Raw genomic sequence first — 230686 nt, 5'->3', positions numbered from 1 at the left:
CCCTGGAAAGCTTTTCTTTTTCGGATACAGACTATCGTGACTTCAGGGATTTTGTGGTTAAAAGTGATTTTAACTACGAAACCGAAGTGGAGAAACTACTTAAAAAGGCCGCACAGAATGAAGAGATGGAATTGTTCGGGGATGAGGTACGGGAAGATTACAGGAAATTACTTGGAGATATTGCCCGCAGTAAGATAACCGCCCTGGACAAATACAAGGAAGAACTGTCCAAGGAAATAGAAGATGAGATCATCAAAAGGTATTTTTACAGGGAAGGGCTGTACGATTACTACCTGTCTCACGATGAGGCCATCATTGCCGCAGCAGGTCTTTTGAGAAACAAAACGAAATACAACGCATTGCTGAAATAGAGATAATATTTACGGGTTTATTGGATATATACCCTTTTGACCCTGCGCGAAATTCCTGTTATCAGTTCATAGGAGATGGTATTGGCCGTAGCGGCAAACTCTTCGGCGGTGGGATTTTTGCCATATACGATAACCTCATCACCTTCTTTACAATCTATCCCGGTAATATCGATCATAAGCATATCCATACAGACATTGCCGATAATAGGGGCTTTATGGCCGTTAACGGAAACGTAGCCCCTGCCTTTGCCGTATTGCCTGCCTATACCGTCGGCATGCCCCAGGGGTAATGTGGCGGTAATGGTTGTTCGTTCTGCTATATATCCCCGGTTATACCCCAGGCTGTCTCCTTTTTCCAGCTGATGTATCTGGGAAATAACGGTTTTCAGGGTTCCTACGGGACGCAGAAGCTTGTCTTTTATTTCATCATTGCCGTAACCGTACAGGCCTATGCCGCTTCGTACCATATCAAACCGGGCTTCCGGATGGCAAAGTATGCCGGAAGTGTTGGATTGGTGCAAAAGAGGCTTGTATCCGGCCAGCTTTTCAAAAGTGCCGGCAATCCGCTGAAACGCGATAATCTGGTTTTGGGTAAAGGTCTCTTCGTCCGGATCTTCCGAAGCGGCCAGATGAGAGAATAATGAGGCTGCTTTTATGTTGGTCTGTCTGCCGAGCGCAAGGACTGTTTGTTCCACTTCACTCTCGTCAAATCCCAATCGGTTAAGCCCGGTATTGAATTTCAGATGTACCGGGTATGCTTCCAGGCTTCTCATTTTAGCCGTCTCCAGGAAGAGAGACAGGATACGGTTCGAATATATGCAGGGTTCCAGGTGATAGTCTACCAGGTCGTCGAAGTGTACACTTTGAGGGTGTAAAACCATAACAGGTGTTCGTATACCTGCTTCCCGGAGTTCTATTCCTTCGGAGGTATAAGCTACGGCAAAATAATCCACTCCCAGTTTTTCCAGGAAGGGGGCTATCTTGCTCGAATCGTGTCCGTAGGCAAATGCCTTTACGACAGCGATAAATTTTGTTCCGGGCCGAAGTGTGGATTTCAGGTATTCGTAGTTGTGCCGGAGGGCCCCGAGGTCTACTTCGAGTACGGTTTCTGCAACTTTTGACATGTTTTCCGTTCGGTTTTTAGAATGATGCTAAGTGGTGTATAGTGCTTCGGCCGGGAAAAGTATTTTATTTAAGCGGTCATCCTGTAGTGTCGTTTTTCTTTTTTCCGGATAGGTCTTCCGGGTCTTTCACGTTCATTTTATCTACTTTTTGCCTTAGCATAGCCTTGTAGAAGGCAGCCCTGCTCAGTGGCTCATATTCTTCGGTCTCTCCGAGTAATACGAGTTTATCATCATTGGATTTCCGGAAACTGTAATTTGCGAGGTTTCCCGTTCTGGTGCAAATGGCGTGTACCTTGGTAACGTATTCGGCTGTGGCCATCAGGGCAGGCATGGGGCCGAACGGGTTTCCTTTAAAGTCCATATCCAGGCCGGCAACCACAACGCGAATGCCTTTGTTGGCCAGGTCGTTGCACACAGTTACTATTTCATCATCAAAGAACTGGGCTTCATCAATGCCTATGACATCACAACCGTCGGCCAGTATACGAATGTTGGCCGCAGCAGGGACGGGAGTAGACCGTATTTCGTTGGCATCGTGGGAAACTACCATATCCTCGCTGTGCCGGATGTCGATGGAAGGTTTGAAAATTTCCACTTTCTGTTTAGCTATCTGTGCCCTTCGCAACCTCCGGATAAGTTCTTCCGTCTTTCCGGAAAACATGGAGCCGCAAATAACTTCAATCCAGCCAAATTGTTCTTTATGATTAACCGTATTTTCGAGAAACATTTCGTATTTTTCAACTCGGAAACAGACATAGGTAAATGTTGTCGTTTTTGCCTTCCCTTCAGCCCGGGAAAAATGACCCGACCCCTATGCATATTCCCGATGGTGCGTAAAATATTATTGTGATATTATAGAAAATGAAAAATTCAAACCTTTGGAACAAGCGCCTATACCTGTTTGGTATAAAACTTGTGTGAACTAAAGTAATTTTTTTTCATTAAATTCCATGCAAAGCTAAGGAAAAAAATGTGACGTATTTTCAGGGAGAGAAGAGCTTTTTATGGATGAGATGTTATAATAATACTAATATATTTGTGTCTGTTCCGGGAAAAAGTTATATTTTGACGTCATCCTCCCGGAAAGACATCTATGGATAAACATTAAAAATAAAGCAATGAAAAAGAAACTGGAATCTGAACTGGTCAGTATAGCCCACGACATCCTCAAGCTTAAAGGAAAAGAAGATGTGGCCGGGTTGCAGGTGCAGGCACAGAAAGTCTATGAGAAACTTACCTTGCTGAAGTTTGTAGAAGAACATTTCGGGGAAATGCAACCCACAGCGGGCAAGAGCGTGGCCCTGCAGAAATTCGAACAACTCGCCGGAGCGGTAATAGAAGAAAATACCGGAGTACCGGAAAGTAATCCGCATAGTGAAGACATTATCATACCGGGTATAGATACGATTAAGGATATGGTAGCCGAAATGCCGGAAGAGGAAACACTGGAAGATATCCTCGCCGATATTATGCCCGATCCCATATTTGAAAAACGTGAGACGGACGATGGGATTCCTGTAATGGAAAAGACCGGTGTGCAGCAGAAAATATCCTCGCTGAACGACAGGTTTAAAGAAGGTATCAGCATAGGATTGAATGATAAGCTCGCTTTTATAAAACACCTTTTTAACGACAGTACGGAAGATTATAACCGGGTGATCTCACAGATAAATACCATAGACAGCGAAGAAGAAGTCAAAAGCTTTATCCGTCATATGATAAAACCGGATTATAACAACTGGGAAGGAAAAGAAAAGTACGAGGAGCGTTTCATGTATATCCTGGAGCAGAAATTCGGATAGTATTTTCCGGATAGACTAAACTGCTTTTAAATACCGGTAAGCAAAACAAGCATGTCAAAACTCTACATCGTACCTACTCCCATTGGTAACCTGGAAGATATGACTTTCAGGGCAGTTACGGTCCTGAAGGAAGCAGATACCGTACTGGCCGAAGATACACGGACCAGCGGGAAGCTGTTAAAACATTTCGGGATTACCACACCCTTGCAAAGTCACCATATGCACAATGAGCATAAGACGGTGAATAGTATAGTACAACGGATTGCCGGAGGAGAAACCATAGCCCTTATTTCCGATGCGGGGACACCCGCTATATCCGATCCGGGCTTTCTGCTCACCAGGGCCTGTGTAGAAAACGGACTGGAAGTAGAATGTTTACCGGGGGCAACAGCTTTTGTCCCGGCTCTTGTAAACAGTGGCCTGCCTAACGATAAATTTGTATTCGAAGGCTTTCTTCCCGTTAAAAAAGGAAGGCAAACCCGCCTGAAGGCCCTGGCCGAAGAACCCCGAACCATAATTTTCTACGAATCTCCGTATAAATTAGTAAAAACCCTTGGTGATTTTGTGGATGTTTTCGGTGCGGACCGTCCGCTGTCCGTGTCCCGGGAACTTACCAAACTGTACGAGGAAACGATCCGGGGAACCGCAGAGGAAGTCCTTCGTCATTTTAATGAGAAACCGCCTAAAGGAGAAATTGTGATTGTCGTTGGAGGGGCAAAGGATAAACTTTAACCGGGTTTGCTCAACCGAGTGTTGTAATCCACCAGGTATTTCCGAAAGGATCACGGAAACCCGCGCTTCTGGTATTGTCATCTTCGTCAAGAGGTGTCATAAGCGATTGCGCCCCCGCGTCCAGGGCCTCGTAATAAGTTTTGTCTATACATACATACAGCCCGGGATAGGCTGCCCTTTGGCCGGAGCTTCCGCCAGAACAATGGTACAGTCCCCGATCTTTACTTCCGAATGTTGTATTTTTTTATCGGTGTTCAGAACCCGTGTCATTTCCTGTCCCCCGAATATCCTTTTGATAAAATCTACAAGAATATCTGCATTTTCGGTAAGCAGGTATGGCATAACCTGCTGATGCCCTGCTATTAGTTTCATTCGTCTCATTTTGCATCCTGTTTAATAAAACTATCAACGCCAATGCCGGGGTAATATTTTTCGGCGAAAAAATTATTTGCTTCGGATTACGGGAGGTTTTGTTGCTCCGGGAAGTTATATTCGCATTATTTTTGTGACCCAAAAGGAAAATTTTGTCAGCATCCAAAGCAAAAGACATAAGAGGAAAAGTATCCTTCGGGGCGATAAACAAGCTGGCTATTCCCGCTATTATTGCAGGTATAGCAGAACCGCTGATATCCCTGACGGACATTGCGGTTATCGGGAATGTGGATGAATATCCGGTAGAAGCCCTTGCCGCGGCAGGGATTGTCGGCTCTTTCCTCTCCGCGATAATCTGGATAGTGGCTCAGACCAAAACAGCTATCTCGGCTATTGTCTCACAACATTTGGGAGCCAACAGGCTTCATGCGGTGCGCACCCTTGTACCCCAGGCAATCGCTTTTAACCTGCTGTTAAGCCTGGTAATTTATATTTCTACTTCCCTGTTTGCAGGGTTTATTTTCGGGGCGTATAATGCTGAGGGACGCATCCTGCAGTACAGTGTGGATTATTACCGGATAAGGGCTGTGGGGTATCCGCTCACCCTGGTTACTTTTGCCTTGTTTGGGGTATTCCGGGGATTGCAGAATACGTTGTGGGCCATGAAAGCCAGTATTACGGGGGCTGTTATCAATGTCGTACTGGATTATGTGCTGGTGTATGGAATAGAAGGGGTGGTACCTCCGTTACACCTCAAAGGGGCGGCTTATGCCAGCCTGGTGGCCCAGTTGGCCATGTTATGTATCGCTTTGTATTTTTATTTTACCAGGACCCCCTTTTCTTTGAAATTACGCCGGAAGATCAATCCGAGGATAAAAGATCTGTTGGGTATGAGTTTTAATCTTTTTATCCGGACGGCAGCCCTTAATTTTGCCATATACCTGGCCAATGCTTATGCTACGGACTATGGGAATACCTATATTGCCGCCCAGAGTATGCTTATGAATATATGGCTCTTTTTTTCCTTTTTTATCGATGGGTATGCCAATGCCGGCAACGCTATTTCCGGAAGGTTGCTGGGTGCAGGAGATTACAGGAAATTGTGGTATCTGAGTGTGGATATTTGTAAATATGCCATCGGCATAGCCGTAATACTCATGGTGGTTTGCGGTATATTTTACGATTCTATAGGGCTTATATTTAATAAGGATCCCCTGGTGCTGGCTTCCTTTGCATCTGTTTTCTGGGTTGTACTGCTCATGCAGCCCGTAAATGCGGTTGCCTTTATGTTCGACGGTATATTTAAGGGGTTGGGCGAAGCGGCATATCTCAGGAACGTATTGCTCGCAGCTACTTTTCTCGGCTTTGCCCCAACACTTTTCATTGCAGATCATTTTGACTTTAAACTGTACGGCATCTGGATGGCTTTTATGGTATGGATGCTCGTACGTGCAGGTGCACTGGTTTTTAAATTCAGGAGAAAATACCTGAATGCAGTGGATTAATATTCGTAATTTCGTAACAACAGCTTCATTTTATAAAAATCTTGTATTATGTCTACGACACGTCCCAACGGAAGTTTGTACACCAAAACCGAAGGCAGCATTGCCATTGTGGAATTCGGCCATCCTGCCGGTAATTCCTTCCCTCTGGAATTGCTGCAACGCCTGGAAAAAGAGTTTTACACCCTTTCGGAAAGAAAAGATGTCCGGGTGATAGTACTGAAGAGTGAGGGAGAAAAGGCATTCTGTGCAGGTGCGTCTTTTGACGAACTTGTAGAGGTAACTGATGCAGAACAAGGAAAAAAGTTTTTCAGTGGTTTTGCCGGGGTGCTCAATGCCATGCGTAAGTGCCGTAAGTTAATCATAGGCAGGGTGCAGGGAAAAGCAGTAGGCGGCGGTGTAGGTCTGGCAGCAGCTTGCGATTATGTTCTGGCCACCGAAGCGGCAGCTATTAAATTATCCGAATTTACCGTAGGGATAGGCCCTTTTGTCATAGCTCCTGCAGTAGAACGAAAAATGGGCAATGCCGCACTGGCAGAACTCACCCTGGCAGCGGATCAATGGAAAAATGCCTACTGGGCGAAGGAAAAAGGTTTGTATGCGAGGGTTTTTGACCGTATTGGCGAACTGGATAAGGAAATAATCGTTTTTACCGAAAAACTGGCCTCGTATAATCCCGAAGCCCTTTCGGAAATGAAAAGAATACTCTGGGAGGGAACGGAGCATTGGGATGAATTACTGAGTTCCAGGGCAGAAATCTCCGGAAACCTGGTCCTTTCGGAATTTACCCGGAAAGCGCTGGAAAAGTTTAAAAAATAAGTCAGTACATGACATTTTTTTATTTCAATTAACATCGTATGACGAAATTAATTTTTGTCATGTACTAAAAAAAATAATTGATTTTTTTCCTGCTATTGCAGTGAAGTGTCCTGAAATGAAAAAAGGTTGTCACACAACAGGACAACCTTTTTACAGCATTAAGCGCTTTTTGAGTAATTAAAACTAACCTAACTAACTAAAACCTAAAACTAAAGCCTGTATATACGCCGAATGAATACGGTCGGAAACCGCCGTTGTCATTGGAGAATGTATTCCATTGATACTTGAACATGGGCTCTACCTGTAATTGAAGTTTGTCCGATAACAGGTAATCAACGCCCAGCCCCACATTGGTGCTGAAATTCATATTGTTTATATTATTCGCCTCTCCTAATTCCGTCGCCAGCGCATCCGATTTCAGCAATACGGAATTGTCCGTGAGAAACAGAGAGCTGACCCCTCCTATAAGGTTTAGACCAAATCTTTCATTCAATACCCGGTACTTCAATTCCATCGGCACTTCTATGTAGCCGAACTCCTGTTGCATTAATCCTGGCTGTGGAGTGAAGCTGGCAGTCACCTCATCTCTTGCAGCTAATGGCGGACCTTCTACAGGACTATTTGCTACATAGAGCCCGGAAGCCTTTTCGGATTGACGGGTGTAATTTATATTGCTCAGTGAGCGGGCCTCAAAATCGGGGGCAAAAGAGATGTCGTTTGTATTGTAACCGTAGTTTACTTTGTTTATACCGGAACGCAGGCTTAGCCTGTCGTTTACCTGGTACGCTACGTTGACACCATAGCTGAGGTTGACTTTTCCAGATTTGGAATTGTCTTTGAACTCAGGGTCAATGGGTGACCCGCTACTGAGCGAATTGTAATAAACAGGGGCAACATTGGGGTTTATACTCCATTTTTTATTCTCTTTTTCTTTCAGAGCCATTTGTTTTTCATTCTCTGTATCATTTTCCATTTCCGCAATGGCCTCCAGTAGGGATTTTTTGTTTTCTTCTTCGCCGTTGTCCTGTTGAGCGACCTGGTTATTATCCGTAATCGTCTTACCGTCCTGTTGAGCCACACGGCCGTGTGGCTTTACGTTTATGGTATTGTCTTTATTGTCCTGTTGAGCCCCACGGCCGTGGGACTTTACGTTTGTGGTATTGTCTTTATTGTCCCGTTGAGCGATTTGGTTATTATCTGTTATTGTATTACCGTCCTGTTGCGTCCCACGGCCGTGGGACTTTACGTTTATGATATTATCTTTATTGTCCTGTTGAGCGATTTGGTTATTATCTGTTATTGTATTATCGTCCTGTTGCGTCTCACGGCCGTGGGACTTTACGTTTGTGGTATTATCTTTATTGTCCTGTTGAGCGACTTGGTTATTATCTGTTATTGTATTACTGTCCTGTTGCGTCCCACGGCCGTAGGACTTATTATTATCCATAGATCGTGTGGTTTCTTCATCCGCTTCGGTATCTTTTGCCGTGGTATTCTCTTTAACAACCTTTTCTACAGGATCTATTACAGGAGATTCCGGGTCGGTAAGCACTAAGCTTAGGCCTACGGAGAGCAATAAGGCGAGGGCAGCGGCAATACCGCCGAGGCGCCACCATAGCGGAGGTATGGCTTTTTTACGCTTTTCCAGAATTCCGGCCGGGGCCGAAGCAACATCGAGTTTGGCTTCAAGTCCGGACCATAAATCCCTCTCCGGAAAAGCTTCAAAATCTTTGAATTTTTCCTGAAAAAGCCTGTCTATGTTCTTTTTGTCGCCCATCAGATTATAGTGACTTCACTTTTTTTTTATTAAGATCCTCTTCGATATGCGCTTTGAGGATCGTTCTCGCTCTGGACAGGTTAGATTTGGAGGTCCCTTCGGAAACTCCGAGCATCTCGGAAATTTCTTTGTGAGAGTATCCATCCAGCACATATAGGTTAAATGTTAACCTGTACTTGTCCGGAAGCCGTTGTATAATGCCGAGGAGATAGTCGAGGCTGATATCGTCATCTTCTACCTCTACTTCTACCTCGTCTTCTATTTCTTCCGAAACGATATTAAAAACCTTTTCTTTGCGATACTTCTGGAGTACGGTATTCACCGCTACCCTGCGTATCCATCCTTCAAAAGAACCTTTGAAACGGTACTGGTCTATCTTGTTAAATATGGCCATGAAACTATCCTGCAGATTATCTTCCGCCTCTGTCTGGTTCCGGGAGTACTTAAGGCAAACGCTGTATAACTTACCGTTAAACAAACGGTACAACTGCTCTTGTGCCTTTCGGTCCCGGTCCTTGCACCGGTTTATGAGTTCTTCTAAACTCACGTAATAGTCTGCGTTAGTTTTGGCTTCCCTGCCGGAACCGGAATAGATAAAAGGTTCTCATTTTCTGTTTTTCAGGCAAAGTCGGGATGAAATTGTTTTCTTGGTCAGGTTGTTCCCGAATTCACCCGGATAACAGTTTTTTATCTCTTTTCCGGATTTCCTGCTCTTACAGGGTTACAGGTTAATTTAACTGTTTGGTTATTCCTCTTCTTCCTTAACAGGAATATTGTGGATCAAAAATTTATCATCTCCTCCGCTGTCTTTCCCATTCCAAAATCGGATCGAATAGGACATAGGTATGGGCTGGGTAGTTGATGTTGTAAAATCATCAATAGAATCGTTTTTTACTAAGTTTAAAGTTCCGCATGAGTCATTAGTTGCTTGGACTCTTGCAAATGCCGCAAATTTTACAACTCTGACAGAATCATTCGATTCTTCATTGTCTACCCATCCCTGATAACCAATATATGTATGGCATTCTGAAGGAATGAGATATGAAAAATCTATCCCATATGTTTCACCTGGTTCCAGGGTGTCAGGTAAACTACTTACTTCAACAATAGGAATTGCTTCATCGTAAAAATTAGCACCGTCATCGTTCAAACACCCGGATAAAGATAGAGCTAAGGTTAAAAACACGGCTGCAATACTTACTTTTTTCATGTTGCTTCTTTTTAATTTTTAGGAGGTTTTGTCATAAAGATGCTCATAAGACCATATGGTTGCGTGTAAAATGAAAAAATCCCGATCAGATCGGGATTTTGGAGAAATTTTTAGTGAAGTTAGATGAGAAATTAATTTCTACCTATTATTTGACTAGGATATATATATTCCAAGGCTATTTTATCATAATTTTCAAATTCACCTATGGAACCACTATTAAGGCAAGCAAGCATCAAAGATTTTGCGCCAGGTCCTGTAGGGTATTTAGGGGTTCCAGGAATATGAATGGCGCCCTCAGGAGATGCAGTTTCTCCGTCTGATCCTGATCCACAACTTTGCCTGGTTTCCCAATCTGTATGGCGTAAACCAATACAGTGTCCTATTTCGTGCATTATAATATGACGTAATAAAGTTACAGATAGATCAGAACTTCCAGAGTTTATTCTTACATGTCGGTATGGATTACCACCTGAAGGAAATCCAGCACTTCCTCCTATGGCATTATTTGAAACTACTTGTACAATGATATCATCACTAGAGGAGCTTGATCCAAAGTTCAAACTAAAGAAAAGACCAGTGGAAATTTTTGTTTCATATCTGTTGATTGCTTCCTCTAGAGCAGTTCTCATTTTTGGAGTTAAGGCTCCTGAGCCAGTTGTGATTCCCTTGACACGTATCGCACGAGTGTTAAGGGGAGTGTTGTAATTTACTAGATTATTAGTTCTATACCTGTTTTGTATCATTCCTTTTTTCTCATGAGGCTGAGGTGTATTTAAAGAAAACAACTTATCATGGGTTATAGTTATATCCCCTTCAATAACATAATTAGTTTCAACGCTTCCGTCAGGCAATGTAAAATCTTTTTTATAAACGCCTTCTGGGTTAAGTTCTAATGATTTAAGTTTTTCAATTACTTCGGAGCTAATTTGATAATCACGTTGACCTTCAGTTTGCTCGCTTTGGTTTTCGATTTGCTCATCTATTCCGTCTTTACTACAGGACGATAGGAATAAAATTGTGATACATAAAGCTAAATTTAAAAGTCTTCTCATAACTAAATAGATTAAATGTTAGTATTTATTTACTTAAGATTCAGGGCGAATCTTACAATAAAGATAAATAAATATTTTATCTATAAGATTTTTTGTGTTAATTTTAATTGAAGATATTATGTGAAGTATGCAAAAAAAATCCTGCCTTCTTTTACAGAGGCAGGATTTTATTCGGAATTTTATGTGTCTTATCGTTACACTTTGATTGCCTTAAGGGCTTCTTTGATCTTGTTTTCCAGTTCTTCCAGAAGTTCCGGGTTGTCTTCCAGGAGCAGTTTAACGGCATCCCTTCCCTGTCCCAGTTTGGTATCGCCATAGCTGAACCAGGAGCCACTTTTCTTAATGATCTCGTATTCTACACCGAGATCGAGTATTTCACCTACACGGGAAATACCTTCCCCGTACATGATGTCGAATTCGGCTGCCTTAAATGGCGGGGCCACTTTGTTTTTTACCACTTTTACTTTGGTCTTGTTTCCTGCCACATCACCGTTACCGTCTTTGATCTGGGTAGACCTGCGGATGTCCAGCCGTACGGAAGCGTAGAATTTAAGAGCATTACCTCCCGTAGTGGTTTCCGGGTTGCCGAACATAACCCCGATCTTTTCCCGGAGCTGGTTGATAAAGATTACCGTAGATTTGGTTTTGCTTATACTTGCCGTAAGCTTTCGGAGCGCCTGTGACATGAGACGGGCATGAAGTCCCATTTTGGAATCTCCCATTTCTCCTTCTATCTCACTTTTAGGGGTCAGTGCGGCAACAGAATCGACAATAACAATGTCAATAGCTCCCGAACGGATCAGGTTGTCGGCTATTTCCAGAGCCTGTTCCCCGTGATCCGGTTGGGAAATGATAAGATTGTCTACATCCACTCCCAGTTTTTTGGCATAAAACCGGTCGAAGGCGTGTTCCGCATCGATAAAAGCCGCGATACCACCTGCTTTCTGGGCTTCGGCCATGGCATGCAGGGTAAGGGTGGTCTTACCTGAAGATTCCGGTCCGTATATTTCTATGACCCTTCCCCTGGGATAGCCACCTACCCCGAGAGCGATATCCAGGCCTATGGAGCCCGTGGGAATGACTTCTACATCTTCCACAACACTATCTCCCATTTTCATTACTGCCCCTTTCCCGTAGGTCTTGTCCAGCTTATCCAGGGTAAGCTTGAGGGCTTTTAATTTTGCGTCTTTATCTGAACTCATCGCTGTGTTTTTTCTAAAAAATAATCCGTGCTAAAATACCATTTCTTTTTCAGAGTGGCAACGGGTGTACAGGAGTTGTTTTTAGCGAGGATGGCCTGCGGAACGGAAAAAGAGTTGTTGTTATGCGGGTTTGGCGGACTTTGCCTTGTCCGTTAAAAAATATTACTTTTGCAAAAATTTTTATCTGATTCTTTAACCCTTAATAATTAGTATAGCATGCAACTGTACAATACTTTAAGCGCTAAGGAAAGGGAGGAGCTTATCGAAAAGGCCGGTAAAGAGCGTCTTACTCTCTCTTTCTACAAGTACCATCACATTAAAAATCCGCAGATATTCCGGAATCACCTGTTTGTAACCTGGAATGAAATGGATGTGCTGGGCCGGATTTATATTGCCAAAGAAGGTATAAATGCACAACTTTCTGTTCCGGCAGATCACTTTAACGTTTTTAAGAAACACCTGGACAGTATTACTTTCCTGGAAAACGTAAGGCTCAATATTGCTATTGAGCAGGACAACAAATCGTTCCTGAAACTGAAAGTGAAGATCAGGAACAAAATTGTTGCGGACGGCCTGAACGACGACACATTTGATGTTACCGACAAAGGAGTGCATGTGGACGCCGTTAAGTTTAACGAGCTTATCGAAGACCCGGAAACTATCCTGGTAGATATGCGCAACCACTATGAGAGTGAAATAGGACATTTTAAAAATGCCGTTACGCCCGATGTGGATACCTTTCGCGACTCTCTGCCTATTATAGAAGACGATCTTAAAGAACATAAACAAGACAAGAAGCTTGTCATGTATTGTACCGGGGGGATCCGTTGCGAAAAAGCAAGTGCGTATTTCCGGCACAAAGGCTTCAAAGATGTGTACCAGCTGGAAGGAGGTATTATAGAATATACCCGGCAGGTTAAGGAAAAAGGACTGGAGAATAAATTTATAGGAAAGAACTTTGTGTTTGACGAACGTCGTGCCGAACGTATATCTGAGGATGTTATTGCGCACTGCCACCAGTGTGGCAAACCATGTGATACCCACGTGAATTGTGCCAATGAAGCGTGTCATCTGCTTTTTATACAATGCGAGGAATGTGCTGAGAAAATGAACGGATGCTGTTCGGATGCCTGTGTGGAAATTGTTGCTCTGCCTTACGAAGAGCAGAAAGCGCTGCGCAAAGGGAAGTACAAAAGCAATAATATCTTTAAAAAAGGCCGGTCGGGAGTACTCAGATTCAAGGGGTGATAAGGGCTCCTTATGTATGAAAATACCGGTTTTCGGGGATAGGTAAATCCGCAATGTTCGCAAACCCGGTAAACTAAAAAACTGTATCTTTACATTTTGTAAGGTGCAGGTGCGCTTTACCGTACGAGAATTATTTATGAACCTTTTTCTGCTTCCTTTTATGGTCTTGGCTATAAAGGAGGAGCAGTTACAATATATAGGAATATGGGATGTAGCAGTTGTTCAACCGATAAGGATGGACAGCCACGGGGATGTAAGAACAATGGTACATGCGGGACCGATGGTTGTAATAAGCTTACTGTTTTTGATTGGCTTTCCAATATGTCACTTCCCTCAGGTCAGCAACCTTTTGACTGTGTGGAAGTCCGTTTTAAAAATAGCAGAAAAGAGTTTTTCCGGAACAACGAAAACCTTTCGCTGTCCATTGGCGATGTGGTGGCTACCGAAGCAACTTCGGGGCATGATGTGGGGATTGTAACTCTTATCGGGGAGCTGGTAAGGGTGCAGATGAAAAAGAAAAAAGCAGACTGGGAAGACCCTGCACTCCCGAAAATATACCGGAAAGCTTCGCAACGGGATATTGACATCTGGACCGGTGTACGGAATAAGGAAGAAGAGGTAAAGAAAAGATCCAGGGAGCTTGCCATAGCTTTGGGCCTGCAGATGAAAATTTCCGATATCGAATACCAGGGTGACGGTTCCAAAGCTACTTTTTACTACACGGCAGAAGAGCGCGTGGACTTCAGGCAGCTTATCAAAGACATGGCCAGGGCGTTTAACGTGCGTATTGAGATGCGGCAGATTGGCTTTCGTCAGGAAGCGTCCCGTCTTGGAGGCATCGGGTCTTGCGGAAGGGAACTGTGTTGCTCTACCTGGCTGACAGACTTTCGTTCGGTTAATACTTCTTCCGCCAGATACCAGCAGCTATCCCTTAACCCTCAAAAACTTGCCGGGCAATGCGGAAAGCTGAAGTGCTGTCTCAATTACGAACTGGATGCCTACCTGGATGCGTTACAGGAATTTCCCAAAGCAGATATAAAACTGAATACCCAGAAAGGAAGGGCGGTATGCCAGAAAATCGATATCTTCAAAGGTTTTCTCTGGTATGCCTATGAAGAAAACAGTGCCAACTGGCATAAACTTATGCTGGATCAGGTACAGGAGATTATCGATAAGAACCGGAACGATGTTAAGATAGAAAGTCTGGAAGACTATGCTTCGGAAATTGCCGAAGAAAATACTAAACGGGAGTTTGAAAACGTTGTAGGACAAGACAGCCTTACGAGGTTCGATCAACCTAAAAAGAAACGCAAGAGCAAGAACCGGAAAAAGAGGAGCAATAAAAAGACCGCCAGAAAAAAAGAATAACAAGAAATAAATGACTGCGGTTTTTATCTTTTACCGGATGCATCGGAGCCCTTGAAAGGTCGGGATGCTATCGCAACAGAAAACCGTTAATTATAAGATGGGTAAGATCTTCAGATTGTTTTTTTGGATGGGAAGTACACTATTGCTGTCCTGTGATTCCGAAAGCGTGTATTCCGATTACCAGGCGTTGAACCACCCCTGGAGTAAAGAGGAGAGTGTGGGTTTTACCTTTCAACCCCCGGATACCGTACAAACCTACAACATGTTTATTAACCTGCGGAACGATGATAATTATCCGTTCAGTAACCTTTTTCTTATAGTGAAGCTTAATTTTCCGGATGGCAAAGTAATTGCGGATACGCTGGAATACGAGATGGCAGAGCCGGATGGGAAATGGCTCGGAGAGGGGTTTACGGATCTGAAGGAAAGTAAGCTCTGGTATAAGGAGAATGTTGTTTTTCCGGATTCCGGAGAATATACCGTTGCCATAGAGCATGCCATGCGAAAAATAGGTGAAGAGGAAGGAATTGGAGAACTGGAAGGGATCACCGATATTGGTTTGCAGATCAAAAAAACAAATATAGAGTAATAGTTAATGAGCTTGCCGGGGACCTGTGTTTTTGTCTCCGTACACTCAATAAAATCAACAATAGAATAAAATGGGAAAAACACCTGCCAGGAAAGAGAAGAAACAGGGTTTCGGTACATATATAAAGTGGTTTTGGGGATTGTTTTTCGGGGGTATTCTCCTCGTGCTATTATTATTTTTACTGGCTTCCTGGGGGGCGTTTGGTACAATGCCTACTTTTGAGATTCTCGAAAACCCGCAAACAAACCTTGCTACCGAAATTATTTCTTCCGACGGCAAAACACTCGGTAAATATTATCTGAACGATAACAGGACCCCCGTCTCTTATGACGAATTGCCGGATCACCTGGTTAAAGCATTGGTAGCGACCGAGGATGAACGCTTTTACAAGCATTCGGGAATAGATGCCCGCGGAACCATAAGGGCTTTTGTATTTCTCGGCAGAAAAGGAGGTGCAAGTACCATAACGCAACAATTGGCAAAGCAACTCTTCACAGAAAGGCCTTCCAGTAATATTATTGCGCGGGTTATCCAGAAAATAAAAGAATGGATTATTTCTATTCGGCTGGAAAGGCAGTATACCAAAGAAGAGATTGTAGCCATGTACCTCAATATCTCTGAATTCGATAACAGGGCAGACGGTATCCGCTCTGCTGCCAGGATATATTTCGGGAAGGAACCCAAAGATCTGAAAATAGAGGAGTGTGCCATGTTGGTAGGGATGTTGCAAAATTCCTCGTATTTTAATCCCATAAAGCGTCTGGAATTGACACAACGGCGACGAAATATAGTATTTCGCCAGATGGAAAAAAACGACTTTATAACCGGGGCAGAAAAGGATTCGTTGCAAAGTATCCCGATAAAACTCAATTTTAGCAGGGAGTCCCACAGGGAAGGGCTGGCCACTTATTTCAGAATGTATCTGCAGGGTTTTATGAAAAGCTGGGCCAATGATCCTGAAAACCGTAAACCCAATGGCGATAAATACAATATATACCTGGACGGACTCAAGGTATATACTACTATTGATTCGCGGATGCAGAAATATGCGGAAGAAGCAGTTTCGGAGCACATGAAAAAATTACAGGCGGAGTTTTTTAACCAGAATACGCCGGACAGGAATAAAACTGCTCCTTTCTTAGGGGTGAGCAGCGAAGAGATAGATGCTGCCATGGAACGCGCCATGAAACAGTCGGAACGCTGGCGTAAAATGAAATACGATATGGGCAAGTCCGAAAAGGAGATCAGGGCATCGTTTAAAGAAAAAGCGGAAATGAGCGTATTTGCATGGGACGGTGAAAAGGATACGATCATGACCCCTATGGACTCCATTCGTTATTATAAATTCTTCCTGCGTACCGGTATGATGTCCATGGAGCCGCAAACCGGACATGTAAGGGCCTGGGTTGGTGGAATTAATTATAAACATTTTCAGTACGACCAGGTAAAGCAGGGAGCGCGGCAGTCAGGCTCTACATTCAAGCCGTTTGTTTATGCCACTGCTATAGACCAGCTGCATATGTCGCCCTGTGACAGGTTGCCTGATGTACAACACTGCATAGAAGCTAATAAATACGGGAATATAGCTCCCTGGTGCCCTAAAAATTCCAATGGAAAATATACCGGAAAAATGCTGACGCTTAAAGAAGCGCTGGCCAATTCGGTGAACACTATTACAGCTACCCTGATAGATAAGGTAGGCCCGGTTCCGGTAACACAACTGGTGCGAAACCTGGGTATTGAATCCGATATACCCCCCGTGCCATCCATTGCACTGGGGACACCCGATTTTACGGTATATGAAATGGTTGGTGCCTATAGTACATTTGCCAATCAGGGAGTTTATGTGAAACCTGTAATGATTACACGCATCGAGGATAAGAACGGCACCGTACTGTTCGAATCCGTTCCGGAAACCAAAGATGTGATGAGTGAAGAGGTGGCCTACACTACCGTTAAGCTCATGGAAGGAGTTACACAGTCCGGTTCCGGGGCGCGGCTGCGAAACAAATGGGCAGTGAATAATGCTTTGTATAAGGAGGTAATTACCGGCTATCCATATGAATTTACCAATCCTATTGCCGGTAAAACCGGTACTACGCAAAACCAGAGTGACGGGTGGTTTATGGGTATGGTGCCCAACCTGGTTACCGGGGTTTGGGTAGGCGGAGAAGACAGGGCTATCCATTTTAAGAGTATCAGGTACGGGCAGGGTGCTACTATGGCTTTACCGATCTGGGGATTGTATATGCGAAAGTGTTATGAAGATAAAGAACTCGGCATTTCCAAAGAAGATTTCAGGAAACCCGAAAATCTTTCCATAGAAATAGATTGTTCTAAAGTCAGGGAAAACGAAACCCCTGAAGAGCTGAATTTTGAAGAGATAGACTTTTAGAGACTATTTTTCATATATTGAAAATATAAGCCGTTGGGCCGTCTTTTTTGTTGAATAATTCGTATTTTTCCGGTAAAAATTACGAAATGATAAACAAGAGGGTGGCTTCAGTTGCCGAAGCCCTGCAGGGAGTCCGGGATGGAATGACCTTTATGCTGGGAGGTTTCGGTTTATGCGGAATTCCCGAAAACAGTATAGCAGAACTTGTGCGTCTCGGTATCAAAGATATTACCTGTATATCCAATAATGCCGGGGTAGATGATTTTGGCCTCGGACTTTTGCTTCGGAAGCGCCAGATCAAAAAAATGATATCGTCTTATGTGGGCGAAAATGATGAGTTCGAGAGACAAATGCTCAGCGGAGAACTCGAGGTAGAGTTAACCCCGCAGGGTACACTGGCAGAAAAATGCCGTGCCGCACAGGCCGGGATACCTGCTTTTTACACTCCCGCAGGATATGGTACCGAAGTCGCCGAAGGAAAAGAAACCCGCGAATTTGACGGAAAAATGTATGTCATGGAAGAGGCTTTCCGTGCGGACTTTGCCATAATAAAGGCATGGAAGGGAGACGAAGCCGGAAACCTGGTATTTAAAGGGACCGCAAGAAATTTTAATCCCTGTATGTGCGGAGCGGCAAGGATTACCGTAGTTGAAGTCGAAGAACTCGTGCCCGTGGGAGAACTGGATCCCAATCAAATACATATTCCCGGGATTTTCGTGCAACGTATCTTCCGGGGGAGCAACTACGAAAAGAGAATTGAACAACGGACCGTAAGAAAAAGGTAGTTCATAAACTTCAACCATTCACTTATGTTAGACAAAGACGGCATCGCAAAGCGAATAGCGAAAGAAGTAAAAAACGGATATTACGTCAATCTCGGTATCGGAATCCCTACCCTGGTAGCCAATTATGTTCCGGACGGATTGGATGTGGAATTTCAGAGCGAGAACGGTGTTTTGGGAATGGGACCTTTTCCGTATGAGGGGGATGAAGATCCGGATGTAATTAATGCGGGAAAACAAACCATTACCACATTGCCCGGAGCCTCCTTTTTTGACTCTGCCACCAGTTTTGGCATGATACGCGGGCAGCACGTACACCTTACCATTCTGGGGGCCATGGAGGTAGCGGATAACGGAGATATAGCAAACTGGAAAATTCCGGGGAAAATGGTAAAAGGCATGGGAGGGGCCATGGACCTTGTAGCTTCGGCCGAAAATATTATTGTCGCCATGATGCATACCAACAAAGCCGGGGAGTCCAAACTACTTAAAAAATGTACGCTGCCCCTGACCGGGGTGAACTGTGTGAAAAAAATAGTCACCAACCTGGCCGTGCTGGAAGTTACCGATGGAGGATTTAAATTGCTGGAACGCGCCCCAGGGGTCTCCGTGGAAGAGATAAAACAGGCAACGGAAGGCAGATTGGTAGTAGAAGGCGACATCCCCGAAATGACCTTATAGGAATGTACGACGAGGTACGTTTACGTTAGTTATCCGAACAGATCGGCGATAACATCTTCTATCCGGGATACCAGGGCGACCCGTATCCCGCTGTTTTTTACCGTAACCTTATTCTGTTTGGATACGAAAATGGTGGAAAACCCTAGCTTTTCCGCTTCCAGGATACGCTGGTCTACCCGTTGTACCGGGCGTACTTCGCCGGCAAGTCCTATTTCCGCGGCAAAGCAAACATCTTTTGGAATAGCAATATCCTCGTTGCTGGAGAGTATGGCTGCCACAACAGCCAGGTCTATGGCCGGGTCATCTACGGAAATCCCCCCGGTAATGTTCAGAAAAACATCTTTTGCGCCGAGGCGGAATCCCGCTCTTTTTTCCAGGACTGCCAGTAGCATATTCAGGCGTTTTACGTTATAACCTGTAGTACTTCGCTGAGGTGTGCCGTAAACCGCGGTGCTCACCAATGCTTGTATTTCTATCATCAACGGACGTATGCCTTCCAGGGTGGCTGCAATAGCTGTACCGCTCAATGATTCTTCACTTCGTGAGATCAGTATTTCCGAAGGGTTGGCCACTTCCCGCAGACCGTTCCCCAGCATCTCGTAGATACCCAGTTCCGCTGTAGACCCGAACCGGTTTTTTAAAGCCCGGAGTATACGGTATACATAATTCCTGTCCCCTTCGAACTGCAGGACAGTGTCTACCATGTGTTCCAGTATTTTCGGCCCTGCTATATTCCCTTCTTTGGTGATGTGTCCGATAAGAATAACAGGGGTATCCGTTTCTTTGGCAAATTTGATGAGTTCTGCCGTACATTCCCGGATCTGGGATATACTGCCTGCGGAGGACTCTATATAATCGGAATGCAGGGTTTGTATGGAGTCAATGACAAGAATATCTGGGGATGTACCCTCTATTTGCTTAAAGATGTTCTGGGTTTTGGTCTCCGTGAGTATATAGCAATTCTCGCTGTTCGGGTTAATGCGTTCTGCGCGCATTTTAATCTGCGACGGGCTCTCTTCCCCGGAGACATAAAGGGTTTTATAGGGGAGTTGCAGTGCAATCTGCAGGAGCAACGTACTTTTTCCGATCCCAGGTTCACCCCCGAGAAGGATCACGGAGCCCGGTACGATACCTCCGCCCAGTACCCGGTTGAATTCGTTATCCCCGGAAGACAGACGGTTCTCTTCAGACCGGATTATTTCGTTTATCTTAAGAGGTTTGGAAGCTCTTTTGCTTCCGGAAGTTGTGGTCCCCTGTTTCCAGGAACTCTTTTCTTCTTTCTGGATGACCTCCTCTACAATAGTGTTCCATTCCCTGCACGAAGTGCATTGACCCTGCCATTTGGCATACTGGGCGCCACAGTTCTGACAAAAATAGGAGGTTTTTACTTTAGCCATATTTTCCGGTTCCGATAAGATATTTTTCCCGGTCTAAAATAGGTATTATTTTCGGATCGACTACGGTTTTAGTAATTGATGCAGGGCAAACACATCCTAAAATTATAAATAGTTTAAAATTCCAGGTTACAAGTTGCAGGTTACAGGTTTCCAAGTTCTGGTTTGAAGGACACCTCATCTCCCGATCATTCCTAAAATTTCCATCCATCTAAGCCCATCCTCTATCCTCTCATTTCCCAAGCTCCTTTACCTCATGGTCACATTATCGAATTCTCACTTTCTCAGATGCTCTGTGCATAATGCGTTTGCCCTAGTCATTGATGGCTTCAATTCTTTCCATGATAAGGTCCTTATGGATAAAATCGATCTCTTTCATCCCGAATGCTTTTTTATACGTTCTTGTCGCTTTTTTCAGATCGCCGGTTTTTTCTAAATATTCCGCTTCCAGGTAATAGCCGAGCATGGTTTCCGGAAATTCCTTTTTCGCCAGCTCGCTGAGTTGTTCCAGGGAGTTCATATCTTCTTTTTTCAGGCTTCCGGCATAAATGGCCATAATGTCGTTGAGACTTACCGGCTTCCGAAAGCCAAACAAGTCTTCCGCCCTCTGATATTTTTTATCGAGATATTCAAAAACAGGTGAGTCCGAAGCGAGGATACTGTTTTTGTACTCGTATGGAGTGATGGGTCTGTATATGGCGAAAATGTGGTTGAGCGCCCTGGGAATAGCGCAGGAAGCGGCCGCATATCCGTCCGTGTTCTCAAAACTGTCAAAAAAATAGAACAAATGGTCGTTCTTTACATTTTTCATCGAAGTATTCAGGTTGTGGATACGCTGAACCTGGTTTTTATCCCCGTCTTCCCCGGCAGCCAGGTAGTAAAATTTTGTGGTGTTCATGGCCGGCAACCGTTCTGCCAGTCGGTTTTCGAGCTTGGGAGCAAATTCCGGATGAATGTCAATATAAGCGTCAAAGAGTGGGTTTTCTTTAAAAATGTAGTAGTTTATGAAATTGCCTGTAAAAAGATGTCCGACGATCATCTTAAAATTGGCCAGGGTGTACTTGTCTGCAACAGAAGGTAGCAGTTCCATTCCTATAAACTCAAAGAAATCGGCACCTTTACCCGCCGGAAACCCGCTCTCGGCATCGTAAGTGCAATCTGCTTCCGACTGTCCTTTTTGGTCAATTCCAACAATGATACTTTCCGGCATCTGTCCGTTTGCGGCATAAAACCTGGCATTGGACACAACCAGGTCAAATAGGTGATGGGCATCCAGCACGAGGATCAGGGGATAAGGCTTGTCTGCGTCATAATCTTCCGGAACATACAGCAGGATGTTTCTCGTTTCTTCCAGGTATTCGGAATCAAAAGGAATTTGTTTGATCTGGGAATGTGCATTGGCCAGGGAGAGAAGCCCAAGCAGAGTATAGCAAAGGGATTTCATAAGTCAACGGGTGTATTATTTGGTTTGGTATGCGATTTTCCGGGTTATCAACAGGCAGAAATTTTCTGTTTATGCCCTTAATTACCTTGTGCGTAGGAGGTTTGGTTGCCATGGCAAGATAGTAATTATTACAACAATCTCAAATCGCGAATGACTTTTTAACGAAAAAATGTTTTCGGTATTTCCGGCTTAATTATTCTTGTTGTACACCGGAAGGAAAAGAAAGGAAGCGGTTCCGAGAAATGCGATTACCGCGGTTTGGGACAACCATACGATCCACCCGAAAGAAGTGCCCACGGTATAGTCTATACCATACAGTAAAATAGCCTCTGCAATGAGGAAAGGGTAAGTGCCGAACCCGCCATTTGTAAACGCAATGGTAAAAGAACCCACTACGAAAAGGGAAAGGGTTTGTGAGAATGTTATGGTTTGTGTTTCCGGAAAGGCGAAGATGCAAATGTAAAACATGAAAACATACATCGTCCAGATGAAAACAGTATGGGCAATGAAAGACCACTTTTTCTTCATGGACAGAATACTCAATACACCCTCTTTAAGTCCGTTTACGAATTTCCTGATCTTCTGCCCAAACGCAGACCTGGTGCGCCTGAGGTATATCCAGATAAACAATACAACAACTACTCCCGCTATTCCCGGGATAGCCAGTTTCTCCGCGTTGATATTGTGTGTGTCCATTAATCCCCAGAGGGTATCGAACTGGAGGAACAGGGCGGCAAAGAGGATACATACGGAAATAAAGAGATCGGCGATCCTTTCTGCTACAATAGTGCCGAATGCCTTCTCAAAAGGGACTTTGTCATATTTGTTGATTATGAGGGCCCGCGAAACTTCTCCCGACCGGGGAATCGCAAAATTCAGCAGGTATCCTATGCTTACTGCCATAAAGCTATTGGGGAGCCTTGCCCGGTAGCCCATGGGCTCCAACAGGTAATTCCAGCGATATGCCCGCGAAAAATGGCTCAGAGCGCCGAAAAGCATGGATATCCAGATATACAGATAATCGGCTTTCAGGAAATTTTCCTTCAATTGCTTTAACTGTTCCTGGCTAAACTTGTTATAGGTATACCAGATCAGGAATAAACCCAGGGCAAGCGGGAGTACTATCTGAATGATCTTGGATAATTTCTTTTTCACTACACGTTTGCCTTAAAGGGCAAATACTGTTATTAATAATTATAACAAGGTATGGCAGTCAGCCACCCCCGTATTATTTTAGCGAGTTGTCTTTTTCGTCAGGAAAAACCAAAGACGGTTTAAAGGATTTTGCCTCTTCAAAATCCATGATACCGTAGGATATGATGATGACGATATCTCCTTTCTGAACTTTCCGGGCGGCAGGTCCGTTGAGTGTTATTTCACCGCTGCCTTTGTTCCCTTTGATAACGTAAGTTTCGAGGCGCTCCCCGTTATTAATGTTAACGATCTGAACCTTTTCTCCTTCGATAATATTAGCAGCCTCCATAAGAGCTTCGTCTATGGTGATGCTGCCTATATAGTTGAGTTCGGCCCCGGTGACCGTTACCCTGTGTATCTTGGATTTTACTACTTCTATCTGCATGCCGCAAAGGTAATTATAAATTGGGAGTTATGTGTTAAGAGATGTTAAAGCGGATTGACGGGCAGTAATTTTTTCCCGAATCCTCTTTCGGTATCCTATGTTTTTTCCTTCGGAGTTTAATTTAATGCTATATTGTCTATCAGGCGCACTTCATCCGTATATGCCGCTATAAATGCCCTGTATTTCCGTTCCGTTTCTTTCCGTTCCGCCGGTATCAGGGTCTCCGCATTTGCAATTTCCATATATTCCAGTTGAAATGACGGATGTTTTTTAAATTCCTCCGACACCCATTCCTTGATCTCCTGTACACTTTTCGTGCCAAATTCGTCTCTGGCAGTCTGCAGGATTTCGTATATAAAACCGGCTTCTTTTCGTTGTCGGTCGGAAAGGCGTTCGTTACGGGAGCTCATGGCCAGTCCGTTTTCCTCTCTTTTTATAGGGCATCCGCGAACCTTTACGGGCAGGTTGTGCTTCTTTACAAGGGTGCGGATGATCTGTAACTGTTGATAGTCCTTTTCACCAAAGTACGCATTATGTGGTTCCACGACCTCGAAAAGACGTTTTACAATGGTGCCGACACCGTCAAAATGACCTTGGCGGAATTTTCCTTCCATCCGGAATTCCAGTCCGTCAAAATCAAAAGATGAGGAAACTATATCACCGGAATAAATTTCTTCTGCGTCAGGGGCAAAGATCAGGATGGACGGATGTGCGGAACGGAGCAGATCTGCGTCCTTTTCCAGGTCTCTCGGATATTTATTAAGGTCGTCCTTGTTGTCAAACTGTGTCGGGTTTACAAAAATGCTTACTACGACAACATCGTTTTCGGCGGCAGCCTCTTCTACCAGTGACAAATGTCCCTGGTGCAGGGCCCCCATAGTAGGAACGAGACCAATGGTCTTTCCTTCCTTTTTCAGGGAAAGCAACTCCCTCTGTAACGGCTCCCTTTTACGGAATATAACCATGAGTTAATGAATTAACAGCCTGCAAAGCTATATATTTTCGTGGAATTGGATGCATTTGTACGCGGATATTCCCCTAAAACCTTGCAAATAAGGGAAGAAGAGTACGTGTCAGACCCTCGAAAAGGGCGCTTTCGGAAAGGAATTCCCGGATTAAAATGATGATTTTGGAGGGAATAGAGTGGGTCGGAATGAGTGCGTTAGGCATATTTTTTGTATTTTTGCATGCTTTGGGAGTTTTTTGGAAAAATTAAACAGCTTCTTGTACAAAAGTTTTATTGTAAACAAAACGAATTTATGACTGATAAAAAAGTGCTATTTGTCGCCTCCGAAATGATACCCTATTTGCCGGAGAACGAAGTCTCTTCATTGGCATATGAAAATCCGAGAATGGTAAATGACAGGGGCGGGCAAATACGAATTTTTATGCCTCGCTTTGGGAATATTAACGAGAGAAGGCACCAGCTTCATGAAGTAATACGCCTTTCCGGAATGAACCTTGTGATAAACGATATGGACATGCCGCTTATCATTAAGGTGGCGTCCATTCCTAAAGAAAGAATCCAGGTGTATTTTATAGATAACGAAGAATATTTTAAACGCAAGGCTACTTTTTCCGATGAGGAGGGAAACCTCTTTCCGGATAATGATGAAAGGGCCATATTTTTTGCCAAAGGAGTTGTGGAAACTGTTAAAAAACTGAACTGGTCTCCCGATATTATCCATGTTCACGGCTGGATGGCCGCTATGCTTCCGCTATACCTGAAAAAATACTACGCCGACGAGCCTTTGTTTGCCGACAGTAAAATTGTTACCTCGGTATACAACAAAGATTTCGAAGGGACGTTAGATAAGCAGATGATGGAAAAAGTGATGTTCGACGGTATTGCCAAAGATGATGTTAAGGCTTTGGAAACCCCGGATTATTCCGGTGTACTCAAGGTGGCAATAGACAATTCCGACGCGGTGGTCATTGCATCGGAAAAAATACCTTCGGACCTGGAAGAATATTTGAAAAGTGCAGATAAACCGGTATTGCCCTACGTATCTATTTACGAATTTGAAGATGCCTACGAACAATTTTACGAAACAAAGGTTTTAGGTTAAATCGGGTTGATACGGGAGTGACGGTTTTCTTTGCTTATGCCGGGTGAATACCGCATATTAAGACAGGAAGAATGTCTGCCGGAAGGGCAGGGAACAGTCGCCGGTTTTCAGTCCAAAAAAAATTAAAGACAGAATGAAGAAAGTAAACTTTCAGTCATATAAGGCAATACTGCTCCTGGGCGGCATTGCTTTTTTTGCTTCTTGCAGTGATGATGTAAATACTATCGGAACAGACATTATTGGTGACGGAAACTTTGAAACAGAGCGGGCGGAGTTTGAAGTGTATGCTTACAACCGCAAATTGAACGGGGTGCAGACCAACGGATTGCCCCTGTACCAGCTCGGGGTTTATGACGACCCTATATACGGAAGAACGGAAGCCAGTATCGTATCGCAGTTGTATCTTACCAATACCAGGCCGGTCTTTGGAGTGAGTACCCAGCAGAGAGAGGAAGAATACGCTAACGATAACGATCCGAAAACTACTCCGGAAAATGAAAGAGCAACCAAAGTATATCTGAATATCCCTTTCTTTAGCCGTGTGGCGGACGGAGAAACCGAAAATAACGATTCGGGAACTCCGGTAGCCAGAAAATATGACCTGGACTCTATTTACGGCAGTAAAACAGCGCAGTTTAATTTTAAAGTCGAAGAACTTACGTACTACCTCAGGGACCTGGATCCGTCCAGCGGATTCCTGGAACAACAGGAATATTTTTCAGATAAGGATTTTTCTTACAATACGGGCATGGTGCTTCGCGATACTATAATAAAGATCGATAACCTGGAAGAACTGATTTATAAGGCAGACGATCCGGATACCCCCGACGAAGATGAATCAAAGGAGGTAGAAACCAGGCTTAGCCCCAGGATAAGGGTGGAACTCGATCCTGCCTATTTTCAGCAAATACTGGATAAAGAAGGATCTTCCGAACTGATGAGTAATAATAACTTCAGGGAATTTATCAAAGGTCTTCGTTTTTCAGCCTCCGGATTTTCCGCTGCCTCTCTTATGCTTCTGGACTGGAATAATGCCAATGTGGAAGTGAGATACGAGTATGACAGGGTGGATACGGCGGATGATAACAAGATTGTTAAAGGAAATTCTTCCTTTACCCTCAGTCTCGGTGCCTTTACAACGGATGCCAACTCCGGAGCAAGGACAAGAAGGAATAATGTAGCCAATACGATTGTCAGTGAATCTTACCCTGCTGAAGTTGCGGAACAACTGGATAACGATACCAATGCATCGCGCCTGTATCTCAAAGGAGGTGCCGGGACCCTGACGGAACTCCGATTGTTTGATCCCAGGGAGAGTTCGGAGGTTCTGGATGCAAATAAAAAGCAAGGATGGATTATCAATGAAGCTAACCTGATTTTTTATGTGGACAGGGAGAAGCTGGATGCCCATCCGAATATGGAAGAACCGTCAAGAATATATGTTTATAATATGGATAACGACAGTATCATTGCCGATGTAGAACTGGATTATACTGTTAATCAGAATAAAAATCTGTCCAGACAGATCTACGGGGGTATTCTGGAGAAAGAAGATGATAAGGGGGTAAAATATAAAATAAGGCTTACGGAGCACGTGGACCGCATTCTGAATAAGAATTCCACGAACGTTCGGCTCGGGCTTGCCCTGACGGCCAATATAAACAGTACGAGGAATATCTCTGCTAAAGGGAATGACGCAAAGCCGGAACTCATTGTGCCGGAATCTTCGGTTATAACACCTCTTGGAACGGTGCTGTACGGAAATAATGTGGAGGACGAGAATAAAGACAAGCGCCTGAAGCTGGAGATATTCTATACACAAGTGGAATAAACCCCGAATCAGAAATAACTAAAAGCAAACAAAGATGTGCGGAATTGTAGGGTATATCGGTTATAGAGAAGCTTACCCGGTAGTGGTAAAAGGACTTCAGCGATTGGAGTATCGCGGCTATGACAGTGCCGGAGTGGCGCTGTACGACGGTACGAACATTCAATTGTCCAAAACCAAAGGTAAAGTGGCAGACCTGGAAGTCAAAGCCAGGACAGAGATCGCCCTGCAGGGAACACTGGGTATAGGACATACCAGGTGGGCAACCCACGGAGAGCCCAACGATGTTAATTCCCATCCGCATTACTCCAATTCCGGTGACCTGGTTATTATTCATAACGGGATTATCGAGAATTATGAGCCACTTCGCCGGGAGTTGACCAAAAGGGGCTATACCTTTACTTCGGATACGGATACGGAAGTGTTGGTAAACCTGATAGAGGACGTAAAGAAGAATCACGATCTGAAACTCGGTAAAGCGGTACAGATAGCTTTGAACCAGGTGCACGGCGCTTATGCCATAGTGGTTTTTGACAAGACCAAACCCAATGAAATTGTAGTAGCCAAACTCGGTAGCCCGCTGGCTATCGGTATAGGCGAAGATGAATTTTTTGTGGCTTCGGACGCTTCTCCTTTTATTGAATATACCAATAATGCTATTTACCTCGAAGATGAGGAAATGGCTATTTTGAGAAGAGGGAAGGAAATAAAAATAAGAAAAATAAAAGACGATTCACTGGTAGATCCGTATGTTCAGGAACTTCAGTTGAACCTGGAGCAGATAGAAAAGGGCGGATACGACCACTTTATGCTTAAGGAGATCTACGAGCAGCCCCAGGCTATAAGAGATACCTACAGGGGAAGGCTTCGGGTAGATGAAGGCATCATAAAGATGGCCGGAATGGAGGATAACCTGGAGAAGTTTCTAAATGCAGACAGGATACTTATTGCGGCCTGTGGTACGTCATGGCATGCCGGGCTGGTAGCGGAGTATATTTTTGAAGATCTTGCACGGATTCCCGTGGAAGTGGAATACGCATCGGAATTTCGTTATCGCAACCCGGTAATCACGGAGAGAGATGTGCTGATCGTTATATCGCAATCCGGAGAAACGGCCGATACCCTTGCAGCTATTAAACTGGCTAAGGAAAAAGGAGCCTTTGTATTCGGAGTCTGTAATGTAGTGGGGTCATCTATAGCGCGTGAAGCTCATGCGGGAGCATATACCCATGCCGGCCCGGAGATCGGTGTTGCGTCTACCAAAGCCTTTACGACACAAATCACTGTGCTTACCCTTATGGCCCTGAAACTGGCATCTGCCAAAGGTGCTGTATCCAGGACCGAATTACAACGTTACCTGACGGAGATGGAGGCCATTCCGGCCAAAGTAGAGGGATGTCTCAAAATTAACGATCATGTGAAATATATAGCTTCCCTGTATGAAAAAGCGCCTAACTGCCTTTATCTGGGAAGGGGTTATAATTTCCCCGTGGCGCTGGAGGGAGCATTGAAGCTAAAGGAAATATCCTATATCCACGCGGAAGGCTATCCGGCTGCGGAAATGAAGCATGGCCCGATAGCCCTTATCGATGAACAGATGCCTGTAGTGATCATCGCTACGAAAAACGGGCACTATGACAAGGTGGTAAGCAACATCCAGGAAATAAAATCGAGGAAAGGTAAGATCATTGCCGTAGTAATGGAAGGAGATACCACGGTAAGGGAGCTGGCAGACCATATTATAGAAGTGCCGGAAACTACAGAGGCATTGAGTCCGCTTCTGACGACTATCCCGTTACAACTTCTGAGTTATCACATCGCTGTGATGCGGGGGTGCAATGTGGATCAACCCCGTAACCTGGCCAAGTCGGTTACTGTAGAATAAGAAACTGTTTAAAATTTATCTTTTGGTTCTTTTACGTGTCTTTTTCCGCCATACCCGCCTGCCGGCGTGCAGGAATCCACTATAAAATATTCCAAAAACAAAATTTAAACAATTTCTAAGAAATTATAAAAGAAACAAGAATATTAAAAAAGCCTGTTCCGAACCCGGAACGGGCTTTTTTTGTTTTGGTAGGCGGATGCAAAAAATATTAGATGAAAGTTATAAAAACACAGTTGATATTGTTGATAATAAAATATTATGTATAAATGTTAATGAAATACTAAGATTTAGTATATTGTTATTGCTAAATCAATAATCGTATACTATGAGAACTTTTGTCTTTGCCTTTCTCCTTTTATGGGGTACTTTCTCCTATGCGCAAACTACGGTTTCCGGGAAGGTGACCGATGAAAACGGAGTACCTGTCCCCGGGGCCAATGTGGTGCTGGTAGGTAAAACCGTCGGTGCGGTTACCAACATGCATGGGGTCTTCGTCCTGGAAACCTCCGAATCCCCGCCATTTGTATTGACTGTATCGAGTATAGGCTATGCATCCGTAACCATGGAGATAACTTCCTCCGGACAGGAAATAAATGTCCGGCTTCATGAACAGGAAACTTTACTGGACGAAATTGTTATCTCCGCATCGCGTACACCGGAACGTATCTTTGAATCTCCGGTAACGGTAGAGCGTTTTGGAGTACGGGAGATAAGAAATACTTCTTCGGCAAATTTTTATGACGGACTGGAAAACCTTAAAGGGGTAGATGTCAATACCAACTCACTAACTTTTAAGTCTGTAAATACACGTGGATTCGCTTCTTTTGCCAACACGCGCTTTGTGCAGTTGGTAGATGGAATGGACAACACTTCACCGGCGTTAAATTTTGTTTTGGGAAACCTGGTGGGCATGTCAGAACTCGATGTGCTTAGTGTGGAATTGCTGCCGGGAGCCTCATCGGCCTTGTACGGGGCAAATGCCTTTAACGGCATTTTGTTCATGACCAGTAAAAATCCCTTCGATTATCAGGGAATAAGTGCTTATGTCAAGAGCGGGATCACCTCCCAGGAAGCTGCCGGAGACAATGCTTTTTACGATTTTGGTATAAGAATGGCACATGCTTTCAGCGATAAATTTGCCGCAAAAGCCAATTTTTCCTATCTGAGGGGAACAGACTGGTATGCCGTGAACGAAGAAGATGTGCTGAACCCCGGAGCGACCCGTACAGATCCGGATTATGACGGGATGAATATCTATGGGGATGAAGTAAGCACAAGTATAAGAAGTGTAGCCAACGATATGGTGGCTCTGGGGCTGCTCCCCGACGGAGCGCAAAACCTGGTGCCGGACCAGGTGGTAAGTCGTACGGGGTATGCCGAGAGAGACCTTACCGATTACAAGGCCGAAAGTGTTAAGGCCGATTTTTCATTGCACTATCGCCCTTTCGCAGACGATTTTGAAATTATTTACAACGGAAGGCTGGGCCGGGGTTCAACGATTTACCAGGGGGCAAACCGTTATGCTTTAAGGGATTTTTTTATACAACAGCACAAACTTGAGTTCCGCAATAACAACTTTTTTGTGCGGGGATACATTACTGCGGAAAAAGCAGGGGATTCTTATGATATGCGCTTTACCGGAATCAATATGAACCGACTGTGGAAACCGGATAATCAGTGGTTCGGCGAATATGTAGGTGCTTATCTCACCGCTTTTCAGGGAGGTGCCGGGTTTGCTCCCGGCGATGCCACCGCTTCCCATTCTTTTGCCCGGCAGATTGCCGATACGGGGCGACTGGAGCCGGGAACGGCAGACTTTGAGAGTGCGTTCCGGCAGGTGACAGGCAGTCCGGATCTGGCCAGTGGTTCCAGGTTTCAGGACAATACCAAAATGCGGCATGTAGATGTGAATTATAATTTTAGTCACTGGACGGAAAGTTTTGCAGATATCCAGGTGGGAGGGTCGTTCCGGGAATATGTTCTGAATTCATACGGTACCATCTTTACCGATTATGATGGCCCGATTACCTATTCCGAATACGGGGCGTATACCCAGATACAGAAAAAGGGACTTGATGAGCGGTTGAAGTTCACCGGGTCGCTCCGTTATGATAAATCACAGCTTTTCGACGGTTTTGTTTCGCCCAGGGTGTCTTTGGGGTACACGGCAGGGCAAAACAGGAATCACAATATAAGAGCCTCTTTCCAGACCGGGTTCCGGAACCCTACCACACAGGACCTCTTTATTGGTCTGGATGCGGGGAGGGCCATTTTAATAGGTTCTGCCGAGGAAAATCTCGATCGTTACGTACGCACTTATGAATTGAGTGATATAGGGGCCATAGTGTCGGGAAGTCCTACTGCCGATATTTCCGGCAGGCATGCTTACGAGCAGGCCTATTCCGCCCGGTCTGTACAAGCTTTCAGCGCCTCTGCGGAGGCAGGTGCTCCAAATCCGGCTTTACTGAATATTGCCGATGTGGAAAAGGTGAAGCCCGAAAAGGTTACGGCTTTCGAAGTGGGCTACCGCGGACAATTACAAAGAATTACTATAGATGCGAGTATCTATTACAATAAATACAAGGATTTTATTGCCAATGAAACGGTCGTGGTCCCTTTTTACGGCGCGCTGGACCTGTCCGATCCGGTTGATCTGGGTACGGGGCCTACTCCGCGGGCACTTATTGCCCTGAGTCAGGGCGATTTTCAGGCGTACCAGGCGTATACCAACTCTTCCGTAGATATAGATTCATATGGAGCTACCCTGGGAGTAGATGCAAAAGTATTCGGTAATTTTGATTTGGGTGTCAATTATACGTTTGCCGATTTTGATTTTGACGAGGATAAGGACCCGGATTTTCGTCCCGGGTTCAATACGCCGAAACACAAGGTAAAAGCCCATTTCGGCAATACGGAACTGTTTAAAAATTTCGGGTTTAATGTCAACTGGAGATGGAGCGATGCGTTCTTCTGGCAGGCCAGTTTTGCCGACGGCAATGTACCTGCATTTTCTGTAGTGGACGTTCAGTTTAATTATCATGTGCCATCCGTAAAATCCACCTTTAAGGTCGGCGGGACGAATATAGGGAGAAATGAATATTTTACCGCCGTGGGTACGGGGCTTATCGGTTCGCAGTATTATGTTTCGTGGGTGGTGAACCCATAAGCCGGATCTTTCCTTCCGGCATATTGGTAAGGCCTTTTTTATGGTGCGTTGCAAACGCACTGAACGATAGGCAGTCGTTTCCGCTTTGCTTAAACGAGCGCCAGTGGGATTAGAAGCAGTGGCTATCGTGCCTGTGGGACGGTTTAGCTATCACCGGGATTCTGGCTTTAGCGGGGAGGCCGAAAAGGTGGTGATCTATAACCGGCGTAAGGTGGCTTACGATGCGTTGCAAAACCAACACCACAGCCATACCCGGCAGGAAAAACGCAAGCTGCATGACAGCAGCGATACCAGGGAAGTGCAGCAGCACGAGGTAAAGACCGTAGAACGTACCGGCATCCGCGGCGCCAGCCGGTGGTTGATCGCCATAGCGGTCCTGGTCTTTATCGTTCTTGGCCGGGTCATCCGGAAGCATTTCCGGTGGCGGAAACTACTGGGGTTTTTATTCCCCGGCAAGCCCGGATAGCCCCATTTAAGGGAATGCGTATACACGGAACCGGGTTGGGTTAGCGGCTAAAGCAACCCGGTTAGCGGCGGACTTGATTAAGTTCGCCGCTTTTGTATTTGCGTACGCATTCATAAGCAACCGGGTTAACCGCTAACCCAATTGCTTACGCATTCATTCCCTTTCCCTTTTACCGTTAAAGGGATTCATGGCACCGTAAACCCATTCCCTTGAGCGGTCAACGTAACCCGTTTTACCGTCAAAGTAGTTGGGTATGACATCAGAAGCAACCCGGTTAGCGGTTAACGTAACCCGGTTTACCGTCAAAGCAATTGGGTATGACATCAGAAGCAACCCGGTTAGCGGTCAACGTAGTCCGGTTTACCGTCAAAGTAGTTGGGTATGACATCAGAAGTAACCCGGTTAGCGGTCAACGTAGTCCGTTTTACCGTCAAAGCAGTTGGGTATGACATCAAAAGCAACCTGTTTAGCGGCTAAAGGGAATGGGTTAGCCGCTAAACCAACTACTTCCGGCGTCAAAGGGATTGCTTTAATGGCCGTTTTCCGGGCTTTAAACCGGGAAATCCTTTACCGGCTTTTTGAATCTGAATATGTCCTGTAAGTTTCAACTATGTTAGAGAAATTAATATGGAGAAAGGTTTTTGGCATTTGCGCACAAAATGCACAACTTTGCATTTTCTAAAGGGATAATAACGCAGAACGGCAAATGACAATTAATCACAAAGGTATCCCCGTTTTTTATACGGAAGAGGGCAAAGGGCCTGTTTTAGTACTTTTACATGGTTTTTTAGAGAACTCCGGTATGTGGAAAGGACTGATGCCGGGACTTTCCGATAAAAACAGGGTGGTTGCCATAGATTTACTGGGGCACGGGCAAACCGGGTGTCTCGGTTATGTACATACCATGGAGATGATGGCTGAGGCGGTAGAAGAGGTATTAAAACATCTGAAGATACGCAAATCTGTGCTCATCGGGCATTCTATGGGAGGTTATGTGGCCCTGGCCTTCGCGGAGAAGAACCCGGATGCCATAAAGGGCCTGGTATTGCTCAATTCCACTGCCCGGGCGGATGATGAGGTCCGGAGACAAAACAGGGATCGTGCTATTGCCGCAGTAAAACACAATCACAGGAATTTTATAAGAATGGCTATCTCCAATCTTTTCCGGCCCAAAAACCGTAAAATATTCCGGGAGGAAATAAAAGAAATTAAAACGGAAGCCCTTAAAACACCTTTGCAGGGGATTGTGGCTGCATTGGAAGGGATGAAGATCCGGGAAGACAGGGAAGTGCTTCTGCATTTTTCACCTTACAAAAAGATGATGATCCTCGGGAAGAAAGATCCCGTCCTGAATTTTGATGTCCTGTTGGACCAGACAAAGGGAACGGATGTTGCGATTTTTGAAGTTTCGGACGGTCATATGAGCCATATTGAGAATAAAAAAGAAGTTTTATATGCAATATGTTGGTTTTTAAAGAAATAGCCGGTATTTTTTTGATTTTTGATTTATAAAATAGTATATTCGGGGGCGTGAATCCAAAACTACCCAAACCATGCATATAAAGTCTAACAAATCCGTTTTTTCTATGGCCCGAATGCTCTGCTTCATCTTCGGACACCGATTCAGGGTAACCAAGGAAGTGACATCTCATATTAAAGAATATCAATGTAGTTGTTGCAGGGCCGAAGTAACCGTAAATGATGAAGGGCGCCTGACCTCGCTGACCTCACAACTGAAAGAGATCAACGAGACGCTGGCCGAATTACATCAGAAAAAGCAGCATTCCAGTTCTGCGGCCTGAAGTTATTCTTCTTTCAGGGCATTCCAGCCTCTTGCTTTGAGGGGGATTTTTGTGTTTGCCCGGGATATCAGGTGCATGCCTTCGCTTTCGGGGGTCATGTGCCCGATGATGGTCAGATGCGGATTTCCCTGAATTTTAGGGTAATCGTCCTGTTTGATGGTAAAGAGCAGTTCGTAGTCCTCCCCTCCGCTGAGGGCGACCATGGTGCTGTTTATGTCAAATTCCTCGCTGGTGGAAATAACCTGCGGGTCCAGGGGTATTTTGTCTTCGTACAGGTTGCACCCTACGCCCGATTGTTTGCAAAGGTGTAAGATCTCCGAAGAAAGACCGTCCGATATATCTATCATGGAGGTAGGTTTTACCCCGAGTTCCTTTAGCAGTACGGGAATGTCTTTTCTGGCTTCCGGTTTCAGTTGTCTTTCCACGATGTAGGTGTACATGGACAAGTCCGGCTGGTTGTTGGGGTTTACTTTGAATACTTCTTTTTCCCTTTCCAGTACCTGCAGTCCCATATAAGCACCTCCGAGATCGCCGGAAACCACCAGAAGGTCATTGGGTTTTGCGCCGTTACGGTAAACCAGGTCCTCCTCTTTGGCTTCGCCGATGGCGGTGATGGATATAAATAATCCTTTATTGGAGGAGGTGGTGTCGCCACCTATCATATCCACGTCATATAGTTTGCATGCAAGTGCAATACCGTCGTAAAGTTCTTCCAGGGCTTCCAGCGGAAAGCGATTGGAAACCGCAATGGAAACGGTGATCTGGGTGGCCGTGGCGTTCATGGCGTAGATGTCGGACAGGTTAACTATAACTGCCTTGTATCCCAGGTGTTTTAAGGGCATATACGCGAGGTCGAAGTGTACACCTTCCACCAGCAGGTCGTTGGTGACCACGGTCTTTTTGTTTTTGAAATCGAGGACGGCGGCATCATCCCCTACTCCTTTTACCGTAGATTTTCGCATTATTTTGAAATCCTTGGTCAAATGTTCAATGAGCCCGAATTCACCAAGTTCGGACAGCGAAGTGCGTTGTGGGTCTTTGTCTTCTATCATAGTGCAAAGGTAGGAGTTTTTGAAAGATAACAAGTGTGTTGGTTTATCCGGACGGAAGATGTCATGGGAAAAAATGAGCAATGTATCATTACCCTCTTTTTCGGGATGCGATTGTTATAAATTTCCCTTATACTGTGATTGTGTAATTGCTATGTAAATAGTTTATTAAGTCTATTATAGTTACTATCTTTGCATTGCAATTTAGGATTAAACCACGATAAAACCATGATAAGAGTTTCAGACACAGCAAAGCGGAAGGTTGTAGAGCTTATGACCGAGGGAGGTTTTGATGCTTCCGTAGACTTTGTGCGCGTAGGCGTTAAAAGCGGGGGATGCAGCGGACTGTCATACGAACTGAAGTTTGACAAGCTGCAAAACGAAGATGATAAGATCTTTGAAGACAATGCGGTGCGTATCCTCGTAGATAAAAAGAGTTTTTTATATCTGGTGGGGACGACACTGGAATATTCGGGCGGGCTTAACGGAAAAGGATTTGTGTTCAACAACCCGAATGCACAGCGTACATGCGGATGCGGGGAGAGCTTTTCGTTATAAGTTATAACGGGATGTTGGTTCTCCATGTACAGGCGTGGTACAGATTAATGGTATGAAATTAAAGCGATGGCATATACAGAAGAAGAATTAAAAAAAGAACTTGAAACCAAGGAATACGAATACGGTTTTTATACGGATATAGAATCGGATACGTTCCCCGTGGGGCTTAATGAAGGGATCGTTCGGGCTATTTCCAGGAAGAAGGAAGAGCCGGAATGGATGACCGAATGGCGTGTGGAAGCCTTTAGAGCATGGGAGAAGATGATCGAGCCGGAATGGGCGAATGTGACATATAAAAAGCCCGATTTTCAGAATATCAGTTATTATTCGGCGCCAAAGAAGAAAGACAAGTATAACAGCCTGGATGAAGTAGACCCGGAATTGCTGGAAACGTTCAGTAAACTGGGGATATCTCTCGACGAGCAGAAAAAGCTTGCGGGAGTGGCTATTGATGTGGTGATGGATTCCGTTTCCGTAGCTACCACTTTTAAGAAAACTCTCGCTGAAAAAGGGATCATTTTCTGTTCTATCAGCGAGGCCATTAAAGAGCACCCGGAACTCGTAAAGAAATATATCGGTTCCGTAGTGCCCAGAAAAGATAATTTTTATGCTGCTCTCAATTCGGCAGTGTTCTCGGACGGGTCGTTCTGTTACATACCCAAAGGAGTGCGTTGTCCGATGGAGCTGTCTACATATTTCCGGATCAACCAGGCGGGGACCGGGCAGTTTGAACGGACATTGGTCATTGCGGACGAAGGGAGTTATGTGAGTTACCTGGAAGGGTGCACCGCCCCTATGCGCGATGAGAACCAGCTTCACGCTGCGGTAGTTGAACTGGTTGCCCTTGAAGATGCCGAAATAAAATACTCTACCGTTCAGAACTGGTTTCCGGGAGGAAAAGACGGTAAAGGCGGGGTGTATAACTTTGTGACCAAAAGAGGGTTGTGCGAAACCAATGCCAAGATTTCCTGGACTCAGGTAGAAACGGGCAGTGCCATTACCTGGAAATACCCCAGTTGTATACTGAAAGGCGATAACTCCGTCGGGGAATTTTACTCTATCGCCGTAACCAATAACTACCAGCAGGCAGATACCGGGACCAAAATGATCCATCTCGGAAAAAATACCAGGAGTACCATTATATCCAAAGGTGTTTCCGCGGGAAAATCACAGAACAGTTACCGGGGACTGGTGCAGATCAACAGCAGGGCCGAAAATGCACGGAACTTTTCACAGTGTGATTCCTTGTTGATGGGTAACAATTGCGGAGCGCATACCTTTCCGTACATAGAAGTCAAAAACAAAACAGCCCAGATAGAACACGAGGCTACGACCTCAAAAATCGGGGAAGACCAGATTTTTTACTGTAACCAGCGGGGAATCGATACGGAAAAGGCCATTGCGCTGATCGTTAACGGCTTTAGTAAAGAGGTCCTGAACAAACTTCCTATGGAATTTGCCGTGGAAGCACAGAAATTACTGGAAATATCCCTGGAAGGTTCTGTCGGGTAAAAAGCTTAAAAAATCACCGTTATTTATCGGAATACAATCGAACAGTAGTAATGCGAAAAAAAGTGGTTGCCGGGCCTTTGTCCTTCCGGGATAAAGAACAGGGTGCCGATTTTTAAAATTTTAAGAAGAAATGCTAAAGATAAACAACTTACATGCCGGTATAGAAGGCAAGGAGATATTAAAGGGGATAAACATTGAGGTGAATGCCGGGGAAGTACATGCCATTATGGGACCTAACGGTTCCGGTAAAAGTACGCTGTCTTCCGTTATCGCCGGCAAGGAGGAGTTTGAAGTTACGGAAGGGAACATTGTCTTCGGGGGAGAAGACCTGGAGGAACTTTCTGCGGAAGAAAGAGCACATAAAGGTATTTTCCTGTCCTTTCAGTATCCCGTAGAGATTCCCGGGGTATCGGTAACCAACTTTATGAAGACGGCTATCAACGAAACCCGGAAAGCACAGGGGCTCGAAGAGATGCCTGCCAGTGAGATGCTGAAGAAAATACGGGAAAAGTCAGAGCTTCTGGAAATAGACCGTAAGTTTCTTTCCCGTTCCCTGAACGAAGGATTCTCCGGAGGGGAAAAAAAGCGAAACGAAATCTTTCAGCTGGCCATGCTGGAGCCAAAACTGGCTATTCTCGATGAAACGGATTCCGGATTAGATATCGACGCCCTCCGTATCGTATCTAACGGGGTAAACCGCTTGCGTTCCAAAGACAATGCCGTAGTGGTAATTACCCATTACCAAAGGCTGCTGGATTATATCGTGCCGGATTTTGTACACGTTCTCCTCGACGGGAAGATCGTGAAATCCGGAGGCGCGGAACTGGCACATGAACTGGAGGAAAAAGGGTACGACTGGATAAAACAGGAAAAAGTTAGTAACTAGTTTCTTGTTTCTATAGTTTTTGGTTTCATGTTTTTATGCTAATGAATCCTTTGTCTTATGGCAACGATTACCAGTTTTGAGGATTTGGATATCTGGAAGGAAGCAAGGAGGTTGCATAAAGAGATTATAACTATTTCGAAAGATACGGATTTAAAACATGATTTTAAACTCCAATATCAGATAAAAGGATCTTCCGGGTCAGTGATGGATAACATTGCAGAAGGCTTTGAAAGGGATGGAAATATGGAATTTAAACACTTTCTTTCTATAGCAAAAGGTTCCGCAGGTGAGACAAGATCGCAATTGTACCGGGTATATTTCGGAAGAAAAACTGGAGAGATTGAAAAACGACTATAAAACCCTCAGTAAGCGCATTGCAAACCTGGTAATTTATTTGAATAAGAAAGATTACAAGGGGTTGAAATTCAAAGATGAGGGATAGGGAAACCGGAAACGCAGAAACCAGAAACAATAGAAACAGAAAACACAGAAACTTAAAGTGAGTGATGGAATTAAAAGATAAATTGGTTTCTTCTTTCTTCGCGTATGAAGACGGACTGGATGTGCATTCGCCCATACATGATATTTGTTCGGATGCGATGAAGAAATTTGACAAAAAGGGATTTCCTACCAAAAAAGAAGAAGCCTGGAAATATACTTCGTTAAATGCGGTGCTGAAACAGAACTACAGTCTTTCTCCGAAAGGGGATACAGGGTTGGAGTTCAAGGATGTAATGCGGTATTTTATCCATGACATAGATTCGTATAAAATAGCTTTTGTAGACGGCAGGTACAGTTCCAATCTGTCGGCTACCTCGCATGACGGCCTGGATATATGCCTTATGAGTTCTGCGTTGAGCAAACCTAAGTACAGGACGGTTATTGAAAAGTATTTTAACAGGACAGCGAATACGGAAGACAGCCTTACCGCTCTGAATACCGCTTTTTTAAAAGAAGGGGCGTTTATAAACATCCCCAAAGGGAAAGTGGTGGACAAACCTATTCAGATTCTTCATTTTTCTACAGGGAAAGAACCGGCAATGATGCTTCAGCCCAGAAACCTGGTTGTCGTAGGCGAAAATGCGCAGGTACAGATCATTGAGCGTCATCAGAGCCTTACGGAAAACCCGGTGCTCACCAATGTTGTGACCGAGATATTTGCAGGTAAGGAAGCTTTGGTAGATTACTACAAGATTCAAAATGACAACCATGCGGCTTCTCTGATAGACAATACTTATGTATCTCAGGAGAAAAACAGCCACGCTTCCGTACATACATTTTCTATAGGCGGAAACCTTACGCGCAATAACCTGAATTTCTATCACAGGGACGAGCATGTCACTTCCACACTTAAGGGAATTACTATCATTGGGGAAAAACAGCATGTGGATCATCATACCCTTGTAAATCATGTATATCCCCATTGCGAAAGTCACCAGGATTATAAGGGGATATATGCCGATCGCAGTACCGGGGTTTTCAACGGTAAGGTGATTGTGGAAAAAGAGGCGCAAAAGACTAATGCTTTCCAGCAGAACAATAATATCCTTCTGGATGATAAAGCCACGATTAATGCCAAGCCTCAATTGGAGATATTTGCCGATGACGTAAAATGTTCGCACGGATGTACTATCGGACAACTGGACGAAGAGGCATTGTTTTACCTTCGTTCCAGGGGGATTCCAATGAAAGAGGCGAAGGCCCTGCTTATGTATGCCTTTGCCAATAATGTTCTCGAAAGTGTAAAAATACCGGAAGTAAAAGCGCGCATTAACAAGCTCATCGCAAAAAAACTGGGTGTTAATCTCGGTTTTGAACTTTAATAAGCTAAGGGAAAAAGAGGTAAAGAGTTAAGAAGTAAAAGAGTAAAAGTTGAAAAAATGGGAACGTATAATTCATTCGAAGACCTTGAGGTGTATCAAGATACACTGACTTTTACTGTAGAAATCTTTGACTTACTCAAAAAAGAAGTTTTCCGGTATGAATATGCTTTGAATGAACAGATCAAAAAAGCTGTTATCTCTATTTCAAACAATATTTCTGAAGGATTTGAACGAGAGACAGATAGGGAGTTGGTTCGTTTCCTGTATATCGCAAAAGGTTCGGCAGGAGAAGTTCGGAACTTACTTAATATTTTACAGAAAATAGACTATATAGAAGAAAAGGAGTGTGAAAAGTTAAAAAATCGGTGTTGCTCATTTCAAAACAATTAGCTAATTACATCAAATATGTAAAAAAGAGAAGTCCTATGTTGTTTAGATTATTCTCATTTATATACTTTTAGTTTTTAACTTCTTAACTCTTTAACTCATTATTTTTTTTTGCAATGGCCACTACAATACCACATACTGTCCCATTTGACGTAGAGGAAATACGAAAGGATTTCCCTATACTGCAACGACAGGTTAACGGAAAACCTTTGGTGTATTTTGACAATGCAGCGACTTCACAGACACCACAGGTGGTTATAGATGCCATTGTAGATTATTATTCCAGGTATAATGCCAACATACACCGTGGTGTTCATACCCTGTCGCAAGAAGCTACCGATGCTTATGAGCAAGCGCGGATAAAGCTGCAGAAACATTTTAATGCGGCAAAAGCATATGAAATGATTTTTACTTCGGGCACAACACACGGTATCAACCTGGTTGCGAACGGATTTTCTTCTTTACTGAAGAAAGGAGATGAGATCATCGTATCGGCTATGGAGCACCATTCCAATATTGTTCCCTGGCAGATGCTATGTGAAAAAACAGGAGCCGTGCTCCGGGTTATCCCCATGAACGAAGAAGGAGAATTGGTAATGGATGCCTATACGGACCTGCTCTCTGAAAAGACCCAGTTGGTATTTTGCAACCATATTTCCAATGCACTCGGTACGGTAAACCCCATAGAAGAGATTATAGAAAAGGCACATGGTGTTGGCGCTGCGGTCCTGATCGACGGGGCACAGGCCTGTCCGCATGTTAAACCGGACGTACAGGCCCTTGACGTGGATTTTTATGTGGCATCGGCACACAAAATGTGCGGGCCTACCGGTGTAGGGGTACTTTACGGAAAAGAAAAATGGTTACAGGAACTCCCACCCTACCAGGGTGGCGGTGAAATGATCGCCGAAGTGACGTTCGAAAAAACCACGTATGCCGGCCTGCCCCATAAATTCGAAGCCGGAACGCCCAATATTTGTGGCGGTATCGCTTTTGGAGTGGCAGTAGATTACCTGAATGGTATTGGTTTCGATAAGATAGAAGCCTATGAAAAGGAATTACTGTCTTATGCTACCGAAGAGCTTCTTAAGATAGAAGGTCTGCGTATTTACGGAACTTCCGATCACAAAACTTCGGTTATTTCCTTTAATCTTGAAGGTGCCCATCCGTATGATATAGGCACCATTGTGGATAAACTCGGAATTGCAGTGCGAACCGGTCATCATTGTGCGCAACCTATAATGGATTATTATAAAATACCCGGTACCGTAAGGGCCAGTTTTGCATTTTATAATACCAGGGAAGAAATCGATGCGTTGGTGACTGCCGTGAAAAAAGCTGCACAAATGCTGAGATAAAGATATATTTGCTGTATGTCGGATAAGGTATATAATACGATGTGTTTCAGGTAAGTGAATGGGAATCAATAAAAAAGCGGATTAGAAGTGCTCATATCAAAATAATTTCTAAATTTGCACCTCGCTAACAAACAGGACAAAACTACTAAACAACACCATAATAATGTCTTATACAGTGCCTGAACCCAAGATTTTTGCATGTGAGCAAAGTATGGTCCTCGCAGAAAAAATTGCAGAGTCTTTCGGGACAGAATTAGGACGTGTAACGTTCTCTAAATATAGTGACGGTGAATTTCAGCCGTCTTTTGAGGAATCGATAAGGGGGTCCAGGATATTTATAATCGGCTCTACCCACCCCGGAACGGAAAACCTGATGGAAATGCTGCTTATGCTCGATGCCGCCAAAAGGGCTTCGGCACGGCACATAACCGCTGTTTTACCGTATTTCGGATGGGCCAGGCAGGATAGAAAAGATAAACCGAGAGTTCCCATAGGGGCCAAATTAGTGGCCAAGTTACTGGAAACTGCCGGTGCAACCAGGATCATTACCATGGACCTGCACGCAGACCAGATACAAGGCTTTTTTGAAAAACCGGTAGATCATTTATTTGCATCTACTATATTTTTACCCTACCTGGAGTCTCTTAAGCTGGATAACCTTACCATCGCATCACCGGATATGGGAGGTTCCAAACGGGCCTATGCCTATTCCAAGTTCCTGGAAAGCGACGTGGTGATCTGCTACAAACAGCGCAAGAAAGCCAATGTTATAGACCATATGGAACTGATAGGCGATGTGAATGGAAAGAATGTGGTTCTGGTAGACGATATGGTAGATACGGCGGGAACCCTTACCAGGGCGGCAGACCTGATGATAGAAAAAGGAGCGATCAGTGTACGGGCCATTACCACACATGCCCTGCTGTCCGGCAATGCTTATGAAAGGATAGAAAACTCCAAGCTGGAGGAATTGATCGTAACCGATTCTATTCCGCTGAAGAAAGAAAGTCCGAAAGTGAAGGTGCTGACCTGTGCCAATCTTTTTGCAGATGTTATGCAAAGGGTACATCAGAACACCTCTATCAGTTCTAAATTTTTGATGTAGTCCGTTGAACGGATTACAGGAATAAAGAGAAATGTTTTAATTTTTATATATAATGAAGTCAATTACAATTAAAGGATCTCAAAGAGAAAGCGTGGGCAAAGCGTCGACTAAAGCCTTACGTAATGCTGAAAAGGTTCCTTGCGTACTTTACGGAGGAGATAGCCCTTTACACTTTTCGGCAGACGAGTTAGCGTTTTCCAAATTGGTTTACACTCCGGACGTACACACCGTAGTGATTGACCTGGAAAACGGGGGGAAATACAATGCAATCCTGCAGGACATTCAGTTCCACCCGGTAACAGATAAAATTTTGCATATCGATTTTTACCAGATGCATGATGATAATGAAGTTACACTGGAAATCCCTGTTAAGATCGAAGGAACCGCTCCCGGTGTTATAAAAGGTGGGGTATTGCGTCTTACGAAGCGTAAGCTTAAAGTAAAAGCGCTTCCTGCGAACTTGCCCGATTACATAGTTGCAAATATTTCCGGAATGGAAATCGGTAACAAACTGTATGTTACTGCTCTTGGCAATGATGATTATAAGATATTACATCCTGAGAATACCGTGGTGTGCCAGGTGAGAATATCACGTGCGGCCATGAAAGCTGCGCAGGAAGCTGCGAAGGCAGAGAAAACCGGCAAATAATTGCATACCATATTTTTGTAGAAACATCCCGGCTCTTGTCGGGATGTTTTTTATTTTTACCTGTTACAAAACGGTATATAATGCTGTCTTTTATAAAAAACATTTTTAAAGAAAAAGAACCATCCGTATCTAAGGAAGAAGACACTATGAAGAAGTTTTTGATCGTAGGCCTGGGAAATATCGGGAAAGAATATGAAAATACCCGGCATAATATCGGTTTTAAAGTGTTGGATTACCTGGCAGAAAAAGAATCTCTTCCGTTTGAGACTGCCAAATTAGGGGACAAGTCTTTGTATAAAGTAAAAGGGAGAAGTCTTATTCTGTTAAAGCCCGCTACCTATATGAACCTGAGCGGTAAAGCGGTAAAATACTGGATGGATAAGGAAAAAGTGCCCCTGGAGAATGTGTTGATCATTACAGATGACATAAACATTCCTTTCGGGACAATCCGTTTGAAGACCAAAGGGAGTGACGGCGGGCACAATGGGCTGAAGGATATACAGACACAGTTGAATACTACACAATACAACAGGTTTCGTTTTGGAGTTGGCGCTGAATTTACCAAAGGCAGACAGATAGATTACGTTTTGGGAGAGTGGAGTGAAGAAGAAAACAAAGCCCTTCCCGAGCGTTTGGGAAAGGCTTGTGAACTTATACGGTCTTTTGCCACTGCGGGAATTACGAATACCATGAATGCATTTAACGGCAAGTAAGACAAATCCGCTTTAAACATGCTCTTAGTTATATTTTAGCCGGGTTAATCTACTTTAAAGATAAAAACCTCCGATTGAGAGCGGTTACCCTGGGAATCTTTTGTGACAACACTCCAGTAATACACCGTTTTAGGGCTGACACTTACACCTTCCAGTTCACTTTCTTCGAGATCGGTTGCAATAGACGTTTCCGGTGGGTTCGAATTTCCGAAATATACATCATATCCTATGATATCTCCGTCTATATCATTGCCTTCCCATTGCAGGGAAACAGTGCCGTTTTCCGCGGTAATATTTTCACCGGGTTCGGGAGAGATTGCCGTTGCGGGGAATGGTGCATATGATTCCACACCGTCGCCGGCATTGTAGAATTTCCAGTTTTCACTTTCGGTGGTTTCCGGGATTTCGGTGCTAATGGAAGTCACCGTCCAGGAATAAGGCTCCCCTTTTTGTAACACAACTTCCAGGGAGGTCGCTTCTGTGCTGAATTCCTGGCTCGTACCATCATTCAGGTTTTGTACCCGCAGGCGATAACTATCCGTGTGTTCGGAAGGTTCCCATTCGAAAGGAATTCTGCTGTCGTGGTCATTTATGGAAACACCGGCAGTACACTCCGAATTGTTTTCCGGGAATATAAGGGTGGCCATTCCTGGTTCCGAAGGAGTATTGTCATCATCACTGCTACAGCTCATGATCATAGATGCAAGTACAATACCCAGGCCTAAAACTAATTTTTTCATTGTTCGTAGTATTGGTTAAAACTAAGAAATTTTGTCTCTTTCCGGTTAAAAAGGATTATAATTTTACCATTTTAAAGGTTTTTTTGAATTGTTTGCCCTCAATTTTTATGAGGTAAACACCCGGCACAAGATTAGATGCGTGTAATTCAAATTCGTCACCTCCGTTGTTCCTGTTGTACTTCTGGATCATTACCACCTGCCCGGTGAGGGAAAAAACAGAGATGTGAATGTCTCCTTCAATAGCATTTCCTATGAACACCCTGGTAGTCTCCCGGAAAGGATTAGGGTAAATTACCACATCATCCGGGGCTACATAGATCTTTTCGCGATATTCTCCCTGGCAGTCTTTACCTGTTTTAACGGTTAATTCGTTTTCCCCGGGTTCCAAATCCAGGGATATTTTTCCTTCGGAAGTTTGTGTGGTCATTCCGTTTAACTCTATAGTGTAAAGCTCTCCTCCCCGGAGTTCCAGTTCTACCGTACGCCTGGCTTCATTTATTGCAGAGAGTACAGCCAGTTCTTCCGGTTGCGCAATGGTCAGGTCAAAACACTGCTCGAAATCCGGATAGCCATCCACGGTGATACACATCGTATAGTTCCCCGCGGCAAGCCCGGTAGTTTTCCAGAAGTACTGGAAAGACCCCGTAATTTCCCCGCCGTTTTCCCCGCTGATCACAGCCTGGTAATCCAGTATTTCAAGAGCCTCCACGCTTATGGAGCCGTCCTGGTTCCCACGACAGGTTTCACTGGTGGCTTTAAGTGTAAAATTGTCTGCTGTCAAATCTAAAGAAGGAGGTTTCGAGCAGATATCCAGTGAAAAGGAATTCAGGGTCCCGCCGTCCAAAGCAAAACCGTCTTCAACAGTTAAGGTCCATGTTCCTTCTGTGTCTTCTCCGTGGAATGCTTCAAACAATTCCTGTGGTTGTATGTTACCGCTGACTACAGGTGATGTGGTGCTACACTCCAATGGAGATCCCGTATCACTGAAAGATGCGTTTATATCGTCATTACCCCCGCATACGCCTTCCAGAATAACCACTGTAGTTCCGGATGGGGACGTAAGGCTTACGGTAAGATCGGAAACGTAAGTGTGGGAAATATTCAATCCCAGGGTTAAGTCCGTCAATTGTCCTGCCTCGGTTATTTCAATAGAAGATGTTACCGTATTGGCGCTGGCACTATCGATGATGACCGGGGTGTTATTTTCCGTCATATCGCAACTGGGAGCGGAGGTGGAGGTATGGAAGTAGAAGGTGTCACTGTATTCTCCTTCGCCGCAGAATCCTACGATTTTCACCCTCCAGTAATAGGTCTTCTCATATTCCAGTTCCTGCGGATTATAGCCGGGTTCCGTAACGGAAGTTTCATCGATTACGGAAGAAAAATCTTCATCGGTCGCTATCTGAATAGTATAAGATTGTATATCGGCGACTTCTTCCCATTGCAGGGTGATACCTGTGTTTACATCACTGGCGTTATAGGGGGAAATCAATGCTACAGCGCCAAGCTCGGCACTATCGTGTACGTCCATGGTAATTTCACTTTGGTCGGTAAGGCCTGCTTCCGTTTCTCCGGCAATGGAAAATGTATAAGTCCCGAGAGCTGTGCTTTCTATTCCGGAAACCGTAACATGTATTTCGGTATCTCCTTCTGTTGCTACGGCCGGTTCGAAATTCACATTTATTCCTTCGGGAATATCCATGGCGGAAAAAGCTACTTCCTCGTCAAATCCGGGAGAAGCCTGGTAGGTAAAGGAAAATTCCAGGTCGTCTGGTTTGCATGCGATAAATTCGGTGTTTTCGAAAGAAAGGGCAAATTCCCGGATAGACAGGTCTCCCTTGCTGACAGCAAAGAAAACATTGTCTACTGCCTTTATAAGGATCCGCCCGGTATCCGTATTCACATTATCCGGAAAAGTAATTTCATGGCTTCCGTTGTTTTCCACATTTTCAGCTATCGGGATGAGTTCGGAAAAGTCATCGGAAGCAGCGAATAGTATATCTACGGTTTGTACATTGATATCCCCGGTATTCGTTCCGCCAACATCCCAGGTAACGGTTTGGGTACTTCCGGAAGCAATATTTCCGGGAGTATCATGGGACGTAACCGTAAAAGGGCCGGCTTCACCACTTACGGTGAGCGTTAAATTATCGCTATTATTGGCCGCTCCCCCGGCACGGTTATCTCTTACGGTCAACCGGAAATTGAGTTCCCTGGCTACTTCAGGGATCACTTCCCATTGCGAGGCGGTACTGCCTTCCAGTATCGTAGAAATTGCCGGGAAGTAGCGTGTTTTGGATGTAGAGGGCATTCTGGAGCGAAATACAGGCCCTGAAGTTGCTGTCGCACTGGGAAACGGGCTTAAAGCATCGTCTTCATCCATTTGTTCCCAGCAATAGGTCAGTTCGTCATCACTGTCCGCATCGGTGCTTTCACCGGTTAGCATAAAAGGAGTGCCTTTCGGGATGGTGTAATCCGGCCCTGCATCGGCCGTAGGTACGTTGTTTCCGGTGGGCGTATCGGTCTGGCAGGTTGTCGTTTTCACGTAGTTAGTAACCTGCTCTATGCTGAAGGCGTGGAAATAGGGATCACTGTGAGGCTGTACGTCCGTAGCGCCGGTTATGCCCGCATATCCCATAATGGTGGAACCGCTTCCCGGTTCAAAATGAGCATCTGTTGTTTCGTTCCGAACGGTAAAAGTATGGTTGGCGCCGAATTGATGTCCCATTTCGTGAGCTACATAATCCACATCAAAATTATCGCCTGCGGGAGTGGAGTGAGAAGTGAAAGCACTACCTTTTCTGTTATCCACGCATACGCACCCGATGCACCCGGCATTTCCGTTATCGCTCCCCTGAACAAACAGATGGCCTACATCATAATTTTCTTCGCCGATAACATCGCTCAGCGTGCTTTGCAATTGACTGTTAAAGCTTCCGGTGTACGGATCGGAATCCGGATCGGTATAGATTACTTCGTCCGTATTTTCGATCAGCACTGTTGTAATGGCAAAATCGTTCTCAAAAAGGGCGTTTACCCTGGTCATGGTAGTATTTATAGCAGCCAGGGCATCTTCTTTTGTGCCTCCGAAATATTGGGTGTATTCCCCGGTGGCGGATAGGGCCAGGCGATAGGTTCTCAAAGTGCTGTCATCCGCATTCCTGCCGGTAACTGCTCCGGTTTTTTGAATGACATCGTCCCGGACGGTACATTCGAAGCTGGACATGGCCTTTGATTTTTTTCTGTCGTAAACGATATAGTGTTTTCTGTCTTCGGAATAAGGTTCTATGAATACGGATCCGTGGTCACCGGAAAGTTTCATGCTGTGCAGTCCCAGGTGTGAAATACTGAAACGGATCGTAGCGGAAGGATCGTCTATACCCTGTCCTGCGTACGATTTTATTCCCGGGTATCTCGCGGCAAGAGCAGGATGCATTACCGGGGCCTCGAAAACGCGGAATTTTTCCATTTTCCCATCGGCATCAGGAAACTCTAACACTGTATTTGATCTTCCTGCATTTTGTCCTCTGAGGGGTGCATCCCGGAGTGATGCTTTCAGGTTTTCTATATTTAAAGTATAGGTTTTTCCGGAAGACAGATGTGTCTTACCCGGCAATATTTGTGATCTTCCCGCGTCGTTTACCGGGTTCCATAGGGAGTTTTGTCCGTAGCCGGCAAACAGGCATATGGAAAAAACGATAAAGAGTAATTTTTTAATCATGATTTGAGTTTAGGTTTATATGGTAATCAATGGGTGCATTGGTTTTATTCCCGGAAAATTCTGCATTATGTTTGTGGAATGATCCGGGAATTGAATTATCTCTTTCTGAAGGCTCCCTGTTGTACGGAAGGAGCATTTAGGATGGTTTTTTCCTTTTTCTTTGCACTTCGTGAAGCGTCCCAGGCAAATACAGGGCCACTGTACTGTCCGGTTACCGCAGAACCATCTTCTTTAGTGATGGTGTATTCAATGCGTTCTACCGAAGTTTCGGCACCTGTCCACGGGTTCATTCCTGTTACTTCCAGGGTAATACTCTCAAAGGATTCTTCTGCTCCCACCCACGGGTTATCATCATAATAAACCTGTGCGTCCAGGATTTCAGGCAAGGTCCCGGCCAGATAGGTATATGTACCGTTTGAAGGGAATACGAGATCTCCGGTATCCGGCTGTTCCAATGCAATATAAATATACAGGTCATTGGGATAACTGGCCGTACCGTCACCGTTATCTATTTCCAGGAAAGGGTTGAATGCCCATATGGATTCCAGCCCGTTTTCGCCCTGGAAGGTCCCGAAGTAAGCAAAAGTACCCGTCGGAGTTTCATAAGTGGTGTCATTCAGAACAAAGAAGTTATCCGATACGTTAATTTCAACAGGATCGCTGGTGAATTCCCCGTAGACGGCTGTTATGGTGTAAGTTCCTGTTTCTTCGGGTGTAAACGTGTTGCCTTCTGTTTCTTCCCCGCCGACCATAATGGTTGCTTCGGAAGTGATATCTATATCGTCATCGGCAAAAACCGTAAAGGTTACGGATTCACCCAGAAGAATATCGCTTTTGTCCGCTTCGACCGAAATGGAGTTCGGCAGTACTTCAATGTCGATCGGAGCACTTTCCAGACCGGCATAGGTTGCCATTGCAGAGAAAGTTCCCGGTCTTTCCGGTAAGAACCTTTCCCGTTCCAGGGTATCCCCGTCTACGGCGATCACGGATTCGTAGGTAACGTCAATCCCCGTATCCGTTGTAACGAGAAAGGAAAATACCTCTCCGAGATTCAGAGTGGTCTGTTCCGAGGAAATTTCTATGGAAGAGGCCTTACGGTCCACTGCAATCACTTCGTAATGGGAGGCGGTAATGAGGTTTTTAAAACTTGCCTTTACCTCGTAAGTACCGGTTTGGGCAGGGGTAAAAGTATTTTCTTCCAGTACCTTATTGTTTACGGTTATGGTAGAGGAGGAGGTAACGTCATCTCCTTTATTTGTGGTAACGGCGAAAGTTATAGTTTCTCCCACCTGTACCATTGTAGTGTCGGCGCTTACGGATAAGGAACCGGAACTATCGTTGCCGGAATCATCGTCGCTATCGCACGAGCTCCAGAAAAGGATTCCAATACATAGAAAAAAGAAGTAAAAAATTCTCATAGGCGTAGATTAATGTTAATAATATAAGATCGGGGTAACGAATATAAGAATTATTTAACATTAAATATCGCTGTGAGTAATAAAAAATATTTTCCGGGTGTCGAAATGAGAGTTTTTTAAAAACAGGAGGTATTTCTTATCTTTTTACGATTTTCGCGGTTTTACGAATGTCTTTTCCTTTGATTTTTACCAGGTATACGCCCGGGGGAAAGGAGTACAGTCCCAAATCCATATGCTCGCGGGCATCGGCAAGGCTTTGGGAGATCATAAGTTTACCGGAAAGGGAATACACGGATATATGGAGTTCTCCGGAGATATTGCTGCCGATGTAAGCACTGGCACTGTCGGTAAACGGATTGGGATAGATCACCACATCGTCCGGAGCGATGTAAATATCCTCTTCGTAAATACCCTGACATGGTTTGTCCGTTCTGACAACAATGGTGTTTTTCCCCGATTTCAGGTTCAGGGCTATATTGTTTTCCGTAGTTTCCACGGGGGTTCCGTTTAGTTCAATGGCGTATAATTTCCCGCCTTCCAGTTGTAGTTTAACGGTATTGTTTGCTGCGCTGACTTCGGAATGGACGGACAGGTCTCCGGATGGCGCTACCGCAACATCAAAGCACTGTATGTACACCGGGTTGTCTTCTACGGAAAAGCACAGTTGATAAGTGCCGGGCTCCAGGTTGGCAGCTTGCCAGCTGTCCGTGAAGTTTTCCGTGATGTCCACGCCGTTTCCGCTGAATTCCACCTGGTAGTTCAGCGCAATTTCTGCCTGGACATTGATAATGCCGTCCCTGGTATTTTTACAGGATTCGTCCGTTATCCTGATCCTGAAATTATCTGCCGCGGGAGAAGGGCACCTGGTAATACCGAAAGAATGGATAGCGCCGCCATCCTGGGGATGGGCATCTGTAACCGTGAGTGTCCAGGTTCCCTGTATGGACTCCCCGCGAAACCGGGTAAGGGACTCATCGGGTTTTACGGTACCGCCTATAGCCGGGTTATTGTTACATCGGACAGGTTCGCCCGTTGCACTGAATACGGCATTTATATTCTCTGCCTCGTCACACACTCCCGAAAGAATGCGTACGGTAGTACCGGAGGGTGAAGTGAGGGTAACGGTAAGATCGGATACCCATGTATGCGCTATGTCCAGCGACAGGGAAATGCCGCCTGTGATAATATCGTCATCCGTGATGGTCAGGGATGATGTAACTGTTGAAGCCTGGGCTGCCGGAATAACTACGGTATTATTGCTGGTGTATGTTTTGCACTGTGTTTCCAGTGTGCGGAATGAGAAAGCGTTACCGTATTCCCCTTCGCCACAGGAATTTTTCGGTTTTACCCTCCAGTAATAGGTATGGTCATTTTCCAGGTTTTCGGGTTCGTAATAAGGAAAAGCTACCGATGCGGTTTCCAGTATCGGGGAAAAATCACTTTCCGCAGACAGTTGAATTTCGTAAGTCTCTGTATTTGGCGATTCTTCCCATTCGAGAGTAATTCCGAAGGAAGGGCGCAGTTCTTCTGTCCCGTTTGCCGGGGCCGAAAGAGCCACATTTTCAAAATCTTCGTTATATACCTGTAGTGACAAAGGGATTTCCCTGACCTGTTCTCCGGACGTTCCTTTTACCGTGATGTCGTATTCTCCCGGAGCGGAAAAACCTGTGATTTTAACTTCTACCGGGGTGCCGTCCGAAGTTGCCGAACCTGGGGTGAATGTGGCATTAAGGCCCGCGGGGATTTCCGCGGTAAACCCGGTTTCGTCATTAAACCCGTCGTATGCCCGGTATACAAAAGAAAAGATAGCTTCTCCCGGGAGACATACTTTTTCGGACAGGCTTTCGAAATCCAGAACGAAATCGCTCGGCTCCACGGTAAGGTTTGCCGGGTTGACGGCAAAGAAGATATTTCCCTGCGGCTTTATCATGATCCTGGCATTTGCAGTATGGATATCCCCGGGAATAAGCACCGTGGCAGATCCGTTGTTCGGTACACCTTCGGCGAGGGTTACGGGATCGTTAAAACTGCTGTCCGTAAAAAGAAGGATATCTGCAAGTTCCGCAGAAATAGCTCCCGTATTGGTTCCTGCGACGTCCCAGGTTATGGTCTCCGTATCTCCGCCGGCTATTGTTTTTTCATTTTGATGAGAAGTTATAATAAAGGGACCTCCATCGTTAGTTACGGTAATATTCACGTCGTCTCTTGCCGTTTGCCCCCCTGCCGTATTGTTGTCACGTACCAGAAAGGAGAAGTTCAATTCGCGCCGAACAGATGGGAGTGCCTCCCATGTGTTTGCCAGTTCGCCGGAGAGAATGTCGTTTAACCTCGGAAAATACCGCACCGGTTCTTCACCAGGATTATAAGAGCGGAAAACAGGGCCACCGGTAGAAGATGCTTCCGGGTAACCTCCGTATATCTGGTTGTCTGTCTGCTCCCAGTTATAGGACAAGTTGTCCCCGTCCGGATCGGAAGCAGTCCCCGTAAGAACAAAAGGCGTACCTGCCGGAATAACATAATCCGGACCCGCATTTGCCGAAGGGACATGGTTACCTGTGCTTTGCAGCGTGGCACAGGTACTGTTCCCTTCCGTGATGTTCTCCCAGATCTGGGCAATGCTGACCGCGTGGAAATAGGGGTCACTGTTATTTTGTATATTAGGGGGGCATATGCCGGCATATGCCATAATGGTAGAACCACTTCCGGGTTCTACGGCAGTTCCGTTGCTTATTTCACCACCACAATTGTTGTTGAAAGTATGTGTGGCCCCGAACTGGTGCCCCATTTCGTGGGCTACATAATCTATTGCAAAAGGGTCGCCCACGGGCGAGGACGTTCCGGTTACCCCCATTGCTTTTGATACGGTACAGGGGGAGTTAAGCTGTGCGATTCCGCCGGCTCCCGTACTGAAAACATGGCCTATATCGTAATTTCCGGTTCCGATGATATTGTCGATAATAGGCTGTATTTCATCTATAAGTGTCCTTCCTTCGTTATTGGTCATTCCGTCCGTGTCTGCGTCGAGGAAGATAAGTTCGTCATTGTTGTCTATAAGCTGCATGGTGAGAGACATATCTCTTTCGTAAATGCCATTGACACGGGTCATAATGGTGTTCATGGCAGAAAGTACGGCCGCCTTTTTTTGTGTACTTGTCCCGTTGTTTACCCCGGCGGCATCGATGTGATATTGTGCAAATTCCCCGGTGCATGCCAGGGCAAGGCGAAAAATTCTCATTTGTCCGTCATCCGGCCCTCTTTGTGCCGCCGGATTTTTTAATCCCATGGTCTTGGCTTCTTCTCTTGCCATACATTCGAAATCCCGGTCATAGGAAGAAAAGGATTGCCGGGATGCCAGGAAATAAGTGTCTTTACTTTGTTCGTCCGGATTGATGTAATAGGTGTCTGCCTTGTCATAGATTACGCCGTGGAATCCGAAATCATCCGTACTGAAACGTATCTTCGTATGCGGATTGACCACCGACCTTCCGGAATACGATTTTATACCGGGATACTTTTGGGAGAGTTTTTCGGAGAGAACCCGGATTTCTGTCACTTCAAAATCTTCCATGGCCCCGTTTTTAACCGGGAAGGAAACCACTTTTTTTCCTTTGCCCTGTAAAGTAGTGGTACGGGTATTGTGCGTTGCGCCCAATGTGCTTTTCAGGCTGTTTAATTCCAGTTGGTATCCATCTGCTTTCTGTCCCGAACGGAGAATGGAGGCCGGCTGATGATCAAGAGAGACTTTTTTCCACGGGTTTTGCTGTGCATTTGCGGACAGGATAAGGAAAAGCAGGGGTATAAAAGAAAGTAGGAATCTTTTCATAGGTTGGATATATAATTGTAAATGTAAATAAAATTTAGAATTAATACCGTGGAAAAAGGAGGCTTCACTTCCGGTTTCTACGGTTTAACCTGTTGGTTTTGACAATCCGGTGTTGGATAAATTCCATAGACAGGCTGCGTAAAAGGTGGTTTACAATACCTTTTTATGAGGGGGAATATGGGATTTAGACAATTAAAATTTGTTACTTTGTAGTGTTGGATAAAAATCTTTATTCGTGATTATTAAAAAAACGCTTTCAGACGATAGTGAAACCGGCTTTTCTGTAGTAACGATAGGTACTTTTGACGGAGTGCATATAGGCCACAGAAAAATACTAGATAAACTTATTTCGAGTGCGCAGGCCAATAATCTGAAATCTACCATTTTTACATTTTTCCCCCATCCGCGAATGGTTTTGCAGCAGGACGCGGATATAAAACTGATAAATACCCTGGATGAAAAAATATCCATACTGGGGAAAAGCGGTCTGGATCAACTTATCATACACCCCTTTACCCGGGAATTTTCCCGGCTTACGGCCATAGAGTTCGTAAAGGATATTATAGTGGAGAAACTCCGTGCCAAAAAAGTGATCATAGGTTATGACCACCGTTTCGGCAGAAACCGTACGGCAACGATCGAAGACCTCGTGAAATTCGGGGAAGCTTACGATTTTGAAGTAGAAGAGATAGGGGTGGAAGAGGTTAATGAGGTGTCGGTAAGTTCCACTAAAATACGAAAAGCATTACATGAAGGAGATATGGAAACGGCCAATCTGTATCTCGGTTATGATTTTATGCTTACCGGAGAAGTGGTAAAAGGCAAGGGACTGGGAAGACAGATCCGTTTTCCTACGGCTAATCTGCGGATTGCGGAAAAATATAAACTCATTCCGCGAAACGGTGTTTATGTGGTGAAGAGTGATATCGCCGGAAAAACCGTATATGGAATGATGAATATCGGTTTTAACCCTACCGTAAACGGTACTACACGGTCCATAGAAATACACTTTTTTGATTTTGACCGGGATATTTACGGAGAAAAAATACAGGTGGATATGCTGAAAAGGCTGCGGGATGAGGTTCGTTTTGAATCGGTGGAAGCCTTGTCGGCCCAACTGGACAAAGACAGGGAAAAAGCCCTTGATTATATAGGAAAACTATAAGGAATTTTTAATTTTATAAAACGGTACACCCCCCCTGGCCCCCCTCAAGGGGGAATTATTCGTCTTTTTAAAAGACCGTTACAGTTCCCCCTTGAGGGGGGCAGGGGGGTGTTAGAAACCTCATCTATAATATCCATAAATATCCATGACTGCTTTCCTGTTTAAGCGTATAGACAATGCCCCGCTCATCGTTTTCCGGATCCTTTTCGGACTGCTGATCTTCCTGGAATCGGTCGGAGCCATATTTACCGGGTGGATAAAAAGAACATTGATACAGCCGGAATTCACGTTTAATTTTATCGGTTTCGATTGGCTGCAGCCGCTTCCCGGCAACTGGATGTATGTCTACTATGCCGTGATGGGACTGTTCGGGTTGTTTGTTATGATAGGGTATAAATACCGCTGGAGCATGGCAGCCTTTACGCTGATGTGGACAGCAACATATCTCATGCAGAAGGCATCCTATAACAATCATTATTACCTGCTTATCCTCATATGTCTGCTCATGCTGGTACAACCGGCAAACCGTTATCTCTCCGTCGATGCGAAACAAAATGAGAATCTCCGGGATATCTCCATGCCCGGGTGGTGTTCGGTTATCATTATTCTTCAGGTTGGCATTGTATATACCTATGCTTCCGTGGCGAAGTTGTATCCGGACTGGTTGAATTATACGGTTGTGGAAAACCTGATGCTGGGCAGAAAAAATTACCCGGTTGTCGGCGCGTTATTACAGCAACATTGGGTGCATGTATTTATCACCTGGGCAGGGATGCTTTTCGATGGTCTTGTAGTGCCGTTATTGCTCTGGAAACCTACGAGAAAGATTGCATTTGTGGCATCCGTTGTTTTTCATCTCTTTAATTCTTTTGTCTTCCAGATAGGGATATTTCCATATATGTCGCTCGGCTTTACCCTCTTTTTCTTTGAACCCCGGGTCATAAGGAACATTTTTCTGAAAAAGAAACCGCTATATACCGCCGGTGAAATGAGGGTGCCCGAATACAAGAATCTTATTTTATATGTGGGAACGGTTTACTTTCTCATACAGCTTGCCCTTCCGCTGCGTCACTGGTGTATTCCCGGGGATGTACTCTGGACGGAAGAAGCCCACCGGATGAGCTGGCGTATGATGTTGCGCAGCAAGGGGGGATATATGCATTTTAAGGTAGTGGACAAGGACAGTGGAAAAACAGAAATGGTTTATCCCAAAGACCGTCTTTCTTTCAAGCAACGGAGGATCGTGGCTACCAAACCGGATGTCATATGGCAGTTTGCACAACGCCTGAAAAAGGAATACGCCGCGCAGGGAAAAGATGTGGCTGTATATGCCGTAGGTAAAGTGAGCGTTAACCGCAGACCCGCAAGTCCTTTTATAGATCCTCAAACGGACCTTGCCGCGGAGAAGTGGAACCCTTTCCGGCACAGTACCTGGATATTGCCTGAACCCTGGGGGGAAGAGCAATTATCATCTCCGGAATCAGACAGGCGGAATTCAAAGGAAAATAACCCCTGAAATTGACTGAAATCTTCTTAAATTTGTCGTTCGCCCGGAAAAAAGGCGGACAGGATTTTTTTCAATATAAAAATTACCTATTTAACAATGCTGCAATTACAATTTATTAGAGAGAACAAAGACCGGGTGATTCGCGGACTGGAAAAGCGAAACCTGGGTAAGGAAGCCGAAGAGCTGGTAAACGAGGCGCTACGGCTGGATGAAGAACGCAGAAGGGTTCAGGCTGCATTAGACAATACCCTGGCAGAATCTAATAAATTGTCGAAAGAGATAGGTAACCTGTTCAAAAGCGGGGATCATCAGAAAGCGAACGAGCTCAAAGAAAAGACCGCCGTACTCAAAACAGAATCCAAAGAGCTGAATGAAAAGCTCAACGAAACGGCTGTAACCCTTAACGAGGTGTTGTACCGTATACCTAATGTACCTCATGAAACCGTTCCTCCGGGAACTTCAGACGAGGATAACGTAGAAGTTTTCCGTATGGGAGATATCCCACAGCTGGAAGAAGGGGCTTTGCCGCACTGGGAACTGGCCAAAAAATACGATCTGATCGATTTTGATCTCGGCAGTAAGATCACCGGGGCCGGTTTTCCTGTCTATAAAGGTAAGGGAGCCAGGTTGCAAAGGGCATTGATAAGCTATTTCCTGGATAAGAACCGCGAAGCAGGATATTTCGAGTATTTCCTGCCGTATTTTGTCAACGAAGCTTCCGGTTACGGAACCGGGCAGTTGCCGGATAAAGAAGGGCAAATGTACCATATAGAAAAAGACGATCTTTATGTGATCCCTACCGGGGAAGTACCGATAATGAATTGTTACCGGGATACCATTGTACAGGAAGACGAACTTCCCGTAAAAGCCACGACGCATACGCCGTGCTTCCGCAGAGAAGCGGGGTCTTACGGCGCTCATGTAAGAGGGCTGAACCGCCTGCACCAGTTCGAAAAAGTAGAGATCATTCAGATTACCCGTCCGGAAAATTCCTATAAGGCCCTGGATGAAATGGTGGAACATGTAAAAGGTATTCTGAAGGAATTGCAGCTCCCCTATCGTGTCCTCCAGCTTTGTGGTGGAGACCTGGGGTTCACGGCCGCTATAACCTTCGACTTTGAGGTGTTTTCAACCGCGCAGGACCGATGGCTGGAAATCAGTTCGGTTTCCAATTGCGAAGACTACCAGAGCAACAGGTTGAAACTGCGCTTTAAAAATAAAGAAGGGAAAATGACCCTTTGCCATGCCCTTAACGGAAGCTCGCTTGCCATTCCCAGGGTGCTTGCGGGTATCCTGGAAAATTACCAGGATAAAGACGGTATAAGAATACCCGAAGTACTGGTGCCTTATACCGGGTTTGACAGAATTTCGTAACTTGGGTGCGTAAAGAGAGCGCACGGGAAGTAATTAGTACTGTCAGTCTGAATGTCTGATGTTGTATCCGTTTGATTGTCATATGTATGACCCCGGGCGGAATAACCGTGAGTTCCGGTAATCCCCGTGTCTTATAAACCGAAAATCCATGAAAGCAATCAGTTTTCTTATATGTGCCTTGTTTGCTTTTCAGCTTTTTTCCCAGGAAGATATACTTGCCAAACAATATTTTGACAGGGGAGAGTTTGAAAAAGCACTTGCCCTGTATGAGAAACTGTACAAAGAAAATCCCCGGGCCAATCAGTTACAGCTTCTTGTGGCATGTTATCAGCAACTGGAAAGATACGACGAGGCCGAAGCCGTTTTGCTCGAGCGAATAGAAAGAAGCAATACTATGCCGGCCTACTTTGTAGAGTTGGGATACAATTATGCCCTGGCGGGAAAGAAAGGGAAAGCCGGGGAATATTACGATAAGGCTTTTAAAGCAGTTGAAGACCGGCCGGCGTATACCTATACCGTGGGACGTAATTTCCAGGAGAAGAATATGCTGGATGAGGCGATCGCCGTTTACGAAAAGGGAAAGGAACTGGACCCGAGGTTGAATATAGACTACCAGGTAGCACAGCTCTACGGGGAAAAGGGGGATATGGAGAAAATGTACAACAGTCTTCTGGGCCTTATTGCTTCCCGGCAGAACATGAACCTGTCGCATGTACAACGGATCATTTCCCAGTTTATTACCGATGATGCTTCCCATCCGCATAACCAGTTGTTGCGGAAGTTAATACTCAAAAGAGCACAGGCTTCACCAGATATATTGTGGAACGAATTGCTCAGTTGGTTGTTTGTTCGTCAAAGGCAATATGCTTCAGCTTTTACCCAGGAAAAAGCCATTTTTAAAAGGGCGGAAACCGTAAGTCTGCAACCGGTCATAGACCTGGGAATTATGGCCATGAACGACGGGGACAATGATACGGCAACTGCCGTATTCGAATTTATAACAGAAAACTCCGGCACCGTTTCCGTACAATTACAGGCGTATCTCAACATATTGCAGATGCAGATCCGAAAAGGAGACGTGTCTGCTTATAGCCGGATAGATAGTAAGTTCCGTTCCCTGCTTCAGGAATATGGAGTTAATAACAGTACCCTGCATGTACAGGTAGCCTATGCCAGGTTCCGGGCCTTTCAAATGGAAGATACGGTTAAGGCAGAGGAACTTTTAAAACAGATACTGGATGAAGTGCCGCTGAATGCCCTGGAAGAGGCCAGGGTGAAAATGGCCTATGCGGATGTGTTGGTGTATTCGGAAAAATTCAACCGTGCACTTATCTATTACTCGCAGGTGCAGAAAATGGTGAAAAACGATGTCATAGCCCAGGAGGGCCGGTTTAAAGTGGCGCAAACCAGCTTTTATAAGGGGGATTTTGACTGGGCGCTTACCCAACTGAAAGTTTTGAGGGAATCCGCTTCGCAACTTATTGCCAACGATGCCATGCAGCTCAGTTTGCTTATCTCCGATAATATACTGGAAGATTCCACACATACGGCTCTGAAAATCTATGCCCGTGCCGATTTATACGCGTACCAGAATAAAAACGACAAAGCTATAACGCTGCTCGATTCGGTGCTTATCAACCACCAGGGAGAGAGTATCGAAGACGAAGCACTGTTCCGGCAGGCCGAATTTTTTGAAAAGCAACAGCAATACAAAAAGGCCGAATATAATTACCTGAAGATCATAGAATTTTATCCGTATGATATCTGGATGGACGATGCCCTTTTTTCCCTCGGACAGCTATACGAATATCGCCTGGAAGAACCGGAAAAAGCCATTCCGTATTACGAGAAGATCATCTTTGAACACGAGGACAGTATTTATTTTGTAGAATCCAGGAAAGCGTATCGGAAGTTGAGGGGAGACGGAGCCTGAAACATTACGCGGCAAACTTTATATAACAAACCTTAATACATGACAAAAATTAATTTCGTCATACGAGTATGCCTGTGGTCGAGTGTACGAGTTATCAACATCCATCCATATACCCGTATACCCGAACACTCGTATACCTGAATACCAAAGGTCAAGATACGTTTTGCCTTGTGGTAATACCTGCGATGTGAATTGAAATAAAAAAATGTCATGTACTAAAATAAAAAACACGAATGTATATTTACAATGTTACCATAAATATCGATGAGGCCGTTCACGACGAATGGCTGGTCTGGATGCGTGATACCCATATTCCGGATATGCTGGCTACTGGGAAGTTCAAGAATGCCCGGATGCTCAAAGTGCTTGTAGCGGAAGAGATGGGAGGAGTTACGTATTCCGTGCAGTATATTACCGACAGCAAAGCTACCCTGGAAAAATACTATGAAGAAGATGCTCCGCGCCTGAGAGAAGACGGGCAGAAACGTTTTGCGGATAAATTCGTAACCTTCCGAACGGAACTGGAGATAATCAGTGAACATTAGGCCCGGATCGTTTTCGGGACATAAAGGGAAAAAATGACAAGAAACAGGAGCAGAAAAGAGCGTTCTCCCTTTTCCGGAGAAGAAAAGGTAAGGCCTAAAAAACACCTGGGACAACATTTTCTCAACGATGAGAATATCGCGGGGAAAATAGCGGATACCCTTACCATGCAGGGATATAAGAGCGTATTGGAAATAGGTCCCGGAATGGGAATACTTACCAAATATCTGCTCAAGAAAGATATTTCTACCTATGTGGTAGAGATCGATACGGAGTCTGTTGCCTATCTGAAAGAACATTATCCCGATCTCTCCGGCAGGATTATCAGTGAAGATTTTCTGAAATATGATGTTCGTAGAGTTCTGAAAGATGAGCCTTTTGCTATTATAGGGAATTTTCCTTATAATATTTCTTCGCAGATCGTATTTAAAATGCTGGATATGCGCGGGCAGGTACCCGAGTTTTCCGGGATGTTCCAGAAAGAAGTGGCGGAGCGGATATGTGAGAAAGAGGGAAGTAAAGCCTATGGGATACTTTCCGTACTGGTACAGGCTTTTTACGATGCGGAATACCTTTTTACCGTGTCGGAAAACGTATTTACACCGCCGCCGAAGGTAAAATCGGGAGTATTGAGGTTGCGCAGAAAAGAAGATTTCCGGATGCCCTGCGACGAAAAACTTTTTTTTAAAATAGTAAAAACAGCATTTGGCCAAAGGAGGAAAACCCTTCGTAACAGTTTAAAAATATTGGGATTATCCGATAATTTAAAAGAAGATGCTATCTTTGGCCAGCGTCCGGAACAATTAAGTGTTCAGGACTTCATCCGGCTAACGCAAAAGATAGAAAATGACGCCGTTTAAACTCAGTGATGAACTTTTAGAGCAGATAGAACAGCTCATAGAGGAAAGAAACAACAGTACCCTGTTGCAGATCCTCAATGAACTGCACTATGCCGATATCGCTGAGATCATTAATGAGCTGAACCTGGAAGATGCTACCTATCTCATCAAACTGCTGGATAGTGGGAAGACTTCCGATACGCTTACCGAGCTGGACGATGATGTCCGGGAAAGGATACTGGGAAATCTCTCTGCCCGGGAAATTGCCGACGAACTCCTGGAACTGGACACCGATGATGCCGCCGACATTATAGCTGAACTTTCCGAAGAGCGAAAGAAACAGGTTATCTCTCATATCGAAGATAAAGAGCACGCGAAGGATATTGTGGAGCTGCTCCGTTATGACGAGAACTCTGCCGGGGGACTTATGGCGAAAGAGCTGGTTAAGGTAAATGAAAACTGGAACGTACTTACCTGCGTAAAAGAAATGCGGCAGCAGGCCGAACACGTTACCAGGGTCCATTCCATTTACGTGGTGGATGACAATGACAGGCTGAAAGGAAGACTGTCCCTCAAAGATTTATTGACAACCTCCACGAAAACCCATATCCGGGATGTATATATTCCGAAAGTAGACTACGTGGCCGTGACCGATAAAGCAGAAGACGTGGCCAGGGTGATGTCCAAATATGACCTGGAGGCCATTCCCGTAGTAGATGAATCCGGAAGGCTGGTGGGACGTATTACGATAGACGATATCGTGGACGTTATCCGGGAAGAAGCGGAGAAAGATTACCAGTTGGCCGCAGGTATTACCCGGGACGTGGAAGCCGATGACAGTATCTGGAAACTCACCAAAGCCCGGTTGCCCTGGTTGTTGATAGGAATGTTCGGCGGACTCGGAGCGGCGAGTATTATCAGCGGATTTGAGACTGCGATGGAAAAGTACGCAATTCTGCTTATTTTTGTACCGCTTATACAATCCACAGCAGGGAATGTTGGTATTCAGTCATCTGCAATTGTAGTACAGGGGTTGGCCAACGGCACTATAAAAGGAAAAATATTCTATCGGCTGCTCAAGGAATTTATGCTGGGCCTGGTAAATGCCATCGGAATTTCTTCTATTGTTTTCCTTATAAGTCATTTCGGCTTCCATACATCTTATATGATTTCTCTGACTATCTGTGTTGCACTGGTTACCGTAATTATCAACGCGGCCCTTATTGGTACGTTTGTTCCTATTTTTCTGGATAGAAGAGGGTTGGACCCGGCGGTTTCTACCGGACCGTTTATCACCACCAGTAATGATATACTTGGCGTTTTTATCTATTTTCTTATTGCCAAGCTTATCCTCGGATTTTAGAAATTATCTTCTATTTTTTCCATTTTCGGATCAGGTAATTGTATTCCAGTCGTAATTCACTGGCAAAAAACGGGAAAGTATCCTGGTTGTTCAGGCAATACACAATGCTTTGCGGGGTCGTTTTGAACTCTTTGGCCAATGCATCAATTACCCTGGGATTGTAATCTTTCATAGCACGGAAAATCTAGGTTAAGTATTTATTGCTACTATTTTAGTACATGACAAAATTCGATCTGGTGGATTTTCCGAGAAACCTTGTTAAGACGATTTTTGACATATACTCTAAGGGCTAATATATTAAAATTAAAAGATAATACGAATACCGGAAACAGGGTAAATGTATTATATAAGAGGAGCAGTAGTTAGTAATCCGTAAGCGGTAAGAGTGTTACTGTTCGGGGTTGAGGAGTCCCGATATATCGGGATGGAGTTGGAGGGATTTTTTTGTTACAGGTTACAGGTTTCAGGTTCCTGCAACCTGTAACCTGCAGTTTATATAGTTAAGGTACATTTGCTACCTTTGCAAAAACAGGTAGTCTGCTCCGTACCTGAGCAGTTAAAAAGACATAATATGCAGATAGCTTTTTTTGATTCCGGTGCCGGAGGGCTTACCGTATTGTATGAGGCCATAAAGAAAATGCCGGGGGAGGATTTTATATACTTCGGGGATTCCCGGAATGCCCCTTACGGGACAAAGAGCAGGGAAGAGATAAAGGAGCTGGTCTTTCAGGCTGTGGATTTTTTAGCGGCAAAGGGACTGAAGGCCCTGGTACTGGCCTGTAATACGGCGACCAGTGCCGCAGTCAGGGATCTTCGGGAGAAGTACGAGTTTCCGATAATAGGTATGGAACCTGCCGTAAAACCTGCCATTGAGAGCAGTGAAGAATATAAGGTACTGGTTTGTGCTACAGACCTCACCCTGAAGGAAGAAAAGCTGAATGATCTGGTGCATAACCTGAAAGCAGATGGTAAAGTGGATTATCTGTCCCTGCAGGAACTGGTAATGTTTGCGGAAAGATTTAAGCTCAATGGCCCGGAAGTAACGGCGTACCTGGAGAAAAAATTGTCGCAACCGGATTGGAGTAAATACAATTCTATCGTCCTCGGATGTACCCATTTCATTTTCTTCCGGGAACAGATACGAAAATTGATACCGGGACATATCCGGATCCTGGACGGTAATGAAGGAACGGTGAATAACCTGATGACCAAGATAGATGTCATTAGTGCCCCCGAAGAAAAGAAAATTGATTACTATATATCCGGAGATAAGGCCGAAGCTGGTTATTTTGAGAAATACCTGGATTACCTGTCCGAAACTGATATGTTAAAAGGACAAACTATATAGTTTTACCTGGTTTTCAGCCATCCGGTAATACTCAGCCGTTCCCTTCCCACAGGTTTTACTTCGTGTTCCAGTATCTGGCTTTCAAAGATCACCATCCTTCCGGGAAAAGGATACACCGTAACGGGGTCTCTGTCGCTTTCGTTCGGATATATTATGAGCTCCCCGCCGTATTCAGGTAACCAGTCTTCTTCGTTGAGGTAATACACTATAGAGAGTTTACGCCTGTCGTCGTTGTGAAAAGTGTCCAGGTGCCTTTTATAGAAAGTCCCTTTGGGATATACGGCATAGTGAAACTCTTTCTGTAAGATCCCCATAAAACACGTTTTGTTGAGGTAAGCGATGAGGTCATTGATGCGGGTGAAGAAGTGTTCTTCCGCTGTATTGGCCCCGGCTTCGTTGAGCCAGAGGATAAAGTCGCCCCGAACCGCCTTTTCGATAATTTCACTGAGACGGTTTCCTATGGCAGCCTTCTTAAAACGGTCTTCCTCGTATTTTTCCAGAAGAGAATTGCGTAAAGTGATGACTTCTTCCCGGGGGAAGAAATTTTCTACGATACTGTATTGCCGGTCCATCAGGTCGGCGATTATTTTTTCATAGAGCGGATTTTCAACAAAATCCAGTTGCTCAAACAGTTCGTTCACTGCCATTAATAAACAGATAAAAAGCCGGCAAATGTACATAATTTTGGATTACACCGGCTAAAAAATACCTTCGGTCAGAATCCCGGGTACGTAAATAATCGTTCATAGGTAAAACCTGCCATTTCCGAATTGGTTATCTTTGCAGCAGAAAAGCAAAAACATCAGGAGGAGTTATGAGCAACATTCGCCTTACCAAGCTGTTTGGTTTTGAAACCGGGCATGCCCTGTACGGTTATGACGGGAAGTGCAAAAATGTACATGGGCACAGTTACAAACTGGCGGTTACGGTAATAGGAAAACCCATTACGGATCCATTGCATGTAAAATGCGGTATGGTTATAGATTTCGGGGACCTTAAAATGATTGTTAAGGAAGAGATCGTGGACAAATTTGATCATGCCACCGTATTTAACAAAAATACCCCGCATGCGGAACTTGCGGAAGAGTTAAAAAAACATGGGCATAATGTATTACTGGTGGACTATCAGCCTACCAGCGAGAATATGGTCATTGACTTTTCCGAAAAAATAAAAGCCAGATTGCCCGAAGATATAGCGTTACATTCCCTGAAACTTCATGAAACGGAGACTTCCTATGCGGAGTGGTATGCGGAGGATAACCGTTAAAAAGAGTATGGCCTGAAAAGTAATTTTTGAACTTTGTATCTTGAATTTGCAGACGACAAGTATCCACATACCGGACGGTAAAAAAATATATTTCGCATCCGATAACCACCTCGGGGCGCCGACAGGAGATAAAAGCCTGCCCAGGGAAAAGAAGTTCGTACAGTGGTTGGATACGGTGAAGGAAGACGCAGCTGCCATTTTTCTGTTAGGAGACCTGTTTGATTTCTGGTTTGAGTACAAGACGGTAGTTCCGAAAGGATTTACCCGGACTATGGGAAAACTTGCGGAAATTACGGACAGTGGAATCCCGGTATATTATTTCGTGGGGAATCACGACTTATGGATGAACGGTTATTTCGAAAAGGAGCTGAACATTCCCGTTTTTCATCGTCCCCGGGAATTTTTGCTGAATGATAAACTATTCCTGATAGGTCACGGAGATGGTCTTGGTCCGGGGGATAAAGGCTACAAACGCATGAAAAAAGTGTTTACCAATCCGGTTGCCAAATGGTTCTTCCGATGGCTGCATCCCGATATTGGTGTAAGGCTGGCACAGTACCTTTCCGTTAAGAATAAGGTTATATCCGGGGATGAGGATGTAGAATTCCTCGGGGAGGATAAAGAATGGCTGGTACAGTACTGCAGGCGTAAACTGGAACAGAAACACTACGATTATTTTATCTTCGGTCATCGCCACCTGCCACTGGAAGTACGTTTGAACGACACAGCTATTTATGTTAACCTGGGTGACTGGATAGGATATTATACGTATGCCGTTTTTGACGGGAAAATCCTGGAATTAAAAGAGTATAAGAAGTAAAAGAACGGGCCGGACGCTATTCTCCACAGATCTGGTTGAGGTAATTGTCCAGTTTTATCTGGAATAACGTTCCTTCTATGAGGTCTTCTATTTGCTGGAGTTCGTAGACATTGACCGCCAGGTCTACCTTATCCGCGGGTGTGCGCAGCAGAATGGAACGGTATTCCTTATTGTGCCTGCATTCCGCACAGCGTTCGAATTCTTTGGCGTGGCGTACGCAATTGTAAAATTGGCCGACTTCGTCCGGGGAGAGGTAAAAGCCCATATCGCGAAAGACGATCTGTAATTTCCCGAAATTGTTTCTTGCAATATCCCTTTTCCATTGGAAGGCTATTCCTATATCGTTTCGGTAAATGCAATATATTTCGTTCATGACAGTGTAGGTTTTATTGTTTTTATCTCTGCATTTTAATCGCCGGGATAGCGTATTATTTCGTTTGAAATACGCACAAATATACAATTATTTTTATTCATTCTAAATAAAAATATGTTTCTTGTGAAATACAAAGGAATTTTCTGACGAGGTCAATTAACCGTAAGCGGCGATTTTTATAAGATTTTTTGAGTTATGCATTTAATTTCTCTACAATACTTTGTGCAACCCTGCCTATGCCGGCAGGCAGGTCTGTACCTACTTTGTGAATCTCAGTGATAAAATAAGACCCGTGACAGGGAAAACCACAAAGGGCTCAAAGTTTTTCACAAAGCCCACAAAGTCAGGTTCTTTTGAAATGCCTATTCATTTGATACGTATACAAATATTTAACTCTTTGTTTATGAGGTTAATATAAGTAGTATCTATGTGTATAACTCAAAAGATTTTTCAGAAAGGCTATTCCTTGATGTCCTGAAGGCGCAATTGCAGGTTCACATTACCGTTCCAATGATTTTCCTCGATACAATAAACGGCCTGGAAGGGATTTCGGTTACTGATCATCTCTTTTTTATTGCCCAGGTTAAAGCCTATACCGCCAAATGCGGGGGAATTATTTTGGGTGACTGTTACTTTCAGGTGTTTTTCGTCTTCCCCCACACCTTTGCCATATCCGGTATCCTGCAGGTTGGAAGACATGAAGGCAGGAGCCATATTTCCCGGGCCAAAGGGGGCGAATTGTTTCAGGACGCGGTAGAATTTCGGAGTGATATCATGAAGGTCCAGTTCGGCGTCCACGGAGATTTCCGGCACGAGAAGTTTTTTGTCTATGGTAGAAGAGACCACGGTTTCAAACTTTTGTTTGAAGTTTTCGTATTGTTCCGGCAACAGGGTGAGCCCGGCTGCGTATTTATGCCCTCCGAACTGTTCAATACAATCCGCGCAATTTTCCAGGGCATTGTAAACATCAAAGCCTTTTACGGACCGGGCGGAAGCGGCCAGTTTGTTCCCGGTTTTTGTAAATACCAGGGTGGGGCGATAGTATGTTTCCGTAAGCCTGGACGCTACAATGCCTATAACGCCTTTATGCCAGCCTTCGTCGTAGACCACAGTGGTGCATTTTTCCTGTTCCATCCGGTCGGTGATCTGTTGCAGGGCTTCTTCGGTTATTTGCTGGTCGAGCAACCTTCTGTCCGTATTGAAGGTTTCGATTTCCCCCGCAAATTCTACGGCAGTATCAAAATCGGTTTCCGTGAGGAGGTTTACGGCATGCAGGCCGTGTTTCATACGCCCTGCGGCATTAATTCGCGGGGCAACGATGAAAACCACATCGGAGATGTTCAGTTGTTGTTTGTTGAGGGTATGGATTATTGCCTTGATACCTGCCCTGGGCCCGGAATTTATTTGTTTGAGTCCGAAATAGGCAAGTACCCGGTTTTCTCCTGTAATCGGAACGATGTCGGCAGCGATGGCCGTTGCCACCAGGTCCAGATAAGGAATAAGATCTGTGATATTTTGCCCCCGGCGTGATGCCAGGGCCTGGATGAGTTTGAACCCCACTCCGCAGCCACACAGTTCATTGTAAGGATACTCACAGTCTTCCCTCTTCGGGTCCAGGATGGCTACCGCGTCCGGCAGTGTTTCTCCAGGCCGGTGGTGGTCGCAAACAATAAAATCAATACCTTTTCCTTTTGCGTATTTTATTTTGTCTATGGCTTTGATACCACAATCCAGGGCTATGATAAGGGTTATTCCGTTGTCTGACGCGTAATCGATACCCTGGAAAGAAACGCCGTAGCCTTCTTCGTAACGGTCCGGAATATAGGTGGCGACATGGGGATAGAAACTGTGGAGATACGAAGACATCAAAGCCACTGATGTGGTACCATCCACATCATAATCGCCATATACAAGGATGTTTTCCCCGTCCTTGACAGCCTGTTCTATACGATGAACGGCCTTGTCCATGTCCCGCATAAGGAACGGGTCATGCAGATGGTTCAGGGATGGCCGGAAAAAGCGTCTGGCTTCTTCGAAGGTCCCGATATTGCGCTGTATAAGCAGGGTTGCAATAATGGGGGCCACACCGAGAGATGCGGCAAGCTGCCTTGTTTTTTCTGTATCCGGTTGCGGTTTTATGGTCCAGCGCATAGAATTTATTCCTTTAATCGTATCCTGTTCTTAAATATTTCCTCTCCTTTTACGAATACCTGTATATAACAACGCATTTTCGGTAGGTAAGAAAGATCGTAAGTAAAATTGCCTTTGCTCAGTTTTGTATAGTGATGTTCTTCCAGGACATGGTCTTCGTTTTCCTGTTCTGTTATCCGTACTTTCACGTCTTCTTCCGTGTTTGCAAAGTAGTCCAGTGTTACGGGTCCGTCTGTCCGTGCCGGGAAAACGGCTACGGATGGTTTTGGGTCTGTCCGGTAAGGCATTCCTTTTTTCACGGCAAAATTGTAGCGGATACTACTGCCGAAATCCGATTCGAATTGGCGGATTGCCTGAACAAAGGTATCGAGCAGTTTTACCGCGCCCCTGCCTTCTTTAGTGTGGTACCAGAATTCCAGTCCGTTGCCGGCGCTGTCTTCTACCGTAAAGGTGTAATTACCATCCGGAAGGGCCAGGGTATCTCTGTAAAGCGTATCCGGTTTTAAGGATGTGCTGTCTTTTTTAAAGTGTATTTTTCCAAAACTGTCCGAAATCCGGTAACTGTTCTGTCCCGGTTTTTTATTGGTCTTAAAATATATTACAATGTCTTTCGGAAGTATATTGGGTCTTTGGTAAACCGAGGTTTTCCGGTTATCCCCGGGAAAAGCATCTTTTTTACCGTTAGGCCGGGACAGTTCCACGGTAAAACCGACAGAATCTTTGGCGCTGAAAATCTCTTCCGGAAGGGTAATGACCGCTGTTTCCCCGAAAGGGATATTTCCTTTCCATTTAAAAGTTTTTTGCTTTTCCCCTTCGATAAAGTATTTAACGAGTATGGATTCCAGCGGGTTTTCCCCGTTGTTCTTTACCCGGATAACAGGCAGCCCTCCATTGGGATTTTCCCTTCCGTGCGCCGCTTCGTCCGAGGGGGATAATATATCCGTAAGGGTGACGTCGTTTTTGGCAAGCACCTTCCCGTATTCGATAATGTAGGCGGTAATGTGTTCCTGGGCACTCGGATTATCCGTAGTGTAAGGCTCCATATCCACATCCAGAGTATACTCTTCTCCGGCGGTAACAGGTATGCGATATTCGTCGGGTTGGAGCAGGTAGCCCGGGCACCAGTTGGCACGATCGAATATCCAGGTCCCTGCCTGGGGATACAGGGGATTTTCCCCGCAGGCCATCCAGATATTTTTGCGGTCCAGGAGTTTTCCGTTCCATTTTATATCCCGGTATTTGTCACAGAATTCTCCGCAACCATTCTTGTCCATACCATGCCCGGTATGATGCAGTTTTAGACGTGCGAAAGCCGTCTCAGGTGTAGCTTTTATGGTAACGGGTTTCAGGTGGTCTTCTATCGGGTTTTCCCTATTACCGTAATCGTAAATGCCGTCATAGACTTTATGAATGGCAGCAGGCGCTGCTACCGGGGTACCTTTCATAATTTCGAAATCAACCGTTACTTTCCACCCTCTCGTCTTGTTGTCTTCATAACCGGTGTGGACGTAATCTATACGTACACTATCCCTGAGTATGCTGCTGAAGTCGGTAACATCTACTTTCCAGTCGAATTTCCACTTATCGCGGAACCTTCCTCCGTAGGGGGTGAGCATACGGGCTATTTCGTAATTTAGTGTATCTCCTTTTGCGCCGCCTGTTTGCCTTACGATTACGTGGTCCAGGTAATCCCAGTCCGCACACCGCATGCCGTCCGGGCATTCGAAAGTCAGTCGTAGTATAACAGAACGTATATCTTCTTTCCGGTCCGGGAAAACCGTCCATTTCGGATAACTGTTAGTGCCTTTTGACGGGTCGGTAACTACGGTTTCTCCCTTGTGGGATATAACGTGATGAATTTGTTGCGCGAATAAGTTTCCGCCGGTTCCCAGGTAAAAGAGGGCGATGAGCAGGAGTTGCTTCATAGTCGTATATATCCCTTATTTTTGATGAAAAAAGGTCTTAATGTCCATTTTGGCAAAGTGACGGAACATTTCCATGACACCGCAGTATTTCTCTACAGAGAGGTCTACTGCCCTTTGTAATTTTTTTTCGTCCAGGTTGTTGCCGTGAAAATGGTATTCTACGGTAACCGCATGGTAATATTTGGGATGTTCCTCTGTGAGTTCGGCATCTATTTCAATAACAAAATCATCTACTTCCAGTTTCATTTTTTTGATAAGAGAAGCGACATCCAGTCCCGAACATCCGGCTACGGCAGAGAGCATTAGTGCTTTGGGGCGTAAACCCTCTCCTTTTCCCCCGTCTTCAGGGCTTGCATCTATTTTGAGTGTTCCGGCGGGATTGGTAGATTCAAAAGCCATATCGCCGAGCCATTTTGTAGTGACGTGATTTGTCATGATCCTTATTTTTTATGAGTTTGAAGACTCCAAAAGTACGATTTTAATCAGGAAAAAGGAATGCTTTCCGCATCCGTCAGGGCAAACGCATTATATAAGGGAAGACAGATGAAGGGGATGAGACACAGGGAGACAAAGAGACAAGGAGACGAGGGGTGTTGGTGGTTTGTAGTGATTGGTTGTAGTCATTGATGAAGATTGCCCTTCGGCTGGGCTAGGAACCTGATAAAGATAGAAGCTATTGGGTGCTAAGTTTGGGAGTTTGGGAGTCCCGATATATATTGGGATGGAGTTTTGTAGGGGAGGTTTCCCGTTTCAACTCCCTAACTAACCAACTCCGAACTAATCAACAACCGGGTAACCGGCAACAAACCTTAAACATAGAATTACGCAATTATGATGTGTTTGCCTTGCCGTATCTGTCCCGCCACTGTGAAGTTTTGCCGGCGTACCGCACCGGATAAAAGCTAAAGTTTGTAAAGGAGCCGGATAACCTTGGCTATTTTGGTTATTTTTGCGGAAAATAAATATTTGTTATGAAAAAAACACTGTTGTTGGTTTTGTTGATTACCGGTTTTGCGTTTACTTCCTGTAATAATGATGACGATTCCGTATCCCCGCAAGAAGCTATTGAAGGGGTTTGGGAAGCGAGGGGTTATCATTTTATCCGTTACAGGGACGGAGAAAAGATAAGTGAAACAGAAAGCCTTTATGACGAAAACAATGTTCTGGAAATGCGTTTCCGGGAAGACGGATCTTTTGTACATTACTATCGCGAAAACGGAGGGGAAGACGAAGGGTCTTACACAGGTACTTATACCATAAATAAAGATGAGATTATCCTGTTGTATAAGGAAGGAGAAAGCGAAGATGGGTTGAAAAGGGCGCAATACTCTGTTTCCAGGCGCACACTCACCATGATTGTGGATGAGGTAAACTCGCAGGGTGGTTCCGTATACCGGGAAGTTACTACCACGGAGTACGATAAGATGTAATGTGGTGTAAATGCGTGAGGTAAAATTTTGTGTGGGTTAAATATTTCACAAAAAAACATACGAAAACCATTTCTATATCTATACAAAAAATATATCTTTGCACCGCGAAAAAAATATCTTGTTAAAGCACGGGGAAAATCCCCGGAGGATGCGGAAGCAGGCAAGATTGTTTCAGTATATAAAAAGCTATACATTAAATATCTAAGTAATGTCGAAGGTTACAGGTAAAGTTGCACAAATCATTGGTCCGGTTGTAGACGTCGCGTTTGCTGCGGATTCCGAACTCCCGAAAATTTACGATTCCCTGGAAATTATCCGGGAAAATGGCTCTAAACTCGTTCTGGAGGTACAGTCACATATTGGTGAAGATACCGTAAGGACTATCTCGATGGATTCTACAGACGGCTTGAGCAGGGGGACAGAAGTGGTTGCAACCGGAAGCCCGATACAAATGCCTATAGGAGAGGATGTTTACGGACGTCTCTTTAATGTCATAGGCGATGCTATTGACGGTTTGGGAAATTTACCGAAAGAAGGAGACAATGGTTTATCTATTCACAGGGAAGCCCCTAAATTTGAGGAACTGTCCACTTCTACCGAGGTTTTGTTTACCGGGATTAAGGTAATCGACCTCATAGAGCCTTATGCAAAAGGAGGAAAGATCGGTCTGTTCGGAGGTGCCGGTGTAGGTAAAACCGTATTGATCCAGGAACTTATCAATAACATAGCCAAAGGACACGGGGGATTATCCGTATTTGCAGGTGTAGGTGAAAGAACACGTGAAGGAAATGACCTTTTGCGGGAAATGCTGGAATCCGGAATTATTAAGTACGGAGATGACTTCCTTCACTCTATGGAAGAAGGTGGCTGGGACCTCAGTAAGGTAGATAAAGCTACCATGAAAGAATCCAAAGCGACTTTCGTATTCGGACAGATGAACGAACCTCCCGGAGCACGTGCAAGGGTGGCGCTTTCCGGTCTAACCATAGCGGAGTACTTCCGTGACGGAGCCGGTGACGCACAAGGAAAGGATGTACTTTTCTTCGTGGATAACATCTTCCGTTTTACCCAGGCAGGTTCCGAAGTGTCCGCACTTCTCGGGCGTATGCCTTCGGCGGTAGGATATCAGCCTACACTGGCAACAGAGATGGGCGCCATGCAGGAGCGTATTACCTCTACCAAAAAAGGTTCCATTACTTCCGTACAGGCGGTTTACGTACCTGCGGATGACCTTACCGACCCGGCGCCGGCGACTACGTTTGCCCACCTGGATGCTACAACTTCACTATCCCGTAAAATTGCGGAATTGGGGATTTATCCGGCAGTAGATCCACTGGAATCTACTTCCAGAATTATGTCTGCTGATATTTTAGGAAAAGATCATTACGAATGTGCTCAGCGAGTAAAGCAAATTCTTCAGAAATATAAGGAGTTGCAGGATATTATTGCAATTCTTGGTATGGAAGAATTATCTGAAGAAGATAAATTGGTAGTCTCCAGGGCAAGGCGTGTACAGCGTTTCTTATCTCAGCCTTTCCATGTTGCAGAGCAATTTACGGGATTAAAAGGTGTTTTGGTAGATATTAAAGATACTATCAAAGGCTTTAACATGATCATGGACGGTGAGTTGGATCACCTTCCGGAAGCTGCCTTCAACCTGAAAGGTACCATAGAGGAAGCTATCGAAGCCGGAGAGAAAATGCTTGCTGAAGCTTAGAATTGTTGTTTGCGGATTTGTTCAGACCGTAAGCTATAAATCGTAAAGATAAAGATATATGTATTTAGAGATAGTATCGCCTGAAGCGACCTTGTTCAGCGGAGAAGTGACTTCGGTTACGGTTCCCGGAATAAACGGGGAGTTCCAGATGTTGAAAGATCACGCGCCTATCGTATCCCTCCTAGGAAAAGGGCATGTGAAAATTTATGGAGATGTAAAGATCAGGGAAGAGTTTCAGGATAGATTTTCCAGAGGAGAGAAAAACGAAACACTGTTACCGATCAACTCCGGTACTATTGAGATGAAAAACAACAGGGTGATTGTCCTCGCGGACTAATTGCTCTTAAGGAAAACAATAAAAATCCCCGGATCGTCAAATCCGGGGATTTTTTTATGGTATATACGTGTTTTCGTCTTTTACAAGGTTCCCCGCAATTCCTGTTCTCTTTCAATAGCTTCAAAAAGGGCTTTAAAGTTACCTTTCCCGAAAGATTGCGCCCCTTTTCTCTGGATGATTTCAAAGAACATAGTGGGCCTGTCCAGTATGGGCTTTGTGAATATCTGGAGAAGATAACCTTCATCATCCCGATCGATCAGGATGTCGAGTTCTTTCAGTGGTTCCAGGTCTTCATCTATTTCCCCCACCCTGTCCAGGATGGTTTCGTAATATGTTTTCGGGACTTTGAGGAACTCCACCCCACGGTCGCGCAATTGTGTTACCGTTTCGATAATATTGTCCGTGGCAACCGCTATATGTTGCACACCGGCGCCATTGTAAAAATCGATGTATTCCTCGATCTGTGATTTTTTTCTTCCTTCCGCCGGTTCGTTAATAGGAAATTTGATCCTGCCGTTACCGTTGCTCATCACTTTGCTCATCAGGGCGGTATATTCGGTAGAGATATCCTTGTCGTCAAAAGAAATAAGTTGGGCGAAGCCCATAACCTTGGCGTAGAATTCGCACCACTTGTTCATTTCGTTCCAGCCCACATTTCCTACCATATGGTCTATATATTTAAGTCCTGTGGCTCCCGGCTTATAATCGGGTGACCAGGGTTTGAACCCGGGCATGAATACGCCCTTGTAATCCTTTCGTTCTACGAATATATGTACGGTTTCTCCGTACGTGTGTATCCCGGAAAGCACAACTTTACCATGTTCGTCTTCTATGACTTTGGGCTCCATATAGCTTTCGGCACCGCGTTTGGTGGTTTCTTCGTAGCTTTTGGTGGCGTCATCTACCCATAGGGCCACTACTTTTACCCCGTCGCCATGAGCGTCGATATGCCGGTTGACATCGCCGCCGGATTGCAGGGGAGACGTCAGTACCAGACGTATTTTGTCCTGTTGCAGTACATAGGACACCTTGTCTTTTACGCCGGTTTCCAGTCCGGCATATGCTAAGGGCTGGAAGCCCCATGCGGATTGGTAATAATGTGCGGCCTGCTTGGCATTGCCAACGTATAATTCTACATAGTCCGTTCCGAGTATAGGCAGGAAATCTTCTGCCTGGGGAACTGTTTTTTCGAGGTGAAGGGATGTATTATCGGTTTTCATCTTTTTTTAATTTGATAAGTTGTTAATTAGTGAATGTGCCAATTGGTGGCGGGTTCGGACAGGTAATTCCTTCCTGTTTTGGATGTGGCGATGATTTTACGAGGATAATATTACCCTTGTATTTTTCATTGAAAGTCATCGGTTAAAATTTTAACAAATACGTTCTTTAGTAAATGTGATTTTAGTACATGACAAAATTCAATTCTGCAGGATTTTCCTCGATTTTTGACCCCGGCCCTAAAGGGAGAAATCGAGGAAAATCGGATTCCCCTGCCTGCCGGCAGGCTTTAGGGCTAGGGTAAAACTGATTTTCCGATAAATAATGCCAAAATCAGATTTTGTTATGTACTAAGAAATGTGATAATTAACTCATTGCTTAATTGGCACATTATCACATTGGCTCATTATCGAATTATTCCAACCAGGATTTGTGATAGGAATCATCCGCGATTTTCATGGCGTCTTCCGTAAGCATCAGTGGCTTGAAGGTATCTACCATTACGGCAAGCTCATCGGTTTTTTCCTTTCCGATGCTTCGTTCCACCGCGCCGGGATGGGGCCCGTGGGGAATGCCCGCCGGGTGCAGGGAAATATGCCCTTCGGCAACATCGTTCCTGCTCATAAAATCACCGTCTACGTAATAGAGCACTTCGTCGCTGTCTATATTGCTGTGATTATACGGTGCAGGAATACTTTCCGGATGGTAATCGTATAATCTCGGTACAAAACTGCATACCACGAAAGCATCGGTCTCGAAGGTCTGATGTACCGGTGGCGGCTGGTGTATACGCCCGGTTATCGGTTCGAAATCGTGAATGGAAAAGGCGTACGGGTAATTAAACCCGTCATATCCTACAACATCAAAAGGATGTGTGGCATATACGACATCGAAGATCTCGTTTTGCTTTTTGATCTTTATCAGGAATTCTCCTTTTTCGTCATGAGTTTCCAGTTCCCCGGGTTGGCGGATATCCCGCTCACAGTACGGCGAATGTTCCAGCAATTGCCCGAACCAGTTACGGTATTTTTTCGGGGTGTAGATCGGACGGCGCGACTCGACTATAAAAAGGCGGTTATCTTCGGAATTGAAATCCATTTTATAAATGGTCCCCCTCGGTATGAGCAGGTAATCCCCGTATTTAAAATCGAGATTTCCCAGGTGTGTCCGAAGTTTTCCGCTCCCTTTGTGAATAAAGATCAACTCGTCCTCATCTGCGTTTTTATAGAAGTAATCTTTTGTAGAATGTTTAGGTGCCGCGAGGATAATGCTGCAATCATTGTTGGTGAGCACCGTTTTCCTGCTTTGCAGGTAATCGTTCTCGGGGACTATTTTAAACCCGTGAAAGCGATAGGATTTAATGTTGTTTCCCACTGCAATTTTCGGAGCGACATCAACCGAACTTTTTATTTCTTTTACCTGCGTAGGCCGGTGTTCGTGGTAAATATTAGAGGACATGCCATCAAAACCGACCGTGCCGAATAATTGTTCGTAATAAAGGCTCCCGTCCGGTTTCCGGAATATGGTGTGTCTTTTATGGGGTATGTTGCCCAGTTTGTGATAGAATGGCATAATGTGGTATTTAGGTTAAACTTTTTTAAAATACAAAAGTCCACCTCCCTCATTCCGGATTGCGTTTTATGAGGAATTGTAAATATGCTAATAATCCTTGCCATATAGGTTTCATCGTATACAAATATCGGAAAATATTTGCGGAGTATAAAATTGCGGTAAGTGGTATTTTTGGGTATCACCGTTAATATATGGTTAATGTGGCGGAATATATTTTGATTTTATTTGATGATGCTTTATAAATTACAGAAGAATTTATACTATTATTGGTAATGTGACAGACCTGTCTTATAATTCGGGCAATATTCCTGACAGGAATAAATTTTAAGATATCGTTATGTGCGGAAAACCTTAAAAAGTGTACCTTTGTTTTGATAAAACAGCAGATCGTTGCGAAAAGTATTAACCATATTATTAAGTCTTTATGTGCTGGCACTGTCTGTGACACCTTGTTCGGATACGGTTACCCCCGATCCGCATGATGTCAGCCTTACGGAAGTGCATTGTGATATGGATAGCACGGATGTCGGTCACCTGGACTGTACCCCTTTTTGCACCTGTGCCTGTTGCGGGATTGTAATTTCGTTAGAAGCCCTTCCCGTTTACCCCGATTTTAAAGTTGTCGGGAACTATACCGATAATTTTCCCCTGCACTATTCTTTTCCGAGGGAATACCACCATTCCTTTTTACAACCGCCTCAATTGGTTTAACATTTTCTGATAAGACGGATTTCGCCGAAAATACGCGGAGTCTGATTTGTTGAATGTTAAACTTAATTGAATTCGTATGATTGATAAGATCATCGGCTTTTCTATTAGGAACAAAATTATAGTGTTCTTAATGGTAATAGCTATTGTCGGTGGCGGGTGGTATGCTGTAAAAACCATAAACCTGGACTCCGTTCCCGATATAACAAATAACCAGGTACAGATCATTACCGTGGCCCCTAACCTGGGCACGGAAGACATTGAACAATTCGTAACCTATACGGTAGAACTCGCCGTTTCCAATCTTCCCGGGGTGGAAGAAATACGGTCTGTCTCCCGTTTCGGGCTTTCCGTAGTTACCGTTGTATTCAAAGACGATATGGGGACCTACCTCCCCAGGCAACTGGTAAGTGAAAAACTTTCCGAAATAAAAGAAGAAATTCCCGCCGGTTTCGGGGAACCTTCAATGGGCCCCATTACAACCGGGCTCGGCGAAATATACCAGTATACGATAGTCCCGGAAAAGGGATATGAAGACAACTATTCTACTACTGAGCTCCGTTCGGTCCAGGACTGGATCGTAAAGAGGCAAATGGCGCTGTTGCCCGGTGTAGTCGAGGTCAATTCCTTCGGGGGAAAAGTCAAACAGTATGAGGTGACCTTAAGCCCGGCAAGGCTTAACAGCGCGGGGGTGTCTATTCACGAAGTATATGAGGCTTTGCAGCAAAACAACGCCAATACCGGAGGGGCTTATATAGAGAAAGGCCATATGGCCAACTTTATCCGGGGAGAAGGGCTTATCAAATCCCTCGACGATATACGGAACATCGTTATAAAAACCGTAAACGGACAACCTATACTTATAAGTTCGGTCGCGGAAAACGTCCGTTTCGGAAGCCAGGTGCGCTACGGTGCCGTAACACGTGACGGTAATGGTGAAGCCGTAGGAGGCATGGTTCTATTGCTCAAAGGAGAAAATTCCAATAAAGTCATACAGGATGTAAAAAAACGTGTAGCGGAGATCGAAAAATCCCTTCCCGAAGGACTTACCATCAAACCTTTTATAGACAGGAGCGACCTGATTCAACGAACTACGGACACGGTAACCAAAAATCTTGTGGAAGGGGCGTTGATCGTTATTTTTGTCCTGGTATTGTTGCTGGGTAGTTTCCGCGGGGGGCTCCTGGTGGCTTCCGTAATACCGTTGTCTCTCTTTGTAGCCCTTATCCTGATGAAAGTATTCGGGGTCTGGGCCAACCTGATGTCGTTAGGAGCAATCGATTTTGGTATCATCGTGGACGGGGCGGTGATTATAGTTGAAGGGGCGGTGCACTTCATAGAGAAAAGGCTTGGTAATAAAACAAAATCGCTGACCGGGCGGGAAATGGATACCATTGCATACGAATCCGGTAGCCGGATGATGAATTCCGCTTTTTTCGGGCAGTTGATCATCCTTATCGTTTTTGCCCCTATTTTATTCCTCACCGGGGTAGAAGGCAAGATGTTCCAGCCTATGGCCTATACTTTCGGGTTTGCCATGATCGGGGCTATAGTACTGTGCCTTACGTACGTGCCTGCCATGTCGGCATTATTTCTGAAACCATCGAAAGAGAATACGAGGTTTTACCGCTTTGAACGGGCTATTAAGAATACGGGAGACAGGATCATTAATTTCTGCCAGGATGTATACCGTCCCGTATTGATAAAGGCGCTTAAGGCGGGGAATGCCGTGATCATCTTTTCGATAGTGCTTCTCGGGTTATCCGTTTTTGTTTTCAGCCGTATGGGAGGGGAATTCCTGCCCAGGCTGGATGAAGGTGATATGGCCATGCAGGTTTTGCTCCGTCCGGGGAGCTCCCTGTCCGAAAGTATATCCGCAACGACCAAAGTGGAGAAAATAGTGACCTCTTTCCCGGAAGTAAAGACCATGGTTTCGCGTATAGGGGTTGCCGATATACCCACCGATCCCATGCCTATGGATATTGCCGATTGTATCCTTACCCTGGAAAAAGACAAATCCAAATGGACAACGGTAGAGACCAGGGAGGAGCTCATAGAAAAAATAAAAGAGGCCATAGAGGTTATCCCCGGGATAAACACCGTATTTACACAACCTGTGGAATTGAGGTTCAACGAACTTCTTACGGGAGTAAGGGAGGATATAGCCGTTAAACTATACGGAGAAGACCTGGGAGTGCTTGCGGAAAAGGCGGAGCAGATGGCGCGTATTATCCGGAGTGTTGACGGTGTAGGTGATGTACGGCCCGAAGCCACATCGGGGCTCCCCCAGATGACGGTGAGCTATAACCGGCAGAAAATGGCCAAATACGGACTTACCATAGAAAAACTGAATACCTATATCAGCACGGCATTTGCAGGGCGTAAGGCAGGGGTTGTCTTTGAAGGGGAGCGGCGTTTTGACCTGGTACTCCGGTTCGATGAACTGTTCCGGAAAGATATTGGAAATCTCCGGAACCTTTATGTGGACCTTCCCGAAGGAGGGCAGATACCGATACAGGAAGTCGCGAAAATAGATTTTAAGCCGGGCCCCATGCAGATAAGCCGCGACAATACATCCCGCAGAGTATCGGTAGGTGTGAATGTAAGGGGCAGGGACGTGCAATCGCTGGTGGAAGAAATTCAGGGAAAGATGGAAGCGGAACTGGATCTCCCGGCGGGGTATTACATCAAATACGGAGGCGCTTTTGAAAACCTTCAAAGGGCTAAGGACCGGCTTGCCATTGTTGTGCCCATTGCACTGGCCATGATATTTATCCTGCTCTATTTTGCCCTGAAATCCCTGTCGCAGACCGTTATGATCTATATGGCAGTGCCATTGGCCGCGATTGGAGGAATACTTTCCTTATGGATACGGGGAATGCCTTTCAGCATATCTGCCGGGGTAGGGTTTATCGTGCTCTTCGGTGTTGCCGTGCTCAACGGATTGGTACTGATAAGCCGTTTCAACAGCCTTAAAGAAGAAGGGGTGTCGGATATAAAAGAGCGTATTCTCCTGGGGACAAAAGAACGGCTACGGCCCATAATCCTCACGGCGCTGACCGATGTGCTTGGTTTCTTTCCGATGGCTGTTTCTGCTTCTGCGGGTGCAGAGGTACAACGTCCCCTTGCGACAGTGGTCATTGGAGGGTTGGCGACAGCTACGCTGCTTACACTTATCGTGGTGCCCATTCTCTATTATATCATAGAAAACAGAAAAGTAAAAAAAGAAAAAAATCCAATGAAGAACAGGAATGTTTTACCCGGACTGGGATTACTGCTATTGCTTTTGCTTCCCGGGACTATGCGTGCACAACAGTCGCAGGAAATTGTTTCGCTAAAAGAGGCGCTTTCCAGAGCCCTGGAAGAACATCCGGGAATAAAACAGGCAGAACTGTCTGTGGAGCAGAAAAAAGCGCTGCGGGCTACGGCTTTTGATCCCGGGCAGACCAGTATCAGTACCGGCGGAGAGGAATACGGGGGAGCAGATAGAGTACGGAACACACTTACTATCGGGCAAAGTAATATCGATGTTTTTGGCACCATGGCAAAATCAGCGCTTAATAAAGCCCGTGTGACAGAAGAGACCGGGCGACTTGATGTGGTGCGGCTTAATATGGCCATGGAAGTATACAGCGCCTATTACAATGCGGTAAATGCCCGGGAAAAACTCAGACTTGCCGTACAGCTGGACAGTATTTATAGCGATTTTTTAAAGGCGGCAAGATTGCGTTACGAAACGGAAGCGACCACGAAACTGGAACTCCTGGCAGCGGAAGGACAATACGGGGCAATAGCAGCGAGGAAAATTGAAGCGGAAAATGACTATAAAAAAGGGCTGAACACCTTAAACCGCTGGATACTTAAAGAAACCCCTTTTGAAGTGGAAGATGCCGCTGCTTTGTTTATAGAACAGGAAGGAATGCGGGAAGTATGGGAAGAAAAGGTAAAGGAACATCCGGCTATGCAACTTGCAGAATTGGAGACGGAGACCCGGAAATCCCTGTGGCGTACGGAAAAGGCAGATTTTCTGCCCAAATTAAACGCTTCTTATGGCTGGCAGGAAATAGCAGGGCAAAGCGGATTTTATTCCTGGAACCTCGGTGTGTCCGTACCGTTGTTTTTCTGGAACCGAAACGCACAGGCCAAAGCGGCGAAAGTACAGGTGGAAATAGCAAAGGAGCAAACGGCACAACAGCAGATAAACCTGCAGACCCGGGTGAGTACCATGCTGAACGATTACGATAAGCTAAGCGCCACGGTAAAATTGTACCGGGAACAGCTATTGCCACTGGCGCTGGAGCAGATCGCCGCGGCAGAGCTGAGCTACCGCGAAGGAGAGATCGATTACGTGTCTTTTATTCAGAACCTGAATAATGCCAGGGAGGTCCGGAATGTTTACCTGGACCGCCTGCGCGAATACAATATGACCGTAATACAGCTCAAATACCTTTTGGAACCCGGTACCATAGTCGATAATTAACCCGGGAAAAATATAAAGTAAAGACACACGGCCGTGTGTCTCAATCACCCTGTGTCTCAAAAATATAAAAAGAAAAACAATGAAAACAATCCGAATAATAACGTTTATCGCCACAGTCCTTTTCCTTGCCGCCTGCGGCAAGACAAAAGACAAGGATAAGACATCTGAAACCCGGAAAATAACAATTGCGGAAGAACAGGACGGGCAGGACCATACCGAAGAAAATACGGTGACCCTCACAAGGAAGCAACGGGAAGCCATAAACCTGAAACTGGGAGATCTTACCGCAGTTAACCTGGACGGAACCATAAGGGTTACGGGCGAACTGGAATTGTACCCGGAAGATGAAGCAACAGTGGGTTCTTTTATGGATGGAAATATAAGCCGTATACTGGTAAAACCCGGAGAAAAAATAAAAAAAGGACAGGTACTCGCTTACATCGAAGACCCCGCGTTTATCGACCTGCAGGCCGATCTGAGGGAATTGCAGAGCGAATATGAATATCTCAGTCAGGAATTTGACCGGCAGAAGAAACTTTATGAAAATAAAGTGGCTTCGGGAAAAAATTACCAACGCATCACTTCCGATTATAAATCGGTTACAGCCAGGCTGGAAAGTACGAAAGCCAAATTGCGGTTACTCCGGGTAAATCCCGAAGCCATTATAAACGGGAGAACTTACGATGCCCTTCCGGTCGTATCCCCGATAAAAGGTTACGTCAGGGAAACAGGAGTGACCATAGGACAGCGGATCACTACCGGAAGCCGGCTTTTCCGTATCATAGACAAGGAAAACATTCATGCCGATCTATTGGTGTATGAAAAGGACCTGAATAAGGTCAAAGAAGGACAGAAAGTAACCCTGTATATTGCCAATGACAGGGACAGGCCTGTGGCAGGGAAGATCACGGAAATAGGCAAAAATTACGAAAGTACGATCAGGGCGGTACGGATGCACGCCAGCCTGGAAGGCGACAAAGAACCGTTCGTTCCCGGAATGTTCGTAGAAGGATTAATAGCTGTGGAAAACATGAAAACGATTGCCTTGCCGGAACTGGCTGTAGTGGAAGATGAAGGCAAAAAATACATTTTTATCAAAAATGAAAGTACGGGAAATATAGAAAGGGATGGAGATGACCATGATGTTAAGGATGCCGGGCAGGGAGAATGGGCTTTTACCAGGGCGGAAATCATGACAGGAGGTACGATGGAAGGCTGGATAGAGATAAAACCTTTGAAGACCATTCCTGGAAAGGCCGAAGTGGTAACGGAAGGCGCCTATTACCTGCTTGCGGAGATGAAAAAAGGGGAGACGGAGCACTCGCACTGATCTCCGGCGCATGGAAATAAACTAAAAGCTCCGGGAATACGCTTTCCCGGGGCATATGTTCTTGAGGAAATCCAGGGATGTTCCTTATGCCTGCATCGGCCACTTTTTAGTGTAAGCAGTGTTACCGATGTTTATTTCCTTGGCGGATATAACAATTTCCGTAGTCATGGGTTCGTCACCTATGGCCCGGAATTTTTCGTGATAACGGATACAGTATCCTTTTTTAAAGGAAGTAGTGCGCATACGGCTCATACCGTCCCGTTTGTAAAAGATCAGTTTCCCGTCTTTGGTCTGGGAGTTGCTGATTACCCAGTCGGAAAAACTATCTTTCATATCGGTTTCCAGCACCAGGCGAATTTCACCGCCTTTAGCATTGGTAGAGGGTTTTCCGCTGTGGTCCGTACCCTTTTCTACCCGGATGTCATATTCCAGAACGTTATAGGACATTTCATCGATTTCGAACTTGGCTAAAAAAGACATAAGCTATTGGGTTATTACATGGGATACAATTTTTTCTACAGGGTATTTAAGGAAATAAAGGGAGTCACACGGACTCCCTTTGATAGCAATATTTGATCGGCTCGCTTATTACAATATCAAATGAGAAATTAAATACCTAAACCCATTCGTTGATGTGCTCTCCGCCACCACTGGCGATGACACGGCACGATATGGTGAACGTTTCCGTGAGAGGATTATCGCCGTTATGGTCAAAATTCTCCCGGTATTTAACGAGATAGCCTTCGGTGAAGTTCACTTCACGTAGTTTGGCATCCGTGTCGCGTTTAATGTAAGTGATCACTCCGTTCTTACGCTCGAAGTTGTTGGTCATCCACTCCAGGAAAAAGGAATCTCCGGTGGATTCTACAGTGAGATTAATACGTCCCCCACGGGTTATTGAAGAGGGGCGTCCGGTAGCATCTACCTCTTGTGCCAGGTCATAATTGGCATTCAAAATGTTGACTTTCTTGCCGCCAACAGATAAAGTTGCTTTAAATGACATAATACTTAAAATTTAAAGAATTAAGGTTAATTACTAAAAATACCAAATCAAATATCTAACTATATAGAGCCTGCAAGATATTAAATGCGAAGATATTATGCAACGCTTAGTGTTAAGAAAGTGTTGTTTTTCTGTTTTGAAAAGTGAGAAATGTAACCAATGAAAGTAGTCCGGAAGCAGGCTGTTTTTGTTGAAATATCTTTACCGTATCTGCTTTACGAGATATATGTACACAGGGAAGTGATCGCTGTATCCACCGGAATAGCTCCCATTGGCATAACTCCGCAACGGATAGCCTTTATAAGGGCCCGTCGGTGTGAGCAGGTAATGTTTGTTATAGATTCCCGCTTTCCAGTAGCGATAAGACGATCTATCTTTTTTAAGAAGTTCAGCCGTAAAGAATATCTGGTCGAACAAATGCCATTGATCCCGGTGAGCAAGGGTGCCCATGCCTTTTTGTGCCATTTCTTCCATCGGGTTAAAAAGTTCCCCGTCTTTTACTTCTGCCTTTTTTTTCCTGGTTTTCAGTATTTTTTTCAGGCTCGGATCGGTAGGATCATCGTTGAGGTCGCCCATACTGATAATTTTTGCAGAAGGGTTTACAGTAAGCAGGGAATCTATGATCTTTTTGTTGAGTTCTGCCGCCGCCATCCGGTTTGGCCTGCTCTTCTTTTCTCCCCCGTAGCGGGAAGGCCAGTGGTTGACTATGAAATGAACGGGTTCATCGTCGAGAATACCGCTGACCAGAAGCTGGTCCCTGGTATATATTCTGTAACCTTCCTCGTTGTATATTTTTAATGGAATATTGCTAAAGCCGATAGGCGTAAAAGTACTTTTCCTGTACAGCAAAGCGACATCTATACCCCGGTGATCGGGAGAATCGAAATGGACGATCCCGTAGTCGTATCTGTCCAGGGCACTATCATTGACAAGATCGTGCAGTACGTTCCCGTTCTCCACCTCTGCCAGGCCAATGACATCCGGGGCAGTGCCGGTAACTTCTTCCCCGATTTCCGAAATCACCCGGGCCAGTTTGGATATTTTATCCGCATAACGCCCTGAAGTCCATTTGTAAGCTCCGGAAGGGGTTCTGTCGGCATCCGTATCGGAACTTTGAATCGTATCAAAGAGGTTTTCCGCATTATAGAAAGCGATGGTTTTTACGGTGTACTTTTTCTGTGCGGAAACCATACGCAGAGAAAATGCTGTGACAAACAGTAGAAGAAGTACAGGTTTTGTCATAATGAGATGTGAATAGGGTGAAATACAATTACCGGGAGAAAGATAGAAAAAGTATCTGTAGCCGTAAAGGCTTGAAAAAATGAAACTTGCTGAAGTACAGTGTTTTTGGTGCTTACGGATATTATAGAAAAAATTTATCACGAAAAATTGGGACTCCTTTCATTTTGTGGTGTAGAATTTAATAGCGGGCATAGTATAATGTATTAAAAGCCTGTGCTCCAACTAAAAAAAACCAGAATATGAAACAAAAATTACTCTTACTGTTTTTATTACCATATATACATTGCAGCTTTGGCCAGACGCTTTCCCGTGTCAAGGGAAGGATATTGGACTATCGTACCCGGGTCCCGCTGAAAGGCATTCACGTTCGCATTCAAGGGACCGCACACAGGCAGCGTAGCGGAACGGACGGTACGTTTGTCTTCGGTGGGATGTCCCCGGGGAACTTTTCACTCCATATCAGCGGAGACGGATATCTTTCCAGGACTTTTCCCCTGATCCTGACAAAGAACGAAGAAGATGTGGATATTGGCGATGTGTTCCTGGAACAGGATATTTCCGGCGACATGTCGGAAACCCTCGCAATTATAACGGATAACGAACTGGAGGATGATGAAAGCGGGGCAGATGTGGCATCCGGTATATTACAGGCTACGAGAGATATTTACTTGCAAAGGGCTGCTTTTGATTTTAGCCAGGCTTTTTTTAAAGTAAGGGGATACGATTCCAGGGAAGGAGTGGTAATGCTGAACGGGATTCCCATGAACAAGATGTTCAACGGCAGACCGCAATGGAATAACTGGGGCGGTCTGAATGATGTAACCAGGAGCCAGGAACTCTCCTTTGGGTTATCCCCTTCCCCGTATCATTTCGGAGGAGTGCTGGGCAGTACCAATATCATTATAAGGGCATCGGAATACAGGCCCGGTTTCCGGATATCGTCCTCCGCGTCCAACAGGTTTTACAATGGCAGGTTTATGGCTACATATAGTTCGGGTATGCAGGAGAATGGTTTGGCATATACCTTATCCGCTTCCAGGCGATGGGCCGGAGAAGCGTATATAGATGGTACCCTTTATGATGCCTGGTCTTTTTTCGGTGCGGTAGAATACCGTTTCAATGAAAAGAACAGTATTCAGGTTTCCGGGATATATGCGCCGAACCGGAGGGGAAGTTCGGCGGCGATAACCGGGGAAGTGTTTGACATGGCCGGAAGAAAATACAATCCGTACTGGGGAATGCAGGATGGTGATATCCGCAATTCCAGGGAAAGAAAAATAAAAGAACCTGTCGCATTGCTTTCCTATTTCCACGAAAGCGACAGTTTCCGGTTTTCGGCAGGAGCTGCCTGGCAGTCCGGCACCTATGGGAGAAGCCGGTTGGGGTATTACAACGCTCCGAACCCGGACCCGGTTTATTACCGGTATTTACCCGGATTTTACATTAATAGTCCCTCCGGCGCCAACTTTGAAAACGCCGCCCTGGCGAGGGAGGGATTTTATGAAAACCCCCAGATAGACTGGGGCACTTTATACCGGATAAACAGCAATCCGTCACAGGAAGGTAAAAGTGCTTATATACTTTACGATGACAATTCGGATGAAACGGCGCTTACGTTCCACACTTCGGCACTTGTTCGCCTGGGCGGTTCGGTCACTGTAAATGCCGGGGGCGTCTATAAAACATCGACATCGGAAAACTATGCGAGCATAAGCGACCTTCTGGGAGGGGATTTTCATGAAGACGAAGACCCTTTTACCGACACCAGGAACGATGTGAACGGCGAAGCTTTAAAATATAAAGGAGATACATTTAATTACAATTATAGTATATACGCACAACAGGCACAGGGTTTTGTACAACTGCAGGCCGAGCGCAAAAAATGGAATGCGTTTGTTGCGGCGAATTTCGGATACACCAATTACCAGAGAGAAGGGCATTTTTTAAATGAGCGTTTCGCAGATAATTCTTTTGGGAAAAGCGATGTCCTTAAATTTTCGGAATACGGAGTAAAAGCCGGGGGAATGTATCACATTACCGGGAGACATGCCTTGAGTATCCGGGGAGGCTATATTTCCAGGGCGCCCCTGTTGCAGAATTCTTTTGTAAACCCGAGAGAGAATAATGAACCGGTAAAAGATATTACTTCGGAAACCGTAATTAGCGGGGATGTTTCCTATCTCCTTCGTTTACCCGGGCTTACGGCCAGGTTAAGTGGTTATTACACCGGTTTCGAGGATGTTACCAATGTGAATTTCTTTTATGTGGATGCCGGTGTGGGGAGTGATTTTGTACAGGAAACGGTCAGCGGAATACAAAAACGGCATGTAGGAGGTGAGCTGGGGGTGTCTTACCATGTATCCCCGGAAGTAAAGCTCACGGCAGTCGGGGCCTATGGAAAATTTACCTATGCCGATAATGCTGATGTAGCCATTAATTTCGATACTGCGGGAAGAGAAGAAGACCTTATAAACCCCGATGGATTCCTGGATCTCGGCGAGGCATCGATAAAGGGGTACAGACTCGCGACCGGACCGCAACAGGCATACTCACTGGGGATAGAATACAGGGACCCGGACTACTGGTGGGTGGGGATGACTGCAAATTACCTGGCGGATAGCTATGTGGATATATCCAAAATAACCCGGACTGACAGTTTTTATGTGAACCCCGAAACCGGGGAGCGCTTTCCCGATGCTACGGATGAAGCAGTGTCTGCCCTGCTTAAACAGGAAAAACCGGATGATTTTTACCTTATGAACCTTACCGGGGGGAAATCCTGGCTGATAAATGGCAGGTACATAGGGCTTTTTGTCAGTGTGAATAATGTATTTGATACCGTGTACCGGACAGGAGGATATGAACAAAGCCGCAATGGTAACTTCGGACAATTATCTTCCGACCTGGCAAGAGGAGTCCCTTCGTTCGGACCAAAGTACTGGTATGGTTTCGGACGAACTTATTTTATAAACCTGGCAGTCAGTTTCTGATATGGAAAAGATAAAAAAATATACAGTAATAGTACTTATGGTTCTGCAATGGGCCTGTGTGAACAGTACCTACGATAACCCGGCCACGGGGTGCGAAGAAAAAGAACTGGAGCCTAATATTACGTTTGCAGAAGTCAAACAACTGTATGAAGATGAGGTAATGCTTATACATGAAGACCTTGTAGTAGAAGGCTATGTTATTTCCAGTGATAAGACAGGTAATTTTTACGGAACCCTGCATATCCAGGACAGGCCGGAGCATCCGCAGGAGGGATTTCAGATCGATCTGGATTTAAGGGATTACCACCTTTTATATTCTATAGGAAAAAAAATACGTATTCGGTTAAAGGGGTTGTACCTGGGTAAAAGCCAGGGAGTGCTGAAAGTTGGCGGGGTGTTTACCAATGCGGGAGGGACTTTGTCCGTAGGCAGATTGCCCGCTTCCAAGGTTCACGATCATATTTTTGTTTCCTGTGAGGATGCCGTAGACATTATTCCCGAAATTACTTTGGTGAATGAACTGGAGGATAAAATGATAAATACGCTGGTGAGACTTCCGGGGATGGAAATAAGCCCGGAAGACATGTGTCAGCCATATGCAGTTGCCGGAGAAAGCGGAACGGACCGTATACTCAGAAACTGCAACGGAGAAGAAATTGTATTGCGGAACAGCGGTTATGCCGATTTCCAGTCGGAAATACTGCCTTCCGGAAACGGAACGATAACCGCGGTACTCGGAAAATACAGCAATAAATATCAGCTTACCATCCGGGATACGGACGATCTGGATTTTAATGATGAGCGATGCGGAGAAATTGTGTATTCCTGTGATCCTGTCGGGGCCGATGCTACCATTGCCTATGTCAGGACTATGTATAAGGGAAAGACCGTGGAGATATCCGAAAACATAAAGATCACCGCAACGGTTATATCTGACCGGGAAGCCGGAAATACAAGTGAAGTAAATGCCGTAATAGAGGATGACACTGCCGGAATTGTCTGTTCTTTTACTTCGGGGCACACGTTGAACCCGGGAGACAAGGTAGAACTTTCTCTCTCCAATACTTCCCTGGAAAAGACCAATGGCCTACTTTACATAAAAGACATTCCGTTGGAGAATATAGTATCCGCAGAATCCGGACATCTTCCGGAACCGGAAAATATTATGCTTTCCGATGATCTGAAAACCTATGAAAGCAGGCTTGTGAGGATGGATAACGTGCAGTTTGAAACCCTGGGAGTGACATATTCCGGGATACGGATAATCACGGATTGTACCGATGCCGTAAAAGTATTTACCAGGGAAGAAGCTTCTTTTTCGGGAGAAACGGTAAATGACGGGAAAGGAAGTATCACAGGAATTGTCTCCGTATACCAGGATGAATATGGCCTGGTACCCCGAAACCCGGACGATCTGGATTTTACAGAACCCTACGAAGATTGTCTCGGTGGAACAAACCTGATGATCACAGAGTATGTGGAAGGGTCTTCATATAATAAATTCATAGAGATCTATAATGCTACGGATGTGGATATAGACATGGATGGTTATGTTTTGGCAAGGGATGATAATGGGGATGGAAATTTTGAACGATTTACAATGGAACTCTCAGGGATTATTCCTCCTGGCGGAATATTAGTATATGCAAATCCTCGATATGATGAAATTTTATACGCTGATGAAATAGCTAATACAAGTGGTTCTGCGCTTGGTTTCAATGGAAATGACCAGGTAGTGCTTATGAAAAACGGGATAATCATAGACCATATAGGCATTCCCGGAGATGAGAACTGGGGAATGGACAAAACATTTCGAAGAAAAACAGAAGTTATAAAGCCCAATACATCCTATGACGAAAACGAATGGGAAGAATACCCGAAAAATGATGTAAGCGGGTTGGGAGTGCGTTAAAACATATGAATATCAGAACGGATATTTTATTAAATGGATAAAAATATGTAATTTTACTTGTTATGAATGGTATTTTTACCGAAACAGGGTCGGGTATGGTTACTGAAGAAAAATTGTTCCGGAAAATCCCCAGTGAAATAGAAGCGGCCTGGATGGTAACGTATTTGTCTGAAAAGCCTTTTTCTCCTTTACATATTACAATACTAAAATCCAAGATAGGTGTTAGTGATGAAGTACTGTCCGGAATACTCAATATTGCTCCCAAAACTTTTATCAAGTACCGAAAAGATGCGGCTAATGTAAGGATTGATATCAAAGAGCATATCGTAATGCTTTTGTCATTAGTAAAACATGGGGCAGAAGTTTTTGGAAGTTCACAGGACTTTAATCGTTGGCTGGAAATGCCCAATGTCTTTCTGGAAAACAGGAAACCTCTTGGTTTTCTTAATACGATTAGCGGTATCAGGTTGATAGACAGTAGACTGACGGCAATGGAGTATGGAGACAATGTTTGATAAGTATGGAGGTTTTCAGGATTTCAATGGCAAAATATGCTTTTTCTCTTAAGGCTTCGGGTGCCGCAAACCGGTGGAACAAGGAAAATGAATATGTTATTTACTGTGCGGAAAGCAGGGCATTGGCCGTATTGGAATTGGTAGTTCATAGGAATGCCATTATGAACAGGGCTATGTATAAACTTATGACTATTACGCTTCCCGATGAAAAAAAATATTATAAAGAAATAAATCCGGGAAAATTATCCCGAAACTGGAAAAGCATCGCTAATTATGCGAATCTTCAAAAAAAGGGAAGTGATTGGTATGTGAAGCAGATATCGTTAGTATTAAAAGTCCCTTCCGTTTTGGTGAGAGGAGAGTATAATTATATAATTAATACCCGTCATCCCGATTTTGATAAAGTGATACTAAAAGACACGGAAGATTATCATTGGGACAAAAGATTACTGTAGACAATTACCTCGAAGTATTCCGATGGCTTGGGACAGAGTATTTCAAATTTCATTTAGTGCGTAAATTAGCTTGTCACTAGATTAAAAAATGAATGAAATAATGAGTAAGGAATTAAAAACCGCACTTATACAAACCGCTCTTGCCTGGGAAAATCCCCATGCAAACAGAACGATATTGCGAAAAAAAATAGACGAACTTCAACGGGATACCGACCTGGTGGTGCTTCCGGAAATGTTTACCTCCGGGTTTACCATGAAACCGGAAGCGGTTGCCGAAAGTATGGAAGGGGAAACTACGGCATGGATGCGGGAAGCAGCGAAAGAAAATGACGTAGCGATAACGGGAAGTGTTATCATCGAAGAACAGGGGAAATATTATAACCGTTTGTTATTTGTTCATCCGGACGGAAAGGTGGAGCATTACGATAAAAAACACGCTTTTACCCTGGCCGGGGAAAATGAGGTATACGATATTGGTACTAAACGACTTATCGTAGCGTATAAAGGATGGAAGATCTGTCCGCTTATATGTTACGACCTGCGTTTTCCGGTATGGGCGAGAAACACGGAGAATTTTGATATGCTCCTGTTCGTTGCCAACTGGCCTTCCCCGCGGATAAGTTCCTGGGACATACTCCTGAAAGCAAGGGCCGTAGAGAACCTGTGCTACTGTATCGGCGTGAACAGGGTGGGTGAAGACCACAACGGGCATAAATACCCGGGGCATTCCGCCGTATATGATGTGCTCGGGGAGCAGATGGTATTTTCCGAAAATGAGGAAACACTATACGCTACACCGGATAAGGAAAAAATAACATATTATCGGGATAAACTTCGTTTTCTGGATGACAGGGATGAATTCAAACTTCTTTGATTTCCTTTTGTCCTGCGAAGAAATCCGGGACATTATTCTTCGTTATTGGTCGGAATACTGTCTTTTTTCGGTTCCGGCGGCGCAGGGTTCCTGAGAATAAAGTCTTGTTCGATCTCCCAGTTCGCTTTTATGTCCAGGACACCGGGGAAGTGACTTACCCTTTCCGGCTGTCTTTTTTCCAGGTAATCGCCCGTATCCCATTTACCGTTGCCATTATCGTCATAAATCACCCGAAGAAGGTATTTTCCCGGATCGAGATAGTTGAAATCGTAATAACTCTTCGCCTCCTCAGCATAGATCTCGTCTTTTACTTCACCTTTTTCCGTCGTAAGCTGAAGGAGGATCGGAAAAGAATCCACATTGCTAAGGATCATTCGGAGGTTTCCGTAATCGGCAAAGCTTTTGGTGCTGAGGTTATAACTGAGCGTGTCATTGGTTTTTCCGAAGAAATCATCTATGGCACCCGGAAGCATGGTTACCCGGTATTTCTCGTTGGGAAGTGTCTCCCATTTCAACCGGACAAGGTTTTCTTTTTCGTCGATTTCCGGGGTAAAATCAACTGCTACGGAATCTTTGTTCAGCACGGAAATTTTCTCCCTGGTGACAGAACCGATGGGGGTGTTGGCACCGATGGAAAAAGGTTTTTTAAAAGATAAACTCCCTTTCTGTGTAGGGGAAATGGTAAGTGTATCGTTATATAATTCTTTTATTTTTACCGTAAAAGTATCCCGGACCATGACACGTGGATTTGTTACCTTAAAAATAAGGGAATCTGCCTGAACAGGGGTAAACCAGTAATGCAGGGTATCTTTTTCTTTATCTTTTATAATCCTGTACTTGTAATCCGCAGGAGGCTCGGGGTAAAGCATGTCTATGGCAATGCTGTCCGCGTCTGCGGTACCTTCATACCCGAAAATGATCCTGTTCTTGGCAGCGAGTACCGGCCGGGTAGCCCGGTAGTATGAATTGTCCTCGAATAAATTCAGGCGGTACACCGAATCGGTAGGGACGTCGATAAAATCTTTAATAAAGGCAATTTTATCCGTTTTAGGTACATACGTATTGGTACTGGAATTGTCCTTTAACCCTATCAGCATATATTTCCCCGCCTTAATGTTGGTGATCTGGAACGTACTGGAACTGTCGAGGGTATTGGTGATATAGGTGGGAACCTGTTTGTAAACGATAGAATCGGTATATGTCGAGTCTATTTCATAGAGCATTACAGATACGAAGTTGTCCGGTTTTTTCTGAATAGCGTCTGTTATATATCCGTTTACGGTAAGGGAGTCCACATAGTCTCCTGTAGAAAATACATATTTGAAAAAAGAATACGGGTTCTCCTCGTTATTGTCTACGATACTCTGCCCGAAATTAAATACATAAGTAGTATTTTCTCTGAGAGTATCACTTATTTTAATATCTATATATTTACTGGCACTCCCCTGTGGCATGATCTGTGGCGTAGTTTTCATAGGGGGAGATACGATGAGCTGCTTCTGAATGTCCTTTAGTTTAATATATTCGTCAAAATAGATACGTATCCTTTTCGCTTTGAAATTAGTGCTGGATGTATCCGGTTCTGCCGATACCATTTTGGGAGGTGTCGTATCCTTTTCTCCTCCGGTAGGGGAGCCCCGTTTGGCACAATTCAGAAGGGTTAGAAAAATGCATAGGAACAGCCCGGTATTTATAGCCTTTTGTCTCATGTAAACAAACTTGTTTGTCGCCTGACAAAGTAACGATTATTTTTAAAAATTATACGGTAATAGCCATGGTAGCAATACTTACTTTAACATTCCCGTGTTTTTGCAGGGTCCGGGCGCAACGTTCCAGTGTCGATCCCGTGGTTATGACATCATCTACCAGTAATATATGACAGGGGGCAGAAGGTATGCTTTGCCGTATATCGAAGATGCTTTCGCCTTCCTTCCAGCGTGCCAACCGGCTTTTAAATGTCTGTGCTTTGACATTTGTTGTTTTAACAAGAATATCTTCCCTGTATTCTGCCTGTAGGGCATCGGCAATACACCAGGCAAAGGCAGAAACCTGATTATAGCCTCTTTTTCGTTGTTTTTTAGGATGCAGGGGAACCGGGATAACCATGTCTATTTTGTTTTGCAGGCCGCTTTCCGCAAGGCAGGCCCCGTACCACTTTCCGAGAAATATCCCTATTTCCGGATGTCCTTTGTATTTCAGGTGATGTATCAGTTGCTGTGTGACCCCTTTCTTATGGAACAGTAAATGGGCCGCGGCAAATTCTATCTTAACCCTGCCGTAAAATATTTTTTCTACCGGATTTTCACGGGAGCGGTGATATTCCGTTACCGGGAGCCGGTGTCTGCATGCCGTACATATAGTGTGTTCGCCGGGGGATAAACGGACCGAACAGCCCGGGCAAATTTCCGGAAAGAGAAGATTGTATATATCGCTTACAATACGGAGAAGAAATGTCATTTTAAGGATTTGGCTCTTTCAAATTTAGGCATTACCAGGGAAATATGCACGAACAGATGGTAATGTCAGGGCAAACGCATCATGTGCGCAGTATCTGAGAATGTGAGAATGTGGGAATGTGACCTGGGGTTAAAGGAGCCTGGGAAATGGGAGGATAGAGATGGTAAGGATGACGGGGAGACCAGGTGCCCTTCGGCCCCACTCAGAACGGCACTTGTAACCTGCAACCTTGAACTATTTATAATTTTACGATGCGTTTGCCCTGACAGTAATAGGAAAGCAGTATTTTGTGCAATATGCAGTAGCATAAGGTTTGTAACAAAAAATAATGGCAAAACCCTCTTTTTTCGGTCGGAATGTCTTATTTTTTGCGGTTAAAAATTCTATTTTTGCGCTATGGCAAATCAAGACGAACATTTTAAGAAGGTAATAGCCCATGCAAAGGAATACGGCTATATATTTCCTTCGAGTGAAATATACGACGGACTCAGTGCGATATATGACTATGCACAGAACGGGGTTGAACTCAAGAAAAATATCCGCGAGTACTGGTGGAAAGCCATGGTACAGATGCATGAAAATATTGTGGGAATAGATGCCGCGATCTTTATGCATCCTACCACATGGAAAGCTTCTGGCCACGTAGATGCTTTTAACGATCCGCTTATCGATAACAAGGATTCCAAAAAGCGATACCGGGCCGATGTGCTTGTGGAAGATTATGTAGCCAAAATTGAAGCTAAGATAGAGAAGGAAGTAGCAAAGGCCCAAAAGCGTTTTGGCGATACTTTCGATAAAGAACAGTTTCTGGCCACAAACGGAAGAGTTGTAGAATACCAGGAAAAGGCCGATACCATACTCAAGCGCCTTGGAAAATCCCTGGAAAACGAAGACCTGGCCGATGTAAAGGCACTTATAGAAGAACTGGAAATCGCCGATCCGGAAACGGGTTCGAGAAACTGGACGGATGTAAAGCAGTTTAACCTGATGTTTGGCACCAAACTGGGAGCTTCCGCGGATAGCGCCATGGATCTGTACCTTCGTCCGGAGACTGCACAGGGGATTTTTGTAAACTTCCTCAACGTTCAGAAAACCGGTAGGATGAAGATCCCGTTCGGTATAGCACAGACCGGGAAAGCCTTCCGGAACGAGATCGTAGCACGGCAGTTTATTTTCCGCCAGCGGGAATTCGAACAGATGGAAATGCAGTTTTTTGTTCGCCCCGGTGAGCAGAAGAAATGGTACGAAACCTGGAAGGAAAACCGATTGAAATGGCATCTTTCACTGGGAATGGGAGAAGACAATTACCGTTTTCACGATCATGAAAAACTGGCCCATTATGCAGATGCGGCTACGGATATTGAATTCAGGTTCCCGTTCGGGTTCAAAGAGCTGGAAGGTATTCACTCCCGTACGGATTTTGACCTGGGGAACCACGAAAAATACTCCGGTAAGAAACTACAGTATTTCGATCCGGAACTCAATGAGAGTTATGTGCCTTATGTGGTAGAAACATCCATAGGACTGGATCGTATGTTCCTGGCTGTGTTTTCCAACTCCCTGAAGGATGAAGAACTGGAAAACGGCACCACAAGGACCGTATTGAAAATACCGGCTGTGCTGGCCCCTACCAAAGCGGCGATCCTGCCACTGGTGAAAAAAGACGGGCTGCCGGAAGTGGCTCGTAAAATCGTGAATGAACTGAAGTGGGATTTTATGGTACAGTACGACGAGAAGGATGCCGTAGGGCGCCGTTACCGGAGGCAGGATGCCGCAGGCACCCCGTTCTGTATCACCGTAGACCACCAGACGCTGGAGGATGATACGGTAACCATCCGCTACAGGGACACTATGGAGCAACAACGTGTTCCCGTTGCGGAACTGCGGAACATCATTTTCCGTGAGACAGACATGCGTACCTGGCTGGTAGGTATGGACCGTGTGGAAAAGAGCGTGTAACCAATACAATAAAAGGGAATAGTTACGTTATAGATAACAGTCCCTCTGTTTATATATTGTAGAATGTACAAGGCAATGGCTTATTCAGCCGGAGCAGTGCATTCTACAATTTTTTTATACCCTTGTCATCAGGTTTTAAACCTTTCCCGTTTTATCACCGCTTATAAATCCACATGGGGATGAACTTCTTTTGAGTTTTGTATATATCTGGTATTCAGTCAATAGAATTGTTGTTGATAACCATTTTGTGCTTTAACATTTTCAGGGATCCCTATTTTGTAAATTTAAACTATGGAAAAAGATGCCTATATAAAAGGAAGGGGAGCGCAGGGAAATGTGAAGAACAGGTTCCTGGAAATGTCGCATGAAATGAGGGATGATTTCCTGGAATATTGCAGGCTGGAGGGAGATGAAGCGGACAATAACAAGACACAATACCTGAAAGTATTTCCCAAGACCATTGTGAATAAGGTGGACAGTCCTGATGTGGGGATGGGATATTCGATGAACCCGTACCAGGGCTGCGAACACGGTTGTATTTACTGTTATGCACGCAATAGCCACGAGTATTGGGGGTACAGTGCCGGACTGGATTTTGAAAGGCGTATCCTGGTCAAGGAAAACGCGCCGAAGCTACTGGAAGAAAAACTTAGAAGTAAGAACTGGAAAGCGCATACTGTAGTGCTCTCCGGAAATACGGATTGTTACCAGCCGGCGGAACAACGTTTCTTTATTACCCGTGAATGTCTGAAGGTCTTCCTGAAATACAGGCATCCGGTGGGCATCATAACCAAAAATGCCATGGTAATGCGCGACCTGGATATTCTTAAAGACCTGGCTGCGGATAATCTGATTGCAGTCAATATATCGGTAACCTCTCTTTCGGAAGAAACCAGGAGGGTACTGGAACCCCGGACGGCGAGCATAAAGAAAAGGCTGGAAACGGTACGGAAATTATCGGAAAACGGTATTCCCGTGAATGTAATGATAGCCCCGATAATCCCTTCGATAAACAGCCATGAGGTGTTGCCGCTGGCAAAAGCCGCTGCGGATAACGGGGCGGTTTCTATAGGGCATACCATTGTAAGACTGAACGGGGCTATTGGACAGATATTTTCGGAGTGGATAAGAAAAGCGATGCCGGACAAGGCAGATAAAGTACTTCACCAGATCGAAGATTGCCACGGGGGAAGCCTTAACGACAGCCGTTACGGTAAGCGCATGACAGGAGAGGGCAGAATAGCGGAGCAGATACATACGCTGTTTCAGATAGCAAAACGGAAGTACTTCGCAGATACGTCTTACCCGCATCTCAATACTTCACTTCACGAAAGTTACAAAGACGGACAGTTAAAACTTTTTTAGGGAGTACAGTCCGTTTTTTCGGCGGTTAACACAAATGCTCCCTCTTTTCCCGGATTGGTAGTGATTTTTGCCTCATTATCGGTTATCTCTATACGGATATCCTGGGTTTCGGTCATTCCTTCCTGGTTGAAGGTGTATTTTCCCAGGATGATTCCGTCCTTCATGGTTCCTTCCACCGTTCCGCTTCTCCCGTCTTTTTCAGCGGGGAACCAGTTGAATATGCCTTGGACTTTTTTCTGTTCCACGTGAAGCGTCAGTATGGTAGAGTCGCGAATAACACGGTCTTCCCGTTCTATATCTTTCCCGGTGGACAAAAAGCAGAGGTCTATGGTTTCAACCGGGTTTGAGTTGAGGGTTTCATTTGAAATGCTTTCTTTCTTTTGTGTCTCTTTTTTTTCGTTTTTACATCCGGAGATCAAAAAGAAAGCTGCAAAAACGGGGATAAGTAGCTTTTTCATGGCTGGGGGATTTGGTTATTTCTAATTTAAAACAGTTTCTTTAAAGGTAGTGAAAATTATTTTTCCCCGTTCCACTCCCCGTAAAACTGTTCCAGGAAGCCTTCCATGTAACGATGTCTCTCCAGGGCTATCCGTTTACCTGTTTCCGTGTTCATCATATCCTTTAAAAGAAGGAGTTTCTCATAGAAATGATTGATAGTAGGGGCCGTACTTTTTTTATATTCTTCCTTGGTTTCGTAGCGTATGGGCGGTATATCCGGGTTGTGTAGTTCCCGGTTTTTGAATCCGCCGTAATTAAATGCACGTGCAATACCAATAGCTCCTATGGCATCCAGTCTGTCGGCATCCTGTACCACATCGAGTTCCCTCGAGCGAAAGCTTTTGGTTTCGTAGCTGCCTTTAAAGGAGATGTTTTTAATGATCTGTACTACGTGTTCCGTAACTCTTTCCGATATGTTTTGGCCTTCCAGAAAAGCCCGGGCAACTCCGGGGCCAATACTTTCGTCACCATTGTGGAATTTACTGTCGGCAATATCGTGGAGCAGGGCGCCTAGTTGTGCTATCAGCAGGTCTACTTCTTCATGACGTGCAATGAGCATAGTGTTATTGTAAACCCTTTGAATATGAAACCAGTCGTGGCCGCCCTCCGCGTTCTCTAATTGCTGCTTTACAAAAGCTATGGTGTTTGGGATAATTTCGGGATTGTTCATGATGGAAAATTAAAAAAATCCTTTCGGATCAAGGAAAGGATTTTTAGAAAATATAATTGTTTTTTCGTTATCTGGCTGTTGCGGGCTCTACCCATTTGAATATGTGGGACTCCTGGGGGATTTGTATCCTTTCGGAAATTCTCAGCATTCTCGCGGGGAGTTTCATCAGGTAATCTCTTGCTTTTTCGGCTTCGTCGGTGAGCCCCGTGATCTTGTCAACCTGCCATTTGGCAATCAGTTTCTGGATAATATCCACATAGTCATAGGATGTGTATACTCCAATACGCTGTGCGGAGTCCGAAAACTGTTCCCACGCTGCTCCAAGTTTTTGGCCGGATTCTCTCAGGAAGTGTGCGGGCATGGTTATTTTCTGTTTCATCATATACTGGAATGCCAGCATCATCTGGCTTGGATCCACTTCAAAAATCCGCCTTACGAATTCGCTGTAAGCCTGGTGATGACGCATTTCGTCTCCGGAAATGATCTTACACATTTTGGAAAGTCTCTGGTTGCCATATTTTTTCGCCAGTTTGGCTACACGGTTATGTGAAATGTATGTGGCGAGTTCCTGAAAACTGGTGTATACGAAGTTTTTATAAGGATCGGTATCCGTGCCAATATCAAACCCGTCATTAATAAGGTGGTGTGTAGTGCGTTCCACTTCTTTCATATTAACTCTTCCCGAAAGGTAGAGATATTTATTCAATACATCTCCGTGGCGGTTCTCTTCACCTGTCCAGTGCCTTACCCATCTGGACCAGCCATTTCTTCCGACCTGGTCTATCCCTTCCACATCCATCAGCCAGGATTCATAAGTGGGGAGTGCTTCTTCCGTAATGGTGTCTCCCACCAGTACTACCCAGAAATCATATGGCATTTCCTTGGCCAGCTCACGTAACTCTTTTACGTCTTCCAGAAAATTCTCATTTTCGGAATCGGGCAAAAAGTCACTGGGTTGCCAGATGGTATCCACAGGGATTAAATATTTATCCACAAAAGTATCGATATCTTTCTCCAGAAGTTGCATTACTTCCAGTCGCACGTTTTTTATAGACATAATAAATTTATATGATTATTCCTTGTTTTACTGCGTTTTCCGTTTTTTCTATTATTTCATTAAAAGGAACATTTTGGATGGCAAATGGTTGTTGTATGCTGAAGGTTACCCGGTTACACAAAGTTAAGGGAAAATTGCCGTTTTTAACAATTTTCCACGAATTATTTATGCTTAAAGGTACAATATAAGCGGATGTTGCATATTTGCACAATATTTTCAAACCATTCTCCGAAAAGCGTTTCGGGACCCCGTTTTTACTTCGCGTACCTTCCGGAAAAATAACGGTGGCCCGGTTGTGTTTTTCAATGTATTCAGCCATCGCTTTTATAGCGGGAAGTGCTTGTTTCGGGTCTTTGCGGTCTATGAGCGCAGAACCTCCGTGTCTCAGGTTAAATGAAACACTGGGAATACCTCTGCCAAGCTCCTTTTTACTGATGAATTTGGGATGGAACTTCCGCATATACCAGATTATCGGAGGGATGTCGTACATGCTTTGATGGTTGGCAACGATAATAAGCGGTACACCTTCGGGTACGAGATGACGATTTTCGAATGTATAGGTAGTCCCCAGTATACTGGTGCAACGCACTAAAAGGAGGTTCAGTATGGAAACGCTTTTCTTATGAGCGGTGTACCCGAAGAGGTTGAGACATATCCACTGGATGCCGTGAAATACAACCAGGCATAGCCCGAAACACAAATAAAACAGGGCAGAAAGCGGATAAGACAAAATTTTTTTCATAACAGGTTTTTATCTAATATGGCCAACCACTACTGGCTTCGGACGCAAATATAAGTTGCCGAATGGATTAGCAGGTTTTCTTTTATTTTTTTATTCTTTCTTTAACTATCTTTTTTTCCGCTTTGAGGTAGACGGTTTCTTCCGGTGTTATGGGGTAAGGGTGTTCGAAGAAAAGGGCGGTCCCACGGTGCAGGGCCCTGATGAGGTAGCGGTTGCCTTCAAAATAAGATTCCTTGACACGTACACGCAGGGCAGATTCTTTGGTGGTGTGTAATTCATGGGTATATACGAGTACCCTTTTGTGATCGGGATAATTTTCTGCGGGAAAAAGCAGGTTTGCCTGTATTTCATTGACTTCCCCGAAGAGGGAAGCGATATATTTATTGTCGGGTTTTTGATACAGTTGTGCCGGATCATCTTCGCGAATGACCTTACCGTCCTTCATAACCAGTGTTTTGTCCGCATGCGAAAGTGCATCAACACTGTCGTGAGTAGCGATGATACAGGTAATATTCTTTTTCCGGATAAAAGCAAAGAGGTCCCTGCGCAGTTTATTGGTACGGAAACTGTCTATATGGCTGAACGGTTCGTCCAGCAACAGTATTTCCGGCTTCTGTGCCACGGCCCTGGCCAGGGCAACCCTTTGCTGCTGTCCCCCGCTGAGGTTTCCCGGTCTTTCCTCTGCGTATTCCCGGAGCTCTACCATTTCCAGGAGTTCGTCTATCCTTTCGGATTTTTCTTCCCGGTAAAAATTGGACAGGAACTTTCCTATGTTATCCCTTACCGATACATAAGGCATAAGATCAAAGTCCTGCGCCAGATATTTCATGTAGGGCTCCCCGGGGACCAGATTATATGCAGGGCCAAGTACTCTTTTGTCTTTCCAGTAAATTTCTCCTTCATCGAGGTCGTAAAGGCCGTAAACAGCGCGTAAAAGTGTACTTTTTCCGGAGCCACTTTCCCCGATCACAGATATGATTTGTCCGGGTTCTGCTTTGAAACGCACAGCATTCAGCACCGGTTTTTCCGTAAAACGGAATGAGATATCCTTAACGTCTAGCATTTTTTGACAGATACGAGGGTTTCGGGCAAAGATAATGGCTTTGTGTAAAAAGGAAAATCGGCAACCGTTTTTTTGAGACCTGTTACCGACGAACTAACAAATGCCTTTCGATCTTTTAAATTCTACCCTGTTTGCCACTAAAAAAGAAGCTACCGGAATACACCGATAGCTTCTCAGATTATGGTTTACAGGGTATTGCCCTTGCTAACTTGATTGAAAAAATGATAATTTGGAACAAGCACACAGGTCATCCGATCCGGATATCAGAACCAGGGCTTCTTACCGATCTGGTACGTATTGTAAAATTCTTCATCTGACTTGGTAAGGTATATGATCCCTTCGATCAGACCTATGATACCCCCGAGACCGCATAAGAAGGAAAGAAGTATTTGAACGATCCCTTCCTTGTTATACCCGAGGATAAATTTGTGAATTCCCAAAGACCCTATCACGATAGCCAATACTCCTGCAAGTATTTTTTTATTCTCCTGGCTGTGGATGGTTTGCTGTACGCCGTCGCTGAATTCCCGGGCACTTTCTTTAGCCTCGTCACCTATTTCCTTAGCGGTTTTTTTCGCTTCTTCGCCCATTTCTTTTGCTTTGTCAGAAAAGTTTTTTTCGTCTTTATTTTCTTCACTCATGATTGAAAATGATTTCGGTTTGATTATAGTATGTTAAAAATATGAAAATTTTTCATATACGGGCAATCCCGGTGGTCTTTTGTTAAAAAAGTATCCTTTACGGAAGGCCGAAGGGTTGATAATTTTATCTGTATTACGGTCTTATCCGCGCTAACCGTTATAAAAGAGTTTGATTTTATCTACTATGGTCTGAGCCAGTTTAATATTGCTTTCAAAAGTCCACCCCGCGACATGAGGCGACAACAATACATTGTCGGCTTGTAACAGGTATTGAAATGCTTCGGGTATACGATCTTCGGAAAAAAGAGATTCGAAAGAACTTTTTTCATATTCAAGCACATCCAGCGCCGCACCGAGGACTTTTTTATCTTTCAGGGCTTCGGTCAGGTCTTTGGTAATAACACTTTTCCCCCGGGCAGTATTGATCAGCCAGAAAGGTCTTGTAAAAGCATTAATAAAGTTGCTGTTCACCATTTTATCCGTAAGGGGAGTGAGCGGGGTGTGCAGGCTCACCACATCGGCTTTCTGTTGTAGTTCGTCCAGGGAGACCTGTGTGGCGTTTTCATCACCGACATCCGGGAGGATGTCGTAACAGATAACGCGGCAATCGAACCCCCTTAGTTTGCGGGCAAAAGCTTTTCCCATATTGCCATAACCGATAATACCTACGGTTTTTCCGTCCAGCTCATGGCCGCGGTTCGCTTCCCGGAGCCATTGCCCCTCGCGGATTTCCCGATCTGCTTTATTGAGGTTGTTAAACAAAGAAAGCAGCATTCCCAGTGCCTGTTCTCCAACAGCATTCCGATTGCCTTCGGGAGCTGCGATGAGATGAATGTTCTTTTTCCTGGCGTAATCGCAATCTATATTTTCAAGGCCTGCTCCTACCCGGGCAATAAACTGTAGTTTTCCGGCTTTGTCCATAAATTCCCGGTCTATCTTAAAACGGCTTCGGATGACAATGCCCTGGTATTGGTCTATGTTCTCTTCTATTTCGGCTTTGGAAGAGGTATAATTCATGTGGTTTTCGAAGCCTGCCTGTTCCAGCTGTTCCCATAACAGGGGGTGATTGCTGTCTATATGTAATATCTTTGCTTTTTTCAAGGCCTTGTTTTTTATGAACTCGTTTAAACTTTTTTGATTGAAGCGAAAAAGTTTAAACGAGTTCTATGTATTATTTGGTGAAGGGCGGTTCAAAATTAGATTTTTTGCCGGAAAAGTAACGACCTAAAAGAAAATAAATTATAAGGATAAGATACGGTAAAAAATCGTTATATTTGCACCCTCCTTTTTGGAAGGAGTATTTCATAATTAATAACCGGGGTCGGGAACCCCATATAATTAATGTATTATGCCTGTAAGAATTAGATTGCAAAGACACGGTAGAAAAGGGAAGCCTTTTTACTGGATTGTAGCTGCGGATTCACGCTCTAAAAGAGATGGTAAATTTCTGGAGAAACTGGGAACTTACAACCCTAACACCAACCCTGCACAGATAGACCTCAATGTAGACGGCTCTGTAAAGTGGTTGCAGAATGGTGCTCAACCTTCGGAAACTGCCAAAAGGATCCTTTCCTACAAAGGAGTGTTGCTTAAAAAACACTTACTTGGTGGTGTAAAGAAAGGTGCGTTGACCCAGGAAGAGGCAGAAGCTAAATTTGAAGCATGGCTGGAGGAAAAAACCGGGAAGGTTTCTGAGAAGTCCGAAGGATTGACCAAAGCTAAAGAAGAAGCTAAAGCTAAAGCATTAGAAGCAGAAAGAGAAATCAGCGAGAAGCGGAAAGCGGAAGCTGTCCAGGCTGAAGCTCCTGAAGAGGAAGTTGCAGAAGAAGCTGCTCCTGAAACAGAAGCTGAGGCTACGGCGGAAGCCGCAGAGGAAGCTGCTGAAGAAAACAAAGAAGCTGCAGAGTAGTTAATATTTGGAAGGGATGAAGAAAGAAGATTGCTTCTATCTCGGAAGAATAGTCAAGAAATACAGCTTTAAGGGTGAGGTATTGGTAAAACTGGATACCGATGAACCCGAATTGTACGAAAATCTGGAATCAGTGTTCATAGCCGTAGGCCATGACCTGATTCCTTTTTTTATTGAAGAATCGTCCCTGCATAAATCCGACCTGTTAAGGCTCCGGCTCGAAGATGTTCTTAGCGAAGAAGAGGCGGATGCCCTTATGAAGGCAGAACTTTATCTTCCGCTTACCACATTACCTAAACTTTCCGGAAATAAATTCTACTTTCATGAAGTTATAGGTTTTACCGTAGAGGATAAAAACTTCGGAAAAGTCGGAGTTATAAAGGGGATAAACGATACTACGGCCCAATCCCTTTTCCTGATAGACCGGGGGGGTAAAGAGGTACTTATTCCTATGAATGATGAGTTTATCGAAAAGATAGACCGGGATAACCGTACGGTTGTAGTTAATACTCCTGAGGGTTTGATAGACCTGTATTTGTAGCCTGTTACGGCTTTTTTCAATGATTTTCCGATCGATCCTTTGTGTAAAAGGATTTGGTGTTTTCGGGAGTAACTAAATTTCCAACGATGTCTGATAAGCCATTCAATTTTAAAGAATTTTCCGTGTCCCAGGACAAATGCGCCATGAAAGTGGGGACAGACGGAGTGCTTCTCGGTGCCTGGGCCGATGTGTCCGGAAAACCTTTCTCTATCCTGGATATAGGTGCGGGAACAGGGCTTATAGCGTTGATGATGGCGCAACGTAGCGGTGCGGAACTGATAGATGCTCTGGAGGTAAATGAGGCGGCATATGAGCAGTGTGTGGAAAATTTTGAGAATTCACCCTGGAACGATCGTTTGTTTTGCTATCATGCTTCACTGGACGAATTTACAAAGGAAACAGAGGATACTTACGACCTGATAGTCTCCAATCCCCCCTTTTTTACAGAAAATGTTCCTTCAGGCGATATACAAAGGGATATTGCACGGGCCACGATTTCTCTTCCTTTTGAGGAATTGTTGGAATCTGTGTCCCAGTTGCTTTCCGAAGAAGGTAGTTTTCATGTTGTCCTTCCTTATAAAGAAGAAGAAAGTTTTACGGAAATGGCAGGCGAGCTGGGGCTGTTACCGTACCGGATAACCAGGGTCAGAGGTTCCGAAGAGAAAGGAAAAACCGGGATTAAAAGATCTCTTTTATCATTTTCTTTCCGGAGGAGGGAAGTCGAAACAGACGAACTTAGCATTGAAAAAGAAAGACATCACTATACGGAACAATACATAAATCTTACCCGCGATTTTTATCTGAAAATGTGATCCGGTACTCTTTATCCTTCCGAAGGAATTTCTGATTTTCATCTGTTTATTTTTTTTTAATGGTCAGATGCAACCCCTGCCTGCAGGCAGGTTTGATGACTAAAATAATCGTTGTCCTATGTGTCTAAAGATTATTGTAGTCATGTCGGTTTCGTTTTAATATATTTGTGGCACACTTGTTAAAAATAACAGGAATGTAAAATATGTTCTGTTTTTTGATAAGCAATCCTGCCCGTCCGGCAGTCGGGGAAATTCCTTTTTGGTTATTGGGCTGTTAAGTTATTTAGGTAATATCGATAGATTCAATAACCTGGACTATATTTTTTTACACAACCAATATGCTGCAATGAGATTGCAGGCCTGCCTTTCACTGGCAGGGTTTTAAATCCTAACCGACACCAATTATAAAATGAAGAACAAACGAACCATCCGGGACATTGCAAATGAACTTCAACTATCCATTACTACCGTTTCCCTGGTACTTAACGGAAAAGCCAGGGAAAACAGGATAAGCCAGGAGGTCATAGACCGGGTGCTGAAGTTTGTCAAGGAGGTGGATTACAGGCCTAATCATTTCGCAAGAAGTCTCAGGAACGGAAAGTCCAAGATCATAGCTTTCATGGCAGAGGATATATCCAATCCCTTTTTCTCCAGTATAGCAAGGCATATTGAGGACGGTGCCAACAATAGCGGATATAAAATTGTTTATTGCAGTACGGAAAACAATGCGGAGAAGACGAGGGAGCTTATAAAAACCTTTAAGGACAGAAGGGTAGATGCCTATATTATTACTCCGACCGAGGGCATTGAAAAGGAAATCGAGAACCTGGTTGCCAACCGTGTGCCTCTTATGCTGTTTGATCGGTATTTCGCCGGTATTTCTACCGGGTATGTGGTAATAGACAACGAACAAAGTACCCGGAATGCTATTCGGCATTTCATAGAACGGGGATACCATAACATAGGCTTTGTGACTCTCGATTCTACCCAGACCCAGATGGCGGGCCGGTATCTTGGTTATATCAACGCCCTGGAAGCGTCCGGGTTACCACAGTTTGTTCTGCGGATTCCCTATGGCAGTACAGAATCTTTTATAGTAAATGCCGTTGCCGAATTTTTATCGGAGAACAAGGAAATAGATAGTCTGTTCTTTTCGTCAAATTACCTGGGGGTAGGCGGACTGAAGGCAGTGAGACAAAAAAATTTGTCCATCCCCGATGATATTGGTGTCATTGCCTTTGACGATAGTGAAGTTTTCCGGATGCATACACCTGCAATAACCACGGTTACCCAGCCCGTAAAAGAAATATCAAACAAGCTGGTGGAAAGTGTACTGCACCAATTGATGCAGGAAGAAGGTTCGGGAGATATCCGTAAAAATGAAATTGAATTGGCTGCCCGGCTGGTAGTAAGGGAGTCGTCTGCAGGAAAGAAGAAAACCGTATAAGATCTTTTTGTCTTCAATGCCACCCTATGTCTCTTCTTACGGTGGTTTGCCCGGTAGTTATTATCCCGGAGCAGCGCTATTTTTTAACAATAATGCGTTTGCCTATTTTCTATTAATACTTGTATTTTATTAGTTTTTATGTAAAAAAAACACCTGTACTTTGTCAGATAGATTTTTTTTCGTAAAATAGCACAATGAATGTTCAGTAGACCTCATTTGTTAACAAAATCCGAGATATGAAAAGCCCCATAATTCCGGTTTTTTCAACAACATGCTAAAACGTTTTAGCATGTTTTTTATACAAAAACCCGCTATTATGGGTTCTGTTTTGTTACTGCAGGAAGGTTTTTAGGGATGTATAACTACAAAAAAACAGGTTTTGAAATACACAGTGCTTTTCAGCGTATTCTTGGTATTCGGTTTTTCGGTAAATGCCCAGGACAAGACGGAAAATCCGGTTCGCAATAACAACCCGGTTTTCGAAGGGTGGTATGCCGATCCGGAAGGAATTATATTTGACAATAAGTATTGGATATATCCTACCTACTCCGCACCTTACGACAAACAGGTCTTTTTTGACGCATTTTCTTCTCCCGACCTGGTATACTGGACAAAACACGAAAAAGTATTGGACACCACTTCCGTGAAATGGGCGAAGCGTGCCGTTTGGGCTCCTTCCATTATTGAAAATGATGGTAAATATTTTTTGTTTTTCGGGGCCAATGATATACAAAGTGATGATGAGTATGGCGGTATCGGGGTTGCGGTTGCATCCCGGCCGGAAGGTCCGTTTAAGGACTATCTGGGGAAACCGCTTATCGATAAATTTCACAATGGCGCGCAGCCAATAGACCAGTTTGTATTCCGGGATTCGGATGGAAAACACTACCTTATTTACGGAGGATGGAAGCATTGTAACATAGCACAGCTCAATGATGACTTTACTGGTTTTATTCCTTTTGAGAATGGAGAAACCTTTCGGGAAATCACCCCGGAAAATTATGTGGAAGGGCCGTTTATGTTCATCCGCAACGGGAAATATTACTTCATGTGGTCCGAAGGAGGCTGGACGGGTCCGGATTACAGTGTGGCCTATGCTATTGCCGATTCTCCCATGGGGCCTTTTAAGCGCATAGGCAAAATTCTTCAGCAGGATATGGAGGTAGCTACGGGAGCCGGGCACCATTCGGTGATTAAAGTTCCCGGAAAAGACCGTTGGTATATTGTTTATCACCGAAGGCCTTTGGATGAAACGGACGGGAACTCCAGGGAAACCTGTATCGAGGAAATGCATTTCGATGATGACGGATTTATCCTTCCCGTTAAGATTACCGAAGAGGGAGTAAAAAGCGATCCGCTGGAATGAAAAGCTTATAATAAAATTAATACATGACAAAAATTGTTTTAACCTTGTTTCCCGGAAAATCAGTTTTACCCCTAACCCTAAGGGGAACCTGATTTTCCTTGATTCACTCTTTACAGGGCTGGGATCAACCCGGATGATCCCGATAATTATCGGGATCGGAACAAGAAAAATTCATGAAAATCAAATTTTTATCATGTACTGAAAATAAAAAATTAAAGACGCAGAATTACTAATTAATTTAATTGAAGACCCGTAAAAAATAGAGAATGTCATTTCAGATCAAAGAACAAACCAAGACCTATGATATATGTATTGTAGGCTCCGGAGCAGGAGGAGGTATGGCGGCACACGTACTTTCGGAAGCCGGATTTAAAATAGCGTTGATGGAGGCGGGGCCGCATTTCGATCCCGCCAATCCGGAGCAGCGAACGCAGTTGCGCTGGCCCTGGGAATCTCCCAGGCGTGGAGCCGGCACCGTAAGACCATTCGGTGATTTTGACATGGCTTACGGAGGTTGGGAGATCGATGGCGAGCCCTACACCAAAGAACGAGGAACAGAGTTCGATTGGTTTCGTTCCCGTATGCTCGGTGGACGGACCAACCACTGGGGACGTATATCTCTCCGTTTCGGCCCCCTCGATTTTAAACGCAAAGACTTTGATGGTAAGGGCGATAACTGGCCCATTGGCTATGATGACGTAAAACCTTATTATGACAAGGTAGATAAAATGATAGGGGTATTCGGCACTAAAGAGAACATCCCCAATGAACCCGATGGTTACTTTCTTCCCCCTCCCAAGCCGAGATTACACGAATTGTACATAAAAAAAGGAGCTGAAAAGGTAGGTGTTCCGATGATCCCTTCCAGGCTTTCCATTCTTACCAAAAGAGTAAACAACAAGAGGGGAGCCTGTTTCTTTTGTAATCAATGTTCCCGTTCATGCAGTGTTTATGGCGATTTCTCTTCGTCCTCCGTACTGGTAAACCCTGCGATGGAGACCGGAAATGTAGATCTGTATGTCAATGCCATGGTGCGCAAAGTACTTACGAATGATGAAGGAAAGGCTACCGGGGTTTCTTATGTAAATAAAGAAGACCTTCAGGAATACGAACTAAAGGCAAAGGTGGTGATCATGGCTGCCAGTGCCTGTAGTTCCGCAAGGATATTGTTAAACTCCAAATCGGCGGCACACCCTAACGGGCTGGCAAATTCCAGTGATCTCGTCGGTAAATACCTTCACGATTCTACCGGGGCTTCCCGGATGGGATTAATTCCGTCTCTTCTGGACAGAAAACGTTATAACGAAGACGGTGTAGGCGGAATGCACCTGTACACTCCATGGTGGTTGAACGATAGCAAAAACCTCGGGTTTACACGGGGATATCATATCGAATACTGGGGAGGTATGGGAATGCCTGCTTATGGATTTGGTTTTAACATGGAAAAGATTAACGGCCAGGTTCCCGGAAAAGACGGACAGAAGAAAAAGGCAGGAGGATACGGTGCGGATTTCAAGGACGATCTTCGCAGGTTCTACGGCGCTACCTTCGGCATGGCCGGAAGGGGAGAAAGTATTCCGAGAAAAGATAACTTCTGTGAAATCGACCATAATGTAGTGGATAAATACGGTATCCCGGTACTGAAATTTAATTACAAATGGTCCGATGAAGAACGGAAACAGGCTCAGCATATGCACGACACCTTCGAGGAGGTGATCCATTCGATGGGAGGAATTGCCCTGGGAGACAGACCCGGTGCGGAAACCGATTACGGTCTGGAAAACCCCGGAAGGATCATTCACGAAGTAGGGACCACCCGTATGGGGGATGATCCCAGAACATCGGTAGTAAACCGGTATAACCAGGCGCATGATGTCTCTAATCTTTTTGTAGTGGACGGAGGCCCTTTTGTGTCGCAGGCAGATAAAAACCCTACCTGGACCATCCTGGCACTGGCCTGGAGAGCATCGGATTACCTGAAGGAAGAAATGAAAAAAATGAATGTCTAAATTAGTTGATGAGTTGATGAGAAATATGGAAGACAACAAGTTACGATAAAAATCATTCAAAACTAATCAACTCCCAAACTAAAAAACTAACAAATGGACAGAAGAGAAACAATAAAAACCCTGGTAATAGGTGGTGTAGCCTCCGGATTCATGCTTCACGGATGTATACCTGCCGAAGAGAAGAAAGAAGAAATTACCCCGGAAAGTACGGATAAGGGCGAAGGCTACGGACGTACTCCGGAAGAAGCCGTACGGGATACGGAGCTGAACAGTAAAATCTTTTTTACCGAACACGAAATGGCTACAATTGCCATACTGGCGGATATTATTATTCCGGCCGATGATACTTCCGGTTCCGCAACGGAAGCCGGTGTCCCGGAATTCATAGAGTTCATCGTTAAGGATATTCCGGAACACCAGGTGCCACTACGGGGCGGACTGATGTGGTTGGATCGGGAAAGCGGCCTTAGATATAACAAGCAGTTTATATCCTGTTCGGCCGAAGAAAGGGAAAGTATTGTAAAGGATATAGCCTACCCGGAAGAAGTGACCCCGGAGCTCAAACAGGGAGCAGTATTCTTTTCCAGGATTAGGAACCTGGTTGCCACCGGGTTTTATACCAGCCAGATAGGTATAAAGGACCTGGGGTACGTAGGGAATACTCCCAACGTTTGGGACGGAGTCCCGCAGGATGTCCTGGATAAACACGGAATGGCATATGACGAGAAGATGTTACAAAGGAGTATTAAACCCGAAGACAGGGGAGAAATAATGGATTGGGAGAACTATAGCGTGTAAATAGAATAACAACTTCGTGACCTTCTCCATTAAATTTTTCATGTTTTAGATTGTTGTGTGAAAGTCTGTCGCAGGTGAAAACCTGCGGCTGGCTTTTTCTTTGCCATCCTCTGAAGACAGGAGGTGTATCAAGTGGTTTTTACCTGCAACTGGGTTGTGTCATCCTGTTAAAAGGAGTTGGTTTTACTGAGACTTTGACCAATATATAAAAGCGAAAACCATTATTTTGAGATTTAATTTTTACAGACCCCATAAATAAACAGGTCTTTTTTTGCGAGATAGATTTTTTTTCGTAAAATAGCACCGTGCTAATAAAGTGTTAATTTTTTGCTTTAGTGTCAGGTGCTATAAAATAGTACTAAAAAGACGCTAAAATTTTTATCGGATCGCTAAAACGTTTTAGCGTTTTCAATAAAAATGTGTTCTTAACAATGGTTTACAACCAAAAAACTTAATTCTAAACTAAATCAGCATTTATGAAGACAATTTTAATGAAAAAGCTTGTACTCTTCGCAGTATTGTTTTGTGCTGTCGGAGCGGTGCAGGCCCAGGTTACGGTCTCCGGGACCGTGTCGGATGCCAGCGGGCCATTACCCGGGGCTAACATTGTGGTAAAGGGTACGAGTAACGGGACCCAGACCGACTTTGATGGGAACTATACCCTGAGTGATGTTCCTGAAGATGCCGTATTAGTATTCAGCTATATCGGTTATAAAAACAACGAAGTTCCAGTAAATGGGGAAACTACTATAAACGTAACGCTCCAGGAGGATGCCCAGGCTCTGGACGAAGTCGTGGTAGTCGGATATGGTACGATGCGGAAATCGGATGTAACCGGGTCTATCTCTGTTGCTAAAGGGGAAGATCTTGTTAAGAATCAGCAGTTTAGTGCATTGGATAATTTGAGGGGTAAGGTTTCCGGGGTGAATATTTACTCCAATTCTGGTCAGCCCGGAGCTTATCAGAGTCGTGTGGTGATACGTGGGTTGTCTACTATTAATTCTTCCTCTACTCCTCTATATGTGGTAGATGGGGTGGTTATGGAGGATTTCGGATTGGTGAATCCCAACGATATTGAGAGTATGGAGGTTTTGAAAGATGCTTCTGCTACGGCGATTTACGGTGCCAGAGGGGCGAATGGGGTTATCTTGGTGACTACCAAACGAGGTAAAAAGTCGGAAGGACTTGCTATTACATACCAAACTTCTGTAAGTTTGAGTTCGCCTGCGAGCTATATGGATGTTCTAAATGCACAAGAGTGGACCGATGCTTTTATGATTGGTTTGGAGAATGAGAATAAGTATATGGGGTATGACTGGTCTTTGGATAGGTCGTACTGGTTCTCGGATAGAGAATATTTTGATGAGAACGGTAATCCTTTGTACGATACCGATTGGCAAAGAGAGGCTACCAGAACGGCATTGTCGCACAATCATCAGGTGGGGATTCAGTCGAGAGGTGAGAAATCTTCCGTAGGGGCATTTTTAAATTATACCGATCAACAAGGGGTAGTAAATAATACCTATAGCAAGAGGGTGAATGCCAAGGTGGCTTTTGATGCAGATCCGACGGATTGGTTGAGTACTTCCATCAATTTAATGGTGAATCACACTTGGGGTAGATATACACCTGAAACCGGAGGAGGTCAGGATGCTCGTAGGACTATGATAGAGATGTTGCCGTGGATGCCGGTTAGGGATTCTGGTGGGAATTATACTACCTCGGCCAGTACAACTATGGCCGATGGATTTGGGTTCGAGGGGATGTCTAATCCCGTGATGATCTTAGAGAAGCAGAAACGGATGAATTACAATACCCAGATTTTTGGTAATGCTGCCTTGACGTTTCACCTTGCGGACGGGTTGGATCTGAAGACGCAATACGGTGTGGATAGCCACAATATTACCTATAGAGGGTATTCCTCTATTGATTTGAATAATCTTTCTTTGCCAAATGGTTGGGCGGAAGTGCAACATACGAATACTTTTTACTGGCAGGAGGAAACGTATTTGACGTATAACAAAACATTTGACAAGCATCGGGTAAATGCTATGGCAGGACTTTCGTGGCAGGAGCGAAAGTACAATTATGACCGGTCGTATACCGAAGGTTTTAGTGATGACTTTTTTGAGTGGTTTAATTTGGGGGCCGGAACTACCCCCGATGCACCTGATTCGGATTTTAACCGCTGGGCGATGAATTCTTATTTCCTGCGATTGGCGTATACTTTTAATGATAAGTATTCGGCTACGCTTACAGGTCGTTATGACGGGTCTTCTAAGTTTGGGGATAATAATAAATACGCGTTTTTCCCTTCGGCAGGCCTGGCGTGGAATATTTCTCAGGAGGATTTCCTGGCAAATAGCAACCTGATCAGTAATTTAAAGTTGCACACCAGTTATGGGGTGACGGGTAATTCGGAAATTGATCCTTATCAGTCTTTGGCGCTAGTGGATTCCGGAACACAACTGCAAGATGGTACACGTGCACCCTGGTCTTATATAAGTACTATTGAGAATCCGGATTTGAAATGGGAGAAAACGGCTCAGTTTGATATCGGTGTGGATGTGGGGTTGTTTGAGAATAGGTTGAATCTGGAGGCTTCTTTCTACCATAAGAAAACGACAGATTTGTTGCTGGAGACACCACTGCCCAGGACTTCAGGATTTAATTTTTATTATAAGAACGTAGGTTCGGTTGCCAACAAAGGATTGGATATCATGCTAAATGCGTATCCGGTGCAGACAGAGGATTTTACCTGGAATACTACCTTGAATATGAACTATAACAAAAACGAGATTCTTCAGCTGGGAGAAAATAATGCGGATATAGAGTTGAACAGCTGGGTAGGTGGTTCTAATAGTATTTTGCGAGTAGGAGAAAACCTGAGTAGCTTTTTCGGGTATAGAAGATTGGGAGTTTATACGGAAGAGGACTTCGAAAATGGCGATATTAACAGAGACCAGATAGGTCGTGCTAAGCGGACCAGTGAGAAGGAGATTATTGGCAAAGGTATGCCGGATTGGACAGGAAGTTTTATTAATACGTTTTCTTATAAGAATTTTGACCTGACGGTAGATATGCAGTTTGTTTGGGGAGTAGAAACCATGCAACAGTTTTATCACCCAGCGTATGACCGGTTTGGTATTACTAACGGGTTGTCTGACATCTTGTACGACGCCTACGACGGAACGAACCCGAATACAATGCAGCAGGCTATCTATTTGACCAATTCCGGACATGCGGGTCAGGATACTACGGTGGATTCATCGTGGATTGCCGACGGGTCTTATTTACGTGCTAACCTGATCCAGTTGGGGTACACATTCCCTTCTGAGAAAAGTACTTCCCTCGGGCTTTCACAACTTCGGTTGTATATGAATGTAAATAACGCTTTTGTTGTAACTTCCAGTGACTTTAACGGTTATGACCCCGAAGCGACATCGCAAGGTAGTACGAATAAATTTGGACAAAATATGGCGTTCTATTCTTATCCGAGAGCTAGAACGTGGACATTAGGTGTAAATGTAACTTTTTAAACCGACTAAGATGAGAATTACAATGAAAAATATATGGCAAATATTGTCGATATCGGCTCTTCTGTTATCGGTATCGTGTTCCGATTTTTTGGATGAGAATCCTAAGTCCACTGTATCTAGTGGAGATTATTATCAAACTGAAGCTCAGGCAGAATCCAATGTGAATTACCTGTACAGGAATGGTGCCAGCCAGCGTATTGCGGCTGCTCCCAGTGCGTATGTAGGGTCTCACTCTTCTGTGATGGGGATGCTAACCGGCTATTTTACGAATAGTTATGAGGGACAAGAAGTGGTGTGTAGGTATTCCAGATTGTTGACGAGACAGGATCATACTAATGAGATTTCGGCGAATTCGGATGGTATGTGGGACAATTGCTTTAAGGCGATTAATGTGGCTAATAATGCTATTGTGAGTATTCCCGGAATTGATATGGATGAAGGAAAGAGAAATCGGCTTGTTGCTGAGGCAAAGTTTTTTCGGGCGTTTAATTATTTTTATCTGGTGAAGGCATTTGGTGATGTGCCGCTTTTGTTAGAGCCTTCTAATTTGGATGAGTTGTATCCGGAAAGGGCACCAAGCAGTTCCATATACGATCAGATTATATTAGATCTTCAGGATGCTATTGACGTGTTGCCGGAGGCGACTTTTGCAGCAAACGGGCATCGTATTTCTAAATATGTGGCAACGATGTTGCTCACGGATGTGTATTTCTATACGGGAGATTATGCTAATGCTAAGACTTATGCGAAAATGGTAATTGATTCTCCGCATACTTTGGCTACTAATGATGATTTGGGGGGGAACAGTGCCTATAATAAGTTGCGTACTATTGATGATTTAAGCGAGGTGATTTACAGTCAGGAATACGATGCTACTATTAATGACGGTGGTTGGCGGCCAACTTATGCGTTTACTTCGTCGGCTACAGGGGTGTTTGGAACGTATTCTATTTTTGAGAGGGTTTATGGTCCTATCGATCGTTTTTTAAATGTGTATGAAGAGGACGATTTACGTATTCAGCCTCAGCAGTTTTTTCACTGGAGTTATACCAATCCGATTAATAACAAAACTTGGACTGCTCCGGAGGGGCAAGCAGGTTGTTGGTATTATTTTGATGAAGAAGCTGTGCTGAATACGGGTAGGTCTACTAAAGACTGGAATATTTACCGTTTGGCGGAGGCGTATCTCGATTATGCAGAGTCTATTGCGCAAACGGAAGGGGTGACACCCGAAGCTGCAAATTATTTAGCACAGATACGGGTAAGAGCTAATACTGAGGGATCTTCTATTACGGATATTGAGAGTGAGTTGATGATGCTTTCTACTCAGGAGTTTATAGAGGCTTGTTGGACAGAAAGGCTTAGAGAATTTCCATTGGAGTTTAAAATTTGGGACGATTGTGTGAGGACTATGAAATTTCCACAAGTTTCAGAATCCGCCAAGGGGGAAGTGACTTATATAGATTTAATAGGGGCACAGAATGCAGCAGGAGCAACGTTTAAACCAACAGATTTGGTGTTCCCTATTTCCTTAAATGAGTTGCAACGCAATCCGAACCTCACTCAAAATGAAGGATATCAGAGTAGATAGTTTGAGTTTTATATCGAACTCACGTTAACTTAGAACAGAGTCCGGGGTGGTAAATAAACTAAAAAAGCTGCCGTATTTTAGGCAGCTTTTTTTATTTTTTCCTTCAACGGTATGCTTGTATAAATTTGATTATACCTGTATTTTTAATAAATTTTAAAACCTCCTATGAAAAAGAAATCGTTAACAACAGTTCTTTTCGCCGTTATTGCCCTGTTCCAGATGTCACAGGCGCAAACCGTGATGGTGGAAAAAGTGGATAATCCCGTAGATTGGGCTAGCCCTCTTATGGGAACCGATTCTAAATACAGCCTGTCCAACGGTAATGTATATCCTGCCATAGCCCTTCCGTGGGGAATGAATTTCTGGACCCCTCAAACCGGAAAAATGGGAGATGGCTGGGCCTATATGTACACTGCCGACAAAATAAGAGGCTTCAAACAAACACATCAGCCTTCCCCCTGGATGAACGATTACGGTCAGTTCGCTATTATGCCGGTGACCGGAGAACTCGGTTTTAACGAAGACGACCGTGCAAGCTGGTATTCCCGTAAAGCGGAAACCGTAACGCCATACTACTACAGCGTATACCTGGCCGACCACAATGTTACTACGGAATTGGCGCCTACCGAAAGAGCAGCACGTTTTCGTTTTACGTTCCCCGAAACAGACAGTTCTTATGTCGTTATCGATGCCCTGGATAAAGGATCTTACGTAAAAATAATACCGGGCGAAAATAAGGTTATCGGGTATACGACCAAAAACAGTGGTGGCGTGCCGGAAAACTTTAAAAATTACTTCGTTATCGAATTTGACAAAGCCTTTGAGGTAACTTCTACGTTTAACGGGGATAAACTCGGAGATGCTCTTGAAATGGAAGCGGACCATGCCGGGGCCGTTATCGGGTTTAAGACCAAAAAAGGAGAAAAAGTAAATGCCAGGGTAGCTTCTTCCTTCATAAGCTTCGAACAGGCGGAACGCAACCTCAAAGAAATCGGAAGTGACGATTTTGATACCGTAAAGAAAAAAGGAAGAGATATCTGGAACAAGGAACTTGGCCGTATAAAAGCAGAAGGAGGTACTGTAGAACAAATGCGTACCTTCTATTCCTGCCTTTACCGTTCCCTGTTATTCCCGAGAAAATTTTTCGAATATGATGAAAACGGGGATGTAGTACACTACAGCCCGTACAACGGAAAAGTACTACCTGGTTATATGTTTACGGATACCGGTTTCTGGGACACTTTTCGTTCCCTCTTCCCTTTCCTTAACCTCATGTACCCGGAACTGAACGCCCAGATGCAGGAAGGACTGGCTAACGCGTATAAAGAAAGCGGATGGTTACCGGAATGGGCCAGCCCCGGACTCCGGAATGTGATGATAGGAAACAACTCTGCTTCCGTAGTATCTGATGCTTACCTCAAAATAGATAGTAAACACAAGTATGATATAGAAACCCTGTATGAAGCATTGATACACGGTGCCAATAATGCAGGTCCGCTCACTGCCGTAGGACGTGCCGGAGTAGAATATTACAATAAACTCGGATATGTACCTTATGATGTCGGAATCAATGAAAATGCCGCCCGGACGCTGGAATACGCCTATAATGATTTTACGATCTACCAGTTAGGAAAAGCCCTTGGCAAACCGAAAAAGGAAATAGAACTTTACAAAAAGCGAAGCCTCAACTATAAGAACCTCTTCGATCCCGAAACCAAGCTGATGCGGGGTAAAAATGAAGATGGCAAATTCATGAAACCCTTTAGCCCGTTCAAATGGGGTGATGCCTTTACCGAAGGGAATAGCTGGCACTATACCTGGTCCGTATTCCACGATGTACAGGGACTCATTGATTTGATGGGTGGTAAAGAAGGATTCACAGGACAACTCGATAAAGTGTTCTCCCTCCCTCCCGTTTTTGATGAAAGCTACTATCGGGGCGTTATCCACGAAATCCGGGAAATGCAGGTGGCTAACATGGGACAGTATGCACATGGTAATCAACCCATTCAACACATGATATACCTTTATAATTTTGCCGGAGAACCCTGGAAAGCCCAGCACTGGGTAAGAGAAACCATGAACAGGATGTACAGGCCTACCCCGGATGGTTACTGCGGGGATGAAGACAACGGGCAAACATCGGCCTGGTATGTATTCTCCGCTATGGGATTCTATCCCGTTTGTCCTGCTACCGACGAGTATGTAATGGGAACACCCTTATTCAAAAAGATGACCCTGGAATTGCAGAACGGAGAAGAAGTAATCATCAATGCTCCTGAGAACAGCGATTCGAACAGGTACATACAAAAGATGAGTGTCAACGGGAAAGAATATACCAAAAACTGGTTGAGCCATAAAGCGCTTATGAAAGGTGCCGTTATCGATATGGAAATGTCGGATACACCGAATAAGAACAGGGGAGTGAAGAAAGCGGATTTTCCTTATTCCCTTTCCAATCAATAGATCGGTGAAGTGAAAAATTGAGTAACTTTGTGTAAAACAGACAGAAAATGGACGTACAACTGCTTAAACTTGAGCTCATAGACCTTTTGCTGCACACAAAAAGTGCATCTATTCTGCAAAAGATCCGGGATATCCTGACAGAAAATCCGGAGGTGCCGGATACGATATATGATGAATTGGATAAAGAAAGAACAAGGCATTTAAATGAAGAAACGCCTTCTTATGAGTGGGAGGAAGTAAAAGCCAGGTTGCAGCAAAAGTATGGCTTATAAGCTGTTGATAAAACCCAGGGCTGAATACGATATGGCAGAGGCCATTTCATGGTATGAATCCAAAAGTCCGGGCCTGGGTAAAAAGTTTATGGATGAAGTAGAGAAATATGTGACGGAAATAGAGCAAAACCCGGAACACTATCAAATAAGGAGAAAGCCCTATCGCGAAGTGTACATCAGGAGTTTTCCGTTTGTAATTATCTATGAAATACTGGCAGATACTGTTGTCGTCTATACTGTTTTCAATACACACCGGGATCCGCAAAAAAAAGCCAAATAAATAATCCTGTATAAACCAACTCCATTTTAGGGGTTGGTTTTTTTACGGACTGGTATTAATGCCTTCTTAGATCAAATGGGTATTGTAAACAGCAAATAAATGTTTGAAATTTTAATAAAATGCAAAATAATATATCAATTTTAATAAAACATAGCACGCAGGGGATTCCTATGGCTATTCTGATGATTTTATTCTTTCTTTTAGAAGGGTGTAATATCGGGAAGAAGGATGCAATACCTGTTGACGAAGCAAATAATGATCCTGCTTTGGAGGACCTCGCCCGCTACGTGGACCCCATGATAGGCACAGCCAAAATGGGGCATACCTATCCCGGGGCAACCGTACCTTTCGGAAGCGTACAATTAAGTCCCGATACCGATACGATTCCCTATGCCGTAAATGGCAGGTATAACCCGGATGTATATAAATATTGTGCCGGATACCAGTATGACGATAAAACAATCGTAGGCTTCAGTCATACCCATTTCAGCGGTACCGGGCATTCCGACCTGGGCGATTTCCTGATTATGCCGACCACAGGAAAATTGCAGCTGAATCCCGGAACAGCGGATAAACCCGAAAACGGCTACCGTTCGGCTTTCTCTCACAATACGGAAACGGCCGAACCGGCGTATTACAGTGTGCAACTGGAAGATTATGATATAAAAGCCGAACTCACTGCGAGCAGCAGGGTGGGAATGCACCAGTATACCTTTCCCGAATCGGACGAAGCACATATTGTTCTCGACCTGATGGCGGGGATCTATAATTACGATGAGAAGAATGTATGGACTTTCGTCCGGGTGGAAAACGATACCCTGGTCACCGGTTTCCGGCAGACCAACGGATGGGCCCGCACCCGTAAAGTGTATTTTGCTATGTCTTTCAGTAAACCGTTCGTCAAATACGGACAGGCCAATTATGACGACAACGTGTACAAAGGCTTCTGGAGAAAATTCAACCAGGAGGAGAATTTCCCCGAAATGGCCGGGGAAAAGCTGAGAACGTATTTCGACTTTAAAACGGAGAAAGACGAAAAGATAAAAATAAAGTTTGCCATTTCCCCGGTAAGTACCGAGGGTGCCGTAACCAATATGAAAGCCGAAATCCCACACTGGGATTTTGAACAGGTGAAAAAGAAAGGCCGGGAATTGTGGAACAAGGAACTGAACAAGGCTGTCGTAGAAACCACTTCCGAAGAGGATATGGTCAATTTTTACACAGCCATGTACCATGCTTTCCTCGGGCCAACGGAATACATGGATGTAGACGGAAAATACCGCGGTCTGGATATGAACATTCACCAGGCGAAGGATTTTACCAATTACACCAGCTTTTCCCTGTGGGATACCTATCGCGCATTACACCCGTTGTTTAACCTGATGCAGACCGAAAGGAATGCAGATATGGTGCAATCCATGCTCGCTCACTACGATCAGAGTGTACATCCTATGCTGCCCGTTTGGTCGCACTACGCCAATGAAAACTGGTGTATGATAGGCTACCATAGCGTTTCGGTTATTGCCGATGCCATCGTGAAGGGGAATGCGGATTTTGATGTGGAACATGCTTTGGAAGCCTGTGTGCAAACTGCACGTACCAGGTATTATGACGGATTGCAATACTATCTGGATATGGGGTATGTGGCGGAAGACAAAAACGGTGCTTCCGTATCCAAAACCCTGGAATACGCTTATGATGACTGGGCTATAGCACAGGCGGCAAAGAAGCTGGGTAAAGAGGATATTTACCAGGAATTCATCAAGAGATCGGAGAATTATAAGAATGTCTATGACAAGGCATCCGGCTTTATGCGTCCGAAATTAAGTGACGGTAGTTTCAAAAAAGAGTTTGATCCGCTGGATACTCACGGACAGGGATTCATAGAAGGGAATTCCTGGAATTACAGCCTTTACGTGCCACACGATCCCGCTACCATGATAGACATGATGGGAGGAAAAGAACGCTTTTCGGAGCGACTGGATTCCCTCTTTACCATGGAACTCCCCGATAAATATTTCGAAAAGACCGAAGATATTTCCAGGGAAGGCATCATCGGTAACTATGTGCATGGCAACGAACCTTCACATCATGTGGTATACCTGTATAACTGGACGGATACGCCGTGGAAATCGCAGGATAAAATACGGATGATCCTGAAAGCAATGTACCAGACCGGTGAAGACGGTCTCGGTGGAAATGACGATTTCGGACAGATGAGCGCCTGGTATATATTCAGTACTTTAGGATTTTATCCGGTGGCTCCCGGCTCCGAAGATTATGCACTGGGCAGCCCCTCCGTAAAACACGCCAATATTCATATGGAAAATGGAAATACACTGGAAATCGTAGCAGAGAACCAGTCAGAAAAAAATGTGTTTGTGGAAAAGGCGGAATTCAACGGGGAGACATTAAAGAAACCTTTTCTGAAACACAGCGATATCCTCAAAGGAGGAAAATTAATCTTTTATATGACGGATAACCCCAATAAAGAGTTGTATAAATAAGCTTCTTCACCTTTTTATTATCAGAAATAAAACACCTCCGGTCCTTCAGGAATCTGGAGGTGTTTTTGTTTGTACCCCCGCAAAATCTATAGTGTATGGCGCATCGGAGACATGTTGTTTAATAAATATAACAAATAAACCTTGTGATGTTATATTTCATTAGATATATTTGAAGGGTAATTTAATCATTAATACATGAGACCAGACCTCTTTGAAGCCCCGGACTATTACCAATTGGATGATCTTTTGTCGGAAGAACAAAAACTGGTACGTTCCGCTTCCCGCGATTGGGTGAAGCGGGAGATATCGCCTGTTATAGAAGAATATGCACAACGTGCGGAATTTCCGAAGCAACTTATCGGCGGTTTGGCCGAAATAGGTGCTTTCGGACCCTATATTCCCGAGGAATACGGAGGTGCGGGCCTTGACCAGATCAGTTACGGGCTTATCATGCAGGAGATAGAAAGAGGAGACAGCGGCATTCGGTCTACGGCTTCCGTACAGTCTTCCCTGGTGATGTACCCCATATGGAAATACGGTAGTGAAGAACAGCGTAAAAAATACTTGCCTAAGCTTGCATCCGGAGAATTTATGGGCTGTTTCGGGCTTACGGAGCCTGACTTCGGTTCCAACCCGGGAGGTATGGTTACCAATTTTAAGGACAAAGGAGATCATCTGTTGCTCAACGGGGCCAAACTGTGGATATCCAACGCGCCTTTCGCGGATATTGCTATAGTCTGGGCAAAAGATGAAGGCGGAAGGATACACGGTCTTATTGTGGAGCGTGGCATGCAAGGATTCACCACACCGGAAACACATAACAAGTGGTCGCTCCGGGCTTCGGCCACCGGGGAACTCATATTTGATAATGTAAAAATACCCAAAGAAAACCTTCTGCCGGGAAAAAGCGGGCTCGGGGCACCCCTGGGCTGCCTGGATTCTGCCCGTTACGGCATCGCCTGGGGAGCAATAGGAGCGGCGATGGACTGCTACGATACGGCTCTTCGTTATGCCAAAGAACGAGTTCAGTTCGATAAACCCATTGCGGCTACCCAATTGCAACAGAAAAAACTGGCTGAAATGATCACGGAGATCACCAAGGCACAATTACTGGCATGGCGGCTCGGAGTATTGCGAAACGAGGGAAAGGCCACTACGGCGCAAATATCCATGGCAAAACGGAACAATGTGGAAATGGCCATAAACATAGCCCGTGAAGCAAGACAGGTGCTCGGAGGTATGGGAATTACGGGAGAATACAGTATTATGCGCCATATGATGAACCTCGAAAGCGTGATCACTTACGAAGGTACGCACGATATACACCTGCTAATTACCGGGGCAGATATTACAGGCTTCAACGCTTTTAAATAAAACCGGTGTCATTGCGGCTATAGCTCAACACCAATTATTGTTTATCTTAGGTGCATGATAGAAGCCTTGAAACAAAATTACGGTTACCTCTTCGAAGCCCCTCTCCTGGAGGAGATAAACCGGGTAGGTCAGCTGAAAAAAGTACCCGAAGGTTTCCAGCTTATGGATATCGGGGAACCTATAAAGGGTATGCCGCTTATTCTGGAAGGGGCCATAAAAATTTTACGTGAAGATGAAAAGGGGAACGAACTGGTACTCTATTTTATAGAAAGGGGAGATACCTGTGCCATGACCCTTTCCTGTTGTGTTGGGCTCGCTAAAAGTGAGATCCGGGCCGTAGCTGAAACCGATACGGAGCTCGTTATGATACCGGTAGAAAAAATGGAAAGCTGGATGGCGACCTATAAAAGCTGGCGCCAGTTTATTCTGCAGAGTTATCACGACAGGCTTATGGAAATGCTGGATACGATCGATTCTATTGCCTTCCTTAAAATGGATGAACGCCTGCTGCGCCATCTCAGGGACAAAGCCATGATAGCCCATGATGATGTCATCCAGACCACCCACCAGGACATAGCGCGGGACCTGAATACCTCGAGGGTGGTGATATCCAGGTTGCTGAAAAAACTAGAAAACCAGGGGAAAATACAGTTGTTCCGAAACAGTATTAAAGTTATAGACTTATAATGGGTTGAGATAGTATAACTCGGGGCAACGCATCTTAAAAATTAAGGAGTTTTGGAGTTGATGAGTTCTGAGTTTTGGAGGTACTCTTTTTATGAGCACATTAAAAGCTAAAACCTGGAACAGGTTATCCAGAGTTGTTTCTCTCTCTAACCGGACATTAAAACGCTGTAGGACTTAAAGCCTGTAGTTTAGTTTCAGTCCTAAACTCATCAACTCCGAACTCCATCCCGATATATATCGGGACTAAAAAACTGTTTTTAACTTTTCACCGAACCCGGAATTTTCTATATATAGTGTGTTTGCCCTACCATGTAACCTTTGTTACCGATTACCTCTTCCGGATATCTTACTTTTGTAGCAAATTGTAAGTACAGCATTATGGATATTCTCCAGATATCGGGTTACATAGGAGCTCTTCTCATAGGCGTAATTCTTGGCCTTATCGGTGGAGGGGGGTCTATTTTAACGGTTCCTGTCCTCGTTTACCTAATGGGGGTCAGCCCGGCCACGGCTACGGGTTATTCCCTTTTTGTCGTCGGAGTATCTTCGCTTATCGGTGCGTTCATCAACATGCGGAAAAAACTGGTACAGGTTAGAACAGCTTTTGTGTTTGCCTTCCCTGCTTTTGTAGTGGTTTATATAATGCGAAGGTTTGTTATGCCCGCTATTCCACACAACCTTTTCTCTGTCGGCGAAACGGAGGTTACCAAAGACCACGTTATTATGGTATTTTTTGCTGTAATAATGCTCATTACCTCTATTTCCATGCTGCGCAACAAGAAAAAAAATATTATTACCAATGTATCCGATTATCACTATCACATTCTTTTTCTGGAAGGGATACTGGTAGGCGTTGTTGCCGGTTTTGTGGGAGCCGGGGGTGGTTTTCTTATTATTCCCGCCCTGGTACTTTTTGCCAAACTGCCCATGAAAAAAGCAGTAGCCACTTCCTTGCTTATCATATCTATTAATTCCATCGTAGGTTTTGCCGGAGATGTCGGTGTAATGCAAATAGACTGGAACCTGCTGCTCATTTTTACAGGAATAGCCATTGCAGGGATATTTGCAGGTAGTTACCTTTCCGGCAAAGCCGATGGGAAGAAACTGAAAAAAGGCTTTGGCTGGTTTGTACTGGTCATGGCTGTATACATCCTCATAGAAGAGTTTACACATTTATAAGATAAGTGATAAAAGTCATATAACATCCCGAGCCAGGATAGTAATTTGGCCCGGTTATATGGAGAAAGAAAAAACAACCTGTTAAATTTGTATGATGAAACCGACAGGATTAAAGATAATCTTTAAACATACGGATAACGATTATTTTAAGCATTAAACCTGCCTGCCGGCAGGGGTTCCGTCTGACCATTAAAAAACGATAAAAATAAACACATGAAAGTAGAACAAATATATACCGGATGCCTTGCCCAGGGAGCTTACTATATAGAGAGCAAAGGCGAGGTGGCAATTATAGATCCTCTTCGGGAAGTACACCCTTATATAGAAAAAGCGGAAAAGAACGGGGCGAAGATCAAATACATTTTCGAAACCCATTTTCACGCCGATTTTGTAAGCGGACATGTTACCTTGTCCAGGGAAACAGGAGCCCCCATTGTTTATGGCCCCACCGCAAACCCGGATTTTGAATCGATTATAGCAGAAGACGGGCAGGAATTTCCTCTCGGTGAAATAACTATCGTGGCATTGCACACGCCCGGCCACACGATGGAAAGTACCACGTATCTCCTTAGGGATAAAGACGGAAAAGATTACGCCATTTTCAGCGGCGATACCCTCTTCCTGGGAGACGTGGGAAGACCGGACCTGGCGCAAAAGGCGGCCCACATGACCCAGGAAGAACTGGCGGGGTTGCTTTATGACAGCCTGCGCGAAAAAATTATGCCTTTGGAGGATAGTGTCATTGTATACCCCGGTCACGGAGCAGGATCGGCCTGTGGTAAGAACATGATGAAGGAAACCGTAGATACTCTCGGCAATCAGAAAGAAGTAAACTATGCGCTCCGGGAAGATATGACCCGTGAAGAATTTATCAAAGAAGTAACTGAAGGCCTGTTGCCTCCGCCGCTATATTTTCCGCATAACGTGCGGATGAACAAGGAAGGATACGCGGATATCGATGAGGTGCTGAAACGTGGTGCCAGCCCGTTAAACCCTTCGGAGTTCGAGGCTTTGGCAAACAAAACCGGCGCTGTAGTGCTGGATGTACGGCACCAATGTGATTTTGAAAAAGGACACATTCCCCGGTCTATATTTATAGGCATTGACGGGAGTTTCGCACCCTGGGTAGGAGCGCTTATTATGGATACGGCCCAGCCCATATTACTGGTTACGCCCGAAGGAAGGGAAGAAGAGACCGTTACAAGGCTTTCCCGTGTTGGTTTTGACAATACCCTAGGATATCTGGGTGGAGGTTTTGAAGCATGGAAAGAGGACGGCAGGGAATACGATACGGTGAACTCCGTTACCGCGGAAGAATTAAAGGAAATGCAAAAGAAAGCGGAAGTGCCCGTTTTTGATGTACGCAAAGAAACCGAGTATGAATCCGGCCACGTAAAAGGAGCGCATTTAACGTCCCTGGATTATCTCAATGATCATTTGACGGAATTCCCCGAAAGCGGAAAGTTCTACATCCATTGCGCCGGGGGGTACCGCTCCATGATCGCCGCGTCTATTCTGAAAAGCAGGGGAATCCACAATTTTGCAGATGTGTCCGGGGGATTCGGCGCCATCCGGGAAGCCGATGTGGATATCACCGTGTAACACATTACCAGTATTGGAATAATAAGGATTGGGAAGGCCGTTTCTGTCAGGAGCGGTCTTTTTTTGTGCTATGGATATAAAATACAGATAGTTTGCGAAAAAGAGAGTGCAGCTTACTTGGCTTGTTTGAATTTTTCAAATTCGGTTAAGAAGTCTATGGAGGTCATATTTAAGGCAGGAGCCAGGATTTCGCTGCACCAGAATAATGTTGGACTTACGATACCCCGTTCTATGGCAGAAACATTCTGGGAGTTATTGCCTATGCGCGAAGCCAGGTCGGACTGCGTCCAGCCTATTTCTTCACGTTTAGACCGGATAAAGCCTCCCAAAAGATGATTAAAAGTTGGTTTATCCATAGATTAGAGAAAAGTCCAAAAATTTTCGCACCTCTTTCTAACGATATATGGTTAGTTTTTATGTTTTTTGTATATATTTGTATCTTATAGAAGAATAGTAATGTGTTACAACACACCGATATAAAGATTTAGGTTGTTTGGAGAACATAGACTTTCGGATGCAAAACACGTTCTTATTATCCCAAATGGTCTAACGGGATGGTTTTGTTTTAATCGTCTATGAAGTTGCTTTTGCATAAGGGTAGGGGTATCCTATGTAGAGCAGTAGTAAAGAGGTTGCCTTCGTGGTCAACCTCTTTTTTTTGAAGTATAGCGTAGCGTGGATTTGGACAATGTGTGCGGATTCCCTGTTCCTGTTTTTCTTCTGTAGATTTATAAAATATTGTTAAAATTGGAGTTATTGTGGTTTTCCGTAATATCGTTTTGAGGGGTTTTTATACATTGCGAAATCAATATACTAAAAACCAATTGTTTAACTTCTCAAAAAGCAATATTATGAGAAACGTAATCCAATCTAAGCTCACTCAAAAAGATCAAAATGAGGTAGACAGTTTAATTGCGCAACTGGAAAGCCTGATAGAAGGCAAACTGGCCGCACTTACCGAGGCCCAGCGCTCACAGTACGGCTCTATCAACGAACAAAACAAACTCCTGGTAAACAAGGTACGCGACTATTATCACAATAGTCCCAACCTGAGCGCCCCGGAAGTGGATTGGGTCGATTTTGAAAAAGACTACCAGGCCCGTCACTTCCTGGAAACCCGTGCGGAAAGGCTCAACAGGGTAATATACCAGATGGAGAGCACCAAAAAAATGCACGATTATGACAACTACCGCGATGCGCTTATAGACTACGGCTATGCCCAGTACAAAAGAGGAGCGGGAGAAAACGGGCATACCGAAAAAGTGGCAGAACTCAAACAGTTTTTTCCACGCACCAGGCCAACAGCGCAGGAAGGAGACGAAGGTAACACACCGTAACACGCCCTTTCTTTTAGGTAAACAACCTAAACATTAGGCGTAAATACCTTAAGTTTTGCACAATCACGGCAATCGTTTAGCTTTAAACGGTTGCCGTTTGCATTAGGCAGGAAAAGGTTTAACCCGGTCCATGTTCGGTTTAGGCAAAACAATGTCCTGTTTAGGTAAAACCACTACCGGTTTAGGTAAAACGATGTCCCGTTTGGCTGAAATGATCTCCCGTTTAGGTAAAACAATGTCCCGTTTAGCCAAAATGATCTCCCGTTAGGGTAAAACGAAGTTCTGTTTAGCCGAAACGGCTAAAATTTGTATGGAATTGATCCAAATTTGGCTTACGGAAGCTAAACGGAATATTATTTTGGCTAAAAATGGGTTGTTTTTAGTTAAAAGGGACATTGTTTTACCTAAACAGAATATTTTTTGAGCGTAAGGAAGCATCGTTTTGATGTTTTACAGGGGGATTTTCTGGAGTTATTCTTTAGATAATAGCTTAATGTCTTTACAAATCTCATGGAGTATTTCACATGGATCTACATCAATAGCCAATGCAATAAGGTACAACTCTTCTACTCTGAGTTGCGTTTTTTCATTATTGGAGAGTTCACTCAACCTGGTTTTGCTGATTCCAGTTTTGCGAGATACGTCAGATCTGTTTACCGATTTCTTAGCAAGGTAGAGGCCTAATTTGGTCATTAAATTCGTGTTTGGAATGCAATTTACATTTTTAGTAAAGAAGTACAGTCCATTCAAGGATAGGAGCTATATTGATTTAATTCTTCTTAACCACAAAGGTATCATCTATAAGATTACCATACTTTTTTTCTACCATGATAAAAAAATCTGAAAGTTTTATTCCTTTATTGAAACATATAGTATTTAGAGTATTCAAAGGAATATTATAGCCGTCTTCTTGAATTATCTTTTCAATAACATGATAATTTACACCATACAATTTACCATATTCCCGTAATGATTTACCGTCCGAAAACCACTCATCGGTAAGATACTTGCACACATATTTATCTACTTGAAATATCTTTTTTAACTTCCTTGAAGCACTGCTTTGTTGTTGGTTTTCACTAGCCATAATAACAAAAGAAACTATTATTCATTTCTTTTTTGAGAGTCTTCACTCTCATTTCTAATATTTTTATTATATTTGTTTTAGATAAACATATATTTGCGACACTTCTTATAGAAAATATTAGAAGCAATTGCTTTGAATCTCGCCTTTGAAAACTGGTAATTTTTATGGAAACGAGATGATAAGTAGATTTGCTCACGACCATGGCGTGGGCTCTCTTATCGTTTCCAGGGTATACCAGTACCTCAAAGGCCTTAAGTTGAGTTCCACGCCTATTTATTTTCAGGTAACTCTTCTTTCTCTATAGCCAAAGCTTTGATTGCACTTGTAGAATTTTCGCATGCTAAAGCAAACAGGGTGTTTGCCCTGTTATTTTTGAGGTAGTATGGAGAGGAAGAGGGACGCCTTTTCCTTTCTTTAACACACTGCCTCACCCATATACTACCTCTATACTTTTTCATTCATCTTAAAATTATTGGCTTATGAAATCATGTATAGAACAAATTATCCATGAAATAGTACCTCTTTTGGAGGTGCAGTATATCTACACGTTTGGGGTGGAAGTACAGGGGGCACGAAAAAACTGTCTACTGGTTATCCAAAAAGATGCGGACAAGCCTAAAGGCGATCTCCCTTCGGTATCCGCCATTTTTGCAGAGCATCCGCAATACCTGTACAGAATATACCCGGAAAGCTACGCCAAAGCACAATTGGCGCAAGGGAATATCTTTTTCCTGCACGCCTGTTTGCCAAAGCACCTGCACTATTCCGCCCCGGGAGCGAAAGCACCGGGTTTGCTGCCTGCTGTGGAGATGAAACGGGTATTCGACAAGGCCAAAACCTTCTTTCAAAAAGAATACGGCAAAGTTGTAGATTTCAGGGATGGTGCGCGGTTTTACCTGGAAAAGGAAAATTTACCACAGGCGGCCTTTATGCTGCACCAGGCTTTTGAACTGGCTTACCGCACCGTGGAGTTATTTGCTATGGGCAAGGAAAAGGTATGCCACAGCATTGCCAATCACCAGGAATATATACGCCCTTTTGTCCGGGAACTGGAACAGCTATTTTCGCCGGAAAATGAACAGGAAACACCATTGCTAAAACTACTCGACATCGCTTACCGGGATGTTCGTTACGATCGGGGTTACCATATCAGCCCGGAGCAGATCGCCGTCTTGCAAGCCAAGCTGGAAAAGGTACTGGCTTTGGTAGAAAGAGAATTCTACTCCCGGTTTTATGGCTGCAAAAAGATGGTGGAAGCATTGCCGGGTAAAGAGACCGGGGGGAATACCGGGATTACCGACCGCTTAAAACGGTTGGCTAAGCGGAACTACCAAAAAATAGGGAAAAATCCGGGAAGGCTCTGGTACAAGGCAGATATTTTTATCTATGGCCCGGCAGATATACTGTATACGGTGAGTAGTATGCTTAAGGTTTGTGTAATAGCTTCGGCATATGCGGATGGTAGTTTTTCGCCGCAAATCCCGCAACCGAACGTTAATATTCAGCAAACACTGGAGCTTGCCATACAGCTTTTACCCCATGATGAAATGGAGCTTTTTGAAAACCTGGTAGAAGCCTCCGGCGGAATACATGAACTTTTGAAAGACTAATCATGTCTAAACCTACCAAAAGCACAGAAGAGCTAAAGACAACACGGTGGCTCTGTTTACCCCTGACCTGTTTTCTTTTTGGAATCATAGCCGGGACTTTGGTGATGACCGTCCTGGTTATCATCTTTATTTGTTGACCTTAAGTAAGATACAGGAAAATCCGGGTACTTTTGCGGTATATTTATAATCCTTGAAAAGCAAAAAACCCTGTAAAACAAACGTTTCACAGGGTTTTCTTGTACCTCGGGTGGGAATCGAACCCACACTCCCGAAAGAACCGGATTTTGAATCCGGCGCGTCTACCAATTCCGCCACCGAGGCAAATGGATTGCAAAACTAATAAATTAAATCTAACCGGAAAGACTTTTTTTAAGAACTGATTAAAAAATATGAATCGGTAAGTGGGTTTATAGCTTTTGAGTAATAGGATGGGAGAACTTTATTGGCGTACCGTAAGGGAAAAAAAAACACCTCATTTATAAGGTAATTCCGGAGACAGAAAATAAAAAAATAAACATTACGCATGTTTTTTGTTAAAAATTTGTATAATTGCATTAACAAAACATTAACAATAAATCTTTAATTTATGAGAAAAGTATTTTTGGGTTTAGCTGCAATGGCTTTAGTCTTAACTTCGTGTGAAAATTCTGTAAGTGAAGTAGATGAGCAAAATCTGTCTCCTGAAAAACAAGAGTTTACCGTATCTAAGGATCAATGTGGTACTATGGGGGTTCTTGATGAGAAATTAGAAGAGAATCCGGAATTGGCATCCCGGATGGAATCCGTAGAGTTTCATACTAAAGAAGCAATTAAGAATAAATTAACAAGTAGATTGGCCGCAGATGGGGTTATTGAAATCCCCGTGGTCTTTCATGTTATCTACAGGGCAGAAAGTGAGAATATACCGGATGCGCAATTACAATCCCAGATAAATGCGCTCAACGAGGATTTTAATCTTAACAACCCGGGAAGGAATGGCATCCCGGCTGAATTTGCTACTGTCGAATCTGATATAAACATCCGTTTTACTTTGGAACAGGTGATCCGGGTGAACAGCAATAAACGTCAGTGGAGACCGGATGATTCTATGAAATTTACCTCAAGCGGGGGCAGTGATGTAGTGAATCCACAGGAATTTTTAAATATATGGGTGGTGAATAACATGCCTTACCGTGGTGGAAATATTCTCGGATATGCGCAATTCCCGGGAGGGGACTGGTCTACGGACGGTGTGGTATTAGATCACAGATTCACAGGAGATACGCAGTATTCTACAGGTAGAACGGCAACACACGAGGTAGGGCATTGGTTAAACCTTCGTCATATATGGGGTGACGGTGGTTGTGGCGCCAGCGATTTTGTAAGTGATACTCCGGATGCGGACGGGCCAAGCAGAGGATGCCCTGTTTATCCGACAGTTGCTTGTGGAAGTAATAACATGACCATGAACTTTATGGACTATTCCGATGATGAATGTCTGAATATGTTTACTGAAGGACAGAAAGACCGGATGATGGCGGTATTCACAGCAGGAGGATTCCGGCAAACAATGGCCCAATAATCCCGGTAGCCTTATTATATCACGAAAAAACCATCCGGATTCCGGATGGTTTTTTATTGCGATTTTATAGCCTGCCGTTTTGCTTAAATCCCATTAAATGGGTTTTATTCCCCGATGCTCTGCATCGAAATGACTAAGGTTTGTTCATTTAAATACCTCGCGGGCTTGGCCCGAGGTAGTTGATTTATTTACTTTTTTGTTTAGCTATTTCATTACGGGGAATCATATGGCCCGGTCTGCTCCATTTGGGTTTTTCTCCCAGGGGATGGAACAGGGAATTTTCGGCTTCCACGGTCTGGGGCTGATCTTTCTGTGTAAAGGGTTTTTGCGGATTGAGTCCCAATGCGCGGAACATCTGCATATCTTCATGGACATCCGGGTTGGGGGTGGTGAGCAGTTTATCCCCGGCAAAAATGGAATTCGCACCGGCAAAGAAGCACATGGCCTGTCCTTCCCTGCTCATACTTGTTCTCCCGGCCGAAAGGCGAACCTGGGTCTTGGGCATTACAATACGGGCAGTGGCTACCATGCGTATCATTTCCCATATTTCCACCGGCTCCTGGTCTTCCATGGGGGTGCCTTCTACAGCTACCAGGGCATTGATAGGTACGGATTCCGGTTGCGGATCGAGAGTAGAAAGGGCAACCAGCATTCCGGCCCGGTCTCCAGCGCTTTCTCCCATTCCGATAATACCCCCGCTACAAACCGTAACATTGGTTTTGCGTACGTTTTCTATGGTCTGTAAACGATCTTCGTATCCCCTGGTGGAAATGACTTCTTTATAATATTCTTCGGAAGTGTCCAGGTTGTGGTTATACGCATATAAACCGGCTTCGGCCAGTCTTTGCGCCTGGTTCTCGGTAATCATGCCCAGGGTACAGCACACTTCCATTTCCAGTTTGTTTATGGTACGTACCATTTCCAGCACTTCATCGAATTCCGGTCCGTCTTTTACATTTCTCCAGGCGGCCCCCATGCATACCCTGGAACTTCCGGCGGATTTTGCCCGGAGGGCCTGTGCTTTTACCTGCTGAACACTCATCAGGTCGTTGCCTTCTATATCGGTGTGATAACGTGCTGCCTGAGGACAATAACCGCAATCTTCGGGGCATCCCCCTGTTTTTATGGATAGGAGCGTGGAAACCTGTACGGTATTCGGATCGTGATGTTTACGGTGCACCGTAGCGGCATCGTAAAGCAATTCCATGAATGGTTTGTTGTATATCTCCAGTATTTCTTCTTTGGTCCAGTTGTGTCTTATTTCACTCATAGGTTCAAATTTGAAGTTGCGAATGCGCCTTTAGCCCTATCCGGGTTCAAAAATACTAAAAAAGGATTTGTCCCCCGGGAAACAACATGCTAAATTCCATATCGACGATGCGTTTCGGCTTAAGGAGCCGGATTAGGTATCTGTTTGTGAATAGTGTTTATTTCCCGTATTATGGTCTCATCCAGCTGTATATGGATACTATCTATGTTCTCCCGGAGTTGCTCTATAGAGGTAGCCCCGATAATATTGCTGGTAACGAAGGGTTGCTGATTTATAAAGGCCAGGGCCATTTGAGCGGGCGACAGACTGTTGTTCTTTGCCAGTTCGTAATATCTGCGGGTCGCTTCGGTGGCTTGGGTATTGCTGTAACGATTAAAAGTAGGGAATAAGGTTATCCTTGCATTTCCCGGTTTTCCGGCCAGATATTTTCCGCTGAGCATCCCGAAAGCCAGGGGAGAATACGGTAACAGGCCGATGTTCTTGCGAATGGATATTTCGGCAAGGCCTACTTCATAGAGACGGTTTAACAGGGAATACGGATTTTGCACCGTTATTATTCCGGGCAGATTGTGCTTTTTGCTTTCCTCCAGGAAGCGCATTACGCCGTAAGGTGTTTCGTTAGATACCCCGATGTGGCGCACTTTACCTACTTTGATCAGTCCGTTAAGGGTTTCCAGGATTTCAGCGAAATTGTCCTGCCATTCTTCGCTTTCGTCATGTGTATAATCTTTTTTGCCAAAAAAGTTGGTGTTCCGTTCCGGCCAATGCAGTTGGTAAAGGTCTATATAGTCCGTTTGCAGACGACGTAAGCTGGCATGGATAGCTTTATGTATGGCTTCTTTCTGAAAACCTGTCTGCCGGATATGCTGGTTGGAATATCCCGGCCCGGTTACTTTGGATGCCAGGATGATCTTGTCCCTGTTCCCGGTCTTTTTGAACCAGGAGCCTATGATCTCTTCCGTAGCTCCCTGGGTTTCTTTCCGGGCAGGTACGGGATAGAGTTCGGCAGTGTCAAAAAAATTGACACCTTGTTCCAGGGCATAATCCATTTGTTCATGTCCTTCCGCTTCGGTATTCTGCTGTCCCCAGGTCATGGTGCCCAGGCATATTTTACTTACTTTAATATTGGTATTGGGTAGTGTAGTGTATTTCATAGCAATATTCTGATTTATAAAAATAAACCCGGAAAAGAGTAGTGATCAGGCTTTTCCGGGAGCATTTGATTCTTACAAAGATGACTATATTTCGTTGAGCAACCTGGATACTTCGTCTAGCTTAGGTGTGAGTATAACCTCTATTCTCCTGTTTTTTGCCTTTCCTTCCGTACTGGTGTTAGGGGCCACCGGGGCATATTCGCTTCTTCCGGCAGCAGTAAGGTTCTGCGGGTTGATACTTGCATTTTCCCGGAGTATCTGAACAATGGCAGTAGCTCTTTTTGTGGAAAGGTCCCAATTGTCCTTAACCTGTCCGCTGCCCCTGTAAGGCACATCATCGGTATGCCCTTCGATGAGGACCGAAATACCGGGGTTCTGGGCGAGTACTTTCCCCAGTTCCACAACAGCCCTTCGCCCTTCCGAACCTACGGCCCAGCTTCCGCTTTCGAACAGCAGTTTGTTTTCCATGGAAACATATACTTTGCCGTCCCGTTGCTCTACCGTTAATCCGTTGCCTTCAAAATCGAGAAGGGCCCGGGAGACGGCATCTTTCAGTTTTTGCATGGCGGCATCTTTGGAAGCGATAAGGCTTTCCAGTTCATCTACCCGTTTTGACCGGGTTTCCAGTTGTTTTTTCAATGCTTCCAGGCGAGCGCTTTCTTCAGCCAGGGCATTTTCTTTGGTTTCCAGTTCGGCCAGGAGTTCCCGGTTCTTTTTGGAGTTCTCCGCTATGGCCGTGCTGCTGTTCTTTTCCAGCGCGTCGTAGGATTCCTGTAAGTTTTCGAGATTGTTTTTTGCTGCCGTATATTCCCGTTGCAGCCTGTCCCGTTCCGCAACGGCGTCATCGTGTACTTTTTGCAAAGCCGAAAGCTCGTTTTCCAGGCGGTTCTTTGCGGTTTCGAGTTCGTGGTTTTTACCGGCCAGGGTGTCTCTTTCCTCTTTTAGGGAATGGTAACGGCTCTCCAGGTCTTTATACACTTTGGAAGATACGCAGGAAGACACCAGAGAAATACAGGCGATACCGAGAATTATATTTCGAAACATGATTACAGGTTTTTATACGTTCAGTTCTACCAGTATAGGGCAATGATCACTGTGCTTTGCCTCTGGTAATATAACGGCCCTTTGCAGGTTTTCTTGCAGGGGCTTGCTTACCATATTATAATCGATACGCCATCCTTTATTATTGTTACGGGCATTGGCGCGGTAACTCCACCACGAATAATTATGCGGTTCCGCGCTAAAGTGACGGAAACTGTCTATAAACCCACTGTTTATAAAATTGTCGATCCAGTCCCTTTCTACGGGAAGAAAACCGGATACATTGGCATTGCGCACCGGGTCGTGGATGTCTATGGCACGGTGGCAGATATTGTAATCACCGGAAATGACCAGGTTTGGTTTTTCCAGTTTTAACCGGTTTATATATTCCTGAAAATCGGCCATGTACTGCAATTTATGATCCAGTCGTTGGATATTTGTCCCGGAGGGCAGGTAAAGGCTCATAACGGAAATACCATTGAAATCGGCGCGGATATTTCTTCCCTCCGCATCCATATAATCTATCCCCGTTCCGAATTCTACATGGTCCGGTTGTGTTTTGGACAGAATGGCAACTCCGCTGTATCCTTTCTTTTCGGCACTGAACCAGTAGTGATAAGGATACCCGGCCTTTTCAAAAAGAGAAAGGTCTAACTGGTCCATTCTCGCCTTGGTTTCCTGGATACAGACTACATCGGGATCAGCGCTTTGCAGCCAGTCTAGGAAGCCTTTGGTTAGCGCTGCCCGTATACCGTTTACATTATAGGAAATGATCTTCATGAAATTGTTTTATGCTAAATTAAAGAATACGGAGTTTTTCTCCGTGAAAACAGGAGATAAAATTTAAGGCTGCTTCAAAATTGTTTTGAAACAGCCTTATCTGATTTATATATGGGAATAGGGTTAGTACCTGTAGTAATCCGGTTTATAAGGACCTTCTACGGTAACTCCAATATATTTTGCCTGTTCCTCGTTCAGCGTTTCCAGTTCCACACCTATTTTTTCCAGGTGCAGCCTGGCTACTTTTTCATCGAGGTGTTTAGGCAGGGTGTATACCTTGTTCTCGTACTGGTCTTCATTTTTCCACAATTCTATCTGCGCCAGGGTCTGGTTTGTGAAAGAGTTACTCATCACAAAGCTCGGGTGCCCGGTAGCACATCCCAGGTTTACAAGTCGTCCTTCGGCCAGTAGTATAATATCGTTGCCGTTTACGGTGTATTTATCTACCTGGGGTTTGATGTTCACTTTAGAAGCCCCGTGGTTTTTATTCAACCAGGCAACATCTATCTCGTTGTCGAAGTGACCGATATTACATACAATAGTTTTATCCTTCATTTTCTCGAAATGACGGCCTACTACGATATCTTTATTTCCGGTTGTGGTAATAACAATATCGGCTTTACCTAACACGGTTTCCAGTTTTTTCACCTCATAACCGTCCATGGCAGCCTGAAGGGCGCATATGGGGTCTATTTCCGTTACCGTAACAATAGCCCCGGCTCCACGGAAAGAAGCTGCAGTTCCTTTTCCTACATCCCCGTATCCGCAAACCACAACGCGTTTTCCGGCGAGCATCACATCGGTGGCCCTTCGGATAGCATCTACGGCGCTTTCGCGGCAGCCGTATTTGTTGTCGAATTTCGACTTGGTTACCGAGTCGTTAACGTTGATCGCAGGAAGCGGCAGGGTACCGTTCTTCATTCTTTCGTACAGACGGTGAACTCCCGTAGTGGTCTCTTCCGAAAGCCCCTTGATCCCGGAAACCATGTCCGGATAGCGATCCAGTACCATATTGGTAAGGTCTCCGCCATCGTCCAGTATCAGGTTTAAAGGTTTACGGTCTTCTCCGAAAAACAGGGTTTGTTCGATACACCAGTCAAATTCCTCTTCATTCATACCTTTCCAGGCGTAAACCGGTATTCCGGCAGCGGCAATGGCTGCGGCGGCATGGTCCTGTGTGGAGAAAATATTACAGGAACTCCAGGTGACCTCTGCTCCGAGGGCAACCAAGGTTTCTATAAGCACGGCAGTCTGTACGGTCATGTGCAGACAACCTGCAATACGTGCCCCTTTGAGAGGTTGTTCTTTACCGTATTCTTCACGGAGCGACATCAGGCCGGGCATCTCGGCTTCCGCCAGTTCTATTTCCTTTCTTCCCCAATCTGCCAGTGAAATATCTTTCACTTTATATGCTACGTAGGGCGCCGTTTTTGTATTCATAATCGTATATTTGTTTTTTGAGCGGTTTATGTCTCCTTTCCGGAAAAAAGGAAAAGAGGGGACAAAGTTACGTAATAACTTTATCTAAGTAAAATATAGCAGCTATATAGTTCGGTTATACCAACTTCAGCTTGTATTGTCAAATGCCCCGAGGGGCTTTCAGAACGGAAACCTTTATATGCCTCTGTATAAAACCATAGCGGTAAACGCGAATACTACCATACGGATCTGGAAAATTGAAGAAAGCTACGAGGAACTTCTGCAGAACATAAATCCAACACAAAAATGCCTGCAACGTGTGGATTCCATGAAATCCGATATTCATCGCAGGGGTTTTTTAAGTGTCCGGCAATTGCTGAAAGAAGCCGGATATGAAGCGGAAGCCTTGTTTTATGATGAAAACGGGAAACCGCATCTCAAAGATGGTAAATACATTTCCATTACGCATTCTTTCGAATTTTCTGCGGTGATCATCAGCGATTTCCCTGTGGGCATCGATATTGAGAAACAACGGGAAAAAATTACGATCATAGCCGATAAGTTTGTAGATTATGAATTCAGCTACCTCAGCAATAAGGAGGAACTGGTACGTAAACTTACTATTATCTGGTGTGCCAAAGAGAGCCTGTACAAGGTTTTTGCGGTTCGGGGAATGAGTTTTAAAGATCATACGAAGGTTATTCCGTTTGTTTTGGAGGAAGGTAAAACCGCCGCGTGGATACATTACGAAGGGCAAATAAGAAAATATCGTGTGCCGTTCCTGGAATTCGAAGGGTTTAGTTGTGCCTATGCCCTTAGAGAGTTATAACAGCCGGACATAGGAAAAGCATAAATTACAAAAAAGTTGCTCCGGATAACCGGGCAAAATAATTAATCAGTCAGTAGAAAATCACATGAAAATTTCAGTAGAACTTACATTGACCCCGCTACAGGACGAATACGAAGATGCTATTATTCATTTTATCAAAAAACTCAGGGCTTCCGGGCTGACGGTATTGGAAAACCCGTTGAGTACACAGGTGTATGGCGATTATGATAAAGTGATGGCCCTGTTGACCACGGAAATAAAAGAAGCTTTTGAATTGGTGGAGAGAGGACTGTTGTACATGAAGATCGTAAAATCGGACCGCAGCGATTATGAACCACATTTTTGATTGGGCCTTTGCCCAGTATGAGGATGTTCCGCTGCACCTGATAGCGCTGGAGGTTATCGCTATGATCTTTGGCCTCCTGAGCGTGCTGTATTCCAAGAGGGAAAATATCCTGGTTTATCCTACGGGAATTATAAGCACGGCCATTTATGTGTATATTCTGTGGGTTTATGGTTTGTTGGGAGATATGCTTATCAACGGGTATTATTTTTCCATGAGTATCTATGGCTGGTATTTCTGGACCCGAAAGGTCGACGCCACCCATTTTATACCGGTTACGAGAACTACCTCTAAAGAAAAACAGTGGTCTGTAATACTTTTTGTACTTACCATAGGGTTTGTATTCGGCGTTTACAAAGCTTTTGATCGCTGGGATAGCTGGACCGCTTATGCAGACACCCTTACCACGGCTATTTTCTTCGTAGGAATGTGGCTCATGGCGCGAAAGAAACTGGAAAACTGGATCTATTGGATCATAGGAGACCTTATTTCCGTACCGCTTTATATGTATAAAGGACTTGTATTTACTTCATTGCAGTACGCTGTTTTTACCGTAATAGCCATATTCGGATATTTAGCATGGAAGAAAAACTTAAACAAAAGCCCGGAGACCTTATTAAGATAGTCCTGATCGGTCCGGAATCTACCGGGAAGACCACACTGTCCAGGCAACTTGCCGCCCATTACAATACGTTATGGGTGCCCGAATATATGCGGGAGTACCTCCAGGAGAAATGGGACCGGGAACAGAAAACCTGTGAACCGGAAGATATGCTGCCTATTGCTGAAGGGCAGATGCTTGTGGAAAATAAGAAAAGTGCACTTGCGGATACCTTATTGTTTTGTGACACGAACCTGCTGGAGTTGAAAGTGTATTCGGAGATTTACTATGGTGAATGCGACCCGGATATAGAGAAATTTGCCCTGCATAATAAGTACGATTTATACTTTTTGACGTATATTGACGTTCCCTGGGAAGAGGACGATTTGAGAGATAAACCCGGCGAGCGGGAGCCGATGTTCCGGTATTTTGAAAATACTCTCAAAAAGCACCAAAAGCCTTATGTTGTTCTGAAAGGAAATGAAAAAGAGCGCCTTAGGGAAGCGATAAGGCATGTAGAATACCTCATGCAATAAAAACAACTTTACTCCAAAAAGCAAAAACAACTATGTTTACTGAAAAAGACCAAGAGTTACTTCGGCAAAAAGGGATAACCGTAGAACAGGTAATGCAGCAAATAGAAATTTTTAAAGAAGGCGTGCCTTTTGTTCACTTGTTAGAGTCTGCCACAGTAAATAACGGTATTATATCCGTTTCCGAAAGCGATAAGCAACATTTCATATCACTTTATGACGAAAAAAAGGATGGCCTGGATATAATGAAATTTGTACCGGCGTCGGGTGCGGCAACCCGTATGTTCCGGGCATTGTTCCGCTTCCTGGAAAGCTTTAATCCCGAAAAAGATACCTTTAATACTTATGTGAACCGGGAAAAGGCCCAGGATATGCAAACCTTTTTCGTCGGAGTAGAAAAGCTTCCTTTTTACGACCAGGTTATGCAAAGCCTTAGAGAAAAGGACCCTGATTTTGATCGTTTGTCCGACGACAGGCAGAAATATCTCTTCGTTAAGGAAATGCTGTCCGAAGACGGATTTGACTACGGGGCTTTCCCGAAAGGGCTTTTGCCGTTCCACAAGTATAAAACGCATAGTGCAACAGCTTTCGAAGAACATTTATATGAAGCGGCATTGTACGATGTATCTAATGGAGTAGCAAACCTGCATTTTACCATTTCGGAAAAACATGCCCGCAAATTTGATGCGGAATTTAATGGTATAGAGAGTTATGTGAAAGAAAAGAGCGGGGCTTCTTTTACTATTTCCTTTTCTTTCCAGAAGAAATCTACAGATACCATTGCCGTAACCCCCGAAGATAAACCTTTCCGGAATGAGGAAGGTTCATTATTGTTCCGCCCGGCAGGGCACGGTGCACTGATAGAAAACCTGAACGACCAGGAGGCGGATGTGATCTTTATTAAGAATATAGACAATGTGGTAGTGTATAGGTATAAGCACGAAATGGCTGATTATAAGAAGATGCTGGCAGGAATATTATTAAAATACCGCGAAAAGGTATTCGCCTACGCCAGGATGCTGGACGAGGAAGAAGTGACCGCACAACAAATCGATGAGATCAAATCTTTCCTGTACGAAAAGCTCAATACCCTGACTGCTCCGGATTTTCATAAATACACCAGGAAATACCAGATAGAACACCTTATGGAAAAGCTGAACAGGCCGATAAGGGTATGCGGTATGGTGAGGAACGAAGGAGATCCCGGCGGAGGACCTTTCTGGATTAAAGATGAGAACGGGAAAATTTCCCTGCAAATCATAGAGTCGGCACAGATAGACAGGAGTAATAAACGACAAATTAAGATTCTGAACGGGGCCACCCATTTTAACCCGGTAGATATCGTATGCGGAATAAAGAACTATAAAGGAGAAAAATACAACCTTCCGGATTTTGTGGACCCAAAACAGGCGTTTATTACTTCAAAGACGAAAGAAGGAAAGGAATTAAAGGCGTTGGAACGCCCCGGACTGTGGAATGGTGGTATGGCTTTTTGGAATACGGTATTTGTAGAAGTTCCCCTTATAACCTTCAACCCGGTGAAGACGGTAAACGATTTGCTTAAACCTGCTCACCAGGTGAAAGAAGAAGGTTGATGTCATTTACAGTTTTCTTATGTAATCATTTAGGTTCGTATACGTATATCCCATCCTGTAACTTTTCTGTTCGGCTGGGATTTTTTCTTTTTTAAGGTTGTAAGTGGCTTGTTATCAGCAGGTTTTAGGTGTGAAATTGTGTAATCGTTACACACTGTTGTGTAGCCTTCTCCGAAATTCTACACATAGTAAAGGCTGGGTTGATTACCGGTTTATTTTTAAGTCACTGATAATCAAATTTTTATTAAAATTTTAAGGAATATGTATTAAAAGGGCATCATTATTTCATAATACAGAATATAAGAATTGGAAAAATAAATATAATCTTAAAACTCAGTATTATGAAAAAGTTAGTTTTTGCTTCAGTATTAGCGTTAGGAAGTTTCACAGCAATTTCTGCTACCACCCCGGTACTTCACGATGGAATAATGGATGTGGTTCTTCAGGAAGAATACACAGAGGTATCTGCCGATGATGTGCCTCAGGCTGTAAAAGATGCCCTGGCTGCAGATTTCCCTAATGCTACTTTAGACAAAGCCGCTGTGAATGAAGACAAAGAGTACAAGCTTGACATTACCGTTGACGGTACTGCTGCTGTATTGTACGCCAGCGAAGATGGAGAATGGATCCAGAAATAGGATAAGTCCCTCTCTATTATATACACTTGATTTAGCTAAAAGAAAGGTCTCCCGTAGGTGGCCTTTCTTTTTTATTTCGAATCCATATCAGTATCTGTTTCTTTGACAGGGATATGGTGACGGATCAAGCGTAAAGGTTGCGGAGTTTTCGGGTTGGCAGTTCTGAGTTATCTCTACGTAATCCTATTCTACAACTGAAAAAATCTCCTTCCATATGTGTACAAATATTATCTTCCCTTGTTCTTTCGGGATTATCAGTTGCTATTGGAGTATTTATGAGGCCGTAGCTTTTTTGATTGCTCTGCAATTGGCCGGTTGATATTTCTGTTATAACACGACAGGTAGCTCTTGTATGGTTAGGGTTGGCGGTTAATTGTGTATAAAATTTACACATTGGCCCGGACATTACACATAACGGGTTACACACTTCCTAAAATAGTGTGTTTTTTAGGTTTATTGTAATGTATTATTTATCAGTATTTTGTAATTTGTACATGATAAAATTTCAGAATGGCACTATAATTTCATTATATAAATCAGATTACAGTATAATAAACCTGTTGAGAATGCGAATAAGAGAAAATGAATTCAAAAAAACTGAAATGCTGACAGGTACTGTAAATAAAGGGAATGATTGTTATGCAAAAAAGAACGGCAGCTAATGCTAATAAAAACGGTGAGTGGATACAGAAGTGATTTTGTGTCCAAGATTAGGTTGGTTAGTAAAAGAGATCGCGGAGGCGGTCTCTTTTTTTTATTTTTTTTAACTGAGGAAATGATTTTAAGTGTTTACTTTTGTAAAACATCGGGTTTGACCGGGAAATTACCAAAAACTTGCGGACTTTACCAATACGGATATAAAATGTATCTTTAAGGCGGCAATACCCCCTGATGTAGGATTACTTAATTTGAATACTTGATGCCCGATATCCTTATTATAGAAGATGATGTAGCCTTTTGCAAGGTGCTGGAAAAATTTTTGACCAAGAACGGACACAATATTACCACCAGTTTTTCCGCCTCGGAGGCCAAGAGTAAAATAGCAGAGAAGACATTCGACCTGGTTATTACGGATTTACGTCTCCCGAATTACGACGGGTTGGATTTGCTTGGTGAAATAAAACAGGACTTTCCCGCTGTCCCTGTTGTCTTAATGACCGGCTATGCAGATATAAATACTGCGGTCAAAGCTATGAAGAGAGGGGCTTTTGACTACATATCCAAACCGTTCAACCCGGATGAAGTGCTTTTAATTATCAACAAAGCGTTACAGGAGGCCAAAGAAAGTACGACAGAGAAAAAGCAACCTTCAGCAAAAGCGGAGGTACAACAAGCGGACAGAGGCGAGACGTTTGTTGCAGGTGCCAGTACGGCTTCCAGAAAACTCAATCAATACATCGACCTTGTCGGGCCTACGGACATGTCCGTTTTAATTATAGGGGAAAGCGGAACCGGGAAAGAAGTTGTCGCCAAGGCTATACACAATAAGAGTTCCAGGGCGGACGAAAACTTTATAGCAGTAGACTGCGGAGCCATACCAAAAGAAATAGCCGCCAGTGAATTTTTCGGGCATGTGAAAGGATCGTTTACCGGTGCGGTAAACGATAAATTAGGGCATTTTGAAACCGCTAACGGCGGAACTATTTTCCTGGACGAAGTAGGAAATCTTTCTTATGAGAACCAGATCCAGCTTTTAAGAGCGCTTCAGGAAAGGAGGATCAAGAGGATAGGGAGCAGCAAGGAAATAAAAGTAGATATACGCCTTATTACCGCAACCAATGAAGATCTCCAGGCAGCAGTTCGTAAAGGAGATTTCCGGGAAGACCTTTATCACAGGCTGAATGAATTTTCCATTAATGTTCCGAGCTTGTCCCAGAGAAAAGAAGACCTTATGCTTTTTGCAGACCATTTCCTGGAATTGGCCAACAAGCAACTGGGGAAGAATGTATTGGGATTTTCTCCCGAAGTAACGGAAGCATTTAAGAATTACAGCTGGCCGGGAAACATCCGCGAATTACAGAATGTCATAAAGAGAGCTACCCTGCTTACAGTTACCGAGAATATCCAGGAAGATGCACTTCCACAGGAAATTTTCGAACCGGAGAATCAAAGGATGGAGTATAGTTTCTTTAAAACGGAAAACGAAAAGGAAATGATACTCAATGCGCTTCGCGAAACCAATAACAACAAAAGTAAGGCTGCAGAATTGCTGAAGATGAATCGAAAGACCCTGTACAATAAGCTGAAGCTATACAATATAGAACTCTAGTTTTTTCTTTTCACGGACTATACCGTCTCGGCTTCCTCCCGAAGCTCCCGGAGTATGGCAGGTATTTTTTCCTGTAGTTCCCTGGCGTATGTTTCCACTTCTTCACTGGATGTGTCCTGCCGATAGAATTCCAGTATTTCCAGTATTTCGGCAACATCCCATGCCTCTATTTGTTTAAACATGGACAGCATTTTATGCGCCGTGTGTTTTACCCCTTCTACATCCTTGTCTTTAAACTGGGCAGTGAGGATTTCCATATTTTTTTCTGTTGCTTCTATAAAAGTCTGCAAAATTTCTTTTAGTGCCTCCTCATCGTTTTGCAATAGTTTTCGCAGTGTTTCCAGGTTGTATAATCCGGTGTTATTGGCAGGGAGGTAGATTTCCTCGCTGACAGGACTTTGAAACTCCCCTGCTTCCATATGGTTTTCTCCCAGAAGTACGGAAATAAGTTCGATAAGGGTGCCGGGCGCAAAAGGCTTTTGTATGACAGCAGCAAAACCTGCCTCCGTATACTCTTCGGTATTCAGGTCTGCTCTTCCGGTAATGGCGATAACCGGTTTTTTGGTATTGCGGAAATTTTCGTCACTGTGAAGGGTCTCGAGGAACAGAAATCCATTCATTTCCGGCATCTGAATATCGGTAAGTATAATGTCAAAATCATTTTTATTTATATAGTCCAGAGCCTTCGATGCTTTGGAAAAAGCCTTTACGTTGCACGATTGTTGTTTCAGGATTTCGGAAGTAAGACTGAGTACGGATTCATCATCATCTATCAGTATGGCTTTGACCTTGGTTTGAAGTTTTGGAGCTACCGATTTTGGCGGAGTTATTTTATCCGTTTCTTCGGCTGGTATCTGGAGGGGGAGCTTTAAGGTAAAAGTACTGCCTTTTCCTTCTGTGCTGCTCAATTCGAGGGTGCCGTTAAGGAGGGTTGCCAGCTTTTTGGATATGGTGAGCCCCAGTCCGGTTCCGCCGTATTTTTTCTCTATGGCACTTTCTGCCTGGGTGAATTCGTTAAAAATGATCTCCTGTTTGTCTTTCCGTATTCCTATACCCGTGTCTTTCACATCGATCCGGACCCGGTAGGTAGTATCGTATTTTTCCAGCACTCCCGCTTTGATAAGAATATGCCCCTTTTCCGTAAACTTATAAGCATTCCCGATGAGGTTGGTGAGTATTTGTTTGATGCGGAATGGATCGCCCGCCAGATTGCGTTTCAGGCGCTCATCCAGTTCTATGATCAGTTCAATGGATTTTTTTGGGTATAGTGCCCGGGTGCCTTCTGCCGTATCTGTTATGATATGCTCCAGAGAAAACAAGGTGTTTTCTATTTTAATTTTCCCTGCTTCCAGTTTGTTGTAATCCAGTAGGTCGTCTACCAGGCTGCTTACGTATTCGGAGGCATTTTTAACCCGTGAGACATATTGCTCCTGTTTTGGGTTGATCTCCGTATTGTGAAGAAGGTCCGTATATCCTATAATAGTGCTGAGAGGAGTTCTCAGGTCATGCCCCACGGTATAAATAAGCTGTTCCCGGCTTTTTAAGAGTTGTTCCGTAGTGTTCTTGGCTTTTTCCAGTTGTTTCCTGTAAGACTGGCTTTTCCAGAAATCATTCAGAATAAGGTAGGAAAAGAAAATAGTGAGCAATAATCCTATGACAGCTGCTATGGTGATAACCCGTACAGTATTTTTTAGAGCCACATCTCTTTGTCTGTTGAGTGTATTCGTAGTGTTTATGATCTCGCTTTCAAAAGAAGACAGGATCTCCCGGAGCTGCTGGGAAATAGTGATGTCATTTCTCAATAGTTCGCTTTCCTTGTTGCTGAGTGTCCTTTTTATTTTCAGGGATTTCAGTTTTAAATCTTTTAGAAGTTGTTTGGAAGCAGTTAAAACGGAATCTGCTACTTTTTCCCTGTCTGAAGGATCAATATGATCGTTTCGGTAGTTGTTGATAAGGTCAACCCATGCCTGCAAAGAATCTCTTTGGGGCTCCCTAAGTTGTTCTGTATTGTCAAATACATTCTCTACGGTAGCCATTCCCACGGAAGATTCCATCTGGGTAATTTCCTGAATGGCCTTTTCCAGGGAAACATCGGTTTCATCCCTTCTTTTTAGCGCCCGGAGTTCCCGGATATTGTCTACTTTTTTATCCAGCAGGATTTTTACACTATCCAGTAAGTTCAGAAGCCCTATTTTATTTTCATTATCAATTAATGGCTTTAGAGAGTCTATTTCTTCATAAAGGACAGCAGTTTCGTCCATAAAAGCATTAAAGTTGCTGGGAGAGGAAGATTGCAGTGTTATCCGTGCGAGGCTTTCCGTTTCATAAAGATGGGTTATGAGAGAACTAGTTCTAAGTAGTTTTTTGCTTTCGAAGGTATTGGTGTTCTGATTTTTTGTAAATATCTGGAACTCGGCATATATAAACCAGCCTACGGCCATAATAAGTATGGCCAGGGCAATATAACTCAAAAGTACCTTGTAAGTAATCGTGCTCTTTTTGGTGCTCATAAGACAAAAATAGGAAGACGGGAGCAAAATCCCGGCATACAGGAGTAAAATACAAAGTTCCTGCCAAACTTGTATATGTGTATAATTTATTTTTGAAAGGAGAGGGTATTAAAAAAACCGTGTTGCGGTATTGAAAATACATTTTTACCTTGTAATTTTGCAGAGCTCAAATATCTCAAAGGGGTGCTTAAACACCGTCGTAAGATGTACAGAACACGGCGGGGGCAAGCTGAGATCATACCCATAGAACCTGGAACAGGTAATGCTGTTTAGGGAGGGCCGGGTGTCCGGAAATTCAAATTTCCGGCTTTCGGGAAGCCATATGGCGCACAGGGATTTTCAAATTGTATAAAAAAGAATCTCTCCGGCCGGAAACAATCTATTTTTAACCGAGGAATAATGACCCCTTTTATTCGTACAAAATTGTTACGAATGAATATGTTGTATGGATTTTTAAATGACGGAAAACTATTCCGTCCGCAGATTTTTTTAACCCTGGTCTTATGGATTGGCTTTGGAGTACAAGCCTGGGCGCAGGAAGAAAAAGAGAAGGATTCCACACTATCCGAACTGGTATCCCTGGATGAGGTACTGGTTTCGGCCGTGAGGGTTACCGCCCAGAGCCCGGTGACTTTCAGTAACCTGAATAAAACAGAGATGGCTCCGCGAAACCTGGGGCAGGATATTCCCGTACTTATGAATTACCTGCCTTCGGTAGTGACTACCACCGATGCCGGCGCGGGAGTGGGTTACACCGGTATCCGGGTAAGGGGGAGCGATGCAACCAGGGTAAATGTTACCATCAATGGTATCCCGTATAACGATTCGGAATCGCACGGAACTTTCTGGGTGAATATGCCCGATTTTGCTTCGTCCGTAGAAAACCTGCAATTGCAGCGGGGGGTAGGGACTTCTACCAACGGCGCCGGAGCGTTTGGCGCCAGCCTGAACATGCTTACCGATGTGATTTCCGAGGAAGCCAGCGGGGAGATATCCAATTCCTATGGTAGTTTTAATACCAGGAAACATACGGTGAAGTTCAGCACGGGAAAACTTAACGACCATTTTGAAATGGCAGGACGCCTTTCCGTAATACGTTCGGATGGGTATATAGACAGGGCTTCGTCCGATCTGAAGTCCTATTTTCTGCAAGGCGCCTATGTTAGCGATAACACCCTTATCAAAGCACTGGTATTCGGTGGTCACCAGATCACATACCAGGCGTGGAACGGTATAGATGCAGAAACCCTTAAGGACAACAGAACGTATAACTCTGCCGGGGAATATACGGATGCCGAAGGAAATGTCCGTTTCTATGACAATGAAGTCGATGACTATGCACAGGACCATGTCCAGCTGCATTGGAACCAGAAGTTATCGGGTAACTGGAGTACCAACCTCGCATTTCACTATACGTACGGAAGAGGGTATTTTGAACAATACCGGGAGGATGATTCCTTTTCCGGTTACGGATTAACGCCCATTATTTCGGAGAATGACACTATAAACAGCACGGACCTTATTCGCCGCAGGTGGCTGGATAATGATTTTTACGGGACTACCTTTTCCGCGCATTATGAAGAGGATAATATAGACTTTATTGTCGGGGGTGCGTGGAACAAATACGAAGGAGATCATTTCGGGGAGATCATCTGGGCACGCTTCGCTTCCCAAAGCGACATCCGCGACAGGTACTATGATGATTTTTCCAAAAAAACAGATTTCAATGTTTTTGCAAAAGCCAATTATCAACTCGGCGAACACTGGAGCCTTTTCGGAGATGTGCAGTACAGGACTATCCGGTATGAAGCCAACGGGGAAGATACGGGTTTGGTAGACGATACGTTTAATTTCTTTAATCCCAAGGCGGGAATTACCTATACGCTTAACCCGAACCACAACTTTTATTTTTCCTATGGCAGAGCAGGGCGGGAACCTAACAGGAATGATTATGAGAACGGAAACCCCCGGCCGGAATACCTGAACGATTTTGAACTGGGATGGCGTTATCTGTCCGGTAAAGTCAAACTCAATATAAATGCGTATTATATGCGATATAAAGATCAGCTGGTACTTACCGGCGAACTCAACGACGTGGGAGCCCCTGTCCGGGAGAACAGCGGGGACAGCTATCGCCTGGGACTGGAAGCCGATGCTACCGTATTCCTGTCCGATAAGTGGGTATTAAGGCCCAATGTGGCATGGAGCGATAACAGGAATATAGATTTCGTATTCCGTCGCGACGGGGAATTGCAACACCTGGGGAATACCAATATCGCTTTTTCTCCGAAAGTTATAGCCGGAAACATGCTGACATTCCTTCCCGTAGATAATCTGCAACTTTCATTTCTTTCCAAATATGTAGGAGAGCAGTATATGGGGAATATTGATGCCGAAGGCTCTAAACTGGATGATTATTTTGTGAATGATTTTAATATACAGTACGAAATAAAAACCAACACTATCTTCAAATCAATTATTCTGAATGGCCTGGTGAATAATATTTTTGACGTCAAATACGAATCTAACGGTTTCTTTTACACCTATGACAGCGATCGGATTAATCCGGGAAGCATAACCACAGTAGAAGGGGCCGGTTATTATCCGCAGGCCGGTATCAATTTCCTGGTAGGGGCTACGCTGAAGTTTTAGAAAGTATTATCTGGAAGGAGCCCCTTTGCTGCGCTACCCATGACGCATTTTTGTAAAAAAATTGAATTTCAAACACATAAACAACTGTCAGGTTGAGCGTAGTCGAGACCTCTTTTAGACATCATTCGGGCTTAAAAACCCCTCGATTTTAGTTTATCCTGAGCACAGCCGAAGGGCTCGGGCCGACAGATACGTCATTATTAATTTATGCGGTTGCCAAAACGTTACTTCCCGGGGTGACACGGGATCGGTTCCTTCCAGACAATACCCTTTCTTAATTGTTATACACCCTCACGGTACTCCCGCTTACCTGGGTCTGGTAGAACAACAGGTCGTAGGTTCTGTCTTCCGTATCCGGTCTGTTCAGCATTTGCCCGTTAAAAAGGTTGTATTCGTAGTCTTCGCAGGGGCATATACAATTGGTACCTCCTTTTATGGTCATGGTAGAACAATCGTTTGGGGAATGGTTCGGGCAACTGGCTTCCCAGGCGTAGAAACCACCACCGGTGTTTATCACGAAAATACCTTTGATCCCCACAGCTTCGTTGCCGATGTAAACGGAATTTCCGGGTGTATTCAGGCTGTTATACAGCGGGAGGTTCATATTTATATCAAAACTGAACTCGTTTTCCAGAAGATAAGGGTTTCTATCCTTTGAATTATCACTACAGGAACAGATAAAAAATAAAAGAAAAAGAACGGTTGCGAACATTTTTGTTTTCACGGATACGGGTTTTAGTCGTTTTTGCTATACGTATGTAAAGGTAAAGAGTTTAAGTTAAAAAACGTTTCGGCTACCTTAGTATTGTTATTGGTGCGGAATTAAAATTATCCAAAAATTTGTATATTTGCTTAAATCCTCTCCCGAAGGGGATTTTTTGTATTTAAACGATGAAGTTATGAGTAACGTATCTTATTACACGGCAGAAGGACTAAAGAAGTTAAGGGACGAGTTGGATCACCTTAAGAGTGTGGAAAGACCGAAAGCATCCCAGGCCATAGCAGATGCGAGGGATAAAGGAGATTTGTCCGAGAATGCAGAGTACGATGCAGCAAAGGAGGCACAGGGCCTGTTGGAAATGAAAATCTCGAAAATGGAAGAAGTCGTGGCCAATGCCAGGCTTATAGACGAATCTCAGTTGGATACTTCCAAAGTACTGGTGCTGTCGACGGTTAAAATAAAGAACCTGAATAACGGTATGGAAATGAAGTATAAACTGGTAGCTGAGAGTGAAGCAGATCTCAAGACCGGGAAAATATCCGTAAATTCCCCCATAGGGAAAGGACTTTTAGGTAAAAAGGTAGGAGACACTGCCGAGATACAGGTGCCTAACGGTACGCTGAAGTTAGAGGTTCTGGAGATTACCAGGGAGTAAACTTTTCCACAGAAAAAATAAATCCTTTTTTGATGCGTTCGGAAAAGGATTTTTTATTTTTAGGACACCGTTGTAAACTGGCCCATGAGCCAATTCGATAATTGGTCCATTATGCTGCAATTGACACATTAAAAATTTTACTATGGCAACCATTTTTACCAAGATCATTAACGGGGAAATACCCTGTTATAAAATAGCCGAGGACGAGAACTATTTTGCTTTCCTGGATATTAATCCCAATGCAAAAGGGCATACGCTCTGCGTCCCCAAAAAAGAAACGGATAGAATTTTTGACCTGGACGAAGAAACATACACCGGTCTTATGGCTTTTTCCCGAAAGGTAGCCCTGGCGCTGGAAAAAGCAGTTTCCTGTAAACGTGTGGGTATTGCTGTAGTTGGCCTTGAAGTACCTCATGTGCATGTGCACCTTATCCCCCTTAACGAAATGAAGGAAATGACCTTTCAGTACAAGGTGTCCATGGAGAGAGAAGAATTTGAGGCTATAGCATCAAAGATCAGGGAGCAGTTGTAATTCCCTGGCCATACCCGGTGTAGTGGAGCATGGCAAAAATTCCTGTTACAATGACTATCAAAAGCAGGATAAGGATAAAAGACAACCTGGATAACCGGAAAGATGTTCTGTTTGGAATGACGGTTTTGGTGTAATATTCCATAACACGTTCTATATCGTCTGTCCATTTTACCGGGTAAATTACAGAATTACATTTATTACAACAAAGCGTGTTGGAAACTTCACCGGTAACCTTTTTAAACCATCGGTTTTCTATATGCTTTTGATAGAAAGTAAGCGTAAGCCCGGTGTCCGTATAACATTCGGGGCAGTTATTCGAAAGAGATGCTTCTTTGATGGCAATAAGTTTTTCACTTGAAGACATGGTCTGTTAGGTGTTTATTGAACTCGTTTAAACTTTTTCGCTTCAATCAAAAAAGTTTAAACGAGTTCATTGTGATTGGATCTTTTTATGTAACGTTAAAAAATGACTTTTAGCGTAATTTGCATGGTTGTCCCCTTGCCTAAATCCGAATGCAATACCTTTACTTTCCCTTCATGATAATCCTCTATAATACGCTGTACCAGTGATAATCCCAATCCCCAGCCCCTTTTTTTTGTGGTAAATCCGGGAGAAAAAATGGTTTTGTAATAATTTTTCGGTATACCCTTGCCCGTATCCGTGACCAGCAGGTTTACATGCTTCCCCGAACTTTTAATTTCAATTCTCAGGTCCCCTTTTCCCTTCATGGCATCGATGGCATTTTTTACCAGGTTCTCTATGGTCCAGCTAAATAACTGCGCGTTTATTTTGACCATGATCGGGTGATCCGGGGCTATTAATTCAAAAGAAACGAGTTTGGAAGTCCTCCCTCTGAGATAGTCAAACGCATTTCGGGTTTCTTCTACAATATCCAGCGGGGTTAGTACCGGAACAGAACCTATTTTGGAGAAACGGTCTGTAATGGTCTGTAATCTCATTATATCCTTTTCTATCTCCACAATTATAGACGGATCCGTGTCCTGTGTTTTCAGTATCTCCGCCCATCCCACCAGGGAAGATAGCGGTGTGCCGATCTGATGTGCGGTTTCCTTGGCCATTCCGGCCCAGAGCCTGTTCTGGTCCGATATTTTCGAGGTTCTGTAGAACATCAGGATCACTGCAATAAAGAGCAGGATAATAAGCGTAAGCGCAATGGGATAATATTTAAGCTTTGTAAGCACGTCGGAATTTCCGTAGTATAACGTAGCTAGATTTTCATTTTTATAGCTGATTTCTAGCGGTTCGTTTTCCCTGGCAAATTCCCGTATTTTCCTCTGGATCATTTCCGGGTCCTCAATAACCTTTCCACTCATGTTTCCGGGAGTGATAATGCCGTTTACATTGACCAGTATCATAGGAGTACTGGAATTGTTGGTGAGGACTTTAAGAGGCAATTCTCCCAGGTCTTTGTCCAGGTCCGAAGTCTGCAGGAGTTCGGCCTGTGCCGCAGCCCATATTTTCATTTTAATGCGCTCCTCTTCTTTAAAACGCTGAAAAAAAACATAGGTGTTCCACAAAATGAGGGAAACCACTAATACGGACATGCTTATGAGGATCCACTTGGCTATGCTTTTTTGTTTGACAGAGGTCATGGGCAATTCGGATAACTTCAATAAATATAAAGTAAAAGCTGCAAATTTATTGTTTAAGTAGTACAAAGATTTTATATATCTATAGGTTTAATTACTTTTGTGTTTATAAAACGAGGTATGTATTCCATAGAGCCCAAAGATGTTTCCACGGCAAAATTTCACGGATTGCTACTTGGTGCAGTGGCTCCCAGGCCTATAGCGTTTGCCAGTACCGTAGATGCGGAAGGGAACCCTAATTTGTCTCCCTTCAGTTTTTTTAATGTGTTCGGTTCCAATCCGCCGGTCCTTATTTTTTCTCCGAGCAGGAGGGTGCGCGACAACACCACCAAGCATACCCTGGAAAATGCCTGGGCTACCGAAGAAGTGGTGATCAATGTAGTGAATTATGCTATGGTACAACAGGCATCATTGTCCAGTACCGAATATCCGGAAGGGGTCAATGAGTTTGTAAAAGCAGGACTTACCATGCTTCCTTCCGATCTGGTAAAACCGTTCCGGGTAGCCGAATCTCCCGCACAGTTTGAGTGCAGGGTAAAAGAGATCGTGGAGCTTGGCAAAGAAGGAGGTGCCGGAAACCTTATTATATGCGAAGTGCTGAAAATGCATGTCCATGAAGCGGTAATGAACGATGAAGGACAGATAGACCAGCATAAAATTGATTTGGTGGCACGGGCAGGAGGAAACTATTATTCCAGGGCAAGAGATGGTTTCTTTGAGATACCGAAACCTCTGGCAACCCTCGGTATAGGTGTAGACCAGGTTCCGGAAACTATCCGGAAAAGCAAAGTGCTTACCGGCAATGACCTCGGTATGCTGGGCAACGTAGAACAACTGCCTTCCACAGAAGAGATAGAGGACTTTGTGAGGGATTCGGTGGAAATAAAAGGGCTGTTGAGTTCGGATGACGAAAACAAGATACACAAAAAGGCACAGAAATATTTAAAAGAAAACGACGTACAATCGGCCTGGAAACTCTTGCTGGCCGAACGGAAGGAAAATATAGAACAGCACGTTCCTAAAAAGTAAACAGATACGTAATACAGGTGAAACAACGATAAAAGAGAGTTTAATTATGGAAGTTCAAGGAAGAATCAAGCTTATTGACGAAACGAAATCTTATGGTAGTAACGGGTTCAGAAAGCGTGAAGTGGTGGTAACTACAGAAGAACAATACCCGCAACATATCCTGGTAGAATTTGTTCAGGACAAATGCGATCTGCTCAATAGTTTTCAGGTGGGGCAAGAGGTAAAAATAGGAATTAACCTTAGAGGAAGAGAATGGGTAAACCCGCAAGGAGAAACCAAATATTTCAATTCTATCCAGGGATGGCGTATAGAAAACGTACAGGCCGAACAGCCATCTCCCGGAATGCCCCAGGTGCCGCCGGCCGATGCATTTGAGCCTGCCAATGATTTTAATGAAGAAGAACACGACGACCTGCCTTTTTAACCGGAGGTAGCCGTATATCGTAATACTAAATCCCGGGCTTGCAAGCCCGGGATTTGGTGTTTTATAGTGCAACGGACCATTAGACACAGTATACAGAAAGTAGATAAAGGGCAACCAAAGCCAATCTGTTGTCTTTGCGTATTGGATATTGCCATTATTGTGGTGAGCGTAAGATATGATTAGTCTTTCAGAAGTTCATGTATTCCGCCGGAGGCTTCTACCAGGTTTTCAAAAAGTTCCATTTCATCATGGGGTAAAAGCTGTATGGCAAGCTCCAGGGTTTGCTGAATATTAACGTTTGGTTGCGGGATTTGTGGCGAAAAAATAGCAGCGCAGACTTACGGACAAATAAAAAGTCCCGACAGGTTGTATCGGGACTTAATGTTGTGGTTTTAGGTTTTGCCTTTGTGACAAACTCAAAAAGCAATGATGAAAAATAAATGCTCACAAAGACATGACAAATATGAATAAAAAATTTGTAAAATCAAAAAGGTTTTTATTTTTTTAACGAATAAAAATAGTGTAGAAGTGTTTTCCTATGTTTTTTCTGGATAAAAAAATAGTTTTTCCCCCGGTTTCCCTGGCATCCGAGGACGGTTTCATTGCCATTGGCGGCGACCTTTCGGCGGAACGTCTCATGCTGGCATACCGGAGCGGTATTTTTCCCTGGTTCGATAAGGATGGCCCCATATTGTGGTGGAGTCCCGATCCGAGGATGGTGCTTTTTCCGGAGGAATTAAAAGTGTCCAAAAGTATGCGGAAAATACTGGACAGGGAGGTTTTTACCGTTACCTTTAATCAGGATTTTCGTTCCGTTATCCGGGCTTGCGCCGAAATAAAACGAACGGGGCAGGACGATACGTGGATAACCGACGATATGATAGAGGCATATTGCCATTTACATACCCTTGGGCATGCAAAATCCGTAGAAGTATGGCAGGGAAAAACACTGGCAGGGGGGCTTTATGGTATAGACCTGGGGAATGTATTTTGTGGAGAGAGCATGTTTTCCAGGAAGAGTAATGCCTCCAAAGCGGGTTTTATTACCCTGGTAGAAAAACTGAAAAAGGAAAAATATAAGCTTTTGGATTGCCAGGTATATACATCGCATCTTGCCAGCCTGGGAGCAAGGGAAATAACCAGGGGTGCCTTTATGCAAATCCTGGAAAACAATAACAGCGAAGGTTAAATCCCGGACTTCTTTCGATCCGTGCCGCAAAGCAGGCACAAAGAAACAGGATATTAAAAACAAATGGGAGTCAAATACTTATTTTTCCGTTAAAAGTTTATTTGGAAGTTCTCCTTCTTCTATATCTGTTGCACTTCGGGATAACGGAAACAATGCACCTCATGGTCGTTAACCATTCCTGTAGCCTGCATATGAGCGTAGATTACCGTAGATCCTACAAATTTAAAGCCGCGTTTCTTCATGTCTTTACTGATCTGGTCCGAGAGCGGGGTGTTGGCAGGGGCATGGCGATAGTCGGGAAGTTTGTTCCGGATCGGTTTCCCTTCCGTAAAACCCCATATATAATTGCTGAAGCTGCCAAACTCTTGCTGCACTTTTATAAAGGCCAGGGCATTGCTTACCGTGGCACGTATCTTTAATTTGTTGCGTATAATCCCTTCGTTTGTCAAAAGTTCCAGGATTTTGTCTTCCTTGTAATTCGCTATCTTCCGGTAATCAAAGTTATCCAGTGCCTTTCTGAAATTTTCGCGTTTGCGCAGAATCGTTATCCAGCTCAGTCCCGCCTGGAAAGTTTCCAGGATCAGGAATTCAAATAAAGTGGCATCGTCATATACGGGCATTCCCCATTCCTCATCGTGATATTTTTCGTAAAGCGGATCTCCCACGCACCAACCACATCGATGTTTTTCCATAATATAAGGGTTTATGCTAAGATATGTATTCCGGTAAAAAGTAAAAAGCTTTTGTTTGCCGTATAAACCAGCAGTGTGCAAGAGATCGTTTTATTTGTATACCCGCTAAAAACGCCTTTTTGTATGTATTGTGTTGATATACAACAAAAGTAATTGAAGTTTTTTTCCGTGTTTTTTTAAATATTTGGGATGATATGGTTTGAATTTTATAATTTTTGGTTTGAATATGGAAACCCGTCAACTTCCTTTCCGGGATATCTTTGAAGTACAAATCTAAAACATATAACATGAATTACAGAACACTTGGAAAAACAGGAGAAAAACTGTCTGCTATCGGGCTCGGTTGTATGGGAATGAGTTTTGCTTACGGTCCCCGAGATGACAAACAATCTGTGGAAACACTGAAACACGCCCTGGATATCGGTGTGAATTTCTGGGATACGGCAGATATGTACGGTATGGGGCATAACGAAACGCTTATATCTGAAGTACTGGCGCCGCACCGGGATAAGATATTCATAGCCACAAAATTCGGCTTTCGTCAAAAAGAAAACAGCACCGGATTCAGCGGTACGCCCGGAACGTATTTTGACGGCAGCCCGGAGTATGTGAAACAAGCGTGCGAGGCTAGTTTAAAAAGGTTGAATATAGAAACTATAGACCTCTACTACAGCCACCGTGTAGACCCGAATGTGCCCATAGAGGAAACCGTAGGCGCTATGGCCGACCTGGTTAAGGAAGGAAAAGTGCGCTACCTGGGACTCTCTGAGGCTTCCGCCGCTTCCCTGAAAAAAGCCTTTGCCGAACATCCCATCACGGCGCTGCAAAGTGAATATTCACTCTTTACACGCGATCTGGAAAAGGATATCCTGCCGGTTTGCCGGGAACTGGGAATTACCCTGGTGCCGTATAGTCCGCTCGGAAGGGGAATGCTCACCGGGACTTTAAAAGATATCCCGGCAGGAGAAGAAGATTACAGGAAAAACCTGCCCCGTTTCCAGGAAGAAAGCTTTATGCATAACAAAAAACTGGTAGATAAACTGGGAGAAATAGCAAAAGGCAAAAACTGTACGCCGGCACAACTGGCCATAGCATGGTTGCTTCACCAGGGAGAAGATATTATCCCGATCCCTGGCACCAAGAAGGTCAAATACCTCGAAGAAAATGCTGCCGCGGCAGATGTGACATTTTCGGAAGAAGAGCTCAGAGCCGTTACGGAGCTTTCCGATAACATAAAGGTGTTGGGTGACCGCTATGCCGAAGGCGCAATGAAACTGGTGAACAATTAATGTTTTGACAGATAGCGGTTTTTGTTGGAAAAAGGCTTCGAGGTGAAAACAGGGGTGTCCTAACAGGCATCCGCATGGATACTTTCTCATAAACAGTATATGTACGGCTTTTCCCGCCGTAATAAACGGGATGGATAAATTACAGGAATGCTACATTAATAAGTTCATTTAAACACAAAAACCTTTAATGAAGATACTGATTATAGGAGCCAACGGCACTATAGGAAAAAAAATTACAGAAACCCTTTCGGGAAAACACGAGATCATTACGGCAGGACGAAACAGCGGAGATGTCCGTGTGGATATTACCTCCAAAAAATCCATACAGCAAATGTACGAGGAAATAAAATCCCTTGATGCCTGCATATGTACGGCGGCTTCGGGAGCGATGGATAATTTCAGTACCCTGACGGAAATGGACCTGCTCATCAATATGAAGGGCAAATTGCTGGGGCAAGTAAACATGGTACTTACCGGACAACACTACTTGAACGACAACGGCTGTTTTATCCTCACTTCCGGGATTTTTGCCGACAGGCCAGCCAAAGGAGTAACCGGTGGAGGACTGATAAGCGGCGCCCTGCACAGTTTTGTGCTGTCCGCAGCAATAGAACTGGAAAGAGGTCTCCGGGTCAATGTGGTAAGTCCCGGAATGGTGGAGGATTCTGCAAAGGATTTCGGTCATCTCTTTCCGGGCTTAAAACCCGTAAGCATGGAAAAGATTGCGAATGCCTATGTAAACGCTATTGAAAATAATAACACCGGGGAGGTCCTCCGGGTTTATGAATAACACTAAACCTACAAAACAATGACACATACCAGTTCATCCGTAACAACATCCGATATCCGCGAAGAAGCTTTGCGGACGGAATTTGCCATGCTCGTCACTTTTCACGCCAAACCCGAATACCGGGAAGCACTGGAAAAACTGCTCCGGGAAGACGTGGTACAGGCACGGAACGAAGAGGGTAACCTCTCCATGCACCTGTATCGCGCCAGGGAAAATCCGGATGTGTATTTCCTGTTCGAACGCTGGAAGAACCAGGAGGCCCTCGATGCTCATTTCGAAAAACCCTATACCAAAGCGGTCCTGGAACTTGGCGAAAAAGCGTTGACCGCTCCCATGGACATTTTGTTCCTGAACGATCTTGCCCCCATATCCCCGGTACATTACGGGAGGGCGCCCCGGGATCCGCAGGAAGCAACAGATCTTTTTGTGATATTTAATGTGAAAGAAGGCGAACAGGAAAGGTTTATACGACAATTCGGGTATTCCGCTCAAAACAGTCGCCCCGAACCCGGTTGCGTAGCTTTCCACATCCATTCCGTGAAAGACGCCCCGAAAACATTTGTGCTCTACGAACGGTGGGAAAGCAGGGCGGACCTGGACACCCATTTCGAACAACCATATACCACGGAACTGTTTGCGCTGTTTGAAGAGATTCTTGAGAAACCCGTAGAAGAAAGCCTTCATTTTGTTACCTTGGTGGTTTAATGTACTATGACAACAGAACAAAATAAAGCCATAGTTATCCGTTTCAACAAGGAGGTAATAGAAGACAGGGCCGGGGCTGTAAAGGATCTGAATGATTTGGTGACACCAATGAGAAGATCATATTGCAGGGCAGTACTATTTCTGCTTACAGGGTGCCTGGCGTATATTGCAGGCTGTACTACCGCCGAAAAGACGGAAGCTACGGAAAGTACAATAGTTCGGGATAACAACGAAGAATACCCGGATTACCTGTACCAGTATTCCATTATCGATGCCCTGCTAGCCGGGGTATACGACGGGGACCTGTCCGTTGGTGAACTGCGGAAAAAAGGAAGTATCGGGGTAGGTGGATTTAATGGTATGGACGGAGAATTGTATATGAACGAGGGGAAAGTGTATAAAATACGTTACGACGGAAGCGTACATAGAGTGCCGGATTCGGATAAGATACCCGTAGCTTTTGTAAAACATTTTCAGGCAGATACCACATTTACCCTGGAGCAAAAAGGGATGGATTATGAGGAGTTCAAGTCCCGTTTACAATCGGTACTGAACCGCAACGAAATGTATGCTATCCGTATATCCGGTGTTTTTCCCGAAGTGCTGGCCAGGGCCCCGGCCCCCGGAAAAAAGCCTTATCCGCCGCTGACAGAACATCTGAAGGAACACCAATACGAGTTCAATTTGGAACATACCGAAGGAACAGGAGTCGGGTTTTGTCTTCCTGCCTATATGGGCAGGGTGAATGTTCCCGGTTTTCACCTGCATTATCTTTCGGGAGATGAGACCTCGGGCGGACATGTACTCGATTTTGTTGCCGACAGCCTTTATGTAGAAATAGACAAGGCTTCCGGGTTTGTGGTGCAATCTCCCGGTGATGAGGAATTTCTCCGGGCCAACCTGCAGAAAGACCGGAAAAAGGAAATAGAGGAAATAGAATAAAACGTAATTCGGTTCATCTCTCTATATTCCGGTTCATGTTTGTTTAGCTACAATTCATGGAAATCAGCTTGTGAGTTGAAGTGTGAGACATCAACTTGCCGGGAAAAACCATGAAAACAACCATTTTCTCTCTCATTTTTATATTCCTGGTTTCCGTTGTCTCCGCACAATCCGTAAGCCAAACCGTAAAAGGCAGGATTATGGACAGGCAAACCGAAATGCCATTGATGGGAGCAACGATAGAAGTGCTTACGGTCAGTCCCGTGCTGGGGGTGGTGACCGATATGGATGGATATTTTCGTATTGAAGGTGTGCCGCTCGGAAGACATGATATCCGGATCAGTTATATGGGGTATACTTCCGCTACCATACCTAGCGTAAGGGTAACGGCAGGTAAGGAAGTAGTGATGAATTCTTCCCTGGAAGAGTCGATCGTACAAATGGACGAAGTTGTAGTAACTTCCGGAGAACAAAAAGGAAGGCCCCGTAACGAAATGGCGGCAGTCAGTGCCAGGTCATTTTCCCTGGAGGAAGTTACCCGTTTTTCCGGCGCGGCCAATGACGCATCGCGGATGGCGGCCAATTATGCCGGGGTGAATATCAATAACGATTCCAGGAATGACCTGGTGATCCGGGGAAATTCTCCTATAGGGGTGCTGTGGCGACTGGAAGGCATCCCGATTCCCAATCCGAATCATTTTTCTACCCTGGGAACTACAGGAGGGCCTGTAAGTGCGCTTAACACCAACCTGTTGTCCAATTCCGATTTTTTGACAGGCGCTTTCCCGGCAGAATACGGCAATGCCAATGCCGGGGTATTCGATATACGCTTCCGCAATGGTAACCGGGACCGCCTGGAAGCCACAGCGCAGTTGGCAGCCTTCAGCGGACTGGAAGCCATGATAGAAGGTCCGTTGTTCAAAAAGAACGGGGGGTCTTTTGTGGTTTCTTACCGGCAGAGTTTTGTGGAACTGGCCCAGAATATGGGGCTTGAAGTAGGTACGACGGCAAATCCCAATTATAATGACCTTTCCTTTAAAGTAGATACCGGGTACGGTAAATTCGGACGCTTTACGCTCTTTGGTATAGGAGGTACCAGTGATGTCTTTTTCGATGCCGACGACGTGGAAGAAGACGATTTCTTTGCCAATCAGAATGAAGATGCCGATGTGGACTCCCGTCTGGGGGTGATAGGACTGAATCATCATTTTGCCTTTAGCGAGAACACTTATTTAAAGACCAGCCTTGCAGTGTCGGGTACCGGTACCCAGGTAAGTATTGACCAGGTGAATGATGACGGAAGCAGGACCCTGTCCGAAGAGGTCGATGATAACAATACCAGGTATACCTTTTCTACCTATGTCAACAGTAAGTTTAGTGCAAAGCATACCTTTCGGGGTGGAGTTGTAGCGGAGTTGTATGCCCTGGATACCTATGCCTGGGATACGGAGAACGGGCAACAACGGACATTGCGTGATTTTGATGGTACTATGGCATTGTACCAGGCCTATGTACAGTCCAGGTATAAGTTTAACGATCGCTGGGAACTGAATACGGGAGTTCATATGCAGTACCTTAATGAAAATGAGGATTTTGTTGTAGAGCCGAGATTGTCCCTGAAATGGCGTTTCCGTCCCAACCAGTCTTTTACTGCCGGTTTCGGGGTGCATCACCAGATGCTGCCTCTGCCCGTTTACCTTCTCGAATCCGTGGATGATGAAGGGCAAAGTGTACAGTCCAATACAGACCTGGGTTTTTTACAAAGCCTGCATTATGTACTGGGTTATGACCTGCAATTGTCCGCCGATTGGCGCGTGAAAGCGGAAGTATATTACCAGGACCTTCGCAAGGTGCCGGTAGATCCTTTTTCCAGCAGCTTTTCCCTGTTGAATGTAGGCGACGATTTTGGTTTTCCGGACAATGATTATCTGGTCAACGAAGGATCAGGGAGGAACTATGGGGTGGAACTGACCCTGGAAAAATTCTTTTCAAAAGGATACTATGGCCTGTTTACAGGTTCCTGGTATGATTCCGGTTACGAAGGAAGCGACGGGATAAGTAGAAATACCGCGTTTAACAATAGGTATATCCTTAATTTTCTGGCCGGTAAGGAATTTTTGGTGGGAAAAGGTAAAAGAAATATTTTTAATGTTGACATGAAGTTCACCACCGCCGGGGGCCGGTATTATACACCGATAGACCTGGAGGGGAGTATGGCAGCCGGCAGGGAGGTTAAATTCGATGAGATAGCCTATTCCGAAAGGTTTTCCCCTTATTTAAGGCTGGATATAAAAGTGGGTTTTCAGTGGAACAGTAAAAAAGGTAAACTTTCCCAGCAATTCTACCTGGATTTCCAGAACATTACCAATCGCGACAACATCTTTTTACAACGGTATAACGAATCTTCCGGGACCATAAATACCCTGTACCAAAGAGGTTTTTTTCCGGATATTCTCTACAGGATACAGTTTTAAAGCACAGTAAAATGAACCAAAAACAGGTATTTGTGAAAGAGACTTCTCTGTCCGTTGTCGAAATATTTGTGACCAATGTCGGGGAAGAGACCATAGCAGAAGAGTGTGTAGAGGTGTTGTCCTGTCATTTTCCGGAACACCGGATAAATTTTGACCTGGAAGACAAAGACAAAATACTTCGCATGGAAGGGCCGCCGCCGGATGTGAAGATGGTCATTGCAGTACTGGCCATTCTGAAGGTGCAGAGCGAATTATTTCCGGATGAAGAATAGCAAAACTTACGTAACGGGAACACAGAATACAATCCGGGAAACTTGTTAACTTTGTGTTGCCCGTACATTAGTGAAGATGTATGCAGATTGCTGTAAAAATGTTTAAAAGATCCAAGTCTATTATGGGATTCGATGACCGGTGGATGCTCCTTTTGGGCATTCCCCTGGTAAGTGCAATTGTCATAGGGTTGGTCTTCGGGGATGTCCTTGCTGAAAAAGGAATAGGGGTCTGGATATACTATTACCCGGGTTCACTGGTCAATACCACGATATTCTGGTTTGTATTTCGCTTTTTAATGTTACAGTGCATGCGGCAATGGCCCAGGCAGGAACAGATCGTTCAACGGGTGATGATCCAGATCGTGCTGGTGTTACTTACCTATGTATCAGTCAAGTGGATATTAAAATATACGCTAAACCCGTTTATCCAGAATATGACAGGAATAGAAAAAAACCATTCCGTCAAGGAAACCATGATCGTACTGCTTTTGGTTTTTCTGATCACTACGGTTTACGAAGCCATCCGGTTTTACAGCCTGTTACAACGTTCCCAGACAGAGAAGGCGCAACTGGCCAAAGACAATATGCAGTCGCAATTAGAAGGGTTAAAAAACCAGGTAAACCCGCACTTTCTGTTCAACAGCCTGAATACACTGGCACATCTGATCCCGGAGGACACCTCCAGGGCGGAAGCATTTGTGAAAAAGATATCGGAAGTTTACAGGTATATTCTGGAAATCAGGGACGAACCTTTAATTCCGTTGGAAGAAGAGCTGGAATTTTTGCAATCTTATATTCATCTGATCAAGGAGCGTTTCGGGGATAATTTTCAGGTAGACATTCAGGTGGATGAGGTGTATAGAAAATATCATATCGTTCCGTTGGCGCTTCAGATACTGTTTGAAAATGCCATAAAACATAACGAGATCTCCACCAGGCATCCCCTGCGTATAAAAGTAGGGGTAGATGAGGCGGGACAGCTTTTCGTGCAAAATAATTTACAGCGGAAAAAACAGGAGGAGACCTCTACGGGGATTGGCCTGAAGAATATAGAGAACAGGTACCGGATCATAACGGGAAAACCTGTGGACATTCTGGTAAGTACAACCTCTTTTGTCGTTTTTCTTCCGTTGATAGACATCATGCCCGAAAGATGACCCATATTGACAATTAAAACCGAACCATGTGAAAGTACTGATCATAGAAGATGAAAAACCAGCGGCAGAAAGGCTGATTAAACTGGTGGCCATCCTTCGGAAGGATATGGAGGTAGCAGATGTTATAGATTCCGTGGATTCGGCTGTCGTATGGCTTCGGGAATTTGGTATGCCGGGGCTTATTTTTATGGATATACAACTGGCGGACGGACTTTGCTTTGATATCTTCAGGAAAGTAAAGGTCCGTGCCCCGGTTATATTTACAACGGCTTTTGACCAGTACGCGCTCCGGGCTTTTGAGGTAAACAGTGTGGATTATCTGTTAAAGCCCATAGATACCGAAGCATTGAAGCGGGCTCTGGACAAGTACAACGACCTGCGAACGATTTTTCCCTTGCTTCCGGAAGATACTGTTTCCATGCTGCAACAGGCATTACAGTCGCCCCGTTATCGGGAGCGTTTCCTGGTAAAACAAGGCAGTGCCCTTCAATATATACCCGTTAGGAATATCGCTTATTTCTATGCCGAAGAAGGCGTTAATTTTATCCGTCATAAAGAAGGGGACAGGTGTGTTATAGATCTGAACCTCGAAGAGATAGAACGCCGGATAAATCCGCGGGATTTCTTTCGTGTAAACCGCAAGATGATCGTATGTGTGGAGTCTATCCGCTCCATTGAGAATTACTTCAACGGAAGGCTCATCCTGTCCCTGAACCCGAAGTTCGGTACTTCCGTTGTGGTGAGCAGGGATAGGGTCGTGGACTTTAAAGAATGGCTGGGCAAATAGTGTTTTTGAGGATGGTTATGGTTACCGGAATACCGGGTTTGCAGACTTTCTTCCGTATCCGCCTTTTTGAGATGTGGTAATTTATTGGGTTTCAATTGTTATTTATAAAGCAAAAGTTGTATATTTGCGGCGAAGAAAGAGAAAAAACTATTTCGGAGGGGACTTGAGTCCCCTCTTTTTATAAAAATTATTGATGTTAAAGGAAAGAGTTGAAGAGCTTCTTACCGAGGTATTTGCCGAGCACGAGTCCCTTTTTTTAATAGACTTCTCTATTTCGCCCGACAATAAAATTAAGGTAGTTATAGATGGTGATGCCGGTGTTTCTCTCAATGATTGTATATTGGTGAGCAGGCATGTAGAGCACCAGTTGGACAGGGATGAGACGGACTTTTCTCTGGAAGTGACCTCTCCGGGAGCTGCCGAGCCTATAGGGCACCAAAGACAATACAATAAAAACATAGGCAGGAAGCTAAAGGTGAAAACCATATCCGGAGAAACCCTGGAAGGGGATCTGGAAGGAGTTACCGAAGAAGGTATAAAGTTACAGTGGAAACAACGCGAACCTAAGCCGGTAGGCAAAGGAAAGAGAACGGTGACCATAGAAAAAGAGATCCTTTTTTCGGATATTGCCGAGGCTAAAGTGATGATAATATTTTAATTATTAAGTTTTTGACATGGAAAATCTTGCATTGATCGACTCATTTTCTGAGTTTAAAGATGATAAACTCATAGATCGTGTAACGCTGATGGCGATTTTGGAAGAAGTTTTCAGAAATGCGCTGAAGAAAAAATTCGGTTCTGACGATAACTTCGATATCATCATCAACCCCGATAAGGGAGACCTTGAAATATGGAGGAACAGGGTGGTGGTTGCCGATGGTGAAGTAGAGGACCCTAACCAGGAAATCTCATTGACGGCTGCACGAAAGATAGAGCCCGATTTTGAAGTTGGAGAAGATGTTTCCGAAGAAGTAAAGCTGATAGATCTGGGAAGAAGGGCTATTTTAGCGCTGCGTCAAAACCTTATTTCCAAGATACACGAACATGACAATACGACCATTTACAAGCAATTTAAGGACCTGATAGGTGAAATTTATACGGCAGAAGTGCATCATATTCGACATAAAGCCGTTATTTTGCTGGATGATGAGGGAAATGAAATAGTTCTTCCGAAAGAAAAACAGATCCCGTCCGACTTTTTCCGGAAAGGAGAAAACGTAAGAGGGATCATAGAAAACGTGGAGCTGAAAGGGAATAAACCCGCCATAATCATGTCCAGGACGTCTCCGGATTTTTTGGAAAAACTGTTTGAGCAGGAGATCCCCGAAGTGTTTGACGGACTGATTACCATTAAAAAAGTAGTGAGGATACCCGGAGAAAAAGCCAAAGTTGCTGTAGATTCTTATGATGACAGGATTGATCCGGTAGGAGCATGTGTGGGAATGAAAGGGTCCAGGATACACGGTATTGTCCGGGAACTCGGAAACGAAAATATTGATGTAATTAATTTTACCAGCAACCCTCAATTGTTCATCAGCAGGGCGCTTAGCCCGGCCAGGGTAACGTCAATTTCTATAGATGAAGGAACCAAAAGGGCTGAGGTAATACTCAAACCGGAAGAAGTTTCCAAAGCTATAGGAAAAGGAGGGTATAACATCCGGCTTGCAGGCTTCCTTACCGGGTATGAAATAGATGTGTTCCGCGAAGGAGTGGAAGAAGATGTGGAACTTACCGAGTTCTCCGATGAAATAGAAGATTGGATTATCGGCGAATTCAAAAAAATAGGACTGGACACCGCGAGGAGTGTACTTGACGAGGATGTGGAAGACCTTATAAAACGAACCGATCTGGAAGAAGAGACCATTTTGGAGGTAAAACGAATATTGAAAGAAGAATTCGAGGACTAAAAGATTGGAAAAACCACTTATGTGGTTGCATTTTTAAAACTATTTGGTTATACTAAACAAGGTATCCTGGTGTAAAAGCAGAATCGTTTTCCGTTTGAAAAGGTGAAAAGACCATAATAAAGTTCAGAATAAAATTTTAGAGGATTAAAAAAATATTTATGGCTGAAAACGCAACATTGAGGCTTAATAAAGTGCTGAGAGAACTGAACATTTCATTGGACAGGGCAGTGGAACACTTGTCGTCCAGAGGATATGATGTGGAGGCCAGACCCACTACAAAGATATCCAACGAGGTGTACCAGGTTCTTTTGGAAGAGTTTCAGACGGATAAAAGTAAAAAAGTAGCATCCAAAGAGGTAGGAGAAGAAAAGAGAAAAGAAAAGGAAGCTATACGCCAGGAACTCGAACGGGAGCAGGAGATGAAACGAAAAGCCCAGGAACAACAGGAGGTCATTAAGGCGAAAGCCAACCTGTCCGGGCCGAAGACCGTAGGAAAGATAGATCTGGATCCCAAGAAGGCCGAAGAAAATACTACCGAAGAAACGCCGGAGGTGAACGAAACCGCTACTCCCCCGGCAGAAACTACCGGTAATGCACCTGAAGCTCCCGAAATCACGGAGAGTAAGGCAGAAGAAACCGTCACACCAGACGAGAAGAAAGAAACTGTAGAAAAAATTGCTCCGGAAGATACCGGTAAAGTAGAAAAAGAGCAGCAACCCCCTGTAGTTTCCGAAAAAGAAAAGGAAGTAAAACAGGAAAAAGCGGTGGAAAAAGAAAAGCCGGAACCAAAAGAAGAAAAAGAACAGGAACAGGCCCCGGCCCAGACCCAGAAAGTCATTGTACAGGACGAAGAGGTAGAAAGCGAAACGCTTAAAACCAAGTATCAAAAACTTTCCGGCCCTAAAATGACCGGAGAGAAGATAGACCTGACCCAATTTGAGAAGCCTAAGAAAAAGAAACCGGCTGCCCAGGACGGAGATGCTAAGCCAGGGAATAACAACAATGCCAATAATAAGGACAGAAAGCGGAAACGCAAAAGAATAAGTAAGGATAGTCCGGGTGGAAACTTTACTCCGGGTAGTAAACCGGGAGGAAGCAATTTCCGTAAAAAAGGAGTAAGGCCGGGTACTAAACCGGCAGTAAGCAAAGTAGAGCCTACGGACGAAGAAGTGCAGAAGCAAGTGCGGGAAACCCTGGAAAAATTACAGGGGAAATCCAGTAAGTCCAAAGGAGCCAAATACCGAAGAGAGAAACGGGATTTCCACCGTCAGAAATCGGAAGAGGATATAGCACAGCAGGAACTGGACAGTAAGGTGCTCAAAGTTACGGAGTTTGTTACCGTAGCCGAAGTAGCAACCATGATGAACGTTCCTACGACCAAAATTATTTCGGCATGTATGTCACTTGGTATAATGGTTACCATGAACCAGCGTCTGGATGCGGAAACCCTTTCTATCGTAGCGGAAGAATTCGGATATGAAGTAGAGTTTGTAACTGCCGATATAGAAGAGTCTATTGTAGAGCAGGAAGATAATGTAGAGGACCTGAAAGCTAGAGCGCCTATCGTTACGGTGATGGGGCACGTAGACCACGGTAAAACATCGTTGCTGGATTATGTCCGTGAAGAGAATGTTATAGCCGGGGAAAGCGGTGGTATTACACAGCATATCGGAGCCTATGGAGTAAGCCTTCCGGACGGACAAAAAATCACCTTCCTGGATACTCCGGGTCACGAAGCGTTTACCGCGATGCGTGCCAGGGGAGCACAGGTAACCGATCTTGCGATTATAGTGATCGCAGCGGATGACGATGTGATGCCACAAACCAAAGAGGCTATCAGTCACGCCCAGGCAGCAGGGGTGCCCATAATTTTTGCCATAAACAAAGTGGATAAGCCTACGGCTAATCCGGATAAGATAAAAGAACGACTGGCTTCCATGAACCTGTTGGTAGAAGACTGGGGTGGAAAAATACAATCACAGGATATTTCCGCTAAGACAGGGCTCGGGATAACCGAGTTATTGGAAAAAGTGCTGTTGGAGGCAGAAATACTGGAATTAAAAGCCAATCCGGATAAAACGGCTGGCGGAACCGTAGTAGAAGCATTCCTGGATAAAGGACGGGGATATATAGCCACTATCCTGGTGCAGGGAGGAACACTCCGCGTAGGAGATTATGTACTGGCCGGAAAACACAGTGGTAAAGTGAAGGCTATGCACGATGAAAGGGGGAACCTGATCAAAGAGGCTGGACCTTCAACGCCGATATCCATTCTGGGTCTCGACGGAGCGCCGCAGGCGGGAGATAAATTCCATGTGTTTGACGATGAAAAAGAAGCCAAGCAGATTGCTGCCAAACGTACCCAGTTGCAAAGAGAGCAGTCCGTACGTACACAAAGGCATATCACCCTCGATGAGATTGGTCGCCGTATAGCGCTTGGAGACTTTAAGGAACTGAACATTATCCTGAAAGGGGATGTGGACGGTTCGGTAGAAGCCCTGACGGACTCCTTCCAGAAACTCACTACGGATGAGATACAGATCAATATCATCCACAAAGCCGTTGGCCCGATTACAGAATCCGACGTATTGTTGGCTTCGGCTTCCGATGCCATCATCATAGGATTTAATGTAAGGCCTATGGGTAATGCCCGTTCCATAGCAGACAAAGAAGAAATAGACATCCGTACATATTCTATTATTTACGATGCTATCAACGATCTGAAAGATGCGATGGAAGGCATGTTGTCTCCGGAAATGAAAGAAGAGATAACCGGTACGGCCGAGATAAGAGAAACCTTCAAGATATCCAAGGTAGGAACTATTGCCGGGTGTATGGTTACCGATGGTAAGATATACAGGAGCTCCAGTATCCGCCTGATACGTGACGGTGTGGTTATTTTTACAGGTGAACTTTCTTCCCTGAAACGATTTAAAGATGATATGAAAGAAGTGTCCAAAGGTTATGACTGCGGTATGCAAGTGAAGAACTACAACGACATCAAAGAAGGAGATATCATAGAAGCGTTCCGGGAAGTGGAAGTGAAGAAGAAGTTGAAGTAAAATTTTCTCATAATATAAAAAACGCCCTGTTCCGGAAAAGATCAGGGCGTTTTTGTTTTTAATCCCGGAAATTACTGTAAAAAACATTCCTGAATAAAGGGCAGGTTTAAAAACCGGCTATTTTCCTGTTCTGGATAAAATGTGCATGTAATTCCCGGACCCCTTTCCTGTAGGTAAGATACGGTATGCCCTGTGCCTGGTGGTTCATTTTACTGATTTTATACATGTATGTAATATGCCGGGCCAGTTCCTTCCAGGCAAATACGAGCGAATGGCCGGGATCGTAAATATGCGTGGGTTCGCTCATGGCCCCGTTGAGTTCCACAACCATAAAGTTCTTTCCCTTTTCCAGTTCTTCGACGGAGTTGAACATAAGATCCAGTCTTCCGTAATAAAATCCCTGTATTTGTGTACACATGTTGTCTATGACCTCGCAGATAGCATCGTTCACTATATGACTGCAATCCGTAAACATGGCTCCCCTGGCATGATTGCCGTAAGGTACCAGTATTCGCTTTTCGTCCTTTGGTAAAATGTGGTCCAGCAGGTCGCCGTATTCTTTGGTAATGGCTTTTAGTTGAAGTTGATGCCTGGGTGTTTGCTGAAGCAGGGTTTTGATGGTGGATATGCCATCTCCGGTGACCGTAAGTAATTCCTTGGAGACGATTCCCGTAATCCGCCCTTTCTTTTCTCCGGGGAGCCTTATATAAAAAACACCGATCTCCCTGGGAAGGGTAATAAACTCCTGGATAAGATAATCAAAACCTGCCTGCCTGTTGTAAGCTTGCAACTCTGTTTCGGAATGTATTTTTTTTACCGCATTTCCCCGAAGCCCGATATCCGGTTTTGCGATAAGGGGGTAATTCAGTCCCCGGTTTTTCCGGATTTTATCCAGGTCTGAGTCCGGGGTGTTTTCTGCTACAAATGCGGTTTTTGCATAGAATTGTTGGGGGATCAGGCTGTATATATTGCGTTTGGACCCCATGACAAAACCACCGTTTCGGATAGATGGGTTTACGGTGTTAAAAAAGAAAAGCGACCCGGAGCGTATGGCATAATACAACCAAAGAATACTGATCGGGGCATAGATAACCTGAAAAGGCCAGTATTCCCAATGGGTGATTTTATGTACGGATAATTTTAAATTCCGGAGAGTCATAATCGAACGCTTAAAAATTCTTTTTCCGGATAGAGTTGCAGGTAATGCATGCAGGTGCTGTCTTTTCCGATAACACTCTGGGTGATGCTGAGGGTTCTGAGCAGATTTCCCCGGTTGATTACCAGTCCCGTTTCTTTATCGTCTTTTTCCGTGTATTGATGAAAATCACGCAATTTTTCCGGGGTGAGTTCTTCATGTTGTGTTGTAAAGCGGTGAAACCATTGCTCACGCTGCTGTTGTTTCGCTTTTGTGTACAGGGTGGAAGAAGACAGTATATGCAGTTTTTCCGCTTCCAATGCGATGGTCTCTTTTGCGGTACCGTCCCAACGCAGGAGAAACAGATCGGGAGTTGAAAACAGCAGAATAGTAAAAGGTTCTATGTTGTGCAGGTTTATCGTAGTCCAGTGTTTTACCGGTGAATCTGCGCCTATGATCTCCAGTAAAATCAATCCCCTGCTTTTTCTGTAATTACCTTTTGGAATGTGTTTTTCCCTGGCGCCATTGAGTAATATGGCTGTTGTTCCGTTTGTATCTGTTGCAAACCAGCTTCCCCCGTAAAGACTGTCCTTTGGGAATACGACTTTTTTGTGGTTGATGATGTGAATTTCAGGTGGAAAGGCAATAGGTCTTACCGTGCTTTCGTCTCTGTTGGATGTCAGGATCACCTGCGCTCCGGTATTTACAAAACTTACTGTGCACATTGTTTTTTACGATATTCGATAGTCGAAGGGGCTATTCCGAAGGTATTGCTTACACATATCCTGTTCAATTTCAGGACAGCTACGCGTATCAGGGCCTGATGGTGAATAGTATGCTCAAGATTATAGAGCAGTTCCCGGAGATAATTGCTTTGTATATGTATGTGAAGCCCGTTAAAAGTCTGTTCCAGGAGCAATGGTCTGTCCGATTTCTTCATCAAACTTCCGATACTTTTAATATGCTCCAGGGCTACAGGGATTTCTGTTTCTATATGGGGGTCCCGCTGCCTGCTGTCATAGTTTACTTTTCCGGTATCATAGTTGTGAATAAGGCAAAGGAAAAATTCAATAATATGACGATAATGCTGTCCTATGGTGGCTCCGTTGAGCTCCTGGCACGGGGCATTGTACTCTGCCCGGGTAAGTTGCTCCGCCAGGATAGTCAGTTCGTCAAGAGTTGATTTTAAGGAATCGAAAAGCATATTGAAAAGCGTTTACGAAGGGTAATTTAGGGTTTTTTTGCGTATAATTAAAAACAAGCTGCTGAAAACGAATGTGACACAAGCGAGGGAAAAGAGGGCGCCACCGTCATTAGACACTTCGATTCCCAGCATAAATAAATGTGAGGTTATGGCGCCAGCCATAATGAGGAGACAGGCAATGGCTCCGTAGACGGCGGTTTTAGGTATGAGTAAAAGGATAGCTACAAGGAGTTCGACCACTCCCAGTCCGATACGGCCATAAGGTTCCGCCCCGAGTGTTGAAAAGATATGGACAGATTCGGGAGCTCCTGTGAACTTGTAAAACAGGGTTTGTAATAAAATGATTGCCGGTATCGCACGGATACCCCAATCGAGAATGACTTTTTTCATTTTCCCGGGTTTTTAAAAGTGGTTATTTTTTTCCAGTTTTGATCTGCGTTTTGCTTGAGATGTGCTTCGTTCCTGTTCCAGCTTTTCAAGGTGTTTGTAGGGAAACTGTTATAAAACAGGTATAATTTGCCATTGGTGATCTTGAATGTTTTGGGGTTGACATCCACCTTTTTTCCATAATCTCCCATGGCAAAAGCACACCATCCTCCGTATTGAGGAAGATAGTTATCCGGATTTTCAAGAAGAGACTCCCGGTTTTTGGCGGATGAACAATAATAGACGGTGCCATTCACAGTTGCCCGGAATTCTTTTTTACCTTCAATGGCTTTACCTTGTTCGAAATATGCTACCGGGTCATATCCGTGAATGGCAACGCCGTTGGCAATATTGCGGTACTTTGCCGTTCCCTGGGCGTAAAAGATGCCGGGGACGAGCAGCGCAAGTAATATAATAGTTCTCATAAAGGGTTCTTTTATTCGGCAAAGTTATGTGGTCCCGTTATGGTAAAATGTCGGCTGTCTTGCAATTGGATAAAAAAAAGTGTGGTAAGTAGCAGGGTTATATCCGTGAAATGTCGGGTATGATAATTTCTTTTCGGTTATAGACGAGAAGTTCTTTTTCTCTCAGGTCATTGAGCAGTTGTGTGACAGTTTGCCTGGTCGTGCAGATGATTTGTGCGATATCGTGTTGGGTCAGGTAATTCCGGAGGGTCACCTGGTTGCCTTCGTAAACCCCTTCCTGTTCACACCATTCCCTTAAAAAGACGGAAAGCCTGCTTTTGGCATCTTTAAAAACAAGGTTGGTGTAGTTGTTTTTCAGACGTTTCATTTTCAGGCCTACGAACTTGGTATAGGAAAGCGCCAGGTTCGGATATTTTAACAACAGGTTTTCGAAGTCGGAAAGCAAAAAACTGCAAACAATAATGTCATTGGTAAGGGCCTGGGCATATTCTGTGGTTAAAGGTCCGTCCGATTCCAGGCTCAGCTCGCCGAACAGGTCCCCTTTTCTTAAGATTTCCTTAATGGTTTCGTTACCGTCTTGATCGGTCTCCACAATTTTTATGTTTCCTTTTTTCAGAAAATAAATACGCGGAGTATCGGAATCGGAAAAATAGAGGATATCTCCTTTATGAGCTTTTTTAAAGTTTGTAATGACGCACAGTTGCCGGATCTGCCTGAAGTTTAGTGCGCGAAAAAGCCGGTGGTCCTTTAAATGCCAGTATTTTAATTCTTCATACATAAGAATTCGGTGAAGAAATGATCTTCTGGTACCGGGGCAATCAAGGGCCCCGATTGTTTACGGAGTTATAATAAAAGCACTGGGGTATTGCTTTTTAACATCTATTAAATACCTGTCCGCTTCCAGTTTTGTGCGAAATTTACCAACGTAAACCCGGTATGTCGGCGTTTTGAAAGTAATATCACAGTTAAAACTAAAGGCGTTTTGGAATTTGGCCTTTTCTTTGGTAGCACCCTCCAGGGAGCCGTTGTATATCTGAATACGGTATCTGTCGGAGGCACTGTCGTCTTTGTTTAACTCTGTTTTGGCGGTGAGGAGTTTTTCAACTTTAACATCTTGCCGGATGTTAATTTTTCCTTCCTGTGCGTACGTGCCGGTAATGGCGAGAAGTAGGAAAAATAAAAGGGGTAAACCACTGTGAATGCTTAAAAATCTCATAATGAATACTGTTTTGTGCAAAAGTAATTTTTTAGCTTGAAATCATAACGTTAAAATTTATTTAGAATTGTTATAAATTAATTATTAACGCTTTGCCAACATTTCCCAAATGAAGTCTATATCGTATTTTTGTGCACGGATTTTAAGAACCTGTGTTTTTTCTGTTGTTATCAGACGAAAAAACCATGCCAAATTAAGGAGCGATAACACATAATATTGATATGAAAGAGGTGATACACCGCAATTCTGTTTCAGGAATTCTAAGTATTAGTCTGGCGATTCTGCTGGCGTTTTCCACAACTCTTTTTGGACAAGAAGGTGACCCTGACAGAGGGAAGCAGTTATTCAATTCCAATTGTGCAGCCTGTCATAAGCTGGACCAAAAGATGACAGGGCCGGCTCTTGCTGGTATTACGGATAAGCGTGACAGGGATTGGTTGCACAAATGGATAAAGAACAATGTGGCTTTGCGGAAGTCCGGCGATGCGGAGGCTATCGCTATTTACGAGGAGTTCAATGGTGCAGCCATGAATATTTTTCCGCAATTGTCCGAGCAGGATATAGATGATATTCTTGCATATACCGAAAACCCGCCGGTTTCTGCTGTTGCGGGAGGTGCCGCTGGTGCTGGACAGGCTGTTGCTGCGGATTCTTCGGGGATACCGAATGAAGTTGTGCTGGGGGCGCTGGTGCTGGTTTTTGCTATGCTTGCCATAATGCTGGTCCTGGTGAACAGGACGCTGATGCGTATAGCGGAAGCAAAAGGTATAGAATTGCCTGAAGAGAAAGCGAAAAGGCTTCCGTTGTGGATGGCTTTTGTGAAAAACCAGTTCCTGGTGTTTGTTTCTGTGATCGTATTGCTTTTGGTCTCTGCTTATTTTGTTTACGGATATATGATGCAGGTGGGTGTGGATCAGGGATATGAGCCGGTGCAGCCGATACATTTCTCACACAGAATCCATGCCGGGGATAATGAGATAGATTGTAAGTTCTGCCACTCTTCTGCGAGGGTTTCCAAGACTTCCGGAGTACCGTCCCTGAATGTGTGTATGAATTGTCATAAGAATATAATGGAGGTAGCGCCGGAAACGGCTACTGCAGAACATTCCAAAGAGTTTTATGATGGGGAGATCGAAAAATTGTATGCTGCTGTAGGCTGGGATGTTGAGAACCAGGCTTACACCGGTGAGACCAAGCCTGTAAAGTGGGTTAGGATTCACAATCTTCCGGATTTCGCATACTTCAATCACTCGCAGCACGTAACTGTTGCCGGTGTGGCTTGCCAGGAATGTCACGGTCCTGTTGAGGAAATGGAAGTGGTAAGACAGTTTTCTCCGCTTACTATGGGTTGGTGTGTGGATTGTCACAGAAAGACCGACGTTAAGATGGAGGGTAACGAATATTACGAAAAGATACACGAGGAATTATCTAAGAAGTACGGAGTAGAAAAACTTACCGCTGCACAGATGGGAGCGTTGGAGTGCGGTAAATGTCACTATTAGTAAAAAAATAAAGGCGCATTCATGTGCGTCTCCATTGTTAAAAAGAGCTAATTTTATATAAAACATGGCGTCAAACAAAAAATACTGGAAAAGTGTCGAGGAATTGGATCCGAGCAATTCTATCGTAAAGACACTTAAACAGAATGAGTTTGTTGAGGAGATTCCGGTAGATGAGTTTTTAGGGGACAAAGAGAACCTGGAAGCGTCTTCAACGTCCCGGAGAGACTTTCTTAAATATGTAGGTTTTAGTACGGCTGCCGTTACGTTGGCTGCATGTGAAGGCCCAGTTAAAAAAGCTATTCCTTATGTGGTGCAACCGGAGCAGATCCGACCGGGAGTGGCCAATTATTACGCTACTACTATAGCGGACGGATATGATTTTGCAAGTGTACTTGTTAAGACGAGAGAAGGACGGCCGATAAAAATTGAAGCCAATAGCGAAGCTGTAGTTAATAACTGTCCGAATGCAAGAGTGAATGCTTCTGTTTTATCTCTTTATGACAGCAAGAGGGTGCAGGGGCCTAAGTCCGGAGGTAATTATATAACCTGGGACGACCTGGATTCTGAAGTTGTGGCTAAACTGAATGCAACTAAGGCCGGTGGCAAATCTATAGTATTGCTGACACAGACCTTTGCCAGTCCTTCGACGACCCGGTTAATTGCGGAATTCGCGGAGAAATTCGGAAATGTCGAGCATGTTCAGTACGATGCCATTTCCGAAGATACTGCTTTAGATGCTTTTCAGAAAAAATATGGTAAAAGAGCCCTTCCGGATTATGATTTTTCTAAGGCGGATGTGATAGTTTCTTTTGGAGCGGATATCCTTGGAGACTGGCACGGAGGAGGCTTTGATAGTGGATATGCGAAGAGAAGAGTGCCTTCTAACGGGAAAATGTCCCGTCATATTCAGTTTGAGAGTAATATGTCGCTTTCCGGGGCCAATGCGGATAAAAGAGTTGCTGTAACGCCTTCACAGCAAAAAGTAGCTCTGGCTAAATTATATGGTTACCTGAGTGGCTCTTCTGTTTCCGGAGAACTTCCGGAGCGTGCGGATGTGGCGGTTAAAAATGCTGCCTCTCAATTGCGAAAAGCCGGCAGAAAAGCCGTAGTGGTTACCGGGATTGATGATGTGGACGCACAGGGATTGGTGCTTGCTATCAACGAAATGCTGCAAAGCGCTGCATTTGACGTTAAGGCTCCCCGATTGTTGCGCCAGGGTAATGCCCAAAAAGTAAGCAAGCTGGTTGCGGATATGAAGTCCGGAAGAGTGGGTGCGCTTATTATGAGTGGAGTGAACCCTGGGTATACACTGCCAGGTTCGGCTGAATTTACCGAAGCGTTGAAAAATATAGGCTTGTCCGTTACCTTTTCTATGAAAGAAGACGAAACGGCCATAGCTTCACAATATATTGCGGCTGCACCGCACTACCTGGAATCCTGGGGAGATGCGGAAATAAAGCAAGGACATTACAGTCTTATGCAGCCTACTATTCGTCCTTTATTTGACACGAGACAGTTTCAGGATGCATTGCTGAAATGGATTGGTAGCGATAAAACGTATTATGATTATATTAAAGATTTCTGGAGTACTTCCGTTTTAGGAGGAGGTTCCTGGAGTAAAGCGCTTCACGATGGAATTTTTGTAGCTTCTGCACCTTTGGTAGTGGATGCTGTAACGGAAAATGACAGTGCTCAGGAGGTTGGAAATGAGGGAGTTCCGGAAGCTGTCCCGGTTGGTAATGCAGCGGGAATGGCGAGGAAGCTCGCTTCTGTTTCTTCCGGCGGATTGGAGCTTATGCTGTATGCGAAAACAGGTATGGGAGATGGCCAGCAAGCCAATAACCCGTGGTTGCAGGAATTCCCGGACCCTATTACCAGGGTTTCCTGGGATAACTATCTCACGGTTTCCAAAGCGGATGCCGAGGCTCTTGGTCTGGTTAACAGACACGTGGCAAACGGCGGGCTTAACGGAAGTTATGTCAAGGTAACGGTTAACGGTGTTGCCCTGGACAGGGTCCCCGTATTAATCCAGCCTGGGCAAGCCAAAGGTTCTGTCGGACTTTCTTTCGGTTATGGGAAGAAAGAAGGTGTGAAAACCGAGATGCAGACCGGGGTTAATGCTTATATGTTGTACGACGGATTTAAGTCGGTTCAGCAGGTAAGTATTGAAAAAGTAGCCGGAGAACATGAGTTTGCTTGTGTGCAACTCCACAATACCCTGATGGGACGTGGTGATATCGTAAAGGAAACTACACTAGAAATATTTAATACCAAAGATGCTAAAGAGTGGAATGTAACCCCGAAAGTATCTTTGAACCACAATGAAGTGGAAGCGACCAGTGTTGATCTGTGGGCTGAATTTGATACTTCCATCGGGCACCACTTCAATCTTTCCATTGATCTGAATGCCTGTACCGGTTGCGGGGCCTGTGTGATTGCATGTCATGCGGAAAATAACGTGCCGGTAGTAGGTAAATCTGAAGTGAGAAGGTCCAGGGATATGCACTGGTTACGTATAGACAGATATTACTCTTCCGAAGAGAGCTTTGAAGGAGATAACGAAGTGGTAGAATCTATTTCCGGTCTGGGGGATTCACTGACCACTTTCGGTGAAATGGAAAAAGCTTCCGAAAACCCACAGGTTGCATTTCAGCCTGTAATGTGCCAGCACTGTAACCACGCTCCTTGTGAAACCGTATGTCCTGTAGCTGCTACCTCTCATGGTCGTCAGGGACAGAATCACATGGCATATAACCGTTGTGTAGGTACGCGTTACTGTGCGAACAACTGTCCGTATAAAGTACGTCGTTTCAATTGGTTCCTCTACAATAACAATGATGAGTTTGATTACCACATGAACGATGATATAGGGAAAATGGTTCTCAATCCGGATGTGGTGGTTCGTTCCAGAGGGGTTATGGAGAAATGTTCCATGTGTATTCAAATGACGCAGAAAACTATTCTCGATGCCAAAAGAGATGGTAGAAAAGTACGTAAGGATGAATTCCAGACTGCTTGTTCTGCTGCCTGCGGAAGCGGTGCGATGGTGTTCGGAGATATAAATAATGAAGAAGACGAAGTGTTTGCTCTTAAAAAGAGCGACAGGATGTATCACCTGTTGGAACATGTGGGGACCAAGCCTAATGTGTTCTATCACGTAAAAGTGAGAAATACGGAGGAAGCGTAGATCCGTATTGTCTGCACTGCAAGTGGAATGAAAAGTTCCGGGGATATTAGGTGACAGACAATATAACGATAAGTTAAAAGAGTAATAAATATTAAAATTATAAGATGGCGTCGCATTACGAAGCACCTATACGTAAACCCCTGGTAATCGGAGATAAGAGCTATCACGATGTTTCGGTAGATGTAGCCAGGCCTGTAGAGGGCAAGGCAAACAAGCAATGGTGGATTGTTTTCTCCATTGCCCTGGTAGCGTTTCTTTGGGGAATAGGGTGTATAATTTATACCATTTCAACAGGAATAGGCTCTTGGGGACTGAATAAAACCGTAGGTTGGGCCTGGGATATTACTAACTTCGTTTGGTGGGTTGGTATCGGTCACGCAGGAACACTGATTTCTGCCGTGTTATTACTATTCCGCCAAAAATGGAGAATGGCCATTAACCGTTCTGCGGAGGCCATGACTATTTTCTCTGTGGTACAGGCCGGATTGTTCCCCCTGATACACATGGGGCGCCCGTGGCTCGGATACTGGGTGGTGCCGATACCAAACCAGTTCGGTTCGCTTTGGGTGAACTTCAACTCTCCCCTGCTTTGGGACGTATTTGCAATATCTACGTACCTGTCTGTATCGCTGGTGTTCTGGTGGACAGGCCTCCTTCCGGATTTTGCGATGATCAGGGACAGGGCGGTAAAACCTTTCCAGAAAAAAATATACAGTCTGCTCAGCTTCGGATGGAGCGGAAGGGCAAAAGACTGGCAGCGGTTCGAAGAAGTATCTCTGGTACTTGCCGGTCTGGCAACACCGCTGGTACTTTCCGTACACACTATAGTATCTTTTGACTTTGCAACTTCGGTCATCCCCGGCTGGCACACGACTATCTTCCCGCCTTACTTCGTTGCGGGAGCGGTATTCTCCGGGTTTGCCATGGTAAATACCCTTCTTATTATCATGAGAAAGGTCGTTAGCCTGGAAGATTATATTACCCTGCAGCATATAGAATTGATGAATATCGTTATTATGATCACCGGGTCTATCGTTGGATGTGCTTATATCACCGAGCTCTTTATCGCCTGGTATTCCGGAGTGGAATATGAACAATATGCATTCCTCAATAGGGCAACGGGTCCTTACGCCTGGGCATACTGGTGTATGATGACCTGTAATGTGTTCTCTCCGCAGTTCATGTGGTTTAAAAAGCTCAGAACAAGTATTATGTTCTCTTTTATTATCTCTATTGTGGTGAACATAGGAATGTGGTTTGAGCGGTTTGTGATTATTGTTACTTCGCTTCACAGGGATTACCTTCCTTCGTCCTGGACGATGTTCTCACCTACATTTATCGATATCGGTATTTTCGTGGGAACCATAGGATTTTTCTTTGTTCTGTTTTTGCTTTACTCCAGGACTTTCCCTGTAATAGCACAGGCAGAAGTGAAGACTATAATGAAATCATCTGGTGAAAACTATAAAAAATTAAGAGACGGCGATCATGAGTAATAAAGTAATACAAGCTATTTATACCGATGACGATGTATTATTGGCCGCGGTAAAAAAGGTGAAGGCTGCCCATCACCACATTGAGGAAATATATACGCCATTTCCCGTTCATGGCCTGGACAAGGCTATGGGATTGGCTCCTACCAGGATTGCGATCGCATCTTTTATTTACGGATGTATCGGGTTATGTGTAGCTGTTGCCATGATGAACTATATAATGATAGAAGACTGGCCGCAGAACATAGGCGGTAAGCCCAGTTTTTCTTTCCTGGACAATATGCCCGCATTTGTGCCGATCATGTTCGAATTGACGGTATTCTTTGCGGCACACCTTATGGTAATCACTTTTTACCTGAGAAGTAAATTGTGGCCCTTTAAAAAAGCGGAGAACCCCGATGTGAGAACGACGGACGATCACTTTTTGATGGAGGTTGCGATAAGTGGTAATGAAGATGAGCTGTCTGTGTTTTTACAGGAAACAGGGGCGGTGGAAGTAAAAGTTTCAGAAAAGCATTAGATAGAGGAGTCCGGTTGTTGAGTTTGTAAGATATAGCTCATTATCCCGGTAACCTAACAACGTAAATACTGTTTAAATGAAGAGCTTTATAAAAATAGGAATAGTGCTTGGTACGGCAGCGGTGATGACTTCGTGTTTCAACAAGTCAAAACCGAACTACCAATTTATGCCTAATATGTATGAATCTGTGGGTTATGAAACCTATCAGGAGTCGGATGCTTTTAAGAACGGTGTGGAAGCCCAGTTGCCTGCGGAAAATACTATTAATCGGGGGTGGATGCCTTACGATTATGAAAATACCGTGGAAGGAAAAGAACTTGCCGCTGCAGAATTGAAAAACCCGCTTGCAATGGATAGTCTTTCCGTAGAAGATAATCTCGGAGACGGAAAAGAATTGTTTGGTATTTATTGCGCGGTTTGTCACGGAGATAAAGGTGACGGACAAGGCATACTGGTAAAACGTGAGAAGTTTCTCGGTGTTCCCAGCTATGCAGACAGGGAAATAACAGAGGGGAGTATCTATCACGTAATATATTACGGGCTGAACTCTATGGGATCATATGCTGTCCAGCTCAATGAAAAAGAACGGTGGCAGGTGGTGATGTATGTGGAGGAACTCAACAGGGAATTGACGAAGTAATATAATTGGTATACATGTGATACGGGAAAGAAGATAAGAAAGTTGTTCTTTGAAGTTTCTTCCCCCGCACGAAATACGGAATTACAAAATACAATAAAGAGAATTTTCAGGATATGTACACGTTTTCGAATAAGTTAAGACTGTCTGCATTTGTTCTAATGATCGTTGGTGTTCTCGGTCTGGGCTATGGTTTTCTCGCTGCACCGGGTACTGTAGAAGAAGCAAAAGCTATGGTAGCAGATGCGCATCATGGCGGAGGGCACGACGAAGCTGCCACCCATGACGCACATGGAACACATGACGAAGAGCTTACAGCTCATGATGCATCGCACGATGAACATTTGTTGCATCAATTACAGAACAAACCCTGGGCAGCGCTTTATATAGCGGCGTTCTTCTTTATGATGATCTCCCTGGGTGTTCTTGCATTTTATGCGATCCAAAGGGTGTCTCAGGCAGGATGGTCTCCATTACTTTTCAGAGTAATGGAAGGCATTACGGCCTATTTACTCCCCGGGGCTGTACTGGTGTTTGTTATACTTGCCCTGTCCGGTGTGCATATGAACCACCTGTTTATCTGGATGGATGCCGAAGTAGTGGCACACGATGAGCTTATACAAGGTAAAGTCGGGTATCTCAACGTACCGTTTTTCCTTATCAGGGCAGCTATATACATTGCAGGATGGGCTGCTTATCGTCATTTTTCAAGAAAATTCTCCATTGCGCAGGACACTGCCGATGATAACAGCTTCTTTAAAAGAAATTTCAAGATATCTGCCGGGTTCCTGGTTTTCTTCCTCGTATCCGAGTCTATGATGTCATGGGACTGGATTATGAGTGTAGACCCGCACTGGTATAGTACCCTGTTCGGGTGGTATGTATTTGCCAGCATGTTCGTATCCGGAATTACGGTTATTGCTTTGATTACCATTTATCTCAAATCAAGAGGATATCTGGAAGAAGTAAACAACAGTCACATACACGACCTGGCGAAATTTATGTTCGGAATAAGCATTTTCTGGACGTATCTCTGGTTCTCTCAGTTTATGCTGATATGGTATTCCAATATACCGGAAGAAGTTACGTATTTTGTTACGAGAATAGAAGATTATAAACTTCCTTTCTTCGGGATGGTAGTGCTTAATTTCGTATTCCCGCTGCTTGTGTTGATGAATAGTGATTACAAACGAATGAACTGGTTTGTGGTAATGACAGGTATAGTTATATTAATAGGACATTACCTGGATATATACAATATGATAATGCCTGCTACTGTCGGTGACCAGTGGTTTATTGGAATAGCTGAAGTAGGAGGCGTATTGTTCTTTCTGGGGCTGTTTATTTTTGTGGTGTTCAGTGCGCTCACCAAAGCACCTCTGGTACCGAAACGAAATCCGTACATAGAAGAGAGCAAACACTTTCATTATTAATTCAGTAGAAACTAAAGTAAACAGGAAATAGTAAGATGACTGCTTTTTTAACCATAATTGTACTTATACTCATTGCCATTGCCGTTTGGCAAATGACGAAGATATTTGAATTCTCTCAGATAGGACTGAAAGATGCCCAAATAGCTAATGATAAGGATAACAAGCTGAACGGATATTTAATGTTTGCCTTCCTGGGCTTCATGTATGTACTGACTATCTATAGTCTGTGGAAATGGGGAAAAGTGCTATTGCCGCAGGCAGCTTCCGCTCACGGGGAAGACTATGATACCCTTATGACGGTTTCTATGGTGCTTATATTTGTCGTACAACTTATTACGCAAACCCTGTTGTACTATTTTGCATATAAATACAGGGGTGTTAAAGGGAAAAAGGCACTGTTCTATGCCGATAATGACAAGCTGGAATTTATCTGGACCATTATCCCGGTAATAACGCTTGCCGGACTTATCCTTTATGGTCTTTATACCTGGACTACCATTATGGATATCAATGACGAAGATGATCCTTTGGTTATTGAATTGTATGCACAGCAGTTCAACTGGAAAGCAAGATATGCAGGAGAAGATAATGTTCTCGGAGATGCCAATGTCCGTTTCCTTAACGATTTTGGCGGACAGAACATTCTTGGAATCGACTCTTCGGACCCTAATGGAACGGACGATGTTATTTCCACTACCGAAATTCATTTACCCGTTAACCGAAAAGTAGTGTTTAAAATGCGTTCCCAGGATGTATTGCACTCTGCATATATGCCGCATTTCAGAGCACAGATGAACTGCGTTCCGGGAATGATTACGCAGTTTTCTTTTACGCCGACCATTACCACCGAGGAAATGCGTCAGGATCCGGATATTCAGGCGAAAGTGAAACACATTAATGAACTTCGTGCCGAGAGAAAAATGAAAGGAGAAGATCTGGACGATTGGGAATTTGATTACCTTTTATTGTGTAATAAAATATGCGGAACTTCGCATTACAATATGCAGATGAAGATTGTTGTGGAGAGCGAGGAAGAATACAATGCGTGGATAAAGGAGCAGCAAACCTTCGGAGAAATGGTTGCCGGAGCCGAAGAATAACCGGCACAATATGTATATTGAAAATAATAAAGTAACAATAACGATAACGATTAGTATATAGATTATGTCAGCAACAGCAACAGCACACGCAGGGGATCAGGAGCACGATCACGGACATCATCATAAAGAGACATTTATTTCGAAGTATGTTTTCAGTTATGATCACAAGATGATCTCAAAGCAATACCTTATTACGGGGTTGTTCATGGGGATTATCGGTATCTTGATGTCTTTGTTGTTCCGTATGCAACTGGCATGGCCATCGGAGTCTTTTAAGATATTTGAAATACTGCTGGGTAAATGGGCTCCGGAAGGAGTGATGGACCCGAATATTTACCTGGCTTTGGTTACCATTCACGGTACTATCATGGTATTCTTCGTATTGACTGCCGGATTGAGTGGTACGTTCAGTAACCTTTTGATTCCGTTGCAGATCGGTGCTCGGGATATGGCATCCGGGTTTATGAACATGATTTCTTACTGGCTGTTCTTTGTTTCCTGTGTAATCATGGTAGCTTCCATTTTTGTGGAAGCAGGGCCGGCTGCTGCAGGGTGGACTATCTATCCTCCGCTAAGTGCATTGCCACAGGCGCAGGGTGGTTCCGGATTGGGGATGACTTTATGGCTTGTTTCCATGGCTATATTTATAGCTTCTTCTCTGCTCGGGTCGCTTAATTATATCGTTACCGTATTAAATCTCAGGACAAAAGGTATGTCTATGACCAGGTTACCGCTTACTATGTGGGCCCTGTTCATTACTGCTGTTATCGGGGTGGTTTCTTTCCCTGTACTGCTTTCGGCTGCATTATTGCTTATTTTTGACCGAAGCTTCGGTACTTCATTCTTCCTTTCGGATATCTTTATCCAGGGAGAAGTACTGCATCATCAGGGAGGTTCGCCGGTACTGTTCGAGCACCTTTTCTGGTTCCTCGGTCACCCGGAAGTATATATCGTATTGTTACCGGCATTGGGTATCACATCCGAAATTATCGCTACCAATTCCCGTAAACCTATATTCGGGTACAGAGCAATGGTTGCATCTATACTCGCTATCGCATTCCTTTCTACGATCGTATGGGGGCACCATATGTTCGTATCGGGAATGAACCCGTTCCTCGGTTCGGTATTTACATTTACAACATTATTGATCGCCATACCATCTGCGGTAAAAGCCTTTAACTATATCACCACCCTTTGGAAAGGAAACCTGCAGATGAACCCTGCCATGCTGTTCTCCATCGGATTGGTATCTACCTTTATTACCGGTGGTCTTACCGGTATTATTCTCGGGGACAGTACGCTGGATATCAATGTTCACGATACGTATTTCGTTGTGGCGCACTTTCACCTGGTAATGGGAATCTCTGCCATATACGGATTCCTTGCGGGGGTTTACCACTGGTTCCCCAAAATGTTCGGAAGGATGATGAACAAAAACCTCGGATACGTACACTTCTGGGTTACTGCTGTCTGTGCTTACGGTATTTTCTTCCCTATGCACTTTGTTGGAATGGCAGGTCTTCCCAGACGTTACTATACCAATACCAACTTCCCTATCTTTGATGACCTTATGGACATCAATGTGGTGATGACCGTATTTGCCCTTATAGCCGGTGCGGTACAGGTAGTATTCCTTTATAACTTTTTCTACAGTATATTCTACGGAGAAAAAGCTCCTAAGAACCCCTGGAAATCCAATACGCTGGAATGGACTACACCTGTAGAGCACATCCACGGCAACTGGCCGGGTGAAATACCGGAAGTACACCGATGGGCTTATGACTACAGTAAGACTAATGAAGATGGAGAGTACGTAATACCCGGACAGGATTTTGTTCCGCAAACCGTGCCTTTACAGGATGGGGAGGAAGAACTCAACCACTAGAATTTGAGATCATATAATATATGAGAAGGCCCCGGAAACGGGGCCTTTCTTATTTCTTGCTTATAGGAGCCGTCATGCAATGTTCCGGAATACCAAAACCGTCTACCAGAGATACCACATGTGGCCTTAGCTCCGTGCAAAGCCTCTCTACCCGTTGTCTTATCGCTTTGGATTTGTTGCCGCTTATATAACCGTGTTCCAGGTACCAGGCAGCGTTCTCCCGGATTTGATGCAGGGCATAAAGCGCACCGAGTTTCCGGAAGATAAACTGCATCTTTTCGTCCTCTATTTGGTTTACGAAATCAGCAAATATTTCATAAGACAACATTACCCCATAAGCTTTCCCCAAAGTTATGAGGTGTGTCTGAATGTTGAGTGACACCTGCTGTGGCGGGACTCCTTTTTTAATGTAACGCCGTATTCTCGAAGCGGCAGTAAAGGTTAGCCGGCGTACGCGGTATTGAAAAGCTTCAAGGTGAAAGTCCGGATGGAACAGGTGTTCCTTGTCCGTATTATTGGTAAATAGCGGATTAAAAGTGGTCAGGCGGTCGCTTAGTTGTGTCCCCACCAATTTTAAAATATCTCCGTAACTATCGCTGTTGAATTCCGATTTGAAGTCGGTGAGTACCCCTTTGGCTGCGAGTTGGAGCAATACCGTATTGTCCCCTTCAAAAGTGGTGAAGATGTCCACATCGTTTTTGAGATCGCCAATCCGGTTTTCCAGGAGATATCCCTTCCCTCCGCATGCTTCGCGGCATTCCTGTATTGCTTTGTTGGAAAAGTCAGTTATAAGGGCTTTTAAAGCCGCTACCTGGGTTTCAATCTTTCTCCTTGATGCTTCGGTTGAAGAGGAGTAAGAGCGTATCATATGCTCCAGTGTAACGTGGTAAACATAGGTCTGCGCAATAGGGGCGATAAGGCGTAACTGGTGCGAAGGATAGTCCATGATAAGGTCTTCCTGGACCCTTTCCCCGCTGTTGAACTGCCTGCGGTATAAAGCGTATTTTACCGCGGTTGCCAGGGCCATTTTAGTTCCGCCTATCGCCCCTTTGGCCACACATATACGTCCACCTACCAAAGTGCCGAGCATCGTGAAAAAACGCTTGTTGGGATTATCTATGTCCGATGTATAATTACCGTTCTTGTCAATGTCACCGAAGCGGTTGAGAAGGTTCTCCCTCGGTACACTTACGTTTTTGAACCATATTTTACCGTTATCCACACCGTTCAGTCCCAGTTTGTACCCGTTGTCTTCGATGCGAACACCGGGAGTCAGGTTCCCTTTTTCATCCCGTATCCGGACTGCTATGGCATGCACTCCCTCATTAGTGCCATCTACAATTAGCTGGGCAAATACGGTTGCCATGGTGGAGTGCAATGCATTACCTATATATTCCTTATTGTCGTTCTCGCCGGGGGTGTCAATGACAATACTATCAGTTTCTTTGACATAGGTGGCGGTCGTTTTAATACCCCGCACATTAGAGCCGTGCCTGGTTTCGGTCATGGCGAAACATCCCAGTATTTCGGCTTTTCCGGTAGCTTTCAACCATTGATCATGGTGTTTTTTGGTGCCCAGGTTATGGATACTTCCACCGAACAGGCCGAACTGTACCCCGAATTTTATCGTAAGACTGCCATCTATGAACATGAGGTTTTCAAAGATGCCTGCATAGGCAGGCATGTTTCCGATTCCGCCGTATTCCTTATCGTAAGCCATGGCTCCATATCCTGCGGAAGCCAGACGTTTTACCTGTTCCAGTACACGCAGCCGGAAAACGTCTTTGTCCCTCGAAATTTCCCATTGAAAGAGGGGATCGGACAAAAACTCCCGGAAAGTATCGATGTGGGGTGCGTGTTCCCCTTTTAAAATCGCGTCAATTTGTATAGGATCATAGAAATCCGCTTTCGGGGATTGCCGGGTCGTTATGTCGAACAGGTGCCGGTAATGATTGGGTTGTATCCCCAGGTTGATCTCTATGAATTTGAGATTTTCATCCGGTATCTCTTCTTCGCTGTTCCCGGGAAGGGACAATTTCATGCTGAACGAGGTAAGAGGATAGGTCTCGTTCTCCACAAGCTTTACACCCGATTGGTCTATAAGGTGTTTCCAGGAAGCAATTACTTCGTCAAGAGGAGGATCTTCGGTTTTTAGCCAGGAACTTATCTGTTTTCTTTCTTCCCTGCTGAGGGAATCTTCTTTAACCGCCTTTTTAAAAACAGATATTTCCGAAGCCGATAAGAGGTCGTCGGCCCAAACGACATAGAGAAAAGGGATATATTTGACAATATTGGCAGAATATTCTTGGGTTTCCATAAAATTGCAGATGATCTTTATATTACATAACGGGAAGTTACGATTTTTATCACAAAAGAAAGGAAGATTAACAGGTGGTGTATTAATTTAGCCGGGAAGATAAATTCTTTTGTTGTCCATTTCTGCTATCTTTGTCCGTATGAACGAGTATCTGGATCCTACAGGCGACCATTTTTCTCCGGAAGAGATCGATATAGAAAAAACGCTCCGGCCGCTTTCTTTCGATGACTTTGCCGGGCAGGACCAGGTATTGGAAAACCTGAAGGTTTTTGTGAAAGCCGCCAATCTTCGCGGGGATGCCCTGGACCATACCCTCTTTCATGGGCCTCCCGGACTGGGAAAGACCACGCTTGCCCATATCCTGGCCAACGAACTCGGCGTAGGGATAAAAGTGACTTCCGGACCCGTACTGGACAAACCGGGCGACCTGGCAGGATTGCTGACCAATCTCGATGAAAGGGATGTGCTTTTTATAGATGAAATCCATCGTCTGAGCCCTGTGGTAGAGGAATACCTGTACTCGGCCATGGAAGATTACAAGATAGATATCATGATAGAAAGCGGGCCCAATGCCCGTACCGTTCAGATCAACCTCAACCCTTTTACCCTGATAGGGGCGACCACGCGTTCCGGATTACTCACTTCCCCCATGCGTGCCCGTTTCGGTATTTCCAGCAGGTTACAATATTATACTACGGAGCTTCTGTCCACTATCGTAGAGCGGAGTGCCCATATACTCAAAACGCCTATTACCATGGAAGCCGCAATAGAGATTGCCGGCCGAAGCCGTGGAACACCCCGTATTGCTAATGCCTTGTTACGAAGGATACGCGATTTTGCTCAGATCAAAGGTAATGGAAAGATTGATATTGAGATAGCCAGATTCGGGTTGAAAGCACTTAATGTAGATGCCTTCGGACTGGACGAAATGGATAACAAGATACTTTCTACCATTATAGATAAGTTTAAGGGAGGTCCTGTTGGGATTACTACCCTGGCCACTGCTGTTTCCGAAAGTGCGGATACCATTGAAGAAGTATATGAGCCTTTCCTTATCCAGCAAGGGTTCATTATGAGAACCCCCCGAGGGCGGGAGGTTACGGAAGCAGCGTATAAACATCTTGGCAGAATCAAGGGCGGCTCTCAGGGAGAGCTGTTCTGAAAATGCTACCCAACTATCTATCTCATCTTTTTTAACACGACAACCGTATTATTTACGTTAATTTAATTTCTACAATACAGTCGCATAATGCCCCCATTCTATTTTTGCTCCTCATAAACCTGAATCTTACTACATATGAAATTTATTCGTTTACTACTGTTGTTGTGGTTGGCATGTCCTGTGTTCACGATAACGGCACAAACTACACATGCTGTTATCGAAGGAACTGTCATTGACTATACCTCCGAACCCCTGATGGGAGTTTCCGTCATGGTGAAAAATGAATCCACGGGGTTTTCAACGGCTACCATTACCGATATGAGCGGTAAATACAATCTCAAACAGCTACCGCTCGGTAAACCTTATACGATCACAGTTTCTTACCTCGGTTTCGGGACCCAGACCAGGACAGGATATGAACTGAACCAGGGAGATGCACTCCGGGTAGATTTTAAAATGGAAGAATCTGCCGAAGCACTGGATGAAGTGGTGGTGTCTGCATCCGAATTAAAGAATACGATAAAGAATTTCGGGGCAGCTACATCGGTGACTTCCCGCGATCTTCAGAAATTACCCGTAAACGGACGTAATTTCACTTCCTTGATAGACCTGTCCCCGCTTAGTACGGGCAACAGCCTTTCCGGACAACTGCCTTCTTCTACAAACTTTACGGTAGATGGAATGTCGGCACGTAACCCCACATCCGGAGGTACCGCAAATCGTCGCGGTGGTTCGTATGCCATTTCCATGGAGGCCATTCGCGAATTTAAAGTTTCCACCAACCAGTACGATGTCACCTATGGAAGAAGTGGGGGAGGTTCCATAAATACGGTTACCAAATCCGGTACCAATACCCTTACCGGTAGTCTGTTTACCTTTGCCCGCACCGACTGGTTATCCAGCCCGAACGATATACGTGGCAACAAACGCGATGAAGACTTTTCATCCTACCAATACGGTTTTTCTCTCGGAGGGCCGATCATTAAAGACAAAATGCACTTTTTTGTGGCATGGGACCACCAGGAAGATACCAACCCTTTGCAGATTGCCGATATACAAACTCCGGAAGATGAGCGCAGATATAACGTATCACAGCAATCTCTCGATCGCTTTCTGGATATTGCACGTAGTAAATACGGAGTGGCGGATTCTCCGCAGTTTGGCTCTTTCAACAGAAAACGGGGAACAGATGCCGTTTTTGCCCGTATCGACTGGCAGTTGAACGAAAAGAACCTCCTGACACTCCGTAATAATTACGTATTCGATCTTAACAGCAGGGGGATTTCGGACAACAGCAGTATTAACCTATACGAGGTTTACAGTAATGTGCGAACTACCGACAACAGTTTTCTGGCTTCCCTGCGTTCCGAACTGAACCCGAAAATGACAAATGAACTGAAGCTTCAGTACCTGCGAACTTCCGAAAGCGCTTTTCCGGGAGACCAGATACCTTCGGCAAATATTCCCCGTGCCATTATAGAGCGGGTGCAGTCGCAGGTAAACGGTAACGATGTATTTACCACTATTCAGCTCGGAGGACAGCGCTACATCCCGGAATCATTCTATAACAATGTGTTCCAGCTCGTGGATAACCTGTATTACAGCACGGATAAAATAGAATATACCTTTGGGGTAGACCTGATGTATACACATATGAAGTCTGTCTACGGAAGTGAAATGAACGGAAGGTTTTACTTTACCGGACTGGATGATTTCGAGAATCTGAATCCCTACCGCTATGTACGGGAGGTCAATTTGATGGATGATCCGGCAGTAAAACAGAATATCATTGCCGCCGGTGCTTATGCCCAGATGCAGACCAACCTCTTTCCCGGTTTTGAATTTATGGCCGGTATACGGGCGGATTATACGAACTACATGGATAAGCCGAATTTCAATGAAATTGTCCACGAAGATTTCGGACTTCGTACCGATAAAAGCCTTACTACATTCCAGCTTCAGCCCAGGATACAGGCTACATGGGATATCGGGGAAAGGCAAAAAGACATTTTGCGGTTCGGAGCAGGTATTTTCGGAGCGGATATCAATAACTATGTGATGATAAACAATATGGTGTTTGACGGCACCCGCGTGGCATCGGTAGATATTAACCGTAATGATGTAGACATCCCCACCCCGGATTTTCCGGGATACCGCGCAGACCCTTCTACGGCCCCGGGAGCGGAAATACTGGAAGAACTGGGTATCGCCCCTGTCAATACCATAAATATGAACGGGGACGATGTGAAGATACCTACACTCTATAAAGCCAACCTTTCCTATAACCGTTTTATTACCAATCGTTTTAAAATGGGGTTGAGCCTGTATGCATCCTTTGCCAGGAACAACTACATGTACACCGATGCCAATATGGTGGATGATCCTTATTTCCGTCTGGCTGACGAAGGGAACCGCGGTGTATATGTACCGGCCAATACCATTGACCCTTCCAACGGTGCCGCTAACTGGGCGGAAGGCAGGAAAACGGACAGGGTAGGGCGAGTATTGAAACTGAACAGCGATGGAAAAGTAAATAACTATGCTGTTGTGCTGGACGGAACATACCAATATTTCGAGGACGGTATACTATCGTTCAGTTATACCTGGAACGATACGAAAGACAATACCAGCTTTAACGGGGATGTAGCCAATACGGCAACCCTGGTCACCATGACTCCCGGCGATCCGAGAGACCTGGGACAGATGAATTATTCCAACAATCATTTTCGGCATAAACTGGTGCTGTACGGTTCTTTGCCTACCTTTCACGGTTTCAGTCTTTCTTTCCGCTATTCCGGATTCGGCGGAACGCGTTATTCCCTGATAGTTAACGGCAATGTAAACGGAGACTTCGTAAGTTCCAATGACCTGGCTTACATTTTTGATCCGAATAATTCCGCAACACCGGAAGCGTACAGGGAGGGTATAGAACAAATATTGAACAACCCGGAGGCCAGTGAGCACCTGAAAGATTATATCCGGGACAGTTACGGAAAAATTGCCGGGAGAAACGGCGGTATCAATGATTTCTTCGGCACCTGGGATGTAAGCCTCAGGAAAAGGTTTAACACCTTTAAATCCCAATACGTGGAATTGTCTGCCGATGTGTTTAACCTGGCCAATATGCTGAATAAAAATTGGGGAGCACGCAAAACCCTGGGCAACCAGAATATCTACTCCATAGGAGGGTTTGATACGGATTCCAATACGTATAATTACAATGTCAATCCCAATACCGGGGTAGCATCGCCATCCGGAAATCCTTACCAGATACAAGTGGGCATCCGGTACGGGTTCTGATACAAGTGTAGTGTTCTCTTTCCGTATTTCGGATAATTGCGGTGAAGTAAGTATCTTTGTCCCGTCCGTAGAGAACACAGCCACATGATCGATATAAAACACAGGTATACAGAAAGTATTAAAGCCGAAGCAAAACGCCTCGGCTTTATGTCCTGTGGTATATCCAAAGCGGAATTCCTGGAAGAAGAAGCCCCCCGCCTGGAACAATGGCTGAAGCGGAATATGCATGGTGAAATGGGATATATGGAAAACCACTTTGATAAGCGACTGGACCCCCGGTTACTGGTAGACGGGGCAAAAAGCGTTATATCCCTTACCCTTAATTATTTTCCGGAAGAAGTACAACCCCGGGATACCGACAGCCCCAAGATCTCCAAATATGCCTATGGCCGGGATTACCATTTTGTAATCAAGGATAAATTAAAACAGCTTTTGGAGTTTATCCGGGAAGAGATAGGGGAAGTAGGCGGCAGGGCCTTTGTGGATTCCGCGCCGGTATTGGACAGGGCATGGGCTACCCGAAGCGGATTGGGCTGGATAGGAAAGAACAGCAACCTGATAACCAAAAAGGTAGGGTCTTTCTTTTTCATAGCCGAACTTATTGTAGATCTGGAACTGGAATATGACCATCCCGTTACAACGGACCATTGCGGTAGTTGTACGGCCTGCATAGATGCCTGTCCCACCCAGGCCATCGCAGAACCGATGGTGGTAGACGGAAGCAAATGTATTTCCTATTTTACCATAGAACTGAAAGGTAATATTCCCGCAGAATTTGACGGGAAACTGGACGACTGGATGTTTGGATGCGATGTGTGCCAGGACGTATGTCCGTGGAACCGTTTTTCAAAAGCCCATAGCGAACCTCTTTTTGATCCGCATCCGGACCTGCTGAAAATGAGCAAAAAGGACTGGGAAGAGATCACGGAGGATGTCTTCCGGGAAATTTTCAGAAAATCTGCCGTGAAACGCACAAAGTATGAGGGATTGAAGCGGAATATAAAATTTTTGAAAAAATCCTGATACCTTTCTTACTTATTAACTGCAATGGTCTTGGTAGTTTCCCGTAATACCAGGTGTGTCTGTAATTTGATCTCATAGAATTCCACCGGTAACTTTTTGTTCTTGCGGTGTATTTCATCGATAAGCAGGGAAGCGGATTCTTTGCCTATTTGAACACTGGGCTGGTCTATCGTAGAAAGGTGGGGTTTTATATACGGGGTTATGAGCCAATTGCTGAATCCCATAACGGATACCTGGTCCGGAATGGCTATGTTGGCATCGTTCAGATACGAAATAGCGCCGAGTGCTATATGATCCGTAATACAAAAAATGGCATCGGTGTCCGGGTGTACTTGTAATAGTTTGGCGGCATTTTCCCTTCCTTCGGCAATGCTCAGGTCTTCACAGATATATACCAGCGATTCGTCCGGGGTTATTTCGTATTTTTCCAGGGCCTTGGTATATCCTTTCAGCCGGGAATTGTAGTTGCTGGGAAACCTGGGACCGCCGAAGAGGGCAATCTTCCGGCAACCTGTTTTTATAAGGTGTTCAACAGCTTTAAAAGCCGCCTTTTCATCATCTATGATCACTTTGGAACAGTTTACCTGGCGCGTGATCTTGTCGAACAATACCAGGGGGACCTGGTTTTTGACGACCTTGTGCAGGTGATCGTAACGGTTGGTTTCGTTAGCGAGTGACATCAGAATGCCATCCACCCTTTTTTCGAGAAGCAGGTCTACCTGTTTTTCTTCCGTAACCATAGATTCGTCAGAGAACAGTACGATAACCTGGTAGCCGTGTATGTTGGCCTCGGAAATAATGCCCGTAATGGTCTCTGCAAAAAACTGGTGGTCTACCTTCGGCAGGATCACCCCTATGGTTTTGGATTGATTGCTACGCAATGTTACAGCATGTATATTGGGCTTGTAGTTCAGCTTTTCTGCCAAAAGCTTTACCGCATGCTTCGTATCGTTGCTGATATCCGGGTAGTCTTTTAGTGCTTTGGATACCGTGGTGACCGAAACCCCCAATATGGAAGCTATATCTTTTAAGGTAACTTGACTCATAATATTCTCATTAAAGAGAGGCTTTCTACACAAAATCTCTTACGGCATGTATAAGGAGCCATAATACAAAAGAAATACATTTTTTGGTGCCAAAAAAATAGATATTCAATAAAATATATCTTCTTATATTCCAAATGTGTTATATTTTTTATTTTGAGGAAGTTCCGTTTGCATACGGAAAGAACTTTTCCGGTGTCATTCGGATAGGGAACCTGACACCGGAAAAGGTCTGTGGATATGTTTTTCAGATCTGTAGTTTTTTACAAAACAACCAAAGTCCCGCTATACTTTACTGCTTTAGAAATTCTTTTAGAAATCCTCTTACGGTACCGGTATCTTCCACGTAATATCTGGCACTGGTTTCTTTGAGGCCCACTTTTACGGTATACGCATCTTCCGGAAGTTCCCGGAACATGTATTCATCGGTCCAGTCGTCTCCGATGGCAAAAATAAAATCGTAGTCTTTTTCTGCGAGCAGGCGGGATGAAGCCCTCCCTTTGTTTACATTACTGCTTTTTATCTCTATAACCTTGCTGCCTTCCAATACACTTAGTTCGTGATTGGAAATAAGGCTGGTGAGAACGGTTTTCAGCTCCGTGGCACGCTTTTGGGCCAGTTCCGGGTCGGCTTTACGGAAATGCCACGCCAGCGAAAAATTCTTTTCTTCTATAAAAGTTCCCGGGGTACGGTCTACAAAAGTTTCTATAATAGGTCTCAGGTTACTCATCCAGTCTTTTTTCAGTTTCTCAAGTGCCTGCCATTCTTTGTCGCCGGATTTTAACCATACGCCGTGCTCTACGATAAGCGTATATCCCCGGTCTCCGAACCATTTGGTAAAGGTTTCCTTATCCCGTCCGCTTATGATAACCAGATCCGTATTTTCCCTGTTGTTCAGGTTGTCCAGGAGATCGTAGAGTGCATCGTCCGGTTTGGCATCTTTGGGTAGGTTGGTGAAATTGACCAGGGTGCCGTCATAATCCAGGAGAATGAGTTTTCTTTTTGCCTTATGGTAAGCGTCAAATAGTTGTTCTTTGATTTCCGGGGTTATTTTTTTGGAGACGATAACCTGGTGTTGTTGTTTGGTGTTTTGCAGGGCCTTCATAAATTCTTTGGCCCATTTTTCCACGCTGTACCGTTCCAGGCGTTGTTGCATGAAAGTATTTCTTTCCGTTTGCTCTTCCTCGGTCATTTCCAGGGCCCTTTTTATCGTATCGGCCATCTGTTCGAAATTATTCGGATTGATGAGCAGGGCCTCATTCATTTCTTTTGCCGCTCCTGCCATTTCGCTCAAAACCAGAACACCGTCTTTGTCCACCCGTGTAGCTATATATTCTTTGGCGACCAGGTTCATACCGTCCCGGATAGGGGTAATCAGGGCAACTCCGCATGAAGTATACAGGTCAATGAGGTTTTCAAAAGGCATGGAACGGTAGAAATACCAGATCGGGGTCCAGTTTACCGTGGAGAATTTTCCGTTGATACGTCCTACCAGTTCGTCCGTGTCTTTTTTCAGTAACTGGTATTGCGGTACGTTGGAACGTGAAGGGACAGCCAGTAGTATAAAACGTACTTTTTCCCGGAATTGCGGATACTTTTCCAGAAAATATTCGAATGCCTTCAGTCTGTTGGGGATACCCTTGGTATAATCCAGCCGGTCTATAGAGAGTATCATCTTCGCATCCGGGGCAGATTGTAAGTGCGCGTCAAGCCGTTTTTGTAAGTCGGATTTTTGTTCCGGGGCCTGTTTGTGATGTGCAATGGCGGCATTTCGGAACTTGTCATAGTCGATCCCCATAGGGAAAGAGTCTACCCGAAGTGTACGCCCCTGGTAAGATATCTCGTTAAAATGAGTGTCCAGGCGCAATATGCGACGTACCGAACTCAGAAAGTGTCTTTCGTAATCGTAGGTATGAAAACCCAGCAGATCGGCCCCGAGCATACCGTTCAGTAATTCCTCCCGCCAGGGAAGAGTACGGAATACTTCGTAGGAAGGAAAGGGAATATGGAGAAAGAAACCGATGGAAACATTAGGGCGTTCCTTTTTTATGAGTTCCGGAAGCAGCAATAACTGGTAGTCGTGCACCCATATGGTGTCCCCGTCGTCGGTGTGTTGTAATACGGTGGCGGCAAATTTACGATTGACTTCCTTGTAGGACTCCCAGTGCTCACCTTCAAATGTAGTGTACTCCATGAAATAGTGGAACATGGGCCATAAGGTGTTGTTGCTGAATCCGTAATAAAAATTATCAAGGTCCTTCCCGGTAAGGGACACCGCAGCGCAATTCTCTTTGGCTACGGCGGCATTTACTTTTTCCGAAAGTTCCTTGTCGAGTTCTTCTTCTTTCAGCCCCGACCATCCTATCCACAAGCTTTCACCACCTTCATGTACGGATTTCATCCCGGTGGCCAGTCCGCCAATACTTGGGGTCACCACGAGATTATTATTGTTTAAGGATATTTGTAAAGGAAGTCTGTTAGAAACAATTATGGTTTTGTTCATTCGATTTATAATTTTAAGCTATTTGGGCATTGTTTTCTTTTTCATATTATGAATGCGTATTTTTTTTTCATTTCATGACTCGCCTCCTTTTATTTTATTTATTTCGCAAAAGTTGAATTAACCGATCTTTTTTTCGTTAATTTAAGGATTTTATTCGAATTTTAGGGTCTTAAAAGGCATTATTAAGATGTAGATACCTGTTTCGGAAAACTCCCCGGATATATCAGACAAAATCGGTACGGTTGCCGGAAGCGGGTATTTAACACAACTACGAACCACTTTAACCATACTTGAATTAATGGACAATCTCGACTACGGAATTATAGGAAATTGTAAAAGTGCCGCGTTAATCTCCAAAACAGGATCCCTGGACTGGTGTTGCCTTCCCGAGTTTGACTCGTCTTCGGTTTTTGCCAAGTTACTTGACGATGAGGTGGGTGGCAGTTTTGAAATTCTCGTATCCGATAATTATACTATAGAACAAAGCTATATACCGAATACCAATATCCTGGTAACCAGGTTTTCGGAAGGGAAGAATATTTTTGAGGTATACGATTTTATGCCGAGGTATAAACTGGAAAGCAGCGGACATTATGCTCCGCCCGATATTATCCGTTACATTCAATATGTATCCGGAAAACCGGTGTTCAGGGTAAAATATGATCCTAAGCTGGAATATGCCATAGCCGATACTTCCACAAAGATAAAAGCGGATTTTATAGTGAGTGTTACGCAGGAAGGTAAATACGATTCCCTGTACCTGTACAGCAGCCTGGACAAGAAAAAAGTTGTGGACAGTGAGGAGATAAAACTCAGGCAGGATGAGTTTTTCCTGCTCAGCTATAATGAAAAAATATTCCGGCAGAATACCCAGCAGGCATACCTGGATATGCAACGTACCAAAGTGTACTGGTTGAACTGGACAGACCGCACGCCTTCTTATAAGAAGTACAATAAAGAGATCATACGAAGTGCCCTGACTCTCAAATTACTGAGCCATAACAGGACCGGTGCCGTGCTGGCTGCTGCCACCACCTCACTTCCGGAAACCATCGGAGAAGTGAGAAACTGGGATTATCGCTTTTGCTGGATACGGGATGCCTCTATGGTGATAAAAGTTGTTTCTGCCCTGGGGCATGTGGATTTAGCCGGGAAATATTTGCAGTTTATTATAGATATCATACCGGACAAAGATGAAAAGCTGCAGATCATGTATGGTATCAACAAAGAAAAAATACTGGAGGAAAAAACGCTGGATCACCTCAAGGGTTACAGGAACTCCAAACCAGTGCGGATCGGTAATGCGGCCTACGAGCAGCGTCAAAATGATGTTTACGGCATCCTTATGGACGTGATTCACCAGCAGATCCTGAAATTTGAAACCTCGCTGGACAACTGTGAAGAATTGTGGACCATTACCAAAGGTATAGTGTGGGTGGTGCGTGAACACTGGGAAGAGCCCGATAAGGGTATTTGGGAATTCCGCACCGAAGAACGCCATTTTACCTTTTCCAAGGTTCTTTGCTGGGTAGCTATAGACCGAGCCATAAAGGTGGCTCATATCCTGGGAAAAGCCCAGCATGTGACCAAGTGGATAGACCTGGAACTCCGGATACGCGAAGATATATTGAAGAAGGCGTGGAACGAGAAAGTCCAGGCGTTTACCCAGGCCTATAGTGTTGAAGATCTCGATGCTTCCGTGCTGTTGATGGAGCCTTATGGTTTTATCCAGGCCAATGATCCCAAGTATATCAAGACCGTAAAGGCCATCGAAAAAGAACTGTGTTACGAAGGGTTGCTGTATCGCTATAAGAACAAAGATGATTTCGGTCTCCCGACGTCTTCTTTCACCGTATGTACCTTTTGGTTTATTAACAGCCTGTATAAAATCGGGGAGCATAAAAAGGCGATAAAGATGTTTGGGAAACTACTTTCTTACAGTAACCACCTCGGGCTTTTCAGTGAGGATATCGATTTTAAAACGAAAAGGTTACTGGGGAATTTCCCACAGGCTTATTCCCACCTGGCCCTGATAGAAACAGCTATAAACCTGTCTAATGTAATCACCGAAGAAGAAGAGATAAAAGTGGCCGTACACTGATGGATACAGACGGATAAACATAAGATTTAAAGAGTGCCGGATTTCCTGGATCCGGCGCTTCGATTTTAACGATTTCTTATGCCACCAGTTAATTTTCCTTTTACCTTTGTATTTCCTATAAAATACTGGACATGACTAAAAAGAATAACAAGCTCAGAAGAGAGGCTTTGGTTTACCATGCAAAACCCCAGCCGGGAAAAATAAAAGTGGTTCCTACCAAACGTTACGCTACGCAAAGAGACCTCGCGCTTGCGTATTCTCCCGGTGTGGCGGAACCCTGCCTGGAAATTGAGAAAGATGTTAGCAATGCGTATAAATATACTTCCAAAGGGAACCTGGTTGCCGTGATATCCAATGGAACAGCGGTTCTCGGATTAGGAGATATAGGTCCCAGTGCTGCCAAGCCGGTTATGGAAGGCAAAGGGTTGCTCTTTAAGATATTTGCGGATATCGATGTGTTTGACATTGAAGTGGACACCAAAGATGTGGACAAGTTCATCGAAACGGTAAAAAACATAGCGCCTACATTCGGAGGGATCAATCTCGAAGATATAAAAGCCCCCGAAGCCTTTGAAATAGAGAGAAGACTGAAAGAAGAACTGGATATACCGGTTATGCACGACGACCAGCACGGTACGGCCATTATATCGGCTGCCGCGCTGCTCAATGCCGTGGAGATCTCCGGGAAAACCATGGAAGAGATAAGAATAGTGGTAAGCGGTGCAGGCGCGGCAGCAGTATCCTGTACCAAGTTGTACAAATCTTTCGGCGCCAGGGCAGAAAATATTGTAATGCTGGACAGTAAAGGAGTTATCCGGAAAGACCGGGAAAATCTCTCCACGGAAAAAATAGAGTTTGCTTCCGACCGTAAAATAGATACCCTGGAAGAAGCCATGGTAGATGCCGATGTTTTCATAGGGCTGTCCATTGCGGATATCGTAACCCCGGAAATGCTGTTGTCCATGGCCGATAATCCTATTGTCTTTGCTATGGCAAATCCCAATCCGGAGATATCTTATGACCTGGCAGTTGCGACTCGCAAAGATATTATCATGGCAACAGGGCGTTCCGATCATCCTAACCAGGTGAACAACGTGCTCGGTTTTCCTTTTATTTTCCGCGGCGCTTTGGATGTACGGGCAACGAAGATCAACGAAGAAATGAAAAAGGCAGCCGTATTGGCGCTTGCAGAACTGGCTAAGGAAAGCGTGCCGGAGCAGGTGAATATTGCTTATGGAGAAACCAAACTCAACTTCGGCAGGGAATATATAATTCCGAAACCCTTTGACCCGAGACTTATAGCCAAGGTCCCCCCTGCAGTAGCTAAGGCTGCTATGGAAAGCGGAGTGGCAACAGAGCCCATTGTCGATTGGGAAAAGTATGAGGAAGAACTCATGCAGAGATTAGGTAACGATAACAAAATAGTGAGATTGCTCCACAACAGGGCAAAAACCGACCCGAAACGTATTGTCTTTGCAGAAGCAGATCAGCTCGATGTACTGAAAGCCGCTCAGATTGTTTATGAAGAAGGTATAGGACATCCTATCCTTTTGGGAAGAGAAGATATTATCCGGGAGCTCAAGAAAGAGATCGAATTTGATGCGGATATTCCGATCATCGATCCTAAAACCGACGAGCATAACGATAAAAAAAACCATTATGCGCGACGTTACTGGGAGAGCAGGAAGCGAAGCGGGATCACCCTTTACGAAGCAGAGAAGAAAATGCGGGAGCGCAATTATTTTGCTGCAATGATGGTCAATGAAGGAGATGCGGACGGTCTTATTACCGGGTACTCCAGAAGCTATCCGTCTGTTGTAAAACCCATGCTCGAACTGATCGGAAAAGCGAAAGGAACGGCCAAAGTCGCTGCCATGAACCTGATGATCACAGAAAGAGGGCCGATGTTCCTGTCCGATACTTCCATAAATATCAATCCTACCGGAAAAGAACTCGCCAAGATTGTGCAAATGACAGCCCATACGGTAAAGATGTTCGGTTTTGAACCGGTTATCGCTATGCTTTCTTATGGTAACTTCGGTTCTTCTTCTTTCCCCGAAGCCTCCAAAGTACGGGAAGCTGTTACGTATCTGCACAAGTATTATCCGGATATCATCGTGGATGGAGAATTACAGTCGGATTTTGCGCTGAACAAGGATATGCTGCAGGACAAATTTCCGTTCTCCAAACTGGCAGGTAAAAAAGTAAATACGCTTATATTTCCCAACCTGGATGCTGCCAATATTACCTACAAGTTAATGAAGGAACTCAATAAGGCAGATTCCATTGGCCCCATATTGATGGGAATGCGCAAGCCGGTACATATACTGCAACTGGGGGCAAGTGTGGAGGAAATGGTGAATATTGCCGCTGTTGTTGTGGTGGATGCCCAGGAAAAAGAGAAAAAGGAAAAGCAGATGGCTGCGGAAATCTAACCTGGCATCAGCCCTGAAAAATACGGAGGATGACCAATTGCCTTTATAGTATACACAGCCGGGGATCGGATACGATTTCCCGGCTGTGTCATATATGGTCATCCGGTTATCCTTTATCAAAGGCTTCTGTTAATGGAATTGAAAAATGGTATCGATAACACTTTGTGAAAAAACATTTTTGATGGTTTTTAAATGTATTTTTATATATTTGATTTAAAGCATGTTAATTCAAAAACTATAACCTTTATGCGTATTTTTAGACAAACGACCCGGTTTTGTATACTAATGACGTTGGTTCTTCTCTATTCCGCTTGTAAAAAGGAGAAGAAAAACGTTGAAAAAGTAGGAATAATCCCTCAACCTGTGGAAATAGAATTTCAGAATGACGTTTTTGTTCTGGATGAGGACACAAAAATTTTATACCCGGAATCTTTTTCCCAGGTAGGTACTTTTTTCTCCGATTATGTAAATAACCGTTCGGAAATCCGGATGGAAAAAACCGATGAAGATTCACGCAATGCTGTGGTTTTTCGTGAAGATAGTACCATAACCAATGAAGAAGGATATAAACTGAGTGTAGCACCAAAGAAGATAATCATTTCCGCAGCTGGTCCCAAAGGGGCTTTTTACGCCATTCAAAGTCTTCGGCAGCTTATGCCTGTAGCTTTGGAAAGTGGAAATTACATGGAAAACGGCGAAAAAGAAATTGCTATCCCTACGGTAGAAATATATGACGAGCCCCGTTTTGTTTACCGGGGGCAGATGCTGGATGTGGGACGCCATTTTTTCCCTGTAGAGTTTATCAAGAAATATATAGACCTGATGGCGATGTTCAAATTTAACACGTTTCACTGGCACCTTACCGAAGACCAGGGATGGCGTATTGAAATAAAAAAATATCCCGAATTAACGAAAGTAGGAGCCTATCGGGACAGTACGGTGATAGGTCACTACCAGGACGAGCCGCGAAAGTGGGACACCACCCGCTACGGAGGGTTTTATACACAGGAAGAAGTAAAGGAAGTAGTAAAATATGCGCAGGAACGCTTTGTTACCGTAATCCCCGAAATAGAAATGCCTGGCCATTCCGAGGCGGCACTGGCTTCTTACCCGGAGCTCGGTTGTACGGGAGGGCCGTACCAGGTGCAGGGCCTTTGGGGGATACACAGTAATATTTACTGTACCAAAGAAGAGACTTTTACCTTTCTGGAAGGTGTTCTGGATGAGGTTATGGAACTTTTCCCCAGTAAATACATCCATATCGGAGGTGACGAAGCACCCAAAGAAAAATGGGAACAATGCGATGTTTGCCAGGCGCTCATACGAAGCGAAGGACTTGCCGACGAACACGAACTGCAAAGCTATTTCATTCAGCGGATCGAAAAATACCTGAACAGTAAAGGAAGGGAGATCATAGGCTGGGATGAAATACTCGAAGGAGGTCTGGCGCCGAATGCTACGGTAATGTCGTGGAGAGGTATCGAAGGAGCAGTAGAGGCGGCAAAGCAACACCATGACGTTATAATGACCCCGACGGCATACTGTTACCTGGATTATTACCAGTACAAGGAGGATAAAGAAAAGAAAGACCCGCTTGCTATCGGAGGATACCTACCCCTGGAAAAGGTTTACAGCTTTGAACCGATCCCGGAAGAACTGACCGCTGAGGAGGCGAAGTACGTGCTTGGCAGCCAGGTGAATCTATGGACGGAATATATCGATTCTCCGGAAAAAGTGGAATATATGGAGTATCCGCGGGCCATTGCAATGGGTGAAGTGGCGTGGAGTGCAAAAGAGAATAAAAATTATGATAATTTTCTTTATCGCCTGGAGCCTGTTATAAAAAGACTGGATGCTATGGGAGTAAAACACGGGGATAAAAACGAGGATGGTGGAGATGAACTGACTGCCGAAAAGAAATAATCCCATGGTTTTCTGATAAAAAGGCTTTATCAACAGACCGATACATCAATAAAGGGCACCTTCCTGTGAGGTGCCCATGTTCTTTAAAGGATACCAGGTTATTGTGAAATATAAATAATACCTCATGTTAATAGAAATTTGTGCCAATTCGTTTGAATCTGCCCGTAATGCCCAACTTGCCGGGGCAGACCGTATAGAACTCTGTACGGAACTCGCCGTGGGGGGAATCACCCCGTCTTACGGATTGATAAAGAAGGTAACGGAAGAACTCGATATTCCGGTTTACGTACTTATCCGCCCGAGGAGTGGCAGTTTCTGTTATGACGATACGGAGTTTGATATTATGAAACGGGATATAGAATTTTGCCGGGAAACCGGTTGTGCCGGGATTGTTTCCGGGGTACTCACCCGGGAAAATGATCTGGATGCGGAGCGTACCAAAGAGCTTGTGGATGTCTCCGGTTCTCTGTCCTTTACATTTCACCGCGCTTTTGACTGGGTTAATACCCCTCTGGAAACAGCAGACCGGTTGTATAACCTGGGAGTAAAAAGAATATTGACTTCCGGACAAAAAAGCACTGCCCGGGAAGGAATGGATATGCTGATAAAATTGCAGAGACATTGTGAGGGACGTCCGGTTATTATGCCCGGAGGAGGGGTAAATGCAGATAATATTACAGACTTTTCGGAAAATGGGTTCCGGGAAATTCATTTTTCCGCAACCACGTTTCGGCAGGTTTTATCCGAAACCCCGGAAATCTCCATGAACAGCCTTAAATTTCAGGATGAAACGATGGTGGCTTCTTCGGATAAGGATAAAATAGAAACCATTATAAGAAAACTGCAAAACAGGTAATACTAATCATATACCGGGATTTTAAGATACGCCACAAAGCACTGCTTCTTTATCCCCGTTTGCAGCACAAAATTATTCTGGTATAACAGAAAAAGTCTTCGTTTTACATTCTGTATGCCGATTCCCCCTTTGGGTTTTATGGAATCATCTTCGGGGTTTATCGTGTTTTTGATCAGAAAATGCAGGCTGTCGTCGCCGGGAAGCGATTTGAAAGTAATATCTATATGTATATCCTTATCAGAACCGCCGCCATGTTTAAAACAATTTTCTATAAAAGGTAAAAACAATAAAGGGGGCGCTTTTACATCTTCTATATTGCCAATAATGCTTAGGGAGAGCTCCACATTGCCGCGGCGAAGTTCCTCGAGATTAACATAACTGTTGATATACCGTATCTCCCTGCTAAGGGGGATGTCGGGTTCCTGTACATCATAAAGCACATACTGCATGATTTCCGAAAGCTTTACTACTACCTTCGGAGCATTGTCCGATTTCTTCAGGGTCAATGCGTATAAACTGTTTAGCGTATTAAAGAAAAAGTGCGGTTGTATCTGAGCCCTGAGATATTTGATCTCTGTCTGTAATTGAAGTTTTTGCAGCTCATCCCGTTGATTTTTTACGGAGATCCAGTCTATCGTCAGTTTTATGGCCGATACGAAGGCTACTACATATAACTCACCCAGGACAACAGTGATGAAGTGATTAAAACTCGGGGCCGTCTGTCCCTCCGGTGCTTCCGGCCAGATCGCCTTGTCTATGAACAGGTAGATCATTCCCGTTTTCAGAAAGTAAAATAAAACCGAAGAAATGACCATCCACGAAATATAGGGGATGACCTTTTTCCGGACGATGTATTTCGGGATCAGGAAATAGATATGCCAGTAGCAAAAAAGGATGCTCACAAAAAAACTGACAAGGTTGGATTTTGCCGAATAAAAGTAGTCATCGAAATAACCGCCCCAGCGTATAGTGTTGAACAAGTAATAGATTATCCAGAAGAGAAGATGGTACTTTAAGGGTATGGTGTAGTTGTATGCAATGGTTTCGGATGTCTTTTTCATGTACCGATATGGTTAGGTTTTGTAGAGTCATTGACATTGCGGAATATAAGTATGCTGTGTTTTATTTGATGAATCTTATTGTTCCGGTGTTTAAACAGTCCCTAAGTTAAAAAAAGAAATACTATAATGTTAATATGGTGTATTGTTTTTATATGTTGAATCATTGGTCTACAGATATACGCCGTATGTTGTTTAATATATGTTGTTTATATAAATAATTTTTAACAAAAATTTAATAATTATAGTTTAGGATCACTAACTAAAGTCAATCATTCATTGTGAAGTGTACACGAACTCTTTCGGGTAATCTTTTCATGTGTTCTCCTGGAAAATTTGTGTACCGTGGAATTTCACAATGGAATGTTCTTTGTCAAATCAAAAAAATAACAACAAATGAAGAGAATTTTAGTAATGAGCCTATGCTTTCTTTCCATGTCGGCGCTCGTCTATGGTCAGGAAAAGACGGTTACCGGAACGGTAATTTCAAAGGCAGATCAAGCACCATTACCCGGGGTGAACATCCTGGTAGCAGGTGGGGCTACGGGTACTACGACCGATTTTGACGGAAATTATACCATAGTAGTCCCGGAAGGACAACAATTGCGGTTTTCTTATATGGGATTCGTCACCCGGACGATTACCGTAGGAGCACAGTCCGTAATTGATGTAACTCTCGAAGAAGACGCTTCCCAACTCGACGAGGTAGTGGTTACGGCCCTGGGTATTTCCCGGGAAAAGAAAGCCTTGACGTATGCCGCCCAGGAAGTTAAAGGAGATGAACTGACTAAAGTAAAACAGACTAATCCTATTAACAGTTTATCCGGTAAATCCGCAGGGGTTACCATCACCCGGAGTTCTTCCGGCCTCGGAGGTGCTGTAAAAGTAGTTTTGCGGGGAAATTCATCTACCAGTAATAATGACCCCCTTTATGTCATTGACGGAGTACCCATATTGAATACGGGTAACGGGTCTAACGGGGAAGATCCCGGGACTAATATTTTTGGTAGTCAGACAGGGAACCGTGACGGGGGCGATGCGGTGTCCATGTTAAACCCGGATGATATAGAAAGTATGACGGTGCTTAAAGGGGCGTCGGCATCTGCACTTTATGGTAGCCAGGGAGCCAATGGGGTAATCCTGATCACTACCAAAAAGGGAAAAGAAGGAGTGTTATCCGTTAATTTTAACTCCAGTTTTACGGTCGACAACGTAATGTCTCTTCCTAAACTGCAATCTGAATACCAATCCGTTTCGGCGGGGCAGGACATTGCCGAGAACGGGCGTGTCGCCGATCCGAAATCCTGGGGGGAGAGGGTAAGCGGGCTCAAAAACGATCCGAAAGACTTCTTTGAAACCGGCTTTACCGCAATTAACTCCCTGTCCATAACCGGGGGAAATCAAAAAGCCCAAACCTATTTTTCGTATGCCAATACCATAGGCAGCGGGGTAATCCCGGAAAACCGCCTGGTACGGAATAATATCACCCTAAGGGAAACCGTGAAACTTCTCGATGATAAAATAGATGTTTCTGCGAGTGTAAACCTATCCGATCAACGCATATGGAATCGTCCGACAAACGGCTTGTACTCCAATCCTTTGACCGGAATGTACCTGAACCCTGTGGGAATAGACAGGAATATTTACAAGGATAAATTTGAATATTTTAATGCAGGGACCAATATGATGGACCAGTACGCATCATCTTTTGATGAGAATATACAACAAAACCCGTATTGGCTCATTCACCGGAATCCGAGTAAAGACATAGCACAAAGAGTACTTGCGAATGTATCCGTGAAATACCAGGTAACCGATGCGTTTTCCATACAGTCCAGGGGGAGTTTTGACAAATCATTTTACACTTTCGACAAAAGAATATACGCCGGGACCGATCCTGTTAACTCCGGAACAAACGGACGTTATATACTGGAGAAAACAGAAAATACCCAGCAATATATAGACTTTATAGCCAATTATGCCAGGGATCTGTCTGACAAATTTTCCCTGAATGTATTGTTGGGAACCAGTCTCACCAAATACAAGATAGGGGACAAGATATATATTGATTCCGGGAGAAGCGGAACAGGGTTGAATTATCCCAATATATTTACATTGGCAAACATTTCAACCACAAACAACATGCGGCAATCGGTATCGAACCGCGAAGTACAGTCCGTATTCGGGTCGGCCAACCTGGATTATAAAAAGATGATATATCTCGATGTAACGGGAAGGACAGACTGGTCTTCTACCCTGGCCGGGACCAATAGCTATTCCTTTTTCTATCCTTCGGTGGGGGTGACAGGCATTCTGTCTCAAATGTTTACCCTGCCCGAAGCGATTTATTTTGCCAAAGTAAGGGCCTCCTATGCCGAGGTAGGTAAAGATATTCCTCCATATGCAACAATTCCGCTCAATTATATATCGGTTTCTGATCCTAACGTAGGATCTCCGGTTTTTGCTCCCATAGAGGGGGAGACTTTGAAACCGGAGAGGCAAAAGTCCTTTGAGTTTGGTACGGAGTGGCGGTTCTTACGGGGGCGTTTAGGTATTGATTTCACGTATTACGATACCCGGACAACAGATCAGATATTTTATATTCAGGCAGAACCCAATCCTTACGGGTATTCCCAGAATATTGTAAATGCAGGGGAAATAACCAACAAAGGATTTGAAATAGTACTGGATGGTAAACCCGTTGCAAATGAAAAATTAGTATGGAGTACGGCTCTTAATTTTGCTAAAAATGATAATAAAGTAGTATCTGTTCACCCTTCATTGCAGGATGGTGAAGCAATTATTACCGCAAGTGGAGTCAACGGATATGAATATTCGCTGATAGAAGGAGAAAACTTCGGGAGTATCAAAGCGCGTTCTTTGATGAGAGATGAAAACGGAACTCCTTTGGTGAATTCTTCCGGAACTTTGATGTCGACGGATTTTGAAACCGTAGCCTATGCACAGCCCGATTTTACTTTGGGATGGAACAACTCTTTCGAAATCGGGAATTTTACCGTAAACCTTTTGATTGATAGTAAGTTTGGTGGTGATGTAGTAAGTGTTACGGAGGCCGTAAACGATTATTACGGAGTATCGAGAGCATCGGCCAAAGCCCGTAATGCCAACGGAGGAATGATTAATGTAGTGGATGAAAACGGTACGGCATCGCAAATAAGTGCGCAGCAATACTATACAGCCGTTGGAGGAAGGGCAGGTATGCTTGGTGAATACGTATATGATGCCACCAATATAAATTTAAGGGAACTCTCCGTAGGGTATACCCTGGCTTTTAAGGATAGTTTTATAGAGAAACTGAACTTTTCCGTAATTGCCAACAATCTTTTCTTCTTTTATAAAGATGCGCCTTTCGATCCTAATATTGCTGCAAGTACGGGATTGGGACTACAGGGGGTAGATATTTATAATCAACCTTCCACGAGGAGTATAGGGCTGAACCTTAACGTAAATTTCTAAATAAAATGAAACACATAACAATATATACGATCATCACTATTCTGGCTTCCGGTTTAGTAGGATGCACAGGAGATTTTGAAGGGATCAATACGGACCCTCACGGTATTTCCGATGAGAGCCTGAAACAGCGTTTTAATAATATCGGGGCCAAATTCCCTCCCATGTTTTCCAATGTTATCCGTGTAGAGCCTACCTGGAACTACCAGTTACAGCACAATCTGAACTCGGATGTATTTTCGGGGTATATGACCGCGCCAACCCCTTTTGAAGGAAATATCAATAACCAGACCTACCGGCTGAATAATGGCTGGAACCAGTTTATCTGGACCGATGCTTATGACGCCAGTGAAGGCAACGGTGTAATGCCCTATGCCAGGGGAGTGGACGAACAGGTGGCCATGACCGATTTTGACAATGCCATTATGTTTTCTTACCTCTCGGATATTATCAAGGTAATGGCTATGCACAGAGTGTCGGATGTATTCGGCCCGATCCGGTATACCAAATTCAACGATTATGAAACTACCGGGGAATACGATTCCCAGGAAACGGCATATCACGCCTTTTTTGAAGATCTGGGAGGTGCAATAGACGGGTTAAAAGATTTCGTAGGACAACCGCAATTCGAACTGTTTGACCAGTCCGATTTTAAAGGAAATATTGGTAAATGGCGGACTTTTGCGAATTCCCTGCGTTTACGACTGGCCATACGGGTATCGAAAGTAGATCCGGAGTTGGCTAAAATGGAAGGGGAAAAAGCCCTTTCCAGCGATGCCGGATTGCTGGAAACCGAAGATATGTCTGTAAATATGCAGGGGTTTAAGCATCCTTTATCGGTTATTAATGCCGAATGGGGAGACATCCGGATGTCCGCAGAAATGGAAGCTATATTAAAAGGTTTTAATGATAGTCGCCTGATCCGGTATTTTGAACCGGCACTGGACGAAGCCGTTGAAGGCGAGTATAAGGGTATACGAATGGGCGTAGCCATGGAAGCAAAATCGGATTATGGCGAACATTCCAGATTGGGAGGTTACCTGGGAGATTTAACATCCAAAGACTGGATGACCGCTGCCGAGGTGTATTTTTTAAAAGCAGAAGCTGCATTGCGTGACTGGACCGGGGCCGGAGATGCCCGGGCCAATTATGAGAATGGTATCCGGGCTTCTTTTGCACAACATGGTATTGGTGGTGTTGATGATTATATTGCCGATAATACCAGTACCCCGGCAGATTATGAGGATGCTCTTAACCCCGGAAATAACTATGCCTATCCGGGAGATGTAACTATAGCTTTCCTTGCAGGTGGTAGCAAAGAAGAGCAACTGGAGCAGATCATCACACAAAAATGGATTGCCATGTTCCCCGATGGGCAGGAAGCCTGGAGCGAATTTCGCCGTACCGGGTATCCGAGACTTTTTCCGGTAATGATCAATAATAGCGGAGGAACTATTGATACGGACATACAAATACGCCGCATCAATTTTGTGGACAGCGAAAAGAACACCAACAATGCCAATGTGGAAATAGCGGCAGGGTATTTGTCCGGTCCGGATCATGGAGGAACAAGGCTTTGGTGGGATACCGGAGGGCCTAATTTTTAAGGGCTTGTTTTTTCTGTAGCTATAACATAGGCCGTACCAACTAACAATCGGCTATACACTTTGTCACAGTGGTTCAAAGCGGGGATACTGCCATATCCCCGTTTTTCTTTAACATAACCATAACAACCACAGGAACTTTAATGTGTTAATTTTGTATCCTCAAAACTAATAAGTTACCTATGTGGAATTGGATTCTCTTTGTCTTTTTATATGCCTCGCTGGGATTTTACGCCTTTCAGGCGATCCGGGTGTTTACCAAAAACCCGTATCTCCTGTTTGTTTACGCTATCCTGGCTCTGGTGGTACTAGGTAATTTTTTATATCATTTTGCTTTGTCCGGCGGGGACAGGGGTATTAGCGGAGCTCGAAGCTATGCCCTTGCTTACCTGGTTATTTTTACAGGATTTCAGCTCATAGTGGTCATTTTTCTGCTTGGAGAAGACCTGACACGATTGGTTATCGGGGGATTTCGCAGGTGGAATAGTTCTGCATCGGATACCGTTATTCCGTCACGAAGAAAATTTTTAAGCGCTGTCGCCCTTGGAGTAGCATCCATACCTTTTGCAGGTCTTTTATATGGGATGTACAAGGGAAAATATGATTTCCAGGTTTTAAAGCACATCCTGGAATTTGAAGATCTGCCCGATGCTTTTGACGGTTATAAGATTACGCAGATCTCCGATATACACAGCGGGAGTTTTGATGATAAGGAAAAGGTGGAATATGCGGTAGATCTCATAAACCGCCAGGAATCCGATATACTTCTCTTTACCGGCGATATAGTAAACAATAAATCCGAAGAGCTGCTCCCGTGGATGGAGACGTTTTCCCGCTTAAAGGCCAGAGACGGTATGTATTCCGTACTGGGCAACCACGATTACGGAGATTATGCGCAATGGGACAGTGAGGATGATAAAGAAGCCAATCTGGAGCAACTGAAAGGATTGCAGCGGCAGCTGGGTTTCGATCTTTTACTCAACGAAAGCCGGGATATCCGGAAAGGAGAGGACAAGATAGCCCTGATTGGTGTGGAGAACTGGGGAGCGGGCGGTTTTAAAAAGGCAGGAGACCTGGACAAGGCGGTAGCACAAGTGGATAAAGACGCATTTAAAATACTGATGAGCCATGACCCGTCGCATTGGGAGCAACAGGTAATAGCACATCCTTACCATTATCACCTTACCCTCAGCGGACACACTCACGGTATGCAGTTCGGTGTGGAAATTCCCGGGTGGATAAAATGGAGCCCCATCAAATGGCGTTATAAATACTGGGCAGGCATCTATAAAGAAATGGGGCAGTTTATCAATGTGAACCGGGGACTGGGCTTTTTGGGGTATCCGGGAAGATTGGGAATCTGGCCTGAAATTACCGTGATAGAACTAAAAAAAGCCGGAAAAACCGCATAATTCATAGAAAATATTACATTTGTATTACTAATTCCGTGCAAAAATGTCAAAATTCGGTGAATTAATAGATATCAGTGTCCCGGTCCTGTTGGATTTCTATACCGACTGGAATGAGGCATCAACGGCAATGCACCCTGTGCTCCGGGATGTAGCCGCAGCTTTGGGAGATAAGGCAAAAGTGATTAAGATTGACGTGGATAAAAACCAGGAACTGGCCAATGCCCTTAGGGTTAAGGGCCTGCCTACCCTGATGATTTACAAGGGAGGTGAAATGGTATGGCGTCAAAGCGGAGAGCTCGATGCCAATACCCTGATAGGATTGTTACAGGAACATGTTTAAAAATAAAATTCCTCTCCGGTTATTGCTTTTATAAGCCCGGAGAGGAATTGATTTTTTTATTGCAAAGCTTCTTCTTTTTCTACTTCGGAATTGGGCAGTTTCTTATATCCCATTTCATATAATGTAAATCCGAAAATATCTGCGGTTTGTTCTATCGTTTTACTGATGGGAGTTCCCGCGCCATGACCCGCATCTGTTTCTATACGTATGAGAACAGGATTATTTCCTGTTTGGTTTTCCTGCAAAGTGGCAGCAAACTTAAAACTGTGTGCCGGTACAACACGATCGTCATGATCTGCCGTGGTTATTAAAGTAGCCGGGTATTGTACGGTGTCTTTAATGCTATGCAGGGGAGAGTAATTTAACAGGTATTTAAACATTTCTTCACTGTCTTCGGAAGTACCGTAATCATAAGCCCAACCGGCTCCTGCGGTGAATGTATGATAACGGAGCATATCCAGTACCCCAACGGCAGGAAGCGCTACTTTCATAAGGTCCGGGCGTTGTGTCATGGTAGCCCCGACCAGTAATCCGCCATTGGACCCACCTTTTATAGCCAGATAATCCGGCGAAGTGTATTGGTTTTTTATCAGGTATTCCGCAGCCGCGATAAAATCGTCAAACACGTTTTGTTTTTGCATTTTGGTACCGGCATCATGCCATTTTTTACCGTATTCCCCGCCTCCGCGTATATTGGGAACGGCATAAACACCACCTTGCTCCAGCCAAATGGCATTGGGAGTGCTGAAGGCAGGTTGCAGGCTTGCATTAAACCCTCCGTAGCCATACAGTATGGTAGGGTTTTTTCCGTTGAATTCTATTCCCTTTTTATATGTAATGATCATAGGGATACGCGTACCATCTTTAGAATTGTAGAATATCTGTTCCGAAATATAATCGTCCGGGTTGAAATCTATCCCGGAATTCCAGTAAAGGGACGATATGCCGCTATTAAGGTCATAAGTGTATATGCGGACAGGTACATTGTAATTGGTAAAGGAATAATACAGTTCTTCCTGACCTTCTTTTCCACTGAATCCGCTTACGGTACCGATACCGGGAAGTTCTATTTCCCTTATTTTTTCCCCTTCATAGTCGTATTGATACACTTTAGATATGGCATCGACCATGTATTTGGCAAAGAAGAAACCTCCTCCTTTAGATATCTGAAGTACATTTTTCGTTTCCGGGATGAGGTCTTTCCAGTTTTCCGGGGAAGGATCGGAAGCATCGACAGTAACAACTTTCTGATTAGGAGCGTTGAAGTTGGTAACTATATAAAGCAGGGAACCTTTGTTGTCCAGGACACCCAGGTCATTTTCTTCACTGTCCGTTATGGTCTTAAGCTCCGGTTCGGAGGCCAGGAGGTCCAGGATAAAGAGTTTGTTGCCCGAAGTGGAATTTGCTGCAGATATGATCAGGTAACGCTGGTCTTCCGTTACGTGCCCTCCTACATATCGGTTTTTTTGTTCCGGGGTATTACCGAAAACAACAGTGTCTTCGTTTTGCAGGGTTCCCAGCTTGTGGTAATATAGTTTGTGCTGGTCGGTTTTGGCAGAAAGCTCACTACCTTCCGGTTTGTCATAACTGGAATAATAAAAGCCTTCGTTATCTTTCCACGAAATTCCGCTGAACTTGATGTTGGTAAGGGTATCTCCCTTGATTTCCTTGGAGACCGCATCCATAACTATGATCTTCCTCCAGTCACTTCCTCCTTCGGAAATGGAGTAAGCAAAAAGACTGCCATCCTTGGAAAAATCCATTTCGCCCAGAGATATCGTGCCGTCTTTGGAAAATGTATTCGGGTCCAGGAAGACCTCTTCCTCGCCCTCTTCATTTTTCCGGTATAAAACAGATTGGTCCTGTAAACCATCGTTTTTATAGTAGTAAGTATAATCCCCTTCCCGTATGGGAGCGGATATTTTTTCGTAATCCCAGAGTTTTTCCAGGCGTTTTTTGATCTGCTCCCGGAACGGTATCTGCTTCAGGAAATCCTGGGTGACCTTGTTCTCGGCTTTCACCCATTCGGCGGTTTCTGCGGACCTGTCGTCTTCAAGCCAGCGATAAGGATCTTTTATTTCCGTGTCGAAATATACATCGGAGACATCTGTTTTTTTGGTTTCGGGATAAGTTATGCTCATTTCGTTATTTTCTTTTTCTTCACAGGAACACCACAGGAGTGGCGCTGTGATAGCAAGTATTACTGTTTTTTTCATTTTGATTGTGGTTAGTGTATGTGTTTGTGTACCCAAAAATAAGGCAAAATGCAGGCAGAAAGAAGATTTAGCTCCTTTCTTTTAAGGTGTGGGTGTTAAAACTGTGTAAAAGGACCAGAAATAATTAGTTTTGTATAAAAATAGCAATGGATCTACTATAACCAGCACTTTCTAGTGTCGTGCTATGATTTGGCTTCTATAAGATCAGCAAATTTATTGGGTGAAACAATGCCTCGAAATTGTTTTTCCAGGCAGACCGGAATTTATCCTTCCTACTTCATCAAAAAAATAGCGGGCAGTATAAAAAACAATGCTGGTTAATCAGGTTGTATTGCATAAAAACAGCCTTTTTCAGACCGTAATACCCATCTGGTCCTGATCATTGTTTTTTAACATCTTGTTCGTTTTTATTTGTTTTATTATCAGATTTTTAGTGGGTTTTTGATGTAGTGATTTTCGTTAAAAATGTACCCTTGATTTATAAATGCAGACTACAACTTGTTGTGTGGATACTACAGGAAGTTTACTTTTACCTCGTTGTTTGAAAAATGATAGGAAGAGGATAAGATGGGGGATGGTATTTCCGGCTAACCAAAACAATATGCTATTATTAATTTTTTGGATAATTGTAAATGTAATAAAAGGATTATTAGGTTTTAGGGGGCCTTAAAGGAGTGGCGTTCCGGCTTTATAGTTTGCGTCGGCGCCCCCTTTTTGGGTTTGTTTTAGGTTGATCTGTTAAGTAAAAGAGGCGATGTATCATACACCGCCTCTTTTGCTTTTTTTAATCTTTTTTTAGGAATTTTATTCCTCTATATGCACATGGAAGCTGATATCCATATCTGTTTCTCCTCCCGCATCTTCAAGTCCGGTATTGGGCTTTTTAGGCTGGTGACGAAGTACGACTCTCAGGTCGCCATGTCCTTCGGTACCTGTAGTTAAGGTAAACTTAAGTCCCACCGGGTTACTCGAATCGGTAGAGAGATAATCGGACTCCTTGTCCAGATAATCGGTTTCAATATCCAGTTCGCCTATAGCCTGGTAGAAGAACTGGTGTTCGTCTGCCTCTTCTTCTATTTCCTCGGTTACATTTTCGGCAGGGGAAACAGATTCGTTCAACAGTACTATAGACCCTATATAGGTAGTGTTTGGTTTCAGAGGTCCGGAAACAACACCTTCAAGTTCATCATGATCATGGTCGTCCCCTTCTTCGCCTTCATCGTCATGGTCATGGCCCAATCCGCTTTCGTTCGAATACTCCATCGTCACGGTTTCTACGCCTTGGGCTTCCAGGGTTATGGCGACTTTGGTGATCAGTTCTTCCTCGTTAACGGGGTCCGGATTATCATCGTCATTAGAACAAGAGACGAAAAACAGTGCTCCTGTACATAAAAAAGCGAGTAATTTGATTGTTTTCATAGTACAAATGATTATTAAATTAGTAATTGATTTTTATCTGCAGTTGGAAATTTCTGCCCAGGTCGTCCGAGAAAAAGCGGAGCCTGTTCAGGTAATCTCTGTAGCTCGTATCAAAAATATTGTTAACGGAAAGCCCCACGGTTATCTCCGATTTTTTGAGGAACGGAAAACCGGCGGAAGCGTCCAGTCCTAAAAGATGATAGGCTGCGGGGGGAGTGCTTATATCTACTTCCCGGTTTACGTATTCCCCGTTTTCCACGACCCGGAGATCAAAGTTGTTGTCCGGAAATTCGTTTTGTTTGAAGAAATAGTCGCTTCTCAGTGTTAATTGCAGGTTTCTCCATTCCGGTTTCGTGAATATTATGCGGTTGGAGGTATTGGCTGGCGGAATATCTATAAGAGGCCTGTCTCTGGTCATATCCCTGGCATGTACGTATGCGAATTTATGCTCGAAAACCCAGTTGTCGGATATGTGATAGGTAGCATCGAAATCTACGCCTAAAAACCGGGCATTGACCTGTTTGTATTGCCATACCGGGAAGGCGCCCCGGATGGTCAGTTCGCCCCCCGTGGGTTCCAGAAGCATAAAATCATTTATAAAATTGGCATAAGGAACCAGGGTTAAGTGCAATTTTTGTGTATCTCTGGAAAAGGAAAAAGAGAACTTGTGCGATGTCTCCTGATCCATTCTCAAATCCCCCAGTTCGATAGCTGCGGCTGAGTGATGAAGCCCGTCGCTGAATAGTTCTGCCGGGTTAGGGGCGCGGTTGGCCATGGCGTAGTTAAAATGTATTTCATTGGAGCCTGACTTGTACTGAAGGCCTGCCGTTGCGGAAATGCTGTGAAAATCGAATACCGGATTGGTGAGCCACTGATCCCCGTAATCTTCTATGATAATATCCTGAAAATCCTCGTCATATCCCTGTTGTTCCCAGCGATTTTTCTGATAGAATTTCTTGGCGTCAAGATGTGAAAAATCATAGCGGACACCGGCGTCAAGGACCAGGGCATCTGTCAGGTATTGAGAGACGGAAGCAAAGGCCCCGGCATCGTAACGGTCGTAATCCGGGATTAATCTGCGAACGCCGGTTTCCGGATCGGGCAGGTTGGTTTGGTAACGAAACATAATACCCGTATTTATTTTACGGTTGCTATGCGCGTCGAACCGGAAATCGGAGGTAAGGGTGTGTGTGGTGAGTTCCATGTCCATAGCCGGCACTCCTTTGAGGTTTCCCCTGCGGATATCGTATTCCTGCCGGTTGTTCTGCTGAAAATCGTACTGCACATTCCATTTTCCGAGTTTTTCGAACCTTTTAAAGAACCGGAGTTTTGCCAGGTGATGGGTAACTTCCTGTTTAGGAGCATTGATGTCGTAGGAAAAGGGTTCTATAACATAAGGCTGCCGGCTGTTTATAGCATTGAGGAGATCTTCCTGGCTGCCGATATGGGAGGACCTCAATATCCCGATTTCATTGCGGTAAAAACTATAGTAAAAATCAAATCCGTAAGTGAATTTGTTTAATCCGAATGAGGTAGTAAAAGCTTGTTGCGAATACCCGGTATTGGTCAGGGAATAATCCGGGGCTTTGAAATCTCCGTAGCGTTTTAATGTGCCTTGAACGGACCAGTACCACCCGCTCTTGTAACTTTTCGTAAGCGACGAGATTAATGCGCCTCCCCGGCCGTTTGTAGCCCCGGAGAGGAGGGTTTTTCCGTATAAGGTGTCTTTTACCGGGATTTTCAGCGGGTCGGCTATGATCACTCCGCCAATAGCATCCCCGCCGTATTGCAGGGCTGCGGCACCTTTAACGACTGTCAGGCTGCCGGCTGCATTCAGGTCTAGGTTGGGAGCGTGTTCCATTCCCCACTCCTGGTCCTGTAACCGAACCCCGTTGTTCATAGTGATAACCCGGCTGCTGTGCAATCCCTGTATAACCGGTTTTACGATGGAACTTCCCGTATTCAGGGATGAAACACCACTTATTTCCTTTAAGGCGTCTCCCAGGGAGGCACTGCTGAATTTGTCAATGATTTCCTGGTGTAATATCTGCTCTGTACCGGAGTTGGTAATCGGGTGATCTCTCTTCCCTTCTACCACAACTTCCTTGAGCTCTTCCAGGTGGTGCTCAAGTGTGATACGTTGCCTGGTGTCTCCGGAGATCTCGATTCTCATAATGCGGGTGGTACAGGATTCGTGAGATATTTCCACCTCATAGCTGCCCGGACATATAGCGGTGATGGTAAACTTTCCGTCGATATCCGTAGCTGTGACCTTTTTGGTGTCTAGAATCTGCACTACCGCATTCATGAGTGGTGTGCCGTCGTGAAAATCTACTACTTCACCCTGAAGTGTAGCAGTACAGTTTTGAGATAAAATAACCTCCGGATTTCCCAATAAGGAAATGAACAGGAATAAAGGAAATATTAATTTCATAAGTCTTCAACGGGTTATGATTAGGATCGGATAAGGAAATATTAAAGATAGTTCCCTGGTTCGGAATACGGTTAGCCCTTCCTGTTGCGGAAAAGGGTTTATAATTCAAGCCGGATTTATTCTTTTCAAACCAATAGATGGATGTGTACGCAGGACCGAAATAGGTACGATACCCGTAAATAGAATACAGTAATCCGGTTGAAAATACCGCCTATGCGTGAGGAGGAGCCCTTAAAGTCCGAATACTTCTTTCAAATGCGGAAAGAGGGGAAGAGTAGGAATTGATGTATGTGGTGAATTCCGTATGTTCTTTCGGAGTAAAGAGTATGGTTTCCGGAGTATGGAATACGGAAAACTTAAAATCACATACGAGACACTTGGAAACCGATTGGGTGATGACACTTTGCTTTTCCTTAAGTACGGGAGGTGTTTCCGAAGCATGGTCAATGGCATGACAGGCCTGGAACAGTATGGAAAATAATACTGCGACTACAAGGGAAAAGCTAATATACGCCTTAAATGCCTTCATTTCCAGGCAAAAGTATGAAAAACAAAACAGACAGGGGCCGGTTTTTAACAAAACCTTGGGATGTTGTGGTATAATCCGCCCGGTTCTTTTCCGGAAAAGTAAAAAGTGCACTGAACTCATGGTCCGGTACACTTTTTTATCATGGTCGGAAATTCCGGAAATATTATTCTGCCAGGTTATTGGCAACAAGATATTCTGCTATCTGTATGGCATTGGTAGCCGCCCCTTTGCGGAGGTTGTCTGCAACAATCCACATATTAAGGCTGTTGGGTTGTGAATGATCGCGTCTTATCCTGCCTACGAAAACATCGTCCTTACCTTGTGCGTATATAGGCATCGGGTAGGTGTTGGTGTCCGTATTGTCCTGTACGGTAACTCCCGGAGTTTCGTTTAGTATTCTTCGGATATCTCCAACTTCGAAGTCATTTTCAAACTGCAGGTTAACTGATTCGCTGTGGCCGCCAACTACGGGGATTCGGATAGCGGTAGCTGTTACGGCAATGGTATTGTTGTTCAGTATTTTTTGGGTTTCCCTTACGAGTTTCATTTCCTCTTTAGTGTAGCCGTTTTCTTCAAATACGTCGCAGTGAGGTAGTGCATTCCGGTGAATGGGATAGGGATATGCCATTTCTCCCTGTACTCCTTTGTATTCGTTTTCGAGTTGACGTACGGCTTTTACTCCGGTACCTGTAATGGACTGATAGGTAGAAACCACGACTCTTTTGATGGTGTATTTATCGTGTAAAGGAGCGAGGGCCATAACCATTTGTATGGTAGAGCAGTTGGGATTGGCAATAATCCTGTCCTCTTTTGTTATTTCCGTGGCATTGATCTCCGGAACTACCAGTTTTTTCTCCGGATCCATACGCCATGCGGAGGAATTGTCTATAACGATGGTCCCTGCTTCGGCAAATTTCGGAGCCCATTCAAGGGAAGTGGCCCCACCTGCCGAAAACAATGCAATTGCCGGTCTGGCAGCTACCGCATCGGCGAGACTAACGACTTTATGGAGTTTGCCCTGGAAAGAGATCTCTTTTCCCACGGATCTTTCCGAAGCTACGGGTAATAATTCTGTTATCGGGAAACGGCGTTCTTCGAGCACCTGTAACATTACTTCGCCAACCATTCCGGTGGCGCCTACAACTGCAACTTTCATCTGCTTAAATTTATTTGTTTTTAAATGGTCGGATGGAATGCCCTGATTATCCCGATAGCTATCGGGATCGGTTGGTGTCCAAAAAAACCGGTTACGGGCATTTCATATGTTTATATCAGTAATAAATAGTTATACAATTTTAAGGTAGCAAAAGTAGGTATAAAAACCATACGGGCAAGTTATCTGAAAAAGAAATATATTTTTAAAACAAAATGTTTTATTTTGAACAATTTGATCTTTTTAGGATTTGAAGCCACCGGGAATTTCAGAGGTCGTGATCAAAGATTGTGCAGATGGTATCTTGTGAAGATAGCGTATGTTTCGGTTAATATGAACTGTAAACCGGAGAAGCCTATATGTTCTCCGTATTCTTCGAGCAAAAAAAGACCCTCCTTTTTGGGGGAGGGTTTAGATTAGAATATGCAGTGAAGCGGTTTATTTCTTCAATAAGTCTCTTATTTCCGCCAGTAATTCTTCCTGTGTGGGCCCTTTTGGGGCTGCAGGTGCGGGTTTTTCTTTTTTCTTGGTCCTTTCGTATGCTTTAAGTACCATAAAGATACAGAATCCTATGATAACGAAATCAAGAATAAACTGAATAAAGCTACCGTAGTTAATGGTCACGGCTGCCTGGGCAATTTCTCCGGAAGCATCGGTTACGGCTTCTTTCAGTTCGTATTTGAGGTCGGAAAAATTCACATTTCCCAGCAACAATCCCACGGGGGGCATCAATATGTCATTGGTGAAAGAAGAGACGATTTTACCGAATGCACCGGCAACAATAACCGCAGTTGCTAAATTGACAATGTCTCCTTTTAATAAGAACGATTTAAAATCTTTGAAAAAACCCATAGCTGTTTTAATATAAATTAAAAAATTCTAAATGCGATATAGCGGTACTAATATACAAAATTGTCCTTTTCTTTTTATGAAAATGTTAAAATGTCAGGAATATTTACTCTACAGGCTGTTCCGTAGGTTTTTCCAGTTCTTCAACAGGTTGTTCCAGGAGGTCCTCCATATCTTCCAGCGAATCACTTGCCGGTCCGTTGTAGGATTGTTCCAGGCGATCCAGGTAGCTGTTAAAGGTGTCGGTTTGTTTCTTCCCGAAACTTTCTTCATCATTTTCCACTACCACATCCAGTACACTTCTGTAGCGTTGGATATCATAGATTATGTTTTCCTGTGAAGTGAATGCTCTTCCGGAAGATAAATAGTAGTTAAGGTTTTCCTGGTATTTTCCTGCTATTTTCAAAAACAGTTCCCTTGCTTTTTCGGTTTGCCCGGTTTTGTAATAACCGCCTACGTAGGGTTCCAGGAATACATAGTATCCGTAGTAATCGAACGGGAATTGTTCCATGGTAAGGTCCATGATTTCCTTTGCTTTTTCTTCCTTGCCCTCGTCCAGAAGGACTTCGGTAAGCCTGGCCATATTACTCCGGTATGAAATACTGTTCTTACGGGTTTCCGGGTCATGGTATATGTCCGGAGAACCGGAATTTCCCCAGGCCCATTGCTGTACAATGTCGTACATCAGGTCACTGTCTATCCTTCCCATTTCAAAATTCCCCTGTTCCCCCGGTGTTTTGATGGGTACGAGTTTGTATACCATGCCGTCCAGTTGCAGGTAATCTTTCATCCAGATGTATTCTGCAGCCGCAAAACTTCCTCCGGTGAAGTATATGGGGCGTTTCCAGTCGTTATTGGCCAGGATGTCCAGCATCATCATCCTGTTTTTGCCTATTGCGTTTGCCGGGAGGTCTATGTCTATATGATCTACAATCAAGGCGCTGTCTTTCTCTTTTACGAGCCCGCTTTTAAGCACATTTTCTTTGTTGACCGGTACCCTTATTTTATTGGTAGGGTAGAATATGGTGCTCTTCGTATTTTCCGGATACTGTCGTACGTCTCCTCCCTGTCTGCGGATCAGGTTCCCTATGGTATTGTCATCATTGGCAATCCAGTTCATAAACCGTTTTATGTCCCAGCGTTCGTCCGTAAGCTTCTGGTGATAAATAGCATCCCGTACACCATAGGCATATTGTGCATGGGTGAGTTGGGAGGGAATGGGTTCGCTCTCGTAAGCTTTCCTTTTCATCTGGTCGATATACCAGTCGGTAGCAAAGAGACTGGAGTTTATGACCCTTATATCGGTACGGTGTTTTTCAATTTCCTGGATGTACCACAAACCGAAAGTGTCGTTATCTCCTATGGAGAAAATGATTGCGCCTGCATCTTCCTGTACCGAATTCAAATAATTCCGGGCAATGGCTTCTGCCGTATACCTGCCGGAACGGTCGTGATCATCCCAATTCTGGTATGCCATTACGGCCGGAACAGCAAGGAGGCATACAGCCGTAACAGCAGGTGCCAGTATTTTCGGAGAGAGCCATTTTTTAAGTTCTTCGTACAGGGCAAAGACACCAATGCCGATCCAGATAGCAAAAATATAGAAGGAACCTACGAGGGAATAATCTCTTTCCCGTGGTTCGAAAGGGCGGACGTTGGTGTAGAATTGAATCGCTATACCGGTAAAGATGAAAAACACGAAGAGTGCCCAGAACTGTTTGGGGTTTCTTCGGATCTGGAAAATAAGTCCTATAATACCAAGGATCATGGGTAGGAAAAAATACGTGTTTCTTCCCTTGTTGTTCAATACATCCGAAGGAAGGTTGTCCTGCGGACCGAGATGCCATTCGTCTATGAATTTAATTCCGCTGAGCCAGTTACCGTGATTATCCATTTTTCCCTGGATATCGTCCTGGCGTCCGACAAAGTTCCACATAAAATAACGCCAGTACATATACCCGAACTGATACCGGAACATGAAACCGATATTGTCCGATAATGTAGGTGGTTCTACTTCGATATACTGACCGAACTGCTGGAGAAAATTCACATAACCGTCTTCGTCTATCCTGCCACTGGCATAATCGGTCCGGAACTGGTTAATGGCATTTTTCAGGTCGGCATTGGAAATATATTCGGATTTTATACTGAAATCCAAAGGCCTGGTAAATCTCATGTAATTAGCTGCGTGCTCGGAGCTCCACATCCGGGGAAGTATCCCTACATGTTTGCTGTTGGAATTCGGAATGGAATTCTCGTAATGGTTTACAATAACATATTTTCCCGTTTTCTTGTCCTGTTCGTATTTGGGTTTATCATTTTTATAAGGCTCTACAGGGTCCTGACCGGCAAACATATCCGAATACATGGCTCCGTATACGGGGCTGTCCACACCGGGATATTGTTCCCTGTTGTAGTAAGCCAGAAGCGCACGGGCGTCTGCGGGATCGTTTTCGTTAATGGGAGTATGTGCATTTGCCCGGATAGGCAACATCAGCCAGGAAGAGAAACCGATAAACATGAATAGAAAGCAGAGGGTAATGGTATTGGCCAGGTATAATCTGTTTTTACGCGTGTAATTCAGGGCAAAATAAAATACCAGTATAAAAATAAGTCCCATAATAATACTTCCCGAATTGAAGGGAAGCCCTATGGTGTTTACAAAGAAAATCTCGCTCCATCCGAAAAAATTCAGGACGTATGTAAGTGAAAATTTATATACCAGAAGCAGGATTGCTACAACGATAATATTGGCAAGCAAAAAGTTCTTTACCGTAGTGGTTTTATAATTTTTGAAATAGTATAACAGACCTATGGAAGGGATAGCCAGAAATCCCATAAACTGTACGCCGAATGTCATTCCGGTTACAAATGCTATAAGAACCAGCCATCGGTTGCCACGGGGGGAATGCAGTTCATCAACCCATTTGATTCCCAGCCATAGCAGGAGAGACATCAGTAAACTGGCCATGGCATAAACCTCGGCTTCTACCGCATTGAACCAGAAGCTGTCCGAAAAAGTATAAGCCAGGGCACCAACGGCACCACTACCAAAAATAGCAATGGCTACCGGGCGGGATATTTCACCTTCACTGACAACCATTTTTCTGGTGAGGTTAGTGATGATCCAGAACAAGAACAATATGGTGAAAGCACTGGAAAGTACAGACATACAGTTGACCATGAGGGCCGTGTATTCCATACTCGGGGCAAACATGGCAAAGAAAGCACCCAGCATCTGAAAGAGCGGAGCTCCCGGGGGGTGCCCTACTTGCAGTTTTGCCGAAGTGGAGATGTATTCTCCGCAATCCCAAAAGCTTACTGTGGGCTCAACGGTTAGCGCATAGGTTAGTAAAGCGATGGCAAATACGGTCCATCCGGTTATAGTATCCCATCGTTTAAATATGTCTGTCGTCATGAACTTGATTTTCTCTGAAAAGGCGAATTTAATAATAATTCGCTATATAGGACGGGTTTTTATCTATTTAACGGTTCTTACAGTTTTGCGGATTGCCTTGACAGATAATCGTTTTCCATACGGTCAAGGTAGCGGTTAAACCTTGTGGTTTCTTCTTTTCCGAATGCTTCTTCATCGTTTTTCACCACAATATCTACCAGTGACCTGTAACGCTGTATATCAAACAATATGTCTTCTGCCGTAATGAACGGATGGTTGTTCGAATTCAGGTAGTAATCCAGGTTCTCCTGGTATTTTTTACTGGTTTTCCGAAAGAGGTCCCGGGCCTTTCCAGTATCTCCGGCCAGGTAGTACCCATCTATAAATGGTTCCAGAAAGGTGTAATACCCGTAATGATCCGGGGGCATTTTCTGTATGGCTAAATCCATAACCTTAACGGCTTTGTCCTTTTTGTCTTCCCGTAACAACGTTTCTGCCAGCCGTGCCATATTTATGCGGTAAGAAATACTTCTCCTTCGTATAATGGAGTCGTGATAAACTCCTTCCTTATCGGAATTGCCCCAATCCCATTTCATGACCTTATCATACATGAGGTCACTGTCGATCCTGCCCATTTCATAAGGATTTTCTTTGGATGCGGGAGTTTTTATGGGAACCAGTTTGTAAACGAGTCCGTCGAGTTGCATAAATTCCCGGAGCCACAGGTAATCTGCCGGGTCAAAACTTCCCCCGGTGAAATAAATGGGGCGTTTCCAGTTGTTATTGGCAAGGATATCCAGCATCATCATCTGGCTTTTGGTCATACCGCCTTGTGGCAGGTCTATGTCTATGAAATCTTTTATGAGATGTTTGTCCTTACTTTTAACCAGTCCGCTGCGAAGAACGTTCTCTTTATTTACAGGTACCCGGATTTTATTGGTAGGATAAAAAACAGCGCTCCGGAAAGCTTCGGGGTATTGCTCCGGGGAATTTCCCTGACGGCGGAGGAGGTTTTCCACCGTATTTTCATCATTGGCAATCCAGTTCATAAAACGTTTAATATCCCATCTTTCCTCGGTAAGCGGCTGATGGTACAAGATATCCCTGGTTCCGTACACGTATTGCTTGTGTACCAGTTGAGAAGGGATGGGACTGCTTTTATGGGCTTTTCGTTTCATCTGGTCGATATACCAGTCCGTGGCCAGGTAACCCGGGTAAACTATCCGCACATCGGTACGGTATTTTTCTACTTCCTGGGCATACCACATCCCAAAAATATCGTTTTCCCCCAGGGTAAACACAATGGCATCAGCGTCTTTCTGAATGGAATCGAGGGTGTTTCTGGCCATAGCCCGGGCAATATAACGGTCGGATCTGTCGTGGTCATCCCAGTTCTGATAGGCCATAACTACCGGTACGGCAAGCAGGCAGGTTATTTTCAGAACCGGGGCCAGTATTTTCGGAGCCAGTAATTTTCGGAGACCGCTGTACAGGGCAAAAACGCCCATTCCTATCCATATGGCAAATATATAGAAGGAACCGACCAGGGAGTAATCGCGTTCCCTGGGTTCGAAGGGGCGTACATTCGTATAAAATTGGATTGCAATGCCGGTAAACAGAAAAAACACGAAAAGTACCCAAAAACGTTTCGGGTCTTTTCGGACCTGGAAAAGAAGCCCGGCCAGACCTAAGAGGAGGGGGAGGAAGAAATATGTATTCCTGGCCTTGTTGTTCAAAACATCCGATGGCAGGTTCTCCTGGGAACCTACGAGTTTTTCATCTACTGCCTTTATACCACTTATCCAGTTGCCGTTATTGTCCATTTGTCCCTGGACGTCGTTCTGGCGCCCTGCAAAATTCCACATAAAATAGCGCCAGTACATATAGCCGAACTGGTATTGGAACATAAATTTCAGATTATCCCGTAAGGCGGGCGGCTCTACATTTATATAAGGTGCCAATCGCTGCAGAAAATTCACATAACCCTCTTCGTTGATTTTCCCTGAAGTATAATCCGCTTTAAACCGGTTTATGGTATCTTTTAATTCTTTGCTGGAGGTATATTCGGGCTTGACACTGAACTGTAGGGGGCGGGAGAGTTTCATATAATTGGCAGCATGTTCCCTGCTCCACATTCTGGGCAGGATGCCTGCGTGTTTGCTGTTGGAGGCTTGGAGAACGTCTTTGTATTTATTGACAACCACATACTTTCCTGTTTTCTCGTCTTGTTCATATTTTGGTTTATCGTCCTTATACGGACGGTCCGGATCTTTATCGGCAAACATGTCGGAATACATGGTGCCGTAAAGTGGTGAATTGGCATCTCCGTATTGTTCCCGGTTGTAATAAGAGAGCAGGAGGCGCGCATCGGACGGGTCGTTTTCGTTAATAGGGGTATGTGCATTTGCCCGGATAGGCAACATGAGCCATGAAGAGAAACCTATGCACATGAACAACAGGCAAAGTACTAAAGTATTGGCCTGGTATAGTTTTCTCCGCCTGGTATAACGGAGCGCAAAACAGAACAATGCGATTATTGCAAGTGCCGTGATAATACTACCGGAATGAAACGGCAGTCCGGTGTGGTTGACAATAGACAGCTCACCCCATGCAAATAACTTCAAAATATATGTAAATGAGAATTGATATACGAGAATAAGGATAATGACTGCTAAGAAATGAGCTACTACGAAATTTTTAACCGTTGTGGAGCGATATTTTTTAAAGTAGTATAAAAGAACAATAGAAGGGATGGCCAGAAATCCCATAAAGTGAAGTCCGAATGCCATGCCGGTAATAAGGGATATGAGCAGCAACCACCGGTTTCCCCCGGGGGCATGCAGATTGTCGGTCCATTTTAGTCCCAGCCATAACAGGAGGGACATCAGGAGACTGGCCATGGCATAAACTTCGGCTTCTACTGCGCTGAACCAAAAAGTATCGGAAAAAGTAAAGGCCAGGGAGCCAACAACACCACTACCCAATACAGCTATGGTAGTTTCGGGGGACATTTCTCCGTTTCTCATGGCGATCTTTTTCACCAGGTTGGTGATGATCCAGAACATAAACAATATGGTGAAAGCACTGGATAAAACCGAAATGTAGTTGACGGCCAGGGCAATATCTTCGGGACCGGCGGCAAACATGGCAAAAATGGCCCCGAGCATTTGAAACAGGGGAGCCCCCGGAGGGTGTCCCACCTCCAGTCCGGAAGAAGTGGCAATATACTCTCCGCAATCCCAGAAACTTACCGTAGGCTCTACCGTAAGTCCGTATGTAATTAAAGCGATAAGAAAAACACCCCACCCGAGAAGTGTATTCCAACGGTTAAAAGTAGTAGTGGTCATCAGTATTTCGGTGTTTAGAAAGTGAAAATAAGAATAAAACAACTGTATTTTCTTAAATAAAGGTTAAAGCCCTCCGGTCACCGTAGCCGGAAGGAAATATGAAACAAAATAAAAAAGGCGAAAAATATTTGTGCAAATCAAACTTTGTTATAAATTTGCATCCGCAATAAAGCACTGGCCTATGGTGTAATTGGTAACACAGCTGATTTTGGTTCAGTCGTTCAAGGTTCGAGTCCTTGTAGGCCAACTGCAAAAATTGAAAATCCTGTTCCCTGTCGGAGCAGGATTTTTTTGTTGGTTCCACGCCCGGACGAGAAGCCTGTCCCGAGCAAAGTCGAGGGGAGTCCTTGTAGGCCAACCCAGAGGGATTTCTTTTCGGAATCCCTCATTTTTTTTATTCAATCAATCTTTTTTGTTCATTTCCTGATGGTTAGAACTGAGTATATCGAGCATATAGGAGGTTCGATATTTGCCGTTGTGATAGTGAAGTTGATTATCGAACATTATATTGATTAATTCTCTCTTCTTAACAATATCCGGACTTTCGTAAAGAGTTTCCAATTTAGGGCCTGTTAACACTACCAGAAAAGATGGATTTTTGAGTATATTTTTTGTCTATCGAGGCATGTTTGACGAGTTTGGTAGCGCCAAATAAGGAAAAAATAACGAAGAGAGGCAGAAAATAGGCCAAAAAGCCGCTTTGAGTGTGTAGTGTTAACAGGCCCTAGTAAGACGATCGATATTCTTCATTAATATCTTGTTTATATTATTGAGATTTGGATTATTACGAACCATTCCGGCTTCCAGTTCCATTATATCATAATTTAAGGTTGGGTACCATCTTTCATAGGTGTCTCTTATAATGTCATTACTGATCCATTTTTCTTCCAAGGAATATAGCTTTGATTTTAATCCCATTAAATGGGTCTAATTCCCCGATGCTCTGCATCGAAATGGGCTAAGGTTTGTTCGTTTGAATACCTCGCGTCCCGATAATTATCGGGATTGCCCCGAGGTAGTTGATTTTTTCCAGTTTTAATTTATCCTCTTTTTGCCGTTTGTTGAAAGGAGCCGGTATCGTTCTTGCAACCTGTATTGACAAATAGAAATGAAATAAGGCAAAAGAGTGTCACCATTTTATTCATAGGGAAATTGTTAGGTCAATATTATTTTGTTCGTACCTGATATTTGTAATGTCTTTTTAGGGCTGGGGTAAAACTGATTTTCCGGGAAACCTGGTGAAAACAATTTTCACCATGCCCTAAAACCAAACGTATAACATTAAAAACTTAAAAAAATGAGACGACCAAAATTAATTACCAACTATGGTAATCTGCCGGCAGAACGTCCAGTTCGCGTGGCAATTTCCACGCCCCCGTGCAGGACGGTGTGACGTATTATTTCCGGGTACGGGCACGCAACAAGAACGGGGTGAGCCCCGTGTCCTCCATGCGTGCCATGGTAAAGGAATAACTATGAGCACGCCACTAAAGCTATTCATCCTATGGGCCTGCTGTAGTATCCAGCGCCATTGGCAA

General features: G+C 44.3%; 186 protein-coding genes, 2 tRNA genes and 1 pseudogene (1 of these 189 cut by a window edge). 115 read left to right on the top strand and 74 right to left on the bottom strand.

The annotated features are described in order from the left end of the window. Nucleotides 1–371, top strand: the final stretch of a protein-coding gene (locus ACVBDU_RS09670) for a S41 family peptidase (RefSeq protein WP_447179543.1). 1264 nt of this gene lie to the left of the window's left edge; only the last 371 of its 1635 coding nucleotides appear in the window; its start codon lies beyond the left edge, outside the window; its stop codon occupies nucleotides 369–371. 17 nt (nucleotides 372–388) lie between these two features. Here the strand turns inward: ACVBDU_RS09670 and alr are convergent, their stop codons facing one another. Further along, the gene (alr, locus tag ACVBDU_RS09665; protein WP_447179542.1) at nucleotides 389–1495 is read right to left on the bottom strand and encodes an alanine racemase; all 1107 of its coding nucleotides are present in this window, start codon (nucleotides 1493–1495) and stop codon (nucleotides 389–391) included. 76 nt (nucleotides 1496–1571) lie between these two features. Further along, complete coding sequence (locus tag ACVBDU_RS09660) at nucleotides 1572–2222, bottom strand: thymidine kinase (protein WP_447179541.1); 651 nt, start codon at nucleotides 2220–2222, stop codon at nucleotides 1572–1574. Between the two features lie 391 nt (nucleotides 2223–2613). Here ACVBDU_RS09660 and ACVBDU_RS09655 point away from each other — a divergent pair, with 391 nt between their 5' ends. Together ACVBDU_RS09655 and rsmI are read left to right on the top strand one after the other, a co-directional pair. Beyond that, complete coding sequence (locus tag ACVBDU_RS09655) at nucleotides 2614–3297, top strand: DUF8457 domain-containing protein (RefSeq protein ID WP_447179540.1); 684 nt, start codon at nucleotides 2614–2616, stop codon at nucleotides 3295–3297. Nucleotides 3298–3348: 51 nt separating this feature from the next. Then, complete coding sequence (gene rsmI / locus ACVBDU_RS09650; RefSeq protein WP_447179539.1) at nucleotides 3349–4029, top strand: 16S rRNA (cytidine(1402)-2'-O)-methyltransferase; 681 nt, start codon at nucleotides 3349–3351, stop codon at nucleotides 4027–4029. A 144-nt stretch (nucleotides 4030–4173) separates the two neighbouring features. On the opposite strand, the gene ACVBDU_RS09645 is transcribed toward rsmI, so the two are convergent. Further along, the gene (locus ACVBDU_RS09645) at nucleotides 4174–4401 is read right to left on the bottom strand and encodes a VOC family protein (RefSeq protein WP_447179538.1); all 228 of its coding nucleotides are present in this window, start codon (nucleotides 4399–4401) and stop codon (nucleotides 4174–4176) included. Between the two features lie 176 nt (nucleotides 4402–4577). Between ACVBDU_RS09645 and ACVBDU_RS09640 the strand changes: the two genes are divergently transcribed. Together ACVBDU_RS09640 and ACVBDU_RS09635 are read left to right on the top strand one after the other, a co-directional pair. Continuing rightward, nucleotides 4578–5906: an MATE family efflux transporter gene (locus ACVBDU_RS09640; protein ID WP_447179784.1), complete on the top strand. Its 1329-nt coding sequence runs from the start codon at nucleotides 4578–4580 to the stop codon at nucleotides 5904–5906. A 48-nt stretch (nucleotides 5907–5954) separates the two neighbouring features. Beyond that, a complete protein-coding gene (locus tag ACVBDU_RS09635; protein WP_447179537.1) occupies nucleotides 5955–6722 on the top strand; it encodes an enoyl-CoA hydratase/isomerase family protein in 768 nt (255 codons plus the stop codon). 196 nt (nucleotides 6723–6918) lie between these two features. Here the strand turns inward: ACVBDU_RS09635 and ACVBDU_RS09630 are convergent, their stop codons facing one another. The 5 genes from ACVBDU_RS09630 to recA all read right to left on the bottom strand — a co-directional run bounded on the left by ACVBDU_RS09630 (nucleotide 6919) and on the right by recA (nucleotide 11963). Continuing rightward, on the bottom strand, nucleotides 6919–8499 hold the full coding sequence (locus ACVBDU_RS09630) for a hypothetical protein (RefSeq protein WP_447179536.1): 1581 nt from the start codon (nucleotides 8497–8499) through the stop codon (nucleotides 6919–6921). Nucleotides 8500–8503: 4 nt separating this feature from the next. Beyond that, nucleotides 8504–9046 (bottom strand): RNA polymerase sigma factor, encoded by a 543-nt coding sequence (locus ACVBDU_RS09625; RefSeq protein ID WP_447179535.1) that lies wholly within the window; start codon nucleotides 9044–9046, stop codon nucleotides 8504–8506. Nucleotides 9047–9244: 198 nt separating this feature from the next. Beyond that, the gene (locus ACVBDU_RS09620; protein WP_447179534.1) at nucleotides 9245–9709 is read right to left on the bottom strand and encodes a hypothetical protein; all 465 of its coding nucleotides are present in this window, start codon (nucleotides 9707–9709) and stop codon (nucleotides 9245–9247) included. Nucleotides 9710–9840: 131 nt separating this feature from the next. Continuing rightward, the gene (locus tag ACVBDU_RS09615) at nucleotides 9841–10761 is read right to left on the bottom strand and encodes a M57 family metalloprotease (RefSeq protein ID WP_447179533.1); all 921 of its coding nucleotides are present in this window, start codon (nucleotides 10759–10761) and stop codon (nucleotides 9841–9843) included. Between the two features lie 194 nt (nucleotides 10762–10955). Then, complete coding sequence (gene recA, locus ACVBDU_RS09610) at nucleotides 10956–11963, bottom strand: recombinase RecA (protein WP_447179532.1); 1008 nt, start codon at nucleotides 11961–11963, stop codon at nucleotides 10956–10958. A gap of 216 nt (nucleotides 11964–12179) precedes the next feature. Here recA and trhO point away from each other — a divergent pair, with 216 nt between their 5' ends. From trhO to ACVBDU_RS09580, 6 genes are all read left to right on the top strand, one after another. Further along, nucleotides 12180–13211: an oxygen-dependent tRNA uridine(34) hydroxylase TrhO gene (gene trhO / locus ACVBDU_RS09605; protein ID WP_447179531.1), complete on the top strand. Its 1032-nt coding sequence runs from the start codon at nucleotides 12180–12182 to the stop codon at nucleotides 13209–13211. A gap of 204 nt (nucleotides 13212–13415) precedes the next feature. Then, on the top strand, nucleotides 13416–14579 hold the full coding sequence (locus ACVBDU_RS09600; RefSeq protein ID WP_447179530.1) for a PSP1 domain-containing protein: 1164 nt from the start codon (nucleotides 13416–13418) through the stop codon (nucleotides 14577–14579). A gap of 97 nt (nucleotides 14580–14676) precedes the next feature. After that, nucleotides 14677–15168, top strand: coding sequence for a gliding motility lipoprotein GldH (locus ACVBDU_RS09595; RefSeq protein WP_447179529.1), 492 nt, complete (start codon nucleotides 14677–14679; stop codon nucleotides 15166–15168). A 70-nt stretch (nucleotides 15169–15238) separates the two neighbouring features. Then, nucleotides 15239–17563 (top strand): penicillin-binding protein 1A, encoded by a 2325-nt coding sequence (locus ACVBDU_RS09590; protein ID WP_447179528.1) that lies wholly within the window; start codon nucleotides 15239–15241, stop codon nucleotides 17561–17563. 86 nt (nucleotides 17564–17649) lie between these two features. Further along, nucleotides 17650–18348 (top strand): CoA transferase subunit A, encoded by a 699-nt coding sequence (locus ACVBDU_RS09585; RefSeq protein WP_447179527.1) that lies wholly within the window; start codon nucleotides 17650–17652, stop codon nucleotides 18346–18348. Nucleotides 18349–18372: 24 nt separating this feature from the next. Beyond that, nucleotides 18373–19026 (top strand): CoA transferase subunit B, encoded by a 654-nt coding sequence (locus tag ACVBDU_RS09580; RefSeq protein ID WP_447179526.1) that lies wholly within the window; start codon nucleotides 18373–18375, stop codon nucleotides 19024–19026. 29 nt (nucleotides 19027–19055) lie between these two features. Here ACVBDU_RS09580 and radA read toward each other — a convergent pair whose 3' ends face one another. The 5 genes from radA to panC all read right to left on the bottom strand — a co-directional run bounded on the left by radA (nucleotide 19056) and on the right by panC (nucleotide 24408). After that, complete coding sequence (gene radA / locus ACVBDU_RS09575) at nucleotides 19056–20423, bottom strand: DNA repair protein RadA (protein ID WP_447179525.1); 1368 nt, start codon at nucleotides 20421–20423, stop codon at nucleotides 19056–19058. Nucleotides 20424–20733: 310 nt separating this feature from the next. After that, nucleotides 20734–21864, bottom strand: a complete 1131-nt coding sequence (locus ACVBDU_RS09570; protein WP_447179524.1) for an alpha/beta hydrolase — start codon at nucleotides 21862–21864, stop codon at nucleotides 20734–20736. Nucleotides 21865–22053: 189 nt separating this feature from the next. Further along, nucleotides 22054–23019, bottom strand: a complete 966-nt coding sequence (locus ACVBDU_RS09565; protein WP_447179523.1) for a lysylphosphatidylglycerol synthase transmembrane domain-containing protein — start codon at nucleotides 23017–23019, stop codon at nucleotides 22054–22056. A gap of 73 nt (nucleotides 23020–23092) precedes the next feature. Then, nucleotides 23093–23443 carry an aspartate 1-decarboxylase gene (gene panD / locus ACVBDU_RS09560; protein ID WP_447179522.1) on the bottom strand — a complete coding sequence of 117 codons (351 nt, stop codon included), beginning with the start codon at nucleotides 23441–23443 and terminating at the stop codon, nucleotides 23093–23095. Between the two features lie 116 nt (nucleotides 23444–23559). Next, nucleotides 23560–24408 carry a pantoate--beta-alanine ligase gene (panC, locus tag ACVBDU_RS09555; RefSeq protein WP_447179521.1) on the bottom strand — a complete coding sequence of 283 codons (849 nt, stop codon included), beginning with the start codon at nucleotides 24406–24408 and terminating at the stop codon, nucleotides 23560–23562. 294 nt (nucleotides 24409–24702) lie between these two features. On the opposite strand from panC, the gene ACVBDU_RS09550 reads away from it, so the two are divergent. The 5 genes from ACVBDU_RS09550 to ACVBDU_RS09530 all read left to right on the top strand — a co-directional run bounded on the left by ACVBDU_RS09550 (nucleotide 24703) and on the right by ACVBDU_RS09530 (nucleotide 32857). Beyond that, nucleotides 24703–25512: a glycogen/starch synthase gene (locus ACVBDU_RS09550; protein WP_447179520.1), complete on the top strand. Its 810-nt coding sequence runs from the start codon at nucleotides 24703–24705 to the stop codon at nucleotides 25510–25512. 133 nt (nucleotides 25513–25645) lie between these two features. Further along, nucleotides 25646–27343 carry a BamH family beta-barrel-assembly machinery protein gene (gene bamH, locus ACVBDU_RS09545; RefSeq protein WP_447179519.1) on the top strand — a complete coding sequence of 566 codons (1698 nt, stop codon included), beginning with the start codon at nucleotides 25646–25648 and terminating at the stop codon, nucleotides 27341–27343. Nucleotides 27344–27377: 34 nt separating this feature from the next. Then, nucleotides 27378–29225, top strand: coding sequence for a glutamine--fructose-6-phosphate transaminase (isomerizing) (gene glmS, locus ACVBDU_RS09540; RefSeq protein ID WP_447179518.1), 1848 nt, complete (start codon nucleotides 27378–27380; stop codon nucleotides 29223–29225). A 325-nt stretch (nucleotides 29226–29550) separates the two neighbouring features. Beyond that, nucleotides 29551–32391 (top strand): TonB-dependent receptor, encoded by a 2841-nt coding sequence (locus tag ACVBDU_RS09535; RefSeq protein ID WP_447179517.1) that lies wholly within the window; start codon nucleotides 29551–29553, stop codon nucleotides 32389–32391. Between the two features lie 103 nt (nucleotides 32392–32494). Then, nucleotides 32495–32857, top strand: a complete 363-nt coding sequence (locus ACVBDU_RS09530; RefSeq protein WP_447179516.1) for a hypothetical protein — start codon at nucleotides 32495–32497, stop codon at nucleotides 32855–32857. A gap of 153 nt (nucleotides 32858–33010) precedes the next feature. On the opposite strand, the gene ACVBDU_RS09525 is transcribed toward ACVBDU_RS09530, so the two are convergent. Beyond that, complete coding sequence (locus ACVBDU_RS09525) at nucleotides 33011–33181, bottom strand: hypothetical protein (RefSeq protein WP_447179515.1); 171 nt, start codon at nucleotides 33179–33181, stop codon at nucleotides 33011–33013. Between the two features lie 382 nt (nucleotides 33182–33563). Here ACVBDU_RS09525 and ACVBDU_RS09520 point away from each other — a divergent pair, with 382 nt between their 5' ends. Beyond that, a complete protein-coding gene (locus ACVBDU_RS09520; RefSeq protein ID WP_447179514.1) occupies nucleotides 33564–34340 on the top strand; it encodes an alpha/beta fold hydrolase in 777 nt (258 codons plus the stop codon). A gap of 70 nt (nucleotides 34341–34410) precedes the next feature. Then, nucleotides 34411–34659, top strand: coding sequence for a DUF1660 family phage protein (locus tag ACVBDU_RS09515; protein WP_447179513.1), 249 nt, complete (start codon nucleotides 34411–34413; stop codon nucleotides 34657–34659). Between the two features lie 2 nt (nucleotides 34660–34661). Here ACVBDU_RS09515 and thiL read toward each other — a convergent pair whose 3' ends face one another. Next, nucleotides 34662–35711 (bottom strand): thiamine-phosphate kinase, encoded by a 1050-nt coding sequence (thiL, locus tag ACVBDU_RS09510; RefSeq protein ID WP_447179512.1) that lies wholly within the window; start codon nucleotides 35709–35711, stop codon nucleotides 34662–34664. Nucleotides 35712–35936: 225 nt separating this feature from the next. Between thiL and ACVBDU_RS09505 the strand changes: the two genes are divergently transcribed. The 10 genes and pseudogenes from ACVBDU_RS09505 to pth all read left to right on the top strand — a co-directional run bounded on the left by ACVBDU_RS09505 (nucleotide 35937) and on the right by pth (nucleotide 44699). Then, complete coding sequence (locus ACVBDU_RS09505; RefSeq protein ID WP_447179511.1) at nucleotides 35937–36266, top strand: HesB/IscA family protein; 330 nt, start codon at nucleotides 35937–35939, stop codon at nucleotides 36264–36266. A gap of 66 nt (nucleotides 36267–36332) precedes the next feature. Then, on the top strand, nucleotides 36333–37778 hold the full coding sequence (sufB, locus tag ACVBDU_RS09500) for a Fe-S cluster assembly protein SufB (RefSeq protein WP_447179510.1): 1446 nt from the start codon (nucleotides 36333–36335) through the stop codon (nucleotides 37776–37778). Nucleotides 37779–37908: 130 nt separating this feature from the next. Next, a complete protein-coding gene (gene sufC, locus ACVBDU_RS09495) occupies nucleotides 37909–38664 on the top strand; it encodes a Fe-S cluster assembly ATPase SufC (RefSeq protein ID WP_447179509.1) in 756 nt (251 codons plus the stop codon). Nucleotides 38665–38721: 57 nt separating this feature from the next. Next, nucleotides 38722–39106, top strand: a pseudogene (locus ACVBDU_RS09490) (four helix bundle protein). A gap of 64 nt (nucleotides 39107–39170) precedes the next feature. Continuing rightward, nucleotides 39171–40487 (top strand): Fe-S cluster assembly protein SufD, encoded by a 1317-nt coding sequence (gene sufD / locus ACVBDU_RS09485; protein WP_447179783.1) that lies wholly within the window; start codon nucleotides 39171–39173, stop codon nucleotides 40485–40487. A 57-nt stretch (nucleotides 40488–40544) separates the two neighbouring features. Continuing rightward, on the top strand, nucleotides 40545–40877 hold the full coding sequence (locus ACVBDU_RS09480) for a four helix bundle protein (RefSeq protein WP_447179508.1): 333 nt from the start codon (nucleotides 40545–40547) through the stop codon (nucleotides 40875–40877). A gap of 113 nt (nucleotides 40878–40990) precedes the next feature. After that, the gene (locus tag ACVBDU_RS09475) at nucleotides 40991–42232 is read left to right on the top strand and encodes an aminotransferase class V-fold PLP-dependent enzyme (protein ID WP_447179507.1); all 1242 of its coding nucleotides are present in this window, start codon (nucleotides 40991–40993) and stop codon (nucleotides 42230–42232) included. Between the two features lie 163 nt (nucleotides 42233–42395). Further along, the gene (locus tag ACVBDU_RS09470) at nucleotides 42396–43337 is read left to right on the top strand and encodes a ribose-phosphate pyrophosphokinase (protein WP_447179506.1); all 942 of its coding nucleotides are present in this window, start codon (nucleotides 42396–42398) and stop codon (nucleotides 43335–43337) included. A gap of 52 nt (nucleotides 43338–43389) precedes the next feature. Further along, nucleotides 43390–43986 (top strand): 50S ribosomal protein L25/general stress protein Ctc, encoded by a 597-nt coding sequence (locus tag ACVBDU_RS09465; RefSeq protein ID WP_447179505.1) that lies wholly within the window; start codon nucleotides 43390–43392, stop codon nucleotides 43984–43986. An 80-nt stretch (nucleotides 43987–44066) separates the two neighbouring features. Continuing rightward, on the top strand, nucleotides 44067–44699 hold the full coding sequence (gene pth, locus ACVBDU_RS09460; protein WP_447179504.1) for an aminoacyl-tRNA hydrolase: 633 nt from the start codon (nucleotides 44067–44069) through the stop codon (nucleotides 44697–44699). Between the two features lie 44 nt (nucleotides 44700–44743). On the opposite strand, the gene ACVBDU_RS09455 is transcribed toward pth, so the two are convergent. The 4 genes from ACVBDU_RS09455 to ACVBDU_RS09440 all read right to left on the bottom strand — a co-directional run bounded on the left by ACVBDU_RS09455 (nucleotide 44744) and on the right by ACVBDU_RS09440 (nucleotide 54401). Continuing rightward, nucleotides 44744–45439: a fibronectin type III domain-containing protein gene (locus tag ACVBDU_RS09455; RefSeq protein ID WP_447179503.1), complete on the bottom strand. Its 696-nt coding sequence runs from the start codon at nucleotides 45437–45439 to the stop codon at nucleotides 44744–44746. A gap of 55 nt (nucleotides 45440–45494) precedes the next feature. Continuing rightward, entirely contained in the window at nucleotides 45495–49160 is a 3666-nt protein-coding gene (locus tag ACVBDU_RS09450) for a reprolysin-like metallopeptidase (RefSeq protein ID WP_447179502.1), read from the bottom strand. A 95-nt stretch (nucleotides 49161–49255) separates the two neighbouring features. After that, nucleotides 49256–50578 (bottom strand): hypothetical protein, encoded by a 1323-nt coding sequence (locus tag ACVBDU_RS09445; protein ID WP_447179501.1) that lies wholly within the window; start codon nucleotides 50576–50578, stop codon nucleotides 49256–49258. Nucleotides 50579–50714: 136 nt separating this feature from the next. Continuing rightward, nucleotides 50715–54401, bottom strand: coding sequence for a zinc-dependent metalloprotease family protein (locus tag ACVBDU_RS09440; RefSeq protein ID WP_447179500.1), 3687 nt, complete (start codon nucleotides 54399–54401; stop codon nucleotides 50715–50717). Nucleotides 54402–54636: 235 nt separating this feature from the next. Between ACVBDU_RS09440 and ACVBDU_RS09435 the strand changes: the two genes are divergently transcribed. From ACVBDU_RS09435 to mgtE, 7 genes are all read left to right on the top strand, one after another. Beyond that, nucleotides 54637–55566, top strand: coding sequence for a bifunctional riboflavin kinase/FAD synthetase (locus ACVBDU_RS09435; protein ID WP_447179499.1), 930 nt, complete (start codon nucleotides 54637–54639; stop codon nucleotides 55564–55566). Between the two features lie 145 nt (nucleotides 55567–55711). Then, nucleotides 55712–57082, top strand: a complete 1371-nt coding sequence (locus tag ACVBDU_RS09430) for an HTTM domain-containing protein (RefSeq protein ID WP_447179498.1) — start codon at nucleotides 55712–55714, stop codon at nucleotides 57080–57082. A gap of 87 nt (nucleotides 57083–57169) precedes the next feature. Further along, the gene (serS, locus tag ACVBDU_RS09425) at nucleotides 57170–58447 is read left to right on the top strand and encodes a serine--tRNA ligase (protein WP_447179497.1); all 1278 of its coding nucleotides are present in this window, start codon (nucleotides 57170–57172) and stop codon (nucleotides 58445–58447) included. 148 nt (nucleotides 58448–58595) lie between these two features. After that, nucleotides 58596–60380, top strand: coding sequence for a tetratricopeptide repeat protein (locus ACVBDU_RS09420; protein ID WP_447179496.1), 1785 nt, complete (start codon nucleotides 58596–58598; stop codon nucleotides 60378–60380). A 233-nt stretch (nucleotides 60381–60613) separates the two neighbouring features. Then, entirely contained in the window at nucleotides 60614–60925 is a 312-nt protein-coding gene (locus ACVBDU_RS09415; RefSeq protein WP_447179495.1) for a DUF4286 family protein, read from the top strand. A 33-nt stretch (nucleotides 60926–60958) separates the two neighbouring features. Continuing rightward, nucleotides 60959–61783 carry a 16S rRNA (adenine(1518)-N(6)/adenine(1519)-N(6))-dimethyltransferase RsmA gene (gene rsmA, locus ACVBDU_RS09410; RefSeq protein ID WP_447179494.1) on the top strand — a complete coding sequence of 275 codons (825 nt, stop codon included), beginning with the start codon at nucleotides 60959–60961 and terminating at the stop codon, nucleotides 61781–61783. After that, nucleotides 61770–63125, top strand: a complete 1356-nt coding sequence (gene mgtE, locus ACVBDU_RS09405) for a magnesium transporter (RefSeq protein WP_447179493.1) — start codon at nucleotides 61770–61772, stop codon at nucleotides 63123–63125. The genes rsmA and mgtE overlap by 14 nt, the downstream gene beginning before the upstream one ends. Before the next feature lie 10 nt (nucleotides 63126–63135). Here the strand turns inward: mgtE and ACVBDU_RS09400 are convergent, their stop codons facing one another. Beyond that, the gene (locus ACVBDU_RS09400; protein WP_447179492.1) at nucleotides 63136–63297 is read right to left on the bottom strand and encodes a hypothetical protein; all 162 of its coding nucleotides are present in this window, start codon (nucleotides 63295–63297) and stop codon (nucleotides 63136–63138) included. 399 nt (nucleotides 63298–63696) lie between these two features. Between ACVBDU_RS09400 and murI the strand changes: the two genes are divergently transcribed. After that, a complete protein-coding gene (gene murI / locus ACVBDU_RS09395; protein ID WP_447179491.1) occupies nucleotides 63697–64473 on the top strand; it encodes a glutamate racemase in 777 nt (258 codons plus the stop codon). A 2-nt stretch (nucleotides 64474–64475) separates the two neighbouring features. On the opposite strand, the gene ACVBDU_RS09390 is transcribed toward murI, so the two are convergent. Further along, nucleotides 64476–65120: a 2OG-Fe(II) oxygenase gene (locus ACVBDU_RS09390; protein WP_447179490.1), complete on the bottom strand. Its 645-nt coding sequence runs from the start codon at nucleotides 65118–65120 to the stop codon at nucleotides 64476–64478. Between the two features lie 167 nt (nucleotides 65121–65287). Here ACVBDU_RS09390 and ACVBDU_RS09385 point away from each other — a divergent pair, with 167 nt between their 5' ends. After that, entirely contained in the window at nucleotides 65288–65740 is a 453-nt protein-coding gene (locus ACVBDU_RS09385) for a 6-pyruvoyl trahydropterin synthase family protein (RefSeq protein WP_447179489.1), read from the top strand. Nucleotides 65741–65801: 61 nt separating this feature from the next. Continuing rightward, entirely contained in the window at nucleotides 65802–66560 is a 759-nt protein-coding gene (locus ACVBDU_RS09380; protein WP_447179782.1) for a UDP-2,3-diacylglucosamine diphosphatase, read from the top strand. Between the two features lie 16 nt (nucleotides 66561–66576). On the opposite strand, the gene ACVBDU_RS09375 is transcribed toward ACVBDU_RS09380, so the two are convergent. The 4 genes from ACVBDU_RS09375 to ACVBDU_RS09360 all read right to left on the bottom strand — a co-directional run bounded on the left by ACVBDU_RS09375 (nucleotide 66577) and on the right by ACVBDU_RS09360 (nucleotide 71444). Then, nucleotides 66577–66933: a hypothetical protein gene (locus ACVBDU_RS09375; RefSeq protein ID WP_447179488.1), complete on the bottom strand. Its 357-nt coding sequence runs from the start codon at nucleotides 66931–66933 to the stop codon at nucleotides 66577–66579. 459 nt (nucleotides 66934–67392) lie between these two features. Beyond that, a complete protein-coding gene (recJ, locus tag ACVBDU_RS09370) occupies nucleotides 67393–69084 on the bottom strand; it encodes a single-stranded-DNA-specific exonuclease RecJ (protein WP_447179487.1) in 1692 nt (563 codons plus the stop codon). A gap of 5 nt (nucleotides 69085–69089) precedes the next feature. Beyond that, on the bottom strand, nucleotides 69090–71009 hold the full coding sequence (locus tag ACVBDU_RS09365) for a peptide-N-glycosidase F-related protein (RefSeq protein ID WP_447179486.1): 1920 nt from the start codon (nucleotides 71007–71009) through the stop codon (nucleotides 69090–69092). A gap of 15 nt (nucleotides 71010–71024) precedes the next feature. Then, nucleotides 71025–71444: an OsmC family protein gene (locus ACVBDU_RS09360; protein ID WP_447179485.1), complete on the bottom strand. Its 420-nt coding sequence runs from the start codon at nucleotides 71442–71444 to the stop codon at nucleotides 71025–71027. 536 nt (nucleotides 71445–71980) lie between these two features. Between ACVBDU_RS09360 and ACVBDU_RS09355 the strand changes: the two genes are divergently transcribed. The 3 genes from ACVBDU_RS09355 to ACVBDU_RS09345 all read left to right on the top strand — a co-directional run bounded on the left by ACVBDU_RS09355 (nucleotide 71981) and on the right by ACVBDU_RS09345 (nucleotide 74493). Beyond that, a complete protein-coding gene (locus tag ACVBDU_RS09355) occupies nucleotides 71981–72439 on the top strand; it encodes a lipocalin family protein (protein WP_447179484.1) in 459 nt (152 codons plus the stop codon). A gap of 208 nt (nucleotides 72440–72647) precedes the next feature. Then, entirely contained in the window at nucleotides 72648–74156 is a 1509-nt protein-coding gene (atpD, locus tag ACVBDU_RS09350) for a F0F1 ATP synthase subunit beta (RefSeq protein WP_447179483.1), read from the top strand. Nucleotides 74157–74214: 58 nt separating this feature from the next. Next, nucleotides 74215–74493, top strand: a complete 279-nt coding sequence (locus tag ACVBDU_RS09345) for a F0F1 ATP synthase subunit delta/epsilon (protein ID WP_447179482.1) — start codon at nucleotides 74215–74217, stop codon at nucleotides 74491–74493. Nucleotides 74494–74573: 80 nt separating this feature from the next. Here ACVBDU_RS09345 and hppD read toward each other — a convergent pair whose 3' ends face one another. Both hppD and ACVBDU_RS09335 read right to left on the bottom strand, forming a co-directional pair. Further along, nucleotides 74574–75713 carry a 4-hydroxyphenylpyruvate dioxygenase gene (gene hppD, locus ACVBDU_RS09340; RefSeq protein WP_447179481.1) on the bottom strand — a complete coding sequence of 380 codons (1140 nt, stop codon included), beginning with the start codon at nucleotides 75711–75713 and terminating at the stop codon, nucleotides 74574–74576. Between the two features lie 412 nt (nucleotides 75714–76125). Next, nucleotides 76126–77283, bottom strand: coding sequence for a homogentisate 1,2-dioxygenase (locus ACVBDU_RS09335; protein WP_447177123.1), 1158 nt, complete (start codon nucleotides 77281–77283; stop codon nucleotides 76126–76128). A gap of 390 nt (nucleotides 77284–77673) precedes the next feature. Between ACVBDU_RS09335 and ACVBDU_RS09330 the strand changes: the two genes are divergently transcribed. From ACVBDU_RS09330 to ACVBDU_RS09320, 3 genes are all read left to right on the top strand, one after another. Then, nucleotides 77674–77994, top strand: a complete 321-nt coding sequence (locus ACVBDU_RS09330) for a DUF6660 family protein (RefSeq protein WP_447179480.1) — start codon at nucleotides 77674–77676, stop codon at nucleotides 77992–77994. 76 nt (nucleotides 77995–78070) lie between these two features. After that, a complete protein-coding gene (locus tag ACVBDU_RS09325; protein ID WP_447179479.1) occupies nucleotides 78071–82471 on the top strand; it encodes a CusA/CzcA family heavy metal efflux RND transporter in 4401 nt (1466 codons plus the stop codon). A 79-nt stretch (nucleotides 82472–82550) separates the two neighbouring features. Further along, on the top strand, nucleotides 82551–83801 hold the full coding sequence (locus ACVBDU_RS09320; RefSeq protein ID WP_447179478.1) for an efflux RND transporter periplasmic adaptor subunit: 1251 nt from the start codon (nucleotides 82551–82553) through the stop codon (nucleotides 83799–83801). 84 nt (nucleotides 83802–83885) lie between these two features. Here the strand turns inward: ACVBDU_RS09320 and tssD (ACVBDU_RS09315) are convergent, their stop codons facing one another. The 3 genes from tssD (ACVBDU_RS09315) to ACVBDU_RS09305 all read right to left on the bottom strand — a co-directional run bounded on the left by tssD (ACVBDU_RS09315) (nucleotide 83886) and on the right by ACVBDU_RS09305 (nucleotide 86046). Then, nucleotides 83886–84281, bottom strand: a complete 396-nt coding sequence (tssD, locus tag ACVBDU_RS09315; protein ID WP_447179477.1) for a type VI secretion system tube protein TssD — start codon at nucleotides 84279–84281, stop codon at nucleotides 83886–83888. Between the two features lie 136 nt (nucleotides 84282–84417). Then, nucleotides 84418–84804 carry a type VI secretion system tube protein TssD gene (tssD, locus tag ACVBDU_RS09310; RefSeq protein WP_447177128.1) on the bottom strand — a complete coding sequence of 129 codons (387 nt, stop codon included), beginning with the start codon at nucleotides 84802–84804 and terminating at the stop codon, nucleotides 84418–84420. A gap of 201 nt (nucleotides 84805–85005) precedes the next feature. Then, on the bottom strand, nucleotides 85006–86046 hold the full coding sequence (locus ACVBDU_RS09305) for an endonuclease/exonuclease/phosphatase family protein (RefSeq protein WP_447179476.1): 1041 nt from the start codon (nucleotides 86044–86046) through the stop codon (nucleotides 85006–85008). A gap of 239 nt (nucleotides 86047–86285) precedes the next feature. Between ACVBDU_RS09305 and ACVBDU_RS09300 the strand changes: the two genes are divergently transcribed. The 5 genes from ACVBDU_RS09300 to ACVBDU_RS09280 all read left to right on the top strand — a co-directional run bounded on the left by ACVBDU_RS09300 (nucleotide 86286) and on the right by ACVBDU_RS09280 (nucleotide 92792). Further along, nucleotides 86286–89036 (top strand): carboxypeptidase regulatory-like domain-containing protein, encoded by a 2751-nt coding sequence (locus ACVBDU_RS09300; protein ID WP_447179475.1) that lies wholly within the window; start codon nucleotides 86286–86288, stop codon nucleotides 89034–89036. Between the two features lies 1 nt (nucleotide 89037). Then, nucleotides 89038–90948, top strand: coding sequence for a DUF5689 domain-containing protein (locus tag ACVBDU_RS09295; RefSeq protein ID WP_447179474.1), 1911 nt, complete (start codon nucleotides 89038–89040; stop codon nucleotides 90946–90948). Between the two features lie 95 nt (nucleotides 90949–91043). Next, on the top strand, nucleotides 91044–91463 hold the full coding sequence (locus ACVBDU_RS09290; protein WP_447179473.1) for an Xre family toxin-antitoxin system antitoxin: 420 nt from the start codon (nucleotides 91044–91046) through the stop codon (nucleotides 91461–91463). Between the two features lie 26 nt (nucleotides 91464–91489). Further along, a complete protein-coding gene (locus tag ACVBDU_RS09285; protein WP_447179472.1) occupies nucleotides 91490–91918 on the top strand; it encodes an RES family NAD+ phosphorylase in 429 nt (142 codons plus the stop codon). A gap of 100 nt (nucleotides 91919–92018) precedes the next feature. Continuing rightward, nucleotides 92019–92792 carry an amidohydrolase gene (locus ACVBDU_RS09280; protein WP_447179471.1) on the top strand — a complete coding sequence of 258 codons (774 nt, stop codon included), beginning with the start codon at nucleotides 92019–92021 and terminating at the stop codon, nucleotides 92790–92792. Nucleotides 92793–92824: 32 nt separating this feature from the next. Here ACVBDU_RS09280 and ACVBDU_RS09275 read toward each other — a convergent pair whose 3' ends face one another. Continuing rightward, nucleotides 92825–94501, bottom strand: a complete 1677-nt coding sequence (locus tag ACVBDU_RS09275) for an Ig-like domain-containing domain (RefSeq protein WP_447179470.1) — start codon at nucleotides 94499–94501, stop codon at nucleotides 92825–92827. Nucleotides 94502–94550: 49 nt separating this feature from the next. Then, complete coding sequence (locus ACVBDU_RS09270) at nucleotides 94551–95249, bottom strand: ComF family protein (RefSeq protein WP_447179469.1); 699 nt, start codon at nucleotides 95247–95249, stop codon at nucleotides 94551–94553. 396 nt (nucleotides 95250–95645) lie between these two features. On the opposite strand from ACVBDU_RS09270, the gene ACVBDU_RS09265 reads away from it, so the two are divergent. Both ACVBDU_RS09265 and ACVBDU_RS09260 read left to right on the top strand, forming a co-directional pair. Then, entirely contained in the window at nucleotides 95646–97208 is a 1563-nt protein-coding gene (locus ACVBDU_RS09265; RefSeq protein ID WP_447179468.1) for a glycine--tRNA ligase, read from the top strand. Nucleotides 97209–97499: 291 nt separating this feature from the next. Then, nucleotides 97500–98573, top strand: coding sequence for a PA0069 family radical SAM protein (locus tag ACVBDU_RS09260; RefSeq protein ID WP_447179467.1), 1074 nt, complete (start codon nucleotides 97500–97502; stop codon nucleotides 98571–98573). Here ACVBDU_RS09260 and ACVBDU_RS09255 read toward each other — a convergent pair. The 7 genes from ACVBDU_RS09255 to ACVBDU_RS09225 all read right to left on the bottom strand — a co-directional run bounded on the left by ACVBDU_RS09255 (nucleotide 98570) and on the right by ACVBDU_RS09225 (nucleotide 104345). Then, nucleotides 98570–99031, bottom strand: a complete 462-nt coding sequence (locus ACVBDU_RS09255) for a hypothetical protein (protein WP_447179466.1) — start codon at nucleotides 99029–99031, stop codon at nucleotides 98570–98572. The two genes, ACVBDU_RS09260 and ACVBDU_RS09255, sit on opposite strands and share 4 nt — an antisense overlap. Nucleotides 99032–99087: 56 nt before the next feature. After that, nucleotides 99088–99741: an HD domain-containing protein gene (locus ACVBDU_RS09250; protein ID WP_447179465.1), complete on the bottom strand. Its 654-nt coding sequence runs from the start codon at nucleotides 99739–99741 to the stop codon at nucleotides 99088–99090. A gap of 67 nt (nucleotides 99742–99808) precedes the next feature. Beyond that, nucleotides 99809–100798, bottom strand: coding sequence for an acyl-ACP desaturase (locus tag ACVBDU_RS09245; RefSeq protein WP_447179464.1), 990 nt, complete (start codon nucleotides 100796–100798; stop codon nucleotides 99809–99811). A 7-nt stretch (nucleotides 100799–100805) separates the two neighbouring features. Next, nucleotides 100806–101540 carry a lysophospholipid acyltransferase family protein gene (locus ACVBDU_RS09240; protein WP_447179463.1) on the bottom strand — a complete coding sequence of 245 codons (735 nt, stop codon included), beginning with the start codon at nucleotides 101538–101540 and terminating at the stop codon, nucleotides 100806–100808. Between the two features lie 82 nt (nucleotides 101541–101622). Beyond that, nucleotides 101623–102603 (bottom strand): ABC transporter ATP-binding protein, encoded by a 981-nt coding sequence (locus ACVBDU_RS09235; protein ID WP_447179462.1) that lies wholly within the window; start codon nucleotides 102601–102603, stop codon nucleotides 101623–101625. A gap of 263 nt (nucleotides 102604–102866) precedes the next feature. Continuing rightward, nucleotides 102867–103244: a TM2 domain-containing protein gene (locus ACVBDU_RS09230; protein ID WP_447179461.1), complete on the bottom strand. Its 378-nt coding sequence runs from the start codon at nucleotides 103242–103244 to the stop codon at nucleotides 102867–102869. Nucleotides 103245–103394: 150 nt separating this feature from the next. Continuing rightward, nucleotides 103395–104345: a 2-hydroxyacid dehydrogenase gene (locus ACVBDU_RS09225; RefSeq protein WP_447179460.1), complete on the bottom strand. Its 951-nt coding sequence runs from the start codon at nucleotides 104343–104345 to the stop codon at nucleotides 103395–103397. A gap of 247 nt (nucleotides 104346–104592) precedes the next feature. Here ACVBDU_RS09225 and ACVBDU_RS09220 point away from each other — a divergent pair, with 247 nt between their 5' ends. The 17 genes from ACVBDU_RS09220 (at nucleotide 104593) to ACVBDU_RS09140 (ending at nucleotide 127623) form a co-directional block, all read left to right on the top strand. Beyond that, nucleotides 104593–105153, top strand: a complete 561-nt coding sequence (locus ACVBDU_RS09220) for a 30S ribosomal protein S16 (protein WP_447179459.1) — start codon at nucleotides 104593–104595, stop codon at nucleotides 105151–105153. Between the two features lie 16 nt (nucleotides 105154–105169). Further along, nucleotides 105170–105694, top strand: coding sequence for a ribosome maturation factor RimM (gene rimM, locus ACVBDU_RS09215; protein ID WP_447179458.1), 525 nt, complete (start codon nucleotides 105170–105172; stop codon nucleotides 105692–105694). A gap of 86 nt (nucleotides 105695–105780) precedes the next feature. After that, nucleotides 105781–106506: a tRNA1(Val) (adenine(37)-N6)-methyltransferase gene (locus ACVBDU_RS09210; protein ID WP_447179457.1), complete on the top strand. Its 726-nt coding sequence runs from the start codon at nucleotides 105781–105783 to the stop codon at nucleotides 106504–106506. 409 nt (nucleotides 106507–106915) lie between these two features. Next, nucleotides 106916–107953: a LacI family DNA-binding transcriptional regulator gene (locus ACVBDU_RS09205; protein ID WP_447179456.1), complete on the top strand. Its 1038-nt coding sequence runs from the start codon at nucleotides 106916–106918 to the stop codon at nucleotides 107951–107953. A gap of 379 nt (nucleotides 107954–108332) precedes the next feature. Next, complete coding sequence (locus ACVBDU_RS09200; protein WP_447179455.1) at nucleotides 108333–109319, top strand: glycoside hydrolase family 43 protein; 987 nt, start codon at nucleotides 108333–108335, stop codon at nucleotides 109317–109319. Nucleotides 109320–109585: 266 nt separating this feature from the next. Continuing rightward, nucleotides 109586–111328: a GMC family oxidoreductase gene (locus ACVBDU_RS09195; protein ID WP_447179454.1), complete on the top strand. Its 1743-nt coding sequence runs from the start codon at nucleotides 109586–109588 to the stop codon at nucleotides 111326–111328. 93 nt (nucleotides 111329–111421) lie between these two features. Then, complete coding sequence (locus tag ACVBDU_RS09190; protein WP_447179453.1) at nucleotides 111422–112126, top strand: gluconate 2-dehydrogenase subunit 3 family protein; 705 nt, start codon at nucleotides 111422–111424, stop codon at nucleotides 112124–112126. 476 nt (nucleotides 112127–112602) lie between these two features. Then, nucleotides 112603–115665: a SusC/RagA family TonB-linked outer membrane protein gene (locus ACVBDU_RS09185; protein WP_447179452.1), complete on the top strand. Its 3063-nt coding sequence runs from the start codon at nucleotides 112603–112605 to the stop codon at nucleotides 115663–115665. Between the two features lie 10 nt (nucleotides 115666–115675). After that, complete coding sequence (locus ACVBDU_RS09180; protein WP_447179451.1) at nucleotides 115676–117256, top strand: RagB/SusD family nutrient uptake outer membrane protein; 1581 nt, start codon at nucleotides 115676–115678, stop codon at nucleotides 117254–117256. Nucleotides 117257–117421: 165 nt separating this feature from the next. Then, on the top strand, nucleotides 117422–119722 hold the full coding sequence (locus tag ACVBDU_RS09175) for a GH92 family glycosyl hydrolase (RefSeq protein WP_447179450.1): 2301 nt from the start codon (nucleotides 117422–117424) through the stop codon (nucleotides 119720–119722). A 47-nt stretch (nucleotides 119723–119769) separates the two neighbouring features. Further along, nucleotides 119770–119994 (top strand): hypothetical protein, encoded by a 225-nt coding sequence (locus ACVBDU_RS09170; protein WP_447179449.1) that lies wholly within the window; start codon nucleotides 119770–119772, stop codon nucleotides 119992–119994. Beyond that, nucleotides 119984–120274 (top strand): type II toxin-antitoxin system RelE/ParE family toxin, encoded by a 291-nt coding sequence (locus tag ACVBDU_RS09165; RefSeq protein WP_447179448.1) that lies wholly within the window; start codon nucleotides 119984–119986, stop codon nucleotides 120272–120274. The genes ACVBDU_RS09170 and ACVBDU_RS09165 overlap by 11 nt, the downstream gene beginning before the upstream one ends. 119 nt (nucleotides 120275–120393) lie before the next feature. After that, entirely contained in the window at nucleotides 120394–122781 is a 2388-nt protein-coding gene (locus ACVBDU_RS09160; protein WP_447179447.1) for a GH92 family glycosyl hydrolase, read from the top strand. Between the two features lie 195 nt (nucleotides 122782–122976). After that, nucleotides 122977–124155, top strand: coding sequence for an acyl-CoA dehydrogenase family protein (locus ACVBDU_RS09155; protein ID WP_447179446.1), 1179 nt, complete (start codon nucleotides 122977–122979; stop codon nucleotides 124153–124155). Nucleotides 124156–124209: 54 nt separating this feature from the next. Next, nucleotides 124210–124842, top strand: coding sequence for a Crp/Fnr family transcriptional regulator (locus ACVBDU_RS09150; RefSeq protein WP_447179445.1), 633 nt, complete (start codon nucleotides 124210–124212; stop codon nucleotides 124840–124842). 378 nt (nucleotides 124843–125220) lie between these two features. Beyond that, complete coding sequence (locus ACVBDU_RS09145) at nucleotides 125221–126021, top strand: sulfite exporter TauE/SafE family protein (protein WP_447179444.1); 801 nt, start codon at nucleotides 125221–125223, stop codon at nucleotides 126019–126021. 213 nt (nucleotides 126022–126234) lie between these two features. Beyond that, nucleotides 126235–127623: an MBL fold metallo-hydrolase gene (locus tag ACVBDU_RS09140; RefSeq protein WP_447179443.1), complete on the top strand. Its 1389-nt coding sequence runs from the start codon at nucleotides 126235–126237 to the stop codon at nucleotides 127621–127623. A 113-nt stretch (nucleotides 127624–127736) separates the two neighbouring features. Here the strand turns inward: ACVBDU_RS09140 and ACVBDU_RS09135 are convergent, their stop codons facing one another. Next, on the bottom strand, nucleotides 127737–127979 hold the full coding sequence (locus ACVBDU_RS09135; RefSeq protein WP_447179442.1) for a helix-turn-helix domain-containing protein: 243 nt from the start codon (nucleotides 127977–127979) through the stop codon (nucleotides 127737–127739). 495 nt (nucleotides 127980–128474) lie between these two features. On the opposite strand from ACVBDU_RS09135, the gene ACVBDU_RS09130 reads away from it, so the two are divergent. Continuing rightward, nucleotides 128475–128960, top strand: coding sequence for a hypothetical protein (locus ACVBDU_RS09130; RefSeq protein ID WP_447179441.1), 486 nt, complete (start codon nucleotides 128475–128477; stop codon nucleotides 128958–128960). A 471-nt stretch (nucleotides 128961–129431) separates the two neighbouring features. On the opposite strand, the gene ACVBDU_RS09125 is transcribed toward ACVBDU_RS09130, so the two are convergent. The 3 genes from ACVBDU_RS09125 to ACVBDU_RS09115 all read right to left on the bottom strand — a co-directional run bounded on the left by ACVBDU_RS09125 (nucleotide 129432) and on the right by ACVBDU_RS09115 (nucleotide 130505). Further along, on the bottom strand, nucleotides 129432–129653 hold the full coding sequence (locus tag ACVBDU_RS09125) for a helix-turn-helix domain-containing protein (protein ID WP_447179440.1): 222 nt from the start codon (nucleotides 129651–129653) through the stop codon (nucleotides 129432–129434). A gap of 76 nt (nucleotides 129654–129729) precedes the next feature. Then, on the bottom strand, nucleotides 129730–130047 hold the full coding sequence (locus tag ACVBDU_RS09120) for a hypothetical protein (protein ID WP_447179439.1): 318 nt from the start codon (nucleotides 130045–130047) through the stop codon (nucleotides 129730–129732). 269 nt (nucleotides 130048–130316) lie between these two features. After that, on the bottom strand, nucleotides 130317–130505 hold the full coding sequence (locus ACVBDU_RS09115; protein ID WP_447179438.1) for a hypothetical protein: 189 nt from the start codon (nucleotides 130503–130505) through the stop codon (nucleotides 130317–130319). Between the two features lie 21 nt (nucleotides 130506–130526). Between ACVBDU_RS09115 and ACVBDU_RS09110 the strand changes: the two genes are divergently transcribed. Continuing rightward, nucleotides 130527–131657, top strand: a complete 1131-nt coding sequence (locus ACVBDU_RS09110; RefSeq protein ID WP_447179437.1) for a HEPN domain-containing protein — start codon at nucleotides 130527–130529, stop codon at nucleotides 131655–131657. Nucleotides 131658–131896: 239 nt separating this feature from the next. On the opposite strand, the gene ACVBDU_RS09105 is transcribed toward ACVBDU_RS09110, so the two are convergent. Continuing rightward, nucleotides 131897–131978 (bottom strand) — tRNA-Leu (locus tag ACVBDU_RS09105). 265 nt (nucleotides 131979–132243) lie between these two features. Here ACVBDU_RS09105 and ACVBDU_RS09100 point away from each other — a divergent pair. Beyond that, a complete protein-coding gene (locus ACVBDU_RS09100; RefSeq protein WP_447179436.1) occupies nucleotides 132244–133218 on the top strand; it encodes a zinc metalloprotease in 975 nt (324 codons plus the stop codon). Nucleotides 133219–133402: 184 nt separating this feature from the next. On the opposite strand, the gene bioB is transcribed toward ACVBDU_RS09100, so the two are convergent. The 5 genes from bioB to ahcY form a co-directional block, all read right to left on the bottom strand. Next, a complete protein-coding gene (gene bioB, locus ACVBDU_RS09095) occupies nucleotides 133403–134488 on the bottom strand; it encodes a biotin synthase BioB (protein WP_447179435.1) in 1086 nt (361 codons plus the stop codon). Between the two features lie 119 nt (nucleotides 134489–134607). Next, nucleotides 134608–135642 carry an NADP(H)-dependent aldo-keto reductase gene (locus tag ACVBDU_RS09090; RefSeq protein ID WP_447179434.1) on the bottom strand — a complete coding sequence of 345 codons (1035 nt, stop codon included), beginning with the start codon at nucleotides 135640–135642 and terminating at the stop codon, nucleotides 134608–134610. Nucleotides 135643–135726: 84 nt separating this feature from the next. Then, complete coding sequence (locus ACVBDU_RS09085; RefSeq protein WP_447179433.1) at nucleotides 135727–136686, bottom strand: OmpA family protein; 960 nt, start codon at nucleotides 136684–136686, stop codon at nucleotides 135727–135729. A gap of 12 nt (nucleotides 136687–136698) precedes the next feature. Then, nucleotides 136699–137463 (bottom strand): exodeoxyribonuclease III, encoded by a 765-nt coding sequence (locus tag ACVBDU_RS09080; RefSeq protein ID WP_447179432.1) that lies wholly within the window; start codon nucleotides 137461–137463, stop codon nucleotides 136699–136701. 123 nt (nucleotides 137464–137586) lie between these two features. Further along, nucleotides 137587–138903, bottom strand: a complete 1317-nt coding sequence (gene ahcY / locus ACVBDU_RS09075) for an adenosylhomocysteinase (RefSeq protein ID WP_447179431.1) — start codon at nucleotides 138901–138903, stop codon at nucleotides 137587–137589. A 178-nt stretch (nucleotides 138904–139081) separates the two neighbouring features. Between ahcY and ACVBDU_RS09070 the strand changes: the two genes are divergently transcribed. The 7 genes from ACVBDU_RS09070 to ACVBDU_RS09040 all read left to right on the top strand — a co-directional run bounded on the left by ACVBDU_RS09070 (nucleotide 139082) and on the right by ACVBDU_RS09040 (nucleotide 145690). Beyond that, entirely contained in the window at nucleotides 139082–139711 is a 630-nt protein-coding gene (locus ACVBDU_RS09070) for a 4'-phosphopantetheinyl transferase family protein (protein ID WP_447179430.1), read from the top strand. A gap of 85 nt (nucleotides 139712–139796) precedes the next feature. After that, complete coding sequence (locus tag ACVBDU_RS09065) at nucleotides 139797–140057, top strand: thiamine-binding protein (RefSeq protein WP_447179429.1); 261 nt, start codon at nucleotides 139797–139799, stop codon at nucleotides 140055–140057. Continuing rightward, entirely contained in the window at nucleotides 140041–140679 is a 639-nt protein-coding gene (pnuC, locus tag ACVBDU_RS09060; RefSeq protein ID WP_447179428.1) for a nicotinamide riboside transporter PnuC, read from the top strand. The genes ACVBDU_RS09065 and pnuC overlap by 17 nt, the downstream gene beginning before the upstream one ends. After that, nucleotides 140634–141191, top strand: coding sequence for an ATP/GTP-binding protein (locus tag ACVBDU_RS09055; protein WP_447179427.1), 558 nt, complete (start codon nucleotides 140634–140636; stop codon nucleotides 141189–141191). The genes pnuC and ACVBDU_RS09055 overlap by 46 nt, the downstream gene beginning before the upstream one ends. 32 nt (nucleotides 141192–141223) lie before the next feature. Next, nucleotides 141224–142783 carry a DUF4301 family protein gene (locus ACVBDU_RS09050; protein ID WP_447179426.1) on the top strand — a complete coding sequence of 520 codons (1560 nt, stop codon included), beginning with the start codon at nucleotides 141224–141226 and terminating at the stop codon, nucleotides 142781–142783. Between the two features lie 341 nt (nucleotides 142784–143124). Further along, nucleotides 143125–143421: a hypothetical protein gene (locus ACVBDU_RS09045; protein ID WP_447179425.1), complete on the top strand. Its 297-nt coding sequence runs from the start codon at nucleotides 143125–143127 to the stop codon at nucleotides 143419–143421. Nucleotides 143422–144340: 919 nt separating this feature from the next. Further along, the gene (locus ACVBDU_RS09040; protein ID WP_447179424.1) at nucleotides 144341–145690 is read left to right on the top strand and encodes a sigma-54-dependent transcriptional regulator; all 1350 of its coding nucleotides are present in this window, start codon (nucleotides 144341–144343) and stop codon (nucleotides 145688–145690) included. Between the two features lie 17 nt (nucleotides 145691–145707). Here ACVBDU_RS09040 and ACVBDU_RS09035 read toward each other — a convergent pair whose 3' ends face one another. Further along, on the bottom strand, nucleotides 145708–148200 hold the full coding sequence (locus ACVBDU_RS09035; protein WP_447179423.1) for an ATP-binding protein: 2493 nt from the start codon (nucleotides 148198–148200) through the stop codon (nucleotides 145708–145710). A 432-nt stretch (nucleotides 148201–148632) separates the two neighbouring features. Between ACVBDU_RS09035 and ACVBDU_RS09030 the strand changes: the two genes are divergently transcribed. Continuing rightward, nucleotides 148633–150852, top strand: a complete 2220-nt coding sequence (locus ACVBDU_RS09030; protein WP_447179422.1) for a TonB-dependent receptor — start codon at nucleotides 148633–148635, stop codon at nucleotides 150850–150852. Between the two features lie 274 nt (nucleotides 150853–151126). On the opposite strand, the gene ACVBDU_RS09025 is transcribed toward ACVBDU_RS09030, so the two are convergent. After that, nucleotides 151127–151576, bottom strand: a complete 450-nt coding sequence (locus ACVBDU_RS09025) for a Rieske (2Fe-2S) protein (RefSeq protein ID WP_447179421.1) — start codon at nucleotides 151574–151576, stop codon at nucleotides 151127–151129. A gap of 175 nt (nucleotides 151577–151751) precedes the next feature. On the opposite strand from ACVBDU_RS09025, the gene greA reads away from it, so the two are divergent. Together greA and ACVBDU_RS09015 are read left to right on the top strand one after the other, a co-directional pair. After that, a complete protein-coding gene (gene greA, locus ACVBDU_RS09020) occupies nucleotides 151752–152228 on the top strand; it encodes a transcription elongation factor GreA (protein ID WP_447179420.1) in 477 nt (158 codons plus the stop codon). Between the two features lie 142 nt (nucleotides 152229–152370). Then, nucleotides 152371–152760: an HIT family protein gene (locus ACVBDU_RS09015; RefSeq protein WP_447179419.1), complete on the top strand. Its 390-nt coding sequence runs from the start codon at nucleotides 152371–152373 to the stop codon at nucleotides 152758–152760. On the opposite strand, the gene ACVBDU_RS09010 is transcribed toward ACVBDU_RS09015, so the two are convergent. Both ACVBDU_RS09010 and ACVBDU_RS09005 read right to left on the bottom strand, forming a co-directional pair. Beyond that, on the bottom strand, nucleotides 152744–153124 hold the full coding sequence (locus ACVBDU_RS09010) for a hypothetical protein (protein WP_447179418.1): 381 nt from the start codon (nucleotides 153122–153124) through the stop codon (nucleotides 152744–152746). The genes ACVBDU_RS09015 and ACVBDU_RS09010 overlap by 17 nt on opposite strands. A 95-nt stretch (nucleotides 153125–153219) precedes the next feature. Next, on the bottom strand, nucleotides 153220–154374 hold the full coding sequence (locus tag ACVBDU_RS09005) for a sensor histidine kinase (RefSeq protein WP_447179417.1): 1155 nt from the start codon (nucleotides 154372–154374) through the stop codon (nucleotides 153220–153222). Between the two features lie 117 nt (nucleotides 154375–154491). On the opposite strand from ACVBDU_RS09005, the gene ACVBDU_RS09000 reads away from it, so the two are divergent. The 3 genes from ACVBDU_RS09000 (at nucleotide 154492) to aat (ending at nucleotide 157013) form a co-directional block, all read left to right on the top strand. Continuing rightward, nucleotides 154492–155400, top strand: a complete 909-nt coding sequence (locus ACVBDU_RS09000) for a flavin reductase family protein (RefSeq protein ID WP_447179416.1) — start codon at nucleotides 154492–154494, stop codon at nucleotides 155398–155400. Nucleotides 155401–155446: 46 nt separating this feature from the next. Next, nucleotides 155447–155824 carry a DUF3127 domain-containing protein gene (locus ACVBDU_RS08995; RefSeq protein ID WP_447179415.1) on the top strand — a complete coding sequence of 126 codons (378 nt, stop codon included), beginning with the start codon at nucleotides 155447–155449 and terminating at the stop codon, nucleotides 155822–155824. 538 nt (nucleotides 155825–156362) lie between these two features. Then, nucleotides 156363–157013: a leucyl/phenylalanyl-tRNA--protein transferase gene (gene aat / locus ACVBDU_RS08990; protein ID WP_447179414.1), complete on the top strand. Its 651-nt coding sequence runs from the start codon at nucleotides 156363–156365 to the stop codon at nucleotides 157011–157013. 119 nt (nucleotides 157014–157132) lie between these two features. On the opposite strand, the gene ACVBDU_RS08985 is transcribed toward aat, so the two are convergent. Continuing rightward, nucleotides 157133–157705 (bottom strand): DNA-3-methyladenine glycosylase I, encoded by a 573-nt coding sequence (locus ACVBDU_RS08985; protein ID WP_447179413.1) that lies wholly within the window; start codon nucleotides 157703–157705, stop codon nucleotides 157133–157135. 287 nt (nucleotides 157706–157992) lie between these two features. On the opposite strand from ACVBDU_RS08985, the gene ACVBDU_RS08980 reads away from it, so the two are divergent. From ACVBDU_RS08980 to infB, 11 genes are all read left to right on the top strand, one after another. Continuing rightward, nucleotides 157993–158994 carry an aldo/keto reductase gene (locus ACVBDU_RS08980; protein WP_447179412.1) on the top strand — a complete coding sequence of 334 codons (1002 nt, stop codon included), beginning with the start codon at nucleotides 157993–157995 and terminating at the stop codon, nucleotides 158992–158994. Between the two features lie 187 nt (nucleotides 158995–159181). After that, nucleotides 159182–159784: a short chain dehydrogenase gene (locus ACVBDU_RS08975; RefSeq protein ID WP_447179411.1), complete on the top strand. Its 603-nt coding sequence runs from the start codon at nucleotides 159182–159184 to the stop codon at nucleotides 159782–159784. Nucleotides 159785–159802: 18 nt separating this feature from the next. Continuing rightward, a complete protein-coding gene (locus ACVBDU_RS08970; protein ID WP_447179410.1) occupies nucleotides 159803–160489 on the top strand; it encodes a putative quinol monooxygenase in 687 nt (228 codons plus the stop codon). Nucleotides 160490–160495: 6 nt separating this feature from the next. Continuing rightward, nucleotides 160496–161431 (top strand): acetolactate decarboxylase, encoded by a 936-nt coding sequence (budA, locus tag ACVBDU_RS08965; RefSeq protein ID WP_447179409.1) that lies wholly within the window; start codon nucleotides 160496–160498, stop codon nucleotides 161429–161431. 110 nt (nucleotides 161432–161541) lie between these two features. Further along, complete coding sequence (locus ACVBDU_RS08960; RefSeq protein ID WP_447179408.1) at nucleotides 161542–163905, top strand: TonB-dependent receptor; 2364 nt, start codon at nucleotides 161542–161544, stop codon at nucleotides 163903–163905. Nucleotides 163906–163916: 11 nt separating this feature from the next. Further along, nucleotides 163917–164177: a hypothetical protein gene (locus ACVBDU_RS08955; protein WP_447179407.1), complete on the top strand. Its 261-nt coding sequence runs from the start codon at nucleotides 163917–163919 to the stop codon at nucleotides 164175–164177. A 98-nt stretch (nucleotides 164178–164275) separates the two neighbouring features. Beyond that, the gene (locus ACVBDU_RS08950) at nucleotides 164276–165334 is read left to right on the top strand and encodes a sensor histidine kinase (protein ID WP_447179406.1); all 1059 of its coding nucleotides are present in this window, start codon (nucleotides 164276–164278) and stop codon (nucleotides 165332–165334) included. Between the two features lie 28 nt (nucleotides 165335–165362). Beyond that, the gene (locus tag ACVBDU_RS08945) at nucleotides 165363–166121 is read left to right on the top strand and encodes a LytR/AlgR family response regulator transcription factor (protein ID WP_447179405.1); all 759 of its coding nucleotides are present in this window, start codon (nucleotides 165363–165365) and stop codon (nucleotides 166119–166121) included. A 193-nt stretch (nucleotides 166122–166314) separates the two neighbouring features. Beyond that, nucleotides 166315–166779, top strand: a complete 465-nt coding sequence (gene rimP / locus ACVBDU_RS08940; protein WP_447179404.1) for a ribosome assembly cofactor RimP — start codon at nucleotides 166315–166317, stop codon at nucleotides 166777–166779. Nucleotides 166780–166795: 16 nt separating this feature from the next. Beyond that, the gene (gene nusA, locus ACVBDU_RS08935) at nucleotides 166796–168028 is read left to right on the top strand and encodes a transcription termination factor NusA (protein WP_447179403.1); all 1233 of its coding nucleotides are present in this window, start codon (nucleotides 166796–166798) and stop codon (nucleotides 168026–168028) included. Between the two features lie 158 nt (nucleotides 168029–168186). Next, entirely contained in the window at nucleotides 168187–171090 is a 2904-nt protein-coding gene (gene infB, locus ACVBDU_RS08930; protein WP_447179402.1) for a translation initiation factor IF-2, read from the top strand. 106 nt (nucleotides 171091–171196) lie between these two features. Here the strand turns inward: infB and ACVBDU_RS08925 are convergent, their stop codons facing one another. From ACVBDU_RS08925 to ACVBDU_RS08895, 7 genes are all read right to left on the bottom strand, one after another. Further along, the gene (locus tag ACVBDU_RS08925; protein ID WP_447179401.1) at nucleotides 171197–172249 is read right to left on the bottom strand and encodes an ATP-grasp domain-containing protein; all 1053 of its coding nucleotides are present in this window, start codon (nucleotides 172247–172249) and stop codon (nucleotides 171197–171199) included. After that, nucleotides 172246–172950, bottom strand: coding sequence for an NRDE family protein (locus ACVBDU_RS08920; RefSeq protein ID WP_447179400.1), 705 nt, complete (start codon nucleotides 172948–172950; stop codon nucleotides 172246–172248). The genes ACVBDU_RS08925 and ACVBDU_RS08920 overlap by 4 nt, the downstream gene beginning before the upstream one ends. Continuing rightward, nucleotides 172938–173429 (bottom strand): DinB family protein, encoded by a 492-nt coding sequence (locus ACVBDU_RS08915; protein WP_447179399.1) that lies wholly within the window; start codon nucleotides 173427–173429, stop codon nucleotides 172938–172940. The genes ACVBDU_RS08920 and ACVBDU_RS08915 overlap by 13 nt, the downstream gene beginning before the upstream one ends. Before the next feature lie 12 nt (nucleotides 173430–173441). Further along, entirely contained in the window at nucleotides 173442–173819 is a 378-nt protein-coding gene (locus ACVBDU_RS08910) for a DoxX family protein (RefSeq protein WP_447179398.1), read from the bottom strand. Next, entirely contained in the window at nucleotides 173816–174280 is a 465-nt protein-coding gene (locus tag ACVBDU_RS08905; RefSeq protein WP_447179397.1) for a YHS domain-containing (seleno)protein, read from the bottom strand. The genes ACVBDU_RS08910 and ACVBDU_RS08905 overlap by 4 nt, the downstream gene beginning before the upstream one ends. A gap of 97 nt (nucleotides 174281–174377) precedes the next feature. Continuing rightward, on the bottom strand, nucleotides 174378–175058 hold the full coding sequence (locus ACVBDU_RS08900; RefSeq protein WP_447179396.1) for a Crp/Fnr family transcriptional regulator: 681 nt from the start codon (nucleotides 175056–175058) through the stop codon (nucleotides 174378–174380). A 57-nt stretch (nucleotides 175059–175115) separates the two neighbouring features. Beyond that, nucleotides 175116–175496, bottom strand: coding sequence for an SPOR domain-containing protein (locus ACVBDU_RS08895; protein WP_447179395.1), 381 nt, complete (start codon nucleotides 175494–175496; stop codon nucleotides 175116–175118). 221 nt (nucleotides 175497–175717) lie between these two features. On the opposite strand from ACVBDU_RS08895, the gene ACVBDU_RS08890 reads away from it, so the two are divergent. The 8 genes from ACVBDU_RS08890 (at nucleotide 175718) to ACVBDU_RS08855 (ending at nucleotide 187253) form a co-directional block, all read left to right on the top strand. Next, a complete protein-coding gene (locus ACVBDU_RS08890) occupies nucleotides 175718–176998 on the top strand; it encodes a c-type cytochrome (protein WP_447179394.1) in 1281 nt (426 codons plus the stop codon). 64 nt (nucleotides 176999–177062) lie between these two features. Then, the gene (locus ACVBDU_RS08885; protein ID WP_447179393.1) at nucleotides 177063–180185 is read left to right on the top strand and encodes a TAT-variant-translocated molybdopterin oxidoreductase; all 3123 of its coding nucleotides are present in this window, start codon (nucleotides 177063–177065) and stop codon (nucleotides 180183–180185) included. A gap of 104 nt (nucleotides 180186–180289) precedes the next feature. Beyond that, nucleotides 180290–181681, top strand: coding sequence for an NrfD/PsrC family molybdoenzyme membrane anchor subunit (nrfD, locus tag ACVBDU_RS08880; RefSeq protein ID WP_447179392.1), 1392 nt, complete (start codon nucleotides 180290–180292; stop codon nucleotides 181679–181681). After that, nucleotides 181674–182198, top strand: a complete 525-nt coding sequence (locus tag ACVBDU_RS08875) for a DUF3341 domain-containing protein (protein WP_447179391.1) — start codon at nucleotides 181674–181676, stop codon at nucleotides 182196–182198. Before nrfD ends, ACVBDU_RS08875 begins: the two co-directional genes overlap by 8 nt. 76 nt (nucleotides 182199–182274) lie before the next feature. Beyond that, nucleotides 182275–182838: a c-type cytochrome gene (locus ACVBDU_RS08870; protein ID WP_447179390.1), complete on the top strand. Its 564-nt coding sequence runs from the start codon at nucleotides 182275–182277 to the stop codon at nucleotides 182836–182838. 113 nt (nucleotides 182839–182951) lie between these two features. After that, a complete protein-coding gene (locus ACVBDU_RS08865; RefSeq protein WP_447179389.1) occupies nucleotides 182952–184268 on the top strand; it encodes a quinol:cytochrome C oxidoreductase in 1317 nt (438 codons plus the stop codon). Between the two features lie 35 nt (nucleotides 184269–184303). Then, nucleotides 184304–185368 (top strand): cytochrome c oxidase subunit II, encoded by a 1065-nt coding sequence (locus ACVBDU_RS08860; protein WP_447179388.1) that lies wholly within the window; start codon nucleotides 184304–184306, stop codon nucleotides 185366–185368. A gap of 64 nt (nucleotides 185369–185432) precedes the next feature. After that, entirely contained in the window at nucleotides 185433–187253 is a 1821-nt protein-coding gene (locus ACVBDU_RS08855) for a cytochrome c oxidase subunit I (RefSeq protein ID WP_447179387.1), read from the top strand. Nucleotides 187254–187302: 49 nt separating this feature from the next. Here ACVBDU_RS08855 and ACVBDU_RS08850 read toward each other — a convergent pair whose 3' ends face one another. Next, nucleotides 187303–189570, bottom strand: coding sequence for an acyl-CoA dehydrogenase family protein (locus ACVBDU_RS08850; protein WP_447179386.1), 2268 nt, complete (start codon nucleotides 189568–189570; stop codon nucleotides 187303–187305). A gap of 139 nt (nucleotides 189571–189709) precedes the next feature. On the opposite strand from ACVBDU_RS08850, the gene ruvB reads away from it, so the two are divergent. The 3 genes from ruvB (at nucleotide 189710) to queG (ending at nucleotide 195055) form a co-directional block, all read left to right on the top strand. Then, entirely contained in the window at nucleotides 189710–190732 is a 1023-nt protein-coding gene (gene ruvB, locus ACVBDU_RS08845) for a Holliday junction branch migration DNA helicase RuvB (protein ID WP_447179385.1), read from the top strand. A gap of 135 nt (nucleotides 190733–190867) precedes the next feature. Beyond that, complete coding sequence (locus tag ACVBDU_RS08840; protein ID WP_447179384.1) at nucleotides 190868–194032, top strand: TonB-dependent receptor; 3165 nt, start codon at nucleotides 190868–190870, stop codon at nucleotides 194030–194032. 84 nt (nucleotides 194033–194116) lie between these two features. Then, nucleotides 194117–195055 carry a tRNA epoxyqueuosine(34) reductase QueG gene (gene queG / locus ACVBDU_RS08835; RefSeq protein ID WP_447179383.1) on the top strand — a complete coding sequence of 313 codons (939 nt, stop codon included), beginning with the start codon at nucleotides 194117–194119 and terminating at the stop codon, nucleotides 195053–195055. 8 nt (nucleotides 195056–195063) lie between these two features. On the opposite strand, the gene ACVBDU_RS08830 is transcribed toward queG, so the two are convergent. Together ACVBDU_RS08830 and ACVBDU_RS08825 are read right to left on the bottom strand one after the other, a co-directional pair. Further along, the gene (locus ACVBDU_RS08830; RefSeq protein WP_447179382.1) at nucleotides 195064–196101 is read right to left on the bottom strand and encodes a LacI family DNA-binding transcriptional regulator; all 1038 of its coding nucleotides are present in this window, start codon (nucleotides 196099–196101) and stop codon (nucleotides 195064–195066) included. Between the two features lie 289 nt (nucleotides 196102–196390). Further along, nucleotides 196391–198601 carry a bifunctional alpha,alpha-trehalose-phosphate synthase (UDP-forming)/trehalose-phosphatase gene (locus tag ACVBDU_RS08825; protein ID WP_447179381.1) on the bottom strand — a complete coding sequence of 737 codons (2211 nt, stop codon included), beginning with the start codon at nucleotides 198599–198601 and terminating at the stop codon, nucleotides 196391–196393. 298 nt (nucleotides 198602–198899) lie between these two features. Between ACVBDU_RS08825 and ACVBDU_RS08820 the strand changes: the two genes are divergently transcribed. From ACVBDU_RS08820 to ACVBDU_RS08805, 4 genes are all read left to right on the top strand, one after another. Then, complete coding sequence (locus tag ACVBDU_RS08820; protein ID WP_447179380.1) at nucleotides 198900–200702, top strand: glycoside hydrolase family 15 protein; 1803 nt, start codon at nucleotides 198900–198902, stop codon at nucleotides 200700–200702. 131 nt (nucleotides 200703–200833) lie between these two features. Then, on the top strand, nucleotides 200834–203137 hold the full coding sequence (locus ACVBDU_RS08815; RefSeq protein ID WP_447179379.1) for an NADP-dependent malic enzyme: 2304 nt from the start codon (nucleotides 200834–200836) through the stop codon (nucleotides 203135–203137). 246 nt (nucleotides 203138–203383) lie between these two features. Next, a complete protein-coding gene (locus ACVBDU_RS08810; RefSeq protein ID WP_447179378.1) occupies nucleotides 203384–205060 on the top strand; it encodes a beta-N-acetylhexosaminidase in 1677 nt (558 codons plus the stop codon). Nucleotides 205061–205184: 124 nt separating this feature from the next. After that, nucleotides 205185–205916: a copper homeostasis protein CutC gene (locus ACVBDU_RS08805; protein ID WP_447179377.1), complete on the top strand. Its 732-nt coding sequence runs from the start codon at nucleotides 205185–205187 to the stop codon at nucleotides 205914–205916. 2 nt (nucleotides 205917–205918) lie between these two features. Here ACVBDU_RS08805 and ACVBDU_RS08800 read toward each other — a convergent pair whose 3' ends face one another. Beyond that, a complete protein-coding gene (locus tag ACVBDU_RS08800; RefSeq protein ID WP_447179376.1) occupies nucleotides 205919–206977 on the bottom strand; it encodes a sensor histidine kinase in 1059 nt (352 codons plus the stop codon). Nucleotides 206978–207370: 393 nt separating this feature from the next. Between ACVBDU_RS08800 and ACVBDU_RS08795 the strand changes: the two genes are divergently transcribed. From ACVBDU_RS08795 to ACVBDU_RS08780, 4 genes are all read left to right on the top strand, one after another. After that, nucleotides 207371–210451, top strand: coding sequence for a SusC/RagA family TonB-linked outer membrane protein (locus tag ACVBDU_RS08795; protein ID WP_447179375.1), 3081 nt, complete (start codon nucleotides 207371–207373; stop codon nucleotides 210449–210451). Between the two features lie 5 nt (nucleotides 210452–210456). After that, nucleotides 210457–212055, top strand: coding sequence for a SusD/RagB family nutrient-binding outer membrane lipoprotein (locus tag ACVBDU_RS08790; protein ID WP_447179374.1), 1599 nt, complete (start codon nucleotides 210457–210459; stop codon nucleotides 212053–212055). A 179-nt stretch (nucleotides 212056–212234) separates the two neighbouring features. Continuing rightward, nucleotides 212235–213464, top strand: a complete 1230-nt coding sequence (locus ACVBDU_RS08785; RefSeq protein WP_447179373.1) for a metallophosphoesterase — start codon at nucleotides 212235–212237, stop codon at nucleotides 213462–213464. 43 nt (nucleotides 213465–213507) lie between these two features. After that, entirely contained in the window at nucleotides 213508–213804 is a 297-nt protein-coding gene (locus tag ACVBDU_RS08780) for a thioredoxin family protein (protein WP_447179372.1), read from the top strand. A gap of 56 nt (nucleotides 213805–213860) precedes the next feature. Here ACVBDU_RS08780 and ACVBDU_RS08775 read toward each other — a convergent pair whose 3' ends face one another. From ACVBDU_RS08775 to ACVBDU_RS08740, 8 genes are all read right to left on the bottom strand, one after another. After that, complete coding sequence (locus ACVBDU_RS08775; protein ID WP_447179371.1) at nucleotides 213861–216020, bottom strand: prolyl oligopeptidase family serine peptidase; 2160 nt, start codon at nucleotides 216018–216020, stop codon at nucleotides 213861–213863. Between the two features lie 804 nt (nucleotides 216021–216824). Beyond that, nucleotides 216825–217439, bottom strand: a complete 615-nt coding sequence (locus ACVBDU_RS08770) for a type 1 periplasmic binding fold superfamily protein (protein ID WP_447179370.1) — start codon at nucleotides 217437–217439, stop codon at nucleotides 216825–216827. Nucleotides 217440–217458: 19 nt separating this feature from the next. Then, the gene (locus ACVBDU_RS08765) at nucleotides 217459–219873 is read right to left on the bottom strand and encodes a TonB-dependent receptor (protein WP_447179369.1); all 2415 of its coding nucleotides are present in this window, start codon (nucleotides 219871–219873) and stop codon (nucleotides 217459–217461) included. 211 nt (nucleotides 219874–220084) lie between these two features. Then, nucleotides 220085–220402, bottom strand: a complete 318-nt coding sequence (locus tag ACVBDU_RS08760; protein WP_447179368.1) for a hypothetical protein — start codon at nucleotides 220400–220402, stop codon at nucleotides 220085–220087. 163 nt (nucleotides 220403–220565) lie between these two features. Continuing rightward, nucleotides 220566–221558, bottom strand: coding sequence for an aspartate-semialdehyde dehydrogenase (locus ACVBDU_RS08755; protein WP_447179367.1), 993 nt, complete (start codon nucleotides 221556–221558; stop codon nucleotides 220566–220568). 435 nt (nucleotides 221559–221993) lie between these two features. Further along, nucleotides 221994–222407: a large-conductance mechanosensitive channel protein MscL gene (gene mscL / locus ACVBDU_RS08750; RefSeq protein WP_447179366.1), complete on the bottom strand. Its 414-nt coding sequence runs from the start codon at nucleotides 222405–222407 to the stop codon at nucleotides 221994–221996. A 103-nt stretch (nucleotides 222408–222510) separates the two neighbouring features. Then, entirely contained in the window at nucleotides 222511–225822 is a 3312-nt protein-coding gene (locus tag ACVBDU_RS08745) for a protein O-mannosyl-transferase family (protein ID WP_447179365.1), read from the bottom strand. A gap of 77 nt (nucleotides 225823–225899) precedes the next feature. Further along, nucleotides 225900–229148, bottom strand: a complete 3249-nt coding sequence (locus ACVBDU_RS08740) for a glycosyltransferase family 117 protein (RefSeq protein WP_447179364.1) — start codon at nucleotides 229146–229148, stop codon at nucleotides 225900–225902. A gap of 175 nt (nucleotides 229149–229323) precedes the next feature. Between ACVBDU_RS08740 and ACVBDU_RS08735 the strand changes: the two genes are divergently transcribed. Beyond that, nucleotides 229324–229395 (top strand) — tRNA-Gln (locus ACVBDU_RS08735). A gap of 1065 nt (nucleotides 229396–230460) precedes the next feature. Here ACVBDU_RS08735 and ACVBDU_RS08730 read toward each other — a convergent pair. Then, a partial coding sequence (locus ACVBDU_RS08730; protein ID WP_447179363.1) for a hypothetical protein occupies nucleotides 230461–230686 on the bottom strand: 226 nt, incomplete at its 5' end.

Source organism: Sinomicrobium endophyticum (assembly GCF_052983315.1).
This window is presented reverse-complemented; position numbering and strand designations above follow the sequence as displayed.

Coding starts and splice junctions, on each gene's coding strand:
- ACVBDU_RS09585 (WP_447179527.1), top strand. CDS start 17,650: ATGATAAACAAGAGGGTGGCTTCAGTTGCCGAAGCCCTGCAGGGAGTC.
- ACVBDU_RS08840 (WP_447179384.1), top strand. CDS start 190,868: ATGAAATTTATTCGTTTACTACTGTTGTTGTGGTTGGCATGTCCTGTG.
- ACVBDU_RS09145 (WP_447179444.1), top strand. CDS start 125,221: ATGGATATTCTCCAGATATCGGGTTACATAGGAGCTCTTCTCATAGGC.
- ACVBDU_RS09065 (WP_447179429.1), top strand. CDS start 139,797: ATGAAAATTTCAGTAGAACTTACATTGACCCCGCTACAGGACGAATAC.
- ACVBDU_RS09090 (WP_447179434.1), bottom strand. CDS start 135,642: ATGAAATACACTACACTACCCAATACCAATATTAAAGTAAGTAAAATA.
- ACVBDU_RS09595 (WP_447179529.1), top strand. CDS start 14,677: ATGGGTAAGATCTTCAGATTGTTTTTTTGGATGGGAAGTACACTATTG.
- ACVBDU_RS09100 (WP_447179436.1), top strand. CDS start 132,244: ATGAGAAAAGTATTTTTGGGTTTAGCTGCAATGGCTTTAGTCTTAACT.
- ACVBDU_RS08790 (WP_447179374.1), top strand. CDS start 210,457: ATGAAACACATAACAATATATACGATCATCACTATTCTGGCTTCCGGT.
- ACVBDU_RS08985 (WP_447179413.1), bottom strand. CDS start 157,705: ATGGAAAAACATCGATGTGGTTGGTGCGTGGGAGATCCGCTTTACGAA.
- ACVBDU_RS09345 (WP_447179482.1), top strand. CDS start 74,215: ATGTATTTAGAGATAGTATCGCCTGAAGCGACCTTGTTCAGCGGAGAA.
- ACVBDU_RS08980 (WP_447179412.1), top strand. CDS start 157,993: ATGAATTACAGAACACTTGGAAAAACAGGAGAAAAACTGTCTGCTATC.
- ACVBDU_RS09010 (WP_447179418.1), bottom strand. CDS start 153,124: ATGTCTTCAAGTGAAAAACTTATTGCCATCAAAGAAGCATCTCTTTCG.
- ACVBDU_RS09185 (WP_447179452.1), top strand. CDS start 112,603: ATGAAGACAATTTTAATGAAAAAGCTTGTACTCTTCGCAGTATTGTTT.
- ACVBDU_RS09155 (WP_447179446.1), top strand. CDS start 122,977: ATGAGACCAGACCTCTTTGAAGCCCCGGACTATTACCAATTGGATGAT.
- ACVBDU_RS09655 (WP_447179540.1), top strand. CDS start 2,614: ATGAAAAAGAAACTGGAATCTGAACTGGTCAGTATAGCCCACGACATC.
- ACVBDU_RS09630 (WP_447179536.1), bottom strand. CDS start 8,499: ATGGGCGACAAAAAGAACATAGACAGGCTTTTTCAGGAAAAATTCAAA.
- ACVBDU_RS09235 (WP_447179462.1), bottom strand. CDS start 102,603: ATGCTAGACGTTAAGGATATCTCATTCCGTTTTACGGAAAAACCGGTG.
- ACVBDU_RS09260 (WP_447179467.1), top strand. CDS start 97,500: ATGGAAAAAGATGCCTATATAAAAGGAAGGGGAGCGCAGGGAAATGTG.
- ACVBDU_RS09130 (WP_447179441.1), top strand. CDS start 128,475: ATGAGAAACGTAATCCAATCTAAGCTCACTCAAAAAGATCAAAATGAG.
- ACVBDU_RS09390 (WP_447179490.1), bottom strand. CDS start 65,120: ATGGCAGTGAACGAACTGTTTGAGCAACTGGATTTTGTTGAAAATCCG.
- ACVBDU_RS09035 (WP_447179423.1), bottom strand. CDS start 148,200: ATGAGCACCAAAAAGAGCACGATTACTTACAAGGTACTTTTGAGTTAT.
- ACVBDU_RS09645 (WP_447179538.1), bottom strand. CDS start 4,401: ATGAAACTAATAGCAGGGCATCAGCAGGTTATGCCATACCTGCTTACC.
- ruvB (WP_447179385.1), top strand. CDS start 189,710: ATGAACGAGTATCTGGATCCTACAGGCGACCATTTTTCTCCGGAAGAG.
- ACVBDU_RS09275 (WP_447179470.1), bottom strand. CDS start 94,501: ATGAGACAAAAGGCTATAAATACCGGGCTGTTCCTATGCATTTTTCTA.
- ACVBDU_RS09420 (WP_447179496.1), top strand. CDS start 58,596: ATGAAAGCAATCAGTTTTCTTATATGTGCCTTGTTTGCTTTTCAGCTT.
- ACVBDU_RS09445 (WP_447179501.1), bottom strand. CDS start 50,578: ATGAGAATTTTTTACTTCTTTTTTCTATGTATTGGAATCCTTTTCTGG.
- ACVBDU_RS08920 (WP_447179400.1), bottom strand. CDS start 172,950: ATGTGCACAGTAAGTTTTGTAAATACCGGAGCGCAGGTGATCCTGACA.
- ACVBDU_RS09440 (WP_447179500.1), bottom strand. CDS start 54,401: ATGAAAAGATTCCTACTTTCTTTTATACCCCTGCTTTTCCTTATCCTG.
- ACVBDU_RS08800 (WP_447179376.1), bottom strand. CDS start 206,977: ATGAAAAAGACATCCGAAACCATTGCATACAACTACACCATACCCTTA.
- ACVBDU_RS09000 (WP_447179416.1), top strand. CDS start 154,492: ATGTATTCCATAGAGCCCAAAGATGTTTCCACGGCAAAATTTCACGGA.
- ACVBDU_RS08955 (WP_447179407.1), top strand. CDS start 163,917: ATGAACCAAAAACAGGTATTTGTGAAAGAGACTTCTCTGTCCGTTGTC.
- ACVBDU_RS09365 (WP_447179486.1), bottom strand. CDS start 71,009: ATGAAGCAACTCCTGCTCATCGCCCTCTTTTACCTGGGAACCGGCGGA.
- ACVBDU_RS09150 (WP_447179445.1), top strand. CDS start 124,210: ATGATAGAAGCCTTGAAACAAAATTACGGTTACCTCTTCGAAGCCCCT.
- ACVBDU_RS09285 (WP_447179472.1), top strand. CDS start 91,490: ATGGCAAAATATGCTTTTTCTCTTAAGGCTTCGGGTGCCGCAAACCGG.
- ACVBDU_RS09195 (WP_447179454.1), top strand. CDS start 109,586: ATGTCATTTCAGATCAAAGAACAAACCAAGACCTATGATATATGTATT.
- ACVBDU_RS09040 (WP_447179424.1), top strand. CDS start 144,341: ATGCCCGATATCCTTATTATAGAAGATGATGTAGCCTTTTGCAAGGTG.
- sufD (WP_447179783.1), top strand. CDS start 39,171: ATGGAATTAAAAGATAAATTGGTTTCTTCTTTCTTCGCGTATGAAGAC.
- ACVBDU_RS09455 (WP_447179503.1), bottom strand. CDS start 45,439: ATGAAAAAATTAGTTTTAGGCCTGGGTATTGTACTTGCATCTATGATC.
- ACVBDU_RS08900 (WP_447179396.1), bottom strand. CDS start 175,058: ATGTATGAAGAATTAAAATACTGGCATTTAAAGGACCACCGGCTTTTT.
- ACVBDU_RS09190 (WP_447179453.1), top strand. CDS start 111,422: ATGGACAGAAGAGAAACAATAAAAACCCTGGTAATAGGTGGTGTAGCC.
- ACVBDU_RS09120 (WP_447179439.1), bottom strand. CDS start 130,047: ATGGCTAGTGAAAACCAACAACAAAGCAGTGCTTCAAGGAAGTTAAAA.
- ACVBDU_RS09620 (WP_447179534.1), bottom strand. CDS start 9,709: ATGAAAAAAGTAAGTATTGCAGCCGTGTTTTTAACCTTAGCTCTATCT.
- sufC (WP_447179509.1), top strand. CDS start 37,909: ATGCTAAAGATAAACAACTTACATGCCGGTATAGAAGGCAAGGAGATA.
- ACVBDU_RS08915 (WP_447179399.1), bottom strand. CDS start 173,429: ATGCTTTTCGATTCCTTAAAATCAACTCTTGACGAACTGACTATCCTG.
- ACVBDU_RS08795 (WP_447179375.1), top strand. CDS start 207,371: ATGAAGAGAATTTTAGTAATGAGCCTATGCTTTCTTTCCATGTCGGCG.
- ACVBDU_RS09250 (WP_447179465.1), bottom strand. CDS start 99,741: ATGAACAATCCCGAAATTATCCCAAACACCATAGCTTTTGTAAAGCAG.
- ACVBDU_RS08805 (WP_447179377.1), top strand. CDS start 205,185: ATGTTAATAGAAATTTGTGCCAATTCGTTTGAATCTGCCCGTAATGCC.
- rsmA (WP_447179494.1), top strand. CDS start 60,959: ATGACAAGAAACAGGAGCAGAAAAGAGCGTTCTCCCTTTTCCGGAGAA.
- budA (WP_447179409.1), top strand. CDS start 160,496: ATGACAACAGAACAAAATAAAGCCATAGTTATCCGTTTCAACAAGGAG.
- ACVBDU_RS09300 (WP_447179475.1), top strand. CDS start 86,286: ATGAAACAAAAATTACTCTTACTGTTTTTATTACCATATATACATTGC.
- sufB (WP_447179510.1), top strand. CDS start 36,333: ATGGCATATACAGAAGAAGAATTAAAAAAAGAACTTGAAACCAAGGAA.
- glmS (WP_447179518.1), top strand. CDS start 27,378: ATGTGCGGAATTGTAGGGTATATCGGTTATAGAGAAGCTTACCCGGTA.
- infB (WP_447179402.1), top strand. CDS start 168,187: ATGGCTGAAAACGCAACATTGAGGCTTAATAAAGTGCTGAGAGAACTG.
- ACVBDU_RS09635 (WP_447179537.1), top strand. CDS start 5,955: ATGTCTACGACACGTCCCAACGGAAGTTTGTACACCAAAACCGAAGGC.
- serS (WP_447179497.1), top strand. CDS start 57,170: ATGCTGCAATTACAATTTATTAGAGAGAACAAAGACCGGGTGATTCGC.
- ACVBDU_RS08860 (WP_447179388.1), top strand. CDS start 184,304: ATGACTGCTTTTTTAACCATAATTGTACTTATACTCATTGCCATTGCC.
- ACVBDU_RS09615 (WP_447179533.1), bottom strand. CDS start 10,761: ATGAGAAGACTTTTAAATTTAGCTTTATGTATCACAATTTTATTCCTA.
- ACVBDU_RS08810 (WP_447179378.1), top strand. CDS start 203,384: ATGCGTATTTTTAGACAAACGACCCGGTTTTGTATACTAATGACGTTG.
- ACVBDU_RS08875 (WP_447179391.1), top strand. CDS start 181,674: ATGAGTAATAAAGTAATACAAGCTATTTATACCGATGACGATGTATTA.
- ACVBDU_RS09115 (WP_447179438.1), bottom strand. CDS start 130,505: ATGAAAAAGTATAGAGGTAGTATATGGGTGAGGCAGTGTGTTAAAGAA.
- mgtE (WP_447179493.1), top strand. CDS start 61,770: ATGACGCCGTTTAAACTCAGTGATGAACTTTTAGAGCAGATAGAACAG.
- ACVBDU_RS09335 (WP_447177123.1), bottom strand. CDS start 77,283: ATGCCATTCTATCACAAACTGGGCAACATACCCCATAAAAGACACACC.
- bamH (WP_447179519.1), top strand. CDS start 25,646: ATGAAGAAAGTAAACTTTCAGTCATATAAGGCAATACTGCTCCTGGGC.
- ACVBDU_RS09205 (WP_447179456.1), top strand. CDS start 106,916: ATGAAGAACAAACGAACCATCCGGGACATTGCAAATGAACTTCAACTA.
- radA (WP_447179525.1), bottom strand. CDS start 20,423: ATGGCTAAAGTAAAAACCTCCTATTTTTGTCAGAACTGTGGCGCCCAG.
- ACVBDU_RS08770 (WP_447179370.1), bottom strand. CDS start 217,439: ATGAAAACAATCAAATTACTCGCTTTTTTATGTACAGGAGCACTGTTT.
- ACVBDU_RS09135 (WP_447179442.1), bottom strand. CDS start 127,979: ATGGATAAACCAACTTTTAATCATCTTTTGGGAGGCTTTATCCGGTCT.
- ACVBDU_RS09400 (WP_447179492.1), bottom strand. CDS start 63,297: ATGAAAGATTACAATCCCAGGGTAATTGATGCATTGGCCAAAGAGTTC.
- ACVBDU_RS09515 (WP_447179513.1), top strand. CDS start 34,411: ATGCATATAAAGTCTAACAAATCCGTTTTTTCTATGGCCCGAATGCTC.
- rsmI (WP_447179539.1), top strand. CDS start 3,349: ATGTCAAAACTCTACATCGTACCTACTCCCATTGGTAACCTGGAAGAT.
- ACVBDU_RS08905 (WP_447179397.1), bottom strand. CDS start 174,280: ATGAGAACTATTATATTACTTGCGCTGCTCGTCCCCGGCATCTTTTAC.
- ACVBDU_RS09045 (WP_447179425.1), top strand. CDS start 143,125: ATGAAAAAGTTAGTTTTTGCTTCAGTATTAGCGTTAGGAAGTTTCACA.
- ACVBDU_RS08780 (WP_447179372.1), top strand. CDS start 213,508: ATGTCAAAATTCGGTGAATTAATAGATATCAGTGTCCCGGTCCTGTTG.
- ACVBDU_RS09240 (WP_447179463.1), bottom strand. CDS start 101,540: ATGAAAAAAATTTTGTCTTATCCGCTTTCTGCCCTGTTTTATTTGTGT.
- ACVBDU_RS09385 (WP_447179489.1), top strand. CDS start 65,288: ATGAGCAACATTCGCCTTACCAAGCTGTTTGGTTTTGAAACCGGGCAT.
- ACVBDU_RS08820 (WP_447179380.1), top strand. CDS start 198,900: ATGGACAATCTCGACTACGGAATTATAGGAAATTGTAAAAGTGCCGCG.
- bioB (WP_447179435.1), bottom strand. CDS start 134,488: ATGAGTGAAATAAGACACAACTGGACCAAAGAAGAAATACTGGAGATA.
- ACVBDU_RS08765 (WP_447179369.1), bottom strand. CDS start 219,873: ATGAAATTAATATTTCCTTTATTCCTGTTCATTTCCTTATTGGGAAAT.
- ACVBDU_RS09590 (WP_447179528.1), top strand. CDS start 15,239: ATGGGAAAAACACCTGCCAGGAAAGAGAAGAAACAGGGTTTCGGTACA.
- ACVBDU_RS08960 (WP_447179408.1), top strand. CDS start 161,542: ATGAAAACAACCATTTTCTCTCTCATTTTTATATTCCTGGTTTCCGTT.
- ACVBDU_RS09110 (WP_447179437.1), top strand. CDS start 130,527: ATGAAATCATGTATAGAACAAATTATCCATGAAATAGTACCTCTTTTG.
- atpD (WP_447179483.1), top strand. CDS start 72,648: ATGTCGAAGGTTACAGGTAAAGTTGCACAAATCATTGGTCCGGTTGTA.
- nrfD (WP_447179392.1), top strand. CDS start 180,290: ATGGCGTCGCATTACGAAGCACCTATACGTAAACCCCTGGTAATCGGA.
- ACVBDU_RS08775 (WP_447179371.1), bottom strand. CDS start 216,020: ATGAAAAAAACAGTAATACTTGCTATCACAGCGCCACTCCTGTGGTGT.
- ACVBDU_RS08755 (WP_447179367.1), bottom strand. CDS start 221,558: ATGAAAGTTGCAGTTGTAGGCGCCACCGGAATGGTTGGCGAAGTAATG.
- queG (WP_447179383.1), top strand. CDS start 194,117: ATGATCGATATAAAACACAGGTATACAGAAAGTATTAAAGCCGAAGCA.
- hppD (WP_447179481.1), bottom strand. CDS start 75,713: ATGAAAACCGATAATACATCCCTTCACCTCGAAAAAACAGTTCCCCAG.
- ACVBDU_RS08855 (WP_447179387.1), top strand. CDS start 185,433: ATGTCAGCAACAGCAACAGCACACGCAGGGGATCAGGAGCACGATCAC.
- ACVBDU_RS09475 (WP_447179507.1), top strand. CDS start 40,991: ATGGCCACTACAATACCACATACTGTCCCATTTGACGTAGAGGAAATA.
- ACVBDU_RS08830 (WP_447179382.1), bottom strand. CDS start 196,101: ATGAGTCAAGTTACCTTAAAAGATATAGCTTCCATATTGGGGGTTTCG.
- ACVBDU_RS09505 (WP_447179511.1), top strand. CDS start 35,937: ATGATAAGAGTTTCAGACACAGCAAAGCGGAAGGTTGTAGAGCTTATG.
- ACVBDU_RS09175 (WP_447179450.1), top strand. CDS start 117,422: ATGAAAAAGAAATCGTTAACAACAGTTCTTTTCGCCGTTATTGCCCTG.
- ACVBDU_RS08895 (WP_447179395.1), bottom strand. CDS start 175,496: ATGAGATTTTTAAGCATTCACAGTGGTTTACCCCTTTTATTTTTCCTA.
- ACVBDU_RS08910 (WP_447179398.1), bottom strand. CDS start 173,819: ATGAAAAAAGTCATTCTCGATTGGGGTATCCGTGCGATACCGGCAATC.
- ACVBDU_RS08785 (WP_447179373.1), top strand. CDS start 212,235: ATGTGGAATTGGATTCTCTTTGTCTTTTTATATGCCTCGCTGGGATTT.
- tssD (WP_447177128.1), bottom strand. CDS start 84,804: ATGTCATTTAAAGCAACTTTATCTGTTGGCGGCAAGAAAGTCAACATT.
- ACVBDU_RS09230 (WP_447179461.1), bottom strand. CDS start 103,244: ATGAGTGAAGAAAATAAAGACGAAAAAAACTTTTCTGACAAAGCAAAA.
- ACVBDU_RS09160 (WP_447179447.1), top strand. CDS start 120,394: ATGCAAAATAATATATCAATTTTAATAAAACATAGCACGCAGGGGATT.
- ACVBDU_RS09305 (WP_447179476.1), bottom strand. CDS start 86,046: ATGACAAAACCTGTACTTCTTCTACTGTTTGTCACAGCATTTTCTCTG.
- ACVBDU_RS08850 (WP_447179386.1), bottom strand. CDS start 189,570: ATGGAAACCCAAGAATATTCTGCCAATATTGTCAAATATATCCCTTTT.
- ACVBDU_RS08925 (WP_447179401.1), bottom strand. CDS start 172,249: ATGACTCTCCGGAATTTAAAATTATCCGTACATAAAATCACCCATTGG.
- pnuC (WP_447179428.1), top strand. CDS start 140,041: ATGAACCACATTTTTGATTGGGCCTTTGCCCAGTATGAGGATGTTCCG.
- ACVBDU_RS08885 (WP_447179393.1), top strand. CDS start 177,063: ATGGCGTCAAACAAAAAATACTGGAAAAGTGTCGAGGAATTGGATCCG.
- ACVBDU_RS08870 (WP_447179390.1), top strand. CDS start 182,275: ATGAAGAGCTTTATAAAAATAGGAATAGTGCTTGGTACGGCAGCGGTG.
- ACVBDU_RS09140 (WP_447179443.1), top strand. CDS start 126,235: ATGAAAGTAGAACAAATATATACCGGATGCCTTGCCCAGGGAGCTTAC.
- ACVBDU_RS09520 (WP_447179514.1), top strand. CDS start 33,564: ATGACAATTAATCACAAAGGTATCCCCGTTTTTTATACGGAAGAGGGC.
- ACVBDU_RS09070 (WP_447179430.1), top strand. CDS start 139,082: ATGCCTCTGTATAAAACCATAGCGGTAAACGCGAATACTACCATACGG.
- ACVBDU_RS09050 (WP_447179426.1), top strand. CDS start 141,224: ATGTTTACTGAAAAAGACCAAGAGTTACTTCGGCAAAAAGGGATAACC.
- ACVBDU_RS09465 (WP_447179505.1), top strand. CDS start 43,390: ATGAAGTCAATTACAATTAAAGGATCTCAAAGAGAAAGCGTGGGCAAA.
- nusA (WP_447179403.1), top strand. CDS start 166,796: ATGGAAAATCTTGCATTGATCGACTCATTTTCTGAGTTTAAAGATGAT.
- ACVBDU_RS09210 (WP_447179457.1), top strand. CDS start 105,781: ATGTCTGATAAGCCATTCAATTTTAAAGAATTTTCCGTGTCCCAGGAC.
- ACVBDU_RS09030 (WP_447179422.1), top strand. CDS start 148,633: ATGAATATGTTGTATGGATTTTTAAATGACGGAAAACTATTCCGTCCG.
- rimP (WP_447179404.1), top strand. CDS start 166,315: ATGTTAAAGGAAAGAGTTGAAGAGCTTCTTACCGAGGTATTTGCCGAG.
- ACVBDU_RS09600 (WP_447179530.1), top strand. CDS start 13,416: ATGGGATGTAGCAGTTGTTCAACCGATAAGGATGGACAGCCACGGGGA.
- ACVBDU_RS09125 (WP_447179440.1), bottom strand. CDS start 129,653: ATGACCAAATTAGGCCTCTACCTTGCTAAGAAATCGGTAAACAGATCT.
- pth (WP_447179504.1), top strand. CDS start 44,067: ATGCTGTCTTTTATAAAAAACATTTTTAAAGAAAAAGAACCATCCGTA.
- panC (WP_447179521.1), bottom strand. CDS start 24,408: ATGGTTATATTCCGTAAAAGGGAGCCGTTACAGAGGGAGTTGCTTTCC.
- ACVBDU_RS09430 (WP_447179498.1), top strand. CDS start 55,712: ATGACTGCTTTCCTGTTTAAGCGTATAGACAATGCCCCGCTCATCGTT.
- ACVBDU_RS09450 (WP_447179502.1), bottom strand. CDS start 49,160: ATGATTAAAAAATTACTCTTTATCGTTTTTTCCATATGCCTGTTTGCC.
- greA (WP_447179420.1), top strand. CDS start 151,752: ATGAGTAACGTATCTTATTACACGGCAGAAGGACTAAAGAAGTTAAGG.
- ACVBDU_RS09375 (WP_447179488.1), bottom strand. CDS start 66,933: ATGAACGAAATATATTGCATTTACCGAAACGATATAGGAATAGCCTTC.
- tssD (WP_447179477.1), bottom strand. CDS start 84,281: ATGTCTTTTTTAGCCAAGTTCGAAATCGATGAAATGTCCTATAACGTT.
- ACVBDU_RS08995 (WP_447179415.1), top strand. CDS start 155,447: ATGGAAGTTCAAGGAAGAATCAAGCTTATTGACGAAACGAAATCTTAT.
- ahcY (WP_447179431.1), bottom strand. CDS start 138,903: ATGAATACAAAAACGGCGCCCTACGTAGCATATAAAGTGAAAGATATT.
- ACVBDU_RS09570 (WP_447179524.1), bottom strand. CDS start 21,864: ATGAAATCCCTTTGCTATACTCTGCTTGGGCTTCTCTCCCTGGCCAAT.
- ACVBDU_RS09170 (WP_447179449.1), top strand. CDS start 119,770: ATGGACGTACAACTGCTTAAACTTGAGCTCATAGACCTTTTGCTGCAC.
- ACVBDU_RS09180 (WP_447179451.1), top strand. CDS start 115,676: ATGAGAATTACAATGAAAAATATATGGCAAATATTGTCGATATCGGCT.
- ACVBDU_RS09360 (WP_447179485.1), bottom strand. CDS start 71,444: ATGACAAATCACGTCACTACAAAATGGCTCGGCGATATGGCTTTTGAA.
- trhO (WP_447179531.1), top strand. CDS start 12,180: ATGCAACTGTACAATACTTTAAGCGCTAAGGAAAGGGAGGAGCTTATC.
- ACVBDU_RS08890 (WP_447179394.1), top strand. CDS start 175,718: ATGAAAGAGGTGATACACCGCAATTCTGTTTCAGGAATTCTAAGTATT.
- ACVBDU_RS09580 (WP_447179526.1), top strand. CDS start 18,373: ATGTTAGACAAAGACGGCATCGCAAAGCGAATAGCGAAAGAAGTAAAA.
- alr (WP_447179542.1), bottom strand. CDS start 1,495: ATGTCAAAAGTTGCAGAAACCGTACTCGAAGTAGACCTCGGGGCCCTC.
- ACVBDU_RS09535 (WP_447179517.1), top strand. CDS start 29,551: ATGAGAACTTTTGTCTTTGCCTTTCTCCTTTTATGGGGTACTTTCTCC.
- ACVBDU_RS08825 (WP_447179381.1), bottom strand. CDS start 198,601: ATGAACAAAACCATAATTGTTTCTAACAGACTTCCTTTACAAATATCC.
- ACVBDU_RS09290 (WP_447179473.1), top strand. CDS start 91,044: ATGGTTACTGAAGAAAAATTGTTCCGGAAAATCCCCAGTGAAATAGAA.
- rimM (WP_447179458.1), top strand. CDS start 105,170: ATGAAGAAAGAAGATTGCTTCTATCTCGGAAGAATAGTCAAGAAATAC.
- ACVBDU_RS09280 (WP_447179471.1), top strand. CDS start 92,019: ATGAGTAAGGAATTAAAAACCGCACTTATACAAACCGCTCTTGCCTGG.
- ACVBDU_RS09325 (WP_447179479.1), top strand. CDS start 78,071: ATGATTGATAAGATCATCGGCTTTTCTATTAGGAACAAAATTATAGTG.
- ACVBDU_RS09550 (WP_447179520.1), top strand. CDS start 24,703: ATGACTGATAAAAAAGTGCTATTTGTCGCCTCCGAAATGATACCCTAT.
- aat (WP_447179414.1), top strand. CDS start 156,363: ATGTTTTTTCTGGATAAAAAAATAGTTTTTCCCCCGGTTTCCCTGGCA.
- ACVBDU_RS08975 (WP_447179411.1), top strand. CDS start 159,182: ATGAAGATACTGATTATAGGAGCCAACGGCACTATAGGAAAAAAAATT.
- ACVBDU_RS09245 (WP_447179464.1), bottom strand. CDS start 100,798: ATGTCTATAAAAAACGTGCGACTGGAAGTAATGCAACTTCTGGAGAAA.
- ACVBDU_RS08815 (WP_447179379.1), top strand. CDS start 200,834: ATGACTAAAAAGAATAACAAGCTCAGAAGAGAGGCTTTGGTTTACCAT.
- ACVBDU_RS09005 (WP_447179417.1), bottom strand. CDS start 154,374: ATGACCTCTGTCAAACAAAAAAGCATAGCCAAGTGGATCCTCATAAGC.
- thiL (WP_447179512.1), bottom strand. CDS start 35,711: ATGATAGAAGACAAAGACCCACAACGCACTTCGCTGTCCGAACTTGGT.
- ACVBDU_RS09525 (WP_447179515.1), bottom strand. CDS start 33,181: ATGTCATACCCAATTGCTTTGACGGTAAACCGGGTTACGTTAACCGCT.
- ACVBDU_RS08760 (WP_447179368.1), bottom strand. CDS start 220,402: ATGAAGGCATTTAAGGCGTATATTAGCTTTTCCCTTGTAGTCGCAGTA.
- ACVBDU_RS08745 (WP_447179365.1), bottom strand. CDS start 225,822: ATGACGACAGACATATTTAAACGATGGGATACTATAACCGGATGGACC.
- ACVBDU_RS09470 (WP_447179506.1), top strand. CDS start 42,396: ATGTCTTATACAGTGCCTGAACCCAAGATTTTTGCATGTGAGCAAAGT.
- ACVBDU_RS09055 (WP_447179427.1), top strand. CDS start 140,634: ATGGAAGAAAAACTTAAACAAAAGCCCGGAGACCTTATTAAGATAGTC.
- ACVBDU_RS09085 (WP_447179433.1), bottom strand. CDS start 136,686: ATGTTTCGAAATATAATTCTCGGTATCGCCTGTATTTCTCTGGTGTCT.
- ACVBDU_RS09660 (WP_447179541.1), bottom strand. CDS start 2,222: ATGTTTCTCGAAAATACGGTTAATCATAAAGAACAATTTGGCTGGATT.
- mscL (WP_447179366.1), bottom strand. CDS start 222,407: ATGGGTTTTTTCAAAGATTTTAAATCGTTCTTATTAAAAGGAGACATT.
- ACVBDU_RS09415 (WP_447179495.1), top strand. CDS start 60,614: ATGTATATTTACAATGTTACCATAAATATCGATGAGGCCGTTCACGAC.
- ACVBDU_RS08865 (WP_447179389.1), top strand. CDS start 182,952: ATGTACACGTTTTCGAATAAGTTAAGACTGTCTGCATTTGTTCTAATG.
- recJ (WP_447179487.1), bottom strand. CDS start 69,084: ATGCGCTGGACCATAAAACCGCAACCGGATACAGAAAAAACAAGGCAG.
- ACVBDU_RS09295 (WP_447179474.1), top strand. CDS start 89,038: ATGGAAAAGATAAAAAAATATACAGTAATAGTACTTATGGTTCTGCAA.
- ACVBDU_RS08970 (WP_447179410.1), top strand. CDS start 159,803: ATGACACATACCAGTTCATCCGTAACAACATCCGATATCCGCGAAGAA.
- ACVBDU_RS08950 (WP_447179406.1), top strand. CDS start 164,276: ATGTTTAAAAGATCCAAGTCTATTATGGGATTCGATGACCGGTGGATG.
- ACVBDU_RS08740 (WP_447179364.1), bottom strand. CDS start 229,148: ATGACCACTACTACTTTTAACCGTTGGAATACACTTCTCGGGTGGGGT.
- ACVBDU_RS09165 (WP_447179448.1), top strand. CDS start 119,984: ATGGCTTATAAGCTGTTGATAAAACCCAGGGCTGAATACGATATGGCA.
- ACVBDU_RS09480 (WP_447179508.1), top strand. CDS start 40,545: ATGGGAACGTATAATTCATTCGAAGACCTTGAGGTGTATCAAGATACA.
- ACVBDU_RS09255 (WP_447179466.1), bottom strand. CDS start 99,031: ATGAAAAAGCTACTTATCCCCGTTTTTGCAGCTTTCTTTTTGATCTCC.
- ACVBDU_RS09355 (WP_447179484.1), top strand. CDS start 71,981: ATGAAAAAAACACTGTTGTTGGTTTTGTTGATTACCGGTTTTGCGTTT.
- ACVBDU_RS09015 (WP_447179419.1), top strand. CDS start 152,371: ATGGCAACCATTTTTACCAAGATCATTAACGGGGAAATACCCTGTTAT.
- murI (WP_447179491.1), top strand. CDS start 63,697: ATGCAGATAGCTTTTTTTGATTCCGGTGCCGGAGGGCTTACCGTATTG.
- ACVBDU_RS09080 (WP_447179432.1), bottom strand. CDS start 137,463: ATGAAGATCATTTCCTATAATGTAAACGGTATACGGGCAGCGCTAACC.
- panD (WP_447179522.1), bottom strand. CDS start 23,443: ATGCAGATAGAAGTAGTAAAATCCAAGATACACAGGGTAACGGTCACC.
- ACVBDU_RS09220 (WP_447179459.1), top strand. CDS start 104,593: ATGCCTGTAAGAATTAGATTGCAAAGACACGGTAGAAAAGGGAAGCCT.
- ACVBDU_RS09265 (WP_447179468.1), top strand. CDS start 95,646: ATGGCAAATCAAGACGAACATTTTAAGAAGGTAATAGCCCATGCAAAG.
- recA (WP_447179532.1), bottom strand. CDS start 11,963: ATGAGTTCAGATAAAGACGCAAAATTAAAAGCCCTCAAGCTTACCCTG.
- ACVBDU_RS09270 (WP_447179469.1), bottom strand. CDS start 95,249: ATGACATTTCTTCTCCGTATTGTAAGCGATATATACAATCTTCTCTTT.
- ACVBDU_RS09320 (WP_447179478.1), top strand. CDS start 82,551: ATGAAAACAATCCGAATAATAACGTTTATCGCCACAGTCCTTTTCCTT.